The sequence below is a fragment of the Hansschlegelia quercus genome, assembly GCF_004310425.1.
Taxonomy (GTDB): Bacteria; Pseudomonadota; Alphaproteobacteria; order Rhizobiales; family Methylopilaceae; genus Methylopila; species Methylopila quercus.
Genome location: NZ_SIUB01000004.1, coordinates 112,322 through 340,149 on the forward strand (window position 1 = coordinate 112,322; position 227,828 = coordinate 340,149).

A 227,828-nucleotide genomic window follows, 5' to 3' on the forward strand; every position below is an offset into this window, starting at 1 on the left:
GCCGCAGGCGATCGAGGTCGCGGCTCGAAAATTCGAGCTCGGCAAAGGCTTCCGCGAGCTCGTCCAGCAAACTCGGGTGGTTGGCGATGACCATGACGAGCGCGACCTCGCGCGCGGCGAACCGGCCGGAGGCGGGGCCCGCGGCCGCGGCGGCGGAGAGCGTCGGCGCGGTGACCTGCGGCGCGCCGCGCCAACCGCCGCGGGCGCCGCCGCCCCGCTGCTGCGGTCGCCCCCCTGGCCCCCGCGCGCCATAAGCCCGCCGGGCCTGGCTGGCCGGCCGGCCGAACTGGGCGAGGCGGGCGTCGATCGCCGTGCGGTAATGCCGCTTCACCGTCTCGTCGCGGATCGCATTCAGCGCCTCGCGCAGCCGCGTCTCGAAAGCCGCGGCGCGTTCCGGCGTGTCGGTCGGCCCGGCGTCGAGCTCGCGCGCCCACAACATGTCGACGAGCGGGGCGGCGGCGCCGAGGATCGCCTCCATCGCCGCCCGGCCCTCGGAGCGCACGAGGTCGTCCGGGTCCTGCCCCTCGGGCAGAAAGGCGAAGCGCAGCGACCGGCCGGGCGCGAGCAGCGGCAGCGCAGTCTCGATCGCGCGGAAGCCCGCCCGCCGTCCGGCCTTGTCGCCGTCGAAGCACAGGATCGGCTCCGGCGTCATGCGCCAGAGCATCTCCATCTGCTCCGGCGTCAGAGCCGTTCCGAGCGGAGCGACGACATGGCCGATGCCGGCGGCCGCAAGCGCGATGACGTCGATATAGCCCTCGACCGCCACCACCGTGCCGGCCTGCTGGGCGGCGGCCTTGGCGCGGTGGTGGTTGTAGAGCGTCCCGCCCTTGTGGAAGAGCGGCGTCTCCGGCGAGTTCAGGTACTTCGCGGGGATGTCCGCGGACATCGCCCGGCCGCCGAAGGCGATAACCCGGCCGCGTGAATCCTCGATCGGGAACATGATGCGGTCGCGGAAGCGGTCGAACGGCTCAGGCACGTCGTCGCCGGAGACCAGCAGGCCCGCCTCGACCATGTCGGCGACGGAGATCCCGCGCCCCTTCAGGTGGCTTCTCAGCGCCGAGCGGTCGTTCGGCGCGTAGCCCATGCGGAATGCGGCCTGCGTCTGCGGCGAGAGGGCCCGGCCCGCGAGATAGCCGCGGGCAGCGGCCCCCGCCCTGCCCTGCAGCTCGCCTTCATAGAAGCGCGCCGCCATGTCCATGATCTCGACAAGACCCGCGCGCCGCTCCTGCCGCTCGGCCTCCTCGGGCGTGTCCTTGGGCAGCGCGACGCCAGCCATCTCGGCGACCTGCGCCACGGCGTCGGGGAAGGTCAGGCCCTCGACCTCCATCAGGAACTTGAAGACGTCGCCGTGCTTGCCGGACGAGAAGCAGTGATAGAAGCCCTTCTGGTCGTTCACGAAGAAGGACGGCGTTTTCTCGGCGTTGAAAGGCGACAGCCCCGCGTATTCGCGCCCCTGCCGCTTCAGCTTGACGCGACGGCCCACGACTTCCGACACGGGAAGCCGCTGGCGCAGGTCGTCGAGGAAGGAGGGCGTGAACCGCATCGCGCGCAAGTATATAGGAGCAAGCGAGTCGCGGGGGCCGGCGCCCGCTATCCACAGGGGCGGCCCGCTTACCGCAGCGCGGCGAGGCCGGCGCGAACCCGATCCGGCGCATCCGGTTCAAGAAGCCGCTCGATCTCGCGATGGGTCCGCTCCCAGATCGGCGTCGCCGCCTGCAGCGTCGAAAGACCCGCCTCCGTCAGCCGCAGCAGGCGGCCGCGACGATCCTTCGGGTCGACTTGCGTGGCGACGAGGCCCTTCCGCTCCAGCGGCTTCAGGTTCGCGGTCAGCGTTGTGCGGTCCATCGCGAGCAGCGCGGCGACCGAGCCGATCGCCGGCGGGACCGGCCGGTTGAGCGAGGTGAGCAGCGAGAACTGCCCGCTGGTGATTCCCGCGGGTCGCAACGCCTCGTCGAACCGCCGCGACAAGGCGCGCGCCGCTCGTTGGGCGGAGAGGCACAGGCAATGGTCGCGGATGAACAGCGTGGTCTCGAACGACGCCGACAGCGCGGTCGGTTCCGCCGCCTCGTCCTGAGCTTCTGAGCCGACTGTTCTGGTCACGCTTCGTCATCGCCGATTTGACGACGGCAATATAGGTTGATATCAACATAAAGACAAGGAGAGCGAGAAGCCCCCATGCCCGTCAACCCGAGCGCGCCGATCGAGATCACCGCCTTCGACTGGGTCCCGGACTTCGCCAAGGGGCTCGTGCGCGACATCCGTGCGCGCTGGGCGCTGGAGGAGGCCGGATTGCCTTACGCCGAGCGTCTGTTCGACGCGCGACGGCGACGGCCGGCGGAGTACTTCTCGGAGCAGCCTTTCGGGCAGGTTCCGGCCTTCCGCGACGGCGACGTCAGCATGTTCGAATCCGGCGCCATCGTCCTCCACGTTGCGGAGGGTAGCGCGGCGCTGATGCCGCAAGACGCCGACGGACGAGCGCGGGCGCTGTGCTGGCTGTTCGCGGCGCTGAACAACGTCGAGCCGTTGGTGATGGAGCTTGCGACGGTCGACGTCTTCGCGCGAGGCGAGGACTGGGCGACGCTTCGCCGCCCCTCGCTGGTCGCCGCGATCGAGGCCAAGCTCGGCTGCGTCTCGGACGCGCTCGGGCCGAAGGCGCATCTCGCGGGACGCTTCACCGTCGCCGACATCGTCATGACGACCGTGCTGCGCGGCCTCCGGCACACCGACCTCGTGAGCCGGATCGACAATCTGGCGGCCTATGTCGCGCGCTGCGAAGCGCGCCCTGCCTTCCAGCGCGCCCTCGCCGACCAGCTCGCGGCGTTCGAGCCGCAGCCTTCCGTCCAATAGTTGAGAAGAAGCGCCATGGCTTATTTCGACGGATTCGTCCTCGCGGTCCCCGCCGCCAACAAGGACGCCTATCTCGCCCTCGCCGAGAAAGTCGCGCCGGCGTTCATGGAGTTCGGCGCGACGCGACTGGTCGAGGCCTGGGGCGAGCACGTGCCGGACGGCGTCCTCACCGACTTCAAGCGCGCGGTGAAGGCGACCGAGGACGAGGCGGTCGTGTTGTCGTGGATCGAATACCCGGACAGAGCGACGCGCGACGCCGCGCACGAGAAGATGAAAGAGATGGGTATGGGTGAAGACGACATGCCTTTCGACGGCAAGCGCATGATCTTCGGAGGTTTCGCGCCGATCGTGGACCAAGGCGCTCGCGGTCGGGTCGCTTATATCGACGGCATGCTGACGCCGGTCCGCACGGCCGAGCGCGACGATTACCGCGCCGCCTGCGAGAGAGTGGTCGGCGCGCTTCTGGAGCACGGCGCGGCGCGCGTGGTCCATGGCTGGGGAGACGACACGCCCGACGGCAAGGTCACCGACTACAAGCGCGCGGTCATGGCCGAGGATGACGAGACCGTCGTCTACGCCTGGATCGAGTGGCCGTCGTCCGAGACGCGCGAAGCCGCCTGGAAGACCGTGATGACGGACCCGCGCATGCAGAACCTGCCCTTTGACGCCAAGCGGGCGGTGTTCGGCGGGTTCGCGCCGATCCTCGACGCCTGACGACAGCCGGCCGCAGCCTTCGATCGCTTCATTGACACGAAGGTCCTGCGCCTCTAGAGAACCGCCATCGCGCGGGGCCTCATGGCGCCGCGCGGTTTGTTTTGCGCACCCGCGGTCCGGCGTTCTCGCAACGACCGGACCTGTCGTCTCTCCCTATGGAGAGAAGCAGGAGGGCGCGTTCCTCAACCTATGTCTCAGGAGGACGCGATGTCGAAGCGACACGCCTCGAAGTACAAAATCGATCGCCGCATGGGCGAGAGCATCTGGGGCCGCCCGAAGAGCCCGGTCAACCGCCGCGAATACGGTCCCGGCCAGCACGGCCAGCGCCGCAAGGGCAAGCTCTCCGACTTCGGCGTGCAGCTCCGCGCCAAGCAGAAGCTCAAGGGCTATTACGGCTCGATCACCGAGAAGCAGTTCCGCCGGATCTACGCCGAGGCGACCCGTCTCAAGGGCGACACCTCCGCGAACCTGATCGGCCTGCTGGAGCGTCGTCTCGACGCGGTGGTCTATCGCGCCAAGTTCGTGCCGACCCCCTTCGCCGCGCGTCAGTTCGTGAACCATGGCCACGTCAAGGTGAACGGCCGCCGCGTTAACATCCCGTCCTACCTCGTGAAGGTCGGCGACGTGGTGGAAGTGAAGGAGTCGTCCAAGGAACTCGCCATCGTCCTCGAGGCCGCGGCCTCCGGCGAGCGCGACGTGCCGGACTATCTCGAGGTCGATCACGGCCGGATGATCGCGAAGTATGTGCGCATCCCGGCGCTGACCGAGGTGCCCTACCCCGTGCACATGGAGCCGAACCTGGTCGTCGAGTTCTACTCGCGCTGATCGGTTCTCACGGCTGATGCGAATTCGAAGGCCGCCCTCCGAGGCGGCCTTTTCGTTGGGGCGCGCCAGATGTCATCCCGGCCGAGCACAGCGAGAGCCGGGATCGTCATCAGAACGAAGCGGCGCCGGATTTCTGAGGACGATCCCGGCTCGGCGATGACGCGCCGTCCGGGATGACGGCGTTGCTCTACGCGAACGCCGCAGGATTCCCCAGCCGCGCCACGACGACTTCCGGCGGCACGCCGAAGCGGACCGGCAGGCCGCTCATGCCGATGCCGCCAGAGACGATCATGTGCCGCCCGCCGGCCTCGACCACCCCGTAGCGGAAGCGGCCGACATAATCGGGCACGAGAAGCGGGTTGCGGAAGCCGGGGATGTAGATCTGCCCGCCATGGGTGTGGCCCGCGAAGGTCAGTGACACGCGCGCCGGCATCTGGTCGAACACGTCCGGCTCATGCGCGAGCATCAGCACCGGATCGTCGGTCTTGATCTGGGCGAGCGTCGCGGGCAGGTCGTCCTCGCCGCGGAACAGGCCGCCGCCGAGCCAGTGCGCCAGCTGGTCGCCGAGTCCCGCGAGCCAGAAGCGCCGTCCATTGTGCTCGAGCAGCTCCGCCTCGTTCGTCATGACGCGGATGCGGGCGCCGTCGAGCGCCGCCCGGATTTCCTCGTGGTTCTGCCACCAGTCGTGGTTGCCGAGCACGGTGTAGAGGCCGAGCGGCGCGGAAAGGTCGGCGTAGGCCGCCGCCCATTCGCGCGGCGGCACCCGGCGGGAGACGAAGCGATAGGTCGCCTCGTGGTCGCCGAGATGAACGATGAGGTCCGGTTTCAGCGCGTTGACGAAATCGACGATGCGCTTGACGCGCGACATCGGCACGTAGGGCTCGCAGACATGAACGTCGGAGATGACGGCGACGGTAAGCGGGAAGTCGGCGGGCCAGCCTGGCGGCGTCAGCCGGTACTCTGTCGCCCGCAGCATCAGCGAAGGCTCGATGATGCCGGCATAGGCCGCTCCCGAGCCTGCGACGAGAAAGCCCGCGCCGGCGGAGGCCAGGAGAGCGCGACGGGAGATCAGAGGCATGGAGAGGTCAGCCCTTCATAGCCTGCGGCGCGAGGCAAGCTTGTCGGCAACCTGATGACGCGACTCTGTAGAGCGGGTTAACCCTGCACAGAAAATGCGCGTCTCACGCGGAACGGGCTGGAGCTGGAGAGAATTCGGTAATCTAGGCCACGCACGCTAAGCGGGTATCAGGATAATACCCGTCATGACAGCACCCGCCATTTCTTCATTCTGGCGCCGCCTCGCGAGCATCGCGGCTCTGGTCGCGCTCGTGCTCGGAACCACCTTCATCCTCGCCTGGCTTTGGGAAACCGGGCTTGAGGCGATGGCGTCGTCCCTGTTCGGGATCCCCTATGACGAAAGCTACGAGGAAGAAGAACGCCTGCGCTTCATCCTGACCTCGACGGGCTTCTCCGCGGTGTCGCTGCTCGTCCCGGGCGTGCTTCTGTTCCTGCTCTTCCGCAACCTCGACCGAACCAATGTCCGGCTGGCGGCAGCGCAGGCGGAGAGCCTTACGCTTGCGCGGCATGACCCGCTCACCGGCTTGGTCAACCGACGCGTCTTCTCCGCCGAGGTCGTACGGCGGACATCCGGCGCTTATGCGCTCATCATGATCGACATCGACGATTTCAAGACGATCAACGACGTGAACGGCCACGCCGCGGGCGACGCCGTTCTTTGCGTCGTGGCGGAGCGTCTCGAGGCGGTGGTCGGGCGGGGCGGGCTTGTCGCACGCTTGGGCGGGGACGAATTCGCCGCGGTGATCGACATGAAGAGCATGCACGGGACCGAGATCGTATCGCTCGTGGAGCGGATCGCCTCCTCGCTGACGCTGCCTATCGCCACTAAAGACGTCGAGGTCACGATCTCCGCGAGCCTCGGGATCGCACAGAGCGCCAGCAATAAATCGTCGGAGGAGGCGATGCTGCGCGCCGCCGATATCGCGCTCTATCGGGCCAAGCGCGAGGGCCGCGGCCTGTTTCGATTCTTCGAAAAAAGCATGGAGGAGGAGATCGAAGCCCGCCGTTCGCTGGAGGTCGACATCAAGCGGGGCGTCGCTTCAGGCGAGTTCCGTCCGTACTTCCAGCCGCTCGTGCGCTTGGCGGATTCGTCCGTCGCCGGCTTCGAGGTGCTGGCCCGATGGGAGCATCCGCAGCTAGGCCTCGTGATGCCCGCGGTTTTCATCGGCGTGGCGGAGGAGATCGGCGTCATCACCGACCTGACGCTCGGCGTTCTTCGCCAGGCGTGCGAGCAATCGAGGAACTGGTCCGGCGATCCAATCCTCTCCGTCAACGTTTCGCCCGTCGAGCTGAAGGAGCCGGCGCTGGCGCTCAAGCTGCTATCAATGCTCGCGGAGACCCGCTACCCGCCGTCTCGGATCGAGGTCGAGATCACCGAGGACGCGGTGATGACCGACATAGACGCCGCCCGCGCATTCCTCGCGGCGGTCCGGGCGGCCGGCATCCGCGTTGCGCTGGACGACTTCGGGACCGGCTATTCCAGCCTGTCGAAACTCCAGCTGCTGCAATTCGACAAGATCAAGATCGACCGCTCTTTTGTCGTGGCCGCGGAGCGCGACGCCGGCGGCAGGAAGCTCATCAACATGCTGGTCGGGCTTGGTCGCAGCCTGAATGTTGAGACCACTGCGGAAGGCATCGAGACCGCACAATCGGCCGACCATCTGACGCAGAAGGGCTGCACCTACGGACAGGGCTATTACTTCGGTCATCCGATGCCTGGTGACGAAGCGGCCCGGCTCATCTCGATCCCAGCCCGCCCCATAGGGCTCGCGGCCGGCTGACCCGGCCGCCGTCTGGTGAAGTCAGCTCAGGCCGGCTGCTTCACCGGCACCCCGGCGGCCTTCAGATGCGCCTGAAGCTCGCCCGCCTGGAACATCTCGCGGACGATGTCGCAGCCGCCGACGAACTCGCCCTTGACGTAGAGCTGCGGGATCGTCGGCCAGTTCGAGAACTCCTTGATGCCGTTTCGCATCTCGTCGCTCGCGAGCACGTTCACGCCCTTATACGGCGCGCCGACATAGTCGAGGATCTGAACGACCTGACCGGAGAAGCCGCACTGCGGAAACTGCGGCGTGCCCTTCATGAAGAGCACGACGTCGTTGTCGCGGATGGCGGCGGCGATTTCGTCGTGGGCGCTCATAAGACAAAGCCTTCTCTGGTGTCGGGTTCGGGCTGGGGGCCGGCGCTGGTCTGCAAGGCGAGCGCGTGAAGCGCGCCGCCCATCTGGCCCTTGAGCGCCTGATAGACGATCTGGTGCTGCTGCACGCGGCTCTTGCCGCGAAAGCTCTCGGACACGACGGAGGCGGCATAATGGTCGCCGTCGCCCGCGAGATCGCGGATCTCGACTTCCGCGTCCGGAAGCGCCTCACGGATCAGCCGCTCGATCTCGCGCGCGTCCATCGGCATCGCAGCTTTGCTCCCTTACGCGGCGTCGACCGCCGGCCCGGCCATGTAGCGCGGGAACCAGCCCTCGTGGGCTTCCCGCAGTTCGGACAGAAGGATGGGGGCTTCGTCGCCCGGAATCAATCGCTCCCCGCCGGTGACGCCGATCCTGAGCGCAATGATCCCCGCGTCGGACGCTGCATCAACCACGGTGCCGGCCTGAGATTCGGGAACCGAGACGACGTAGCGCGCCTGATCCTCGCCGAAGAACCAGCCATGCGCCGTGCCGGAGTGCGGCGGATCGAGACGCGCGCCGATGCGGCCTGCGAGCGCCATCTCCGCGACCGCCACGAGGAGCCCGCCGTCGGAGACGTCGTGCACGGCCGTCGTGACGCCGGCCGCGATCATCGAGCGGACGAAATCCCCGTTGCGCTTCTCCGAGGCGAGATCGACCGGCGGCGGCGCTCCCTCCTCGCGGCCGGCGACCAGCCACAGCCAGCAGGAGCGGCCGAGCCAGCCCTTGGTGTCGCCGATCAGGATGATCGCCTCGCCCTCGCGCTTGAAGGCGATCGTCGCGCTCTTCGCGACGTCGGCGAGCACGCCGACCGCGCCGATGGTCGGCGTCGGCAGGATCGCGCGGCCTTGCGTCTCGTTGTAGAGCGACACGTTGCCGGACACGACGGGGAAGTCGAGCGCGCGGCAGGCTTCGCCGATGCCTTTGATGCAGCCGACGAGCTGGCCCATGATTTCGGGCTTTTCGGGGTTGCCGAAATTGAGGTTGTCGGTGACGGCGAGCGGCGTCGCGCCGACCGCGGTGAGGTTCCGCCAGGCTTCCGCCACCGCCTGTTTGCCCCCCTCGAACGGGTCCGCCTCGCAATAGCGCGGCGTGACGTCGGCGGTGAGCGCGAGTCCCTTCGGCCCGCCGTCGACACGGATGACGGCGCTGTCGCCGCCGGGCTTCTGCACGGTCTCGCCGAGAATGATGTGGTCGTACTGCTCCCAAACCCAGCGGCGGGAGGAAAGCTCGGCCGAGCCTATCAGGGTCAGCAGCGCCTCGCGTGAATCCGCCTGCGTCTGGACGTTGGCGGCGGCGACGGCCTGAGCCTTCGGCGTCTCGACCCACGGCCGATCATATTCCGGCGCCTCGTCGCCGAGCTCCTTGATGGGCAGGTCGGCCTTCAGCTCGCCGTTGAGATAGACCTTGAAGCGGAGGTCGTCGGTGGTGTGGCCGACCACCGCGAAGTCGAGGCCCCACTTCACGAAGATCGCGCGGGCGACCGCCTCCTTCTCCGGGTGGAGCACCATGAGCATGCGCTCCTGGCTCTCCGACAGCATCATCTCGTAGGCCGTCATGCCCTCTTCGCGGGTCGGCACGTTCTCGAGATCGAGGCGGATGCCGAGGTCGCCCTTGGCGCCCATCTCGACCGCCGAGCAGGTCAGGCCGGCCGCGCCCATATCCTGGATCGCGACGACGGCGCCGGACGCCATCAGCTCAAGGCAGGCCTCCAGCAGCAGCTTTTCGGCGAAGGGGTCGCCGACCTGCACGGTCGGGCGCTTTTCCTCCGAACCTTCGTCGAACTCGGCCGAGGCCATCGTCGCCCCGTGAATGCCGTCTCGCCCGGTCTTGGAGCCGAGATAGACCACGGGCAGGCCGACTCCGGTCGCCTTGGCGTAGAAGATCGCATCCGCCTTCGCGAGGCCGACGGCCATGGCGTTGACGAGGATGTTGCCGTCATAGCGCGTATGGAAGCCGACGAGGCCGCCGACCGTCGGCACGCCGAACGAGTTGCCGTAGCCGCCGACGCCCGAAACGACGCCCGACACCAAATGGCGGGTGCGCGGGTGCTCGGGGTCGCCGAAGCGCAACGCGTTCAGCGCCGCCACAGGTCGCGCGCCCATCGTGAAGACGTCGCGCAGGATGCCGCCGACGCCGGTGGCCGCGCCCTGATAGGGCTCGATGAAGGACGGGTGGTTGTGGCTCTCCATCTTGAAGACCACGGCGTCGCCGTCTCCGATGTCGACCACGCCGGCGTTCTCCCCGGGACCCTGGATGACCTTGGGGCCGGTGACCGGCAGCGTCTTCAGCCAGAGTTTCGAGCTCTTGTACGAGCAGTGCTCGTTCCACATCGCCGAGAAGATGCCGAGCTCGGTGAAGCTGGGCTCCCGGCCGATCAGCTTCAGGACGCGCTCATACTCGTCGGGCTTGAGGCCATGCGAGGCGACGAGTTCGGGCGTGATGGCGGGCTCGGTGGAAGTCATCGGACTCGCTGAGGAAAGGCTGGAAGGGGGCCTTGCTAACGCACGAGGCGGGACGGCGCCAGAGCGGGGTATCCAAAGCGCGCTCTGACGCACTGCGTGCGTCAGCCGGCCAGACGCCCGATCATCGCCATCGCCGCCGCCGGATTCCTCACCTTCGCTCCGGAGATGAAAAAAGCGAACACGTCGCGCGGTTTCTTTGGGGCCGCCTCGCCGAGCGTCGGCAGGTCCTTCGGGACGCCACCTTCCGCATAGGTCTTCAGCCGCCCGGCCCATGCGTCGAGGTCGCCGTTGGAATATCCGGTCTCGACGCTCTCCTCGGCCCGTTTCAGCCGGAGATAGACGAAGTCGGCCGTGGCGTCCGCAATCATCGGGTCTTCCGGATCGTCGAGGATGACCTGCGCGACATTGGCCTGCCGCAGCAGCGTCACGAAGGCCGGGTCGGCGAAGCTGGGGTGCCGCGCTTCTATGACGTGCCGCAGCTTGAGGCCGTGCCGCTCGGGCGGCAGCAGCTCGAGAAAGGCCGCGATGTCGTCGGCGTCGAAGCGCTTGGTCGCGGAAAGCTGCCAGAGGATCGGGCCGAGCTTAGGTCCTAGTTCAGCCACCCCGCCGTCGAGGAACCGGTCAACGGACTGCTTGCCTTCGCCGAGAACGCGCCGGTTGGTCGCGAAGCGCGGCCCTTTCAGCGAGAACACAAAGTCGTCGGGCGTCTCGGACGCCCATTTGCGAAAGCTCTCCGGCTTCTGAGCGCCGTAGAACGTGCCGTTGATCTCGATCGCGGTGAGGCGCTCCGCGGCGTAAGAGAGCTCGCGCTTCTGGACGAGGTCGTCGGGGTAGAACACGCCCCGCCAGGGCTCGAAGGTCCAGCCGCCGATCCCGACCCGGATCGTCCCGCTCGTCATGCGGCCTTCGCGAGGCCGGAGAACAGAGCCGCCCCGTCGGTGCCGCCCACCGCAGCGTCCACCAAGTTCTCGGGATGCGGCATCATGCCGAGCACGTTGAGGTTTTCCGAATAGATCCCGGCGATGTCGTTGATCGAGCCATTGCGGTTCGAAAGCCCGCCGACCGAGCCGTCCGCGTCGCAATAGCGGAACGCCACGCGGCCATCGCCCTCGAGCCGCGCGACCGTCTCGGGATCGGCGAAGTAATTGCCCTCGCCATGCGCCACGCAGACCTCGATCACCTGACCCGCGGCATAGCCCTTGGTGAAGGCGGTGTCGGCGCGCTCGACCTTGAGGTGCTGCTCGCGGCAGATGAAGCGCAGGTCGCGATTGCGGGTGAGGATGCCCGGCAGCAGCCCGCTCTCGACCAGGATCTGGAAGCCATTGCAGATGCCAAGCACCTTGCCGCCCCGCTCCGCATGCGCGCGCACTGCGTCCATCACGGGCGATCGCGCAGCGATCGCGCCACAGCGGAGATAGTCGCCATAGGAGAAGCCGCCCGGCAGCACCACGAGATCGGTCCCGGTCGGAAGCTCGCTCTCGCCATGCCAGACGATCTCGACCGCGCCGCCTGCGCGCCTCAGCGCATTCGCCACATCGCGCTCGCGGTTCGAGCCGGGAAAGAGAATGACCGCGGACTTCATTCGTCGCCTCGCGTTTCGGTGGTCATATCACCTCCCGCTTGTTCGTAAGCGTTGCGGAGTTGCACAGCGAGTAAGACGCCAAGCAACTTTTCCATGTCCTCGACGTTCGTCGCTCCCCCTAGAAACGCCAAATCGGCAGAGTCTAGCGCGTCAAAATACGGGGTTCGGTTATCGACGATCTGATCAGGAATCGTTGGCGAGCCGGGAAGCAGAGCCCGGAGCTTAACTGAGAGGACGATATACGCGGTTGTCCGCGAGGTTCGGCCGTTCCCGTCCGCGAAAGGATGAATCCAGTTCAACCGCCACATAATGTATGCCGCGAGATGAATTGCGGTCTTCGTTTCCCAGTTTTGGTTGACGTAGTCGCAGAGGTCTTCAACCAGTTCGGCGACGAAATGAGCCCCTGGAGGTTCGTGCTTGCTGCCTTCGATGGCTACGCCAGCAGGTCGGTAATTGCCCGCGTAGCTGCTGATTCCCGCAAGCGCCTCACGTTGCAGTCCAAGAATGAGGGAAGGCCTTAGCCGGAACTCTCCTCGCTCGATCGCCTCCTGAATGACCCTCTCGCCGGCATCGTACTGGCGAAGCCCGTTCCTCGCTTCGGCTTCCGCCTTCTTGATAGGATCCGAAATCAACTCCGGTTCGAGCGCCCGGCTATGACGAGCGGCTTCACCGTTTAACGGGTCGGTCATCGCTATCCGCCTGAGCGGCCTGATCGAGTTTTTCGGCTTCCCTATCGATCATCTCACGCGTGATTAAGCTGTTTTCAAAATGGGTGTTTCCGAACGCGAAACTTCGGCGTTGCCGCTCTCGCTGCTCCGCCGATGGCGTAATCTGTTTCGCGGCTCTTATGAGTTCTTCGAGTGCTTTGGGCATAGCGACATTTTCCGAATAAGGCGCGTTTGAGAGCCGGAACCAAAATCCGATTCTGGCTGGCCATCGTGGCGGAACGATTGCGGGAGGCATAGAGCAGGACCTGCATAGCTAGCGCCGCCGATCGCCTATCTCGGCTGTAGTTGGGCGCCGGGAATCTGTGGGCCAACAGCAGGGGGTGCCTCCGAGACGGCGCCAAGCTTCACGCTTCCGAGCAGCTTTTCGATCCTCGCCTTGTGTGCGGGCCAGCTGCCTTCCGGCGAGCCGCAGCTGAGCGCGATGTCGAATCCGGGCGCGGCGAACAGGAACAGCCCGAAATGCACCGAAGGCTTTTCTCCGCTCGAGCGGATCTCGGCCCACGAGCCCGAGACGTCGCCGATCGTACGGGCTGCGAACTTCTCGACATATTCGGATTTCATGCCGGCGGGCGGCATCGAGACCAGGCGGTCGCCGAACCGGTCGACCAGCATGTCGGGCAGCGGCTTGCCGGGCTTCGCGGCCTCGTCGGAGCGCGGCAGCACGAGGCAGGCCACGCGGTCCTTTCCGCAGGCGGTCTCGGTGCAGACCACGCCGCCCCGGTTTTGCGCCTGGATGACCGACCAGTCGCCGTCGAATTCGAGCGTGAAGCTGTTCGAGGGGCCGACGAAGGTCTCCGCTATGGCGGGCGCGACAGACAGCGCGAGGATCGCGACGGCCGCGAGCGCGCGGCTCACGAAGCGATCTCGAAACGGTAGCTCTCGATTACCGTGTTCGCGAGCAGCTTTTCGCACATCGCCTTCAGCGTAGCCTCGGCTTCCGCCGGGTCGGAGGTCGCGAGTTCGACGTCGAACAGCTTGCCCTGCCGCACACTCTCGACGCCGTCGACGCCGAGCGAGCCGAGCGCGCCTTGGATCGCCTTGCCCTGCGGATCGAGGACGCCGTTCTTCAGCGTGACGGTGACGCGCGCCTTCATGTCGGCTCCGGGAACGAGGATCGGTGTCTAAGCAGCCGTTTAAAGCCTGATCCGTTCCAAGGCCACATCTATCGGCTGGCATGTCGTCAGCGCGCTCGTAGCGAAGTTCTGTGGGCTACCAAGCGTCGCCCGGTCGAAGCCGCTTGTATGTTCGCCGGCGCCCCCGATACTGCGATCAGCGAGAACGCCGGGGGGCGCTATGCGAACGATGCGACTGATTCGATCCGCCGCGGTCTTGGCGTTGCTCGCCTCGACATCCGCGGGCGCGATGGGGCAGACCGTCGGCCCGAGAGGCATGTCGCGTTACGCGACGTCCATCTACAGCCTCATCTTCATGTACTCGCGCCCTCCTCACGCCAGCAACCTCGTAGGAGGCGGCGGCGCTGTGGTGGTGCAATTTTCGATCGACCGTCAGGGCAAGCTCGTCCAGATACGGGCGATACGCGGCGCCGGCCGGACGACCTATGACGACGCAGCGAAGCAGATTGTTCGCAACGCCTCGCGCTTCTTCCCCGCCCCTCCCCCGCAAGAGATGACCGGCGATTTCAAGACGTTCGTCATTCCGATTTCATTTGGCGGGCGCTGAGCAAGCTGCAACGAAAAACGCCCCGCCAGCCGGCGGGGCGTTTTTGTCTCCAGAACAGTCTCGGAACCTTAGTCCTTCGAGGTCACCAGCACGGGGCCGCGGCCGTTCGGCGTGTCCGATTCCGGCAGGATGCCGAGCCGGCGCGCGACCTCGGTGTAGGCCTCGACGAGGCCGCCCATGTCGCGACGGAAGCGGTCCTTGTCGAGCTTGTCGTTCGACTTGATGTCCCAGAGACGGCACGAATCGGGGGAGATCTCGTCGGCGACGACGATGCGCACCGTGTCGTTCTCCCAGAGCCGCCCGCACTCCATCTTGAAGTCGACCAGACGGATGCCGACGCCGAGGAACAGGCCGGATAGAAAGTCGTTGACGCGGATCGCAAGAGCCATGATGTCGTCGATCTCCTGTGGGCTCGCCCAGCCGAAGGCCGTGACGTGCTCTTCGGAGACCATCGGATCGTTCAGCGCGTCGTTCTTGTAATAGAACTCGATGATCGAGCGCGGCAGCTGCGTGCCCTCTTCGAGCCCGAGCTTGGCCGCGAGCGAGCCGGCGGCGACGTTGCGCACCACCACCTCGAGCGGGACGATCTCGACTTCGCGGATCAGCTGCTCGCGCATGTTCAGCCGACGGATGAAGTGCGTCGGCACGCCGATATCGTTCAGGTTCTGGAAAATGAACTCGGAGATGCGGTTGTTCAGCACCCCCTTGCCGTCGATGATCTCGTGCTTCTTGGCGTTGAACGCCGTGGCGTCATCCTTGAAGTGCTGGATCAGCGTGCCGGGCTCAGGGCCTTCATAGAGGACCTTCGCCTTGCCCTCATAAATGCGGCGGCGGCGGTTCATCGGCGTATACCGTGGCTTGAGGAAATCCATGTCACCTGCCGGTTTGGTGGGTTGACCGGATGCGGTCGTCGTTTCCGGCTTGTGCTCAGTCTGGGCCGCCTGATCGGAGGCGACGTCGCACGCGGCGGACCCTAGCCGATCGGCCAACCGAGCACAATGAGCCACGCCCGCGCCACAGTGTGGCGAAAGCCTGCGCGCTCCATCGTCATGCTCACCGGTCAAAATCCATGAAAATTCTCGCGCTCGCCGCCCTTTGCTCCGTCATCGCAGCGTCGCCTGCATTCGCAGCTTCCTGTCCCGGGGTTACCGTGACGCCCGGCGCCGCGAGCCCGCAGGAGGCCGCGGCGGTCGGCCGACAGATTTCGAACGGGGCGCTGCCGATCGACCGCAAACTGCAGGTCGGCGCGTGGACGGTGTTCCACGTCCGTCCCGGCGCGGACCAGATCTGGCTGTTCTTCAAGGGCGACCCGGCGAAGACCCAGCGCATCTATCTGTCGCCCGGCCAGGGACGGCCGGACGAGTATCAGGACATCAAGTCCGAGGTGGAGATGAACGCCACCGGCATCCCGCCCGCGCTTTCCGCCTGCTTCGCCCATCTCGCCACAGGCACGGCGAAGTAAGCCCGGCAGGCTCCGGCGACGCTCTATGCCTGCGAAAACCTTAACGCTCACCCGCCGATTCCGAATGTCGGCTTAGCGCAACCTAAACGCGCATCCCCCATGATCCCGCGCGGATTTGGGGGAACGCATGTCTTCGATCACGCGACTTCTGGCGGCGGCGATCCTATGCCTCGCAAGCGGCGCCGCCATAGCCGGCGAATGGGAAGAGAGGCTCGCGATCTCGGAGGCCGCCCGGGCCTCCTTCCTGGCCGGTCGGTTCGCCGAACTCGAGCGCACGCGCGCCGCCTATCTCAACAGCAACGAGAGAACCGGGAGCGGCGTCCCCAAGCTGACGGTGTTCTACGACGCCCTCGGCTCCTACTCGTACCAGAAGACCCGCAAGGACCCGATCGCGGCCCTCAAGGCGCAGGCGATGCGCTGGGCGCGCGCCTTCCCCAAATCGACAGCCGCCGCGATCGTTCTGGCCGGGGCCGAAAATGAAGCCGCCTGGAAGATCCGTGGACCGGGCTTCGCCAATACCGTGACGCCTGCTCAATGGAGGGGTTTCGCCACAAGGCTCGCGGCCGCCGCCGGACATCTCATGCGCGTGGCCAAGACGTCGCGCGACGATCCCCGATGGTACGCCTCACGATTGACGCTCTCGCTCGAATGTGGGGAAGGCTGGACTGGGTTTGCCGAAGTCGCCAGGGAGGCGTTGGAGCGGCATCCCACGCATATCGAGATCCACCACGCCATTCTTCGCGCGCATCTTCCGCAATGGAACGGGAGCTACGACGCCGTGGATCGGGCAATCGAAGCGATCGTGGCGAGAACGGCGGCGAGCAGCGGGCAAGAATTCTACGCCCGCGCCTATTGGTGGCTCGGCGACAAGCAGCTCCGCAGATCATTGTTCAAGCAGTCCAAGGTCAGTTGGCCGCGCATGAAGCAGGGCTTCATCGACACGCTTTCCCGTTACGCAACCGACTGGAATCTCAACATCTACGCGAAGTACGCTTGTTACGCTGAAGATCGGGCGACGCTCGCGGAGACCATGAAGCGGCTAGACGGGCGGTTGATCGAAACTATCTGGGACAGCAAGGACTCGATGGAGGCGTGCGCTCGTGTTCCCGCGCAGATGCAGCGCGAGGCTGAAGACATCGCTCATTTCAACGTCCGCCAGCCGGTTCCCGACGAGATCATCGCGCGAAAAGCGATCTCGGCCGCAACGTCGGAGGATTTCATCGCCGGGCGTTTCGACCGGCTGGACGCAGCCTACCGCGAGTTCCTGACGACGAAAGCGACGACGGCGAGCGGCTTCTGGAAACTTCAGTCCTTCTATGACGGCCTGCAGCCGCTGGCGATGCTCTACGAGCCCGGCGCACGCGTCGACCAGCCAGATTTTGGTCGGCTCAGGGCGCAAACCGAGGCTTGGCGCGCCGCCGCCCCCGCATCCGTCTCTGCGATCGTCGCTCGCGCTCGTCTCTACCTCACCGAGGCGCTGCAGATGCGGTATGCGCGGACGCCCACCGCCCTCTCGCCGGAAGACAGGGCGAAGGCAGGTTTCGACGAGTTGGCGGCCGCGAAAAAGCTTCTCGACGACCATCGCGATGTCGCTTCCGCCGATCCGGCATACTGGGCGACCGCGCTTCTGGTCTCGAACGCCCAGCGCTCAGACGCCGCGGCGTTCGAAGCCTTGGCGCGCGAGGCGTTCTCGGTTGAGCCGACCTATTCCGAGCTGTTCGCGGCGATCCGGCAGCGGGCGCTTTCGCCGGAGCCGATGGCGACGCTCCGCGACATCTCCCGGGTGGGGATGCAGGGACTTCCGGAGCGCCGTGTCGCGGAAGTCTACGGGCTCAGCGTGCTGCTGCTCGCGGAGGGGTTCTACGTTCCAGGTCTGATCAACGACGCCAAGATCGACTGGCCCCTCGCGGAAAGAGGGCTCGAGACGATTGTCGACCGCTATCCAAGCATCTGGAACTTCAACGGCTACGCCAACCTCGCATGCCAGGCGCGCGACCGCCGGGCGGCGACCGAGGCGCTGGCCCGGATCAATGGTCGGTTCATCGAAGGACAATGGTCGGATTGGCGGGCGCCCAAGGCCTGCGCGGATTGGGTTGCGAGCACAAACGCCGAGCAACCCAAGCCATGAGCCAAGTCAATCAGAGGGCGTTTGCAGATGTGTAGCTTTGCGGTCGCCGGAGCTTTGCTCTGCGCGTGCACAATAGGATCGGCAGAGACCGTGACGATCGGGGGCGAGGCCGAGATCGTCACGCCCGAACCCGTTTGGCGTCGCGTTTCCCAGAGCCACGCGATGCCCGTTGCGACGCTTGCCGCAGACGCGGGACTGACCGACCGCCGGCGGGTCGACGCTCCCGCTCGTTGAAGCGGCGAGAGCGTCCTGCCCGCCCGGCCGTTCGTCACATCAGCAGGATCACTGAGCGGCCGCCAACGTCGAGCGATTCGGAGACCTCGGCGCTCTCCTCCTCTTCGGGCCGCTCGGTGTCGATCACCTTCTTCCAACCGCCCTCCTTCTCGGGGAGGACGAAGGGCACGGCGGCGTCGTGACTGTTGAAGATGATGATCGCCTGTTCGCCTTCGGGGATCGCCATCGAAAGCCCGATGCAATCGGCGTTCGTGTCGTTCCACTGCTCCGGCGTCTGCTCGCCGCCGCCGGGGTTGAGCCAAGTGATCGTCATGCCGTCGCGGAAGCTGGATCGACGCAGGATCGGATGCTCGGCGCGGAGCTTCAGCAGGCGGGTGGTGAAGGCCAGCAGCTTCTTGTTGTTGTCGTTGAGGTTCCAGTTGACCCAGGAAATCTCGCTGTCCTGGCAGTAGCCGTTGTTGTTGCCGCCCTGCGTGCGACCGAACTCGTCGCCGGCAAGGATCATCGGCGTGCCGTGACTGAACAGCAGGGTGGCGAGGAAGTTGCGCTTCTGGCGCTCGCGCGTGGCGACGATGCCCTCGTCGTCGGTCTCGCCTTCGACGCCGTAATTGTAGCTGCGGTTGTCGCCGTGGCCGTCGTTGCCGCCTTCGCCGTTCGCGTCGTTGTGCTTCTCGTTGTAGGTGACGACGTCGTGCAGCGTGAAGCCGTCATGGGCGGTGATGAAGTTGACGCCGGCCCAAGGCCTGCGGCCGAACTTGTCGTAGACGTCGCCGGATCCTGTGACGCGCGCCGCGAAATTACCGAGCGAACCGGCGCTCTTCTTCCAATAGTCGCGGACCTCGTCGCGATACTTGTCGTTCCATTCCGCCCAGCCGGGCGGGAAGCCGCCGACCTGGTAGCCGCCGGGACCAATGTCCCACGGCTCTCCGACAAGCTTCACATTGCGCAGCACCGGATCTTGCCCCACCGCGTCGAAGAACCCGCCGCGCGGATCGAAGCCTGAGGGCTCGCGACCGAGAATGGTGCCAAGGTCGAAGCGGAAGCCGTCGACGTGGCACTCTTCGACCCAGTAGCGAAGGCTGTCCGTCACCATCTGCAGCACGCGCGGATGGCTGGTGTTGACGGTGTTCCCGGTGCCCGTGTCGTTGATGTAGTAGCGGTGATTGTCCGGCATCGTGCGGTAGTAGCTGAGGTTGTCGATGCCCTTGAAGGACAGCGTCGGCCCAAGCTCGTTGCCTTCGGCGGTGTGGTTGTAGACCACGTCGAGGATGACCTCGATGCCGGCGTTATGGAACGAGCGCACCATGTGCTTGAAGCTGGCGAGCCGTGCGCGGCCCGACTTGTTGAAGCCGGCATACCGCCCCATCGGCGTAAAGAAGTTGATGGTGTTGTAGCCCCAGAAATTGCTGAGGCCCTTGTCCTCGAGATGCTGGTCGTCGAGGAAACAGTGGACCGGCAGCAACTCGACGGAGGTCACGCCGAGCGCCTTGATGTGGTCGACCACGGCTTTCTGGCTCAGGCCGTCGAACGTGCCGCGAACCTCCTCAGGCACGTCCGGATGCAGCATGGTGTAGCCGCGGACGTGGGTCTCGTAGAACACCGTCTTGTCCCACGGCACGTCGGGCTTGCGGTCGCCCTGCCAGTCGAAGGCGGTGTCGGCGACTTCACATTTCGGCGTGAACGGCGCGCTGTCGCGCTCGTCGAAGGATAGATCCTTCTCCTCGGCGTCGAGCTTGTAGCCGAAGTGGGCTTCATTCCACTGGATCGTGCCGTTGATCGACTTGGCGTAAGGGTCGAGCAACAGCTTGTTCGGATTGAAGCGATGCCCTTCTTCCGGCGCGTAGCGGCCATGGACGCGGTAGCCGTAGCGCTGGCCCTGCACGATGCCCGGCACGTAGCCGTGCCAGATCTCGTCTGAATATTCGGGCAGCGTGATGCGCTCGATCTCGTTGTCCTTGTCGTCGAACAGGCAGAGTTCGACGCGTTCGGCATGGGCTGAAAACAAAGCGAAATTCGTTCCTTCGCCGTCGAAGGTGGCGCCAAGCTGGTTCGGCCGCCCGGCTTCGGCCCGGCGGTCGGTCTTGATATCGCTCATGTCTATAGTCGCCCTTACGCCCCGCGGACCCTGGGAAGGTCCGGCCAATCGCTCGCCACAGACAACGGCGGCGCGAGACGCGAGTTCCGACGGCGAACGGCTTTCCTACGCCGCCGTCTTGCGCGTCACGCCGGCCGGTCGGTCAGCGTTTCACCTTTGATTTTGAGGGTTTGTCCGAAGCCTTCGCCTTGCCCTTAGCGTCGGCTATCGCGCCCGGGGTCAGGTCCGGCTGCGACTTGCCTCCGGCGGACTTGCCGACCCGTTTTGCGGCGACGTCCGCCGCGGGACCCGCCGCCGAGACCGGCGGCTCTTCGGCAACGGATTCGGGCGTCTCGCCGCTTTCCGATTTCGGCAGCACCTTTGCGATCGCGGAAACCGCAGCCTGCGCGTTCTTCTTGTCGGATCCGGGCCGCGCCGGCTTCTTCTCGAGCGGCTCGAGGGGCTGCGTCGCTTTGCGCGGTTTCTGCGGCTTCTCGTTCGCTTCGGCGTCGCGGATGGCCTTCTCCGCTTCGAGCCAGTGCTTGTCGTCTTGGCCTTCCGGCCGGCCCGCCTCGTGCCAGAGACGATAGGCTTCGTCGCGGATCTTCTTCTCGCGGTCGGTCATTCGCCCTTCCTTCCGGACATCGAGGGGTTGCCGGACAGAACCTCTGACCGACATGTCGGGTTCCTCACGAGCGCCGCCGAGGTTTTTGTCTTGCCGCCGCAAACTCTCGTCGCCGCAAAAGGATGACCGCGATGCTCAAGGCCTCAGTCGCCGCCGTGGAAGCCGCAAACAGTCCGCGGATCGCGATCGAATCCATAACGCCGACGGTCGACGGCGGGCGCTTCCCGGTCAAGACGATCGTCGCGCGCCCGCTCACCGTCGAGGCGGACATCTTCGCCGACGGCCACGACGTGCTGAAGGCCGACGTGCTCTGGCGCGGCCCCGACGACCGCGAGTTCCGCCGCGCTCCGATGACGTTCCTGTCGAACGATCGATGGCGGGCCGAGATCACGCCGCAGACGATCGGCCGCCACGACATCGCGATCGAAGCGTGGTGGGACGAGTTCGGCACCTTCCGCCGCGACCTTACGAAGAAGCGCGAGGCCGGCCTCGACGTCGCGCTCGAGACCGACGAGGGGCTGGAGATCCTTGAGGTCGCCGCGGCGAAGGCGCCCGCCGACGTCGCCCGCCGGCTCGCCGACATCATCCTGTCGATCCGCGCGGCGGACGTGACGAACCGCGTCATGCAGCTTCTGTCCGCCGAAACCCATGCGGCGGCGGTCGCCGGCGACCCGCGGGCCTTCGCCTCGCGCACCCAGTCCTTCCCGCTCGACGTCGAGCGGCTGCAGGCGGAGTTCGCGAGCTGGTACGAGCTGTTCCCGCGTTCCGAAAGCGGCGACCCGACGAAGCACGGCACGTTCCGCGACGTGATCAAGCGGCTGGCCCAGATCCGGGACATGGGCTTCGACGTGCTGTACTTCCCACCGATCCATCCGATCGGAAAAACCAACCGCAAGGGTCCGAACAACACGCTGACCCCCGGGCCGAGCGACACGGGCTCGCCTTATGCCGTCGGCGCCGCCGATGGCGGCCACGATGCGATCCATTCGGAGCTCGGCACGCTCGACGACTTCCTCGCGCTGGTAAAGGCCGCCAAGGAGCACGGGCTGGAGCTCGCGCTCGACTTCGCGATCCAGTGCTCGCCGGATCATCCGTGGCTGAAGGAGCATCCCGGCTGGTTCAAGTGGCGGCCGGACGGCTCGATGAAATACGCCGAGAACCCGCCGAAGAAGTATCAGGACATCGTCAATGTCGATTTCTATGGGCCGGACGCCGTGCCGGGTCTTTGGGAAGCGCTGCGCGACGTCGTGCTGTTCTGGATCGAACAGGGCGTCACGATCTTCCGCGTCGACAATCCGCACACCAAGCCGCTGCCGTTCTGGGAATGGATGATCGGCGAGGTCCGGGCGAAGCACCCGGAGGCGATGTTCCTGTCCGAGGCGTTTACGCGCCCGAAGGTGATGTATCGCCTCGCCAAAGTCGGCTACTCGCAGTCCTACACCTACTTCACGTGGCGCAACCACAAGCAGGAAATCGCGGAGTATCTGACGGAGCTGACGACCACCGACCCGAAGAACTTCTTCAGGCCGAACTTCTTCGTCAACACGCCCGACATCAACCCGTTCTTCCTGCAGACATCGGGTCGTCCCGGCTTCCTGATCCGCGCCGCGCTGGCGACCACGCTGTCGGGTCTGTGGGGCATGTATAACGGCTTCGAGATCTGCGAGGCGGCGCCGCTGCCGGGCAAGGAGGAGTATCTCGACAGCGAGAAGTTCCAGATCCGCATCCGCGACTGGAACCAGCCCGGCAACATCGTCAAGGAAATCACGCGGCTGAACCGCATCCGCCGCGAAAACCCAGCGCTGCAAAGCCATCTCGGCGTCCAGTTCTACAATTGCTTCGACGACACGATCCTGTGCTACGGCAAGTCGCGGCCTTCCGCCGACGGGCTCGGCGTCGAGGACATGATCCTCGTCTTCGTGTCGCTCGACCCGCACACCGAGAAGCACGCGCCGTTCGAGCTGCCGCTCTGGGAGTTCAACCTGCCCGACGGCGGGACGCTCGCGGTCGAGGATCTGATGCGCGGCAACAGCTTCACGCTCACTGGCAAGAGCCAGTGGATCTACGTCAATCCGAACGAAATGCCCTTCCACGTCTGGCGCCTGACGCGGCCGGCGGAGACCATTTGATGAATGCTCCTTTTACGCAGCCCGACGCCTCGAAGCCGACGGGAACCCTGGTGACCACCGACGGCGTCGATCCGCAGTGGTACAAGGACGCGATCATCTATCAGCTCCATGTGAAGTCGTTCTACGACTCCAATGGCGACGGAATCGGCGATTTCGCAGGGCTGATCTCGAAGCTCGACTACATCGCCGATCTCGGCGTGAGCGTGATCTGGCTGCTGCCGTTCTACCCGAGCCCGCGGCTCGACGACGGCTATGACATCGCCGAGTACAAGAACGTCTCGCCGGACTATGGGTCGCTTGCGGACGCCAAGCGCTTCATTCAGGAGGCGCATAAGCGCGGCCTGAAGGTGATCAGCGAACTCGTGATCAACCACACCTCGGACCAGCATCCCTGGTTCCAGCGCGCGCGGACGGCCAAGCGCGGCTCGGCTCACCGCAACTTCTACGTCTGGTCGGATTCGGACACGCTCTACTCCGGTACGCGGATCATCTTCCTCGACACCGAGCGCTCGAACTGGACGTGGGACCCCGTCGCCGGCCAGTATTTCTGGCACCGCTTCTACAGCCACCAGCCTGACCTGAACTTCGACAATCCGGCGGTGCTGAAGGCGGTCTTCGGCGTGATGCGCTTCTGGCTCGACCTCGGCATCGACGGCCTGCGCCTCGACGCCGTGCCCTACCTCATCGAGCGCGACGGCACCTCGAACGAGAACCTGCCCGAGACCCACGACATCCTGAAGAAGATCCGCGCGGAACTGGACCGGACCTATCCGGACCGCTTCCTGATCGCGGAGGCCAATATGTGGCCGGAGGACACCAAGGATTATTTCGGCGACGGCGACGAATGCCACATGGCGTTCCACTTCCCGCTGATGCCGCGCATGTACATGGCGATCGCGCGCGAGGACCGCTTCCCGATCACCGACATCCTGCGCCAGACGCCGGCGATTCCGGACAACTGCCAGTGGGCGATCTTCCTCCGCAACCACGACGAGCTGACGCTCGAAATGGTGACCGACAAAGAACGCGACTACCTCTGGAATACCTACGCCTCCGATCGGCGCGCGCGCATCAATCTTGGCATCCGCCGGCGCCTCGCGCCGCTGATGGAGCGCGACCGCAGGCGCATCGAGCTGATGAACTGCCTGCTGCTGTCCATGCCCGGAACGCCGGTGATCTATTACGGCGACGAGATCGGCATGGGCGACAACATCCATCTCGGCGATCGCGACGGCGTGCGCACCCCGATGCAGTGGTCGATCGACCGCAATGGCGGCTTCTCGCGGGCGGACTTCGCGTCCAATGTGCTGCCGCCGATCATGGACCCGCTCTACGGCTACTACGCCGTCAACGTCGAGGCGCAGGCCCGCGACCCGCATTCGCTGCTGAACTGGACGCGGCGCATGCTGGCCACCCGCCGCCAGCACCCGGCCTTCGGGCGCGGCACGATCCGCTTTCTCTACCCGTCGAACCGCCGGATCCTCGCTTATCTCCGCGAGCACGACGGCGAGACCATCCTGTGCGTCGCCAATATGGGCCGCAGCCCGCAGGCGGTGGAGCTCGAGCTTTCCGAGTTCGCCGGCCGGCTGCCCGTCGAGCTGACGGCAGGCTCGGTGTTCCCGGCGATCGGGCAGCTGACCTATCTCCTCACCCTCCCGCCTTACGGGTTCTACTGGTTCGTTCTCAGCTCCGAGAGCGCCACGCCCGCCTGGCATACCCCAGCGCCGGAACCCATGGCCGATTATGAGACGCTCGTCCTCCGTCAGGGCGTCGAAGACGCCATGCAGACCGAGGCCCGTAACGCCCTCGAACAGCGTGTGCTGCCGAGCTATCTCGCCCGGCGTCGCTGGTTCGGCGGCAAGGACCAGACCGACATCACGCCGCGGATCAAGTCCATGGCGCGGCTTTCCGGCGGCAAGGATCGCATTGGCCTGATCGAGGTCGAGGTCACCGGCGGCGCGGAGCCCAGCCGCTGGCTGCTTCCGCTCGCCGTCGTCGACGAAGACGACACGCTCTCGCAGCTCGCCGGCCGTCTGGCGCTCGCCCGCGTCCGCGAGGGTCGCGAGGTGCGTCTGCTGACCGACGCCTTTGCGCTGCCGAGCTTCGCCTTTGCGATCGCCCGCTCGCTGAAGGACGGCGCCACGGTCAAGAGCGGCGACACCACCATCCGCTTCGAGCAGTCGAGCGGCGCCGACGTGCCCGCGCTGCCCGACGACGCCGAGATCCGCTGGCTCTCCGCCGAACAGTCGAACTCCTCGCTGATCGCCGGCGACGCGATGATGATCAAGCTGCTGCGCAAGATCGCGACCGGCGTCCATCCTGAAGCGGAGATGGGCCGCTATCTCACCGAACAGGGCTACGGCAACGCCGCGCCCTTCCTCGGCGAGATGGTCCGGCTCGGCGCGGACGGCGAGCGCGCTACGCTCGCGATCGTGCAGGGCTACGTTTCGAACCAGGGCGACGCCTGGACCTGGACGCTCGACCATCTCAGCCGCGCGCTCGACGATTTCGCGGGCGGCGGCGAGGTCAGCGAGGATCACCGCTTCGCCGACTTCAAGCGCTTCGCGGCAAATCTCGGCCAGCGGCTCGCCGAGCTCCACGCAGTGCTGGCGCGCCCGACCGACGACCAGGACTTCGCCCCGCAGCCGGCGGCGACAGCGGATGCGGAAGCATGGAAGGCGCGCGCCATGGCGCTGCTCGACGGCGCTTATCATGCGCTGGCGTCCCGCACCCGCTGGGACCGCGAGGATGACGCCAGGAAGGCGTCCGAACTCGCCGGCGGCAAGGAAGCGATCTACGCGATGATCGGCAAGCTCGCCGATTCCGGCGTCGGCTCGCCGATGACCCGCATCCACGGCGACCTGCATCTCGGGCAGATCCTGGTGTCGGGCGAAGACGCCATCTTCATCGACTTCGAAGGCGAGCCCGCGCGCCCGCTGGAGGAGCGTCGCGGAAAGGCGAGCCCGCTCCGCGACGTCGCGGGCGTGATGCGCTCGTTCGACTACGCCGCGGCGATGGTCGGACGGAACGAGCAGGCGGCGCCGCATGTCAGCGGCGCCCGGCGCGAAGACTTCCTGACGCGCTTCCGCGTCGACGCCGAAACCGCGTTCATCGACGCCTACCGCCAGGGCCTGCAAGCGGCCGGCGGCGACCTGCAACAGGAGTTGCTCGACATGTTCCTGATCGAGAAGGCGGCCTATGAGATCGCCTATGAGGCTGCGAACAGGCCGGCCTGGATCGACGTGCCGCTCGGCGGTCTGCACGGGCTGATCCGCAGGCTCGTTCCGAACGCCGGAGGCCAGGCATGAGCGCGGGGACGATTTCGCTGGACCGCGGTGCGCTCCAGCAGCTGAGCCACGGGACGCACGCCGACCCGTTCGCGGTGCTCGGCCGCAGGGACGACGGCGCCGAGCCCTATGTCCGCGCCGTTCTGCCGGGCGCGGAAAGCGTCGAGGTCGTCTCGCGTGACGGCAAGCAGGTCTTCGGAGCGCTGAAGGAGCTCGAAGGTTCGGGCGTGTTCGAGGGACCGGTCAAGAGCGTCGACCCTTATCTGCTCAAGATCCGCTGGCCGGGCGGGACCGTGCAGGAGACAGAGGACCCCTATTCCTTCGGGCTGCTGCTCGGCGACCTCGACCTCTATCTGCTCGGCGAATCCCGCCATTTCGAGCTTGCCAAGGCGCTCGGCGCGAACGCGATGACCGTCGAAGGCGTGGCTGGCGTACGCTTCGCGGTCTGGGCGCCGAACGCGCGCCGCGTCGCGGTGATCGGCGACTTTAACGCCTGGGATTCGCGTCGCGCGCCGATGCGCCTCCGCCAGCCCTCTGGCGTGTGGGAGATCTTCATCCCCCGCATCGGCCCGGGCGAACGCTACAAATTCGCGATAATCGGCCATGACGGCGCGCGCCTGCCCGACAAGGCCGACCCGATCGCCCGCTCGGCAGAAAAGGCGCCGGGCACCGCCTCGATCGTCGCGTCGTCCGAGCCTTACAAGTGGAGTGACGAACGCTGGATGGCCGAGCGGCAAGGCCGCCACGCGGCGAGCGCCCCGCTCTCCTTCTATGAGGTCCACCTCGGTTCGTGGATGAAGCCGGACGGGCGTGAAGTCGACTGGGATTTCGCGATCGAGAAGCTGATCCCCTACGTCGCCGGCCTCGGCTTCACCCATATCGAGCTGCTGCCGGTCTCGGAGCATCCGTTCGGCGGATCGTGGGGCTACCAGCCGCTTGGCCTGTTCGCGCCGACCGGCCGCTACGGCTCGCCCGAGGATTTCGTGCGCTTCGTCGACGCGGCGCACGCCGCCGACATCGGCGTCGTGGTCGACTGGGTGCCGGCGCATTTCCCGACCGACGCGCACGGCCTCTACCGCTTCGACGGGACCTCGCTCTACGAGCACGCCGATCCGCGGGAAGGGTTCCACATCGACTGGAACACCGCGATCTACAATTTCGGCCGGAAGGAAGTGCAGAACTTCCTGATCGCGAGCGGGCTGCACTGGCTCGAGGAGTTCCACGTCGACGGGCTGCGCGTCGACGCCGTCGCATCGATGCTCTACCGCGACTACAGCCGCAAGGCCGGAGAGTGGATCCCAAACCAGTATGGCGGGCGAGAGAATCTCGAAGCTGTCGGCTTCCTGAAGCACCTCAACGCCGTGGTGCGCGAGCGCGCGCCGGGCGCTATCACGATCGCTGAGGAATCGACCGCGTGGCCCGGCGTGACGCAGTCGACCGAAGAGGGCGGGCTCGGCTTCCACTTCAAATGGAACATGGGGTGGATGCACGACACGCTCCATTACATGGAGCAGAACCCGATCTACCGTCAGTACGACCATGACGGCATCACTTTCGGGCTGGTCTACGCCTTCTCCGAAAAGTTCGTGCTGCCGCTCAGCCACGATGAGGTGGTGCACGGCAAAGGCTCGCTGATCGGCAAGATGCCGGGCGACGCGTGGCAGAAGTTCGCGAATCTGCGCGCGCTCTATGGGATCATGTGGACCCATCCGGGCAAGAAGCTGCTGTTCATGGGCGGCGAGGTCGCGCAGCAGCGCGAGTGGAACCACGACGACCAGGTGGACTGGGCCTCGCTCGACGACCCGAACCATGCCGGCGTCCAGCGGCTGATCCGCGATCTCAACCGCATCTATTCCGCCGAGCCTGCGCTGCACGCCCGCGACGCGGAGCCCGCCGGCTTCCGCTGGGTGATCGGCGATGACCGGGCGAATTCGGTCTTCGCCTTCCTGCGGCTCGGCGAAGACGGCCAGCCTCCGGTTCTGGTGGTCGCCAACATGACGCCGATCCCGCGTCACGGCTATCGCATCGGCGTGCCGGCGGCCGGCTTCTGGACGGAGGCGCTGAACACCGACGCCGGCATCTATGGCGGGTCTAACGTCGGCAATGGCGGCGGGCTGGAGACCACGGCGGTCGAGAGCCACGGCGAGGCGCAGTCGCTCGACCTGACGCTGCCGCCGCTGGGAGTCATCGCTCTGCGGTTGGGATAACCCGCGACGCCACCTCTCCCTCTCGCGGGAGAGGGTAAGGGTGAGGGTCTGTCGGCAAGGGCTGACGCCCCCTCACCTTCTCCCACACGCGGGAGAAGGTGTCGTCAGCGTCGCGGCCGGTTCTTCCTCACGTCGCTGCAGCGCGCGTCTCTCCGCTTGCGCCTTTCTCAACCTTCCTCATGCTGAGGAGCGACGCTTTGCGTCGCGTCTCGAAGCACGCACGAGGCATCATGACCACGACGCTCGAACCCGGCTCGCCCTACCCGCTCGGCGCCACCTGGGATGGGCTCGGCGTCAACTTCGCCGTGTTCTCGGGCCACGCCGATCAGATCGATCTCTGCCTGTTCGATCCCTCCGGCCGACGCGAGATCGCGCGGACGCCGCTGCCGGAATGCACCGACGAGGTGTGGCACGGCTATCTGCCGGATGCGCGCGCCGGCCTGCTCTACGGCTTCCGCGCGCACGGGACCTATGACCCGCAGCACGGGCACCGCTTCAACCCGAACAAGCTGCTGCTCGACCCCTACGCCAAGCAGTTGTCCGGCGATGTGCGCTGGTCGGACGCGCTGTTCGGCTACCGCGTCAACAGCCCCCGCGCCGACCTCTCCTACGACCGGCGCGATTCAGCGCCCGGCATGCCGAAGGGCGTGGTGACGGACGACGCCTTCAACTGGGGCGACGATCGGGCGCCCAACACGCCGTGGGATCAGACGGTGATCTACGAGGCCCATGTCCGCGGCCTCACCATGCTGCGCGAGGACATTCGCCCGCACGAACGCGGCACCTTTGCGGCGCTCGCGAGCGCCCAGATGATCGAGCATTACAAGCGCCTCGGGATCACCGCGGTGGAGCTGCTACCGATCCACGCCTTCGTGCAGGACCGGATCCTGGTCGAGAAGGGGCTCAGGAACTACTGGGGCTACAACACCCTGTCGTTCTTCGCGCCGGAGCAGCGCTACCTCTCCGACGGCTCTCTGAACGAGCTGAAGGTCGCGGTCCGCCGCCTGCATGCGGCGGGCATCGAGGTCATCCTCGACGTCGTCTACAACCACACCGCGGAAGGCAGCGAAGCCGGCCCGACGCTGTCGTTCCGCGGCCTCGACAACGCCAGCTACTATCGGCTGATCCAGACCGACTGGCGCTACTGCGTCAACGACACCGGCTGCGGCAACACCGTCAATCTGAGCCATCCCCGCGTGCTGCAGCTGGTGATGGACAGCTTGCGGTACTGGGTCGAGGCCTATCACGTCGACGGCTTCCGCTTCGATCTCGGCGTGACGCTCGGCCGCGAGACACACGGCTTCGATCCGAACTCCGGATTTTTCGACGCGATCCGGCAGGACCCCGTGCTTTCGCGGGTGAAGTTGATTTCCGAGCCGTGGGACATCGGCCCCGGCGGTTACCAGCTCGGCAAGCACCCGCCGGGCTTCGCAGAGTGGAACGACAAGTTCCGCGATTCCATCCGCCGCTTCTGGCGCGGCGATTCCGGCCAGCGGCAGGAGGTGGCGGCGCGGCTGTCGGGCTCGAGCGACCTGTTCGACCACCGCTTCCGCAAGCCGTGGTCGTCGATCAACTACGCGGCCTCGCATGACGGCTACACGCTCGCCGACGCCTGCGCCTACGTCCAGCGTCACAACCTCGCCAACGGCGAGGACAATCGCGATGGACATGGCGAGAACTATTCGTCGAACTGGGGCGTCGAGGGGCCGACGGACGATCCGGAAATCCTCGAGACCCGCGCCCGCGTGGCGCGCGGCATGCTCGCCACCGTGTTCTTCGCCAACGGCTCGCCCATGCTGCTCGCGGGCGACGAGTTCGGCCGCAGCCAGGGCGGCAACAACAACGCCTATGCGCAGGACAACGAGACCTCATGGGTCGACTGGTCGGCGGGAGACACGGAAGAGGGCCGTGCGCTGGCGAACTTCGTGGCGCGGCTGATCGCCCTTCGGAAGACCCATCCCGTGCTCCGCTCGAGGCGGTTTTTGCATGGTCGCGAAGAGCCTTACCCCAGCGTGCTCGACATCGCCTGGTTCGACGAGAAAGGCTTGTCCGTCAGCGCTGGAGCGTGGAACGACCACGCGGAGAGGACGTTGACGCTTCGCCGGGCGGAACGTCGTTCCGACGGCTCGACGCCGATCCTAACTCTCATGCTGAACCCGACTGCCGAAGACCGCGTCTTCACCCTGCCGCCGCCGGCCCTCTCGACAGTCGCGCTGATCGACAGCGGACGGCCCGAGGCGCCGGAAAGGCCGGTGGAGGACGGCGTGGTCCAGGTTCTCGCCCGCGCCGCCGTGCTCACGCTTTCCGTCGCGCCCGCGCGACCATCGAGGCGAGGACGGTCCTGACCACCGGAGCTGACTGACTTGAATCGACAGACCTTCGGCCCGCGTCTCAGCTCCTCTGGAACCGAATTCCGCGTCTGGGCGCCCGCGCATAGAGAGGTCCGTCTCGAAATCCGCGACAGCGACCCCGTAGCGATGGATCGTTCCGAAGACGGCTGGCACACGAAGACCGTGGAGGCGCCGTTCGGCGCGCGCTACCGCTTCCACCTGCCCGACGGGCTCAGCGTTCCCGATCCGGCCTCACGCTTTCAGGACGGCGACGTCCACGGCTGGAGCGTTTTGGTCGATCCGGACGAATATTCCTGGAAGACCACGGGCTGGAAGGGCCGGCCGTGGCGGGAAGCCGTGGTCTACGAACTTCATGTCGGCGTCTATGGCGGCTTCAACGGCGTCGCCGAGGCCCTGCCGAAGCTCGCGGAGCTCGGCGTCACCGCGATCGAGTTGATGCCGATCAACGATTTTCCGGGCGAGCGGAACTGGGGCTATGACGGCGTGCTGCCCTATGCGCCAGACGCGGCCTATGGGACTCCCGCCGAGTTGAAGGCGCTCGTCGACCGAGCGCACGAGCTCGGGCTGATGATGCTGCTCGACGTCGTCTACAACCACTTCGGCCCTGACGGGAACTACATCCCGGCGGAAGCGCCGCAGTTCTTCCGCGAGGATCTGCATACGCCCTGGGGCGGCGCGATCGATTTCCGCCTTCCCGACGTGCGGGCTTACTTCACCGAGAACGTGCTGTTCTGGATGGAGGAATACGGCTTCGACGGCGTGCGCATGGACGCCGTCCACGCGATCTCCGAGAGCGACTGGATCGACGAAACCGCGGCAGCCGTCCGTTCGCTGGAGGTCGAAACCGGCCGCAAGCTGCACATCGTTCTCGAAAACGAGTTCAACGAGCAGAGCCATCTCGCAGGCGATGTCGATGCGCAATGGAACGACGATTTCCACCACGTCTTCCACGTCCTGCTGACGGGCGAGCAAGAGGGCTATTACGAGGACTTCTCCGAGGACACGGCGGGCAAGCTCGCGCGCACCCTGCAGGACGGCTTCGTCTATCAGGGCGAAACGTCGCCTCATTCAGGTAAAAAACGCGGCACGTCGAGCGGGCATCTGGCGCCGACGGCGTTCGTCAGCTTTCTGCAGAACCACGACCAGATCGGCAACCGCGCCTTTGGCGATCGTCTGACGACGCTTGCGCCGCCTCAAGGCGTGGAAGCCGCGACGGCGGCTCTTCTGCTCTGCCCCCACATTCCGATGATCTACATGGGCGAGGAGGTGGCGAGCGAGACGCCGTTCCTGTTCTTCACCGACCATTCCGGCGAGCTCGCCGACGCCGTGCGTGAGGGACGGCGCAAGGAGTTCTCCAAGTTCGCAGCCTTCGCCGGCGCCGAGGTGCCCGACCCGAACGCGCTAAAGACCTTCACGGACTCGATCCCCAAACCGCATCCCGAGCGCGCCGACGCGCGCCTCGCGTTGTTCAGGACGCTGCTGACGATCCGCGCGGCGGAGCTCGCGCCTTATCTCGATGGCTGCGCGGCGGCGGGGGCGGAGGTGGTCGGCGATAAGGCGGTCGTCTCGCGCTGGACGCTGGGCGACGGTTCGGCGCTGACGATGGCGATCAATCTCGCGAACGAGCCGGTTTCCCTGTCCTCGCTCGAAGGCCCGGTCCTGTTCGAGAGCGTGGCCGGCGCGGCGGATATGGCGCGATCGGGTTCTCTGCCGGGCTTTTCCACCATCGTCCTGAAGGAGCCCGCTGCGTGAGCGAGGACGAACTCGTCAAGCGTCTTGCGACGCGGGCCGGTTTCGCGGTCGACTGGGTCGACCAATCCGGCAAAGAGCAGACGGTCTCGCCGGAAACGCTGCGCGCGTTGCTGAAAGCCATGGACCTGCCTTCGGGGGGACAGCGGGAAGCGGAAGAGTCGCTCGCGAAGCTCGACGAGATCGACCGTCAGCCGGCGAAGCTGACCACCGCGACGGTCGGGCAGTCCTTTGCGGTGGACGCCAAGCCCGGCGCGGCGAAGCTGGTGCGCGAGGACGGCGAGATTTTCGATCTCACGCTCGGCGACGCCGGCGGGGGCAAGGCGCTGATGCGGCCGATTCTCGAAAGCGGCTATCACACGCTCCACGCGGGAGACCAGGAGATCGCTCTCGCGATCGCGCCGACGCGCGGCCGCTCGATCGTGGACGCCGCCGGCGGACGGCGGATGTGGGGCCTCGCCGCTCAGGTCTACAGCCTCACCCGCCGAGGCGACGGCGGCATCGGCGACATGGGCGGAGTCGCGGCTCTCGCCGAGACGCTCGGACGCGCGGGCGCGGACGCGCTGGCGCTGTCGCCCGTCCATGCCGGATTCAGCGCCGACCCGCATCATTTTGGGCCTTATTCCCCGTCGAGCCGACTGTTCCTAAACCCGCTCAACGCCGACCCCGAATTCCTGTTCGGCGAGGATCGCGTCCAGGAGGCCGCACGTGTTTCGCAGGTCGCGAGCGCGCGACGGCAGCACGAGAGCGAGCCGCTGATCGACTGGCCGGAGGCCTCGCGCGCCAAGCTCGCGAGTTTACGCGCGCTGTTCGAGAGCTTCCGTTCGGTGGAGCTCGCAGAGGGCTCGGCCGGTCATCTCGCGACCGATTTCGGGGCTTTCTGCACGGAAGGCGGCGCGCTGCTGGAAGAGCACGCCCGTTTCGAGGCGCTGCACGAGGCGCGCTTCGGCAAGGACCTCGGCCAGTGGGACTGGCGGAGCTGGCCGGAAGCATTGCGTGACCCGCGCGGCGAGGCTGTCGCCGCCTTTGCCGCCGAGCATGCCGGCGCCGTGGACTTCCACCTCTTCCTGCAATGGATCGCGGACCGCTCCTTCGCCGCAGCGCAGGCTGCGGCGAAATCCGCCGGCATGGCGGTCGGGCTGATCTCGGATCTAGCGGTAGGTATGGACGCCGGCGGCAGCCACGCCTGGAGCCGGCAGAACGACGTGCTGGTTGGCCTCTCCGTCGGTTCGCCGCCCGACTTGTTCAACCCGAACGGCCAAGCCTGGGGCCTCGCGACATTCTCGCCGATCGCGCTCAAGACCACAGGCTTCGCGCCCTATCTCGCCACGCTGCGCGCCTGCATGCGCAACGCCGGCGGCGTGCGGATCGACCACGCGATGGGACTCGCCCGCCTGTGGATGGTGCCCGAAGGCGCCAAGGCGACGGAGGGCGCCTATCTCAGCTTCCCGCTTGACGACATGCTGCGGCTGACCGCGCTCGAATCCGAAAAGAACGAGGCCGTCGTCGTCGGCGAAGATCTCGGCACCGTGCCGGAAGGATTCCGTGAGAAGATTGGCGCCGCCGGGATCGCCGGCATGCGCGTGCTGCAATTCGAGCGCGACCAGCAAGGCCGCTTCTTTGCGCCCGAACGGTACGCTCATGACGCGCTTGCCATGACCACGACCCACGACTTGCCGACCATGGCAGGCTGGTGGAGCGGCGCGGACATTGACTTGCGCGCCTCGATCGCGGGCGATCAGTTCGGCGAAACCCAGGACAATGACCGCGACGACCGCGCGAAGGACCGTCCCGCGCTGTGGAGCGCGCTCCGAGAGGCGGGCGTCGCGGATGGCGAGACGCCTCAGCCCGACGCGCCCGACGCCGTGGTCGACGCTTCGGTCGCGTTTCTGGCGAAGACGCCGTCTCGGCTTGTCCTGCTGCCGCTCGAAGATGCCCTGGCTCAGGTCGAGCAGCCCAATCTGCCCGGCACGCTCGACGAGCACCCGAACTGGCGGAGACGGTTGAGCGCGCCTGCGCCCGAGCTTCTGGCCGGACCCGGCCCGGCCCGGCGGCTTGCGGCGTTGAACAAGAGACGCGCCGGCTAACCGCCGAACGAACGGCTTTTCTTTCACGTTTCCCTATCCGGCCCTCCCTGCAAGGGAGTTCTCAGGAGTTCCCCTTCGTGATGCAAACGCTCGATCCCGCCGCTCCGCCCCGCGCGACGATGCGTCTGCAGTTTCACAAGGATTTCCCGTTCGAGAACGCGATCCCGCTCGCGCCCTATCTGAAGGCGCTCGGCGTCAGCCACCTCTATTCCTCGCCGATCCTCACCGCGCGCGCCGGCTCGATGCACGGCTACGACGTGATCGACCCGACCACTGTCAATCCGGAGCTTGGCGGCGAGGAAGGCTTCCGAAAGCTCGTCGCTGCGCTGCGCGAGCAGGGGCTAGGGATCATCGTCGATATCGTCCCGAACCACATGGCGGTCGGCAAGGACGACAATGCCTGGTGGCTCGACGTGCTGACCTACGGCCGCGGCAGCCGGTTCGGGCATTTCTTCGACATCGACTGGGAGCCCGCGGACCCAGCGCTCCACGGCAAGATCCTGGTGCCGACGCTTGGGCCGACCTATGGCGAGGCGCTCTCGTCCGGCGACCTCAAGATCACGCGCGAAGGCAAGCGCGGCGGTCTCGCGATCCGCTACGCCGATCACCTCTTCCCGCTGCGTCCCGAGGATCGGCAGGAGATCGAGGATTCCGGGCTCGAAGCCTATGACGGCACGACGCCGGAGGGCGAAGCCAAGCTGCACGCGCTGCTCGAGAAGCAGAACTGGCGGCTCGCCTCCTGGACGGTCGCCGGGGACGAAATCAACTGGCGCCGGTTTTTCGACGTCAACGAGCTGGCTGGACTGCGCATCGGCGACCCCGCAGTGTTCGAGGCGACCCACGAGACGCTGCTGAACCTCTACGCTGAAGGCCTGATCGACGGCTTCCGCGTCGACCATATCGACGGTCTCGCCGACCCCGGCCTCTACGCGCGGCGGCTTCGCGAGCATCTGGAGGAGCGCCAGAAAGAGCGGCCGGGCGCGCTTAGCGAACAGCCGGCTTATCTCGTCATCGAGAAGATCCTCGGGCCCGGCGAACGGCTCGCGACGGACTGGAAGGTCGACGGCGCGAGCGGCTACGATTTCATGGACGAAGTCAGCATGCTGGAGCACGCGTCGTCCGGCCAGGAGACGCTCTCGGCTTTCTGGGCCGAGATCTCGGGGAGGCCCGCGAGCTTCCATGACGAGGAGGAGATCGCCCGCCGCGAAATCCTCGACCGCTCGTTCTCCGCCCAGCTCGATCAGGCGACGATCGCGCTCCACGATCTGGCGCGCCTTGACTACCGCACGCGCGACACCTCAAAAGCCTCGATCCGCCGCGCGCTGATCGAGCTGCTCGCGCATTTCCCGGCCTACCGCACCTATGCGTCGCCCACGCTCGGGCGGACGGAAGGGGACAAGCCGATCTTCGCCACGGCGCTCGAAAAGGCGCGAGAGACCATCCTGCCGGCGGACGCGCCGATCCTCGACCTGCTGGACAACTGGCTCGGCGGCGAGCCTTCCCCGCCCGAGCAGGTCGTAGCCCGCGACAAGGCCATCCAGCGCTTCCAGCAGCTCTCCGCGCCCGTCGCGGCTAAAGCCGTCGAGGACACCGCGTTCTATCGCTACGGCAAGCTGCTCTCGCGCACCGACGTCGGCTTCGACGTCGCGACCTTCGCGATCGACGTCCCGACCTTCCACGAGAAGATGCAGGAGCGCGCCAAGACCTTCCCGGAGGCGATGCTCACCACATCGACCCACGATCACAAGCGTGGCGAGGACGTGCGCGCTCGTCTCGCCGTTCTGAGCGAAATTCCGGACGAGTGGATCGCCGCCGTCGAACGCTGGCGCGCGATGGCCGAGCCGTTCCGCGACGGCGACAAACCGAGCGCGGCTGACGAGCAGATCCTCTACCAGACCCTCGTCGGCGCCTGGCCGCACGACCTGAAGACCGACGATGCGAAAGGGCTCAAGACCTTCGCCGAGCGCATCGCCGGCTGGCAGCAAAAGGCGCTGCGCGAGGCTAAGCTCCAGACCGACTGGACCGCGCCGAACGAGGCCTACGAAAATGCGGCGCAGGGTCTGCTCAGCACGCTGCTGACCGGCTCGGACGCAGCGCTTCGCACGGACATCGCCGCGTTCGCCGCACGCATCGGCCCGGCGGGCGCCGCGAACGGCCTGCTGCAAATGCTGCTCAAGCTTACCGTCCCAGGCGTTCCCGACATCTACCAAGGCACCGAGTTCTGGGATCTGTCGCTGGTCGACCCCGACAACCGCCGGCCGGTCGATTACGACGCGCGGAGAGCCGCGCTCGACCGGAGAGAAACTGCTGCGACAGCGGCGGCGCACTGGGCGGATGGCGCGGTAAAGCAGGCGATCGCAGCGGCCGCGCTTGGGCTCCGCGCGAAGCGCCCGAAGCTGTTCGCCGCGGGCGCCTATGTCCCGCTTGAAATCACCGGACCATCGGCTGGCGATGTCGTCGCCTTTGCGCGCGCGCTCAATGACGACGCGGCCATCGTCATTGGCCTCCGCTGCATCGCAAATCGGCTTTCAGCCGATGGAAGCCTCTCGCTGAAGCCGGAAGTGTTGCAGGACCACCACATCGCGATCCCGCGCGCACATGTGGGACGCCAGACTATCGATCTAGCCACCGGACGTTCTCTCGCGCTGGAGCCCAAGATGTCCTTGGGGACAATGCTCTCGCTGCCGGTCTGCCTTCTCGAACTGACATAACGGCCTAAGTCGTTTTACGGATGGTCTCGCCGCGAAATCGTGTTGTCCTCTAAAGGCCGATTCATTCGCTGCTTCGTGCATAGCTTGCGCCTTTGAGGGGCGCCCTACGAAGCGGGCAGGTCGGCGAGGTGCGACCATGGACGCGCTCAAGCTCCAGGTGTCCCTTCAGGACGCCGAACTTCTGAACCAGGCTCTCGACGTCTACGCCACTACCCTGATGTGCGCACCCCTGGGCCTGGGTCTCGACCTCGCGATCGCGGCGCGTCAGCTGCGTGATCGGCTGGAGAACGCGGCGAACCAGCACGAAGCCGTGCGGGACGCCGCGGAAGACCCGGACGGCAACGTATTGATGTTCGCCCGCGTCTGAAGCGGCGGCGACGTCAAGCTTACCAGGTTTGTTGCCGCGACGAAGATTGCGCCAATTCACGCCGGAACCGCGGCCGTCATCCCGGGCTTGTCCCGGGATCCATAAACGCGGCGCTGCGAATTAAAGCCGGACGCGTATCGATCGATCCTGACAGAGTTGCGGCAATGGATCCCGGGAAGCCCGGGATGACGACGGAGGATGTCGGCGCGCAAACTGCCTCGCCGGGAAGCCCCAAGCGCTTCAGCGCCCCCTCAGTTCTCCGAATAGCTCTGGCCAGCCCTGCCGCCGACGCGTTCGAAGCCGTCCTTGGCGCGGCGATCGTTGCGGTCGATGTTCAGCGCCTGCGCATAGGACGCCCGCGCCTTGTTGGTCTCGCCGCGCTTCTCGAACGCCATGCCGCGCCCGATCCAGGCGTCGATATATTTCGGATTGAGCGTGCGAGCGGTGTTGAAGTCGTCAATCGCCGCCGCCGCGTCGCCTTCCGCGAGATAGCTCATGCCTCGCCCGACATAGGGCTCTGCGGCAGTCACCGAGATCGCGGTGGCCTTGGTGAAATCGTCGATCGCCTCGGCGTTTTGGCCCTGCGCCTGATGGATCAGGCCGCGATTGTGCCAGGCCTGCGCATTGTTCGGGTCAAGCTGGATCGCGCGGTTGAAGTCCTCCAGCGCGGCGTCGGTCCGGCCGGACTGGCGGTAGAGATTGCCGCGGCCGACATAGGCGGCGCTGTAATTGCCGTCGACCTCGATCGCGCGGTTGTAGTCCGCGAGCGCCGCGCCGTTATTGTTCAGTGAGCGGTAGGCAAGAGCGCGGTTGGCGTAGGCCTTGGCGAACGAGCCGTTGATCTGGATGGCGCGGTTGAAGTCGCCGATCGCGTTGTCGTACTGGCCGAGCCTTGCATAGGCCGAGCCGCGCATGTTGAGCGCTTCCGGATCGGACGGATTGGCGTTGACGACCTGGGTCAGCGAGCCGAGGTCGGACTGGCGAGCCGCATAGACGTCGGGATCGACCGAGCGCGAGCCGCCCGCTCCGCTCATCGTGTCGCAGGCCGCAAGTCCGAACGCGAGGAGAGCGAACGCGCCCCCACGAACCAGCAGCTTCGTCCCGACCCGCGCCTTCATGGCCTCACCTTCTTACCGCCCCAAGCGACCGTAGCCGCCAGACACAGGCGGATTGCGGCAGGATTGGGATCGTCGCCCCTGACATCGGCCGATCGCGCGGAACGCCCGGCCCCAAACGCGAAAACGCCCGCCGGCGTTGCCGGGCGGGCGCACTTTTCAGATCTTCCAACGCCTTGAGCGACCATACGCGCAAGAGGCGTCAGCGAATCACTCGATCGGTCTGAATCAGACCTTCTTCTTCGGCATCGGGATGAGGCCTTCGCGCTGAGCGCGCTTGCGGGCCAGCTTGCGGGCGCGACGGACGGCCTCAGCCTCCTCGCGCGCGCGCTTCTCGGACGGCTTTTCGTAATGGCCGCGGAGCTTCATTTCACGGAAGATGCCTTCGCGCTGCATCTTCTTCTTCAGGGCCTTGAGGGCCTGGTCGACATTGTTGTCGCGGACGAGAACCTGCACGTGTTGCCTCGGTTTGGCGAACGGGATCGGCGAAACAGGCCCCGTCCGAACCGGAACGAAGGCCGAAAACGAAAAAGCGACGCCCACGCGAAAACGCGCGCGCCGCTCGTGTGGCGGAGGGCATAGCAAAGCGAAGGGGGCTTGTCCATGAGGGCGAAGTCACTATGCGCGCGAGGGGTAACCCGCCGCGCGCAGAGAGCGCTAATCCCGCTCCACCCGCGTCACATGCCCCATCTTGCGGCCGGGCGCGGGCGCGCCTTTGCCGTAGAGGTGCAGCGCGGAGCCCGGCTCAGCCAGAATCTCGCGCCAGCGCTCGGCCTCGGCGCCGAGCAGGTTCGTCATCGTGACCCGGCCGCGCGTGACGGTCGAGCCGAGCGGCCAGCCGGCGATGGCGCGGACGTGCTGCTCGAACTGGCTGGTCTCGGCGCCCTCGATGGTCCAGTGCCCGGAATTGTGCACCCGCGGCGCGATCTCGTTGACGACGACGCGCTCGCCGGTCGGCCCGTCGACCAGAAACAGTTCGACAGCGAACACGCCGACATAATCGAGCGCCTGACCGATCTTTCGGGCGATGGCGAGCGCCGAGGCGGCCGTCTCCGACTTGATCGACGCCGGCACATGGGAGGAGCGCAGGATGTGGTTCTCGTGCCGGTTCTCCACCACGTCCCAGGCCGCGAAGGCGCCGTCGCGCCCCCGGGCGGCGACGACGGAGACTTCGGCGCGGAACGGCACAAAAGCCTCGAGGATGGCGGGCTGGCCATTCATCAGGCCGAGCGCCGCATCGAGCGCGACGCCCTCGCGCACCAGCGTCTGGCCCTTGCCGTCATAACCGAAGCGGCGCGTCTTTAGCACTGCGGGCCGACCGATGGCGCCGACCGCCGCCGCCATGCTGGCGCGGTCGTCGACGGCGGCGAAGTTCGGCGTCGGCAGGCCGAGGTCGCGGACGAAGCTCTTTTCCGTCAGCCGGTCCTGCGTGGTCGCGAGCGCCTTTTCGCCGGGAAACAGCGGCGCGTGGCTCGCCACCAGCCGGGCTGTCTCCGCCGGCACGTTCTCGAATTCGTAGGTGACGACATCGACGCTCTTGGCGAAGCGCGCCAGCGCCTCCTCGTCGTCATAGGCGCCGACGGTATGCGCGGCGGCGACATCGAAGGCGGGGCTCGCCGCGTCCGGCGCATAGATGTGGGCCTTCAGGCCGAGCGGCGCGGCCGCGAGCGCGATCATGCGGCCGAGCTGGCCGCCGCCGAGAATGCCGATGGTCGACCCGGGAGCGAGTGGAGCTGGCGCCATGGCTCAGGCGACCGTCGGGGTTTCGGCGACCGAATCGGTCTGCGCCTGCCGCCACGCGGCGAGCCGGCCTGCAAGCTCCTCGTCGTGGAGCGCGAGCACGGACGCCGCGAGCAGCGCCGCATTGATCGCGCCGGCCTTGCCGATGGCGAGCGTGCCGACCGGGACGCCGCCCGGCATCTGGACGATCGACAGCAGGCTGTCGAGGCCAGAGAGCGTGGCGGACTGGACGGGCACGCCGAAGACCGGCAGCGGCGTCATGGACGCGACCATGCCCGGCAGATGCGCTGCGCCGCCGGCGCCGGCGATCACCACCTGGAATCCTTCGTCCTTTGCGCCCTTGGCGAAGGCGACCAGCCGATCCGGCGTGCGGTGCGCGGAGACGATGCGCGCTTCGTGGCCGACGCCGAGCGCGCCAAGCGTCTCCGCGGCGTGGCTCATCGTCGCCCAATCGGACTGGCTGCCCATGACGATGGCGACAGGGGCGCGCTCGGCGCGGGGCTCCGCGGCCATTTCAAAGCTCCGGGTTCATGAGAGGCGGCCGGGACGATAGGCGCCGGGCCGCACGGCGGCAAGGACATGGCTCACGCGATGATGTCCGGCGTGAGCTGATCCTCGATGAAGATCATGCGATCCTTGAGGGCGAGCTTCCGCTTCTTCAGCCGCTGGATCTGCAGGCGGTCGCCGGCGTTCAGCCGCTCGAGCGCCTCGATGGCGTTGTCGAGGTCGCGATGCTCCTCACGAAGGCGGGCGAGCTCCTCGTGGGCCGCCTGCGCTTCGGCCCGCGCCTCGTCTTCACCCGCCATTCCGCCCCGTCCGTCACAACGCCACGCGTCTTGATCTCAAGCTGAGTATCGCTTTCGCGATGAAATGCGGCAAGTCCAGCGACGGATTCTCAACCACTGACGGAGGCGTGAGCGCAGATTCTACCTTTAGGGGTTCGACAGCATGTCATTGAGGTGACATCCTCCCCCGGTCGATCTTAACCAAGGGAGACGTAGCGTATGTCGATGGAAGCTCATCTGGCCGAGCTGGAAAAGAAGCATCGTGCTATCGAACGTGAGATTGAAGTAGAACTTACGCACCCGAATACGGATGATGTCAGAGTATCGTCGCTCAAGCGGAAAAAGCTCCGCATCAAAGACGAGATGACGCGTCTTCAGCCGCAGCCGCCTACGCTTCATTAGTCGAGCGCATCCCCCAAAACGTACAGCGTTCGCGCCGTCGACCACTAAGGCCGGCGGCGTTTTCATTTCTGGTTAGGCTGCACGAAAACGCCGCCAGACGATGCTGGCGGCGCGAATCACCTGGCTTCCGGCAGGGCCCAGGCAGGCTTAGCGGACGACGACCTTGGCGCCGACGGGCACCCGTTCGTAGAGGTCGGTGACGTCGAAATTGATCATCCGGATGCAGCCCGAAGACATCGCCTTGCCGATCGTCAGCGGCTCGTTGGTGCCGTGGATGCGGTAGAGCGTGTCCTTGCCGTCGCGATAGAGATACATCGCGCGGGCGCCGAGCGGGTTCTCCGGGCCGCCGGACATGCGGAGCGGCAGCTCCGGGCGGCGCTGCAGCATCTCGGGCGGCGGGACCCAATCCGGCCATTCCTGCTTGGCGCCTACCTTGGCCTCGCCGTTCCAGCCGAAGCCTTCCTTGCCGACGCCGACGCCGTAGCGCACCGCGCGGCCGTTTGGCTCCACGAGGTAGAGGAACTTGGACGCGGTATCGATCACGATCGTGCCGGGCGCTTCGCCGGTGGGATCGGTCACGTCCTGCCGGCGAAACTCGACCGGCAGCGCGCTGGGATAAGTCGTCGCCATGGCGGCGGCGGTCGGATCGAGGGTGGAGCTCGTGGTGCAGCCGGAAACGAGGCCCGCAAGGGCGATCGTCGCGGACGCCAGGAGAACGCGCGCTGACGCGGAGGACGCTGACTTCATCACCAACCCTTGGACGCCTTCCGCGACGGGCGCGACGCGCTTCGCCGGCGGGATCGAAGCCCCGCTATGCTTCGATTACGAAGATAAACGCGGAAACCGTCGAGCTGTGAGCAGGCTTGTCGCCGTCGCGTGGTTTTGGAAGGCGTCTGTGCCGCGCGCGCCACAGTTTTGGGCGTGCCCGTCTTCCTCTCAGGCGAGCAGATCGCGGTAGAGCGCGGCGTAAGTCTCGGCCGACGCGCCCCAGGAGACGTCGGTCGCCATGGCGTTGCGCTGGAGTTGCGCCCACGCCGCGCCGTTCGCATAAAGCGCCGCCGTGCGGCGGAGCGCCGACTCGAGCGGCGCGAGTGCGACCGGCGAGAACTGGATGCCCGTCGCGACGCCCGCGGCAAGCGCCATCGGGTTTGCGTCGATCACGGTATCGGCCAGTCCGCCAGTTCGCGCAACGACGGGGATCGCCCCATAGCGGAGCGCGCAGAGCTGGGTGAGGCCGCAGGGCTCGAACCGCGAGGGCACGAGCAGCGCGTCCGCTCCGCCCTGGACCAGCCGGGCGAGCGCCTCGTCATAGCCGAAGAAGCACCCGACGCGACCGGGATGCTCGGCCGCAAGGTCGCCGAAGCGCCGCTCAAGCCCGGGGTCGCCGGCGCCGACGAGCGAGAGGCTGGCGCCGAGGCCGACCAGCGTCGGCACGGCGTCGGCCAGGAGGTCGAGACCCTTCTGGTCCGACAGGCGGCTGACGACGCCGAACAGCAGGCGCTCGCCATTAGGCTCCAGTCCGAAGCGCTGGGCGAGCGTGAGCTTGTTGGTCTTGCGCGGCGCGAGGTCGGCGCGTCCGAAGCGCGCGGCGAGGCGCGGATCAGTCTCGGGATTCCAGACCTCCGTATCAATGCCGTTCAGCACGCCCGAGAGCGCGCTGGCGCGCGCGCTGAGCAGGCCCTCAAAACCTTGCCCGAACTCCGGCCGCAGGATTTCCGAGGCGTAGGTCGGCGAAACCGTGGTGATGCGGTCGGCAAAGTAGAGGGCGGATTTCAGGTAGCCGACGCCGCCATAGAACTCGACGCCGTCGATCTGCATGGCCTCGGACGGAAGTCCGAGCGCCGGCGCGAGGCTCGCCGGAAACCAGCCGGCGAAAGCGATGTTGTGGATTGTCGCGACGATCTTCGGCCGCGGGCCTCCGCCATAGGCGAGGTAGGCTGCGGCAAGGCCGGGCTGCCAATCGTGCAGGTGCACGATCTGCGGCGCCGGCAGCGAAGAGCCCCCTCCCCCGATTTGGGCCGCGGCCTTGGCGAGAGCCGCAAAGCGGAAGGCGTTGTCCGGCCATTCGGCGCCGGCGGCGTCGACATAGGGCCCACCGGCCCGCGCAAAGAGATGCGGCGCGTCGGCCGCGACGATGTGGAGCCCTCCGGCCATACCGCGCAGCAGCCGCGCATGTCCGCCGAACACGTCGCCCATGTCCGCGATCTCGGATGGCGCGTTCAGCGCCGCCATCACGGCCGGGTACCCCGGCAGCAGCGTGACGGTCTCGACCCCATGGGCGCTGAGCGCCCCCGGCAGCGCGCCGACAACGTCCGCCAGCCCGCCGGTCTTGATCAGCGGGTAGGCCTCGGACGCGACGGATAGAACGGTGATGGGCAAAGTTGGCTCGGCCGAAGTGGAAAGGCCGCGTTGCTATAGCGCCGTGCGCCATGCAAGGCGAGCAGCCGCGCCTCCCCGCCCGCATCCCGGACTCGGCCCGTGACTCAGAACCATCGGCTGAGCAGATCGGAGCGGCTCATTCAGCCAGTTCCGCGTGTCTGCATCCCGGCTCAAGACCGGGATGCGAGGGTGGCGACTCCCCGCCGGAACGTCCTGGCGCACCGTCCTACTCGCCCGCTCTCACAACCTGTCGATCATCGCCTGGGTGATCAGGCACACGCCCTTCTCAGTGCGGCGGAAGCGCTTGGCGTCAAGTTCGGGATCCTCTCCGACGACGAGCTTTTCGGGGATCGTGACGCCGCGGTCGATCACGACGTTCTTCAGCCGCGCTGACCGGCCGACGCAGGCGTACGGCATGACCACCGCGCGCTCCACAGCGCTGAACGAGTTCACGCGCACCCCCGTGAACAGCAGCGATTCTCGCACCGCCGCGCCCGAGACGATGCAGCCGCCGGAGACCAGCGACGACACCGCAGATCCCCGCCTGCCGTCCTCGTCGTGGATGAACTTCGCGGGCGGGGTGATCTCGGCATAGGTCGAGATCGGCCAGTTCTGGTCGTAGAGGTCGAGCGCCGGCACGAAGTCGGTCAGATCGATATTGGCCTCGAAATAAGCGTCCACCGTGCCGACATCGCGCCAGTACGGCTCCTTCTCGGAGGCCGAACGCACGCATGAGCGTGAGAAATGGTGGGCGACGGCTTTGCCGTTCTTCACGATGTCCGGAATGATATCCTTGCCGAAATCATGCGCGGAGTTCGGATCCTCGGCGTCCTTGCGAAGCAGATCAAACAGGAACTCGGTATCGAAGACATAGATGCCCATGCTGACGAGCGAGATGTCGGCCTTGCCCGGCATGGAGGGCGGATCGGCGGGCTTTTCCAGGAAGTCGATGATGCGGTCGGTCTCGTCGATATGCATCACGCCGAAGGCGCTCGCTTCCGACCGGGGCGCCTCGAGGCAGCCGACAGTGACGTCCGCCCCGCTCTCGACGTGCTGGGCGAGCATCTGCTCGTAGTCCATCTTGTAGATATGGTCGCCCGCTAAAACGATGATGTGGCGAACGGAGTAGTCCTCGACGATGTCGATGTTCTGATACACGGCGTCCGCCGTGCCGAGATACCAGGCGTCCTCAGAAACGCGCTGGCTCGCCGGCAGCAGGTCGAAGCTTTCGTTCAGATCGGTGCGGAAGAAGTTCCAGCCGCGCTGCAGGTGGCGGATCAGGCTGTGCGCCTTGTACTGGGTTGCAACCCCGATGCGGCGGATGCCGGAGTTGAGAGCGTTCGACAGCGTAAAGTCGATGATGCGCGCCTTGCCGCCGAAATAGACCGCCGGCTTCGCGCGCCGGTCGGTGAGCTCCATCAGGCGCGAGCCGCGCCCTCCGGCGAGCACGAAGGCCATCGCGCCGCGGGCGTAAGGGGGGCCGGGCGGCGTCTTGGCGGAAGGCATTGCGGAACTCCTGCGCACGCGGTCTGAAACGCCGCTCACTACGAGGCGGGCTTCACGTCCCATATCTCTTTCGCATACTCACCTATCGTACGGTCGGAAGAGAACCAGCCTACTTTCGCGGTGTTGATGGCGCTGGCCTTCATCCAGGCGGCCCGGTCGCGCCACATTTTGTAGACGCTACGCTGTGCGGCGAAATAGGCGTCGAAATCGGCGGTCACGAGGAAGGTGTCGTGATCGAGCAGGCCGTCGACCAGACCGGCGTAGCGGCTGGGATCGTCGGGCGAGAACACGCCGTTGCGGATCGATTCCAGCACCTCGCGCAATGTCGACGAGGCCTCGACCGCCGCCCGCGCGTCGTAGCCGCGCTTCTTGCGCGCCTCCACCTCGGCGGCCGTCAGTCCGAAGATGAAGATGTTGTCGTCGCCGACATGTTCCTTGATCTCGACGTTCGCCCCGTCGAGCGTTCCGATGGTGAGCGCGCCGTTGAGCGCGAGCTTCATGTTGCCGGTGCCGGACGCCTCCATGCCCGCGGTCGAGATCTGCTCGGAGAGGTCGGCTGCGGGGATGATGATCTCAGCCAGGCTGACATTGTAGTTCGGCAGGAAGGCCACCTTCAGCAGGCCGCGCACCGTCGGATCCGAATTTACGACCCGCGCGACGTCGTTCGCGAGTTTGATGATGAGCTTGGCCGAATGGTAGCTCGCCGCCGCTTTGCCGGCAAAGATCTTGACGCGGGGCATCCAGGCGCGCATCGGCTGGGCGCGCATCGCATTGTAGATCGCAATGGTCTCCAAGATGTTGAGCAGCTGGCGCTTGTATTCGTGGATGCGCTTGATCTGCACGTCGAACAATGCGTCGGGATCGACGAAGACGTCGTTGCGCTCAGCGATCACCCTGGCGAGGGCGAGCTTGTTCTCTCGCTTGGCCGCCGCCAGCGCCTCCTGGAGCCCTGAATCGCCTGCCATGTCGGCGAGCATTTCGAGCCGCGTCGGGTCGTCGAGCACTTCCACGCCGACCGCGTCGATCAGGATCTTGGTCAGCCGCGGATTGGCTTGGGCAAGCCACCTGCGGAAGGTGATGCCGTTGGTCTTGTTGACGATGCGGTCCGGATGAAGGGCGTGCAGCTCGCGGAACACGGTCTGCTTCATCAGGTCGGTGTGGAGCGCCGAGACGCCGTTGACTTTGTGGGAGCCGACAAAGGCGAGGATGCCCATGCGCACGCGCCGCCCCTGGCCTTCGTCGATCAGCGAGATCGCCGAAAGCAGCGCGTCGTCGGCCGGCTTCTTGGCGCGCGCGGCCTCCAGCTCCAGCGCGTTGATGAGGTAGATGATCTGCATGTGGCGCGGCAGCAGCCGCTCCATCAGCGGCACCGGCCAGCTTTCGAGCGCCTCGGGCAGCAGCGTGTGGTTGGTGTAGGAGAAGGTGGCGTTGGTGATCGCCCACGCCTCCGCCCACGGCACGCCGTTGAGGTCGACGAGGATGCGCATCAGCTCCGGCACCGCGATCGCAGGATGGGTGTCGTTGAGCTGGATTGCGACGTGGTCCGGCAGCGTGCGGAGGTCGCCCCGCTCCTCCATGTGCCGACGCACGAGGTCCTGCAGCGAGGCCGAGGCGAAGAAGTATTCCTGCCTGAGGCGCAGCTCCTGACCGTTCGGCGTCTCGTCGGAGGGATAGAGCACCTTCGAGATTGACTCGACGCGGACCCGATCGGACAGCGCGCCGACATAGTCGCCGCGGTTGAAGGCGTCGAGCGAGATCGGATCCGGGGCGCGGGCCGACCAGAGCCGCAGCGTGTTGACGTGCCGGCCGCGCCAGCCAACCACGGGAATATCGAAAGCGACCGCCTCCACCTTCTCGCCGGGCCGCCAGATCTGCTTGGGCTGGCCGCCTTCGTTGACCTGCTCGACATAGCCGCCGAAGCCGATCGGATAGTCGATCTCGGGGTGAGCGAACTCCCAGGGGTTCCCGAAGGAGAGCCAGTCCTCGGGATATTCCTGCTGCCAGCCGTCGCGCATGCCCTGGCGGAAGAGGCCGTGGTCGTAGCGGATGCCGTAGCCGAAGGCCGGCACGCCGATCGAGGCCATGGAATCCATGAAGCAGGCGGCGAGACGCCCCAGGCCGCCATTGCCGAGCGCCGCGTCCGGCTCCTCCTGGCGGATCTCGTTGAGGTCGATCCCGAGGCCGGCCAGCGCCTCGCGCGTCGGCTCGGTCAGCCCGAGATTGTTGAGCGCGTCGAACAGCAGACGCCCGATGAGAAATTCCAGCGAAAGGTAGTAGACGCGCTTGAGAGGCTTGGCGTGCTCGCCCGTGTGCTCGACGACCCAGCGATCGACGATGCGGTCGCGCACGGCATAAGCCGTCGCGACGAACCAGTCGCGCTTGCTTGCGGTCTCAGGCGAGCGGCCGACGGAATAGGTCAGCTCCGCCAGGATCTCCTTGCGGAGCTTGGCGACGTCGACGCCTGCATCCGCGCCGCCGCCCTCCGTCGCCCCCGCCATGCGCACGGGGCGCTTCGCAGTCTCGGGCGTCGTGGTCGCGGCGCTGTCGTTCATCGTGGAGCCTCCAGTGGTCGCTTCGGGCGCAGTCAAACACGACAAGACGACGATTGCGATGACCGCACTGCGCAAAATTCGGGCGCGACGATGCCGCAGGCGCGAAGGTCATTAGGCGCGGATTTATCCTCTCTCCCGCTTGCGGGAGAGAGCTAGGGTGAGGGACTTCAGGCTAAGCGCAGCCCTCTGCGCCCGACGCCTCCATCCGGCTGCCGTCGCAGCGTCTCCGCAAGTGAGGAGAAGAGAAGGTGGCCAGCGCGCTACTCTGCGGCCGCCACGTAGAGCTTGCCTCCGCCCTCCAGGAACTCTGCGGTCTTCTCCTTCATTCCGGCCTCCGCCTCCAGCGACAGCCGCTCGTTGTCTCCCATCGCTTTCGCCTCTTCCCGAAGCTCACGCGTGATCTGCATGGAGCAGAACTTGGGGCCGCACATCGAGCAGAAATGGGCTACCTTGTGGGCGTCCTTCGGCAGCGTCGCGTCGTGGAAGGCGCGCGCGGTGTCGGGGTCGAGCGAGAGGTTGAACTGGTCCTCCCAGCGGAAGTCGAAGCGCGCTTTCGACAGCGCGTTGTCCCTCACTTTTGCCGCCGGATGGCCCTTGGCGAGGTCGGCCGCATGCGCGGCGATCCGGTAGGTGATGACTCCGGTCTTGACGTCGTCGCGGTCCGGCAGGCCCAGATGCTCCTTGGGCGTGACGTAGCAGAGCATCGCCGTGCCGAACCAACCGATCATCGCCGCGCCGATGCCGGAGGTGATGTGGTCGTAGCCCGGCGCGATGTCGGTCGTGAGCGGCCCGAGCGTATAGAACGGGGCCTCGCCGCATTCGCGGAGCTGCTTGTCCATGTTCTCCTTGATCTTGTGCATGGGCACGTGGCCCGGCCCCTCGATCATGACCTGGCAGCCCTTATCCCAGGCGATCTTGGTGAGTTCGCCCAGCGTCTCGAGCTCCGCGAACTGCGCCGCGTCGTTGGCGTCCGCGATCGAGCCCGGGCGCAGGCCGTCCCCGAGCGAGAACGAGACGTCGTATTTCCGCATGATGTCGCAGATCTCGTCGAAGCGTTCGTAGAGGAAGCTCTCGCGGTGCCCGGCGAGGCACCAGCGCGCCATGATCGAACCGCCGCGCGAGACGATGCCGGTCATCCGGTTCGCGGTCAGCGGCACGTGGCGCAGGCGCACGCCGGCGTGGATCGTGAAGTAGTCGACGCCCTGCTCGGCCTGCTCGATCAGCGTGTCCTTGAAGATTTCCCAATCGAGCTTGAGCGGATCGCCGTCGACCTTCTCCAGCGCCTGGTAGATCGGCACGGTGCCGATCGGCACGGGCGAGTTGCGGATGATCCAGGACCGGATGTTGTGGATGTTGCGGCCTGTGGAGAGGTCCATGACCGTGTCCGCGCCCCAGCGGATCGCCCAGACGAGCTTCTCCACCTCCTCCGCCGCGCCCGAGGTGACGGCCGAGTTGCCGATATTGGCGTTGACCTTGACTAGGAAGTTCCGGCCGATCGCCATCGGCTCGAGCTCGGGATGGTTGACGTTCGCCGGGATGATCGCCCTGCCCCGCGCCACCTCCTCACGCACGAATTCCGGCGTCACGAAGTTCGGGATCGCGGCGCCGAAGCTTTCGCCGTCCGCGTGGCGCTCGCTCGCGCCGTCGAGCGCCGCCTCGCGGGCGAGGTTCTCGCGGTGCGCGACGAAGATCATCTCCTCGGTGACGATCCCGGCCTTTGCGAACTCGTATTGCGTGACCATCTGGCCGCGCGCCGCCTCGCGGATCACCCGAGTGGCGGGACAAGCGGCGACCAGTCGGTCGGCCGGGACGTTGCCGTTATCCTCCGGTTTCACCGCGCGGCCGGACGCGACGTCGAGCCCGCGCGCAGCGATCCAGCTTTCGCGGACCGACGGCAGGCCGTTGGCGAGGTCGATCGTCACGCCGTCTTCCGTGTAGGGGCCGGACGGATCGTAGACCCGCACTGGGGCCTCGTTCACGTCTGTCAGCCTGATCTCGCGGAACGGCACGCGCATGTCAGGATATGACTTCGGCGCGGCGTAGACCTTTCGCGAGCCCATGATCGGGCCGGTCGTCACGCTTGTCGGCGCGGCGCGCGTATCTTTGGGGGGAATGTGGACGTTCATTGGGGATCTCCTCCTCGAAAATGCTCGCGGGAGATCCGGGAAATCGTGACGAGAAATCTGGGCGAGCTTGGACTCGAAAAGGCGCCGCTCGCTGGTTCCAGTCCCTTCGCCGGCATGACCCGGATCAGGTTCGAAGGGATCGGCCTCTGGCCATCTCAGCCCCGCATCGCAGCGGGACGCCCCTCGGAACGTGAGCCGAGGTTAGGAGCGGGAAGCAGGGTTGTCGAGGCTAATCGGCCGTTTGACGAAGCTGCGTGACAAGCGCTTCGATGTCGAGTTCTCGCTCGTCGAGAAAAAGATCAACCTCAAGCGGATTTCGTAGAGGCAGACCGCTCGGCGGCTCATCCCCATAGGCGCGGAACGACGCGGAGGCCTGACGAACAACGCGCACCCAGACCTTATCACCGGCAATCCGTCCTCGCATGGCAGGCGACAGCCGTTGCTGCAGATCAGCATGAAAGCCAATGATCTCGTCAATCCACTTCGCGTTCAGCGCCGGATCAGGCGAGTAAGCTAGCTTGATGAGGTGGAGAAAGATGAGCCTGAGAAAACTCTCCACAGCATCCAACTGCGATCGCCCCACGCTTTCGATCTCCTCGGCGACGTTCTCCAGGTCGAGGTCGTTGGGTAATCCCGGTGCCCGGGTCTTCAGTTCGCGAAGCAACGCGGCCTGGCGTTCGGACCAGAGCAGGATGTCGGTATCGTAATCGGCGACGTCGCTCATGGGCTGAATGTCGCGCCGCGGCCTGCCGTTTGCAACTTGTCAGGAGCGAGACGAAGGCTCCGCCAGATCCGCGGCCGGGAGGTTCGTCTTGACGAGGCGCTGGCCGTCGTCGGCAAGCGTATAGACCAGCGCCTGCGCCGTGCCGATGTTGACGTCTTCGATCGCTTCCGCATCGATCCGGTCCAGTCGCATCAGCATCGAGCGCAACGCGTTGCCGTGACCGACGAGCAGCGCGCAGCCTCCGGCGCGGACGACCGGGGCGATCTCACGCTCGTAGAACGGCCAGACGCGCGCAGCCGTCATGGCCAGGCTCTCCCCGCCCTCCGGAACGGCGTCATAGGACTTGCGCCAGATCCTGACCCGCTCGGCGCCGAAGCGCTCGCGCGCCTGGCTCTTGTTCAGTCCCGCAAGCCCGCCATAGTCCCGTTCGTTTAGCGCCGCGTTCTTTCGCACTGGAAGGTCGGACTGGCCGAGCTCGCCGAGGATCAGCTCCATCGTCTGGCTGGCGCGCGTCAGCATGCTCGTGAAGGCATGCGTGAAGCTCAGGTTCAGGCGCCGCAGCTCCTGGCCCGCCGCAACCGCCTCCTCGACGCCGCGAGGGGTGAGCGCCGGGTCGCGCAGCCCGGAGAACAGGTCTTGCGCGTTGTCCTCGCTTTGTCCGTGGCGGACAAGGACGAGGATGCGGGAGAGATCGGTCGCCATGGAAACTTCCGGAAGCCCTGAACGGCGAAAGGCCGGGCTGGCCCGGCCTTTCGGAGTACCAGTCGGAGACGCCGCTTAGGAAACGGCGTGTCGCCTCAGTTGATATGCGGCAGGAGCTTGTCGAGCGAGGACTTGGCGTCGCCGTAGAACATCCGCGTGTTCTCCTTGTAAAACAGCGGGTTCTCGATGCCGGAATACCCCGTGCCCTGACCGCGCTTCGAGACGAACACCTGCTTCGCCTTCCAGACCTCGAGCACCGGCATGCCGGCGATCGGCGAGTTGGGGTCTTCCTGCGCCGCCGGGTTCACGATGTCGTTCGAGCCGATCACGATGACGACGTCCGTGCTCGGAAAATCCTCGTTGATCTCGTCCATTTCCAGAACGATGTCGTAGGGGACCTTCGCTTCGGCGAGCAGCACGTTCATATGGCCGGGAAGGCGGCCGGCGACGGGGTGGATCGCGAAACGCACCTCCTTGCCGGCGGCGCGGAGCTTGCGGGTCAGCTCGGACACCGCCTGCTGCGCCTGCGCGACCGCCATGCCGTAGCCCGGCACGATGATGACGCTGTCGGCCTCGTTCAGCGCCGACGCCACGCCGTCGGTGTCGATGGCGATCTGCTCGCCCTCGATCTCCTGCGCCGGACCGGTCGTGGAGCCGAAGCCGCCGAGGATGACCGAGACGAACGACCGGTTCATGGCCTTGCACATGATGTAGGACAGGATCGCGCCGGAGGAGCCGACGAGCGCGCCGGTCACGATCAGGAGATCGTTGCCGAGCGTGAAGCCGATCGCGGACGCCGCCCAGCCCGAATAGCTGTTCAGCATGGAGACGACGACCGGCATGTCCGCGCCGCCGATCCCCATGATGAGATGGTAGCCGATGAAGAAGGCGGCGAGCGTCATCAGGACGAGCGCCCACATCCCCGCGCCATTCACGTAGAGCAGCAGCAGCAGGAGCGAGAGCCCGGCCGCGCCGGCGTTGAGCATGTGGCCGCCGGGGAGCTTGGTGGCCTTGCCGTCGACCTTTCCCGCGAGCTTGCCGAAGGCGACGATTGAACCGGTGAAGGTGACGGCGCCAATGAAGACGCCGAGGAAAACCTCGACCTTCAGGATCGCGATCTCGACGCCGGTCTTGTGCGCCAGCACCTCGGCGAAGCCCGTTAGCCCGGCGCGGGCCGCCTCGTCCATATGCTGCACGGCGACGAGTTCGAGATGGGCGTTGTAGCCGATCAGCACCGCCGCGAGGCCGACGAAGGAATGCAGCGCAGCGACCAGCTGCGGCATCTCCGTCATCTGCACGCGCGTCGCCACCTGCCAGCCGATGGCGGCGGCGGCCGCGAACATGATCAGGACGAGCCAGAGCTTGCCGGCGCCCGGTCCGAACACCGTGGCGGCGACAGCGAGACCCATGCCGACGATGCCGTACCAGACGGCGCGCTTGGCGCTCTCCTGGTTCGACAGGCCGCCGAGCGAGAGGATGAAGAGGATGGACGCGGAGATATAGGCCGCGGAAACGATACCGATGCTCACGGCGGCCTCCTCAGGACTTTTGGAACATGGCGAGCATCCGGCGGGTCACGAGGAACCCGCCGACGATGTTCACCGAGGCGACCAGGATCGCCACCGCGGACAGCAGCGGCACCATGAAGCCGTGAGCGCCGACCTGCAGCAGGGCGCCAAGCACGATGATGCCGGAGATCGCGTTGGTGAGAGCCATGAGCGGCGTGTGCAGCGAATGGGCGACGCCCCAGATAACCTGGAAGCCGACGAAGCACGCGAGCGCGAAGACGATGAAGTGGCTCATGAAGCTTGCCGGCGCGACGGCGCCCACCAGCAGCAGCAGCACGGTCCCGACGGCGAGCAGCGTGATCTGGAAGCGCGTCTGCTCCTTGAAGGCGGCCACTTCGCCCGCGCGTCGCTCCGCCGGCGTCAGCTCCTTGGCCTTCTCCTTCGGCTTCTGCGCCGCGATCGCCTTCACCGTGGGCGGCGGCGGCGGATAAGTGATCTCACCGCCATGGGCGACGGTCGCGCCGCGGATCACGTCGTCGGCCATGTTGTGGACAACCTGGCCGTCCTTGCCGGGCGTCAGATCCGTCAGCATGTGGCGGATGTTGGTCGCGTAGAGCGACGAGGACTGCGCCGCCATCCGGCTTGGGAAGTCGGTGTAGCCGATGATCGTGACGCCGTTCGATGAGACGACGCGCTGGTCCTTTTGCGTCAGCTCGCAATTGCCGCCGCGCTCCGCGGCGAGATCGACGATGACCGAGCCGGGCTTCATCGCCTCGACCATGTCCTTCGTCCACAGCACGGGCGCGTCGCGACCGGGGATCAGCGCCGTCGTGACGACGATGTCGATGTCGGGCGCGAGTTCTCGGAACTTCTTGAGCTGCGCCTCGCGGAACTCGGGGCTCGAAGGGGCCGCATAGCCGCCGGTGGCGGCGCCGTCCTGCTGGCTCTCCTCAAAATCGAGATAGACGAAGCTCGCGCCCATCGACTCGATCTGCTCGGCGACTTCCGGCCGCACGTCGAAGGCGTAGGTGATCGCGCCGAGCGCGGTCGCCGCGCCGATCGCGGCCAGTCCCGCGACGCCTGCGCCGATCACCAGCACCTTCGCCGGCGGGACCTTGCCGGCCGCCGTGATCTGGCCGGTGAAGAACCGCCCGAAATTGGCGCCGGCCTCGATCACCGCGCGATAGCCGGCGATGTTCGCCATCGACGACAGGGCGTCCATCTTCTGAGCGCGCGAGATGCGCGGCACCATGTCCATGGCGATGACCGACGCGCCGGTCTTCGCGCTGAACTCCAGGAGCTCCTTGCTCTGGGCCGGGTAGAAGAACGAGATCAGCGTCTTGTCGGCGTTCAGGCGCTCGACTTCGGCGTTTTCCGGCGGGCGCACTTTGGCGATGACGTCCGCGCGCTCCCAGAGAGACGCCGCGCTGTCGACCACCTCGACGCCGGCGTCGCGATAGGCCTCGTCGGTGAAGCCCGCCGCCGTTCCGGCGCCGGCCTCGACAAGGCACTCATACCCAAGCTTCTGGAGCTGCTTGGCGCTTTCGGGCGTCATCGCGACGCGCGCTTCGCCCGCTGCCACTTCCTTTGGCGAACCAATCTTCACTGCGCGCTCTCCCGGCGAGGTCTCACGATCTTCTTGTCATCGTCAGCGCCGCCGGGGACCAGATCTCCCGCCCGCGCAGGTTCGGTCGACGCCGGAATGCATCCGGCGCCGCGTTTCGTCATTGATCGGAAGGATCAGCCGAAGACGAAGTGGAGGGCGAGCAGCAGGACACCCGAAACGATCGCGGGGATGAGGGTGCCCTTGGGCGTCATCATGCCGGCGATGCCCGTCACCAGCGACAGGACGATGCCGAAGCCGCACAGCTTCCAGCTCCCGCCGACGCCGCCGATATAGAGCGAGATCATGATGACGATGAGATGGGCGGTGGCGACCTTGGTGAGCTTGGTCACCAGCGCGTAGGTGCGCTCGTGCTCGGCGTAATCGTTGCCGGTCGCGGTGGCGTATTCGACGGCGTGTTCGGCCATGCGGGCGATCCCCTGATTGGTCTTGGAGCTCAAAGACCAGCCGCATGTAGCGGAAAGGCAGGGGTGCGGCAATTGGGCCGAAAGTCTGGCATGCCAGATACCAGTTGACGTGCTAGGGAGCCGCTTCTTCGAGCCCGACCAGCCGAAGCGCGGAAAGCTGCCGTCCGGCGACCGCCTGCTCGCTGAAGCCCTCCATGGTTTCGCGGAACAGCTGCGCGAAATTCAGCTCGGCGCGCAGGTGAAGAAACACGCCGCCGAGCCCGATCGCCGCGCGGTCCATGAACACGAATTCGCGCGGCACGGTGATCGGCCCCTTGGCCTTCAGCTCCTGCGCGACCTGGAATGCCTGCTTGCGGCCGTATTCGCCCGGCGAGACGCCGTCGGCGATCGTGCGCACGCGATCGTCGAGCAGCGGCCCGTAGATGAACCGGGCCCAGATGTTCAAGACGTCGATCAGCTCGCGCTTCAGCCCCTTGAAGCCCCAGGTCTCGTAGGCGTGCACCACCCGCGCGTCGTCGCCGTCGCGCAGGCCCTCGTAGAGGTCGACCACGCCGCCGACGAAGCTCGGCGGGAAGATGCGGATGCAGCCGTAGTCCAGCAGGTTGATGCCGCGCGGCTCGCCGTCCGCCTCGAACGCCTGGTAATTGCCTAAATGCGGGTCGCCGTGGATGACGCCGTGCCCTGAAAACGGTCCCCACCAAGCCTTGAACATCGCGACGGCGAGCCTGTTGCGGATCTCGAGCGAGGCGTCTTTGTGCGCGAGCAGTTTGGTCCCATCGAGCCAGCCGAGGGTCAGCAGCCGCCCGGTCGAGAGCTCCGGCCTGACATGCGGAACGCGCACCTCCGGCGTGTCCTTCAGCATCTCGGCGTAGAGCGCGGCGTTCTTTGCCTCGCGGCGATAGTCGAGCTCTTCGCGGATGCGGGCGCCGATCTCCTCGGAGATCTGGCTCGTGTCGATCGAGCTGTCGAAGCGCCCACGCAGGTTGAACAGCAGCTTAAGCTGACCGAGATCGGCCTCCACGGCGGACGCCATGTCCGGGTATTGCAGCTTCACCGCGAGTTCTTCGCCGTCGAGCGCGGTCGCGCGATGCACCTGGCCTAGAGAGGCCGCAGCCGCCGGCTCCTTCTCGAAGCTTCCGAACTTGTCCAGCCAATCCGGCCCAAGCTCGGCCGCCATGCGCCGCCTCACGAAGCCGTAGCCCATCGGCGGCGCTTCGGACTGAAGCTGCGACAGCTCGGCCGCGTATTCCGACGGCAGCGCGTCCGGGATGGTCGCGAGCAGTTGCGCAACCTTCATGATCGGGCCCTTCAGCCCGCCGAGCGCGGCGCGAAGATCAGCCGCCCGATCCGCCCTGCCCGCTGCGCGGCCGAAGAACTGCGCCTGCGCGATACGCGCCGCGACCCCTCCGACATTGGCGCCGACGCGGACGTAGCGTCCCACCCGGGCGGAGAGGCGGTTTCGTTCGAGATCGGGGGTGTCGGCCATGAAAGGCTTACGCCGGGCGTGGGCGGTCGGTTCCAGACCTGACTTCCGACAAATCCGCCTTCGATAGCGGCCTCCACGCGATCGACTTCATGCCCAGGCCTTAGCACTGGAAGCGCCTCGCGCTCGATCGACGCTCGTGATCGCCTCCTTGCCAAGTACACTGGCCGCCCGCACCCTGACGCGCGAAAGACGCAAGCAATCGAAGGGGAAGACAGCCGATGATCCTGCGGGACCGCGTCGCCATCGTCACGGGATCGGGCTCGGGCATCGGCCGCGCCGGCGCGGCCATCATGGCGCGTGAGGGGGCCCATGTCGTGGTGGCGGACCGCGACGCTGCCGGAGCGGAGGAGACCGTCCGGCAGATCGTCGAGACCGGCGGAAGGGCAGAGGCGCTGATCGTCGACGTGGCGGATGACCGGGCGCTGGAGGACGGCGTCGCGGCGGTCGCCGCCAGACACGGCCGCATCGACATTCTGCACAACCACGCCGGGATCCAGGTCGCGGGCGACCTCGAGAGCGTGGACGTCGACGGCTTCGACCGGTCCTGGACGCTGAACGTGCGCGCCCATTTCATGGCGTCGCGATACGTCATGCCGATCATGAAGGCGGCTGGCGGCGGCGTCATTCTCAACACCTCGTCGAGCTCCGGCGTGCTCTACGATCGCGAGATGATCGCCTACACCACGACCAAGCACGCGGTGATCGCGATGACCCGGCAGATGGCGGGCGATTACGCCAGGCACGGGATTCGGGTGAACGCGCTCTGTCCAGGCTGGGTCGACACGCCGTTCAACGCTCCCTTCATCGCCCAGATGAGCGGACGGGAAGCGATCGAAGCCTATATCCGCGAGAAGGTCCCGCTCGGCCGCTGGGCCGACGTGACCGAACTCGCCGAACCCATCCTCTTCCTCGTCTCCGACCGATCATCCTACATGACCGGGCAGATCCTCGTGGTGGACGGCGGAGAATCCATCATCTGACGGACGCCTGCCGCCGACGCAGTGAGACGGCGGCAGCGGGCGCTCAGCCGGTCTTCTTGATCCGGATCAGCTGGAAGAACGGCGCCGGGAAGATCGGCTGGACGTCGATCACCTGCATGTCGGGCGTGGTGGCGGCCCAGGCCCGGAGCCGCGAGACCTTGAAGTCCGTGGACCACCCGACCTTCTTCACGAGCGGCGCGAGCGCCGTCTCGATCTTCATGCGCAGCCCGTCTTCCGCGCCCATCTTGGACGCCACGATGATCTCCCCGCCGGGCTTCAGCACGCGGCGCATCTCGGTGAGCGCGGCTTCCGGGTTCGGCACCAGCGTGATGACGAAGGGCACGGTCACGGCGTCGAAAGCGGCGTCGGGTAGCCCGAGATTGCAGGCGTCCATGACGGCGAGGCAGCGCACGTGAGACAACCCCTCCGCCTCGACCTTCTCGCGCGCCTTGGCGAGCATATGGCGGGACAGGTCGACGCCGACGACGCGGGCGATCGAGGGGTAGTAGCGCAGCACGAGACCGGTTCCGACGCCGATCTCGAGGATGTCCTTGCCGCAGGCCGCGGCGGCGTCGGCCGCCTTGCGCTGGCCGTCGGCCAGGAACTTCACATAGACCTTGTCGTAGAACGGGGCCCAGCTCTCATAGGCCTTCTTCTGGCCCGCCAGATCGTACTGAACGCTCACGCCGCAGCCTCGCTGACAGGCCTGTCCGGCCTCGCCTGAACGCGCTCGGGTCGGCGGACGATCCCGCCGCCAAGCACCCGCTCACCCGTCTCGCCGTCATAGAGCACGCAGGCCTGCCCCGGCGCGACGCCGGTCTCGCCCTCGAGCAGCTCGACCTCAGCCTCGCCTTCCACGACGCGCAGCACTGCCTGCTGCGGCGCCTTGGTCGAGCGCACCTTCGCGCAGACGGCGAGACCCTCGGAGCCGATGGCGTCGATTGCGCCATCGCCGAGCCAGTTCATCGCGCGGAGCTTGACGAGGCTGACGGCAAGCGCCGTCCGCGGTCCGACCACCACCGTTTTTGCGGCGGCGTCGATGCGCACGACGAACAGCGGCTCGCCATTGTCGTTGAGCCCGAGCCCGCGGCGCTGGCCGATCGTGTAGCGGACCACGCCCTCGTGGCGGCCAAGCGTGCGGCCGTCGACATGGACGACCGGGCCGGGCTCGGACGCGCCGGGCTTCAATCTCTCGACAACGTCCGAATAGCGGCCCTGCGGCACGAAGCAGATGTCCTGGCTGTCCGGCTTGTCGGCGACGGCGAGGCCGAGTTCGCGGGCGGCCTCGCGCACCTGCGGCTTCGTCAGGGTTCCGAGCGGGAAGCGCAGCATCGCGAGCTGCTCGGGGGTCGTGCCGTAGAGGAAATAGCTCTGGTCACGGTCGCCGTCGGCGGCCCTGAACAGGCCGCGCCCGCCGCCTGGGAGCGCGCGTGAGGCGACGTAGTGCCCGGTCGCCAGCGCCGCGGCGCCGAGATCCTTCGCCATGTCGAGCAGGTCGAGGAACTTGACGGTCTGGTTGCAGGCGACGCAGGGGATCGGCGTCTCGCCCGCGAGATAGCTTTCCGCAAACGGCTCGATGACGGACTTCCGGAAGCGCGCTTCGTAGTCGAGCACGTAATGCGGAATGCCGAGCCGCTCAGCGACGTCGCGGGCGTCGTGGATGTCGCGGCCGGCGCAGCACGCGCCCTTGCGAGCCGTCGCCGCGCCATGGTCGTAGAGCTGCATCGTCACGCCGACGACGTCGTAGCCGGCGCGGGCGAGCAGGCCGGCCACGACGGAGGAGTCGACGCCGCCCGACATGGCGACGACGACGCGCGTGTCCTTGGCGGGGCCGGGAAGGTCGAGGTCGGGCGTCACGGTCGGTGCGATGGCTCGGGCGTTCGAGGATGCCGGCTCTCTTACCCCCTCAAGCTCCGCGACGGAAGCCGCGCCCTCAGCTTCCGCTCGTCGGCGTCGTCACCTTCTTGACGTCGCCGAGCGAGATCGACAGATCGCCCATCGTCAGCAGCACCGTGCCGGTGGAGAAATCGACGCCGTCGACCACCCCGGTGACGTCGGTGCTCATGGTCACGCCGGCGCCTGCGGCGTTCTTGCCGGTGACCGTGATGCTGTAGGCGCTCGAATTCGTCAGGGACCCGTCATCGGTGACGCCGTCCCAGGTGTAGTCATTCTCGCCCTTGGCGAAGGTCGCCGTGCGGGTCGCGACCAGGTCGCCGTCGGAGTCGCGGATCTGGATCGTCGCGGCCACGTCGTCCTCGGGCGCGGTGATCGTCCAGGTTCCCTTGCCGTCGGTCAGCGTGGCGTCGCTGCCGTCGGCGACGATGGTCTTGCCCACCATGCCGACCGCGGTGTCGGCGCTCGAGGTCTGCGTCGCCGTCAGGATCGAGCCCAGCGTGTCGTTGGTCTTGAGCTGCTGCTCGACGCCCGCGAACTGCACGAGCTGCTGCGTGAACTGGTTGGTGTCGAGCGGGTCGAGCGGGTTCTGGTTCTTCAGCTGCGTCGTCAGCAGCGTCAGGAAGGTCTCGAAATTGTTCGCGAGCGTCGTGCCCGAGGAGGATGTCGCCGCGCTCGCGGTGCTCCCCGTCGAACCCGTTAGCGAACTTGTGCCGTCTATCGCCATGATCGAAATCCTTGAGGTCAGACGCGCACGTCGAGGGCGGAGGTCGCGGAGCGCGAGCTGCGATAGACGGCGGCAGGGTCGGCCGTGACAAGGTCGTCGTCGGTCTCCGCCGTCGGATAGATTGGCGGGGCCGCCTGCTGCTGATCGCTGCGCTGCCCCCAGCCCTGCTGGCCGCCGTCGCGCAGTTCGAAGGAGAGGCCGCCGCCGTTCATCGTGAAGCCCGCCTGCTGCAGGTTCTTCGCGAGCTCCGAGGCGTCGTTGCGCAACATTGCGAGCGTCTCGGGACGATCGATCGTCAGCCGCGTGGCGACGCGACCGTCCTGGGAGATGTCCATGCGCACGTCGATGCGGCCGAGATCGGTCTCGTCGAGACGGACTTCGAGCCGGGTGCGGCGGGAGGCGTTCGCGACAGACTGCGCCGCAGCCGCGATGCCGGCGGCGACCGTCGCAGCCGCAGAGGTCGTCACGCCGCCCGTGGCCGCGCCCGAAATGGAACCGGACGCCCCGTCGGCTGCGACGCCGGTCTGGGCCTGCGCGAGCATGAAGCCGCCGGACGCTCCTTCGGAACGCGCGACGCCGGCCTGCGGCTGGGTCCCATCGCCGCTCTTGCCCTGATCGGCGCCGGATTGAGCCTGTTCGCCGCCGGCGCCGCGGTCATGGGCTTCCACGACAGTCTTCTGCGCCTGCACGGCGACCTGGGCCGCACGCTTTTCGGGGGCGGTCCGGTCGAGCGCCGGCTCGGTATCGGCGGCGGGCGCGGCCCCGGCCGCAGCGGCGGTCGTTGGCGCGGCGAGCGGCCGATCGGCGGCCGCCGTCGCAAGCGTCGCCTTCGCCTTGCCGTCAGTTGCGAGCGGGTCGGCCGTCGCATCGATCTTGGCTACGTCATCAGCGGCGATCGGCGCCCGCTCCGGGACGATGTTCGGCGTGACGGCTGGCGCCGCCGGCTCCGGCGTCGCGTTCGACACGATGGCAGGGGTCAGCGCCGCCGCAGGCTGCGGCGTCACGACGATGTCGACGGTCTCCCCGGTGGCGAGCGGGAGAACGCTCGCCGGGGCGGGCGTGGAGGGAGCCGCGGCGACGACCGCCGGCTTGGGCGCTTCGACCGCGGACGCTTCGACCGCGGACGCCGCGACCTTGAGCGCTTCCAGCTTGGGCGTCTCCATTTTTGACGCGTCGAGCTTGGACGCGGGGTCCTCGGCGTTCTGCGCGGCCGTCAAGGCGGCGGCAAAAGCCGGATCGGCCGGCGCGACCGTCGCCGCGCGGGCCGGAAGCTCGACGGGAGCGGCCGCGGTCGATGCCGCTTCCATGGCGGCGGTCATACCGCCGTCGGGGTCGGACGCCGGCGCGGGGACCGGCGTGTCGACCGTCAACGATTCCTCTGGCGGCGCTGCAGGCGCAATCGGGGTCGCGACGATCTGGGTCGCCGCGATCAGGGCGGCGGCTTGCGCCGCGGCGGCGGCCTGACGCTTGTCCTTGTCCTCATCGTTCTCCCGCACGGCGGCGCGGCCATCGTCCGGCGCGTCCTCGGAATCGCTCGACTTGCCCGATTTGGCGCTAGCCGGCGTGGGGGACGCGGACTGCGGTTCATCGCCCGTGACGTCGCCAAGAAGCGCGTCGAAACCGTCATCCGACGACGCCGAGCCGAGCGCGGGCGCGCGCGCCGCCGGGGCGGCGGCAGGCGTGCTGGTCGGCGCGGTCGTGGAAACGGCTGTCATCGGAACGTCCCGGGCGCGAATGGTCGCTCCCCGCCCAGCAGCAATCGTCGTGCCACGTAGGACCGCTCAATTCTCAAGCCGTGAGCGCTTGGCGAGCCCGGTCGAATGTTCCGGCATATGGAAAATTCTGCCGCTCTCCGACGGTCGACAGTTACCACTCAAGATAACCAATTATTCATGGATAGATTACGCGTCGTTAACCTTTCAACATCGTTCAAAACGCCGCTTTTCGCTTAGCCAAATGTTAAATGAGCGCGCGTAATCTCATGTGAAGGGTCAGACGTCGCGTGAGAGTATCGATGACCGAGATGCATCGTGGACGAACCAAATACGTGATCGGCCCGGACGGGAGTCCGCTCACGATCGCGGATCTGCCGCCGTCCGACACGAAACGTTGGGTCATCCGGCGCAAGGCGGAAGTCGTAGCCGCCGTGCGCGGCGGTCTGCTCAGTCTCGAAGAGGCCTGCCAGCGCTATACGCTAACGGTCGAAGAGTTCCTGTCGTGGCAGGCTTCGATCGACCGGCATGGCCTCGCCGGCTTGCGTACGACGCGTATCCAGCAATACCGGATCTGACGACGTTTCCTGAAGCTACGCCTTCCGAAAGCGCCGGCCCTCGTGGCCGGCGTTTTCGTTTTCGGCCGCCATTAATCCCGAGTTAACGCCGCGTTTACCATCTGCCGGGCAATTCTTGCCGGGCGCCGGTCCTGGGGGAGCGGCCGGAGGTCGGCGACTTTGGGCGGTCTGGTTCAGTTTCTGCGTTCATTCGGCGCCGGCCGGATCGCCGCCATGATCGCGGTGACGCTCGCGCTGATCGGATTCTTCGCCTTCGTCATGGTGCGCTTCACCGCGGTCGAGATGACGCCCCTCTTCACCGATCTCTCGCTCTCCGACAGCGCGGCGATCGTGAAGGAGCTCGACCAGCAGGCGATCCCTTACGAGCTGCGCCAGGACGGCGCCGGCATCCTGGTTCCTCGCGACAAGGCCGCGAAGATCAGGATGCAGATGGCCGAAAAGCGCCTGCCGTCGGGCGGCGGCGTCGGCTGGGAGATCTTCGACAAGGGCGACGGCTTCTCCTCGACCAGCTTCGTCCAGAACGTCAATCATCTGCGCGCGCTGGAGGGCGAGCTGTCGCGCTCCATCGCCTCGCTCGACCGCGTGGCCTCGGCCCGCGTCCACCTCGTCGTGCCGGAGCGCCCGCTGTTCTCGCGCGACGCGCCGCAGCCCTCCGCCTCGATCGTGATCCGCACCCGCGGCGAACTCGGGGCCGGCGAGGTGCGGGCGATTCGCCATCTCGTGGCCTCGGCCGTGCAGGGGCTGAAGCCGGAGAAGGTCTCCCTGGTCGACGACAGCGGCAAGCTGCTCGCCGACGGCGCCGATCTCGACCCGGCCGCCCAGGGCGACGACCAGACGACCACGCTCGAGAAGCGGCTGCGCGACCGGGTCGAGGCGATCGTCGGCCGGGTGGTAGGCTCCGATCGCGCCCGCGTCGAGGTGCGAGCGGACATCGACCGCACGAAGTCCACGTTGACCTCCGAGAATTACGACCCAGAGAGCAAGGTGGTCCGCTCCACCCAGACGCGCGAGGAGAGCTCGCAGTCGACCGAGCCCGCTGAGCAGGGCGCGACGGTCGCGAACCAGCTTCCGAACGCGAATGCGGCCCCCGCCGGCGCTCAGGGCGCGAAGGACGCCTCGAACAAGAACGAGGAGGTCGTGAACTATGAAATCTCCCGCACCACCCGCACCGAAGTGCTCGACGGCGGAAAGCTGAAGCGCATCTCGGTCGCTGTGCTGGTCGACGGCGTCTATAGCCACGCGCCGAACGGCGACGTCTCCTATGCCGCCCGCCCGCAGGAGGAGCTCGACCGGATCGCCGCCCTGGTGCGCGCCGGGGTCGGCTTCGACCAGGCGCGCGGCGATACGGTCGAGGTCGTCAATCTACGCTTCGCGGACGCGCCGAGCGCGCTCACGCCGGCGGCCGAGCCGGGCTTCTTCGAATTCGACCGCTCCGACATCATGCGCTTCGCGGAGCTCGGCGTGCTCGCTCTGCTCTCCTTGCTGGTCCTGCTCTTCGTGGTCCGGCCGCTGCTGCGCAAGGCGCTGTCGCCGGAGGCCCCTCCCCTGCTCGCGACCGCCGCTCAGAGCGAGCTTGTTCCGGCGCAACAGCCCGGCGTCGCCGGCGCGCCAGGGCAGCAGGTCGCGGCGCCGAGCCTCGTCCCCGAACCGACGCCGCTGTCCGATCCGGCGCAGACCGGCCGGCGGCTCGAGGCCGCCGAGATGGCCGGCCGCCTCAAGGCGGAATCGATCGACAAGGTCGGCGAGATGATCATGAACAACCCGACCGAGAGCGTCTCGATCATCCGCCAGTGGATGCAGGAGCCCGCCTGAGATGGCACGCCCCCCCGCAGCCACCATTGCAAACGGCCGCCGTCCAAGCGGAGTCGAACGCGCGGCGATGATGATGCTCATCCTCGGCGAGACCCACGGCGCCCCGATCTGGGAACTGCTCGACGACGACGAGATCCGCGAGCTCTCAGCCGCGATGGCGGCGCTCGGACCGGTCTCGATGACGGTCATCGAGAACCTGATGGTCGACTTCGTGTCTCGGCTGAGCGCGAACGGCGGGGTGATCGGCGACGTCGATTCGACCGAACGCCTGCTGGTCCAGTTCCTGCCGAAGGACCGCGTCGGCATGATCATGGAGGAAATCCGCGGACCGGCCGGCCGCACCATGTGGGAGAAGCTCTCCAACGTGCCGGAGGTCGCGCTCGCGAGCTATCTGAAGAACGAGTATCCCCAGACCGTCGCGGTGGTGCTGTCCAAGATCAAGCCGGAGCAGACCGCCAAGGTGCTCGCCATCCTTCCGGAGGAGTTCGCGCTCGACGTGGTGCGCCGCATGCTGGCGATGGAGAGCGTGCAGAAGGACATTCTCGAGCGCATCGAGCAGACGCTGCGTCATGAGCTGATGTCGAGCCTGTCTCAGACGTCGAAGCGCGACCCGCATGAAGCGATGGCGGAGATCTTCAACGCCTTCGACCGGCAGACCGAAACGCGCTTCCTCACCAAGCTCGACGAGGCCGCCAAGGAGAGCGCCGACCGCATCAAGCAGCTGATGTTCACCTTCGATGACCTCGGCAAGCTCGACTCCGCCGGCATTCAGACGCTGCTGCGCGATGCGCCGCGTGACAGGCTTGCGGTTGCGCTGAAGGGCGCGACATCGAGCATGCGCGATTTCATCCTCGAGAACATGTCGAGCCGCTCGGCGAAGATGATGCTCGACGACATCGAGAACATGGGACCGGTCCGTATGCGCGACGTCGACGAGTCGCAATCGGCGCTGGTCGCGCTCGCCAAGGACCTCGCCGCCCGCGGCCAGATCGCCATCGCCAAGAGCAAGGGGGAGGACGAGCTTGTCTACTGATCTCGTTGTCTCGCCGGCCGAGGAGCCACGCTCGTGAGCGCGCCTGTCCGCTTTCTGTTCGACCACGACTTCACCCGCCCCGCTTCCGCGAAGGCCGCCAGTCCGGAGACGCCCCCGGACGTTCCGCTCGCGGCTCACCAGGCGGCGATCGCGAAGGCCGAGGCCGACGGCTACCGCCGCGGAGAGGCCGACGGCAAGCGCGCGGCGCGCGAGGCCGACGCCGCGCGGATGACGGCCGCGATCGAGGCGCTCGGCGCTCGCCTTGCGCAAGCCTATGTCGAAGCCGAACGGCGCGTGATGGAGAACGAGCGCTCGGCCGTGGAGCTGGCTCTGGCCTTCGCCAGGAAGCTCTCCGGCGCAGCCGTCGCGCGCTTCCCGCTCGCCGAGATCGAGACTGCGGCGGAGGAGTGCTTCGCGGAGCTGCGTCTCGCCCCGCATGTGGCGGTGCGCGTCGCGCCCGACTTCGTGGAGCCGGTGCGCGCGGAACTGACCTCGATCGCCCAGATGCGGGGCTTCGCCGGCCGCCTGATCGTGCTCGGCGACCCCGAGATCGCTGAAGGCGACGCACGACTCGAATGGGCGGACGGCGGAGTGGTGCGCGACGCATCCACCGTCGCCGCGGCGCTCGATCGCGCGATCGAAAAGCGCTTCGGCGCGGACGTTGAAGGAGAGCCTGCGTGAGCGCGGACAAGACGGTTCCCCTGCCTGAGCTCGGCGGCGAGTCCGAGGTCGACCTCGTCGACCAGCCCTTGCAGCCCGGCGCGCCCGACCCCCGCACCGCCGCGGATCTCGAGGCGGTGTTCGACGTGCCCGTCTCCGTCTCGGCCATCCTCGGCCGCGCCAGGATCGAGGTGCGTCAGCTCATGGGGCTGAAGCCCGGCGCGATCGTGGAGCTCGACCGCAAGGTCGGCGAAGCGATCGACATCTACGTCAACGACCGGCTGGTCGCGCGCGGAGAAGTCGTGCTCGTCGAGGACAGGCTCGGCGTGACCATGACCGAAATCATCAAACCCGACCGGAATTGAGGAGAGCCCGATGCGCCTCACGATCGTCGGCCACCTCAAGGGCCAGCTCACCACCGCGACCCGCATCGCCATGAATCGCGGCGCGGCCGTCACCCACGCCGAAAGCGTCGATCAGGCGATGCGCACGCTGCGCGCCGGCCGCGGCGCCGACCTCATCATGGTCGACGTCGCGCTCGACGTGCGCGAACTCGTCGAAGCGCTGGGAGCGGAGCGGTTTCACGTTCCCGTGGTCGCCTGCGGCGTCGACAATGACGCGAAGGCCGCGGTCGACGCGATCCGCGCAGGGGCCAAGGAGTACATCCCGCTCCCGCCCGACCCCGAGCTCATCGCGGCGGTCCTTGCGGCGGTCGCCGACGACGCGCGCGACCTCGTCTTCCGCGACCCGTCGATGGTCTCCCTCGTCCAGCTTGCCACCCAGATCGCGGCGTCGCAGGCGAGCGTGATGATCACCGGCGAGAGCGGCTGCGGCAAGGAGGTGCTGGCCCGCCACGTCCATTCCAAGTCGCCCCGCGCGAACGCGCCGTTCATCTCGGTGAACTGCGCCGCGATCCCCGAACACCTGCTGGAAAGCGAGCTGTTCGGCCATGAGAAGGGCGCCTTCACCGGCGCGACCTCCCGGCGCATCGGCAAGTTCGAGGAGGCCTCGGGTGGCACGCTGCTGCTTGATGAGATCTCGGAGATGGACGTGCGCCTGCAGGCGAAGCTCCTGCGCGCGCTGCAGGAGCGGGTGATCGACCGCGTCGGCGGTTCGAGGCCCGTGCCCGTGGACATCCGCGTCATCGCGACCTCGAACCGCAATCTCAGCGAGGAGGTCCGCAAGGGCACGTTCCGCGAGGACCTGCTCTACCGCCTCAACGTCGTGAACCTGAAGATCCCGCCGCTGCGCGAGCGGCCGGCGGACGTCTATGAGCTCTCCGCCCATTTCGCGAAGAAATACGCGCTCGCGAACGGCATGCCGGTGCGCCCGCTTTCGGCGGAGGCGCGCATGGAGCTCGCCCGCGGCCGCTTCCCGGGCAACGTCCGCGAGCTCGAGAACACGATCCATCGCGCGGTCCTGCTGTCGACCGGGCCTGAGATCGGCGCCGAGGCGATCCGCAATCCGGACGGCGCGCCGCTCGGCTCCGGCCCGCGGGACACCGCGACGCGCGCGGCGGAAGCCGCGGAAAGCGTGACGCGCGGCTTCGTCGCCCGCTCGCTCGCCGACGTCGAGCGCGATCTGATCTTCGACACGCTCGGCCACACCCGCGGCAACCGGACCCATGCCGCGAACATCCTCGGCATCTCGATCCGTACGCTGCGGAACAAGCTCAACCAGTACGACGACGAGGGCTTCGCCGTGCCGCCGCCGCCGAGCGGAGTGGCGGCGGCCTGAGCCGCTATCGAGCGCTGGAGGCCAAGCGTCAGCTCGGCAGTGGCTCGCCGACCACGCGGTTGCGGCCCGCCCGCTTGGCTTCGTAGAGCCGCTCATCGGCGCGCTGCAGCAAGCCGCGCAGTTCGCCCGCGCCATAGGTCGAGGTCGCGACCCCGATGCTCACCGTCGCGGGCTTGCCGTCATCCGCCCGCACCTCCGCCTCGACGGCGAAGCGCAGCCTGTTCGACAGCGCCATCGCCTCCTCATGCGCGAGGTCGCGGAAGATCAGCACGAACTCCTCGCCGCCATAGCGGAAGATCCTGTCGCCCGCGCGCACATGGCTCCCGAGAGCCCCGGCCACCCGGCGCAGCACTTCGTCGCCCGCGGCATGACCGAGTCGGTCGTTCACTGACTTGAAGTGGTCGATATCTGCGATGGCGATGGTGACGGGTCGCCCGTCGGGCGCCGGGCGCGCCACCCAGTCCCTGCAAGCCTCCTCGAAGGCGGCGCGGTTAGCGACCGCCGTCAGTTCGTCCGTCAGCGCCCGCTTCAGCAGGTCCTCGTAGCGGTTGCGGTAGGTCAGCGTCTGGAAGACGTCGCTCAGCTTCTGCGGCGCGCGGCTCTCCCTGTCGGGCTCGGCGAAGCGCAGATAGATCCAGATAAACACGCTGTAGACCGCGGCCGCGCCGAGCTTCGCGACCCAGCCGCCGGTGAGCGCCGAGAACGGCACGCCGCTCGTCCACTTGAGCACGGGGAAGAAAGCGAGCTGGTCGAAAGTCAGGACGATCGCGGCGCTGACAAAGGCCGCGGCGACGGCGTTGCGCTTGAACAGCCTGGATGTCCGCTCATAGAGCAGGATCAGCGCGATGCAGTCGATGAACAGCAGCAGCGTCCCCCAGACCATGAGGATGCCCATGTCGTCGACGAAACCGAGATTCGGCGCGTCGGCGGGCGACTGCAGCACCGGCGTGTGCAGCCGCAGGATCAGCGCGAGCACGACGAGCAGGATGTTGCCGATGAACAGCCCGTAGATCGGCTGCCGCACCACCGCCGCGTCTTCGCGGATGTAGAGCAATAGAAACATCATAAGCTTGCCGGAGAACAGCACGGTCGAGCCCGGCGACAGCAGCCCGAACGGCAGCTCGATGAAGAACACCGCGGCGAGATAGGTCTCGAGGAAGTGCATGACGCCGAGGGCGCAGACGAAGAGACCGACGCCGAACCGGCGCCGCGCTCTGAGGAGAGCGGACATCACGCCGAAATAGACGACCGCCTGAAGCAGGAGCAGCGCGACGCCGACCATTTCCCAAGGCCTCTCCTGCACGAGGCCCCGTTGCCCGCGGCAGTCGAGATCGCCCGATTTCCCAGCCAGCACAATAGGTAAGCTGGTATCGAATCACACTTCGCTAACGCTGTGCCGCGGCAGACACACGCCCAATCGCCAGTGACCAGGCTCTCCCGCCGCACCTATCATGCGTCGCGAAGCAATTGATCCCACCCGAAGGAGCCTTCATGGCCGATCTCCGCCTGCGCCGCAGCGTGCTCTACATGCCCGGCTCCAACCTGCGCGCGCTCGACAAGGCGCGGACGCTCGCCGCCGACGCGCTGATCCTCGACCTCGAGGACGCGGTCGCGCCCGAGGCGAAGGCGCTCGCCCGCGAGCAGGTCTGCAAGGCGGTGAAGGACGGCGGCTACGGCCATCGCGAGCTCGTCATCCGCGTGAACGCGCCGCAGACGCCGTGGGGCGAGGACGACCTCCACGCCGCGATCGAGGCGCGGCCGGACGCGATCCTGATGCCGAAGGTCTCCTCGCCGGCCGTGCTCGAGAACGTGGCGAACCGGCTCGAGGCGCTGGCCGCGCCCGAGGGCATCGCGATCTGGGCGATGATCGAGACGCCGGCGTCGATCCTCAACATCCGCGAGGTGGCGGCGGCGCGCCGCACCGTTCCCGGCTCGCGGCTGACCTGCCTCGTGCTCGGCACCAACGACCTCGCCAAGGACACCTGGGCCCAGCTCGTGAAGGGACGCGCGCCGATGATGCCCTGGATCATGTTCGCGCTCGCCGCCGCCCGCGCCGAGGGTCTGACGATCCTCGACGGCGTGTTCAACGATCTCGACGACATCGAGGGCTGCCGGGAGGAATGCCGGCAGTCCCGCGACCTCGGCTTCGACGGCAAGACGATCATCCACCCGAACCAGATCGAGCCCGCCAACACCTGCTTCGCGCCTGCGCTTGAAGAGGTCGAGCGCGCCCGCAAGGTGATCGCGGCGTTCGACCTGCCGGAGAACGCGCGCCGCGGGGCCATCCGGGTGGAAGGCCGGATGTATGAGCGCCAGCACATCGGCATGGCCCGCCGCGCGGTCGTTTGGCACGAGGCGATTTCCGCGCGGGACGCCGGCTGAGCGCCAGCGCCTTTTTGGTCAGCTTTTCACCACCGGTACTTCACGCCGGCGTAGAGCGCGCGGCCTGAGCCGGGCTCGTAGAGCAAGGGTCCGTTCGGCAAGAGAGCCGTGGGGGCCGCTTGGTTCGTGACGCTGACGCTCGCGATATACTTTTTGTCGGCGAGGTTGCGGGCTTCGACATAGGCGGAGAACGGCCCGCCCGCGTCATAGCCGGCCTTCAGGCCGAGCAGCGCGTAGGCCTTGGTCTTCTGCGTGTTCTCGCTGTCGACGAAGTAGGCCTGCGGCACCCACTCCACATTCGGACCGGCGTAGAAGCCGAGCGGATGCTTGTAAAGCAGCTCCGCGCGCAGGAAGTGCCGCGGCGCGCCGGGCAGCTTGTTGTTCCCGAACTCGGCGTCGTCGTCGAAGCGGAAGTCGCTGAAGGTGTAGGCGAGGTTCAGCCAGAGCCGGTCCGGCGTCTCGCCTTTGACGACCAGGCCCTTCAGCACAGCGGCGCCAAAGCCGAGTTCGACGCCCTGGTGGATGGTCTTGTCGAGATTGACGACCGTGCAGGCCCCGCTGCCGACGCCTGTGTCGTTGCAGAGCAGTTCGTCGCGGATTCGGGCGCGATAGACCGCCGCGTCCCAGGTGAGGTCCTCCGTCCGACCGCGCGTTCCGATTTCCGCCGTCCAGGCCTTCTGGGGCTTCGCGAGTTCGGCGCCCGCAAAACTGTTCTCGCCGAAGCTCGGGACCTCGACGGAGCGCGAGAGGTTGGCGAACACGGTCGCGCCCGGCGCGACGTCCCAGAGCACGCCGAGCTTCGGGCTCGCGAGCGTCTCGGTCGTGTCTCCAGAAGCGTCGCCGTTGCTCAGGAACCGATCCTCCTGCTTGCGCGTGGCGCGCAGAACCTGGAGGCCTGTGACCAGCCCGACCGACGGCACGACGTAGAAGGTGTTCTCAGCATAGGCCGAGAGATTGGTCGAGCGCTGGTCGGCGTCGAAGATCAGCGAGCCTTTGTCAGGCTCGGCCGCCTTGTATTGCTTGGCGTCCGTCGTTCCGTTGTGAAGGTTCACCCCCGCGACGAGCCGGTTCGCATGGCCCGCGATCTCGCGCTCGTCGGTCGCGCGGACGAAGCCGCCGTAATCGAGATACTCGTAGTCGAGCCTCGCGAAGATCGGATGGTCCAGCTTCCGGTCGAGCACGAAGGCCCCGAAGTCGAAGGACGTCGTCTCGCTCGCTCGCCACGTTGTCTTGTTGGCGAACCGCACCGTCTCGATGTTGCGCTCGTAATCCAGCCTGAGGTTGGCGGCCGCCGCTCCTCTCGGATCATGCAGCGCCTCATCCCGCGTCACCGCCCCGGGGATGTTCTGGTGGACGTCGTTTGCGTTGAGGTAGAAGCGCGTCTCGACATCCTCGGAAAGCCGCCAGCCGACATTGCCGCTCATCCGCGCGGCCGTGCCGTCACTGTGGTTGCGGAAGCCGTCGGCCGCGGACCATGAGCCGGTGATGAAGTAGTCGGCGTTTCCGTACGCGCCGCCCGAGCTCGCCTGAAGGCGGTAGGAGCCGAACGAGCCGACATCGATCCCGACCTGGGCCGGGCTTGCGTCCGCGTCGCGGCCCGTCGCCGTCACGAAGTTGATCGCGCCGCCCAGCGCGTTCGCGCCGAAGCGCAGCGCGTTCGCGCCCTTGTAGACCTCGATCATCCGGTAGGCGGAAGGGTCGATCTCCTGGAAGTCGCCATAGCCGTCCGCGGTGTTGATCGGGATCCCGTCCATGTAGAGCTGGACGCCGCGCAGATGCGAGTTGCGCGACAGGCCCGAGCCGCGGATCGAGAGCCTGGTGTCGTCGCCCCATTTCGGCTGCGCGAAAACGCCGGGCACATAGTCGAGCACGTCCTTGATCGTGCGAGCGGGCGTCGTGCGCTTGTAATCCTCGGCGTCGATCACCTCGACTGCGCCCGGTGTGCGCTCGATCTCGGCGCGGCGGGCGGCGATCGGCGGAGCGGTGAGGCTGGGTTCGGCGGACGAAGCGCCCTCCCCCTGGACGACGATTTCTTCGAGATGTTCGGCCGAGACGGCGGACGCGGAAAGGCAGGCGAGCGCGAGGCCCGCGGCGAGACGTGACGGTGACATGGATTAAGTCCGGAAAGCAGGCGTGGTCGGCCCGGCGTAAGACGCGCCGGATGCTCAAGCGCGACAGCGGCTCGAACGCGCGCAGGCGCGCGCCTTCTAGCGCTCTCGCGCCAGGCGTCAGCCGATGGCGGGCGGAGCTCGCGGCGCTCCCAGGACATGCGCGACTTCGACCGGCGAAGCCAGCTCGTCGTCAGGCCACGCAAGCGCCGGAACCGGGTCCGGCGCATAGACGAAGGCGAAGACGTCAGGCTCTTGCGGCGTTGCGACGGCCGCGCCGAGGCAACCCAGCAAACAGCAGGAGCGATGCCCGCCATCGTCTTGGGGCGTATCGCCGTCGCCGACGTGAGACAGGCAGATCACACCGAGCCCGTCGTCCATCGCGATTTCGGAGGCGGACGCGAATCCGCCGATCGCCGCCTGCAGGATCAGCAGGTAGCCGGCGAGAACGATCCCGATCAGCCTGACGATGTTTGAGCGACGGCGCGCCATTCTTCCCCCGAAGACGGCTTCGACTAGCACGATCGACGGAAATACGAAAAGCGCGAACCGTCGCGGCGACGTCCGGCGGCGAAGCGCGGCGGCCCGCCGAATGATCCAATCCGGGCAAGCGACGTTAAGCCTCAAAACGCGGATTTCCGCTCAGGAGACTGCCGAATGAAACCCATGCCAGGTTTACGCGCTGGCCTCGTCGCTCTTGCGGCCCTGACCGCCACCAGCGCGATGGCCGCACGTCCCTTCGCGCCCGCCATGAACTGCCAGGCGCTGACGAACCTGATCGAGCGAAACGGCGCGGTGGTGCTCAGCACGAGCCGCACGACCTATGACCGCTACGTCGTCGACCGACGTTTCTGCGAGCGGACGGAGATCACGAAGCCCGCCTGGATCGTGTCCTCCGACAACGACCAGTGCTTCATCGGATATACCTGCAAAGAGCGCGTCCGGGACGATCTCTACTGACGCCTAAAGCGGCCGGCGCAGGCGTAGAAGGCGGGCCCGAAATAAGATCCCAGGTCCTCGTTCATTTACGACTGACGTAAGCGTCTCGAGACGCCAGCCGAGGCGTGGGGGCCATTCAGGCGGCGGATTTTGCGAGGCTGATGGGCGCTTTCGAGCCCGACCGTACGTCGTGCATGCCGAAGCTCCTCTCGCGGCCGGCGCTCTGTTCGGCGAGCACCTTGCCGGTCATTCCGGCGACGCGCTCAAGATCGCCTGGGCTGCAGCTTCCTGCGATCGCCAGGCCGAGCGGCCTCAGATGCGCCCGGCTGTAGCAATGCAAAGCAAGACGCGCCCGGACGTGGTTCGGCAGCGTGCGGGCGAGATCGACGGCCACCTCCGCCTTCGACCGGTAAAGGACCATCAGGACGTCCGCCGGGATCGGGCACTCTTCCCCAGCCTCGATGCTTGCGACGTCCATCATTGAGTACCTCCGCCATGAAGGCTCATCGATGGACGCAGACGTCCTAACGATCGGTTAACCATGCCGACGGATCGGGAGGTTGTCGGAGCTAGATCATTGGAAGATGACGCGGCTTCGGTCCGACGGGAAACGCCGCATCGATGCGCTCGAACTGCGCGGACGTGAGCCGCAGGTCGCCCGCCGCGGCGTTGTCGAGCGCGTGAGCCGTGCTCGACGCTTTCGGAATCGCCACGACCGACGGCCGCCGCGTCAGCGCCGCCAGCGCTACCTGCCGCGGCGTGGCGCCCGCCTCGGCCGCGATCTCCGCAAGGACTTGGCCGCCAGCCCCGTTCGAGCTCGGAAAGTCGCCGCTGCCGAACGGACTATAGGCGACCACGGTCACGCTATGCGCCTCGCACCACGGGATGACGGCGTGGTCGATGGCGCGCTCCTCCAGATGGTAGAGCACCTGATTGCAGGCGATCCGCCCTTCGCCTGCGATCGCCAGCGCCTCCTCCAGATCGGCGACGTCGAAATTGCTGACGCCCCAGGACAGGATCTTGCCGTCTGCGCGCAACGTCTCGAACGCGTCGATCGTCTCGGCGAGCGGGGTAGAGCCGCGCCAGTGCAGGAGGTAGCAGTCCAACCGATCGGTATTGAGGCGCGCGAGGCTCCGCTCGCAGGCTGCGATCGTGCGGGCCTTGGACGCGTTCTGCGGCAGGACTTTCGAGACGAGGAAAACCTCGTCCCTGCGGCCGGCGACCGCCTCCGCGACGAGCGGCTCGGCCTCGCCATACATCTCGGCGGTGTCGACATGCGTCATCCCGGCGTCGAGGCCGCGGCGCAGGGCCTCGAGCGCTCCAGCGCGGCGGTCCTCATCAAGCCGCCATGTGCCCTGACCGATGACAGGAACCGTGACGCCAAGCGATCCGAAAGTCGTCGTGCGCATGTTCAACTTTCAATCATTGCCCGCAGCCCGCCAAGCGGCGCATCGCCGCGCTGTTAGCGGGTAACAAGAAATCGGAATGACTCTCCAGCGCCCTCGCTGGCGCTTCGAGCCCCCCGAATACTGGGCCGTGGAGCGTAGGGCGGTATGGCTTCGTCCGCCAATCCGCAGCCGCTACCGGCGGATCAGGATGACGCCGGCGACGAGAAGCGCGATCCCGATCATGCGCGGCGGATCGATGGCCCGTTGGGCGAGACCCAGCACGCCGAAATGGTCGAAGGCGACGGAGGTCAGCATCTGCCCCGCGACCAGCAACGCGATGAAGGTCGCGGCCCCGAGTTGAGGGACGATCCAGATCGCGAGCACGATATAGACGGCGCCGAACGCGCCTCCCGTCCATGTCCACCATGGCGCGCGCGCCATGAACGCCGCCGAGGGGATAGGCTCCCTGGCGACCGCCACGAACAGCGCCATGCAGAGCAGCCCGCCCACATAGCTCACCATGCCGGCCCAGGCGGCCGAGCCGAGGTCGGAGCGCAGATCGGAGTTCAGGACCTGCTGGATGACGAGGCTGACGCCAGCCGCCATGGCGAGCGATGCAGGGACCAGCAGGTTCAGCATGGGGTTCTCTGGGAAGGCGAAGCGCGCCGCCTGATCTTACATCGCCGCCCCGCAGGCTGCGCCCCGCCGTGCTGGAAATCTGCAGCTCAGAAAAAAAGAGGGCCTCCGGAATGACCGGAAGGCCCTCTTTTCAAAATGGTGCGCCCGACAGGGATCGAACCTGTGACCCCTACCATGTCAAGGTAGTGCTCTCCCGCTGAGCTACGAGCGCATGGATGTTCGGGAAACCCGAACGTCCTGAATTCGCTCCGGAGGGTGCGGGACATCCGCCGGACAGGTGGGCGGCTATATCGGATCGTCCGACGGCTGGCAAGCCGCCGAGATCACGCCGCCAGGAGCTTGTCGACTTCGGACACCAGCTCGCGCAGATGGAAGGGCTTCGACAGGATCTTCGCGTCTTTGGGCGTCTGCGAGTCCGGGTTCAGCGCGACCGCCGCAAAGCCGGTGATGAACATGACCTTGATGTCGGGGTCGAGCTGGGTCGCGCGCCGCGCGAGCTCGATGCCGTCCATCTCGGGCATCACGATGTCGGTGAGCAGCAGCTCGAACGGCTCTTCCCGCAGGCGGTGGTAGGCAGACAGGCCGTTGTCGAACGACACCACTGTGTGGCCCGCGTTTTCGAGCGCGCGGACCAAGAAGCGACGCATGTCGTCGTCGTCTTCGGCGAGGAGTATCTTGGATGTCGGGATGACGGACAAGGCAGGCTCTGGAGGTTCGCTGGGGCTGCGTCTGAGACAATTCCATAAGCCGCCGGTTAGGTAAACAGGTGGTTTACCTGTCGCTTGCGATGGACAGCCTGCGCTCGCTACGCAACAATCCTGCGCTCCAGCGCCGCCCCATCGAGCGGCCTGCGGAAGGCGCGGATTTGGACGGCAACGACATCATAGAGGACGCCTTCGAGGTCGCCGAGCCGACGGGCTCGCCGGCGCCGGCGACGTTCAACTCCCCGCATTCCGGCGCGCGCTACGCCCCCGAATTCCTCGCCTCCTCTAGGCTCGGCGCCCGTGCGCTGCGTCGCTCGGAGGACGCGTTCGTCGACGAGCTGTTTTCGACCGCGCCCGAACACGGCGCGCCGCTGATGCGGGCGCATTTCCCGCGCGCCTTCCTCGACGTGAACCGCGAGCCCTACGAACTCGACCCCCGGATGTTCGAGGGCCGGCTGCCGCCTTTCGCGAACACCCGCTCGCTGCGGGTCGCAGGCGGCCTCGGCACGATCGCGCGGATCGTCGGCGAGTCGCAGGAGATCTATGCCGGTCGCCTGCCCGTCGCCGAAGCGCTCGACAGGATCGAGACGATCTACAAGCCGTATCACCGCACATTGCGGCGGCTGATCACGCGCGCCCATCGCCTGCACGGGGTGGCGGCGCTGTTCGACTGCCATTCGATGCCCTCGATCGGGCTCGCGCGCGACGAGCGGCCGCGCGCCGACATCGTGCTCGGCGATCGCTACGGATCGAGCTGCGCGCCCGAACTCGTCGACCTCGCCGAGCAGACGCTGCGCGACCTCGGCTTCGCGGTGGTGCGCAATCGGCCTTACGCCGGAGGGTACATCACCGAGCATTACGGCGCGCCGGCGAGCGGCTTCCACGCGCTGCAGATCGAGGTGAACCGCGCGCTTTATATGGACGAGGCGAAGCACGAGAAGATCGCCGGCTTCGCAGACGTCAAACGCGCGCTGTCGTCCTTCATCGCTGAGATCGCCGAGGCGCCCTTCGTCGGCTACGGCGGACCGAGCCAGCTCGCCGCTGAATGAGCGGCACGCCGCCTTAGCCTATCGTCTCATAGGCTTGCTGTTGCAATGAGCGACGTCTGGGATCACATTCCCCGCGCCTAGACGAAAGACGAAAAAAAGGGGCCGCCCGCAAAAGCGAACGGCCCTTAAGTCTAGGGAGGAAACGCCCAAGGAGGGCTGGCGGCGGTGCGATCGAGATCGCAATGCCGCGCTGCAAAAAGATGCGGCCGCGCCGCACAAAACGCAAGCCTAAATCGAGTTAATCGCCGGATGCGACTGCCTGTCGCATAGTCCGGCGAATTTTTTGCCTTCGCCTCAAGTCCGGGTTAACGGCCTGTACGCCAGCCCCGGCGTCGCGTCGCCGCGGCGCTCGCCCAACCAGGAGACCGAGGCATGACGGCCGTTGATTTCTCAGCCTTTGTCGACCGTCTGGCGACCGCGTCGGGCGACGCCATCCTGCCCTTCTTCCGCACCTCGCTCGGCGTCGAAGACAAGAGCCGCGGCGAGTTGTTCGACCCGGTGACCGCGGCTGACCGGGCGGGCGAGCAAGTCATGCGCCGGTTGATCCGCGAGACCTTTCCGGGACATGGAATTATCGGCGAGGAATTCGGCGACGAGGATCGCGACGCCGAATTCGTCTGGGTGCTCGACCCCATCGACGGCACGCGCTCGTTCATCCTCGGCATGCCGATCTGGGGGACGCTGATCGGCCTGCTGCGCGGCGGCAAACCCTGTTTCGGGCTGATGCACCAGCCCTTCATCGGCGAGCGTTTCTCGAGCGACGGCGCGAGCGCAATCTGGCGCGGCCGGAGCGGCGAACGCCATCTGCGCACGCGGGCCTGCTCCAGCCTGTCGGACGCCATGCTGATGTCGACCTCGCCGACGATGTTCACCGGCGCGGAAGCCGAAGCGTTCAACGGCGTCTCCGCCGAGACGAAGCTGACCCGCTGGAGCGCGGACTGCTACGCCTACGCGATGCTTGCGGCCGGCCATGTCGACCTCGTCGTCGAGGCGGACCTTAAGCCGTTCGACATCGTGGCGCTGATCCCGATCGTCGAAGGCGCCGGTGGGGTCGTCACGACCTGGGAAGGAGGTCCGGCGACCGACGGCGGGCGTATCGTGGCTGCGGGCGACCGCCGTATACACGAGGCGGCGCTGGAGCGGCTCGCCAAGGGCTGAACCGGGCAAGATGATCAGGCGGATCGCGCAGGACTATTTCAGCTTCTCCGGCCGGCTGCCGCGCGGGGCCTATTGGTTGCGCTCGGTCGTCAGCGGTCTGATCGGCGCCGTGCTCGCGGGGCTTGCCGCCCTGGTTCAGCCTGTCGGTCTCGCGATCGTCCTGCCATTGGCGACGCTCGCCTTCGTCGGCTCGCTCGTGATCGCCGCCTCGCTGGTCGTCCGCCGCTTCCACGATCTCGGCCGGCGCGGCTGGGCCGGCCTCGCTGTCGTCATGCTCGCGGGGGTGGCGTCTTATGCCGGGCAATACGGCCTCGCGCCCTGGGCGGCGTCAGTCTTCGCGGCTGTCGTGAGCCTCGCTTTGTTCGTCTATCTCGGCTTCGTCCGCGGCACGAAAGGCGACAACGCCTACGGCCCGGACCCGCTCGGCTGACGGGCGCAAACCGCCCGCTCGGCGAGCGGGCGGTTGCTGGTTTCAGTCTCTAAAAGTAATGCGCCCGCTCAGCGCCTTCATAGCGGCCGCTCTTAAGGCAGCACGCCTTGAAGCGCTTGCCCGAGTTGCATGGGCAAGGATCGTTTCGGCCGAGCTTCTCCAAAGGTCCACGTGGCCGTGCACGATCCGGAGTCCGCGTTTGACGCGGGTCTCGGACGGGAAAGGATTTACGCCGCTTGCTCGTGCGCTCGAAAGCACGGCAGGTCGTCGTCGCGCGTGCGTTTATTCGTCATCGTCGCCTCCGGTCGCGGGGATTGCGGGCCTGACAGCCCGCCCACTCATACTGGAACGGCGTCAAACCAGCGAATCGTCACCTCACGCCTGCCCCATCGCGGGTTTCGCCGCAGGCCGTCGCGGCGTGCGGGCCTTCTCGGACCTCGATGGCCGCCGCTCTGTCGCTCCCGCGAGCTGCCGGCCGAGGTCGTTGCGATGGCGCGGCAGCGCCTCCGGATGCTCGACGTTCAGCCAGGCGATCATTTTCTCGCGCACCTCGCAGCGAAGATCCCACGCCTTGGGCGAGGTTCCGGAGGAGACCAACAGGCGGACTTCGATCGTGAACTCCTTGGCGTCGGAGACCTGCAGGTTCACCACCTGCCCGTCCCAGAGCGCGGATTCCTTCACGAACTCCTCAAGCTTCGCCCGCATGGCCGGGATCGGCGCGGAATGATCGCAGTAGATCATCACCGTCCCGATGATCGAGGCTCCATCACGGGTCCAGTTCTGGAACGGATGCTCGATGAAGTACTTCAACGGCAGCACGAGGCGGCGCCAGTCCCAGAGCCGCACGACCACATAGGTCGAGGTGATCTCCTCGACCCAGCCCCACTCGCCCTCGACGACGATGGCGTCCTCGAGCCGGATCGGCTGGGTGATGGCGAGCTGGATGCCGGCGGCGAGGTTCGCCAGCACCGGCTGCATCGCGAGGCCGAGAATGAGGCCCGCGGCGCCGGCGGACGCGAGCAGGCTGACGCCGTACTGACGCACGCCGTCGAAGGTCATCAGGGCGGCGCCGAGCGTGAGGGTGATGGCGAGCGTGACGCCGGCGCGCTTCAGAATGGAGATCTGCGTCGCATGCTTGCGCGCGAGCAGATTGTCCTCGGCGTCGAGCTTGAAACGCCGCATGTAGACGACGGTCCAGATGTGCAGCGCCGTGATGGCGGTCCATCCGACGAGGACCATGAAGGCGATGAGCAGGCCGTGCCGCGCCGCGTCCGAGACCGCTGGCGGCAATGGCGCGGCGGCCGTCGCGATGCTGACCGTCAGGATAAGGAGCGCGAGCCGCGAAGGTCCCTGCGTGCGCTGGACGAGCGAGCGCCAGAACAGCGAACGGTTCGCGACCGCTCTCTGCAGCCGCCGGAATAGCGCGCCATGGGCGAGCAGCACGATCGCGACGGCGCCCGCGAACAGCAAGGCAGAGACCGCCCAATCCGGCAGCCAATCCAGCCGGTTTGCGCCCTGTTCGACGACGGTGACGATTTCCTCCATGCGCGACTTACCCCTTTAGTCGAGCCAGACTGGAGAACAACTGCCGGAGCAAAGGGTTCCCGCACTTGCGAAGACGGTTTCATGACAGGCATGGGAAGTGCGGCGTTCGCCAAGACTCCGGCCCGCATACGAGACGCGGCTTAGACCAGCGTCGCGCGCAACGCTTCGCCGGCAGCGCGGCCGCTGTCGAACGCGGCCTCCACGCGAGGCCCGAGGCAGTAATCTCCGCAGAAGGCGAGCCTGGCGTCCGCGTCGAAGACGCAGGCGACGCCGAGAGCCTGCTCCACCCGCGCATAGAGCCAGCGATGAGCGTCGACGTGAGTCGGCTCGCCAAGCGCCGGATGGCGCGCCTTCAGCGCCATGAGCAGAGCGGCCGCGACGGCGCCCTTCGGGGTCTCCAGATGGCTCTGCGACCAGTCCGCTCCGGCATGGACCGCGATCGTCGCGGCCTCCCCTCGCCCCGGCTTGCCGCCGTCATGCGCCACCCAGGCGAGCGGGCCATCCTCCTCGCGGGCGACCTCCGGCATGCCGGACAGGCTTTCGAAGGCGAACAGGCCGGCGAGGCAGGGCGCATAGGTGGCGCCGAGCAGCGGATCCGCCACGGGATGGCCTTCGAACAGCTCGAGCGCCTGCGGCGCCGGGATCGCCACGACAAGCGCGTCGAAGCGGCCGAGAAAGCTGTCGTCGTCGGCGCCCAGCCGCCAGCCGTCGTCCGACAAAGAGGCCGCCGCGACGGTCACTCCGCTCAGGATGTCCAGCCCTTTGGCGAGCGGCGCGACAAGCCCGCTCATGCCGGGCGCGCCGACATAGACAGGCCGGCCGTCGCCCGCAGCGGCCTCCATTGCCGGCCAGCGCGCGATCGCGCCCGCTTGTTCGGCCTCTTCGAGATAGAATCGGAACGTCTCGCCCTCGGCGCGGACATATTGCGCGCCGTGGTCAAAGCCGCCGAAGTCCGAGCGGCGATGTGCGAGCCTGCCGCCGATCGCCCTGCCCTTGTCGAAGACGCGCACGGCGCAGCCGGCGTCGGCGAGCACGCGCGCCGCGGCAAGACCAGCAATGCCTGCGCCGACGATCGCGACGCGGGGTGTCGCCATCTTCAGGCTTCCGGCAGCGCGACAATCCCGGCTTCGCCATCCTCCGTGCCGAAGGCGAGGCGCGCGCCGACCGCGTCCCAGGCGAGCGCGGTGACAGGGCCGCCCGGGATGGCGGGGCGGGCAAGAATCTCGGCGCCGTCGGAGAGGCGAGCGATCAGGATGCAGCCGTCCTCATAGCCGAGCGCGACGACAGGCGCCTTGGGATGGCTCGCGACATGGCTCACGCGCGCTGGCCGGACGCCGATCTCCTTCGGCGCCTTGCCCATCGGTCCATCCTTCGACTGGAACGGCCAGACGATGGCGGCGTCCGCGCCGGAGGTCGCGAGCTGCTGGCCGTCGCCGGTCCAGTCGATGGAGCGGACCTTGCCGGGATAGCCCGACATCCGCATGTGCTGGCCGTCGGACACGCGCCAACCGTGCAGCGCGGGCTCCTGCATCGTGGTGACGACGAAGCGTCCGTCTGGCGAGAACGTCACGCCGATATGCGAGCCCTTCCAGGCGAGCTCCTTGGGAGCGGCATCCAGCCTTGGGAACCACAGCGACACGCCGCCATAGCGGGCGATCGCGAGTTGATAGCCTTTCGGCGCAAAGGCGAGCCCGCGGGCGGCGCTTGGCGCTTCCAGGGTCCGCACGGCGCCCTTGCCGTCGCGCGCGAATACCTGCTTGCCCGACGACCATGCGAGCGACCCGTCCGGCCCGATCGCCAGCGCGTCGATCCAGCCGCTTTTCGCCTCCCCGACCGGCTCGGGCGTGTGGCCCGCGGCGAACTTCAGCACCTTGCCGTCGGCGCCGCCGGTGAGCAGGACGCCCTTGGCGACCGACGCGACGAGCAAGCCCCCGTCATGCGCCGGCACGCGCAGCTCTCCGCCCTCATCCACGAACAGAACCTCGCCGTCGCCCAGCGCGAACACGGCGGCGTTCCCAAGGAAGGTCGTGGCGATGACGTAGGAGCCGGCCTCGATCGCGGTCGTGCGGTCGACGAGCGAGGGATAGCCGGCTTCAGTGGTCATGGACATCGGTTGGCGCTCAGTCGGAAGCGAGCTTCAGGATTTCTACGCCGCGCAGGCCTCGAACTCACGCCGCAGCTTCGGCTCGTCGAGCTCCTTGCCGATGAAGACGAGCTTGGAGCTCCGCTTCTCGTCCGGCTTCCATTCGCGCTGGAGATCGCCGTCCAGGATCATGTGCACGCCCTGGAAGACGAAGCGGCGCGGCTCGTCCTTGAAGGACAGGATGCCCTTCCAGCGCAGGAAGTGCTGCCCCTCGGTTTGCGCAAGGTCATTCACCCAAGGCATGAACTTCGCAGGATCGACGTCGCCGGGAATCTCGAGAGCAACCGACTGCATGTCCTCGTCGTGATAGTGCTTCAACCCGCCGTGGCTGTGCTCGCCATGGCCATGGTCATGGTGCTCGTGGCCGTGGTCTTCGCTCGCCGCGTGGTCGTGGCCGCAGCCGCAATCCGGCCCGTGCTCATGATCGTGGCCATGATGATGGTGGTGGCCGTGATCGTGGTCATGGTCGTGCTCGTCCGCCTCCAGGAAGGCCGGCTCGAGCGCCAGGATGCGGTCGAGGTCGAACGCGCCCTTGTCGAGCACGGCGTCGAGCGGCACGTCGCACTTCGTCGTGCGAATGACGCGGGCGTAGGGGTTGATGGCGCGGATGCGGCCCTCGACCTCGGCGAGCTCGTCCTTCGAGACCAGATCCGCCTTGTTGAGCAGGATGACGTCGGCGAAGGCGATCTGGTTCTTGGCCTCGGGCGCGTCCTTCAGGCGTTCGGTCAGCCACTTGGCGTCAGCCACCGTCACCACCGCGTCGAGGCGCGCCTTACGGCCGACCTCCTCGTCAATGAAGAAGGTCTGCGCCACCGGCGCGGGGTCGGCGAGGCCGGTCGTCTCGACGATGATAGCGTCGAACTTCCCCTTGCGCTTCATCAGGCCTTCGAGGATGCGGATCAGGTCGCCGCGCACGGTGCAGCAGATGCAGCCGTTGTTCATCTCGAAGACTTCTTCGTCGGCGCCGACGACGAGGTCGTTGTCGATGCCGATCTCGCCGAACTCGTTGACGATCACGGCGTATTTCTTGCCATGCGGCTCGGAGAGGATGCGGTTCAGGAGCGTCGTCTTGCCGGCGCCGAGATAGCCGGTGAGGACGGTGACAGGCGTCTTGTCCGACGACTGGGGATCGAGCATGGAAAGCCTCCGGAGGGCTGCGCCCGCGTTAGGCGGCGAGGCGGGAATTCCGGCCTGATATAACGATGGCCCTCGCGTTCGTCATCCCGCCGCGATTCCGGAGCGTTACCGCAATGGCGCAAAAACAAAGGCCCGGGCGGAGCCGATCCGCGCCGGGCCTCTCGATATCGGGTGCGCTGCGTCTCAGGCGACGCCTTCAACCCCGGTGCCGCCAGCGTCCGGTCGGCCGATGTGGTGCTGCGCGTAGAGCTGTTCGCCGAGCTTGGCCACGAGGTCGAGCTGGGTTTCGAGGAAGTCGATGTGGCCTTCCTCGTCGGTCATCAGGCTCTCGAACAGGATCTTGCTCGGGAGGTCGCCGATCTCCTGGCAATATTTCGCGGCTTCCTGGTAAAGCGCGCGGGCGTCGAGCTCCGCTGCGAGGTCACACTCAAGGACCTCCTTCACGCTCTGCCCGATGCGCAGCGGATCGAGCACCTGCATGTTGGGGAAGCCTTCGAGGAAGATCAGCCGGGTGACGAACCGGTCGGCATGGTTCATCTCCTCGATCGATTCCTTGCGCCACTGATGCGCGAGGTCCTTGTAGCCCCAGTCGTCCAGCATGCGGTAATGCAGCCAGTACTGGTTGATTGCCGTCAGCTCGGAGCGGAGCCCGCGGTTCAGATAGTCGATAACCTTCGCGTCGCCCTTCATGGCGCTCCTCCTTCAAGCCGTTGCCGGCCACTTCGAGTAGTCTAGAAGCGTTCTAAACTACTGGGCGGAGGGGCGCAAGAGCGCGCTTTCGCGTCCTAAAAACCCGTAATTGGCGGAATTTAGCGGTTCAAGGCCGCGAGTTCGACCACGTCACCGACGATGTCGAGAACCGGGCCCGTGCCCACCGTGACCGCGGGGCACGCCGCAGGACAGGCGCCGCAAGCATGCGGCTCGGTCTGGTCGAGGCCGCGGATGTCGGCGAGCATCGCCTTGATCGTGCGGGCGCAGCGGCCGCATTGCGGGCTGCATCCTAGGCAGCGATACACCTGACCCGGCGTTTGCGGCTTTGCGGATTCGTCGCCGATCGTCGCGCGAATCTGCACGTCGCTCAATACGTTGCAGGAACAAACGATCATGGAGGCTGCCAGCCCGGACGCTTGTGACTTCGAACTGTAGTTTTGAAAAGGTCTAAACTACTGGTCCCGCTAGGTAATTTCATATGATTGCAGATCATGGCGAGTCAAGCGGGCGCGATCGCGAGCAAAATCTGCAAGCGCTGAGAATGGCTTAAATCTGGTCTTTCGGAGCCGCGGAGGGTCCGCTCGATAGCGACAGCGGTTTTTCTAGACCGCCATCGCGCGATTGGCTGGAAAGGTGAGCTCGACGACGGTTCCTTCGCCGGGCTCGCTGTGGATCTCGAAGCTTGCGTCGTTCGCCTCAGCGAGCGCCTTCACGATCGGCAAATCGAGGCTGCCGTCCCCGTCTCCCAGCGGCCGGAACGGCTCGAGCGCAAGGGCGATCTGCCGGCGCGACATGCCGGCGCCGGAATCCCGCACCCGAATCACCGCCTGTCCGAGATCGCCGACGCTGGTCGCGACGATCACCTGCCCCCCCGCCTTCGAATTCCTGACCGCGTTCGCGATCAGGTTCGACAGCATCTGTCGGACGGAGCGCTGGTCGGCGCTCGGCTGCGGCAGGCCGCGGGCGAGCGAGGTGCGGATGATGACGTGGTCGCGATTGGCCTGCGGCTGCATGAGCGCCGCCGCCTGGCTCGCGATGTCGTTCAGGTCCACCGGCGCGAGGTCGAGCTTCGCCCCGCCGCTCTCGACGTTCGCGAGATCGACCAGATCGTCCACAAGCCCGACGAGGTGGCGGCCCGCGAGTCTGATGTCGCGCAGATAGTCCTTGTAGCGCGGCGAGCCGATCGGCCCGAAGCGCTCCTCCTCCATGACCTCGGCGAAGCCGATCATGGCGTTCAGCGGCGTGCGGATCTCGCGGCCGACGCGCGTGAGGAAGTCGGACTTCTGCGCGCTCGTCCGCTCGGCCTGGCGGCGGGCGGCAAGCAGTTGCTCCTCCGCTTTCTTCCAGGGCGTGATGTCACGCAGGACCGCGCAATAGCGCGCATCGCCATCGCCGATCCGGCCGATCGTCAGGAAGAGCGGAATCGCCCCGCCGTCGCGCGAAAGCCCGAGCACCTCGCAGCCGTGGTTCATCAGCGCGCCGACGCCTTCGGTCTTGAGCCCGTCGAGATAATCGAGCGCCGCACGGCGGCTTTCGGGCGCGAAGGACAGCGTGAACAGGCTGCCGATCACCTCGCGCGCCTCGAAGCCGAACAGCGCCTCCATGCTGCGATTGACCGAGACGATCCGTCCGACTGAATCGAGCGTCATCACGCCGTCGGTCGCGGTGTCGAGGATATCGGTGATCTCGCCTTCGCGACGGATCGCGGCGACCGCCGCCGCGTTTGGCGCCTCGACGCGCTTCAGCGACACGAGCGTCGCGGGACGCCCACGCCAGAACACGGCGACCAGACGCGCCTCGACCTCCACGTCGCCCGCTCCCGACGCGAGGCGGAGCGAGGCGGGGCCGGCGCCGCCGCGCGGCTCGGCGAAGATCCGCTGGGGACCGCGCCCGACGAGCTCCTCGAGATCGGGCGCGCCCGTCATCTCCAGGGCCGCCCGGTTGGCGTAGACCAGCGCGCCGCCGCTCAGCACCAGAACGCCGAGCGCAAGCCGGTCGATGAGCCGCATCGCCTCTTGAACGGACGGCCGCGCGCCGTCGTCCTCGGCCGGGCCTGCGGGCTCCGGCGCGAGGTCGTCGGGTTCCTCGACATGCGTGCGGAAGCCGCTGAGCCGGCGGGCGATCTCGTCGAACGCGCTCTCCTCGACGGCCGAGAGCGTGAGGGTCGACCGCATGTCCGCGTGATCGCGCAACGGCACGACGTTGCCGGACAGCGCATCCCGCGGCTCCGCGGCGGAGAAGATCGCGGGCAGTTCCTCCACCGGCGGGATCCAGACCGGCTGCTCCGGCTCCGCGTCGATGGTTTCGGCGGCTGCTTCGGGCGCCGAAGTTTGGAAGCTCTCCGGCTCCGGCCCGGCCGCCTCAGGCTCCGCGAACTCGTCGCCGGTGGGCTCCTCGTCCGCCTCGGTCTCGCGCACCTGATCCGGCTCGCCGACCGGAGAGCCGTCGTCCGGAGCGAAAGCCGCCCGGCCAAGGCCCCGGAAACCGACGAAGACCTCGCCATTGTCGAAGATCGGAAGCGCCGAGAGCAGCAGACGAACCGAGCCATCCGCGGCCGGCCAGTCGACCGCGACGTCGCTCCAGCCTTTGCGGCTTTCCAGGCAGGAGGCGATAACCCCCTCCGGGTCGAGCCCGAGTTCGCCCTCGATCTCAACCCAGTTCTGGCCAAGCAAATCCTTCGCGCTTTCGCCGACGGCCTCGGCGAGATCGGGCGACAGGAAGGCGAGCCGACGCTCGGAATCGATCTCGAAGATGAAACGTAGATGCTCGACCGGGAGCAGCAGCCGCGCGGGCTTGGCGGGCGGCGCCGCGGGCTCTTCGGCGACGGAGGCGGGACCAGCCTCCGCCTGAGTCTCAGCCTCACTCGTCTGCTCATCGACCGGCTGGATCAGGATGCATGGAGCGCCGTCGAAATCGAGCGCGCTCGTGCGGAAGATGCGCGCGGTCTTCTCTGTCCCGACCCGCAGGCGCGCGAGGCCTTCCGAGCCCGACGCGCCGACCCGGGCGACTGCCGCCCGCGACGCAGGCGCGAGCCCGCCCGGCGCGTCGAGAGCGCGCCCGGCCTCGTTCGCCCAGACGATGGCGCCTTGGCGATCGACCACGATCGCGGGTGCCGCAGCGCTCTCGAGCCCCGTCAAGACAGATCGATCTGGAGGGAAGTCGTCGACCTTCATCGCCCCCGATGCGCCGCAGCTTCTTGTGTTTCGTTAACGAAACCTTAGTAACCGCCGGGGGCCCCCCCGTCCACACGCCGCAGCGGCCATCCAACGCTTGCGCACGACATGGTTAACGGGCGTTAAGCCCTAAGTCGGTTTGCGCGGTCACAGGCGCGCTGTTACGCCTGTCGAGGCGCCGAAGATGGCTTGCCGGAGGACCTGAGCGATGGCCGATTCGGAGCGTTCCGCTTACGAGATTCCGAACGAGATGCGCGATTTCGCCGATCGCAGCGTTGAGCAGGCGCGCAAGGCGTTCGACGGGTTCGTGGATGCGGCCTTCAAGGCTTCGAGCGCGATCGAAACGCAGACCGAAAGCGCTCAGGGCGACCTGCGCGCGGTCGCCGGCGCGGCGGTCTCCTACGCCGAGCAGAACGTGCAGGCGAGCTTCGCCTACGCCCAAAAACTGGTCCGGGCGAACTCGCTCGAGGAAGTGATGTCGATCCAGAGCGAATTTGCGCGCTCCCAGATCGAGACGTTGACCCGCCAACTTCGTGACATGTCGACGGTTGCGGGAAAAGGTCGTTCTGGCGGCTGAATTCTTAGGACGGCCGCTTGATCGTATTGCACCGCACCATTATGCTGCAGCGCATCAAAGACACGGTCTGTCCGCTTCATCTCTTCGCATCGGGCAGGCGCGGTTCTCGGCGCGATGGCGGAGCGCGCGTAGACCGTTGATCACGACGTCCGCCACACCCAGAGTGAGGATGACGACATGGCCACGACCAGCAAAGCCGCTCTTTCGAAGACTGAAGACACGGTGACCGAGACCATCGACGCCGCCGCGGGGGCAGCGCCGGCCCAGGTCCGGGACCTTGCGGAGAAATCCGTGAAGCAGGCGAAGGACGGCTACGCCCGTCTGAAGTCCGTCGCCGAAGAGACGTCCGACACGATCGAGGACGCCTACGCGACCGCGACGAAGGGCTACAAGGAGCTCGGCCGCAAGTCGGTGGATGCCGCGCGCTCGAACCTCAACGCGCATTTCGACTTCCTGCACGCGCTGATCGGCGCGAAGTCGTTGAGCCAGGCGGTAGAGCTGCAGAGCTCGTATGCGCGCCAGCAGTTCGAGGTGATGTCGAGCCAGGTGAAGGAGCTGTCCTCGCTCGCGCAGAAAACCGCGACCGAAAGCTCGAAGCCGTTCCAGCAGCTGGCTTCCAAGAGCGCGCGCTACGCGCAAGCCTGATTATCGGCCAACTAACGACCAATCAATTCGACGCCCGGGCAGGCCTCTCTGCCCGGGCGTTTTCGCGCCCGAAAAGGTCGCGATCGACGCTTGCCCGCGCGAATGGTTTCACATAGGTTCCGCCGCGCCGAAAAGGCTGGTCACGCCGCCATAGCTCAGTTGGTTAGAGCGCTAGATTGTGGATCTAGAGGTCCCTGGTTCGAGCCCAGGTGGTGGTACCAGCCTTCGGCAACCTTCAGGAACTCTGTGATGAGATGACCGTCGCCGGCGCATGCAGCCGCGACGAAGCCGATCGCTCGTCAGTCGTGCGGATGCTTGTGGATCGGATCCACCCAGTAGACCGCCTCGGGCTGCTCGACGGGCTCCACATCGGTGATGTTGACCACCACCGCCTCGTTGTCTGAGCGCACCAGAACGCATTGCAGCGGGTTTGCGGGGTCGGCGTTGATCTCCTGGTGCGGCACATATGGCGGCACATAGATGAAGTCGCCTGGGCCAGCCTCCGCCACGAACTCGAGCCGATCGCCCCACCGCATCCGGGCGCGGCCTGAGACCACGTAGATCACGCTTTCCAGCGCGCCGTGATGGTGGACGCCGGTCTTCGCGTCCGGCTCTATCGAGACGGTGCCCGCCCAGATCTTCTGCGCGCCGACGCGGGCGTGGTTAATCGCGGCCTGACGGAACATGCCGGGCGTCTGAGGGGTGTTGGAATCGAGCGCGTCGCCGGCGATGACCCGAACGCCGTGATGCTTCCAGCGCTGTTCGGCGTCGCTCATCGCCTCCGCCTCTTGTCGACGGGTAACTGTTCCGTGGGATCGAGCCATTTGCAAGGGCCGGAACAACACGGGCGCCGCTTGCAACAAAGCAGCGTTTGATGTCGTCAGGGCGCCACCGTATCCGCCATCTTCGCGCCTCGCATGCCAAGCGGCTTCGGCGCGCCGACGGTCGTATCCTTCACCGTCTGATGCTCCATCTCCGCGTTGAGCTCGCCGCCGAGCAGCACGACGATTACCGACATCCAGATCCAGGTCATGAAGGCGATGGCTGCGCCGAGCGAGCCGTAGGTCTTGTCGTAGCTCGCGAAATTCTCGGCGTAGAACGAGAAGGCCAAGGAACCCGCGATCCACAGCACGGCGGCCAGCAGCGATCCGGGCGCGGCCCAGCGCCATTTCGGACTGCGCCGACTTGGACCGAACCGGTACACCATGGCGAGCCCGCTCAGCATGCACAGGAGCAGAGCCGGCCAGCGCGCGAACGACAGCAGCGCCTCGGCCGCGCTTCCGAGCCAGATGTATTGAAGCACGATCGGCAGCACCACCACCGCATTGAACGCGATGATGACGAAGGCGAGGCTCGCCCCAGTGAAGGCGAGCGACAGCGCGTTCAGCATCACGAAGGAGCGCTTCTCGTGCTCGCCATAGACGACGTTGAGCGCATCGAACAACGCCTTCATCCCGGCGTTCGCGCTCCAGATCGCGGCGCCGAGGCCGAAGACGAAGGCGAAGCCGAGCGTACCGTCGCTCTTCGTGACAAGGCGCGTGACCTGATCGCGGATCAGCTCGATCCCCGAGCGCGGAATAAGCCCTGAAAACGCCGCGAGATGATCGTTCAACGTGCCGACGTCGGCGGTAAGCCCGTAAAGCGAGACCAGCGCGACCATGGCGGGAAAAATGGCGAGCAGGGCGTAGAAGGTGACGCCCGCCGCGACGGCGAGCAGCCGGTCTTCGGCGATTTCGGAATAGACACGGAAGACGATCTCCTTCCAGCCCCGCGCCGGCAGCTTGACCGGCGTCGCGACATCCTTGCCGCGGGAATGGAGGTCGCCCTCGGGCGACAGCGCCGCCTCAGCCCGGGGCGCCCTCGCCCCGTCATAGGCTGCGGCCGCCGCCACTCCCAGCGCCGCAAGCGCGGACGCCCCAAGCAACAAACCTCCCGCGACCCCACCGATCGCGCCGCCCGCCTTCTGCATCCCCGCCATGCTTTCGCCCTCTTAACGCCGGCGGGAGAACGCGCAATGGCTTGATTTCGTTGCCTTGAGCGGCGGCGCAGACAACCATTTGCCGACACAGGCGACGCGGTCGCCATCTCGCGCTAATCCTCGCCCGCCGAAACGCCTCGCCTGAAGGAGCCCTGTCGCTCATGACCGCCTACGCCGAGCTATCCGCCCACTTCGGCCGCATCGCCGCGCTGTCGAACGCGATCGGTATCCTTCACTGGGACAACGACGTGATGATGCCGAGGGGCGCCTCGCCCTCTCGGGCGGAGAGCATCGCGCTGCTCCACGTCATGAGGCACGACCTGACGACGGACGGCCGGATCGCCGACTGGCTCGACGCCGCGAACGAGAACGACCTCGATCCCTGGCAGCAAGCGAACGTCCGCGAAATCCGGCGAATCTTCACCGTGGAGACGGCGCTTCCCTCCGACCTCGTCTCCGCCTCCAGCAAGGCGACCTCGATCTGCGAGATGAAGTGGCGGCAGGCGCGCGCCGAATCCGACTTCGCGTCGCTGCTGCCTTACCTTGAGGAGGTCCTGAGGCTCCAACGCGAAATCGGACAGGCGAAGGGCGAGAAGCTCGGCCTGTCTCCTTACGACGCGCTTCTGAACGATTACGAGCCTGGCGGCCGCGCCGAAAAGATCGACGCGTTGTTCGACGATCTCGCGGCCTTCCTACCGGGCTTTCTCGGCGAGGCCGTCGAGGCGCAGGCGAAGCGCCCGCAGGGGCCCGCGCCAGAAGGCCCCTTCCCCGTCGAGGCGCAGCGGGCGCTCGGACAGCGCATGATGGCGACGCTCGGCTACGATTTCGAGCGCGGCAGGCTCGACGTCTCGACCCACCCGTTCTGCGGAGGAGCGGACAACGACGTGCGCATCACCACCCGCTACGATGAGGCGGACTTCTCGAGCGCGCTGATGGGCGTGCTGCACGAGACGGGACATGCGCTCTACGAACAGGGTCGCCCCGCGGCTTATCTCGACCAGCCGGTCAGCCACGCCCGCGGCATGAGCCTTCACGAGAGCCAGTCGCTGCTGATCGAGATGCAGGCCTGCCGCAGCCGCGAGTTCATTCTCTTCGCGGCGCCTTTGATGCGCGAGGCGTTTGGCGGCGAGGGGGCGGCCTGGGATGCGGAGGCGGTCTGGCGGCGCTACACCAAGGTCGCGCCCGGCTTCATTCGCGTCGACGCCGACGAGGTGACGTATCCCGCCCATGTCATCCTGCGCTACCGGCTCGAAAAGGCGCTCATCGCGGGCGAGATGGCGCTCGCCGACCTGCCCGCCGCGTGGTCCGAGGGCATGCGGAACCTGCTCGGAATCACGCCGCCATCCGACCGGCTCGGCTGCCTTCAGGACGTTCACTGGCCGAGCGGCGGCTGGGGCTATTTCCCGACCTATACGCTCGGCGCGATGACCGCCGCGCAGATCTTCGACGCCGCCAAGCTTAGCCAGCCGGACGTCCTGCCCGGCATCGCCCGCGGCGATTTCGCGCCGCTGGTGACGTGGCTGCGCGAAAACATCCACGGCAAGGGCTCGCTGCTGACGACGGACGAGTTGCTGACGCAGGCGACCGGCCGCCCGCTAGACCCTGCGGTGTTCAAGGCGCATCTGCGCAGGAGATACGTGGACGAGGCGTGAGACCTCCACGACGCGCCAAGAACCTCCAAGACAGCGCGCCGGAGGAAGCGCTTTATCCCGGCGCGCCCTTCGAATAGACCCGCGGCGCATCCCTCTCGTAAGACGTCCATGTTGAAGCGCTTCTTCGCCTATTACCGCCCCTATCGCGGGCTGTTCATGCTCGATTTCTCCTGCGCGGTCCTGTCGGGCCTGCTGGAGCTCGGCTTCCCCATGGCGGTGAAGCTGTTCGTCGACCGGCTGCTGCCGAGCCAGCAATGGGGCCTTGTGGTCGCCGCGACGCTTGTCTTGCTGGCGATCTATGTCGCGAACACCGGACTGATGGCGGTGGTCGTCTATTGGGGCCACATGCTCGGCATCAACATCGAGACCGAGATGCGCAGGCGCGCTTTCGAGCACCTGCAGAAGCTGTCCTTCGGCTTCTTCGACAACCAGAAGACCGGTCATCTCGTCGGGCGTCTCACCAAGGACCTCGAGGAGATCGGCGAGGTCGCCCATCACGGGCCGGAAGACTTGTTCATCGCGGTGATGACGCTGATCGGCGCCTTCGCCTTGATGTTCTCCGTCAATGTGCAGCTTGCGCTGCTGACCGCCGCGATCGTGCCGCTCACCGCCTGGGTCACAAGCCGCTATGGCGGGCGGATGACGTTGAACTGGCGCGATCTTTACAGCGGCGTCGGAGCGTTCAACGCCCGGATCGAGGAGAATGTCGGCGGCATTCGCGTGGTGCAGGCCTTCGCGAACGAGGAGCACGAGAAGCGGCTGTTCGCCGAGGACAACGCGCGCTACCGCGCGACCAAGCTCACCGCCTACCGGATCATGGCGGCCTCGACTTCGCTCAGCTACCTCTCGATGCGGCTGATCCAGATCGTGGTGATGATCGCCGGCTCGTATTTCGTGCTGACCGGAAGCCTCAGCCATGGCGGCTTCGTCGGCTTCCTGCTGCTGATCGGCGTGTTTTTCCGTCCGATCGAGAAGATCAACGCGGTGATCGAGACCTATCCGAAGGGCGTCGCGGGTTTCCGGCGGTATTGCGAGTTCCTCGACACCGCTCCAGACATCGTCGACCGCCCCGACGCGATCTCCGTGGGTTCGCTAAAGGGCGAGATCGCCTACGAGGACGTCAGCTTCGGCTATTCCGCGGACAAGCCCGTGCTCTCCAACGTCTCGCTGAAGATCCGCGCAGGCGAGACGATCGCCTTTGTCGGTCCTTCGGGCGCCGGCAAGACGACGCTGTGCTCGCTTTTGCCACGCTTCTACGAGGTCGGCTCCGGCCGGGTGACGATCGACGGGATCGACGTGCGTGACATGACGATGGCCTCGCTGCGCCGCCAGATCGGGGTCGTTCAGCAGGACGTCTTCCTGTTTGCAGGGACGATCCGCGAGAACGTCGCTTACGGCCGCCTCGAAGCGAAGGAGGCCGATATCATGGAGGCGATCCGCCGCGCCCAGCTCGACGACTTCGTCGCGCGACTGCCTGACGGGCTCGACACGATCATCGGCGAGCGCGGGGTGAAGCTGTCAGGCGGGCAGAAGCAGCGGCTAGCGATCGCGCGCATGTTCCTGAAGAACCCGCCGATCCTCATCCTCGACGAGGCGACCTCCGCACTCGACGCGGAAACGGAAGCCGCGATCCAGGCCTCGCTCGCGGAGCTTTCGAAGGGCCGCACCACGCTGGTGATCGCCCACCGGCTCGCAACGATCCGCAACGCCGATCGCATCGTCGTGGTGGATTCGAGCGGCATAGCCGAACAGGGCCGGCACCAGGACCTCGTCGCGCGCGCCGGACTGTACCGGCGTCTGCATGATGCGCAGGCTCTGGTGTCGCATGGCTGAGCGACCATCGCGGCCGCTTTATTTTCCGATGGAATGACTATATCGGCTCCGCACGCCAGAAGCGCCGCACGACCGATCGCACTGAAAGCACGCCCTAATGAGCAAATATCTCGAAGAGCGGGTGACCCACGTCCATCACTGGACGGACACGCTGTTCTCCTTCCGCACGACGCGCGATCCGTCGTTCCGCTTCCGGAACGGCGAGTTCACGATGATCGGCATCGAAGTCGAGGGAAAGCCGCTGGTGCGCGCCTATTCCGTGGTGTCGGCCAACTATGACGAAGAGCTCGAGTTCTTCTCGATCAAGGTGCAGGACGGCCCGCTCACCTCCAAGCTCCAGCACCTGAAGGTCGGCGACCCGATCCTGGTCGGCAAGAAGCCGACCGGAACGCTCGTCCTCGACAATCTGCTGCCCGGCGAGAACCTCTATCTGCTCGGCACCGGCACCGGCCTCGCGCCCTTCATGTCGATCATCAAGGATCCGGAGACCTACGAGCGCTTCAAGAAGGTCGTCCTCGTCCATGGCTGCCGGCAGGTGGCGGAGCTCGCTTACGGCGACACGATCACCGAGGCGCTGCCGAAGGACGAGCTTCTCGGCGAGATGATCTCGGAGGGCCTCGTCTACTATCCGACCGTCACCCGTGAGCCGTTCCGCAACACCGGCCGGATCACCGACCTCATGCGGTCCGGCAAGCTTTTCGAGGATGTCGGGCTGCCGCTGATGTCGACCGAGCGCGACCGCTTCATGCTGTGCGGCTCGCCGGAGATGATCCGCGACACCCGCGAGCTGCTGATCGAGGGCGGCTACATCGAAGGCAATCACGGCGAAGCCGGCCATTTCGTCATCGAAAAGGCCTTTGTCGAGAAGTGAGGTAAGGGGCTGCGGCTGCCATCGATGGCGACCGCGCCCTATCTCCCAGCTCCTAGCGACGGCTTCCGCCGTCGCATATCAGGAGCTTAGTTTCATGCACATCACAGCCGAAAACGCCCAGGCTGCGATCGCCAAGGCGATCGAGAAGGCTCGCGCGACCGAAACCTTCATGTGCATCGCGATCGTCGATTCAGGCGCGGACCTGAAGGCGTTCCATCGCATGGACGACGCCTGGGTCGGCTCGATCGACATCGCGATCAAGAAGGCGAAGACCGCCGTGTTCTTCGGCATGCCGACCGGCGAGATCGGCAAGCTCTCGCAGCCGGGCGGTCCGCTCTACGGCATCGAGCATTCCAATGACGGCCTGATCACCTTCCCAGGCGGCCTGCCGATCGTCGACAGCGAAGGGGTGATGATCGGCGCGATCGGCGTCTCGGGCTCGTCGGTCGACAAGGATCATGCGGTCGCGACCGCCGGCGTCGAGGCGCTCGGCTCGAGCGAGCTGCCCGCGCATCCCTGGCGCACTTGATCTTCATTCCGCGCGCCGCCGATAAGGTGGCGCGCGGACCTTGGAGGCCTGAGCGAGTGGGCAAGACCATCCTTCTGATCGGCATCGGCGCGGGCGACCCCGAGCAGATCACGATCCAGGCGATCAATGCGCTGAATCGGACCGACGCCTTCTTCCTGATGGACAAGGGCGCGTCGAAGGAAAAGCTGAACGCGCTCCGCAAGGACATCCTCGACCTCTACGCGACGGAGCGCCCCCACCGCTTCATCGACGGGACGATGCCTGAGCGCGAGCGGGAAGGCGTCGCATACGACGCCGCGGTCGCTGACCTTAACGCGCGCAAGCTCGCCGTCTTCGACCGGATGATCGGGGAAGAGCTCGGCGACGGCGAGACCGGCGCCTTCCTCATCTGGGGCGATCCCGCGCTCTACGACAGCACCATCCGCATCATGGAGGAGATCGAGGCTACGGGCCGTCATGACCTTTCCTGGGAGGTCATTCCCGGCATCTCCAGCGTGCAGGCGCTCGCCGCCAAGCATCGCGTGACGCTGAATACGATCGGCGGCGCGTTCACGGTCACGACCGGCCGGCGTCTCGTCCAGGGCTGGCCCGCGGGCGTCGACACCGCGATCGTCATGCTGGACGCCGATAACGCCTATGCCTCGCTGCCCGCCGCCGACTCGATCGACATTTATTGGGGGGCCTATGTCGGCTCGAACGACGAAATACTGATCAGCGGCCGGCTCGATCAGGTCGCGGATGAGATCGTCGAGAGGCGCGCTGCGGCGCGCAGTGCCAATGGCTGGATCATGGACAGCTACCTGCTCAGGAAGCGCGGACCCTAAGCCGAAAGCCTTTCGCGGTATTCCGCTCGCGATGCTTGCGTTTTCCGCGTCCCGGCTCCTCGCGAGGACCGAGCGGTGAAATTCAGGCGAACGGCGGCGGAATCTCGTGGGCTGGCTCTGGTCGCGCGACCGCCGCGCATCATTTTAACCGTCTCTCCGGAGGACGAACGATGCACACATACAAGGTTGGGGCTCGCGCCCATTTCGTCGGAAGCCCGCTCGGCTCGAAGCCGCAGCCGGCCGAGATCGTAGCCTGCCTTCCATCGGAGAACGGTCAGCCGGGCTATCGCGTCCAATGTCTCGACGACGGCCGCGAGCGCCACGTGACCGAATCGGAACTCGAACCCGAGGCGGTCGGCTGAGGCTTACGGCGCCGGGTCGCCGTGCTATCCCGCAGAGAGGAATTCTGCGGGGGATTGAGCGCCAATGGCGCCGGATGATTCTGAAGCGCCGGTTTGGGTTCTGCTCGGCCGACGCGCGGGGGACAATGCGCAGCTCCTGACGCTGGCGGCTGCAACCAGCCTGCCCTTTCGTGAAAAGCGCCTCGCCTTCAACGGCCTCAGCAGCCTGCCGAACGTGCTGCTGAGGGCGACTGCGGCTTCGCTGAAGCCGCAGGCCCGCGCGATCCTCTCGCCACCCTGGCCCCGGGTTGTGTTCGCCGCCGGAAAGCGCTCGGCGCCGGCCGCGCGGTGGATCAAGGCGCAATCAGGCGGCGCGACGCGCCTCGTCCATATCGGGCGGCCCTGGGCGCCGCTCGACTGGTTCGACCTGATCGTCACCACCGCGCAATACGGGCTGCCCGAACGTCCGAATGTCCTCGTCAACGCTCTGCCGCTCAGCCGCACACCGGCCGACGCGCCGATCCGGGACGACCTCGCGGCATTGCCCCAGCCGCGCCTGATGGCGATCGCGGGCGGCCCGAGCCGTCCTTTGGCCTTCGACGCCGAGACCGCCCGCGCCTTCGCCCAAGAAGCGCTGGAGCGGGCGCGGATCGGTGGCGGCTCGCTCCTCGTCGCGACATCTCCTCGCACGCCGCCGGCTGCGGTGGCCGCGATCAAGGACGGCCTGAGCGGCGCCGCCGTCCCCACCCGGCTTTCGGTCTTCGGCGAAGGCGAAAGCGGGTGGGAGGCGTTCCTCGCTGCGGCCGACAGGTTCCTCGTGACGGAAGACAGCGCGGCGATGGCGGCGCAGGCGGCGTTGCGCGGCAAGCCGGTGAGCCTGTTCGCTTTGCCTCGGCAGCGGGACGCGCGGCTTCGGTTCGCCGCGGCTCTGCGGGACGGACCGGCCCGCGGCCTCTTCGAAACGCTGCGCGACGCGGGGCTAGTGACGTCAACCCGCGACCTCAGCGCCTTTATGGCCCGCCTCGAGCGTGAGGGCCTGCTCGCCGGCGGCGACGCGGCGCGCCTCGTCGCCGAGCGTGAGCTCGCCGCGACCGCAGCGCGCGTTCGCGCGCTTGCGGAGCAATCGCCGGGCGTGGGATAGGCGGAGACGGCCTCCGAGTGACTTTCATGACCCGTCTTCCGAAATGGATCGCAAACGCCTTCGCGCCGCGCGCGAACCGTCTGCCGACGGTTTCGGGGCGCGTTTTCGTCGTCGGCTCAGCCCCGCGCAACGCACCGCCGCCGCCGGGCGTGGCATGGACCTACGCTACGGTGAACGGATCCCAGACGGTTCTCGCCGGCTGGGGCGGCGCGCCGACGCTCACCTTGTTCGGCCGGACCTGGCAGAGGCTCACCGAGGCCAACCTGTCCGCCCGCGAGGTGCTGCGCGGCAGCCGCACTAAACATCTCGTCTGCGTCGGAGCGCCGCGCGAGCACGCTTACTTCCGCGACACCGCCCGCACCCTCGACTATGGCTACGACGACCTGACCATGCTCACGCCGGCGCTTCGCGAAGAGATCACCGAGCGGTTCCTTGGCGCCGATTTCGACGCGCCGGATAAGCCTTCGAACGGCGTCATGCTCGCGCTGCTTTCGCTCCATCTCGGCGCGAGCGACGTAACGATGAGCGGCTTCTCGCTCACCCTTCACGGCCACGCTTATAACGACAAGGCGCTGAAGCGCGAGCACATGGAGGCCGATCGCATGGCGCTCGAGCGCTTCAGGCGCTTCGATCTTCCGATCTCGACCAACGACCCCGTGCTCGCCGAGGAGAGCGGCCTCAGGCTGCGGACGGACTGAGCGCGGCCTCGCGCGGGCTCATTTCTTCGAACAACGTCTCGTAGCGGGCGACCGCGACGTCCGTCGCGAACAGTTCGGCCCGCCGCCTCAGCCGCTCGGGATCGCGCGGCTCAGAGAGCGTCGCCGCCATCGCTTGCGTCATGGCGTCCGCATCGCCGACCGGCGTCAGGCGGCCATAGACGCCGCCGTCCAGGATTTCGCGGGGTCCGCTCGGACAGTCGGTGCTGACGACGGGCGTTCCGCAGCCGATGGCCTCGATCAGAACGCCCGGCAGTCCCTCCCAGCGCGAACTCAGCACGAAGAGGTCGGCGCGCGCGAGGTAAGGCACCGCAAGCGGGACGGCGCCCGGCAGATCGACGTCCTCGCCGACGCCGAGGGAAGACGCCAACGCCTTGAGCTCGTCGCGCGCGCCGGGCTTGTCGTCGCCCCCGAGGATCAGAAGCCGCGCATTGACGCCCCGGCCCCTGAGGCCTGCGAAGGCGCGGATCAGCATGTCGAAGTTCTTTTGCACGCCGACGCGTCCGGCGGCGACGATCAGTGGTCGGCCGGGGACCGCGAACCAGGAGTGGGAGACTTCCGTCGCGGCGGCGGCCTCGAACGCCGGACCAAGCACGGGATTGTAGATCGTCCTGATCTTCGCGCGCGGCAGACCGAGCGCGGCCATGTCCTCCGCGACGCCTTGGGAGACGGTGACGATCTGGTCGGCCAGCGGATAGAGCCCGCGAATCCTTTCGATCAACCCGGATTTTTTCGCCGCATAGGCCGAGGCGTTGTTGCGCTGGCTGACGACCAATCCGACGGCGACGTCCGCCTCCTGACGCGCTTCGATGGCGGCGAAGTTCGCGTAATTGTCGGCCGAGAACAGGACGTCAGGCGCCTCGCGGCGCAAGTAGCGGACCAGCGGACGAACCGTCAGGGCGAATTGGCGCCGCCGCTTGCTCCGCACGAAAGGCAGGCGAGCGAGCCAGCCACCGATCTCGAGCACTCTGACGGCCGGGTTTACGGTCGAGCGGAGATCGCCGCTGGCGTCGACCACCAGCAGGTCGACGCGCCAGTCTCTTTCGGCGAGCGCATTGGCGAGCGTGATGACGCGCCGCGGCACGCCGCCGCCGGAGAGCCCATACATGAAGAGCCCGACGTGGCGTCGCCCGTCCATACCGCTTGCCCGCATCGCTCCGTCAGCCTATGGGGTCGGCCCCTGACGCCCGAGGTTCGCGCTTAAACCTCAACCCCGGAGCCGGTGCAAGCGGAGGCGGCCGGAGCCGACGACCAGGACATGACCGAGCGCTCTCCTCGCCCGCAAACACGTCTCGCGCTCTTCATCCGTTCGCTGAAGGCGGGCGGGGCGGAGCGGTCGACGGTCAATCTGGCGGGGGCGCTGGCCAAGCGCGGTTACGCGGTCGATCTCGTTCTCGGCCGCGCCGAAGGGCCGTTCCTCGCCGACGTGCCGTCCGCGGTCAGGGTGGTCGACCTCGCCGCGCGCTCGGCGCTGCCCGTCCTCGCTGTCGCGCCCTGGCGGCCCGGCGACTTCATCGCCCTCGTGCCGGTTCTGCTGGACAACCCGCCCCGGACGCTGGGCGCAATCCCTGCCCTCGCCCGCTATCTGCGGCGGGAGCGGCCTGCGGCCATGCTCTCGGCGCTCGATCACGGCAACGTCGCGGCAGTGATCGCCCGCGATCTCGCGGGCGTCGGCACGCGCCTGACGCTCAGCCAGCGCAATCATCTGACATCCGACCTCGCGGCGGCGCACGAGCCCCGCGTCACCAAGCTCGCGCCGCTCATCCGGCGGTTCTATCCCCGCGCTGACGCGATCGTCGCCGTGTCCGACGGCGTCGCCGACGACCTTGCGGCTGTCGCCGAAATCCCGCGCGAAAGGATCCGGGCGATCTACAACGCCGTCGCGACGCCGGAGCTTTACGCGCAGGCGGCGGCTCCGCTCGACCACCCATGGTTCGTCGAAGGCGCCAAGCCGGTCATCCTGTCCGTCGGCAAACTGAAGCCGCAAAAGGATTATCCGACGCTTATCCGGGCCTTCGCCCTGCTGCGGCGAGAGCGCGATGCGCGGCTCGTGATCCTCGGCGACGGCCCGGACCGGGAGGCGCTCGCCGCGCTTGCCGCCGAACTCGGCGTCGCCGAGGATCTCGACATGCCGGGCTTCGCGCCGAACCCGTTCGCTTACATGGCGCGCGCCGATCTCTTCGTGCTGTCGTCGGCTTTCGAGGGCCTGCCAGGCGTGCTGATCCAGGCGCTCGCCTGCGGTTGCCCGGTCGTCAGCACGGACTGCCCGAGCGGTCCGCGCGAGATTCTCGAAGGCGGCGTTTACGGCCCGCTGACGCCCGTCGGAGACGCCGCTGCGCTGAAGGAAGCCATGGCGGCGACGCTCGCTTCGCCGCCTGACCGGGAGGCGCTGCGCCAGCGAGGGGCGTGGTTCTCGCCGGAGCGGGCGGCGGACGCCTATCTCGATGTCATGCTGGGGGCGGAGACCGCCCGGACTTGAGGCGACGGACGTTTGGCGATACCCCGTGCCGCGCACTATCCCGCGGTCGGGCGAAGGCCGCGTGGCCCGAGCCCTCTTTCAGAGCCCAGTGTCCTTGAACGACGCACCGACGATCCGTCAGCGCAAGAAGGGCCGTTTTGAGAACCTGAAGCGGCTCGCCTCGGTCATCCCGCTGCGGCGCTCCGCGCTGACGCTGTTCTGTCTTGTGCTGGCCGGGATCGCAGAGGGCGTCGGCGTCGCGAGCCTGCTGCCGCTCGTCACGCTGATGGGACAGACCGGCTCGCAGCCCAAGGGGATCGCGGGCGCGATCTTCAACTTCCTGCACGGCTACGGCATCGAGCCGACGGTCGGCCTGTTCCTCTCCGTGCTGGTCTTCGGCATGCTGCTGAAGGCGACGCTTAGTTTGGTCGCGCTCCATCAAGTCGGTCGCGCCGTCGCGGACGTCACGGTGCGCATGCGGCTCCAGCTCATCGACGCGCTGCTTGCGGCGCGCTGGTCCTACTATGTCCGCCAGCCCGTAGGCCGCTTCGCGAACGCGCTTGGCGCGGAGGCGAACGACGCCGGGGCGGCCTATCATCAAAGCGCCCAACTCACGGCCGAGTTGATCCAGATCGCGACCTACTTCGCGATCGTCATGATCTTTTCCTGGAAGCTCGCTCTGGTGGCGATCGGCGTCGGGCTGATCATGGTCCTGACGCTCAATCGTTTCGTGATCATCGCGAAGCGGACCGCTCGAAAGCAGAACCGCCATATCAAGCGGATGATCGCCGGCCTCACCGACCTCCTGGTCGGACTGAAGCCGATGAAGGCGATGGGCCGCCAGGGCCGCTTCCAGACGCTGTTCGAGCGCGACGCCCGCATCATCCGCAAGGCTCAGCGTAAGCAGTCCTTTGCGCGCCACGCCAACAAGGCGCTGCAGGAGCCGATCCTCGCGGCCTGTCTGGCCATCGGCCTCTATGGCGCGCTGGTGATCTGGCAGGCGCAGCCTGGCGAAGTGCTCATCATGGCCGTGCTGCTGGTGCGCATGGTCACGACCATCGGCAAGGCCCAGGAGGGTCTGCAAGCGGTCCGCATCGCCGAAGTCGGCTTCGTCTCGATCATCGAGGCGATCGACTACGCCCGCTCCGCGCGCGAGCCCGCTCATGTCGGCGCGGACCCGACCTTCGAGCGCGGTGTGACGTTCCGCGACGTCACCTTCGCCTATGACGACACGACGATCATCGAGCGCGCGTCGTTCGAAGTGCCGAGAGGCCTCGTCACCACGATCACCGGCGGCTCGGGCGCGGGCAAGACGACGACGGTCGACCTGCTGCTCGGCCTTCATGAGCCGCAATCCGGCGAAATCCTGATCGACGGCAAGCCGCTCTCAGAGATCGACCTCGTCAGCTGGCGGCGGATGACCGGCTACGTGCCGCAGGAGCTGATCCTGTTCCACGACACGCTGCTGTCGAACGTCACGCTCGGCGAGCCGGAATTCACCCAGGAGGACGTCGAGCGCGCCATCGAGGCGGCCGGCGCGTCGGATTTCGTCTCCCGCCTACCAGAGGGCGTACAGACGATCGTCGGCGAACGCGGCGCGCGCCTGTCGGGCGGCCAGCGCCAGCGCATAGCGATCGCCCGCGCGCTGATCCATCGGCCGAAGATCCTGATCCTCGACGAGGCGACAACCGCCCTCGACCCCGAGACGGAAGCGAACATCGTCCGCAACGTGCTGGAGCTCGCCCGCTCGACAGGTCTGACGGTGCTCGCGATCTCGCACCAGCCGGCCTGGGCGCGCGCCTCCGACCATGTCGTTAGACTGGAGGGCGGGCGAGTCGTAACCGTCGAACGGCGCGTCGATTTCACGGCCGAGACGCCCGAGCCCGCGTCGAGCGCGTCCGCCTGATGCGCACGGACCATTCTGCGAGGTTTGCAAGTCTATGATCGAGAACGGCGCGTTCGTCATGACCCCCGAGATCGCGGCGGAGCGCGGGCTGACGATCCTCGACGCCCTTGAGATCGCCGGCCAGGGCGAGGAAGGCTTCAACTTCCATACCGGCCGGGGCGTCCTCTCCGAGGCCCTGCCCTATGCGCGACTGAAGGACGAGGCGCGCGCGCTGGCGGCGAAGCTGCTCGGCGCGGGCGTGAAGCCGGGCGACCGGGTGGCGCTGATCGCCGACACCGAGGGCGATTTCGTCCGGCTTTTCTTCGCCTGCGGCTATGCCCGCATCGTGCCGGCCCCGATGCCGCTGCCGATGGCGTTCGGCGGGCGCGACGCCTATCTCGCTCATATCAGAAAGATGATCGAATCCGCCGACGCAGCGGCGGCCTTCGCCCCCGTCGCAATGAGGGACTGGCTGCTCGAGGCCGCAGACGGCCTCACCCTCGTGATGACAGGGACGATCGCAGACCTCGAAGCGGCTGCGCCGGTCGAAGGGCCGCTGACGCGGCCGGAGCTCGACGATCTCGCTTATATCCAGTTCTCGTCAGGCAGCACGCGGTTCCCGAAGGGAGTCTCGGTCACCCACCGCGCGCTGATGGCGAACGCGACGGCGATCAGCCGTCACGGCCTGGTGGTGCGCCCCGGCGACCGCTGCGTCTCCTGGCTGCCGTTCTACCACGACATGGGCCTAGTCGGCTTCATGCTGGCCCCGATCGTCGCGAACCTGACGGTCGACTACCTCGCCACCCGCGACTTCGCACGACGCCCGCTGCTGTGGCTCGAGATGATCGGGCGGGCGAAGGCGACGATCTCCTATTCGCCGAGCTTTGGCTTCGAGCTCGCCGCCCAGCGCGCGGCGACGCTGGATCTTGGCGACCTCGACATCTCGACCTGGCGCTGCGCCGGCATCGGCGGCGATATGATCCGTCCCCACGTGCTGCGCCGCTTCGCCGACCGTTTCCGAGCGCACGGCTTTGACCAGCGCGCCTATGTCGCGAGCTACGGCATGGCGGAGGCGACGCTCGCGCTGACCTTCGCGCCGCTCGATCACGGCCTGCGCGCCGACATGCTGGACCTCGACGCGCTCGAGAACGAGGGCGTCGCCTCGCCCTCGACCTCCGAAGAGCGCGCCCGCGAATTCGTCCTGTGTGGGCCGGTTCTCCCCGGCCATGCGATCGAGGTTCGTTCGCCCGAAGGCGAGACGCTGCCGGAACGCCGCGTGGGACGCATCTTCGCGCGGGGGCCGAGCCTGATGCGCGACTATTTCCGCGAGCCGGAGGCGACGGCCGAGACGCTCTCGCCCGACGGCTGGCTCGACACCGGCGACCTCGGTTATGTCGCCGACAAGCAGATCGTGATCACGGGCCGAGCGAAGGACCTCATCCTCGTCAACGGGCGCAACGTCTGGCCGCAGGATCTCGAATGGGCGGTGGAGAGCGGCGTCGAGGGCCTGCGGAGCGGCGACGTTGCGGTGTTCTCGGTCGACCATGCGGAGGGCGAAGAGGTGGTCGCGCTCGTCCAGGCCCGCAGTGGGGCGCCGGAGGTTCGCGAAAAACTCACCACTGACGTCGCCTCGCTGCTCCGCCAGCGATTCGGCACTCCGGTCGTCGTGCGCCTTGTCGGCGCGCACGCGCTGCCGCTCACCTCGTCCGGCAAGCTCAGCCGCGCGCGCTCGCGCGAACTCTATTTGTCGTTGAAGGCCGAAACCGCCTGAACACGATTTGAAACACTTCGTTTCAAGCGCGTCGTTCCCAGTCGGACGACAGCCAAGAAGCCCTTCGCGCAAGCGCCTCCCACTCCGCCCGCTCGACCGGATCAGCAGCGGCGTTGACCGAACGGTTCGGTCAACGGTAAGGAATTCGTCAGGCTTATGAATGATGAAGGGATGCGAGCCGCCACGAAGTCTTCGGACTGGGGACCATGGGGCGACTGCGGGATGGCGGTGATGGGCGTTGAACGCCGAGCACGACATTTCCGCAACAGTCCGAATGCATCCAAGTTCGCTGGCTTCTCCAGCCTTCGCGACTCGTGCTCAATAACCGTTCGGCGCTGTAACATGCTGCATTGAAGAGTGTATCCTTCGATGTTGCGGAAGTAACGACCGATTTCTAGTTTACCGTCGTCCACTCGTCTTCGCGGCGGCGACCAAGCCAAGGCGCGAAGATGACGGACGAAACGACGCTGATCCCGGAAATCTCTGACGTTCTGGAATCGGTGACGAACAAGCGGGTGGAGCTCTCGCCGGAGATGAACATCGTCAATGATCTTGGTCTCGATTCCATCGCGGTCATGAACTTCTGCATGGCGCTGGAAGACCGGTTCGACATCTCCATTCCGCTCAATGACATGGCCAGCGTTGTGACGGTCGCCGATCTGGCGAACACGATCGAAACGCTGCGGAGTAACGCGTGATGGCAATCCTCGATAAGTTCTCGCAGCTGGCGGCCCGCTACGACGCGCTGAAGCAGAGCGGCGGCGACCCGTTCTCGATCAAGTTCGACGACATCATTTCGTCGGTCGAGGGCGTGGTGAACGGCAAGCGCACGCTGCTGTTCGGCACCAACAACTATCTCGGCCTGACCTTCGACCCGGTTGCGATGGAGCGCTCGATCGAGGCGATCCGCACGCACGGCACCGGCACCACCGGCTCGCGCATCGCGAACGGCAGTTATCGCGAGCATGAGCGGCTCGAGCGCGAGCTCGCCGACTTCTACGGCCGCAAGCACTGCATGGTGTTCTCGACCGGCTATCAGGCGAACCTCGCCATGATCTCGACGCTGGTCGGCAAGGACGACCACCTGATCATCGACGCAGACAGCCACGCCTCGATCTACGACGCGTCGCGGCTCGGCCATGCGCCGGTCGTGCGCTTCCGCCACAACAATCCCGACGACCTCGCCAAGCGCCTCGCTCGGCTGAAGGACGTTCCCGGCGAGAAGCTGATCGTCGCAGAAGGCATCTACTCCATGCTCGGCGACACCGCGCCGCTGAAGGAGTTCGTCGACGTGAAGCGCGAGTTCGGCGCTTACCTCATGGTCGACGAGGCGCACTCGATGGGCGTGCTCGGGCAGCGCGGCCGCGGCCTCGCGGAGCGTGAGGGCGTCGAGGACGACGTCGACTTCGTGGTCGGCACCTTCTCGAAGAGCCTCGCCAGCGTCGGCGGCTTCTGCGTCTCGAGCATCGAAGGCTTCGAAATCCTGCGCCTCGCCGCCCGCCCCTACATGTTCACGGCCTCGCTGCCGCCGGCGGTGATTTCGTCGACGATCTCCGCGCTCGAGACGCTCCGCAAGGAGCCGCAGCGCCGCCAGAAGCTGCGCGCCAACTCGCGCCGCTTCTACGACGGCCTCAAGAACGCCGGCTTCACCGTCGGGCCGGAGGCGAACCCGATCGTCGCCGTGATCCTGAACGACGCCGCGGTGGCGACCGCGTTCTGGCGCCGTCTGGTCGACGAGGGCATGTACCTCAACCTGGCGCTGCCGCCCGCAACGCCGAACTCCTCGGCCTTCCTGCGGTCGAGCGTGAGCGCGGCGCACACGAATGAGCACATCGACTTCGCGATCGAGCTGATGACCCGCATCGGCCGCGAGTTCGGCATCTTGCCCGACGCCGAGGCCGTCGATTACTCGAACGTGACGCAGTTCCCGCGCGTCAGCGCAGAACGCCCTGGCGCCAGAGCCGCCAAAGCGCCGGCCCGGCGGCCAGCAGCGGATGTCGGCGCTGGAATGGCGTGATCTCGATCTTGTGGCCGGAGTGCCGCTCGATCTTCCAGGCGATGTAATCCACGCCGCCTGAAAACGTGAATGCGGCCTTCGCGAGCCGCGCAAGATTCAAGGGCTTGGCGACGCGCTTCCGGCGCGCCCAAGCCCTTTCTGCATCCGCTCTCGCCTGATCGTTGAGATCGGGTGCGATCTCGCCCTCACTTTCCACAAAGCCGATCCCCTCCGCCGCAAGCGCAAGCGGCAGAATCGCGGCATAGCGCTCCGGCGCGGCGTCGACGATCGAGCTCGATCGGTTAGCGCCTTCGACACGAAGCTCGGAGGCGTAGGTCCGCGCGAACAGCGCGCGCCAGAATGCGTCCGCCGGAGCGGAGCGCGGGCCGAGATGCGCCGCCCACCATGCCGCCCCGCCGACGGCCAGAGCGACCGCCTCCGCCACAGCCGCTCGCGCGGCGTCGTCACGCGCGAAAACCAACGCGCAGGGCTGCGCGAAACGCGCCCAAATCGTGGTGTCGTAGCTCTTCGCCTGTGCGTGGTCGCGGAACTGGGCGAGCGACATGATCGCGATCTTGGCGCGCAGCGTCATGCCGGCGGCGGTGGCCTCGGCATATTCCACGTTCGGCGGCAAGGTTTTCGCGCCCCGTGCGGCCGCCTTGCCCCAGTCCCACGCCGCGAAGTCGTCGAGCAGGACGTAGAAATCGAGCAGCCCGTCGGTCGCGCCAGTGCGCAGCGCCGAGCCGTAGAACAGCACGCCGACCACGCCGCTTCCGCCCCGCCCCGCGATCTCCGTCGCGAACGCGGCGACGGCCGGCGCAACGGGACACAAGAGTTCGTCGGCGACGAAGGCGGAGAGGCTGGCGGGCGCGCTCATAAGCTCACGAACCTGATCGCCGACCCGGCCTTCAGCTCGACGCGACCGTCCGGCCCCGGCGAGAAGGCGTCGCCATCCAATATGAAGGGATCAGACAGCGTCAGAGACACCTGGTCGGCGCGCAGGCTGGCGTATCCCTCTTTATCGGCGAAGGACGGCTTGCGGCCCAGGCCGAGCGCCAGGAACCCGCGCGCAAGGCGCCGCGGCGGAGCGGCGATCTCTGTCAGCCGGATCGCGCCCTCTCCCTCGCCCCAGAAGGGGTAGAGCCTGAGGATCAGCCGGTGAAGCGAGGTCGCGAGCAGCACGAAGCTGTGGCCGCTGCGGGCGGGCGCGCCATCGACTGCGATCGAAAGCGGGACGCCGCTCCGCCAGATCTGGCGGTCCTTGCCGAAGGCGGCCGCGCCGCCCATCAACACGCCGAGCGCAACCCCGATCCCTTGCGCGAAGCCGCGCGAATGCACCCTCTCGTTCACGAGCCGCGTTGTGCGTTCGTAGGCGCCGAGACCGAACACGAAGCCGATCCGTGTCCAGCCATCCGTCGTCACCATGATCGGCCGCCGGATCTCCTCCGCTCGCCATGCTCCACTCGTCGCCGCTTGCGCGAGCCGCTCCAGTCCCTCCGCGCTCCGCGCGACGCCGCCGACGTCGAGCGCGGCGACGTTGGTCTTGCCGCTCGGAATGATGGCGATCGAGGGCGGCTTGTCGCCATAGGCCTGCGGGAGCGCGCTCAGAACGTCCCGGAGCGTGCCGTCGCCGCCATCGACCGCCACCACGGACACGCCTGCTTGAGCGAAGCGCGTCAGCGCGGCGGGGTAGCCGTCCAGGGTCTCGGGCGCTTCGACGAGAACTCCGGGCGGCGCGTGGTTCAGAACCGCCTCGCGCGTGTTCCGCCAGCTCCGTCCGTTCGCAATGATCCCGACGACGCTCACGCCTCGAGCCAGGAGGTGAGCCGCCCCTTTCGACGCGCCCAAAAGCCCTGGACGATCTGCGCAGCGTGGACGACGAGCGACAGCACGATCCACCACGCAGTCGCGATCATGCCGAGGTCGGGCCGGCCGAACAGCGTGAAGACGGTGAGGATCACGAGGTTCGGGTTCCGCCGCGCCGTGATCAGCCGGAAGAAGCTGTCGAACGGCCGCCAGACGTGCATGTGCATGCCGAAGGCGCGCACGAAGATGCCCTCGAGGATGCGCTGGACGACATAACCGCCGAAGATGATCCAGACGACGAGGTCCGGCCGCTCGATCGGCAGGCCGTAGGCCGGCAATCCGATGACCCACGCCCACCACCAGAACGGCGGGTGGATCAGGTCGACGCCGTGGTCGAGCACGTCGCCGAACTTGGAATAGGTCATCGTCACGCGGGCGAGCTTGCCGTCGACCGTGTCGAGGAAGGTCATGATCCAGGCTGGGATAAGGCCGGTCAGGTACCAGCCTTGCCAGAACAGCCCGAGCGCCAGGAACATCAGCGCGATGCCGAGATAAGTCACCTGGTTCGGCGTGATGGCGCGCTCGGCGCACCATTTGGTGACGATCTGCGCCGGGACCGGCCAGACATATTTGGTGATCCCGTCCGTCACGCCTTTGTAGGAGGCGGCGAAGCTGCGGTCCTCGACCTCCTTTACGGTGGTCGCGTCGAGCGGAACGGCGTAGGCGATCTCGCGCTTGCGGAGCTGGAAATTGTAGGAGCCGCCAAGACCTTCGGCGTCGAGCCCATCGACGCCCACCGGAAGCGGCCCGCGGCCTCCGAGCGCCGCCATCGCGGTCGCGACGTCAGACGCCGAGACGTTGGCGGCGACAGGAACGCCGGCGACGATGAGCGCGCAGTCCGGCCGCTCTGCGAGCGCTGCGATCAGCCGCTGCTCGTAGGCATGGTCGACGCGCAGCAGGATCACCCGTCCGCCGGTAGCGGCGGCGGCGATATCTTGGCCGACGTTGGTGATCTTGACCTTCAGGAGCTGCCGCCGCAGCCTCTCGGCCGAGCTCATGCCCCAGATGCGCACCTCGGAGACGCCGAGCAGGACTGCAGTCGTCGCCTGCGCGCTTTTGCCCGTTTCCGTCATTCTTGTCGCATTTCCATTGCATGCCGAGATTTCGCGTGTCGTTTAGCGGCAAATAGCGCCGCTCGCCACCCGCTCTCCCGAGGAGCCGCCGCAAATGGCCAACAGGACGATGGAGAAGTTCGGCTTTCCGCGCAGCCTCGTGGCGGAGGTCGGCGCGTGGAGCGTGCTGGTCCGGCCCAAGCAGCCGGCGCTCGGCTCCCTCGTGCTGGTCTGCCGGGAGGACGCCACGGCATTCTCCGCGCTGTCGCCGCAGGCCTTCAGCGATCTCGGCCGCGCGATTTCCGGGATCGAGGCGATGCTGAAGCCGTTCGCGGATTACGAACGGATCAACTATCTCATGCTGATGATGGTCGACCCGGACGTCCACTTCCACGTGATCCCTCGCTATGACGGGGCGCGAAGCTTCGGCGACCTCGAGATTTCGGACGCCGGCTGGCCGGGACCGCCGGACCTTTCGTCGGGGCCGGACCTCGATGAGGGCCAGATCGACGCGCTCGCGGGCGCGCTGAAGTCGCGCTGGGCTGGCGTCTGATGGGCCATCTCCTCGGCCTCAGGCTGCTCGAACGCTATGTCTTGAGGCTCGCGCTGAAGCCGATGTTCGGCGCGCTCGCCGTGGTGCTCGCCGCGCTGCTGCTGGAACGCGTGCTGAGGCTCGTCGATCTGCTCGCCACGGCCGGCGCGCCGGTCTTCCTCGTGTTCGCGCTGTCGGCCAATCTCGTGCCGCATTATCTCGGCTTCGCGCTACCTGCGGGCTTCGCGCTCGGCGTGTTCAGCGCGATTTCGCGGCTCTCGCTGGGCGCCGAGCTGGAGGCCATGCTGGCGAGCGGCGTGTCGATCCCGTCGGTCACCCGGCCGCTGATCGCGCTCGGCTGTGTGCTCGCGGTGGTCAGCATCGCGGTCACGGGCTTCATCGCGCCGCTCTCCCGCTACGCCTATCGAGACATCCTGAATTCGGGCGTCACCTATGCCTGGCGCGCGCATGCGCCGGCCGCGACCTTCATCAGCGCCAAGGACGGGCTGACGATCACCGCCGACGAGGTCGACAAGACCGGCCGCCAGCTCACAGGCGTCTTCATCCAGAACCGCGAGAACGGCGTCGAGGTGGTGACGACCTCGGTCAGCGGAACGCTGGAGCTGACCCCCGACAGAGCCCAGATCCAGCTTAGACTTCACAACGGCGTCGTGGTGCGGGATTACGGGGCGGCGCGGCCGAGCACGTTGCGTTTCCAGGAGCTCGTGCTCGACAAGAAGTTCGCCCTCGAGGCGCCGCCTTTCCGGCCGCGCGGCGGCAATGAGCGCGAGCTAACGCTGACCGAGCTCTGGAGCGAGATGAGCGCGCAGCCGCCGTCCTCTCCGCTGAATGAGCTGCAGGCGGAGTTCCATTCCCGCATCGTTCGGTCGCTGTCGCTGCCGTTCCTGCCGCTCCTCATCGTGCCGCTCAGCATGACGCTCCGCCGCAACACGCGCTTCGGCAACGCCGCTGCGGCCGCCGTGCTGATGATCCTGTTCCACAACGCGCTGCAGATCGGCGAGACCTTCGCCCACAAGGGCCGCGCGCCCGCGGCCGTCGCGCTCTGGGTTCCGTTCATTCTCTTTGCCGCCTTCTCGACCTGGCTGTTCTTCACCAGCACTGACCGGCCCGGCGACACCGCCGTCTCGCGCGCGATCGACAGGATGAGCGAAGCTGTCCAGGCGCTCGGGCGCCGCACGATCGGCCGCTTCCGCACAAGGACTGCGCAGGGCTAGATGCGTTTCACCCGGTATCTCAGCGGCATGCTGATCCGCCGCGCGCTTTCCGCCGCGCTGATCCTCGCCTTCATCATGCAGGTTCTCGACCTCGTCGATAACGCCGGCGACATCCTCGACCAGGGCGAAGGCCTGGCCGGGCTGCTGCGCTACGCCGGACTCAAGATGCCAATGCTGCTGACCCGCGCGCTGCCGCTCGGCGCCTTGATCGGCGCCCTGCTGACCCTGCTGACGCTCGCCCGCAACAGCGAGATCGCGGCGATGCGCTCGGCCGGGCGCAGCACCTGGCTGATGTTCCTGATGATGCTGCCGGGCGCGATCGTGCTGACCCTGCTGCAGTCGACGCTGATCGACGTCGTCGTGCCGCGCTCGGAAGCGCGCCTCGCGATCCTCGCGACCCATGCCGCTGACGAGGAGGCGAGCCAGGACGGCAAAGACGTCAAGCCGACCTGGATCCGCGTGGGCGACGCGGTCGTGTCCTTCGACCGGGTCAACAATCGTGGCCGCAAGCTGAAATCGCTGAAGATCTACGATCGCGACGCGAGCAAGATCGTCACCTCCCGCACCGTCGCCAGCGAAGCGCGCTGGGAGAACGGCCGCTGGATCCTGAAGGATGCGGAACGGATCGACTGGACGCGGGCGAACTTCAACGTCCGCACGCCGGCCGACGGCCCGTGGGCGACGACCATGACGCCCGACGACGTGCTCTCGGCGCTGACGCCCGAAAGCCGCGTCTCGCTGACCGCGGCCCGCGCCGTGCTCGCGGGCGAGGCGACGCCGAACGCGCCGATCGCCTTCTATCAGACGCTGGTCGAGCGGGTTTACGCAGGCCCCCTCGGCACGATTGTCATGGTGCTGCTTTCGATGCCGGCCGCGCTGGTGAACTGGCGCGACCAGCGTTCGGCGCGCCATGCGGTCGTCGCGGTCGCCGGTGGGCTGATCTTCATGTTGTGCGACGGGCTGCTTTCGACGCTCGCGCTGACGGACGTGGTGCGCCCCGTCATCGGCGCCTGGTCCGGGCTCGTGATTTTCGCCGTCTATGGACTCTGGCGGCTGCGCCGGATCGATGGCGGTTGGCCGGCGCCGAAAGCGCCGGCGGGCCGGGACGCCCGGCTGGCGGAGGCCTGAACATGAGCGCGGTCGAAATCAAGCGCGTCGTCTCGAAAGCAGATTTCGACGCCTTCATCGCGCTGCCGAAGCGGCTGAGCGCGGGCGACCCGAACTACATCGCGCCGCTCGACTTCGAGCGGAAGGAATCGCTGTCGCGCACCAAGAACCCGCTGTTCAATTACATGGAGGCCGAGTTCTTCCTCGCGATGAAGGGCGGGCGCCCCGTCGGCCGTATCTCCGCCCAGGTCGACCGGCGCACCGGCGAGGTCGGCCATTTCGGCCTCGTCTCCGGCGAGAACGATCCGGAGATCTTCGCGGCGCTGTTCGCCGAGGTCGAGCGCTTCCACCGCGCCCGCGGCAAGGCGGAGATCCAAGGTCCGTTCAATCTCTCGATCAACGAGGAGATCGGCCTGCTAGTCGAGGGCCACGACACGCCCTCCATGCTGCTGATGCCGCACGACCCGCCTTACCTCGCCCCCCACATCGAGGCGGCTGGCTATTCCAAGGCGATGGACCTCTACGCCTATCTGCTCGACACCGCGGTCCCTTTCCCCAAGGCGATCGAGCGCGTCTTTGCGCGGCCGGCGCCCGCGGGGCTGACGGTGCGCCATATCGACTGGAAGCAGTACGACCGCGAACTCGCGGCGATCATCGACATCTTCAACGACGCCTGGGCCGACAATTGGGGCTTCGTGCCCTTCGCCAAGGATGAGCTCGATCATCTCGCGAAATCGATGAAGATGCTGCTCGACGAGGACCTCGTCTGGATCGCGGAGGTGAACGGCAAGCCTGCCGCGTTCGGCGTCGGCCTGCCGAACCTCAACGAGATCATCCGCGATTTCCACGGCAAGCTGCTGCCGTTCAATTGGGCCAAGCTGATCTGGCGGCTGAAGGCGCGAAAATATTCGTCGGCGCGTTTCGCGCTGATGGGCGTCCGCCGCGAATACCACGGAACTTATCTCGGCAACGTCATGCCGCTCTACCTCTTCAAGGAGTTCCGCGAGGTCGGCCGATCCCGGAAAATCCGCCACGTCGAGATGTCGTGGATCCTCGAGACGAACATGCCGATGCGGCACATGGCCGAGGCCTTGAGCCACGGCGAGCCCTACAAGACCTATCGCGTCTACTCGAAGCGGCTCGTACCATGACCGTCACCGCGCTCGTGCTCGCGGGCGTCCGGCCGGGCAAGGACGCGCTCGCCGAATTCGCCGGCGTCTCCCACAAGGCGCTGATCCCCGTAGGCGGCGTCGCCATGCTCGACCGGGTGGTCAACGCACTCCGCGCGAGCGGCCGGGTCGGCCGGATCGCGGTCTCGATCGACCGGCCCGAGCTGGTGACGACCGAAGGCGTCGAGATCATCCGCTCGAAGGCGTCCTTGAGCGAAAGCGTGGCGGCCGCGGTCGCTCAGCTCGGGACGCCGCTGTTCGTCACGACCGCGGACCATGCGCTGCTCGAGCCGGAATGGGTCCGCTATTTCCTCGACAATACGCCCGACAGAACCGTCTCCGCCGCGCTTGCGCGCGACAGTGTGGTGATGGCGTCGACGCCTGGCACTAAGCGGACCTTCCTGAAGCTCGCGGACGGGGCGTTCTCGGGCTGCAACATGTTCTATTTCCGCGACGGCGAGGCGGTGAAGGCCGTCGAGATGTGGCGCTCGGTCGAGCAGCTGCGCAAAAAGCCGCTAAAACTCCTCCAAAAGCTCGGTCCCCGCGCGGTGCTGGACTATGCCCTCGGCCGGCTGACGCTCGCGCGCGGAGTAGCCGCGATCGAGCGGTTGTCGGGCGTCAGCGCGGGCGTCGTCGAGATGCCCTTCGGCCGCGCCGCGGTGGACGTCGACAAGCCGGCGGACCTGATTCTCGTGCGGCAGATCGTAGAGGGCTGAGCCCTCCTCACGCGTTCTCCCGCTCCTCGATCAGCCTCTCCAAGCTCTCGAGCCGATCCGCCTCGTGGGGCGGCTTGTCCCAGCGGATGCGCGCGACCCTCGGGAATCGCATCGCGACGCCGGACTTGTGCCGCGCCGAGCGCGCGATGCCCTCGAAGGCGATCTCCAGCACCAGCCCGATTTCGCGCTCATGCGCCACCTCCCGCACCGGGCCGAAGCGGTTGATCGTGTTCTTGCGAACGAAACGGTCGAGCTCGACGAGCTCCTCGTCGGTGAAGCCGAAATAGGCCTTGCCGACCGGCGTGAGCTTCTCGCCCTCGTCGTCTTCGGTCCAAACGCCGAACGTGTAGTCCGAATAGAACGACGACCGTTTGCCGTGCCCGCGCTGGGCGTACATCAGCACGGCGTCGACCGTCATCGGGTCGTGCTTCCACTTGAACCACAGGCCCTTTGGCCGGCCGACGACATAAGGGCTGTCGTGGCGCTTCACCATCAGCCCCTCGACCGCGGCGGCGTCCTCGCCGGCGCCGGCGGACGCAGGATCGAGCCGCGCCGCGGCAAGTCCGTCCCAGTCCTCGAACGACACGATCTGCGAGAGGTCGACCCGCGGATTGGCCTCGCGCGCGACGAACGCCTCCAGGCGCTTGCGCCGCTCGCTGAAAGGCAGCTCGCGCAGGTCCTCGCCCCCCTCGAACAGCAGGTCGTAGGCGCGGATATGCGCGGGGAACTCGGCAGTGAGCTTGGGCGTCACCGCCTTCCGATTCAGCCGCTGTTGCAGCACGTTGAAGGTCTGCACGCGACCGTCGCGCAGGATCAGCAGCTCGCCGTCGATCGCGCCGTCGAAGGTCAGAGCTTCGACGAGGTCCGGGAAAGCGCCGGATACATCCTCTCCCGACCGGCTCCACAGCCTGGCGACGTGTCGGCCGTCCGCGTCCTTACCGGCCGAGGCCTGCACGCGGATGCCGTCCCATTTCCACTCGGCGACGAAGGCCTGCGGATCAAAGCTCCGGAAGTCCGCGTCTTCGAGCGGATGAGCGAGCATCGGCGGCCGGAACGGCGCGGGGTCGTCGGCGAACGGCCGCTCCCCCCTGCCCTCCATCCAAGCGAACAGGTCTTCGTAAGGCGGGACAAGCCCCGGCCAGACGAGCTCGACGTCGTCCGGCTTATGGCTTTCGCCAAGCGCGGCGACCGCCGTCTTCGCGAGCCGGGCGGAGGCGCCGATGCGTAGCGAGCCAGTGATGAGCTTCAGAAGCGCCCAGCGACCGGTCTCGTCGAGCGCGTCCAGCCAGGCGGCGAGCCGCTTCGGCAAATCGAGCTTCGCCGTGGCGTGCAGACCCTCGACGATCTCGGAGAGCGGCGGCGCGCGGTTGGCGCGGGTCTCGCCCGGCCACATCAGAGCGACGGTCTCCGCGAGATCGCCGACATAGTCGTAGGACATGGCGAACAGCTCGGGGTCCGTCCGCTCCATGATGAGGCCGCGGATCATGCCGGGCTTGGCGTGCCGGAACGACAGCGCCCCGGTCAGCGCCGCCAGCGCCCAGCCGCGCTCGGGGTCCGGCGTCTCGCGGAAGTAATCCGCCATCAGCCGGATCTTGGCGTTGCGTCGCGGCTCGTAAGAGAGGCGGTCAAGCAGGAAGGCAAAGCGATTCATGCCTCTGCGGCCTCTTCAAGCGGCGTCTCGTCCGCCTCTCCTTCGTCGCCATAGCCGACGAGCCTCAGCGGGCGCGCCTTGAGGCCTGACGTCCCGCACCAGTGGACCAGCGCGTCCTCCTCGCCGTGAGTGACCCAGATTTCTTCGGCGCCGGTGTCGAGGATCGTGCGTCGCAACTCGTCCCAGTCCGAATGGTCGGAGACCACAAGCGGCAGCTCGACGCCCTTCTGGCGGGCGCGAGCGCGCACCCGCATCCAGCCCGAGGCCGCCACCGCGACGGGATCGGGGAACTTGCGCGCCCAGAGCTCGCGCAGCGCCGAAGGCGGGCACAGCACGATAGCGCCGCCGAGCTTCGCCCGCTCCTTGGGCTCGACGCGGACGGTCTCGCCGAGGTCGATCCCAAGCGCTTGGTAAGTCTCCGTCACCCGCACCATCGCGCCGTGGAGGTGGATCGGCTTCTCCCAACCGGCCATCCGCAGGAGCTTCATCAGCCGCTGCGCCTTCCCCAGCGAATAGGCTCCGACGAGATGCGCCCGCTCGGGAAACAGATCCACGCTGTCAAGGAGCTTCGCAATCTCGCCCTCCGCCGGCGGATGGCGGAACACCGGCAGCCCGAAGGTCGCCTCGGTGATGAACAGGTCGCAGGGCACAACCTCGAAATCGGCGGCTGTCGGGTCGTAAGCGCGCTTGTAGTCGCCGGATATCACGGCGCGAAAACCCTTCCACTCCAGCCTGATTTGCGCGGCCCCGAGCACATGGCCCGCAGGGTGAAAGCTCACCTTCACGCCGTTGACGTCGGTGGTCTTCCCGTAGGGCGCCGACTGGCGCGTCCTGCAGAAATCCTCGCCGTACCGCGCCGCCATAATGGCGAGCGTCTCCGGCGTCGCCATCACCGCGTCGTTGCCCGGCCGCGCGTGATCAGCGTGGCCATGGGTCACGAACGCCCGCTCCACAGGCCGCATCGGGTCGATATAGGCGTCGGCCGGCGGGCAAAAGAGGCCGCGGGGGGTGGGACAGAGCAGATCTTCGGGGCGCATGCGGAAGGAGAGATGGGGCTTTGCGGGCCGAGAAACAGGCGGGCGCATCGAAGCCTCTCCGGCGATCGCGCGCTACTCAGCCCCTCCTCTCGACGCCTGCAGCTCTTATCTATCTCCCGTGTCCACCGCCCGCCGCACCGAGGCCGTCCCGCTGCTGCCCGACCGGTTCCTGCGATGGTTCGCTGGGCGCGGGTGGACGCCGCGTGCGCATCAGCTCGAACTGCTTTCGCTCGCCAAGGCCGACAAGGACGCGCTGCTGATCGCGCCGACGGGCGCCGGCAAGACGCTCGCGGGCTTCCTGCCTACGCTGGTCGAGCTCGCGGAAAGCCCGCGAGGCGACAATCCGGGCATCCACACGCTCTATGTCTCGCCGCTGAAGGCCCTTGCGGTCGACGTCGCGCGCAACCTCGAACGGCCCGTCGCGGAGATGGGCCTGAACATCCGCATCGAGGGGCGCACCGGCGATACGCCGGCCAGCCGCCGCCAGCGGCAGAAGCGAGAACCGCCGGACATCCTCCTGACGACGCCAGAGCAACTCGCCCTCCTGATCGGCGATCCCGGCGCGAGCCGGCTGTTCGAGACTGTGCGGCGCGTCGTAGTGGACGAATTGCACGCGCTCGCGCCGACCAAGCGTGGCGATCAGCTCGCCCTTGCCCTCGCCCGCATCCGCGCCCTCGCGCCCGATCTCGTCATGGCCGGCCTTTCGGCGACGGTGAAGGGGCCGGAGGAGCTCCGTCGCTGGCTGGTCGATCCGCGGCGCGGCGCGGCGATGGCTGAGCTTGTGGAGATCAAAGACGGGGCCGCGCCGGACATCACGATCCACGCGACCGACGAGCGGCTGCCCTGGTCGGGGCACACGGCGCGTCACGCGATCCCCGAGATCTACGAGGCGATCAAGCGCCACAAGACGACGCTGCTGTTCGCCAACACGCGCGCTCAGGCGGAGATGACGTTCCAGGAGCTGTGGAAGGTCAACGAGGACACGCTACCGATCGCGCTCCACCACGGATCGCTCGACGTCGGCCAGCGCCGTCGGGTTGAGGCGGCGATGGGGGAAGGCCGGCTGAAGGCCGTCGTGGCGACCTCGACGCTCGATCTCGGCATCGACTGGGGCGACGTAGACCTCGTCGTCCATATCGGCTCGCCCAAGGGTTCGTCGCGCCTGCTCCAGCGCACCGGCCGCGCCAACCACCGGTTGGACGAACCGTCTAAGGCCCTGATGGTGCCGGCGAACCGGTTCGAGGTCATCGAATGCGAGGCCGCCCGGGAAGCGGCGCTCGCAGGCGAGCAGGACGCGGAGACGGTGAAGCCCGGCGGGCTCGACGTGCTGGCGCAGCACGTGCTCGGCGTCGCCTGCGGCGGTCCGTTCGACGCCGACGCGCTCTATTCGGAGGTGACGTCGGCGTCCCCGTACGCCGCCCTCGACCGCGCGACATTCGACGACGTCGTCGAATTCGTTGCGACCGGCGGCTACTCGCTCCGCTCCTATGAACGCTACGCCAAGATCCGCCAGACGCAGGACGGCCTGTGGCGCGTCGCCAATCCCGGCGTCGCGCAGCGCTGGCGGATGAATATCGGCACGATCATCGAGGCCGTCTCCTACAAGGTCCGGCTGGGCAAGGTCCGGCGCGCGGCCGGCGGCGTCGTTGGGAAGGCCAACTTCGGCGGGCGGGTCCTCGGTGAGATCGAGGAATATTTCGTCGCGACCATGTCGCCGGGCGACACCTTCATGTTCGGCGGCGAGATCCTGCGCTACGAGGCGCTGATCGAGAACGAGATCTACGTCTCGCGCTCGTCTTCCGAAGCGCCGAAGGTGCCGACCTATGTCGGCGGGCGCATGCCGCTGACGACCGACGTCGCGGCGCGGGTGCGCGCCATTCTCGACGCGCCCGAGACCTGGGACACGCTGCCGACTCAGGTCCGGGAATGGCTAACCTACCAAGCCGAGCGCTCGGTGATTCCGGACCGAAACCGGCTTCTCGTCGAGACTTTCCCACGCGCTGGAAAGCACTTCCTCGTGACCTACCCCTTCGAAGGCCGTCTGGCGCACCAGACGCTCGGCATGCTGCTCACGCGCCGGCTTGAGCGCGCTCACGCACGGCCGATGGGATTCGTGGCGAGCGACTACGCACTGGCGATCTGGGGCCTGTCCGACATGAGCGCGATGCTCGACGGCGATCTTCTGTCGCTCGACGGCCTTTTCGACCAGGACATGCTCGGCGACGACCTGGAAGCCTGGATGGCCGACAGCGCGCTGATGAAGCGGACCTTCCGCAACTGCGCGATCATCGGCGGCTTGATAGATCGCAACGTCGTCGGAGCCGCCCGGAAGATGGGCCGGCAGATCACGATGTCGACCGACCTGATCTACGACGTGCTCCGCCGTCACGAGCCCGGCCATGTGCTGTTGCGCGCCGCCCGCGCCGACGCCGCGCGCGGCCTCATCGACCTCGAACGCGTCGTCGAGTTCCTGGACCGCACCAAGGGCCGGATCGAACACCGCGCGCTCGATCGCGTCTCCCCGCTTGCGGTCCCGATCCTGCTCGAGGTCGGCCGCGAGCCCGTCTACGGCGCCTTTCAGGACATGCTGCTCAAGGAGGCGGCGGAGACGCTGGTGGAAGAGGCGATGGGGCCGCGATGACGCTTTGGCGGTATCCCGCCATGGACCCGCCTACGCGGTTCCTGCTACGTTCCTCCGCATGATTCTTTCCGCCGTCCTCCGCCGCGACATCGTCGAGCCCACGATCTCCGTCGCCGGCGTCGCGCTCGTGGCCGACGTCGCCGGCGCGCTCTACGAGCCGTCGTCGAGCGCGCTGATCGTCGCGGATCTCCATCTCGAGAAGGGATCGTCCTATGCGCGGCGCGGGCAGTTCCTGCCGCCTTACGACACCGCGACGACGCTCGGTCGCCTAGCGCAGTTGATCGACACCTACCGGCCACGGGCAGTGATCGCGCTCGGTGACAGTTTCCACGATCGCGCGGCGCCAGCCCGGCTGAACGAAGCTGACCGCGTCTCGCTCGCCGCGCTCCAGAACGGCCGCGACTGGATCTGGGTCGCGGGCAATCACGATCCCGAACCGCCTGCAGGCTGCGGAGGAGAGTCGCTGGCTGTGATGAGCCTTGGGGCTCTGACGCTGAGACATGAGCCGAGCGCCGGCGCGCAGGGCGAGCTTGCCGGCCACCTGCATCCCGTCGCGAAAATCGAAGTTCGTGGCCGGCGACTCAGGCGGCGATGCTTCGCGACCGATGGTGCGCGGGTCGTGCTGCCGGCCTTCGGCGCCTATGCGGGCGGATTGAACGTGCGGGACGCCGCCTTCGGCAGCCTGTTCCGACCCGGCGCGCTGACGGCCTGGATGCTGGGCGAAGAAGGCGTCTACGCCATTCCCACCCACGGGCTCAGGCCTGACTGAGCCGCCCTCAAGCCGCTCGTCGGATCACCACGTGTAGCGCAGGCCAACCGTTTGATACTGAGCGCCGCCGCTGTTGTCGTTGAACACGCCAAGCTTGCCGCCCGAGCGGTGATGGAAGCGCAAAACCAGGTTCCAATTCGGCTGGTCGGGCAGACCGAACGTGATCTCCGGCGCAAGGTAATGCAGAAGGTGCGAGTTGCTCGTGGACTTCTCATCCTCGATGCGGTCGATCTTGCTCGCGACGTTCAGGCCGGTCGACACCGCGACGGTGGTGCGGATGTAGTCGTTCCAGGGGAAGTAGTTCCAGCGCCAGTACATGGCGGTCCAGACCTCCCCGCCGTTCAGCCCTGATCCGAAGCGCTTGCCGATCCCAACCTCGGCCTCGAGATCCCAGAGGTTCTCGTAGGTCGCGAACTTGCGCGAAGCAGACGCGCCGATGAACTGGTTGTCCGTCGTGTCCCAGGTCCAGGGCGCGAACAAGCGGCCCTTGAGGAAAAGGCTCGACATCGCGGTCGCGACATAGACGCCGGCGTAGCCGGTGACCGAACAGGTCATGGCGCAAGGTTCGCTGCCCCAGGGCAGGAACTGGAAGCCGCTTCCGGTCTCCGTGGCCGCCGCCGGCGCGGGATCCGCGGCCTGGGCAGGCGCGCCAAAAGACAGCGCCGCGACCGAAATCATGGCCGCGCCGGCGCGCTTCAGATGACTCGAACTCACTGGAATGACCGCTCCCGCCGATGGCGCCTGCGCGCCGCTCCCCGTGCCGAAACTAGCACCGCCAAATACGTTCGCCAAACTCGGGAGGCCTTTCAGCCTCCATACGCGACCACCACCGCTGCGGCGATCATCGAAACCGTCGCTAGCGCCGCAAGCAGAAGCCTGAGACGCCCGTACCATCGCGGCGCGGCGAACCGCGTCGCGAATGCGCCGTCCACCGCGCCATGGACGACGAGGCCGACGACCATCATGGCGAGGCCGATCGATCCTCCGACGATCAGGCCCGCCCAACCCCATAGCGGCGGCGCCATCGCGCCGACGTAGAGCTTCGCTCTCAAGCTCCCGTTCGGGTGCCGGAGGGCGAGGCCCCAATGCGCCCCTCCGAGGAAGGACAGAATAGTCGCGCCGTAGCCCAGCAGCGCCATGGCGGGCGCGACGTCCCAAAACGGCGGCGCGCCCAGCGCGACGCAGAGCGCGAGCCCGATGAAGGGCGCGAGACCCGCGAGGCCGAGCGCAAGCGGCAATTCCGGTATCTCGGAATCGTCCCCTACCGGCTCCGATGCGATCAGCGTCATGGTCGCAAGCTCTCAGTCGCGGCGGAACATAGCAGACGCGGCCCATCCGAAAAGCAGCGCCAGGCCTGCGACCCCCACGCCGTAACCCAGCCGTATCCTTTCGGCGACATCGGCGACCTTCGCTTCGAAGCCGGCCTTCGCCACGCGGAAGGTAATCGTACGGCGCGCGACGAGCGTCTTGTCGGCGTAGAGCATGCCCTCGACCTCGAACGCGCCGAAGGGCGTGTTGGACGGCAGGTGCACGGTCGCGTGGAAGAGCTGCGGGTCGAACGAGACCCCCTCGTCGTCCTCGATCCACAGGCCGCGTTCGGCCTGCAGGCGCATGAGGGCTTGGCGCGCGGCCTGAGGGGCCGATCCGTCGCCGCGGGCGTATTCGGCGAGGCCGAGACGCGCGCGCGTTCTCTCCGCAGGATCGACGGTCTCGTCGAGCGGCGCATTCGACAGCACGCTCAGGAAGGACGGCGCCTCGGGAAAGCGCGAATTCTTCTTCGTGACCCAAAGTCCCGCGACCCGCCCTTTCTCGCGCACCACAAGCGTTTCCGCCGGTCCGCGCGTCGTGATCACGAGCTGATAGGCGCGACCGGGGATCGGTTCGCGCACAGTGCCGAACACCGTGACGTCGGCGCCCGCCCAGTTCGAGGCGATCGTGACGTCGAGCGAAGAGAGCGCGAGCAGGAGGTCTTCCGCGCGCGTCGGCGTGGAGAACACGACGAGCGCGGCAAGGCCGGCCGCCAGCTTCATCGCGCGCCTTCCGCGATGACGACGGAGAACGGTTCGATCGGCGTCAGCGTCAGATCCGCGAGGAAGCGGCCGGCGACTGCGAGCAGGAGGAGCGCCAGCAGCAGGCGGAGTTGCTCGCCCTTCATCGTCTGGCCGACCCGAACGCCGAACTGCGCTCCGATCGCGCCGCCCAGCATCAGGATCATCGCGAGCACGACGTCGACCGAGGCGTTGGTCGTAGCGTGCATCACCGTCGCGGCCATCATCGTCACGAAGATCTGGAACAGCGACGTGCCGACCACCACAGCCGTCGGAACGCGGAAGACGTAGACCAGCGCCGGCACGAGCAGGAAGCCGCCGCCGATGCCGAGCACCGCTCCTAGAAAGCCTACGCCCGCTCCGAGGGCGAGCAGCGGCAGCGCGCTGACATGGATCATCGAACGGCGGAATCGCATCTTGAACGGCAGGCGATCGACGAAGGTGCGCTTCACGCCGCGCGGCTTGGACGGAGGCGGCGCCTTGCGCATGAGCGCTCTCGTCGACTCGACCAGCATCAGCCCGCCGATCGCGCCGAGCACGATGACGTAGGAGACAGCGATGATGGCGTCGAGCTGGCCGGCGTCGCGCATGAGGTTGAAGAACCAGACGCCGAGCGCGGTGCCGGCCACGCCGCCTCCCAGCAGCACCCCGCCGAGCTTGAAATCGATCGCCTGCTTTCGCTGGTAGGCGAGCACGCCGGTGAAGGCGGAGGCCGCGATCTGCGGGGCCTCTGAGGCGACGGCGACAGCCGTCGGCACGCCGATGAAGATGAGCAGCGGCGTCATCAGGAACCCGCCGCCGATTCCAAACATGCCGGAGACGAAGCCGACGGCGAGCGCCATCCCGAGCACGAGCAGGACGTCGACGGGCAGTTCGGCGATCGGAAGGTAGGTCTGCATCTCAGGCCGCCGGCGGATCGCCCCACTGGATAGCGGGCCGATCCGGGCGCGTCATTGGTCGCAGCGCCAAAAGGCGGCGCCGCGCTGCTGAGTCACGGGGCGGCGGTGGCGCTCGCGCTGGTCGCGGCGACGTCCCAACCGCCGGGAGGCGACGGGATGTCGTTCGCGGCGGCGTCGAGCGGGCGGGGAACGAAGGCCGCGACGGTCGCCTTCGCGGAGTCGAGGCTCTTGCCGAGCGCCTTCGCGACTTCGTCGCGCTTGCGGCCGGCATCCTCGTCGCCCTGATCGGCCGCGAGAGCGAACCACTTGTAGGCGTCCATCAAGTTGCGCTTGCCGCCGAGCCCGCGGGCGTTCAGCACGCCGAGATTGTACTCGCTGTCGACGAGCCCACGCTCGGCCGCCAGCCGGAACCAGACGGCCGCGGCGTCGAAGTCCGGTCGGCCAAGGCCGCCCTCGGCATGGATGACGCCGAGATTGTGCATGGCGCGCACGTTGCCGGCGGCCGCGGCGCGCTCGTACCAGATGCGGGCCTTGGAGAGATCGCGAGTAACGCCTGAGCCCTTTTCGTAGAGCGATCCGAGACGATGCTGCGCCGGGGCAAGGCCCTGGGAGGCGGCCTTTTCGAGCCAGATGGCCCCGGCGACGGGATCCGGCGCGACGTTGTTGTGGCCTGACAGCAGGCGGTCGGCGACCTCGAGCTGCGCGGCGGGATCGCCGGAGACCGCGCGGAGACGCAGCGTCGCGCCGCCGATCGCGTCAGGCAGACCGCCGCGGGTGGGCGCGATGGAGCCGGTGGTCGCGGGCTCCGCCTTCTGCCAGTCGGGCTTACCCTTGGGATCGGTTGAGCCTGCAAACGCGAAGTCGGTGAGGTCGGCCGCCTTGGCGCGCGGCAGGGGCGCGGCTTCGGTCGGAGCCGGCGTCTCGGCCCGCGCCTGAAGCTCGACCTTCGCGGCTTCAGTCTTCGCGGCTTCAGACTTAGGGGCTTCCTGGGAAGGCGCGGGCGTGGGGAGTTCGGCCTGAGCGACTTCCGGCGGGGTCCCCTCGTCCTTAAGCCCGGCGATCGTGGTCGTCTCCACCCTGCGGGCGTCGACGGCCGAATGGTTTTCCAGACCAGGCGCGGCCGGATGCTCGGGGGCCGGCGGTAGGTCCGACAAGGCGGCCGTGACGTCGTCCGAGGCGGCAGGCGCTTCGGCCATGGACGTGATTGGCTCGTCGAGTGACGGCGGCTGAAGCTCCGCCTCTTCGACGAAGGCGGCGTCGCGGGCGACGTAGAGCCCGGCGAGCACGACAAGCGAGGCCGCGATCGCGACCAGCATCGGGCGCTTGCGCGCCTTCAGCGAGGCGAACATTCCGGAATAGCGAGAGGATTTCGGATCGCTGGCGATCGCGACGGCGGGCGCGGCCGTGTCCTCCTCGGACGTCGTCTGCATCGCGGCGCGACGGGCGGCTGCGATAAAGGACGCCGCGGTCTGGGCGGCGACGAGTTCGGGCCGGCTGCCGGCGGCGCCGGGCTCGATCGGATGATCGGGGCCGAAGCCCGTGATTGGACGGAAGCTTGCGGCCTCCGGCTCAGCGTCTTCGGCGCGGTCGACGCCGGCTTCAGCGAGCGCGCGGCGGGCGGCTGCGCGAGCGGCCTCCGTGGCGTCGAGATTGGGCGCGATCGTCGCTTCGCGCGCGGCCGTCATATGTTCGGCGAGACCCGCCGAGATCGGGCCGCGCTCGACGCGATCGACCAGACGCTCGAGCGTGCCGCGGACGGACTCGAGAGCTTCGGCGGAACGGCGTTCGGCAAGCGAGGACGCGGCGCGCAGCTCTTCCAGCGCGCGGGCGATCTCGCCGCCTGCGTCTGTACCGGAAACGCCGGCTGCGGATGCGCCGAGGGCCTCGCAGCTCTGCTCGATGCGTGAAGCAAGGCCGTAGAAGGCGGCGTTGAGATCTTCGAGGCGACCGTCATTGCGGTCGAGCCCATCGACGAGCCGCGAAACCTGCGCCTCGATGGCGCCGGTATCGACGAACGGCGTCGCGGGCGCAGCGCGCATCTGCTCGGCGATGATGCGGACCGCGTCCTCCACCCGCTCCAGTGAGGAACTGGTCGAGCGGCTGGAGATCGACAGCATGTCGACCCGGTCGTTCAGGCCGTCGACCTTGTCGGCGAAAAGCTCGATCGTCCTTGGCGACGCAGAAAGCTGGAGCTGCTCGGCGAGCGTCGCGAGCTTGTCGTCCATTGAGGCGACCCGGGTCGACAGCGCGTTGATCACGCTCGGCGCGGCGACCGGCTGACCGCGGGCCTTCAGGCCGTCGGTCAACGCCTCGATCTGCCGGCCGAGATCCGCCATGGCCGACTTGCTCGGCAGGCCTTCGAGATCGGCATGGCGTTCGTCGCCGCGCGTCATCGCCATCACGTCGATCTTGTGGTCGAGCGCGGCGACGCGGGTCGTCAGCCCCTCGACCGCCTTGCGTGTGGGCGCCGCGGCCTTTTCCTGTTCGTCCAGTCGGGCGACGAGAGCCTTGATCTGGGTCGCGAGGTCGCCGACGGCCTCCATGCGGGGAAAAGCGTCGAGCTCGGCCTTGATGCCGTCGATCCGTTCCGCTAGCGCGTCGATCGCAGCGGCGCTGCGTGGGGTGAGCACGTCGAGCCGCGCGGAAATCGCACCGAGCTCCTCGGCGAGGCCGGAGATCATGCTTGGGGTGGCGGCTTCGCCGCGCATGCGCTCGACCTGGCCGACGAGCATGTCGATCGCCCGGAGCGCTTCCGGGTCGAGGGCCGCAGGGCGCGTCTCCACGAGACGCGCGGAAAGCGCCCCGATTTCGCGGATCAGGCCGTCGATCTCGACGCGGGTCGGCAGCGAGCCGACAGTTTGGCCAAGGCGTCCAATCTCGGACCGCATCTCGGCGAGAGCCTCGGGCGAGATGGTGCGGCGGCGCAAGGCTTCGACCTCGCGTCCGAGCTCGACCTCGAGGGCCGGCGCAGAGTCGGACGGATCAGATTCGTATTCGGAGTCGAGCGCCTTCTGGCGATTGGCGATCTCGGCCAGCGCGGCGCGCAATGAAGCGATCGGCGGGGCCTTGGCCGCAGGCTCCTGAGCGGCGGCGCGCGCCGGCCTGAGCGTCGAGACCGAAGCGGACGCGGCGGTTTGGCCGGGAACGAGCACCGGTACAGAGAGGCGCGGCGTTTCGAGGCGGGGCCGCTCGGTCAGAGTGCGCGCGAAGGCCGCCAGCCTCTCCTCGAGATCGGGCGAAACGGGATCGGTCGCGCGGCCGGCAGGCTTGGGGAGGGGCTCGGGGCTGCGCTCGGTCCTGATGCTGCGCACAGGGGCCAGCTGGCGCTCGACGACCCGCTCGGGACGATGCTCCCGGGCAGGCTCCGGCGTCGCGGTCCAGCGCGAAAGGCCCTCGAGAGCCTTGGAAAGCCGCTCTTCAGCGCCGCCGCGGTTGGTGAGCATGCCGACGAGGCGGTCGAGTTCGGGCGCGGCGGAGCCTGATCTTGCGGAAGGCCGTGACGCCAGCCTGCCCGACAGCGGAGCAGACTCGTCGATCGCCTCCTCGTACCGCTCGATCTGACGGATCTTGGGGTCGCTCGCGCTCATCGACATGGCCCCTGGCCGCCAAGCCGGGCGACCGGTTAAGAAAATATTGGGCGGCGCGAACCGCCGCTTCGCCAGGTCCCAATTTTCCCGGGTACGGTAAACAAGTGGTTAACAACGGTTAATTGGGACGCAGCATTTCGTTAATGCTTGGCTTGGGTGGCGTCCCGGCCGCTTTTCGGTGCAGAACGACCGCCCCGCCACACCGCCCTCCCCGATGCCAAAGATCAAATCCTCCTCCGTCCCAAAGCGGGGCTTCGTCGCGACCTACGAGCGCGCGATCGCGCTGCTCGGCCCGGAACGGCCGCTCGCGTTCTGGCTCGCGATCGGCAATGTCGCGCTTGCGATCGCAGCCTTCGCGGAGCCCGTCCTGTTCGGCCGGATCATCGACCGGCTGACGTCTGGCGGTGGGAGCGGCGTCGCCGAGATCGCGGCGCTCTGGGCGGCGCTTGCGCTCGCCGCCATTGGAGGCCGCGTCTGGGTTTCGCTGAACGCCGACCGGCTGTCGCACCGCAGACGGCTCGCGGTGATGACGGAGGTTTTCGGCCACGCGCTGTCGTTGCCGCTCTCGTTCCACCGCCGCACCCATTCCGGGCGGATCGTGAAGGCGCTGACGTCCGGGTCCAATGCGCTCGCGGACGTTTGGCTGTCGCTCTTCCGGTCGGGCCTCGCGACCCTGGTCGGCCTCGTCGCGCTGCTGCCGGCGACGCTGGCGCTGAACCTCAGGCTCGGGCTGATACTGGTCGCGCTCGTCGTCATCTTCGCGATCGCCACGACGATCCTGCTCCGCCGCACCCAGGCGCGGCAGGAGAACATCGAGGGTCATCATTCCGACCTCGCCCAGCGCGCGGCCGACGCGGTGTCGCAGGTCGCGGTGGTGCAGAGTTTCGCCCGCGTCCGCGCCGAGATGCAGGGCCTGTCCAGCGTCATGCAGCGGCTCCTCGACGTGCAGATGCCGCTGCTCTCGATGTGGGCGCTCGCCGCCGCCGCGACGCCCGCGGCCGGCACTCTGACCGTGCTCGGCGTCGTGCTCGCGGGCGCGGCGCTCAACGCGCAGGGCCTTGCGAGCGTCGGCGAGATCGTCACCTTCGCCTCGCTCGCGACCCTTGTGATCGGCCGGCTGGGCGACGCGGTCGCGCTGATCAACATGCTGATGCTGAACGCGCCGAAGATCGGCGAGATGCTCGACCTGCTCGAGGTCGCCCCCGATGTCGCCGAACGTCCCGACGCGCGGGATCCCGCCCGATCGAGCGGACGCGTGGCGTTCGACGCAGTCTCCTTCGCCTATGAGGCCGGCCGTCCGACGCTGGTCGACGTGTCGTTCGAGGCTCGGCCGGGCGAGACGATTGCGCTGGTCGGCGCGACCGGCTCCGGCAAATCGACCTGCCTCGCCCTGCTGTCGCGCACCTTCGACCCGCAGGCCGGGCGGGTCACGATCGACGGCGCCGATATCCGCGATCTCACCCTCGAAGGCCTCCGTCGCAATGTCGGCGTGGTGTTCCAGGAGCCGATGCTGTTCGCCCGCACGATCGCCGAGAACCTGCGCGTCGGCCGGCCTGACGCCACCGAGGCGGAGCTCGAGGCGGCCTGCGTGAAGGCGCAGGTGCTCGACGTCGTTCGTCGCCTGCCGATGGGGTTCGATACGCTTCTCGGCGAGCGCGGCGCGTCGCTCTCCGGCGGCGAGCGTCAGCGGCTCGCGATCGCCAGGGCGCTGCTCAAGGACCCGCCGATCCTTGTGCTGGACGAAGCGACCAGCGCGCTCGACGCCGGCACGGAGACGCGCGTGCAGGCCGCGCTCGACGAGGCGCGGCGCGGACGCACGACGCTCGTGATCGCCCATCGGCTTGCGACAGTGAGGGACGCCGATCTCGTGCTGGTGTTCGAGGATGGCCGGATCGTCGAGCGCGGCGCGTTCAAAGATCTGGTCGCGGCGGGCGGCGCCTTCGCCAAACTGGTCGCGGCGCAGGCGTTGACGAGCGCAAAATCGCCGGCGTCACCGCTCTTGGACAGCGGACGGCCTCTCCTCCCTATTGGAACAGGCGGCTGAGGAAACCGGCCCTGGCGCGCGCGGACGTCGGCTTCGGCTCGCCAAGCAATATGTCGACCTGAGCCTGGATCGCCGCCAGCTCGCTCTGCAGACGCCGCAACTGCTTCGGCGACATGCAGCCGATATCAAGTTCGCTCAACGCGCTCTTCGCCCTGGACATCTGCTTCAGCGCGGCGTTGGGAGCGCGGCGGTCGCGATGCTCCGCCCGTATCATCTCCGAGATGTCGAACAGCATCGCCGCGAACTCAGCCGACCGGCCGGAGTTTCGCAGTATCAGGACCTCGATCTCGGCCAGCTTGGCGGCAGAGAGCGGCCCCTCGGCGTCGGTCGTCGTCGACAGCTCGCTCTCCGCCGAAAACCTCCGCAGCGCCTCCTCAGGCAGGGCGGCCGGGACAGGATCCGCGAATGGGAAGTAGCGATCCATCGGCCCTTTGATCGCGGAGCGGCCGTCGATCATCGCAAACCCCGCCGCCCGCCAGCAGGCTCTGAGTCGCGGCGGCGTCCGGCTCAACTGAGCGCCAAGGCCGACAAACAGATCTTCGAGCTGCGTGACCTCCTCGTAAGCCCCCGGCGCGCCGCGATAGGCGAGATAGGACTGGGCCAAGCTCAGTTCCTCGATCTCCGCCTTGATCTGGTCAGCGGACTCGAAGCGATAGGCGTCGATGATTTCCGCGAGCGGCAGCTTGAGCTCTTCGGTCTGGCGCCGGAGTTTCATCCGCCGGTTCACCCAGCCATAGGCGAGCTTCACGTCCGGAGCCATCTGGAGGGCGGCTTCGATGAAGTCGTAATCCGCCTCTTCCGCCTCCGCAGGCAGGACGGCCGCAGCGACTAAGGCGAAGTCCGCGTATCGCACAGGATCGTGCGCCAGCAGCTCGCGCATCGCGGAGAGCCTGCGGTTGCCGTTGACGACGACCCCATCGGAGGAGATCAGCAGCGGCTCGGTCTGCTTCGCGTGGCGCTGAAGCTCCTGAAAAACCGGGCCTTCCGCGTCGGACGCCTTGACGATCAACAACCGGTGCAGAAGCGCCTGCACCTCGCGATCGTCCTCGGCGTCTGCGAGCCTCGCGACGCTCGTTCCCGCTCGCCGGGCGTGCGCCTCGAGTTCGGCGACGATCCGACCGTTCTCCGCCCGATAGACGAGCACCCCGTGCGGAACTGAGATCACTGGAAGATCCCGGTAGTCGCCCCGGAACGGCGTCAGACGTCTAGCGATCTCCTTCGATCCGCGGATCGCCTCAGCCCTCGCCGCTTTCGCTGGAGGCGTCGCAACGTCGTATCGGGCGGAAGCAAATGGATTTTGGAACATATCTTCCACAGTAAGCGGGGTCCGCGGCGTCGGCACGAAATGGGCCGCGCGACAGCGATCGGCAACTCGCCGGCCACGCTGAATCAGAGCGCCGCTCCCCGCAGCGCCGCTCCCCCGACATTGATTGGCAATCCGGCTTTGCGCGCGTAAAGCTTGGCCTGTCCGACGCCTTCATGCGCCGCCACCAGCACGGGTCCAGTCAAGCTGATGTCGATGCCGTTCCAACGCCTCGCGGCGCCCTTCCTCTGCCTCACGCTGGCGTTCGCCGCCACAGCGGCTTCCGCTAACCCGGTAATCGTCGTCGACGTGAAGACCGGCGGCGTGATCGAAGCGAACGAGGCGACAGCGCCTTGGTATCCGGCCTCGCTCACCAAGCTGATGACCACGCTCGTCGTGCTGAACGCCATGAAGGCCGGCAAGCTGTCGGGCGACACGCCGCTCGTCTACAGCGCCCGGGCGCAGGCCGAGCCGCCGAGCAAGATGGGCTTCCAGGTCGGCCAGACCGTGACGACCGACGACGCGCTCAAGATGCTGATGGTGCAGTCGGCCAATGACATCGCGGTGACGCTCGCCGAAAGCGTCTCCGGCAGTGTCGAGGCCTTTGTCGTGGAGATGAACCGCACGGCGCGACAGATCGGCATGACGAACACCGTTTTCGTGAATCCGAACGGTCTGCCGGTCCGGCCGGGCCCGGACCAGCAACACAGCACGGCGCGGGACCTCGCGGTGCTCGCCGTCACATTGCTGCGCCTCCACCCCGAACACGCTCCGCTGTTCAAGATCGACGCCATCCGCATCGGCGACCGCGTCATCCGCAACCACAATGGTCTCGTAGGGCGCTATCCCGAAACGGACGGCATGAAGACAGGCTACACCTGCTCGGCCGGCTACAACGTGGTCGCGAGCGCGACGCGCGGGGAGCGCCAGCTCGTAACCGTCGTGCTCGGCGCGGAATCGCCGATGATCCGTTCGGAGACCGCGATCGACGCCTTCGAGCGGGGCTTCGCCGCCTCCTCGGCCAGGACCACGCTCGGCGCGCTCGACGGAGGCTCCGGCGCTTTTGCGATCGATCTCCGCGAGCAGATGTGCGGCGCAGCCGCGGCCAAGGCCCGGCAGGCGCGCGCCAAGCTGAAGCCCGACACCCATCCCTGGCGGGACCGCCTGATGGCCAAGATCCCCGTGACGCCGGAGCCGGTCTACGCCTCCGCGGCGCCAGGCGGCGTTCAGGTCGCAGCGCAGCCGAGCGGGGCCGACGAGGACGCGCCGGCCTTCGCGCCGAACCCGGGCTCTACGCCCTCGATCGCAGGGCAGACGGTGAAGCCCGGCTCCGCCAAGGTCGGTCCGTTGAAGGCCGACGCGAAGAAGACCAAGGCCCAGCGGGCGCGCGAGGCGAAGGCGGCGAAAAGCGCCAAGCCGGTGAAGGACGCCAAGGGCCGCATGAAGATCGAACTCACGCCGCCAGGCTCCGCTTCCGCCGCGAACGGCGCGCAGGCGGTGCCGGGCTCGATCTACCGCAACGCCACGCCGGCGGACGGCAAGTCGGCGTTCTGAGAATTACAGGCTCAGGATGCGCGGCGCCGTCATGCCCGCCTCCGGGCATCCACGACTTGATCGCATCGCTCTGCGATCCCAGTAAGTCGTGGATACCCGGCTCCGCCGGGCATGACGGCTTGAGACGGCGCGAGAGACTGAACCGAAAACCATGGCCGAACGCCCCGCCCCCATTCCCTTCACGCTGCTCACCGGCTTCCTCGGCGCGGGCAAGACGACGCTGCTCAACCGGCTGTTGCGCGATCCCGCGCTCGCCGATGCTGCGGTGGTGGTCAACGAGGCCGGCGAGATCGGCGTCGACCATCTTCTCGTCGAGCATGTCGCCGACGGCGTGGTGGCGCTCGCCGGCGGATGCCTGTGCTGCTCGCTCCGCGGCGACCTGATCGCCACGCTCGAAGACCTGCTCCGGGCGCGCGATAACGGGCGCATTCCGCCGTTCCGCCGGATCGTGCTGGAGACGAGCGGGCTCGCCGATCCCGTTCCCGTGCTGCAGACACTGACGCTCCATCCCTACCTCGCCATGCGCTACCGGTTGGAAGGCGTGGTCGCGGCGCTCGACGCGGTCGCGGGGCCGGAGACGGTCGCCGAGCGCCCCGAGGCTGCACGGCAGGTCGCGATGGCGGACCATGTGGTGCTGTCGAAGACCGACCTCGCGACAGCGGAACAGGTCGTCGCCGCCCGCGCGCTGGTCGCGCGGCTGGCGCCGGCGGCGACGCTGCAGGACGCAGGCGCGCTCAATGTCGCGGCCCTGCTGGCCCCGTCGCTCGGGATCAAGCCTTCGCTCGAGGTCTTGCCCGAGGCGCATGGCGCGGTGCGCACGATCGCGATGGCGAGCGAAGCGGCGCTCAGCCGTGAAGCCTACGACTTGTTCGTGGAGCTTCTGCGTTCCGCCCATGCTCCCAAGCTATTGCGGCTCAAAGGCCTGATCCGGATCGTCGGCGACGAGCGGCCGCTCGTCGTCCAAGGGGTGCGCCACGTTTTCGCTGAGCCGCGGTTTCTGGAGAATTGGCCGGATGGCGACGTCCGCACCCGCCTCGTTGCGATCGGCGAGGACCTCGCGCCTGACCTGCTGCCCCGCCTCTACGCGGCGTTCGCAGGAACCGTTGCGCCCGACCGGCCAGACCGCGCGGCCCTGATGGAGAATCCACTGAGCCTCAGGACAGGCGGACTGTTGGGCTGAGAAACGCCCAAGCGTCGCGCGCGATCTAAGAAGTGGGCGTCCGCTGAAAACGCTGCAATTCGAGCGTTTTTACTTAGCCTTCGTTTACGCTCTTCCCGAACGGTCTTTCAACGAAACTGCGGTAGTCCTCTTGGCCGAACGATGAGGACGAAACCCAAGATGAGCATCGACGCGAGCGCGCCGTTCGAGGCCGCGACGGCAAGAAGCAACGCGCTCGGCGCGTTGATCGGCCGCGCGCGGCGGCTGCTTGCCGACCGCTCCGACACCGCGGTCGCCCAGAAGGCGGCCGGGGGCGCGTTCCTCATCCGCATCGTCAACGCCGTCATCGCCTTCGCATCGCAGATCCTTCTGGCGCGCTGGATGGGCGACGCGGAATACGGCGTCTACGTCTATGTCTGGACCTGGGTGCTGCTGCTCGGCGGCACGACCAGCCTCGGCCTCGCCTCGGCGCCGCAGCGCTTCATCCCGGAATATGCCGAGAGCGGCCAGCACGGCCTGCTGCGCGGCTTCCTGCTCGGCAGCCGCCTAATGGCGATGGCGACCTCGACGGTCATCGCGGCGATCGGACTCGCGGGGATCTGGCTGTTCTCGGAACATCTGAACAGCTGGGCGGTCGTCCCGCTCTACCTCGCGATGGTCTGCATCCCGCTGTACGTGCTGACCGACGTTCAGGATGGCATCTCGCGCACCTACAATTGGATCGACGTCGCGCTGGCGCCGGCCTTCTTCGTCCGCCCGATCCTGATCCTGCTGCTGCTGGGCGCCCTGAGCTCGCTGAGCTTCGCGCCGACCGCGACGACCGCGATGGCCGCGACGATCGTCGCCACCTGGGCGACGGCGCTGGCGCAGCTCGCGATGCTCGAGCGCCGGCTTAAGACAAAGACGGTCGCCGCCCCGCGCGCTTATGCGCCCAAGACCTGGATGAAGGTGTCGCTGCCGATCTTCATGGTCGAGGGCTTCTACCTGCTGCTCGCCTATACCGACGTGATCGTGCTCTCCGCCTTCCGCGAGCCGCACGAGGTCGGCGTCTACTACGCGGCGGTGAAGGTGATGTCGCTGGTCGCCTTCGTGTCCTTCTCGGTGTCGGCCGCCGTCGCGCATCGCTTCACCGAATACGCCGTGGCCGGCGATCGCGAAAAGCTGTCGACGATGGTGATCGACGCCGCGCGCTGGACCTTCTGGCCCTCGCTCGGCGGCTCAGTCATCGTGCTCGCGCTCGGCTGGCCGATCCTGTGGCTGTTCGGCGAGAACTTCACGGCGGGCTATCCGCTGCTGTTCGTCATCGCGATCGGCTTGCTCGCCCGCGCCAGCGTCGGGCCGCTCGAGCGGCTGCTGAACATGCTCGGTGAGCAGAACCTGTGCGCCGGCGTCTACGCCTCGGCCTTCGTGCTGAACATCGCGCTCTGCGTTCTGCTCGTGCCGGCCTTCGGCGCCATGGGCGCGGCCGCCGCGACCGCTTCGACCCTCGTGATCGAGACCGTGATCCTGTTCACGCTGACCCGCCGCAGGCTCGGCCTCGGCGCCCTGCCGTGGACCGCGCGTCAGCCTTATGTCCCGCGCGAGGTTCCCGGAGACGCCATGACTGCCGCGAACGCGCTTCCCCTAGACCTGGCCGCGCCGATCGAACGGCAGGCGGTTTCTCCTCTGGACTTCAGGCTGGTCACCATCGCCGAACTCGGCCGCTCCCACGCCGCCTGGGATGATCTCGCCGCCCGCGCTCTGGAGCCGAACCTGTTCTGCGAGGCGGATTTCGCGATCCCGGCCTCCGCGATCAAGGCGGTCGGCGGGGCCGACAAGGTCCGCATCGCCACCGTCTGGGACGGCGACCGGCTGATGGCCGCCGCGGCAGTCGTCACCCGAGGCGCGCCGCCGATCGCTGCGATGCTTTCGACCACCCCATGGGCGTTCTTTGGAGCGCTCGGCGCGCCGCTGCTCGATGCAGGCCAGCCGGTCCGCGCGGCTGAAGGCCTGCTGGACGGGCTCGCCCGCCGCGGCGACGCCGCCTTCCTGCTGCGCCTTCTGCCCGAGGGCGGCGCGACGGCGGCGGCGTTCCGCGAAGCTTGCGCCGCCACCGGCCGCAAGATCGTCCGTATCGACAGCCACGAGCGCGCCGCGCTTTCGACCGACGCCGCGGCCGAGGACTATCTGACGGAATCCCTGTCCTCGAAGAAGCTGAAGGAGCTGCGCCGGCAACTCCGCCGGCTCGGCGACGAGGCCCCGGTCACCTTCCGCGAGGCCCGCTCGGAGGAGGACGTCACGGCTGCGCTCGAACGCTTCCTCAAGCTCGAGACGCTCGGCTGGAAGGGCGAAAACGGCTCCGCCATGGCGAGCAATCCGGACCAGCTCGGCTTCGTCCGCGCGCTGTTCGCGGCCCGCGCCGCGAAGGGCTCGGCCCGCGTGATCGAGCTCTGCGTCGGCGAAGAGACCGCCGCCGCAGGCCTCGTTCTCACCGGCGGTCGTCAAGCCTGGTTCTACAAGATCGCCTATGACGAGCGCTATTCGAAGTGCTCGCCCGGCGTGCAGCTCACGATCGAGCTGACGAAGCGCCTGATCGAGGATCCCTCGATCGATACGGTCGACTCCACGGCCATCGCCAACCACCCGATGATCGACCACATCTGGCGCGAGCGGTTGGCGCTCGGTGACTGGATGATCGCCGTCCGCCCCCGCGCCGCCTCGCTGTTTGCGATCGCCGGCCTCGTCGAAACCTCGCGGCGGCGCGCCCGCACGCTCGCCCGCGATCTCTATCACCGCCTGAAGGACCGCTAAGCCATGACCGCAACCATCCGGGCCGACGCGGCGACTCTCGCCGCGAGCTATCCCACCCGCCACTTCCGCATCAGCCACGATCTCGCGAGCCACCCGCTGCTGCAGCTGCCGCGGCTGATCGAGCTCACCAAGGAGCTCGAGAAGGACCGGTTCGAGTACAATTCCGGCAAGCTCCAGCCGAACCAGAAGGCGGAGGACACTCCCCTCGTCGACCTCACGCCCGAGCAGGTCGTCTCCCAGATCGAGACCGCCGGCGCATGGATGGTGCTGAAGCGCGTCGAGAGCGTGCCGGCCTATCGCGCGATGATGGAGGAGGCGCTGCTTTCGATCGCCAAGCAGCTTGGCTATGAGAGCCTCGACGGCGCCAGCTTCCGCGACATCGAAGGCTACATCTTCGTCTCGTCCGCGAATTCGGTGACGCCGTTCCACTGCGACAACGAAGACAATTTCTTCGTGCAGATCCGCGGCCCGAAGTTCTTCCACCTGTTCGATAATGACGACCGCTCCCTGGTCTCCGAGGAGATGCTAGAGAGCGCGCCGTCCAAGCACCGCAACCTGCCTTACGATCCCTCGTTCGAGGCCCGCGCCAAGGTCTACGACCTGAAGCCCGGCGAAGGCGTGTTCGTGCCCTACCAGGTGCCGCACTGGGTGCGCACGGGCGACGATTATTCGATCTCGATGGCGATCACCTGGCGCTCGGACGCCGTTGTCCGTCGCAACAAGCTGATCTTCATGAACGCCTGGCTGCGCGAGAAGGGCTATCCGCAGGCGGCCCCCGGCGTGAACGCCACGCTCGACGGCCTGAAGGTCGCGGCCTACACCGCCGCCCGTTCGGCGCTGGAGCCGCTCCGCCGCAACGAGACCATGCGCCGCCTGCTCCGCAGCGCGGTGTTCGGCAAGAAGGCGAACTACTATTACGAGGCGCAGAAGGCCGCGGAGCAGAAGAAGGCGGCTTGAGCGAAACGCTCGACGCTTCGGACTGAGACGTCATCCCGGACGGCCGAACACGGCCGATCCGGGATCGTCCCCCGAAATGGCCCCTTTTTCTGCGTAAGATTCCGGCTCTCGCTTCGCTCGGCCGGGATGACGGCTACTCCCGCTCCCTCAGCGCTTTCCGGATGACCTTGCCGCTGGTCGTCAACGGAATCTCGTCCACGAACTCCACCTCTCGGGGATATTCGTGGGCCGAGAGCCGGTCGCGAACGAAGTGGCTAAGCTCTTCGCCCAGCGCCTCGCTCGGGTCGACGCCTGGCTTCAGCTGCACGAACGCCTTCACCACGCTCGTCCTGAGCGGGTCCGGCCTACCGACCACTGCCGCGAGCGCGACCGCGGGGTGGCGAGCGAGGCAGTCCTCGATGTCGGCGGGACCGATCCGGTAGCCGGATGAGGTGATGACGTCGTCCTCCCTGCCAACGAAGCGGAAGAAGCCGTCAGCGTCGACCGCCGCCTGATCGCCGGTGCAGAACCACTCGCCTTCGAACTTGTCCGCGGTCGCTTCCGGCTGGCGCCAATAGCAGAGAAACATCACGGGGTCCGGCCGCCGGATGCGGATTTCGCCGATCTCGCCAAATGCCGCGCAGCGCCCGTCGCCCGTGAACACGCCAACCTCGTGGCCGGGGCTGCTGAGGCCTGTGAAGCCCGGCCGCGAGGCCCCGTGGGCCGCCGACGAGACGATGACGTAGTTGCACTCTGTCTGGCCGTAGACCTCGTTGACCGGAACACCGAGCGCCGTTCGCGACCACTCCCACGACGCCTCGCCCAGCCGCTCGCCGGCCGAGACCACGCTGCGCAGCCTGAGCCCCGTCGCCGGGCGCTCGACCCGCGCCATGAGGCGAAGCGCGGTCGGTGGGATGAAGGCCCGCGTGACGCCGGCTTCCGCCATCAGCACGAAGGCGCCCTCAGGGTCGAACTTGCTGGTGGGCTGGGCGAGCACGGGAACGCCGTCGTGGAGCGCGGGCATCATCAGGTTGAGCAGGCCGCCAGCCCAGGCCCAATCCGCCGGGGTCCAGGCGACGTCGCCTTCGGCCGGGAAACCCGCGTGGGTCAGGCGGAAGCCGGGCAGATGGCCGAGAAGCACGCGCCCCCCATGCAGCGCGCCTTTCGGCGCGCCTGTGGTCCCGGAGGTGTAGATCATCAGCGCCGGGTCGTCGGGCCCGGTGTCTGCGGTCTCGACCGCGCCGCGCTCCGCGACCAGCGCGCCGTAATCGAGCGCGCCGTTCTCCGCTCCTTCGGTCGAGACGATGAGGTCGAGCGCCGGCGGCGTCTCGATCCTTCCATAGGTCGCAACGCCCGACGCGCAGGTGACGAGCGCGCGTGCGCCGGAATCGGCGAGGCGGAAGGCGAGAGCGTCGGGGCCGAAGGCCAACGCGCAGGGAACGGCCACGGCGCCGAGCCGGGCGATCGCGACATGGGCGACGGCCGCCTCAAATCCTTGCGGCAGCAGCAGCACAACCCGATCGCCTCCCGCGACGCCTCGCGACTTGAGACCCGCTGCGAGCGCGAGGGAGTCTTCGCGAAGCACTCCGTAGCTTTTGGGCTCGATCGACTTGCCGGGGCGTTTGACCAGCAGCGCGACGCGATCGGGGTCACGCGCCGCCCAGCGGTCGCAGATCGCCTCGGCGATGTTGAAGCGGTTCGGGATGTCCCAGCGGAAGCTGCGCCGCAGGCTTTCGAAGGCGTCCGGACCCGCCATTCGCCTCACCCCGCGAGGTGGGCGAATGCCCTGACCACATTGTCGTAGACCGGTCGTTTGAACGGCACGATGAGCGCCGAGAGCTCAGTGATCGGCGCCCAGCGCCAGTCTGTGAACTCCGGTTTGTGGCCGGGCTGGGACAAAGCGATCTCGCTGTCATCCCCGGTGAAGCGCAAAGCGAACCAGAGCTGCGTCTGCCCGGCATAGCGTCCGGCGCGGCCGCGGCCTGCGAACTCCGGAGGGAAGTCGTAGGCGTACCATTCGGGCGCGACCTCGATCAGCTCCGCGGAGACCACTCCGGTCTCCTCCTCGAGCTCGCGGAAGGCTGCGGCCTCCGGCTCCTCGCCCTTGTCGATCCCGCCTTGCGGCATCTGCCATTGGTAGTCGAGCCGCACGGGATCGTTCTCGCCGCGTCTTCGACGACCGACGAAGATCAGGCCTTCGCGATTCAGCAGCATGACGCCGACGCAACGACGATAGGCGCGTTTTTTCCGAGGGTTCACGAGGGTCCTTGGGGAGCGATCGCCGCGCTCGCCGGCACGAGCGCGACGCCGCGCTTGGCGAGCCCCTCGCGCCAGACGTCGATGCGCTTGAGCGTGAGAGGCGTGGCGGTGGCGAAGCCGAGCGAAACTTCGCCTTGTTTGGCGGAACGTTCGAGATCGGCGAGGGCCGCGTCGATCGAGGCGGCGTCGCCGCCGCCGTCGATCGTAGCTCCCGCCTTGGTGTGCGCGAGACCCACGCGGGAGGCGGATTGCCCAAGACGGCTATCGCCGTCGTCGGACGCGGATGCGAACAGCAGACCCCGACGGGCGAGTTCGGTGAAGACCGGCTGAACCGACGCGTCGGCGTCGAGGAATTTGCCGCCGCCGAGCGGCGCGACGCCTACATAGCCCTTCGCGCGCCCGAGCGCCCAGCGCAGCCGCTCCAGGTTGGCGGAAGCAGGAAGCGCCGTCAGGAGGGTCTGCGGGCCGGTGTCGTTTGCGGGGTATCCGAACGGCTCCATCGGCGCCTGGAGCAGAACCTCGTGTCCGGATGCGCGCGCCTTCTCGACGAGATCGGCGACGTCGTCGCCATAGGGCGAGAAGGCGAGGCTAACGGTCGCGGGGAGGCTCTGGATCGCGAGATTGGTGATCTCGCGCCCGACGCCGAGGCCCGCAACCACCAGCGCGACGCGGGCCGCGCCGGGAGCTGCGTCCGCGCCTCGGGCATAGACGTCGAGAGGGCGACGCCCGTCGGCCCCAACCCGCGGAAGCGACCCGTAGGCGCTGGATTCGAGCAACGCCGGATCCGGCGGGCGAGGGCCGGCGGCGGCCGATGCGCTCCCCGCCGGCGGCTCGCCTTCGCCCGGGATGCGGATGATGACCGGACCCTTCTTCGGCAGCGGGTCGCCCGGATTGATCACCGGCGTGCCCTCGCGATTAACCGCAGGCTCGTGCGGGTCATGCGCGTCAGGGGATTTGTTCTCGGCCTGCTGCTGCGCCGCGGGAGCGACGCCGGCCTTGCGAACGATGGTGGCGACCGCGACAGGCTCGCCGCCCAAGGGATCGTTTACGAGCAGCGCCCAAAAACCCGCGAAGACGAGCACGCCGCCGACCACGAAAGCCGCGACCGATGCAGGATCAAAACGCGCGGCCAGCTTTCCCTTCTTCGGGGAGGCCCGCTTTCCGATCGGTCTATCGAGATCGTCCTCGCTCATCGACTCCCGCCCGGCGTGAGCGCGAACTTAGCGGATTCGCAAAAAGGCCGCCGAAGAACTTGTGGTTCCGGCGGCCTTTATCCTCGTCTCGTCGGCTTAATTCGCGCTGGTCTTGCCCTGCGGCGGGAAGTTGGCGTTCGACTGGATGCCGTGCAGCAGATCGAACGCGTAGTTCATCTGCTTGTCGTCCTTGCGCTCCGGCGGAATATAGGCGGACGAGCCGGACTGCTCCTCGTCGCCGTTTTTCAGGTGCCCCTTCAGGCCGGCCTCGCCCTTGGTGTCGAAGTCCTTTTCCTTGTCCTTCAGGTCCGGCGGCAGCTCTTCCTTGACCTCGATGTCGGGCACGATGCCCTTGGCCTGGATCGACTTGCCCGACGGTGTGTAATAGCGCGCGGTCGTCAGGCGGATGGCGCCGTTCGAGCCCAGCGGCACGATGGTCTGGACCGATCCCTTACCGAAGGAGCGCGTGCCGAGGATGGTCGCGCGCTTCTGGTCCTGCAGGGCGCCCGCGACGATCTCGGACGCCGAGGCCGAGCCGCCATTGATCAGCACGATGACGGGCTTGCCCTTGATGAGGTCGCCCGGCCGCGCGTTGACGCGCTGCGACTCGTCCGGGTTGCGGCCGCGCGTGGAGACAATCTCGCCGCGCTCCAGGAAGGCGTCAGAGACCGCGATCGCCTGATCAAGCAGGCCGCCCGGATTGTTGCGCAGGTCGATGACGAAGCCCTTGAGCCTATCGGCCGGCACCTTGTCCTGGATCTGGTCGATGCCCTTCGACATCATCTCGAAGGTCTGCGCGTTGAACTGGCTGAGGCGGATGTAGCCGATGTCGTCGGTGACGACCTCCCACTTCACGCTGTCGAGACGAATCTTGTCGCGCACGAGCTTGACCTCGAGCGGCTTGTCGGCGCCTTCGCGCACGATGGTCAGCGTGATCGGCGTGCCGATCGCGCCACGCATCTTCTCGACGGCCTGCTCGAGGGTCAGGCCCTCGATGGCCTGCCCGTCAAGCTTGGTGATGAGGTCCTTTGCGCGGATGCCGGCGCGCGAGGCCGGGGTGTCGTCGATCGCGCCCTGAACCCGGATGTTGTTCTCGAACATCTCGACCTTGATGCCGAGGCCGCCGAACTCGCCGTCGGTGTTGGTCCGCATCTCCTTGTACGCCTTGGCGTCCATGTAGGAGGAATGCGGGTCGAGGCTCGACAGCATGCCGTTGATCGCCGATTCGACGAGCTTCGCGTCGTCCGGCTTCTCGACATAGTCCGCGCGGACGCGCTCGAAGACGTCGCCGAACAGGTTGAGCTGACGGTAAGTGTCGGCGGCGCCCGCCGCTTCGGCGACCGAGCCGAAGAACGATCGAGGCTGGAGGGCCATGCCCGCAGCCGACGCGCCGACGACCGCGCCGATCAGGACCAGGGAAACCTTGCGCATCAGCCGCCTGCCTTTTCGCCTGAAGTCCCGGCCCACCAGGGAGACGGGTCGATCGAGCCCCGATCTTTGCGGAACTCGACGTAGAGCACGGGTCGGACGCCAGGGGAAGGCGCCGCAGCGCCGTTCTGGCCGCCCTGCATCGCAGCGACGGGTTCGCCCGCAAGGACGAACTGGTTCAGCGCGACGTTGATCCGCTCCATGCCCGCCAAGACGATATAGTAGCCGTCGCCGGCATTCAGGATCAAGACTTGTCGGTAGGATCGGAATGGACCGGCATAGACCACCCATGCGTCCGCCGGCGCAGAGACCGTTGCGCCGGGCGCGGTCTCGATCGTCACGCCCTGCTCTGTAGAGCCTCCCGGCCCATCCTGCCCATAATCGGAAAGTCTTTTGCCGGAGACCGGCATGGCGAGCATGCCCTTGACCTGGTCGAAGGGCGCCGCCGGCGCGAGCCGCGACGGATCGTGCAGGGCAGCCATGTCCATCGAGCCTGCCGGTTTCGAAGCCTTTGCGGCGTCGGCCGAGGCGCGCGCGCGGTCCTGCTCCATCTTCTCGATGAGTTGCTCGAGGTCGCCGACATTGCGCGTCAGCGCTCCGGCGCGATCGGCCTCGGCGGTGAGCGCCGCCTGCTGCTGGCCAAGCTGGCGCTGGCGCTCGTCCACCAGCGCGGCCAACCGCTCGCGCTCGGCGGCGAGGTCCTTCAGTTCTGCCGCGAGGGCGTCGCGCTCCTCGGTCTGCAGCTCCTTCAGCCGAGCCATCTCTCGAAGATCGGAAGCGAGCGATTCGGCCTCCGCGCGCATGTCCGGGACCACCGCGCCGAGCAGGATCGCGGAGCGCACCGCCTCGAGCGCATCATTGGGGCGGACGAAAAGCGCGGGCGGCGGTTGGCGGCCCATCCGTTGAAGGGCTGCGAGAACGTCGGCCAGAACGCCACGGCGGCTCGCGAGGGAGGCCTTCAGCTGGCGCTCGGACTCCGTCATCTCGCCGATTCGCAGTTCGCGGGCCGCGATGCCGGGCTCCTTCTCCTGGAGCGACGCCGCGGTATCGATCAGCGCCTTCTGAAGCTTGCCGCGCTCGCCCTTGAGCGCCTCGATCTCGGCCGCGAGCCGCTGCCGGCGCTCCTGCGTCTCGCGCAGACTCTCGCGTGCGGTCTCCAGCGCTTTGCGCTGCTCTGCGGCGGGGTCCGGCGCCGGCTCCTGGGCGCGAGCGACCCCGCTCGCCAGCAGTGCGAGCGCAGTCAGGCCGGCATAGAGCGGGACACGCTTCATCGACCTATTTGAACGCGCCGAGTTTAACGGTTCGTCAACCACGTAGCGATCGCGTGACTAGGAGCGCGGACGCGTTACAACTGCGCCAGCGCCCATGCGCTTCCGGAGCCTGACAGATGATTCGCTTGGCCTGCGCCCTCAGTCTCGTCCTCTTCGCAGCGAGCGCCGCGCGTGCCGACACCGTTCCGAAACGTGTAGCAGGACTGTGGGAGACGGTGACCTCCACGAACACCGGGTCGACAAAGGGTCGAGAGTGCATTGACGAAGCGACGGATCGGCTCGTCTATCAAGCTTCGACGGCTCTGACGTGCCGGAAGCTGAACTTCCAACGTTCGGCCGATGGTTATCTCGCGTCAGGCAACTGCAACTCGGGCGGCATGGCGATCGAGGAGAGCATCGCCGTCACTGGCGATTTCACGAACTTTGCAAAGGCGGAGACCAACGTGTCGATGTCGGGCCTGCCCGGCGAGGCCGCCCCGCGCACGTTCCGCACCACGATCGAGAACCGCCGGCTTGGCGACTGCGCGCCGGGTCAGCAGCCGGGCGACGTTATCTTGCCGAACGGCGAAGTGTTTCACGTCGCCCCGCCGTCCCGCTGAACGGCGAGGGCCGCGAACCTTCAGACGCTGCGGTTGGCGGGGTCGCGCGCTTCCTGCTTGTAGAGGTTGTCGGTCGCGCGTTCCGACACCGCCTTTTCGTTGCGCGTCATCTTCCGCGTGCGCAGCATGCCGTAGGCGATCGCGCAGCCCAGGATGATCACGCCGACGACGGTCAGCAGGCTCCAAAGGTCTCCGGCTCCGTTGGCCATATCGCGTCTCCTTTGCGTTAAGAGCGCCGGCGGCGCCTTTGTCTCGGGAGTAAAAGGTTCGGTCTCCCGCTGTGGTTCCCTCACGTCTCCGAAATGAGGCTATGGTCTCGGCGTGATGACCGACCTGGAGCCCACACGGGAAGACCTGATCGCCGCGCTGGAATGGCAGGTCGCGATGGGGGTCGACGTCTGCCTCGACGAAGCTCCGCGTGACCGCTTCGCCGAAGCCGCGATCGCGAGAGCGCCGTCCGCGGCGTCCGAGCCTCCGTCCGCAGCGCCGCGCGCGCCCTCGACCGCGCTGCTCGCGAGCCCGCAGGAGACTGCCGGCGCCGCGCGGCAGGCCGCGGCCTCGGCCGCGACCCTCGACGAGCTGCGCGCCATCCTCGATCGCTTCGACGGCTGCGCGCTGAAGGCGACCGCCAGCCGCACGGTCTTCGCCGACGGCAACCCCGCGGCGCGGCTGATGCTGGTCGGCGAGGCGCCGGGGCGCGAAGAGGATCTTTCGGGTCTGCCATTCGTCGGCCGTTCCGGCCAGTTGCTCGACCGCATGCTGGCGGCGATCGGGCTCGACCGCTCGTCGGTCTACATCGCGAACGTCATTCCCTGGCGGCCGCCCGGCAATCGAACGCCCACGCCGCAGGAGACCGAAACGTGCCTGCCCTTCATCCGCCGGCAGATCGAGCTCTGCGACCCGGACGTGCTGGTGGCGCTCGGCGGCTCGGCCGCGCAGAGCCTGTTCCGCGCGAAGGACGGCATCCTGAAACTGCGCGGCCGCTGGCTCGACTATGAAACGGGCCAGCGTTCGGTGAAGGCGATGGCGACGCTGCACCCCGCCTACCTGCTCCGCAGCCCGGCCCAGAAGAAGTTCGCCTGGCGCGACCTGAAGGCTGTAAAGCGCGCGCTCGACGGCGGCTGACCAGCGACCGGCTGAACGCTGGTGATGTCCGCCGCGCGTGACCGCGCTATGTCAGTCTCAAAGGGCGTCGGAGGGACTTGCATGCGTTGGGACGATTTTCGCCGGAGCGACAATGTCGACGACGTCCGCGATCAGGGCGGCGGCGGGGGCGGCTTCCGCTTTCCGGGCGGCGGCGGAGGCGTCGGGATCGGCGGCTTGATCGTTGTCGGCCTTGTCTCCTGGGCGCTCGGCATCGATCCCCGGATCGTGCTGTCGGGCCTGGAGACCATCCAGGGCGGCGGCTCCGGCTATAGCCAGCAGGAGCAACCGGGCCAGAAGCGGGAGCTGAACGCGGAAGAGAAGCAGCAGGGCGATTTCGTGCGCGCCGTGCTCGCCCAGACCGAGGACGTGTGGGGGGACCTCTTCAAGCAGTCCGGCTCGCAATACCAGCCGCCGCGCCTGACGTTGTTCAGCCGCGTCACCCGATCGGGCTGCGGCGCAGCGCAGTCAGCGATGGGGCCGTTCTACTGCCCCGAGGACAAGAAGGTTTATCTCGACACCGAGTTCTTCGACGAGCTGTCGCAGCGCTTCCGGTCGCCCGGCGATTTCGCGCGCGCTTACGTGATCGCGCACGAGATCGGCCATCACGTGCAGGACGAGCTCGGCATCCTCGGCAAGGCCAATGCGGCGCGTCAGCGGGCGGGTTCGGAGGAAGAGTCAAACGCGATCTCCGTCCGCATCGAACTCCAGGCCGACTGCTTCGCCGGCGTCTGGGCTTATTGGGCGGACAAGAAGTACCACATCCTGGAGGGCGGCGACGTCGAGAGCGCGCTTCAGGCCGCGACCGCGATTGGAGACGACACGCTACAAAAGCGCTCTGGCGGCTCGGTGGTGCCCGACAGCTTTACCCACGGCAGCTCCGCGCAACGCGTGAAGTGGTTCCGCACCGGCGTGCAGAACGGCGATCCGAAGCAGTGCAACACGTTTGCGAACGGCGCGCTTTGAGGCGGTCGTAGCAACGCGTCATCCCGGACGGCCGTGACGCCGATCCGGGATGTCTTCCGAAAGGGCGTCTGATCCTGCGGACGATCCCTGGCTCTTGCTTCGCACAGCCGGGGTGACGTTCCGAGACGGGCCTCGCTCTAAAGCTCAGGCCGCCTGACGCGGCGCCGGCAAGGCCAAGGCGTTGCGCGCTGCGGCGGCTTCCCGACGCGCGGCTTCGCGCTCCGCCTCGAGGCGCCCGGTTTCGGCGCGGCGACGCTTCGCCTCCTTGCGCCAGCGGCGCTGGCCGGCCCAGGACGCGACGCCGCCGACGACCACGCCGGCCATCAGTGAGGCCAGAATCACCGCGAACAACGGAAGGGTGACGGCAAGCGCGGGCGCTTCCGGCGCGAAGGGGTCGAAGCCCACGACGACGTCCTGCCGGTTCGCCACGGCGAAGAGCACGATGACGATCGCAAGCGGGATCCCGATCAGCCCGCTGAGGAACCGCCGAAACGTCATGCCGGAACGGCCTCGTCCCTGTTCAGACGCACGCGCATCTCCTTACCCGTCTTGAAGAAGGGCACGACCTTGCCCTCGACCGAAACGTGCTCGCCGGTCCGGGGGTTCCGGCCGACACGGGCAGGCCTCGCCTTGACGGAGAACGCGCCGAAACCGCGCAGCTCCACGCGATCGCCTTTCGCCAGGGCGTCGACGATGCCGTCCAGTATCGAATTGATGATGTTCTCGACATCGCGCTGGTAGAGATGAGGGTTCATCTCAGCGATCTTGGCGACGAGTTCCGACTTTATCATGATCCCTCCGATCGACGACCGGACATCGCGACTGAAAACAAAGTATTCTATAGAATTCAGAATTGTCTAAGAAGGTTGCCAGATGGCGAGAAGACCGTCAAGGACGCCGCGTTCGCCGTTTCGTCGAAGGGACGCAGCGACGCCGGGCATGCCCGCCGCGTCCGCAAGCGCGGCCGCGGCTCCGCCAAAGCCGAACCCAAAGCCGCTCTTCGGCTTCCAGTCGCGCACCGGTAGTTCGGTGTCGACGCCCTTCGTGGCGAGCCAGGCAATCGCCTCCTTCTCGCCGCCGATCTCGTCCACAAGCCTCAGCCCGATCGCCTGACGGCCGGTGAAGACGCGGCCGTCGGACACCGTGGCGAGGCCGGCGTCGTCGAGACCGCGGCGCTCCTTCACGATCTCCTTGAACCAGGCGAAGCTGTCGAGGATCAGCGTCTCGATCGCCTTGCGCGCCTCCGGGCTCGTCGGCTCGACGCCGTTCGGCGCGGCCTTCAGCGGCGCCGACTTGATGCTTTCGACCTCGACGCCGATCGTCTTTAGCAGGCCGGTGAAGTTCGGATATTGCGCGAGCACGCCGATCGACCCGGTGATCGAGGTCTTGTGCGCCACGATGTGGTCCGCCGCGATCGCGGCGACATAGCCGCCGGATGCCGCGACCGAGCCGAGCACCGCCGCGACGGGGCGATCCTTCGCGACCTCGCGCAGAGCGTCGTACAGCTCCTCGGAGGCAGTCACGCCGCCGCCGGGGCTGTCGATCATCAGCAGCACGCCCTTGGCGTCGCTCTTGGCGAGATCCTTGAGCAGCTTGTCGCGCTTCTCGTCGCTGAAGATGACGCCGGACAGCTCGATCTTGGCGATGTGCGGCCCGCGCGCGCCGCGACCGCTCTCCCCGCCCCGCAGCGCCAGCGCGCCGAGCACGACCGCCGCGATCGCCAGAGCCACCGCGCCGATGCGCCAGCCGGCGAGACGGCGGCGCAATGAGCGGCGATCGAGAATGGCGTCGGTTTCGAGGGTCATGGCCGGGCGAGCTTTCCGAATGCGCGCGGCGGAAACGGCCGCGGACAATTGAAGATTTGCGCCACGGCCTAGCATGAGAAAGGCCCGGGCGAAATGATCGCCCGGGCCTCCGGCAGTTCCATATGCTCGGCTGAGCGATCTTAGTCTTCGGAGCCTTCGCCGCTGCGCTTCTTCAGCGCCGCGCCGAGGATGTCGCCAAGCGACGCGCCCGAGTCGGACGAACCGTACTGAGCCACGGCTTCCTTCTCTTCGGCGATTTCGAGCGCCTTGATCGACACGTTGACCTTGTGGGCCTTCTTGTCGAACAGCGTGATGCGGGCGTCGAACTTCTGGCCGACCGAGAAGCGCTCGGGGCGCTGATCGGCGCGGTCGCGGGCGAGATCGGCGCGGCGCACGAAGGCGGTCACGTCGCTGTCCGCGATCTTCACGTTCAGGCCGCCCTCGGTGACCTCGGTCACTTCGCAGGTGACCACGGAGCCCTTGCGCATCTCGCCGGTCGTGTCGACGAACGGGTCGCCGCCGAGCTGCTTCACGCCGAGCGAGATCCGCTCCTTCTCGACGTCGACGTCGAGAACCTGGGCGCGGACGATGTCGCCCTTCTTGAACTCCTCGATGACGAGCTCGCCCGGACGGCTCCAGTCGAGGTCCGAGAGGTGCACCATGCCGTCGACGTCGCCGTCGAGGCCCAGGAACAGGCCGAACTCGGTCTTGTTCTTGACCTCGCCTTCGACCTCGGAGCCGACCGGGTGGCCCTCGATGAAGGCCTCCCAGGGGTTCTGCATGGTCTGCTTGAGGCCGAGCGAGATGCGGCGCTTCACGGGGTCGACCTCGAGCACCATCACCTCGACCTCCTGGGAGGTCGCGACGATCTTGCCGGGGTGAACGTTCTTCTTGGTCCACGACATCTCGGAGACGTGGATCAGGCCTTCGATGCCGGGCTCGAGCTCCACGAACGCGCCGTAGTCGGTGATGTTCGTGACGCGGCCGGTGAACTTGGCGCCCGCCGGGTACTTGGCCTCGATGCCCTGCCACGGATCGTCGAGCAGCTGCTTCATGCCGAGCGAGATGCGGTGCGTCTCATGATTGATCTTGATGATCTTCACCTTCACCTGCTGCCCGATCTGGAGCAGCTCGGTCGGGTGGTTCACGCGACGCCACGCGATGTCCGTGACGTGCAGCAGGCCGTCGATGCCGCCGAGATCCACGAACGCGCCGTAATCGGTGATGTTCTTGACGACGCCCTCGATGACCTGACCCTCTTCGAGGTTCTGGACCAGCTCCTGGCGCATCTCGGCGCGCGATTCTTCAAGCACGGTGCGGCGCGACACGACGATGTTGCCGCGGCGGCGATCCATCTTGAGGATCTGGAAGGGCTGCGGCGTACCCATCAGCGGGCCGACGTCGCGCACCGGGCGGATGTCGACCTGGCTGCGCGGCAGGAAGGCGGTCGCGCCCTCGAGGTCGACGGTGAAGCCGCCCTTGACCTGGTTGAGGATGACGCCCTCGACCTTCTGGTTGTCGTTGAAGGCGACCTCGAGCTTGACCCAGCTCTCTTCGCGGCGCGCTTTGTCGCGCGACAGCACGGCTTCGCCGAGAGCGTTCTCGACGCGCTCGAGATAAACCTCGACGACGTCGCCGACCTTCAGCGGAGCGTCGCGGCCCATGCCGGCGAACTCGCGGATGGCGACACGGCCTTCGGTCTTCAGGCCGACGTCGATGACGGCCATGTCCTTTTCGATCGCGGTGATCGTGCCCTTGACGACGGAGCCTTCGGCGACGTCGTGCTCGCCGAAGGACTCTTCGAGCAGCGCGGCGAAATCGTCGCGCGAAGGGTTAGAAGCGGTAGCAGTGGCGTTCATAAAATCTCCCAGCCCGTCTTCGGGCCCAGCGCCGGCGTTCGTGTTGATGGTCGGGTTCGACGATCGCCTGCGTCCGGTGCGCGTCTCCCCTCGGGAGACGGGCCGGCGCCTGGACGCATGCGGCCGGGAACCCCATCCGCGAAAACGCGACGTTGGCGCCGCATCCGAAGGCGCGGCCGCGCAAGCGTCAGAACGCCTCTACGGATGGGCGCGTCGTTAGCAGATCAGGCGGTTCCGCGCAACGCACGAACGCCTGTTCCGGATCGTGGCGTTCCAGTGCGGAGTCGAAGCCGCTCGCCGGCTTTTGGCGCCGGCGTGGTCAGACCGGAACGATCACGAGGCCGGGGTTCTTCCAGTCAGCCCGTCGATGATCGCGATCGCCGCGGCAAATACGGCATCGGCGTCGAGCGTTGTGGTGTCGAGCGTCACCGCGTCGTCTGCGGCCTTCAACGGCGCCGTGGCGCGATTCATGTCGCGGTGATCGCGGGCGCGAATGTCGGCGAGGATCGCGGCCTCGTCGACCTCCTCCCCCCTGCTCTCCAGCTCCAGGGCGCGGCGTCGGGCGCGCTCCTCCGGAGAGGCGATGACGAAGAGCTTGGCGTCGGCGTCCGGGCAGATGACCGTGCCGATGTCCCGCCCGTCCAGCACGGCGCCCGGCGCTTCAGCCGCGAAGCGGCGCTGCATCTCGAGCAGCGCCTGGCGAACCTGCGGATAGGACGAGACGACGGACGCCCCTGCGCCGGCCGCCTCGCTGCGCAAGGCCGAATCCGAGAGGAAGGCCGGATCCAGATGGCGGGCCTCCTCGGCGCCGGCCTCGGCGTCTTCGAGCATGTCGCGATGGATGAGCTTCAGCGCGACCGCGCGATAAAGCAGCCCGGTGTCGAGATGGCGCAGGCCGTAATGCCTGGCGAGGCGGCGGGCGAGCGTCCCTTTGCCGGACGCCGCAGGCCCGTCGATCGCGACGATCACTTCCCCGCCCCGATCATTTGGACGCTTCCATCTCGATCTCGGCCCCGAGGCCGCGCATCAGCGGCGCAAAGGTCGGGAAGCTGGTCGCGATCATCGCGCCGTCGTCGACAGTCACCTCCCGCTCGGCGGCAAGCCCCATGATCAGGAAGCTCATCGCGATGCGGTGATCGAGATGGGTCTCCACCGGCTCCCCTCCCCCGGCGACCCGGCCTTTCCCCGCCACGATCAGGTCGTCGCCTTCGATGCGCGACTCGACGCCGTTCGCCGCCAGTCCCGCATGGACGGCGGCGAGCCGGTCGCTTTCCTTCACCCGGAGCTCCGAGAGCCCGCGCATCCGCGTCTCGCCCTCCGCGAAAGCGGCCGCGACGGCGAGGATCGGATATTCGTCGATCATGGTCGGCGCGCGCTCGGCCGGCACGTCGACGCCCTTGAGCCGGCTTCCGCGAACCACGAGATCGCAGACCTCCTCGCCGCCATCTTCGCGGATATTCGCGAGCGTGACGTCCGCGCCCATCTCCGTCAGCGTGATCAGGAGCCCGGTCCGCAGCGGGTTGGTCATCACGCCTTCGAGCGTGATCTCGGAGCCTTCGACTATCAGCGCGGCGACGAGCGGGAACGCCGCTGAGGATGGATCGGCCGGCACGGAGATCGCGGTCGCCTTCAGCTCCGGCTGACCGGCAAGACGGATGATGCGGCCGTGCTCGCCGTGGCGTTCGACCGAGACCTCGGCGCCGAAGCCGCGCAGCATGCGTTCGGTATGGTCGCGCGTCGCCTCGCGCTCGATGACCGTCGTCACGCCCGGCGCGCCGAGGCCTGCAAGCAGCACGGCCGATTTCACCTGCGCGGACGGCACGGGTGATTCGTATTCGATCGGCAGCGGGCGATCGGCGCCCTTCAGCGTCAGAGGAAGCCTGCCGCCTTCGGCGCAGGAGACCACCGTCGCGCCCATTTTCTCGAGCGGATCGAGAATGCGCCGCATCGGCCGCGAGCGCAGCGAGGCGTCGCCGTCGAAGGTGGCCTGGATGGGCGCGCCCGCGACAACGCCCATCATCAGCCGCGATCCGGTGCCGGCATTGCCGAAATCGAGCGGTTCGGACGGCGTGCGGAGACCGCCGACCCCGACGCCGCGCACCCGCCAGCGGCCCTCGCCGAGCCGTTCGACGTCGGCGCCGAGCGCCCGGCAAGCGCGGGCGGTGGCGAGCACGTCTTCGCCCTCGAGCAGGCCTCCGATCAGGGTCTCTCCGACAGAGAGCAGACCGAAGATCAGCGAACGGTGCGAAATCGACTTGTCGCCCGCTACGCGCACGCGGCCTGAGAGCCCGGCCGAACGTGTTGACTTGGCGGGCTCGGGGGCTGGATGGGAGGACAAGGGCGCTCGGGGGCTTTGCGTTCGCCGGGAATGGCGTTCCGACGGAGGTCGAGGCCGCGGGGCCCCGGGGCGGACGGATTGGCTCTTGACAGCCCGATCCGCCCACGTCAATCCACCGCCTCGCTTTCAGATCAAGCTCCGGATCGAAACGTTTTGGCCAAGCCCGAACTCGGCGTCAAACGGACCTGCCAGTCCTGCGGCGCGAAATATTACGACCTCATGCGCGACCCGATCGTGTGCCCGAAATGCGGCGCGCAGTTCGTCGCGACGGTGATCGTCTCGAGCGCCGCCATGGCGCGCGCGGCGAAGGCCGATGCGGCCCGAGCCAAGGCGCGGGCGGCGACTGTCGAGGACGAGGACGCCGTCGATCCCGTGGAGGCGGAGGACGAGGACGTCGAGGCGATCTCGCTCGAGGACGCCGACGAGGAAGTCGCTCCGAAAGCCAAGGCCGTCCCCTCCGACGACGATGAGGACATCGAAGACGAAGCGACGGACGATGACGCCGACGATGAGAGCTTCCTCGAGCCGGATGAGGATTCCGACGAGGACATGACCGACATCATCGGCGACCGCGAGAAAGACGACGAGGCTTGAACCCCGTCGCGAACTATGATTTTGAGATGCGCCGCTGAGGGGGTCACCTTCTCGCGGCGGGTCTGAAGCCTAAAGGGCTTGAGACCTGAACGTCCGGACGGCGGCGATCCCAACGCAGCCGCCAGTCCGCACCCCGGTGGGGCCATAGCTCAGTTGGGAGAGCGCTTGAATGGCATTCAAGAGGTCGGCGGTTCGATTCCGCCTGGCTCCACCAAGTATTTTCTGAGAACTAGAGTTTCTCGGGCCCTCACGGATAACGGCGTATTCTCCGCTACTTAGCTGGCAGGATGTGGCGGGTTCGGGTCTCTGAACGCTGCTAAGTGGCGTGACGCCTCGCTTCCTGGACCGGGGTCTCCGCTCCTACGAAGCCATGTCGTACGGGCGGACTGATGTACTCGCAAGCGCATCGCCATGGGCAACCGCCTAGCCTTGGCGGTCCGCTAAAACGCCAGCTGAAAACGATGCTCGAAGCTCAGACTGCAGGCTGCTCTAGACCGATCGACAGCCATTGCGCGGGCCACAGCATCGGCGCGTCCGCCAGAGCCTTCGCGCTGACGCCTCGCGGCAGACGTCCATCAGCGATCGCCTTCACCAGATCCGGCGCCAGGAAGGCGTAGTCGATCATCCTCTCGATATGCCGGCGGCTGCATCCGTGTTTCTTAGAGAGCTGATCGAGATCGATCGATCGTCCGCGCTCCAGCTCCCCTACGCACTGTCGTCCGGCGGCAATCCACTTAAGCAGAACAGCGCGCGCCTCCGCCTTCATCGGCAGAGCGGATGGGTCACTCAGCCCCATGATGCTTCTGTCGCTTGAGCGCCGAGGCGATGCGATCCGGATCACATCGCCATTGGCTAAGCTGAGCTGGACGCCATCGTCGGAGATTATGGCTTGGCTCAAATGCTCGGCGACGATGATTCGATCATCATCCTCGCCGGCGGATCTGGAACGAAGGGCAGCGATCACCGCGCCTTCGATCTGCGGCGCGGAGATGCGTTTCACCGATCCCGCGTCCGCTCCCCTACCCTGCGCCACCACGCAGGACACGTAGTAGCGATACCGGATCCCCTTCTTGTTGGTGACGCTCGGCGTCATCGGGTTTCCGCGATCGTCGAACAGTCGTCCGAGCAGGAGAGCGCCGGATGCCGATCGTTTTGTCCGGAAGCTATTGCGGTTCTCGGCGAGCTTGGCGGCGACGGCCTCGAACAACTCGGCCGCAATGATCGGCGGGTGCTCGCCGCGATAGCTCTGACCTTTGTGGTTGATCTCGCCGAGATAGACCCGGTTCGCCAGCAGATACGCGAGCGGACCGTTGGTGAGCGGCACGCCGCCGATCGTCATGCCAGATGAACGCGTTCGCGAGCGCGTGACAATGCCGCGTTCTCGAATGTCCTTCTGGAGAGCGGACAGCGATCCAAGAACAAGGTAGCGCTCGAAGATCATCCGGACGGTTGCAGCCTCCGCCTCATCGACCACCAGCTTCTTGGCTTCGACGCGGTAGCCGAGTGGCACCACACCGCCGACCCAGATGCCTCGCTTCTTCGACGCGGCGATCTTGTCCCTGATGCGCTCGCCCGTAACCTCTCGCTCAAACTGGGCGAAGGACAGCAGCATGTTGAGCGTCAGCCGCCCCATGCTGGTGGTCGTGTTGAAGGACTGCGTGACCGAGACGAACGACACGCCATTGGCGTCGAACAGCTCGACCAGCTTGGCGAAATCCGCGAGGGAGCGGGTCAGACGATCAACCTTGTAGACGACGATGACGTCGACGCCGCGAGATCGAATCAGATCGAGGAGCCGCTGCAGCGCCGGCCGCTCCATTGAGCCGCCGGAGAAGCCGCCGTCCGAGAACACCCCGTTCTTGACGAGCTTCCACCCCTCTCCGGCTTGGCTCCTGACATAGGCTTCCGCCGCCTCGCATTGAGCGTCGAGCGAGTTGAAGTCCTGCTCGAGCCGGTGGTCGGTTGAGACGCGGGTGTATACCGCGCAACGGCGGATGGCTGTCGGCGCGCGACTCACGCCGCCTTCTCCTTATCCCGCAGTCCAAAGAAGCGTGGTCCGTTCCAGCGCACGCCGGTGATCGCCCGCGCCACCTCCGAGAGGCTACGGTAGGTCACACCCTTCCAAGCGTAGCCATCCGCCATATGCATCACGTGGTGGGTGACGCCATCCCACTCGCGGATGAAGATCGCCCCCTGCCCTGCTCGAGCCTTGTCGGGAAGAGGCAGAGTTTTTGCGGCCATCAGGTTCCGGTCGGAGCCGATCCTCTCGATGAACCGGGCTGTGTCTGCATTGAGATCGCCGAACGCGTTGGCCTGGAGCCTGTAGGCCAACATCTTCAACAGAAGCGAACGATGGACGCCCGCGGGAATGGACCGGCCCGTCACGCTCCGCCAGCGAGCCTTCAGCGTCGGGAGGTCAAGCTCGGGCAAACGAGCTAAGTCCGCTTCGAGTGATGTGCGGGCTGTGCTCATCATGCCGTAGCGGATCGCTCATCCGGCATCGTGATCCAATACCGCCGCCCGTCATCGTTCGTCGCTTCCGATGAGATCACGAACCCCTTCTTGCGGAGCCCGCTCAGAACACCCCGTGTCGTGTGCGGCAACCAGCCCGTTTTCTCCATAAGATCGTTCAGGGTGGCTCCGTGGTCTCGCCTCAGAAGGTAGACGACCTTCTGCAGCTTCGTTCCTGAGCGGATCTGCTCCGGCGCAGCGGTTGGCGATGTTTCCGGCTTGTTGGGCTCGTTGTGCTCGACGCCGATCGCAGCGTACCCGCTTGCCGTTAGCTTCAGCCCGACAGGCTTGCCATTCTCATCCTGGCGCCAGTTCGGCTGTCTGCGCTGGACCATTACTTCCGCCAGCAGTTCCTTGCGAAGGAGTGCGGCGATGGTCCGCGCGACTGACGGATGGGCGTCGGTCAGAACAACGAGGCTGTCCTCGCGCTGGGAGGCAGCGGACAAAAGGACGAGCTGCGCGTCGGTGAGCTTTAGCGCGGCCGCAGGGGTGGTGGACATGAGAGCTTCTCCTTCGTGTCTGCGACGATCAATCGCCGCCACTGACGCGACCCCGCGAACGCGGGGCAGGAGAGGACGCGGAGCAGAAGGTTGTCGCCCTCTAACTCGCTTTGGCTTTGGTCTTCGCGGCTTCTCCATCGGCATGCCGCAGAAGGCTGGCGCTCTGCATGAGGTGGTTTGCCTCGTAGAGCAGCGGCTCGATGTCATAGGCGACGTCCATCGCTTCATCGACGCGACCGAGCTTCAACAGCTCCTGCGCGCCGCGCGCTCGTTTGCCGCTCTCCACTACGCGGCGCATCATCGCTTTCAGGCAGGCCTTACCGAGCTTCTTCGACGACACGCTTCGACCTCCAGTTCGCTACGTCGACACTGACGCTCCGTTCGGCAGGGAAGTGAAGTCCGTTGTGCGGGAAGCCTGGAAGCCGGCTTCTGATCCGGTCCGCACCTCGCGGCTTTTATCTTGCCATCTCCCAATCTTATACCAGCCGCTCCAAACTGGCCCGCTAGCAATCACCGGTTCTTGCTCAACGCGGCCATTCGGAGGGTCCGCTTTCCGGCGGGGGCCATCAGCCGAGAGTGTCAGGTTTGAACGAAATTAGACGCCGAGCGTGCCTGCTATCGGCTGTCTCGTAGCGGTGAGCTGGTACAAAGTTTGCGCCCGGTTCAAAGCCCGTCATTGGCTCTGTCCTCGCTATTAAACCGGCTCTGGGAGGTCAGACGTAGAACTTGAACGGCTGCCGTTCCGCATCCTTAGCTGATCCCATGACCAGCACGTCGCCGACCTTGTCCGCAAATCGAACGGTAACCGGCAAGCTGTCGTTGAAGTTACAGGCGTTATAATTGATTTTGGTGAGCCCCATGATGTCGCGAAGCACGCCTTCGATCCTGGGGAACGCCTCTTTGCTACGCAGGACCGAAACAAACAACGGGTTAGGCGTCTCGGGCCCAATGTAGGTGTCAAGCTGGGGCGCGTAGCCGTTGGTCCAGAGATAGGCGTTCTTGTCATCGAGAACGACGGCGGACCCACGCAGCACCGGATAGTCCCCGTCCCGGTAGAGTTTCACATCGCCATCGGTTGACTGGATGCGGACTCCAACGACGTTGGTGCCTTCCGGCACAGCGGAGGCGAACGCCTCCCACTCCTTGTTGTCGAAGAAGGTTCGCCCGTGGATGAAAATCTCACGGGGGTTCTCATTGTGCTTCTCGCGGTAGGCCGCGACGACCATCTCCATAAGAGATTTGGCAGCCTCAGCGCCAAGATGGAATTCGTAGTTGCTGGTCTTCCACGGGCCGTTTGCGCCACGGAAGACGACACCGTCGCCCTCGCTCAAAAACATCTGGGCGGCGCAGCAGACGAAGTCCCGCTTGTCGTTCGGGATGACCTTGTAGACGAGGCCGACATAGCAGACCCCAGGTCGTATGCCAGAAAGCTTCCACGGCGGTGATGGCTGGGTCTTGTAGTACAACCCGGTAGCCAGGTTCCATGCGATGGTCGCCGGGTCTTGGGTCTTGCGGGTCGGATAGCCCGCCGCGTTCGTGAACTCCTCCGGGACTAGCGTCGTCTCTCGGAGCATCTGAGTGGTGTGGCCGAGCTTCAAAAACTGCGCCTTCACCTGCCGGTGAAAATCAGGGACATCGTCGAAGACGGCCTCCTCGGTCTGGTCGAGGATGCCGGCGAAGAGAGGAGCGTTGAACCTCTCCTTTTGCCGCCCTGCAAACTCTCCTCTCAGCTTCGGGACGCCCGTCCGTTTCGCTTCCGGTTTACAGCGCTCGAAGATTTCTTCGGGCAGAACGAACACCCAGACATCGATGGCCTGTTCCTCGTCCTTGTCGTGGCGTTTGACCTTGTCGGCATAGAGAGCGACGGTTTTTGCCACGGCCTCGTGCTGGTTCAGCAGACTCGTCGCGCCGGTGATGTGCGATTTATCCAGCGAGTAGCAGACGAAATCATCGACCTCGTAGGAGATCGCGAACGCTTCTTCGATTCCGGGGAAGTTGGCGAGATGGAGCCGGTTGGCTTTGTCGGTCTTGCTGGGTGGGGGCACATGGACCCGCCGCTTTAGCTTTTCGGCCCAGGACTTGAAGTATCCGATACCGGCGTTCGTGCCGACGACGCCGACACGTATCTCCTTGGCCCGTTTTGGTCGTTGATGTGGGCCGTAGAGATACAGGCCGTCTTTTGGATTTGGACAGGTCTGGCCGTAGGCAAACTCAAGCGGGGGCTCTTCAATGAAAAGTGTCGGCAGGGACTTCTCGGGGAACTTCATTCGACCTCCTTCATCTCCGGCCGCGACGCGTAGATAGTGGACTCGTCTGTCTCTTCATCCTCGTCGTCGAGGATGTTCGGCAGGGCGGTCGTCACCGGCATCGTAAATGGGATGGGCGTCGCATCGAGGGTGAACGCCGCGTCAGAGCCGACATCCAAGCTGATGATCGCCAACTCGCCAGACATGAGCTCAAGCATGGCCATTTGCCTGCCGTGCCACTGCTTGTTTCGCCAACCTTTGCAGACACGGCGACGCAGACGGTGCTGCTTCTTCTTGTCGTCGATTGCGGGGCCTGCCTCGCCGTTTGCTTCTTCCGCGAACAAGATCCGCGCCTTCAGCTTCATATGGGGATAGGGCCAAAAGGCTGGCTGTGCGCTGATGCCGTACTGCCAGACATGCCCCTTGGCGATATTTCGCAGCATGGAGGAGCGCCTCTCTCCCTGTCGCCCCCAGCTAAACTTCTTACCGACCGGCGCTACGTCTTTGGTGGCGTGGAAGCCACTTGCCTTCGACCACTTATACTCCAGAAGCCCCAGCGCCTTGCACTTGTTGTTCCACGCCATGCGCAGCATCGACATGACGAAGTTGGACGCTTCGCGGCGATAGAGCCCGTAGTCGTCGATCAAACCTTCCTGAACAAACTCCATGACGCCGGTTTCAAAGGCCAGGGTGAACTTACCCGTCCCGCCGAAATGTTCGTGGACATCGAGCGAGTTGGCGAAGGTGAAGAAGCCCTGATTGTAGACCTCTGCCGGATAGTCGAATTTCTTGACGGCGTTGCGCATAGCGTCGCGGCTAACGACGCCGGACGCCTTGAAATACCGAACGAGGGTCGGCCCCTCGACGATGCGCAGCCAGTTGCTGGTCAGCGTCTCGGGTTCATTTTTGACCTCAATGGAAGCCCGCTTTCGATATTGCTCCCAATGCTGGCTGATGAGGGGCCGGTTTGGGTCACAGGGAGCCTGCTGCTTCTCAAGCGTTTCCAACAGCCGGTTTAGGCCGTCCGCCCAGCGATCCGAGAAATCGACCCACTGAAGTTCGCCGATGCCGAAGACCTTCTTGTAGGGCTCAAGGCGCAGAGGGATGATAAAGTTCGGGTCGGCCAACTCGCGGACGAGGTCCGAAGCAATGCCGATCTCTTCCTGGACGCCGTCCTTATTCAGGGTCACGTCGTTGCAGCACAGCAGCATTTTGGCTGCTCGATTTTGAAGCGTGCTGGTCAAAACTTTGCGCCAGCGGTCTCCGGCTTCAAGGCAAAGTATATCTGCAAAGACCTTATAGCCTGCCGCTTCAAGTCGAGGCGCTAGCCAAAGAACAAACTCGTCGTCATTCGGCGTGCCTTTGCTGATAAAGATCACGTCCCGCGAAGATTTTTGTTCTGTCGAAACCATATTCCGTGTGCTCAAACGACGTTGCACCATTGGCTAGCATGGTTCGCTCGGCGAACAACTTGCGAACGGGCGATTGTGCACAGAGCGGATATCGCTAGGCAAGAATTCGACCTTCGGCGGCGCGAACCCATTGGCACATCCCGGCCGTGTAGGCGTCGAGCGAACCGTACTTGCGGGCAATTATAGGATATTCACGCCTTGGGGCCCGAGGAATGGACTCGGCGGATTTGCCCAGCGGTCTGGCTCTGAGATGTACATGAGTAGCCTACGGGCTCGGGTGACGCCGACGTAGAACTGGCGCTTTTCCGCTTCGACGTCATCGCTTCGAATATGTGGAAACCGTCCCTGCTTAACGCCAATCATGGCGACAGCGCCGTACTCCCTGCCTTTCGCATAGTGGATGGTCGAAAGGCGTAGGGCCTTATCGGGGCTCGCGAACAGCCCGAGATCAAGAACAGACAAGTTTGCGATGTCGATCTGCTGACGCTGCATGTCGACCTTCATTTCTTGAACCGAGGCATAGAATAGGCCGGCCTGAACGTCATCGACGAACTCCGCGTCTTTAAGGATTTGGCCTGTTGCGCGGGACATGTTGTCGAGGAAGTGAATCGCTCCACCGGGAGCAGCCAACCGCTTCGCTTCGTGCATGAGGCGGATGAAGACAACGCGGCCGGAGGGCGAGAATAGGTCCATCCGAGCTATTCCAGTCGCATCCCGCACGGCATGGAACAGCGCCCTTTCCAACTGTCGATTGCTTTCTGGCGTCGGATCAGTGACTGCGCCGCACAGCTGTTCCGCAAGGGAAGCAAACAACCGAGAGCGCCGATAGGGACGTGCGCCTGGCCCCACCACGGGCACGCCGAATTCCCGGAGTTGCCGCGATAGTGAGATTAACGAAGCCCAGTCTTTCGCCAGGATTGTTGCCTCTCCGAGGGGAATGGCCTGTTCCTCTAGCATCGGCAGGAAACGTTCTGTGATCGCATGGAAGTTGCTGAGCGTGCGTACAAGAACCGGTTCAATCACACAGACCTTCTCCGGACCCTCTGCGGTCATCGGAGGGGTTCTTGGAAAGAGCCTCTCGGCGTGTGCAATGATTTTGGGACTTGAGCGGAAGTTGCCGCTCAAAGTCAGATCCATTTTCGCCCCGATATCCCGACCGAACGGTTCAACGAGTTCTGGTTTGGCACCGGTGAACGAATAGATGCATTGGGCTAGATCGCCCACTGCGAAAAACCGAGAGCGGTCAGTGGCGTGAAGCAGCTTCAGGATCTCGACCTGAAGCTCCGTCGTGTCCTGAAACTCATCGATCAAGAACCATGCATACTTCGCGCACAGCGTGGCTGCGATCTTGGGATGGTCCCGGAGCAGGCAGTAGGCTCCATAGATAATCGTTCCAAAATCGATGTAGTCGAGTTCCGCACACCGCTGCCAGAAGAACGGGGCCGCTCTTGCAATGGCGACGTTCTCCGCTGCTAGTCCAACGAGGTTTCCGCGCGGATCCAAGCTCAATGACTCGAAAGCCTCATAGTCGGATTGCGTAAGCTGGAAGTAGTTGACCTGTGCAGCGGCGTGCTGGGCGATGAGCTCGAAGTCCGGGCTCTCCCTAGTAAGAATGGTGGTCGCTCTCTTGAAGCCAGGCCTTAACCATCCGTAGGGCCGCAAGATTTCGTGGAGGCAAAAGGCGTGGATGGTCGAGACAGAGAAGTGCCGATCATCGCCGGGGCCTAGCTGCTCAGCTGTTCGAAGTTCGATCTCCTGCACCGCCGTGTTGGTGTAGGTGATGCAGCAAATGGATTTAGGCGTATCGCGAACCTTCTCGACTTCGGCCACGAGCTTGGCGATCAGGGTTCGCGTTTTTCCGCTGCCGGGACAGGCAGTCAGCAAGAGATTGCCCTGCCAAGCGAGCGCATCCCTCTGCTGCTGAGTTAGCTGCTCTACTCCGCGCGCAACCATGCGATCGCCTGTTCGATGTATGGCGGAAGATAGGTCCCGTGTTCGATGTGACGTACAGCGACTTGGGCGAAACGCGCCTTGCCGAAGCGCTTAGCTGTATTCAGCACTTTACCCTTCAGATCATCCGGGACAGGACCGCCAAGCACGTTCTGCCACTCCAGCGCTGACTTTATCTTTGGAGCGCCCAAGCTTTCCGCTGTCTTCGCCAGCATGGACAGATTGCCATCTTCGGCGATCTCTCTCTCGAACGTCGTAGCCCCAAGGAAGACCTTCACAAACGGACCTTCGAGCAGCGCCAAATTTGCCTTCTCCGGCTCATCTTCGTCGGCGAGGGCCGCCGCAACATCAAGAGCGAGGTCGGCATCCGCGACTATCGCACAACGCTTTGGCAAACACGTCGCGCTGAACAGGCGGGAGAAGGCCCCGAAATGCACTCCGTGGATGGCGACCACTGAAATGCCCTCTCGTTCAAGGTCGATCCCAAGCACTTTCTTGACGAGCGGTGGAAGGAGCAGGAGTTCCGCTGCTCCTTCCACCAACATCACTCGACGGGCAAAAAGCAGGTTCGATTTCGTAGCATCAAGATACCGCTCTAAATCTTGAGCGTCAGCCTGCGTGAGTGTCGGCGAAGCTGTTGGCACACTTACGAAGGGTGCGGCTGCATTTCTTCCGGTGAGCATCACGAACGACGCCAAAGGTGCCTTGGCCGTCACTTGAGTGCTGTGGGTGGTCATGAGCGATTGGAAAGGAAGTTCGCGGAGCGCCTCGATCAAAGTGCTCTGAAGCTGAGGATGAAGGTGCGCCTCAGGCTCCTCGATGAGGATCAGTTCGCCTGCTGATTTCCCGTGCGCCGCCCGTTTCCTGAAGTGCTCCACCAGGATGGCGATAAAGAGGATGTTGTTCAAACCCAAGCCGTTGCGGCGGGGCTCGAACTGCGAAACGGCAGTGTTGCTAAGCAGAACGATGAGGTTGCGGACGATGGACTGAAACGACGGGGACGAGAGGCCGAGTTCGATATCCAAACTGAATGCGGGGCCCGTAATGTCCTTGAAGGCCGTGTCGATTGAACCCGCGATGGCTTTGATGGTCGGGGAGGCCTCGATTTGGGCATTCGCCGCCTTGACGATCGCCACAAGCGCATCTTGCTCGGCCTTGTCGATGCCTGCGGACTCAATGAGCCGCGCCAGGGATGAGCGGCGCGTCTGCTGGAGGTCCGCCTCCACGTCCCGCAACGCTGGGAGGAAAACGACCAAATAGGACTGTAGATACTGGAGTTGGACCGGCGATGCGCCGATGTCCCCATTCTCATGGTCCCAGTCGATGGCTGCCAAATCAATGGCCGGATTACCGCCCCCGCAAAGCTCCCACGAAAAGTCTTCGAGGCTCAACGCCGCCGGTTGAACGCCTTGGCTGACCGCCAGCGCGATAGCCTCGCGCACTAACCGCTTTGGACGGAAGCGATAGAAAATGCGCGCCCGATTGTCGCCAATCTGCGTGCCGTGCAGCAAAGCCTCTTCGTTCTCGTTGCCCTCAAAGTCCGTAAATTCGACCCCGATCAGGACTTGAAAAGCATATGTCTGATCCAGAGCACAATGAATGTCGTCCTTTGAAAGGGACCGGAACGCGGACGACAATCCCACATCAAGGCAAAGCCTGAGTGCGTGAATGAGGTTGGATTTGCCCGTATTATTCTCGCCGATAATGACGGTCGAGCCGTCGTTGATCGGGACATCAACGACCGCGAGGGATCTAAAATTCTTAACTACCAGTCGACTGATACGCATATGCCCCCCAGACATTTGTTGCGCTTGGATAGCTACACTATCGCTCAACTCACGAAAGCATGCCGTGCCGAGGACGCGAGCGCTAGGTCAACGTCAAATACACCGCTCTCTGACGCTGCCGGCTTCCATTATGGGAGCAAGTTTCAAGCTTTGAACGGCCTTTGTGAGAAGGCGTGTCACGCCCGAAGCTGAGGCTGGCCTCAACGAGCGTCTCCTATCCTCTGGGGGCGCAAGGTCCGCTGCTGGCGCAGAGCCGCTGTGGGCCACCGCCTGCCGGTGGCTCAACGCTATTATCGACCGAGGCTCGATTGGGGTGAATGGCAGGATGGTTAGGCTGTCGCCATTTAACCCGCGTATCCCGAAGGCGCGGTCTTGCGTGTTGGAAGCTGGAAAACAAAGCCTTCCAGTCTCGAGAATCACCTTCGAAGATGGTAGAGAACAAATTGCAAACACCTTGCCCGTTTTGGAGCGGCGTCGTTGAATGAACGGCCAAGATTCTACGAGTTCTTCGCCGGCGGCGGCATGGCGCGCGCCGGCCTTGGCCCTCACTGGGAATGCGCCTTCGCGAACGACTTTGATGCCCGCAAAGGCCTTATCTATCAGGCTAATTGGGGAGCCTGCGGAGCTTTAAAGGTCGGAGACATCCGCTCGATCGAGACCAGCGATCTGCCTGGAACCGCCGACCTCGCCTGGGCGTCCTTCCCCTGCCAAGATTTATCACTCGCGGGGGTCGGCGCCGGCCTTAGCGGCGAACGCTCCGGCACGTTCTACCCGTTTTGGGACATCGTTCGACGGTTAAAAAGTGAGGGACGCGCCCCTTCCATTGTCGCGCTCGAAAATGTGACGGGCACGCTGACGTCGCACGGCGGCGCCGACTTCGAGGCAATTTGCGCCACGTTCGCTGAGAGTGGATATCGCTTTGGAGCGCTCGTTATCGACGCGTCGCTCTTTGTGCCTCAGTCGCGTCCGCGGCTCTTTGTAATCGGCGTGCGCGCCGACGTAGTCGTTAACGCCGCGCTCGTAGCGCCCGGCCCGATCGAGCCATTCCATACACGCGGCCTGCGCGCCGCTTTTGATCGACTGAGTGAGGCCGCGAAGAGCTCTTGGATTTGGTGGAATGTGCCGACCCCTCCCCGTCGGAACGATGTTTTCGCTGATCTCTTGGAGGAGCATCCGAAGAGCGTGCGGTGGCACTCAGCCTCGGAGACCAAGCAGCTGCTCGCAAAAATGAGCCCCATAAATCTGGCGAAGGTCGAGGCTGCGAAACGCGCAGGCCGTGTCATGGTTGGTGGCGTCTACAAGCGGACACGGATTGATCGCGATGGAACAAAGGTTCAGCGCGCCGAAATTCGGTTTGACGATGTGGCAGGTTGCCTCCGTACGCCGGCGGGAGGTTCAAGCCGCCAGGTCATCATGGTGATTGACGGCGACGAGATCAGGTCCCGGCTGATCTCCGCTCGTGAGACAGCGCGTCTGATGGGCCTCAGCGAGGACTATATTCTACCTGTGAACTACAACGACGCGTATCACCTGACTGGCGACGGTGTCGCAGTACCCGTCGTTCGCCACCTAGCTCACCACCTCTTTGAACTCTTAGCCCAGATGCAGGATCGGGTAGAAGACGCCGATGACCTCAGGCTCTCGGCGCAGTTCTGACGCCACCCGCACACCACCCTTCGAGACCGACGAGCTTCGTCGGTCTATCCAGGCTTTCTTTCGCGGCAAAATCTACGAGGATCCGGCCACCGGCGAGAGGCGGCCAGTGGGAGCGTTTCGCTGGGGGGTCTACGCCTTCTACGACTACGACGGCGAGCCGATCTATGTCGGTCAGACCAAGGAGAAGATCAGCGGGCGCGTGGGTCGCCATCTGACCAATCAACGCACCGATGCGGTGGCGATGTCAGTTCTCGACCCATTCGAGGTCGCCGAGATTGAGGTCTGGCCGCTTCCTTCTCTTGAGCTGGTGAACGCCCGCCATCCCGACTTCAAGCGCGCCTGTGCTGTCCTCGACGCGCTCGAGCATCGCGTGTTCTCCCGTCTCCGCGACGAGAGCGAGTTCGGGGCGATCCTGAACGAGAAGGATCCCCCCTCCCCTACGGTCGACGTGGTTGAACCGACTTCAATCCGAGGTTTGATCGTCTCTGATCAAGTCAAAGAGCTTCGAAGCCATCCCGACACGCGGCTCGCGCGGCGAGCTTTGATTGTCTCGAAACTGGCTCAGGTCATTTCTGAGCGTGAAGTGAAGATGGGGCTGCGTCGAGTTCTCGTCACGCAAACTAAGCGACTTCTTTGGCTGGCCGAACGCCGGTTCCAAAACTTAGGGGGCGAGCGCTTGGTCGAGACCGGTCCAGAAGATCAAGAAGAGATGTCGCTTTCAGAGTGAAGCCGCCGCCGGCGCCTGTGGCTCGAACAGGGTCACGCGGCGTCGGATCTCAAGATGCTCGGATAGACACCAAAGGGGGGCGCCCGCGGCGCGCGGATGCGGCTTTGCGCAGGATCATCCCTCCCCGTTCCATAACGATCGGTCGGCGACCGCCGGCCAACGGCCGGTCGGCAGTCAGGAGCGGATGTCAGAAACGCGCCACAGTCCGGACGTGCGGTCCTGATGTTGGCTTTTGGTCGATCGGCCGCGATATCGCAGGCCACTGTCGACGCTTGGCCGCGGTGCTGCTGTGCACTGCAGGGATGGACCAGGATCCTTCCCCGATCCGCCATCTCCCGGGATTAAGCCGGCGGCGCGCGGAGAAAAAAGAACGCCGCGAGTCACCGCGCCGCCAACGACAAAGTCGCTTCAATCCGCCCCATAACGCCGATAACCGATTGCAAACCGGTAAAATAGAGGTACGCTAATAGCGTGAAACGGTAGATTGGGGCGGCAGATATGCGTCACGCAGAAATCTCGGGAGCTGGATTGGCTGGCTTGTCAGCCGCAGCCGCTCTCGCGCGATCGGGGTGGAGTGTTCGAGTTCACGAGCGAAGCGATGAACTACGGGAGATCGGCGCAGGCATCTTCATGTGGGAAAACGGCCTCCGTGTTCTTGAGGCGCTCGGGGCTTACGACGAGGCGATTCTTGGAGGAGAGCGCAACGAATATTGGGAAATCCGCGACGAGCGCGCCCGCATCCTGCATTCTGGCTGGATGATGCAGGGCGCCCGCCTGATCACCATACTGCGCCAGCGCCTGCACCAGTCTCTCGCCAACGCCGCGATCCGGGCTGGCGCCGAGATCGTCACGAAATCCGAAATCGTCGGCGCAGACGCCTCGGGAGCCTTGATCCGCAAAGATGGGGCTCGTTTTCCAGCGGACCTTGCGATCGGCGCTGATGGCTACAATTCCGCGGTCCGCCGCTCGCTCAACCTGACGCGCCGACAGACTGATCTGCAGGACGGATGCGGTCGGTTTCTGATCGCCCGCAAAGAGGGCGATCCGGTGGGGCGCTGCCTCGAATACTGGCAGGGAGGTCGTCGCGTCGGAATTGTGCCGGTCAACGCTGAGCAGATCTATATCTATCTCTGCTGCCCCGCCTCGGATGTGAAAGGCCGCGCCGGCGCGGCCGACAGGGATGAGTGGTCGCGCTCGTTCCCTCAGCTCAAGTCGTTCTTCGACCGTTTGGAGGACAATGGGCGCTGGGCGCCGTTCTTCGACGTAACCTGCAGCCAATGGTCCAGCGGGCGTGTGGCGCTGGTAGGCGACGCCGCGCATTCCATGTCGCCAAACCTCGGCCAGGGAGCGTGCGTGGCGATGCAGTCGGCGTTCGCGCTGAGCAAACAAGTCGCGAAGGCGGACGACGTCGAGACGGCGCTCAGAAGCTGGGAAGCAGCGCAGCGCCCGACGGTGGACGCGACGCAGCGCTTCTCGAGGCTTTATGGCAGGATCGGGACCCGCTGGCCGAAACCGCTTCTCGACCTTCGCTCTGCTCTCGTCTGGAGCGTCGGGCGGTCGCCCTCGCTCCAGCGGCGGATCAATGTCGCGGCTCATAGCGACGCGACCGCCTGAGAGCGAGCTCGGAGACGCCTCCATGCTGATCTTCTTTCCGGCACGTCTGGACAGCGCCCGACAGTCGCTGCGCGCGGCGTCTGCGGGCGATCTGTCAGAGACAGATCTGAAGCTCATCAAGCTCCTGCAGGCCGACGGTCGCGCGCCCTTCGTCCAACTCGCACGCGAAGTAGGGGCCACCGAAAAGACGGTTCGGCGTCGCGTGCAGGAACTGCGCGATCGCAAGATCATGGAGATCACCGCCGTCGCGGACCCTCTGCTGCTGGGCTACCGCTCCACCGCCTTCGTGGGGCTGAAGCTGGACAAGAGCGCCCAGGCGGCGGAGGTCGCCCGCGATATCTTTGCGATTCCCCAGGTCGACTACGCGGTCGTGACGACAGGCCGCTACGACCTGGTGGTCGAGGCTCTCTGCCGCGAGGAAAAAGAACTCCTCGAACTCATGGAGACTCAACTCAGGACTCGGGCGGCTGTGCGCCACATCGAAGTGTTTCCGATCCTGAAGCTGCACTACCAGCTTCCGGACTGGAACGCGGCGCAGCGCAAAACCTCGCCGTCGCCCGCAAGGACGGCCGAGATCGACGAGGGCGACCTCGCCATCATCCGAGAGCTGAGTTTCGACGGGCGCGCCTCCTTCGCCCAGATCGCGGAGCGCACCGGCCTGTCGGAGCCGCAGGTCAGCCGCCGCCATGATCGGCTGGTCGCTGACGGCGTCATGCGAGTGGTCGGCATCACGAATCCGCGCAGCCTCGGCTTCAACACGCTCGCGTGGCTCGCCATCCGCGCCGCGCCTGGCGTCAGGATTTCGGATCTGGCGGATCGCCTGAACGCCATTCCGTCGATCGCTTATGTCGTGGTGGCGGCCGGCCGCTTCGATTTGTTCGCGGAAGTCGTTTGCGCCGACCAGACGGATCTTCTGCGCCTGCTCGACAACGATGTCAGGCCGCAACCCGATATCCAGACGGCCGAGGCCCTGCTGTGCCTCGATCTCTATTACCGGCGCGTCATGCCTGCGGCCTCGCCTTCAGACGATCTCGAAGCGGCGCCGAATCCCGCCTTCATCTAGATCGAAGGCAAGGCGGCTCACTGAGAAACGAGCGGGCATCCGCCGTTTTCGAGCGGCCGGAACGCCTGATCGCCGGGGATGGTGGTCAAAAGCTTGTAGTAATCGTAGGGCGCCTTGGATTCTGATGGGCGTTTGACCTCGAACACGTAGAGATCATGAAGCGCACGCCCGTCGGCGCGGACCGAGCCTTCGCCGAAGAGCGGATCCTGTGTCGGCAAGGCCTTCATCTGCGCCACCACCACCGCGCCATCATGCGCTTTCGCGGGACCAATCGCGGCAATCGCCTTCATCCAGTGCAGCGTCGCCGAGTATACGCCGGCCTGGTTCATGGTCGGGATCCGTCCCTCATTGGCCGCCCTGTACCTCTCGGTGAACGCGCGAGTGGCCGCATTCATGTCCCAGTAGAAGGCCTCGGTGAGCCGCAGGCCCTGCGCCGTCTCAAGCCCGATTGCGTGTATGTCGGTGATGTAGCCGAGCAATGCGACGACCTTCTGACCCGAGCCCATCAGTCCGAACTCGGAGGCCTGTTTCACGGCGTTGATGGTGTCGCCGCCGGCTGTCGCCATGGCCACGACGTCCGCGCCGCTGCCCTGAGCCTGAAGCACGAAGGATGAGAAATCGGTGGTCTGGAACGGCGCGAGGGCGTGGCCAGCGACATCTCCCCCAGCATTCGTGATCGCCTGTGTCGCGTCACGCTCGAGGGCGTGGCCGAAGGCGTAGTCGGCGGTGATGAAGTACCAGGACTTTCCGCCTTCCGCCGTCACGGCCTTTGCTGCGCTGTTGGCGAGCGCCCAGGTATCGTAGGTCCAGTGGATGGTGTTTGGCGTGCAGTTCTTGCCCGTCAGGTCCGACGATCCCGCGCTAGAGACCATCAGCACCTTGTTCTTGTCTCGGACGATGTTGGAGACCGCGAGCGCGACCGACGATGTCGGCGCGTCCGCGACGGCGTCCACCGCCTCGACGTCGAACCAGCGCCGGACAATCGCGGAGCCGATGTCGGCCTTGTTTTGGTGATCGCCTACGACGACCTCCACCCGAAATCCCTTGGTCTCGGGACGAAAGTCCTCCACGGCCATCTTCGCGGCCGCGACCGACCCCGGACCTCCGGTGTCTGCGTAGACGCCGGTCATGTCGGTCAGCACGCCGAGCTTAAAGGTCGGAAGCTCACCGCTCCGCGCGATGCCGGCGCTGCCTAAGAGCGCGACGAGCGCGATCACCTTCCGCATTTCAGCACCCTCTAGCTGCTCCGCGTCACGACCGGCGGGTCAAGTGTCGGTCCTTAGGCTCTGCGGCTCACCGCCTTGAGCATCCGGTCGGAGAGCATCGCCACGCAGGCTATCGACAGTCCCGCCACGAGGCCTTTGCCGGCGTCTGCGCGTGAGAGGGCCACGTAAATCGCTTGGGCCAGCCCTTGGGTGCCGACGAGCGCCGCAATGGCGAGCATGCTTAGCGCCGACAGGATCGTCTGGTTGACCCCGAGCATGATCGACGGGCGCGCCATCGGCAGCTTCACATGCCGGAGGATCTGCAGGCGCGAGCACCCCATCTGGCGCGCCGCCTCGACGATCTCTGGCGAGGCCCCTCGCACGCCGTGCTCGACATAGCGGATCGGCGGCACGATCGCGTAGATCACGATTGCGATCAGCGCCGTGAACTCGCCCACCTGGAACAGCATGAGGGCAGGGATCAGCAACACGAATTGCGGCATCGTCTGGAGCGCATCGAGGATGGGCCGCAGAAAGGCCGATACGCGATCATTCTCCGCCGCCCAGACGCCGAGCGCGCCTCCGCCCAGGATGCAGATCACCACCGCCAGCGCGCAGAGGTAGAGCGACTGCATCGTATCGGCCCACGAGCCGCTGAGCGCGATGAAAGCGATCGCCGCAGTCGCGAACGCGAGCAGACGCGCGCCGCCGAGCTGGTAGCTCAGCAGCAGGATGACAGCGGCGAAGCCGATCCAGGCCACGCCCGTGGTTCCGAAGAACAGCAGCCAGCCGGCGCACAGGATCGCGCATGAGAGCCGCCAGCGTCCGCCGATAAGAAGCGCCGCGCCCGCCATGATTCCGACAACCGCCCAGAAGCCGGCGATCATGACGGGCGTGAGCGCAAAGCCCCAGGTGAAGGGGCTTACGGCTTTGATCAAGCCGATCCGCAGGGGAAGCATCAGAAAGAAGATCACTGCGTTCTTGAACGCCGTCATGGCGTCGCCGAAGCGAGCCACAAAGGCGAGCAGCCAGCCGTTCAGGGTTTCCGCCGGGCTGAAAGCCCACTCGCTCGGAAAGCGATCAAGCGCCGGCGCGACCTGCGCGGCGAGATAGAGCCCGAGCAAAGCGGCGGCTGCGAGCATGAACCATGCGCGGCTCGCTCTGGCCCCCTTGCCGGCTTTGGCTGCGAAACCTGCCGTGATGCGATCGATCAGGATGGCGAGCAGCGCGATCACCAGGCCGCTCAGCAGGCCCTGCCCGAACTGTGCCTGGCGCATCGTTTGCAGCACCCTGAATCCGATGTCGTCGGACCCGCCGATCACCGCGGCGATGATCACCATGGCGAACACCGCCATGACCGTCTGGTTGACGCCAACCAGAAGCTGGCGGCGCGCTGACGGGAACTCCACGCGCCAAAACATCTGGCGGTCTGTGCACCCGCACATCAATCCCGCCTCGCGGATGCTCGGCGGCACCTGCGCAAGGCCAAGCATCGTGTTCTGCGCCATCGGACCGAGCGCATAGATCGCGCTGGCCACGATACCGACCACTGGTCCGAAGCCGAAGAGGACCAGGATCGGGATCAGATAAGCGAAGGTGGGTATCGTCTGCATCATCTCGAGCAGACCCAGGATGACGTCTCGCGCCCACCGCCGCCGATAGCCGAGCACGCCAAGGCCGAAGCCTGAGAGCACGGCGAGAGGCGTGGCGAGGGCGACAGCCGCCAGCGTGTTCATCGTCGGAGACCAGTAGCCGCCGACCAGCACATAGGCGCTGGCCGCCGCCGCGAACATCGCGAGACGCCAACCGCTGGCGCGGTAAGCCAGCAGGATCGCGCCGGTCGCCAGGACCGCCCAAGGCAGCGCGCCGAGCATTGCCTGCAGCGCCGACAGCGGCGCCTGGAGCGCGGCCGTGGCGCCGCGGAATAGCCACTGCGAAGGTCCGGTGAAAGCCGCAAAGGCCTCTCCGATCCATTGATGGATCGGCAGCGTCCACGCGGCGGGGAACAGGTGCATCTGGGGAACGCTGCGGCCGCCGGTCTCACACCACAGGATGAAAAGCGCCACGGCTGCCCAAGCCATCGCGAACGGCTCCGCCCGGCGCCTGGCGCCCGCGGCCTTTTCCTCGAAGATCTCAAGCACGCTCAAGCGACCAGCCCCGATCGGCGCGCGCGCTTGCTGCAGCGACCGCCTTCATCAAACCATGCGTCGTGACCTGGCCAACGACCTTGCCGCTCTCGACGATCGGCAGGGCGTCGACTTCGGCGAGCTTCGCAAGCAGCGACTCCAGAGGGGCGTCGCGCGAGACGCTCCCGTTCGTCGATAGCGAAACCGGGACAGGCTCCTCGATATCGCCCGCGGTGATGACGCGCAGGAGAGGCACATCGGCCACGAAGCGCGCCACGTACTCGTCGGCGGGCGACAGCACCAGATCTGCGGGCCTGCCGATCTGCACGACCCGACCGTCGCGCATGATGACGACACGATCGGCGATCTTAAGGGCCTCGAGGAAGTCGTGGGTGATGAAGACGATGGTCTTCTTCAGCGTGTGCTGGAGCCGAAGAAACTCGTCCTGCATCTGCTTACGAATGAGCGGATCGAGCGCGGAGAACGGTTCGTCCAGGAACCAGAGGTCCGGGCCGACCGCGAGCGACCGGGCGATCCCGACGCGCTGCTGCTGTCCTCCCGAGAGCTGATGGGGGAAGGCGTCCTCGCGACCCGAAAGGCCGACCAGGCCGATCATCTCCGCGGCCCGCCGCCTCCTGTCGGCGTCGCCCTTGCCCTGTATGCGCAGCGGGAAAGCGACGTTCTCCAGGACGGTGAGATGAGGGAGCAGACCGAAGCTCTGAAACACCATGCCCATCTTGTGACGACGGACTTCGGTCAGCTCCGCGCCGGAGAGCTTCATCAGGTCGCGGCCTTCGAAGATGACCTCGCCTGCGGTCGGCTCGACAAGTCGAGACAGGCAGCGGACCAGCGTCGACTTGCCGGAACCGGAGAGCCCCATGATGACCAGGCATTCGCCCTCAGCCACATCGAAGCTGACGTCAGAGACAGCGGGAATGAGCCCGCCGCCTCGGAGCGTCGCGACCTTCTGTTCGGTCTCACCTCGGCTTCGGGAGAAGGCGCGATCGGCGCCGTCTCCGAAGACCTTCCAGAGGTTGCGACAGGCAAGCTTGGTTTCCACGGCAGGTCCGGTCACGACGTCCTCCGAGATGAATGCTGCGTCCGGACCATGCGGTCAGGCGAGATCAGTTCGCCGCCTGCTTCCAGCTCGCCATCTCCTGGGGGTGCGCATCCAGCCAGGCGTTCACAGCCTTTTCGACCGGCACCTGGTCCTGATCGACCTTGAGCGCGATCTCGTTCTGCGCATCGGTCGTGATGCTGAAGCTCTTCAGAAACTTGTAGGCCGCGGGCCACTTGTCCTTCATGCCGACCCAGCCGAGCTTCTTCACCCAGCCGGTCGGCCATCCGCAGTCATGTGTCGCTTCGGGGTTCGGACCGACCTTCGGGTCGGTGTAACATTCGGGCGTGCTTTCCGGCAGCTTGACCCACTTCGGGTGCTCCGCCGCGAAGATCCAGTGCGGGCTGTAGAACATCATCAGGATGGGCTTCTTCGCCGCAACCGCAGCCTTGTATTCTGCGACTTCGGCGCCGTCGGAGCCAGGCGAAACCAGCTTGTAGTTCAGCCCGAGCGCGGCGACCCGCTTGTCGTTGTCGGGCCCCCAGTCCGCGGGATAGTCGAGCATACGGCCCTGGGGATAGGTCTCGGCTGAGGCGAACTTGTCGGCGCAGTCATTCAGCGCCTTGTAATCCGGCAGCCCCGGGCACTCTTTCTCCATGTAGTCTGGATAGATCCAGCCCTCGATCGTCTTGATGCCGAGGTCGCCGAGATCTTCGCCCTTGCCGCTGTTGATGGCCTTGGCGAAGTTGTCCTGGATTGTGTGCTCCCAGATCTCGAGCGTCGCGGTGATGTCGCCGTCCATCACGCCCTGGATCTGCGGGAGGTAGCCGGCGGTGACGTACTCCACCTTGTAGCCGAGGCGCTTCAGCGCCTCGCCCGCGAGATAGGTGGTGACATGCTGGCCGGTCCACTCGTTGACCGCGAGCTTGATCGGATCGGCCGATTCAACGGCGCTTGCAGGCGTCGGGGCTGCGAGCGCGAGGGGCAGCAAAAGGACGGCGCTCTTCCACGGCAAGGTCATCGTCACATTCCCTATAAGAGCCAACGTTTTGGAAGCCGTCCGAACCGGTCTCATCGGTTAAAGACGGTCTCGCTTCCCTTTTCGGTTGAAAAGCGGACTTTGATTACCGTATTTTTTCGTGAGTAGGCGTGTCAATGCGTTTTTCGCGCGGAAGCCGCTTCAGAATGACCGTTTTACGTGCTTCCTTGCCACTTCTCGCGGCGCCTGCGTATTGTCGCTCCGGCCACAGCCTTATTCCGTGATCTTGATGTCAAATTCGCGCGACCATTCAGCCGCCATCGCAGAGGACGCGCCTTCTCTCTCCCTCGGGACGGGAAGCAATCTCCTGCGCCACTGGCCTCTATCCGATGTGGATCGCCGGATCATCGCGCATCTCCAGGAAGACGGCCGACGTCCGTTTGTCAGCATCGCGAAGGACGTCGGGGTCACGGAGAAGACGGTTCGCAGCCGTGTCCGTCAGTTGCTCAACTCCAACATCATCCAGATCGTCGCACTGACGACGCCGAGCGCGCTTGGATACAAGGCGGGCGCGCTTGCGGCGCTGACCACCGATCCCTCGGTGTCGGCCAGCAAGATTTCGGCGGCGCTCACTCAGATTGACGATGTCGACTACGTCGTCATCACGACGGGGCGCTACGGCATCTTCGCCGAGATCATCTCCCGAAACATGAAGACCCTGCAGGAGACGGTCGAAAACCAGATCGGCAAGATCGCCGGCGTCCGCAGCGTTGAGCTGTTCCCTTACTTCAGCCTGTTCTACCAGCAAGCGCGCTTCTTTATGCGCGGTGAAAGCGCAAACGGGCACTCCGGCGTGCGCGATGAGGAACTTGATCACATCGACAAAGCGATCGCGGCTGAGCTCAGCTACGACGGCCGCGTCGCTCTCAAGGTCGTCGCCGACAAGCTCGACATCTCGGAGACCCAGGTCCGAACCCGCATCCAGAACATGACGGCGGGGGGCACGATGAGCATCCTCGCGATCGTCAACCCGATGAATCTGCAGGACCGCTCGATCGCCTGGGTCGCGATCAAAGCCAAAGGCGGCGAAAGCTTGCGCTCGCTCGCTGACCGGATCTCGCAGATCTCCTATGTCTCCTACGTCGTCATATGCGCAGGTCGCTTTGACATCTTTGCCGAATTTGTGTGCCCGTCGAACGACGACTTGCTCGACGTTCTTGATCAGAAGGTTCGGCAGATTCCGAGCGTCGCCGCGGTCGAATCGTTCTTCTATCTCGACCTCCACTACAAGCGGCTGGTTCCCGTGCGGAGCGAAGGCAGGGCGACGCGCCCGTCCACGATCGTGGATGATCCCGACCTTTGAAACGTCAGTCGGCCTTTGTGGCATGATGCCGCGTGAGTTCGTACGGACGGCGGGATGTCGGCCTCGAGCGGAAGGTCATCAACGAATGGCGCTGAATGCAGCGTCCTGCTCGATGTGGCGCGCCATTAGCGCGGCGCCGCATTTCATCGGCCGTGACTTTGCTCCGGAGCGCGGTTGAACCAATAGGCTGCCTTAGGCGCGCGCCGGGACGGCATAAAGCTCTCGTCGGTGATGCAGCAGCGGCTGTCGGATGCCGTCCTCTTCGAGCCCATGCACGGCTCCGGTGACGATCACGTGGTCGCCGGCGGGCACGAGAGCCTGGACCGCACAGGGGAAGACTTGTGCACAGTTGGCGATCTGGGGGCCATAGCGGGTCTGTCGACAGACGACCTGATGAAATTTGTCCGGCCCCTTGCTGGCAAGCATGAGCGCGGCCCGCTCCTGCCCCTCGCTCATGAGGTGGATGAGGAAGCGCTTTCCCGGCGTTGAGAGCGCCTTCAATGTCGCGGATCCCCGGTCGAAGGCCGCGAACATGAGCGGCGAATTGATCGAAAGTGATCCGCAGGAGGACGGTGTCGCGCCCACAGGAGCGCCATTGTTCCCCCAACACGTCACGACAATCACCGCCGCGGGGAATTCCGCCAGCGCCGCCTTGTTTGCGCCCTCGTCGATGCGGGGCATCGATACTGCGGGGTCGTCATGGATGACGTTCGCGACCCTCATCGACATCTGTTCAGGCTCAACCTGCGGTTCGATCGAACGCAACGCGTCCGCGGGAGGCGACATAGTCGACTTGAAGCGTGCGGAGTTCGTCGACCGCGACCGTGAACGGGTCCCGCTCCAGGGCGATGACGTCGGCGTATTTGCCGGGAGCGAGACTGCCCTTGACGTCGTCTTCGCCCAGAGCGGCCGCGGCGTCGATGGTGTGAACCCTGAGCGCTTGATCCAGCCTCAGCGCCTCGTGCACGTCAATGAACGATCCGGAAAAGGTCTGTCGCTTGAGGCAGCACCAGACGCTGAACAGCGGGTTGGTGGCCTCGGTCTCCGACCCGATCCAGACGTCGGACGAGCCGTTCAGCCGCCAGCCACGCGACATCAGCGACTTGAACGGGAAGCGCCCCTGTGCGCCGAACTCTCCCAGATAGTCGGGGAAGTATTCGCCAAACGTGTAGATGAAAACCGGCTGCGGAACAGGGATGATTCCGGCGCGCGCCCACCAGTCCATCGTCCGCTCGCGTGGCATCAGATTGGCTGCATGCTCGACCCGGGTGCGCGTCTTGCCCGATGACGCGCCGCCGAGTTCGTCGATGACGCTGCACAGCCATTCCTGCGCCCTGTCGCCGTTCGCATGCACGGAAAGCTGGAGGTCCGCCTCCTGGCTGAGTTCGAAGGCGCGCCGGAAGAAATACTTCGGGAACGCGATTTCGCCGCAGCCACCTGTCAAATAAGGGCAGGTCGTCGCCGCGCTTTTTGCTGAGAAGCCGCCATCGGAGAACAGCTTGATCCCCTGGATGCGGAGAGCTGACTGCCGCGAGGACAGAGCGATGTGACTCCGCCAATCCGCCGCCTGCTCGAGCTTGAGCGTACCGGGCGCCCACAGATACACGCGATAGCTGACCGGGAGCTCTCCGGCCTGCGCCATCGCGTCAAATGTCTCGACCCCGTCGACGGTCTCGGAGATCTCGCCGATCGTCGTGACGCCGAACCTCGTGAAGTACTTCTCCAGCCCGATGCGGAAGGCGTCGCGAAGCTGGCTGCGGTCGACATGCGGAAATGGCAGTAGCGTGTCCATCTCCTTGACGACGCCGGTGGGATCGCCGTTCGCGTCCCGCTCGACGACGGGCAACCCGGTCACGCTGTAATCCGCGGGCTTGTAGTTCCGGTCGATGCCGGCGACTTCAAGCGCCTTAGTATTCAGGACCGTGATGTGCCCCCCGGCGCGCACTGCGACAGGACGGTCGCGGCTGACGCGATCGAGATCCGCTCGGCTGGGAAGTCGCCCGTCCCGGAGCTTGCGATCGAAGAAAAGATTGCCCTGCCCAACGATCCAGCCCTCGCGATCCCGGCCGCCGTCCACCAACGCGTCGCAGACGTCTTCGATCGAGCCGCATCTCGGGGCGCGAACGTCCACGGTCTCGTAGTCGGTGCGGAAAACGACCTCGCTATGGGCGTGAACGTCGACAAAGCCCGGCATGATCGGGCGGTCACCGAGGTCGCGCACCTGGGTGTTGGGTCCCGTCAATCCTTCCGCTTCCGCACGGCGGATGACGCGCAGAATGCGCTCGCCGCGGATCGCCACGCCGTGCGCGCCCTCGTCGGCGCCGTGCTGCATGGTGATCGCGCGGCCGCCCAGGATGATGAGGTCTGCCGGCCCTGCCTCGTCCGACATCAGGCAAACTCCGGTTCGGGAGCCAGCGCCGGGATGACCTCACGGCCGATCAGCTCGATGGAGCGCATGATGTCGTCATGCGGCATGCCGTCGATCCGCAGCAGCACCTCCTGGACGCCGCGCTGCGTCAGCTCCTTCAGGCGCTTCACGAAGTCGTCGGGCGAGCCCACCAGGACAGAAGGCGTCTCGGTCAGCAGATAATCCATGTCGCCGCGTCGCTCGAGCAGGCGCACGATTTTCTGGTCGAGATATTCGTAGGAGGCGTTCTTTGCGAGCGGGCCGTATAGATCGAGGATGAAGTCGAAATAGCCAAGCGTGACGTCGCGCGCCTTGCTGGCCGCTTCCGCGCGTGTCTCCGCACAGAACGAACTTGCGACGTAAAGCCCGGCCATTTCGGTCCGCGCGGGGAACGTCGATCTGCCCGCGGACAGCCCTTCGGCATAAGCGTCGATGCAATCTTGCAGGTAGTCGAAGCCGAAGTAGTTCTCGAATGTGAGCGCGCCGATGCCGATCTCGCCCGCGTTCTTGTGCGACTGCACGCTGGATGCGGCGACGAAAACAGGGGGGTGCGGCCGTTGGAGCGGCTGCGGAACGATCTGCCGTCGGGGGATCTTCCAGAACGGTCCGTCGTGCTCGACATACTCGCCGCTAAACAGCTTCACGAGGACGGCCATCGAGTCCTCCCATTGCGCGCGGGTTTGCGAGGGGTCGACGCCGAAGGCCGCTAGCGTCGTCAAATTGTTCGAGCGGGCCGTGCCGAGTTCCGCACGACCGCCGGAAATGGCGTCAAGCGTGAACAGCCGCTCGGCCACCAGAATCGGGTGGTTCCACGCCAGTAGCACCGAGCACATGATGCGCAGCTTGATCGACTTCGTGTGCCGGGCCACTGCTGCGTAAAGCACCTCGGGCGCCGCGACGGTGAAGCGCGGCGGGCTGAAGTGCTGCTCTGACGTGCCCCAGCACGAGAAACCGAGCTGGTCCGCGAGCGCGACTTCTTCGATCATCTCCTCATAGCGCTGGGCGTAACTGACGCCCGGCATGACCTCGCCTTCCTGAAGCAGCCCGATCTTCATGAAACCAACCCTATCCGGAACGCGCTTCTACCGCGACCTCGCATACCGTATCCAGCCGAAAAATCCGTTGTCAATGCCGAAATCCGCGTTATCGTGGCTACATAACTTCCGTAATCCGAGATTGGGAGCGCCGCTGTGGGGAGAGAGAAGGCGGTTCCGGTGACTGTGCTCACCGGCTTCCTCGGAGCCGGAAAGACCACCATTCTCAATGCCGTGCTCAGCGCTCCCCGCGGCCAGAAGCGCTATGGCGTCATCGTCAACGAGTTCGGGGCGATCGGCGTCGACGGAAGCCTTGTGATCGGCGCCGACGAGGACGTGATCGAACTCGCCAATGGCTGCCTGTGCTGCAGCGTTCGCGGCGACCTGATCGGCGCGCTGGAGACGCTGCTGGAGCGCGGAGGCGAACTCGACGCGATCCTGGTCGAGACGACGGGTCTTGCCGACCCTGGCCCGATTGCCGCAACTTTTCTGCTGGACGATGATCTGAGTGATCGGGTTCGACTGGACGGCGTCGTGACGGTCTTGGACGCGGTCCATGTCGAGCGGCAGCTTGCCGAGGAGGACGTGGCGGCGAGCCAGATAGCCTTTGCGGACCTGCTGGTGCTGGCGAAGAGCGACATCGTCAACCCTGCACAGCGGCTGGCTGCCGAAGAAGCCGCGCGCGCGCTCAACAGTGCGGCTCCGCTTTTGCGCAGCGAGCTTGGCGATCTCGATATCGAGGCGCTGTTCGGGTTGCGCGCTTACGACCTCAACACATCGAGGCTTGGTTTCTCGGCGGTCCCGGCAGTCGACGGCGCAAGATCCAGCCACGCGATGTCCTGCGTCTCTCTGACGCTAGACCGCTCGCTGGATCCCGCTCGCTTCATGGATTGGATGCAGGATCTCGTTCGCGCACGCGGTCGCAGCATCCTTCGTTCCAAGGGCGTCGTGTCACTGCAGGGCGAAGATCGCCGCCTTGTGTTTCAAGGCGTGCAGACAATGCTGGATGGCGACGTTCGAGAGCGCTGGGCGCCGGACGAGGATCGTCGAAGCCGGCTCGTCTTCATCGGTCGAGACATGGACAAAGCCGAACTTCAAGCGGGGCTGGAGGCCTGTATCGCTCATCCATCGACCGCGCCGCAGCGTTGCAGGCCGGTGGCCGCTTCGTGAGGGCTGATGGACGTCTCGCCGGGGTTCTCAGCCCGACTGCGGCGGTCGCCGTCGCATCCATTTACTGGGGAACGTCGTGGTGGCCGATGCGCATCCTCAAGGAGCGCGGGCTCGACTCGGAATGGGCGATCTTCCTCATGCTGGGAATCGTCTCGCTCGCCCTTAGTCCCGCAGCATGGGCGGCGCGCAAGGCCTGGACTCGCCACTGGCGCAGCTTCCTGGTGGCCGGGATCATGGGCGGCGCATCGCTTGCCTGCTACTATCTCAGCGTCAATCTGACGACCGTCGCGCGGGCGACGCTGCTGTTCTACCTGTCGCCGGTCTGGACGACGCTGATCGAGTTCGTCGCGCTGCGGCGACCGATCAAGCCGGGTCGAATGCTCGAGATCGCTTTGGGTTTCGGCGGACTGCTCGTCACGCTGGCTCCGGGGGGAAACGCGTTCGCCGGCGCCAATATCGGCGATGGGCTTGCATTGCTCGCAGGCGTGACCTTCGCGGTGGCCACCTTCTTGATGTACCGCTCGCCGGAGGCGGGCGGCGCGGCCTTTACCTGGGCCTGCGCCCTTGGGGCGGCGATGGTAACGAGCGTCGCGGGCATGATCTTCAATCCCGACGGACTCGCGCGCGCAGCCGCGGCCTCAGGAGGCGCCGTTGCGCTGCTGGGTCCCGCCGCGCTGTTCGCGATCCTCATCTTCTTGCCGATGAACCTGCTGACCTACTGGGGCGCAAGCCGGCTGTCGCCCACACGGGTGTCGGTGATCCTGATGTGTGACGTCATCGTCGGAATCATGTCCTCCGCGCTCCTCACCGACGACCACATCGGACCGCATGAACTCGTCGGGTGCGGCCTGATCCTGGGCGCAATTCTGGTCGAGCCGATCAGGCTGCGCCTCCGGAGCGCTCATCCCCAGGCGGATGCGGCGAACTGACCAACCTGCAACAACACGAAACGGGAGAAGACGCATGCTGGACTGGAACGGCTATCGCGAACAACTTGGCGGCGCGATGGGCGAGATCGCGCAGCTCAATCCGGACCTCATGAAGGGTCATGACATCCTTGCGGCGTCTGCGACGGCCGCGAGGGCGCTCGACGCCAAGACGCGGGAGCTCATTGCGATCGCGGTCGCCGTCACGACGCGCTGCGACGGCTGCATCGCGTTTCATGTCAAAGGCGCCAAGGACGCGGGCGCGTCCAAGGAGGAGATCGCGGAGGCGCTGACCGTCGCGGTCGCGCTGAACGCCGGCGCAGCGCTGGTCTATTCCGCGCGGGCGCTCGACGCGCTCAAGTCGTCGGAATGATCTCGGAGAGCGCAAAAAAGACGAGCCGGGCGGCGCATGCGCCGTCCGGTCGGTCATCGGATCTGCAGGGCTTGGGCGAGCCAGTCCTTGTCGCCCGGGGCTTGAGCAAGGAGTTCCGTGGCTTCCAGGCAGTGAGCGGGGTCGACCTCTCGGTTGCTCGCGGCTCGATACACGCGCTGATCGGCCCGAACGGCGCCGGCAAGACGACCTGCTTCAACTTGCTGACGAAGTTCCTCGCGCCGAGCTCTGGCGAGATCATCTACAAGGGCCGCGACATCACGCGGACAAAGCCGGCCGACGTGGCGCGGCTTGGCCTGGTGCGGTCTTTCCAGATCTCCGCAGTGTTCGGGCGGCTCACCGTTCTGGAGAATGTCCGGATCGCGCTGCAGCGGCGCAAGCGTGGCGACTCGTTCGACTTCTGGCGCTCGGAACGTGTTCTGCACGCGCTCGACGGCGAGGCTCTTGCTCTCTTAGAGGAGGTTGGCCTCGCGGCTTACTCCGCCGCGCCAGCGCTCAGCCTGTCCTATGGTCGCAAGCGCGCTCTCGAGATCGCAACCACGCTCGCCCTCGACCCGGACATGCTGCTGCTCGACGAGCCGATGGCTGGCATGGGCCGAGAGGACGTAGAGCAGACAGCTTCTCTTATCCGCCATGTCTCCGTCGGCCGCACCATCCTGATGGTCGAGCACAATCTTTCGGTGGTCGCAGAGCTGTCGGACCGGATCACTGTTCTGGCTCGTGGCCGGATTTTGGCGGAGGGCGATTACGCCACCATCTCCAAAGACCCGCGCGTCGTCGAGGCATATCTGGGAGCGCGACATGACTGACGCTCCCGCGGCCTCTCCGCAACCGCTGCTCTCTGTGCAGGCTCTGGAGGGCTGGTATGGCGAGAGCCACGTGCTGCACGGCATGACATTCGACGTCGCAAGCGGCGAGGTCGTTTCACTTCTCGGGCGCAACGGCGCCGGCAAGACCACCACCTTAAGGGCCATCATTGGCGTGCTCGGCAAGCGCCGCGGCTCCGTCACCTGCGCCGGGGTCGAGACCATCGGCATGCCTGCGCGTTCGATCGCGCGCCTCGGCGTGGGCTATGTTCCGGAAGAGCGTGGGATCTTCGCCGGTCTGTCGGTCCAGGAGAATCTAACCTTGCCTCCCAAGCTCCGTCCCGGCGGAATGGATCTGGAGCAGATCTACCGCCTCTTTCCAAACCTCAAGGAGCGGGCGCGCAGCCCAGGCACAAAGCTTTCCGGAGGTGAGCAGCAGATGCTGGCCATCGCCCGCATCCTTCGGACCGGCTCCAAGCTCATCCTGCTCGACGAGCCGACGGAGGGTCTTGCGCCGGTCATCGTCGAACGCATTGCCGAGGTCATTCAACGCCTGAAGGCGGACGGCTACACCATCATTCTGGTGGAGCAGAACCTGCGTTTCGCCCAGTCGATCGCCGGGCGCTTTGTCGTCGTCGAACAGGGCCGCGTGGTCGATGCAATTTCGAACGAAAGCGGCTGTCGGCTCCACCAGCTCCACGCCTATCTGGGCGTCTGACAATGGCCACGATCCAACGATGAGCACGATCTTCGGCATTCCTTCGAATGCGCTTTTCAGCCAGCTGCTGGTCGGACTGATCAACGGCTCTTTTTACGCGATGTTGTCGCTCGGACTTTCGATCATCTTCGGCCTGCTGAACGTGATCAACTTCGCCCATGGCGCGATGTACATGGCGGGCGCGTTCGTCGCATGGATCCTGCTGAACGAGGCCGGCATCGGCTATTGGTGGTCGCTGTTGCTCGCGCCGCTTGTCGTGGGCCTGTTCGGGGCAGCCTTCGAGCGCCTGCTGCTGGCGCGCCTCTACAAGATCGATCACCTTTACAGCTTGTTGCTGACCTTCGGGCTCGCGCTGATCATCCAGGGATCCTTTCGCCAGGTCTATGGCTCCTCAGGCCTGCCTTACGCGATCCCGGCGGCGCTTTCCGGCGGGCAGAAGCTACCCTTTATGTTCCTGCCGAACTATCGAGCATGGGTCGTCGTCGCGTCTCTTTCAGTCTGTGTCGCGACATGGCTGCTGATCGAGAAGACCAAACTTGGGGCCTATCTTCGCGCTGCGACTGAAAACCCGGCCTTGGTCGAGGCCTTCGGCGTCAACGTGTCTCTTCTGCGAACGATGACGTATGCCTTCGGGGTCGGGCTGGCCGGGCTGGCAGGCGTTCTTGCGGCGCCGATCTATTCAGTCAGTCCGAGCATGGGCGCGGACACAGTCATTGTCGTGTTCGCCATCGTGGTCATCGGCGGTATGGGATCGATCCTGGGCTCGATCGTCACCGGCTTCGGGCTCGGGCTGATCGAGGGCATGACCAAGGTCTTCTATCCGCAAGCTGCCTCTACCGCGGTCTTCGTCATCATGGCGCTGGTGCTGATCATGAAGCCCGCGGGCCTTTTCGGGCGCGCATCGTGAGCGACGTCGTTCAATCGCCTGCGTCTCCTTCGAGCCTGCCCGACAGCAGGGCCAAAACGCCAAAGGCGATACGGCTTTATCTGGGCGTTCTGCTCGGCATAGCGGCGGCTCTCGTCGCCCTCCCGTTCGCGGTCTACCCGATCTTTCTCATGAAGGTGCTGTGCTTCGCGCTGTTCGCTCTCGCCTTCAACCTGCTTCTTGGCTTCGGCGGGCTGCTGTCATTTGGCCATGCCGCTTTCTTCGGCGGCGCGGCTTACGTCTCGGCGCACGCAGCCAAGGTGTGGGGTCTGAACCCGGAGGCAGCTATCGCCTGTGGGGCGCTGGCTTCCATGGGCCTGGGCGTCATCATCGGCTGGCTTGCGATACGTCGACAAGGCATCTACTTCGCGATGATCACCCTGGCGCTCGCGCAGCTGGTCTATTTCGCCTGCCTGCAGGCGAAATTTACAGGCGGTGAGGACGGCGTCCAAGGCGTCCCCCGGGGCCATTTGTTCGGCTTGTTCAACCTTGCCGACGACCGCGTTCTCTACGCGATGGTGGCCGCCATCTTCATGGCTGGCCTTCTGGCGATCCTGCGGGTGATCCACTCGCCCTTCGGACAGGCTCTCAAAGCGATCCGCGAGAACGAGGCGCGCGCCACGTCGCTCGGCTTCCGGGTCGAGCGCTACAAGCTCGCTGTTTTCATCTTGTCCGCCACTCTGGCCGGGACCGCAGGCGCCACCAAGGCCGTTGTGTTCCAGCTCGCATCGCTGACCGACGTTCACTGGGCAACATCGGGAGCTGTGATCTTGATGACCCTCGTTGGGGGCATGGGAACATTGTTCGGACCCATCGTCGGGGCCTTCGTTGTCGTCGGCATGGAAAGCTATCTGGCGCCCTTTGGCGCATGGCTCACGATTGTTGAAGGTTTGATTTTCGTAACCTGCGTAATCCTGTTTCCGAACGGATTTGTCGGAGCTCTCGCCAAGAAGACGGCGCGATAGGATCGCGGAGCCGGTTGTCCGGATCGTGATCTCGTTGGGCCGAAAGCGGGATCGTCATCCAAAAATGCAAGCGAACTGACGCGGACCGCGCTGCTGCGGGTCGTAGACGGCATAGCTCCCTTGGGGCTTTGCCGCCGAAGGCGAAGCCCAACCGATAAAACGTCGAAAAGGGCGCGGTCACTGAGCGGCCCCAGATCTTGCCAGGCTCCGATCGACCGATGGGATCGCGTCCAAGCTCTGCCTCGGCCGCCGCTGAACGCGACGACAGCGTCATACGTCTTCAGGTCGGTTGGATGTCGCCTCGAACAGCACGGTGACGCGGCTCCAGACAGTCTCTCCGAGAGACCCAAGTGGCTCGAGATCGATGACTATGCCATGGCCGTCGCGCTGGAGCTCTGTGATCAGCGCCCTGTCAGCAGCATCGCGGCGTGAGGGCGGCGTCGTTTGGGTGAAGAGATCCGGCACTCCAAACAGGTTATTTCCGCGGATTTCGGGCGCCACCACTCCTAAATCCACAATTTTCGACCTAATGCGGGCTGTAAAAACGAAAAACGGCATTGACGGCCGCCGAAGGCGCGGATTACCGTAAAGTAATGCGATGAAGCAGCGGAAACACGCAAATGAAAACGCCATGACCGCGGAATACGGCGTCTGCCGGCCTGATTCAGCGCCGCGATCGTCTACATCCTCGGGAAGCTGCCGGTAGTGAAGCGGCTCGGCGAAGGCGGCTACGCGGCCTGCCCGACCGCGCTTGGCGGACGGAACAGCCCGTCCACCCGTCCATTCAACCACATCCGCATGCACAGGGAGGTAACCCGATGAGGATCGGTCTTCTTCAAGAAGGCGAGATCATGCCGGGCGTCAGCGTCGCACAGCGCTACAACGAGATGATCGCTGAGGTCGGTCGCGCCGATGAACTCGGCTTCTACAGCTGGGGCACGTCCGAGCAGCACTTCTCGCCGCCGCGCTTCACCGTCTCCGCTCCTGAAGTGCTCTACGCCGCGATCGCGCGCGAGACGAAGAACATCAAGCTGCGGATCATGTGCTCTGTTCTGCTCAAGTGGAACCACCCGATCCTGGTGGCCGAGCGGCTGGCGACACTCGATATCGTGTCGAACGGCCGCGCCGAGATCGCGACCGCGCGATCCAACAACTTGACCACGCTTGGAGCCTTTGGGGTCGATCCCTCGGAAACGCGCGCGCAGTGGGAAGACGGCCTCGCTGTTCTCATCAAGGCGATGTCGGACGAGACGCTCGAGCACGACGGCCCGGTCTGGAAAATTCCTGCACGTCAAATCGTGCCGCAGCCGCTGCAGCGACCCCATCCGCCCATCTGGGTCTCCGCGTCGAGCGTGGATACACACCGCATGGCCGGCGAGAAGGGCATCGGCGTCCTGACGTTCGAGAACTACTTCGGCTTCGACTATCTGCAGACCTGCATCGACGCTTACCGGGAAGGCCGACAAGCCGGAACCTCGGTCGCGCGCGCCCGCAACGACCAGATGGGGCTCTACGTCGCGACGGCCTTTTGCGCCGAGACACGGGAGGAGGCCCGGCGCGTCGCCCGTGACGTCGCGCTCGGCTACTTCAAGTTCATCCTCGATCTCTACGTGCCCCTCGGAAAGCGCAGCTCCTACGAGTATCTCGACGAGAAGATGACCCGGCTGCTCGACAACGAGGGCAACCTGGATTTCCTCGTCAACGAGACACCGTCGGTGATGATCGGCACGCCGGACGACTTCATCCGTCGGCTGGACGATCTGAAGAACCGCGGCGTCGACGAGGTGCTGCTTCGCGTCGACGGCGTGCCGCACGCCGACATCATGCGATCCTACGACCTGATCGGCCGGGAGGTGATCCCGCACTTCCGCGACGTCCGGCTGCAGGCGGCGCAGTGATGGCGAACGTGTCCATCGCGGATTCCAACGCGCTAGACGTAGCGGTCTTCAAGCGGCTGATGGCCGACATGCCCCAAGCCGTAACCATCATCACGGCCATGACCGAGGACGGAACGCCCGTTGGCGCGACGCTGTCGGCCGTGATGTCGCTATCGATGAACCCGCCCATGATGGTGGCGGCCTTCGATCGAGGCTCCGAGACTTTGGCCTGCCTGAGCCAAGGTCGACCGTTCCTGATTCACATCCTCGGCGAAGGACAGGAAAAGCTCGCCTACCGCTTCGCGGGAAAAGGCGGGGCGGCCAAGTTCTACGAAATCGAATGGTCGGCCGCGCCCTGCGGCAGTCCGAAGCTTCCCTCGGCCGCGGGCGTCATCGCCTGCCGGGTCGTACATCTGCACGAGGGCGGCGACCACGTTCTCGTCACCGGCTCGATCAGCGACATCGAGCATCCCGCAGAGGCTGAGCCGCTCGTCTACCACCGTCGCGAGCTGCGCCCCGCCCGCAATCTTCGCGCCGCCGCCTGATCCTCGAGAGGACAAGACCATGACGATCGCGTTCGATCCCTCTTCTTTCATCACCGCGGATGTGAAGACGTTCCTTGACGATCCCAAGAAGCTGTTCATCGGCGGTCATTTTGTTGAGGCGCTATCTGGAGAGACCTTCGACACGATCGATCCCGCGACTGGTCGGATCATCAGCGCGATTCCTGCAGCCGGCGTCGCTGACGTCGACGCCGCCGTCAAGGCAGCCGAGAAAGCGTTCCAGACGTGGAGCGCGACCTCTCCCGCCGAGCGCGAGCGTGTCATCCACCGCTTCGCCGACCTGATCGAAGCGCGCGCCGAGGAGTTCTCGCAGATCGAGAGCTTCGACACCGGCAAGCCCGCCGGTCACATCAAGTTCGTGGACGTGCCGCTCTCGGTCGGCGCGCTACGCTACAACGCGGGGTGGTGCACCAAGATAGAAGGCTCCGTGCCCGCCGTCTCGGCGGCCGGCATGCTCTGCTACACCCGCCGCGAAGCGCTCGGCGTCGTGGCGGCGATCGTGCCTTGGAACTTCAACCTCTGCCAGGCCGCCTTCAAGATCGCTCCGGCGCTTGCGGCCGGCTGCACCGTGGTGCTGAAACCTGCCGAGCAGTCGCCGCTTGCGGCGCTCTACTTAGCAAAGGTCGCGGCCGAGGCCGGGGTCCCCGAGGGCGTGCTCAACGTCGTAACCGGCGATGGCGAGACAACGGGTGCTGCGCTCTGCGCCCATCCCGGCGTCGACAAGATCGCGTTCACGGGATCCGAAGAGGTCGGCAAGCTGATCGCACGCAACGCCGCGTCGAGCCTCAAGCACGTGTCGCTCGAGCTCGGCGGCAAGAGCCCGAACATCATTTTCGCGGACGCCGACATCGAGACTGCGGCGCGCACAGCCGCCATGGCGATCTTCTTCTACACCGGCCAGGTCTGCACTGCGGGCTCACGCCTGCTGGTTGAGCGCCCGATCCTCGAGCGGGTGGTGTCGCTGATCGTTGAGGAGGCCGGCAAGCTGAAGCTCGGCCATGGGCTCGCTCCCGACACCACTCTTGGCGCGCTCGTTTCGCAGGAGCAGCGCGCTCGGGTGATGAACTTCGTCGACGTCTCGCGCGAGGCGGGCATCGAGATCGCGACCGGCGGCAGGATTCCCTCGCAGTTCGATGATGCGAGCGCGTTCTACGAGCCGACCGTGCTGGTCGACCCGTCCGACGACTCAAGGGTGGTCGCGGAAGAGGTGTTCGGCCCGGTCCTGGCGATCCAGAGCTTCGACACGATCGAGGAGGTTGCGGCGCGCGCCAACCGCACGACCTACGGCCTCGCGTCGGGCGTGTGGACCCGTGATCTCGCAAAGGCCCACACCATGGCTTCCGCACTCAAGGCCGGCTCGGTGTGGGTCAACACCTACAACCAGTTCGACGCGGCTGCTCCCTTCGGAGGCTACAAGCAGTCCGGCTACGGCCGTGACAATGGCCGGGAAGGCGTCGAAAAATTCCTTCAGACCAAGGCGGTTTGGATCAACCACGGGGCCTGACGGTCAACGGTGAAGGTCCTCCTGGTCATCGTCGACGTTCCCTTGATTTCGCATGAAGGTCATCGCGACGGCGCGAGTGGAGCGTCGTCGGAGACCGCGGGATCAGCGACGACGAGATCATGAAGGTGGGGACCTGCGGTCACGCGGGATGCAGGCGCGGCGTAGGTCTACCCCGTGCGAGTAATGGCGGCGGCAGCGTCCGCCTCTTCGATCGGAACGATCCCCGGCGGCGGCTCGCCCTGTCGGCCGGGCGTGAGCTGCCGTTCATTATTTCAGGCTAGGGCTCATTGACATGACCGCATCGCTCTACATCGACGGCGCTTGGACAGAGGGGTCTGGAAAGCGCCGCGGCAAGGTTCTGAACCCGGCGACGGGGCAGCAAGTTGGCGAAGTTCCGTTCGCCGAAGACGCCGATCTCGACCGTGCGCTCCTAGCCGCCGGAAAGGGGTTCCGGGTCTGGAAGGCCATGAGCGCGATTGAGCGTTCGAAGATCATGCGCAAGGCGGCCGAAATCATGCGCGAGCGCCACGAGACGATGGCGCGCGCCATCACGGCAGAACAGGGCAAGCCGATTGCGGAGGCCCGCATCGAAGCCTCGCTTGCGCCCGAGCATACTGAGTGGAACGCCGAGGAGGGTCGCCGCGCTTACGGCCGCCTGATCCCGGCTCGTGCGAGCGACGTCACGCAGCTCGTGGTCAAGGAGCCGATCGGGCCAGTGGCCGCCTTCAGCCCTTGGAACTTTCCCGTCAATCAGGTGGTGCGCAAGATCGCCTCAGCGCTTGCCGCCGGCTGCTCGATCATCGTCAAGGCGCCCGAAGAGGCCCCGACCTGCGCCGTCGAGCTAGTGAGGTGTTTCGAGGAGGCAGGAGCTCCCGCGGGCGTGCTCAACCTCGTGTTCGGCGTGCCGGCGGAAATCTCCGAGCGGTTGATCTCCTCGTCCGTCATCCAGAAGGTGTCGTTCACGGGCTCGGTGCCGGTCGGCCGCCACCTCGGCGCACTGGCGGCGAAACACCTGAAGCCGACCACTATGGAGCTCGGCGGCCACGCGCCCTTCATCGTGACCGAAGACGTCGATCCAATCGCAGTGGCGGCCGCGGCGACAGCGTCGAAATTCCGCAACGCGGGACAGGTCTGCATCTCGCCGACACGCTTCCTCGTGCACGACAAGGTGTTCGACCGCTTCCTCGAAGCCTTCGTGGAGAAGGCAGAGGCCATCAAGGTTGGAGACGGCATGGCGGAGGGGACGCAGATGGGCCCGCTCGCGCAGGCTCGCCGTGTGGATAGCGTCGACGAACTGGTGCAGGACGCCGCAGCCAAAGGCGCGACGGTGCACGTGGGCGGCCGTCGTATTGGCAATCACGGCTTCTTCTACGCGCCCACGATCGTGGCCAATGCGCCGCTGCCGTCCCGCATCATGAATGAGGAGCCGTTTGGACCAGTCGCGATCGTCAACCGCGTGACCTCGCTTGACGAGGCGCTGACCGAAGCAAACCGTCTGCCGTTTGCGCTAGCGTCCTACGCGTTCACGAACTCGCTGAGCCATGCCGACCGTATAACGGACGATATCGAGGCCGGCATGCTGACGATCAATCACTTCGGTCTGGGGGTCCCCGAGACGCCGTTTGGCGGGTTCAGGGACAGCGGCCACGGATCGGAAGGAGGCGTCGAGGGGCTTTCGGCCTACCTGCGGAACAAGTTCGTTTCGCGTAAGCGATGATGGCTATCCGCTGCGGTCGGTAGGAGCCAATCTTTACTAACCGCGGCAGCCCCGCATCATCCTAGAGATAGGTCGAAATGCCGGCCTTCGGCCGCTAGGCGCCATGAGCAGATATTGGCATGTCGCGCGAAAGCGGACGTTCACGTGCCCCATAGAGGCACTCCTTCCTGAAGGCCAGAGCGAGCCGGATCAGTGGACTGCTACAAGGCCACGTGCCGCCACGGCTGTTTCAAAAGCTGACACCAACCGTCGGAGAATGAGCCTGAACCTCCGCTTGGACTGACCCGAGGATGGTGGTGTCTATTTTGAAATCGTTGGCGTCCGGCTGGGCGTCTTGAAGCTGTAACGATATGCGGAGCAACCGCGATCGAACCGCTTACTGTTACATGGCTGCATTCGCCGGGTGTGCGTCGCATCGTCATCGCCTGAAGCAGGGGCGTTTCGCTCCCCGCTCAAGCCGGAGGGGCGATGTCGTCGGTCTCGCTTGCATCCCGCGGATGTTTGCTCGGGCTCCTGCTCGGTCTTGGACCGGGAGCCGTCGCGCAAACCGTCGAGACACGGATCGGCCCGGTGCCGCTTCAGTTTGGCCTTCCGGCCGACGAGGTGACGCGTCAGAAGCTATATGATGAAATGGACTTTCAACGTGCAGCCCAGACGTACATCTGGGCTCTGCCGATCGTCAGCTTCGCGCAATGGCAAGCGTCGGCCCACGAAGCGTTCGGGGCGAAGGACGCCGACGTCGTTATCTATGAGACGCTGAAGGACCGCTTCGGCATCCTCACGGCCAACGCGACGACGCCGTACATCGGCGGCTTTCCAGATCTTTCGAAGACGGGCCCGCTGGTCATCGGCTATCCCGCCGGCGCGACCGCAGGCGGCATCGGCGACTTTTGGCAGCGGCCGGTGACAGACATGGGCGAGACCGGGCCAGACCGCGGCAAGGGCGCGAAGTATCTGCTTTTGGGCCCGGGCCAGGAGCTCCCCCCAGCCGATGGCTATAGCGTCATCAGGTCTCCGACCAACAATGTCTTTGTCGCCTTCCGGGTGCTCGATCCCGACCCTGAAAAGGCGAAGAAACTCATCGCAGCGTTCCAGATGTATCCGTATGCGGATCGCGCGAACCCGCAGCCGACCCGCGTACTCCGCCCCGAAGGCCGCGCCTGGAGCCAAATCCCCCCGAGCGGCTTTGCGTTCTTCGAGCGGCTGAATGACATCCTGCAGCGCGAGCCCGTGTTTGAGCGCGACCGCATGATGATGGCGATGCTCAAACCCCTCGGCATTGAGAAAGGCAAGGCCTTCGCTCCAGATACGAGGCAAAGGAAGAACCTCGACGATGGCGCGCGCATCGGCGAGATGATGGCGCAGACGAAGTCGTTCGCGAAGCGCGAGCCGGAGGCGCTATATCGCTCGGACACCCGCTGGCTCTACGTCATCCTTCTCGATCCGTCGCAGGAAGCGGAAAGCTACAGCCAGCTCGACGAGCGCTCGGATTATTTCTACGAGGCCGTCACCACCACGCGCGGCATGGTCAGCAAAACGCCAGGCGTTGGACAAGCCTATCTGGGGGCCTATCGCGACAAGAACGGCGCCTGGTTTGACGGCGGCAAGGCCTACAAGCTCCACGTGCCGGCCGATGCGCCTGCGAAGCTGTTTTGGTCGCTTACGGTCTACGACGCGCTGACGCGAGTGCTGATCGATAACGGGCAGGATATCGCCGATCGATCGTCACGTAACGACCTCCAGAAGAACGCCGATGGCTCGGTTGATCTCTACATGGGACCAAGCGCGCCTCCAGGCCTTGAGAAGAACTGGATCCCGACCGTGCCCGGCAAGGCGTGGTTCGCCTACTTCCGCCTCTATGGGCCGCTAGAGCCCTACTCCGACCGTTCCTGGAAACTGCCCAACATCGAAGCCTCGAACTGACCGCGACAGAAGGGACGGCACAATGCTGCGATCACTCACTCTTGGCTTCGTGGCGTTCCTCGCGCTAGCCGCTCCGACCGTTGATGTGCGAGCAGAGCAGGCTTCGCCCATCGACTGCCGGACGATCGCAAAGGAAGCCTACATCTACGCCTTCGCGCCGATGGAGAACTACAACACCTGGCGCAAGCAGGCGGTCGATAGCAGCGCTCCCGAATACGTCGGAGGCTTCAACGTTTTCCGGCACTACTCAGAGCCATTCACGCCCGACAATCATGACGTTGTCACCCCAAACAACGATACGCCCTATTCCTGGGCATGGCTGGATCTTAGGGCGGAGCCAGTTGTCGTCTCAGTTCCAGCGGTTCCTAAGGACCGCTATTACGTTCTGCAGCTTTTCGACGTCTTCACCTTCAATTTTGCCTATATAGGCGTTCGTTCGACTGGCTTCGAAGCCGGAGATTACATGATCGCCGGACCCCGCTGGACGGGCGAAACTCCGAAACGCGTCACGAAGGTGTTCAGATCCGAGACCGACATTGTCGGCATTCTCGGTCGAACCGCGCTGAACGGTCCGGAGGACGTACCAAATGTCAAAGCGATCCAAGCCGACATCAAGGTGACGCCGCTGAGCGCCTTCTTAGGGACTAAAGCACCGCCTGCAGCCGCCTCGATCGACTTTCCTCCCTACGAGCCGTCGAAGGCTGCGACCCACGACTTCATCGGTTACCTGAACTTTCTGCTCCAGTTCGCTCAGCCGGCGGATCCAAGCGAGACGGCGCTGCTCGCCCGTTTTGCGACTATCGGCATCGTCCCGGGTAAGGCATTTGATCCGACGACGATCGATCCAAAGCTTCTGGCGGACATCGACGCCGGCGTCCGAGATGCGCAGGCCGAGCTCCACGAACGCGAAGCCCAAACGCTGACCGCCAACGGGTTGTTCGGTACGCGGGCCTTCCTGAAGAACGACTACATGAAACGGGCAGTAGGGGCCGCAAAGGGCCTCTACGGCAACTCGCTGGAGGAGGCCTGGTACGGCGGCTTCATCGGAAATGGATCGAAGCCGAGCGTGATGCGCTTTGCGGCTGGAGAGCTTCCGCCAGCCAAGTTCTTCTGGTCCGCGACGCTCTATACGCTGCCAGACCGGTTCCTCTATGCCAACGAGCTGGACCGTTATTCGGTCGGCGACAGGACAAAGGGCCTCGTTTTCGACAAGGACGGCAGCTTGACCATTACGATCAGCCACGACGCGCCTTCGGCAGATAAGAAGGCGAATTGGCTGCCGGCGCCGGCTGGTCTCTACAGCCTCGTGGTTAGGGCCTACGGACCGAGCGAGGAGATGATGACTAGCAAATGGAAGCTGCCGCCACTCCAAACCGCTGCCCCGTAATAGGTCATCGCCAGGGGGCAACGGACGAGAAGGCTGAAGTCGGAGCCAAAGCCTTACCGTTCCCGCTCCGCCTGGTGGCATAGAGGCTGTGAACCCAAAGAGTTCAACCAGCGCCCACTAGGCCTCGTCCGGATTTCTCGCGTTTGTTTAAGGGAAAGCCGGCATCTTTGCTCGTCGAGCTAGCCCCGCGGTTGCATCGTACTGAGCTGACGGCGAGCCGCAGGTGACGCCTCAGTCGACGCAGCGGTGGTAGGTCTCGCGCATCTCCGGGAAGCTTGGATCGTAACGCTCGATCGTATCCTGGTCTTTCAGGCGCAAGGAGACCGACATCGCTCCAAACATGATCTGTGACTTGCAGTTGAGCGCGGCGACGTATCCGTTGCTCGTCTGCTTGATCGATATGAGTGAACAGGACGCAGTTTTCCCGCGTATGCGGCTACCTTCGACGACGAAGCCCGGCAGCGTGTTGTCGTGCTTCGACCGGAAGAGAGTTTTCCCGGCCTTGGTGATAAACACATCGCGGCATTCGAATGAATCTGCGACCCATGAGCCTTGGAATTGTTGCTGGATCCCGGCTCGGACTCCCGACCCTGATCCGCAGGCCATGATGACGACCACGGAAGCTGCGCCCAGCTTGGCTCGGGTAGCGGTCATGGCTTCACCACGGCCTCACTCGCCAGCGGCGTCGGTCCGCTGAGCGCAAACTGGAAGTTTACGCCACCGAAAATCTGCCACTTGGGAGCGCCTGCGCCTTTGTGAGCTACCGTGTACTGCGGCTCGATAAACGTGTTCATCGTCGTCGTTTCGTTCAGTTCCCAGATCCTTCCGATGCCGAGCCCCACCGGGATGTAGTGGGTATGGTTCTCGAGATCGAAGTTCATCGTCCCGGACGAACGCAGGTAGAATTGCTGCGGCAGGTTGACGTTGAGGATCGGCTGAACGGTGAGCAGGCTTTGCGCTGGCCGTGAGTCGCTGTCGAAGGAATGCTGGTAGGTCGCGAGACCGCCGATGATGCCCCACGACTGCGGCGCGACCACCACACCGGCGGCGCCGGCCTGCCAGCGACCCTGCCCGGTGTCTTTCTGGGTGGCGGTGGGGATGACCAGAAGTGGACCTGCGCCGAACTCCACCTTGCCCGGGACCACGAAGAGGTCCATCAGCGTCAGGTCGCCTACACCCGTATCGTGACCGTTCGGGCTCGGCGACAGGGTCCTCGAAAATGTCGGAACGGTGTTGATCGGCAGGGTGAAGCGGAAGAGCTGCGGGACGCCCCCGAGCTTCGACGGGATAAGCCCGCGGAACAGGAAGCTGTTCGCGTCAGGTTTACCGGGTAGGCCGTAGAACGACGACGTGTAGTAGTCCTGAAAGTTTATCGTGATCTTGGGTGTAAGCGGGTTGTTCGCCTCGTTCGGGTCGGCTGCAGCCGCAGGCCCGATACCGCCGAAAACGAGAGCGAGGGCTGTCACAATTGCGGGCTTCGTCGTTCCAATCCCATGACCTCGTTCGCGACTCATCTGCTGGCTCACTGTTTGGTCGTCAGCGGGATCGCCGCGGACTGGCTGACGTAAAGGGGCGCCGACAAGGTGAAGAACGCAGCTGTGCCTTTGAGGCGGCGCGTGGCGTCTAGTTCGCGGTAGACCTTGAGGCGGCTCGCGACCGGGAGCTTGCCGAGCTCGAAGTTGAAGCCGACGGTGCCGCCAAGGGCGACGGTCTCGCCCTTGAACGAGCCCAGCACCGCTCCGCTGCCCGTGTCTCCGCTGACCTGCTTGTAGTAGTAGCCGACGACGCCCGCTGAGAACGCCTTGGAGAAATGCTGCTCGACCGCCCACTCCGCGTGGAAGTCATTGCCCGGATTGTAGTCGGTAGACGGATTGCGTCCGTTGACGGTGAAGCCGACCTTCCCCGAGACGTCGAGGCCAATGGCGGGGTCAAGCCACGTTGCCGCCGCGAAGAAGTCTCCGGCCCATTTATTGAAAGCCAGGTTGGCGAGCGCGCCCTTGTGATAATCGCCGACCGGGACATTCAACGAGGCCCCCGTCTGCCAATGGAAGTTTCCGGTCTGCCAGCCCACGAAGCTCGAAAGATAGGGGTCGCCAAACCGGGTCGCCGTGTCGCTGGCGGATCGCTCGATAACGCCGCCACCGGGTCCCGTCAGCCTTGCTCCGGCGTCGATCTGGGGACCGCCGAACGGCAGGCTCGCGCTCACCGCCAGAGTTCCGCCCAGGAAACTTGTGGAGGGGACCCAGACAAGCGTCGGGAAGTCCACGATCACTCGGGCATCGAGCTTGGCGACGACATTGCCCCCAATCGTGAACTGCCGGCCGCGTCCGGCGCTGCCGTCATAGTAAAAAAGGTCGTTCTGGAAGAACACGCCTTCCACCGGTGGCATCAGCGCAGCGCCTGGGCCGGCCAGACCGAGCGGATAAAGAGACGACCCGCCCTCAGCGGCCCAAACGGGCGAAGTCAGAGCGAAAGCGGTCGCCACGACTGGTGCAAACAAGAGCGATGAGCGACGAGCCTTACACGGCCTAAACCCGCGATTCCCGCCCACTGGTCTCATGACGTCCCCCGACTCGTACCAATCCGCCTCACCGGCTGATCGCCACTCGCCGTCTGCAGGAGAACGCTGGACAGGAACGTGTCGCGACGACAGCAGCTTATCGGCGGCTGAACGCGGGTCATTGCCGTAACTGTAACTGCAACCTGCGCGCTAAATGGCCCTAGGTAGAAGCTTGCCAGCCACAGGCGCACCCATCCGGTCGCAGGTCTTCGCGAGGCCGCGGCCGCTCCGACAGTCGGTTGCTCACGCCCGCCTGGTCGTCACCTGACTGCCGAGGAGGCTGCTGCCGACTCCGCGTGCTCTCCGATCGAACGGACCTGACGTTTTAGACCCCGGCGGGTGGCGGGATCGACGAGAGCAATCGGCGCGGCGACAACGGCGGCCACGGTCGAGCCGACCACCGAAGCTGCGCCCACGGTCGCCCCCGCCAAGCGTTCCCCAAGCGTAAGATCCGAATCCGAGATTTGCTGGCCTGCGATCAAGCGCGTGCCGATCAGCTTCACCACCTCGGGGCTCTCGGCAAACTTGCCGTGATTCAATCTGTCGCCGGCCTCGACCTTGGTTAGGTCGATCGCCACGACATTGGCTGCGGCCAGCTTGGACTTGTAGGGCTCGGCGTCGGGATCGATCGCGCCTAGGCGGTCGATCCCGCCAGCGATCCTCCGGGAGATCGCCAACGCTCGGTCATCGCGGGAGATCAGCACCGTGATGCGCGGCCGTGGCTCGGGAATCGCAAGAAAGTCGGACCGGAACACGTCCACGTCGACGTCGGGCGCCGCCATGATGACGTTCCGGATCTTCGGAGGGATCGAGCCATTCCGGATCGCCATCTGCCGGAGCGCCTCGATCATCACCCAATTGCCCAGGGAATGGGCCATGACGGTGACGTCGCCAACGTCCGGATCCCTTGCCGCGTTGGTGATGAGGGCTTCCAGCGCATCCCGGGACGCGGTTCCGCTCTCGCGGTCGTAGAGGTAATCGAGGGCGCTGCCGCGCGATGGCCAGGTGAACAGCACCGGAGCCGCGTCCGTACCGGAGTCGTGCGCAATCTGCGCGAACCGGTACGCCGCGTTCTCGAAGGTGTTGTTGAAGCCGTGGACGAAGATCAGGACGCTCCGCTTTGGACCGGCGACCGTCCGGAACCACGTCTTCACGCCCCCGACGTCGATGTCCGCGGCCCTGAGCGTCGCGAACTCCGTCGCGGGGTTCGCCGGCAGCTTCCGCGGCCACTGCACGTCTCCGACTTTATGGGCCGGTGGGGGCGGGATCGAAACCACAAGATTAAACAGCGACCGCCCACGCGCCCGGGAGCCGCCGAAGATCTGCCCTGGGGGCTCGTTGGTTCTGGCGCGGGTGGTGACGACGAGCATGTTGACCTTGCTCGCCCCGGGAGCCGCCATGACCGTCGGCGATGGAACGAGAACGTCCTGCGCCCGCCCCCCGCAACCGCACAGCCCGGCAGCGCCGGCCATAAGCACGAGAAGGCGTACGCAACGAAGATCCATGACGCCCCCGACAGCCCCGCCGCGATGGATTCTATGAGGATCGATCCCTCGATAACGCTGTAACTGTTACTGCGGCCGGCGCGACGGTCATGCCCCGTCCTCTCAACTCACCGGGCGACGCACAGCACCCGGTCGACGATCTGGCAGGCCAGGCCATCGATCGTCTCGGCGGACGGATGGCCGGCGTCCGCGTGGTCCGACGCTTCTGACCACCCAACCCGACGGCTCCAGAGGTCCGTGAGCCGCCAATCGTATCGCTTCGCGCCCGCAAGGGTGTGCACGGCGATTTCGACAGCATAGGCCGACCGCGAAGCGTCCATGAGTTGCTTAAGGATGCCGTCGGATGACGCGGACGTCATGTAGACGTCGCACCCGGAGGCCGTGAGGCGTCGGACGACGGCACACACGAGAAGTTCCCCGCGGGAGGCCGCGCAGCGGTCGGCCGGGTCCGATCGGTGGGCGATGAAGAACGACGGATGCGGTGGACCCGTACAGGAAGCAAAGGACGCGATCGGAACCGGCGCCGCGACGGGTAAGGGTGCGGCCTTCGATATCCTGAAGATCGGCGCGTAGCTGCCCGGGGGGATCATGATGTGGACAGGATCGGAGGCTCCCGGACCGTCGTAATACAGCGCCAGCGCCGTCCTGATGCGGGTCGCCTCGATGCGAACGATCGGATCCGTTGCAGGATCGAAGTCCGAGCCTCGTCCGAAGACATCGACGCCGATGGTGTAAGCCTTGATGCGCTCACCGCGGCCCTCAAGGGCCTCGTTGACGACGAAAGCCAGAAAACGCCTGTTCCGCTCGGAAAGCTTGAGGCTGCCGCTCGCGCACAGCTTGTCGAGTTGCTGCCTAATCGCTTGAGCTGAGGGAGCCTCGTCCCCCATTGCAAAGCTCTGCACGCTCATCGACTGCCTCGTGTCGACCTGATGCTCAGGTCAGCGCGGGATGCATCTTAGTAGTGCCCACCTCAGAACTATCACGAACGAGGACGGTCGCAGACCCCACCTTAAGTTAGCCGGGGCACAATTTCCTTCGTTGATGAATCAATGATTTCGATCAGGTCCTGCTCCGTGGCGTCGATCAACTCCTTGTATTCTTCGACCCTTTCGCGAGGGGCAGGATGCTGGCGGACCCAATGTTCGAGGCCGCCGTGCGCCAGCTCATACGCTTCGCAGAGTTCGCGGAAATGAGGGTCCAGGCTCCAGCGCGCGTGAAGCGCCGCCCGGTGCCCGGGCCAGAGCAGCTTGAGGCGGGCTAGGCCACGCTCATCGACTTGGGTCACCGTCACCTCGAACGCCGATGCGCCTGCGATGCGATCTGCCGCCGCAAGTTGGTTTCGATGAAGCCATCAAGGTTCATCGCCCGGCTAATTTCCACGTGGCAAATGAGCACGCTCGGAATCCGGACATCCGTGCATAGAACGACGCTGCCGATACTGTAACAACTTGCCCATCCGGAGGAGGCCATCTCTGCTGATGCCTTATTGAGGAGGGGCATCGATGCACGGAACACTTACGCCCATCGAAGCGAGGCGCAAGGTCGCGGTCGTCTTGGGCGCCGTGCTGGCGCTCTGCCCCGCGGCGATCTCGGCGAAGCCCAAGCACGGGGAGAGAGTCCAGGAGAGGGTCGAGCCGGCCTCCATAGAGGCCCTGACCCGCATGGGCGATTACGTCGGCTCGTTGCAGAGCTTCGCGTTCGACACCGCGTCCATGATCGACGTCGTCGCGCCGAACGGCCAGACATTCGGAATCGGGGGCGTCGGCCGCTACGAAGCTCAGCGCCCGGACAAGCTGCGCGTCGAGCTCAAGACAGACGCGTTCGAGCGCGAGTTCTTCCTCGACGGCAAGACCTTCACGGTGGTGGCTCCTGCCGAGGGCTACTACGGCGAGCTCGATGCGAAGCCGACGATCGCCGAGACGCTGAACTGGATGGCCAAGGCCTTCGCCATCGAGCTGCCGCTTGCGGACCTGTTTGATCTGGGGACGGAGGACAGCCCGGTGAAGCGCATCCAAAGCGGGTTTCACGTCGGGCCGTCGACCGTCGACGGCGTCGAGGCCGAGCATTACGCCTTCCGGTCCCACGGGCACGACTGGGAGGTCTGGATCCGGACCGGCGACAAGCCGCTTCCGCTCAAGTTCGTGCTGGTGAACCGCGACGACCCCGCGCGACCCCGTTACGACGTGACCTTGAAGTGGAGCGACGACCCCAAGGTCGAGGACGGGGACTTCGCCTTCAAGCCCAGCGGCGACATGAAGCCCATCGAGTTCTTCCACAACGTCGATGTCACGGGAGACCTGAAATGAGCGGGCGTGGCGCCGTGGGACGCGTCGCCGCGGCGGGTTTTTCGATCGCCCTCGCGACCGCGTCGCTGCTTGGGTCCGCCCGGGAGGCTGACGCCTTCAGGGGCGGAGGCTTCCGCATGGGTGGCGGAGGCTTTCACGGGGGCGGATTTCGTGGAGGAGGTTTCCACGGCGGCGGCTTCGCCTATCGCGGCGGGAGCATGAACATCGGGCCCCACTTCCAGGCGCCCCACAACCTCCGCCCGATCGATCCGGCGGGCGGCGGGGGACGTCCCCGGCCTCACCCCGGCGCCGGACCCCGACCGCATCCTGGACCAGGCCCAGGGCCGCACCCGGGTCCCGGCCCCGGACCACACCCTCCCGGTCCGCCGCCTGGCCCTCATCCCGTCGGCCCTTATCCTGGCTATTGGCCCGGACCGTATTACCCCGGCGGCGCCTACTGGGCCGGGGCGGCCGTTGGCGCGGCGGTCGGCGCGGCCGTGGTCGGTTCCGTCGTCTACTCCCTGCCGCCTTCCTGCGAGCGGATCGTCGTGAACAACGTGACCTATGAACGATGCGGCAATGCCTGGTACCGGCCCCACTATTACGGAACCCAGGTGACCTACGTGGTGATCGACCCGCCGAGATAACGGCCGCCTCTCAATGACGACACGGAAGGAGAGGCGTCACAACGCCTCTCCTTTTCAGTCTTCGGAAGGCTGTTCAGCGCATCGCCGGCATCGCGCGTGACACCGCAGCGGCCGGGCGACCGTTACCGTTACAGACTCAGTCCCCCGCGGATGCCCGTGCCAGCATGGCCGAAGCGCGACGACGTGCGCGGTCCTGGCTCGGCTTGAGAAGGGAGAGATCAAAATGAAACCCTCGAAACTCATGGCGTTCATACTGACAGCCGGAGCGCTGACCTTCTTCACCTCCGAGGCCAGTGCGTTTGTCTGCGCCCGCGGCGTCTACCGAGCGGGCTGTGTCGGGCCGAACGGCGCCGTCGGCGTCCGCCGGGCGCCACGCGTGGTCGTTGTCCGTCCGGGTGGCGCAGTCGTCTATCGACGCGCTCCGGCGTACGGCGGCGTCGTCTATCGTCGCCCGCCCGTCTATCGCGGCGCCGTCGTCTACGGGCGTCGAGGCTACTACCGCAGCACGGTCTACCGCCGCGGCCCGATGGGCCGCTCCGTCGTCGTGCGGCGCAGGTGGTGACGCCATGCTTCGCATGTTGTCGGACCCTGCCGCGGCAATGCACTTCACCCTGCTCGCCGCGCTCACGTCGGCGATCGCCCGAGCCCGGCCGGTCACGCAGCACGCGGAGCCGATCGACGCGTCGACGAGCGATGTCGGCTTTCCGCGCGTCGTCCGAGAAGGATCGCAGCCATGAAAAACGCCGTTCTGCTCGTGCTCGGCTTCGTGACCGCAATGGCTTCGGCCGCGGCGGGAAAGGACATGTCGCCGCAAGAACTTGCGGGCCGAACGATCGAGCGCCGCGCGGTGGAGGCCGTGATCTGGGGCATCCCGGCGGTCAACTACGACCTCATGCTTCAGCAGATGCTGGGCAAGACGAAAGCCAAGGTCAACGAGGTCCTCTACTGGGGCCGCCCCCTCGATTGGCACAACCAGACGCTGACTCCCAATCCCGACGCGATCTACTTCATGACGTTCTACAACACCAAGGACGTCGGGCCGGTCGTGATCGAGATTCCGGCGGCGGCCGACGACGGCTCGCTTAACGCCAACATCGTCAATCCATGGCAGGTGCCGCTGGAGGACGGTGGGCTTCACGGGGCCGACCAAGGCAAGGGCGGCAAGTACCTGCTGCTCCCGCCCGGCTATTCCGGCCAGGTTCCGGACGGCTACTTCGCGCTCCAGCCCGGCACGTTCGGCGGCTACGCGCTCCTGCGCTCGAACCTCAAGAGCCACAGCGCCGCGGACGTCGCGGCGGCGGTGGACTACGGCAAGCGGGCGAAGGTCTATCCGCTCTCCCAGGCGGCCGCCCCGCCGGAGACAGTCTTCACCGACGCCGCCGACATCGTGTTCGACTCCACGATACGGTACGACGCCAGCTTCTTCGAGGGGCTGAACAGGATCGTCCAGTCCGAGCCTTGGCTCGACCGCGATCGCGCGATGATCGATCCGCTTCGATCGCTCGGCATCGAGAAGGGCAAGGCGTTCGCTCCTGACGCTGCGACCGCGCAGGGGCTCGAAACAGGGATCCACGAGGCGCGAGCCTGGCTGGAGGCGAAATACGACGCTGGATTGCCGTCCTTCTTCGGAGGCGGCCATTGGACCTTCCCGGCGCCCCCGGACCTCATCAAGGATGGCCAGGCGGGATTCGCCGATCCCGACACCTACCCGACCGACTCCAGGGGCCTCGCGTACAGCTACGCCTACATCGGCATCAAGCGGCTTGGGGCCGGCCAGTTCTACCTGATCACCATCCGCGACAAGGACGGAAACGCCTTCGACGGCGGCCAGTCCTACCGCCTGACGGTGCCGGCCAACGCGCCCGTGGAACAGTACTGGTCGGTCACGGCCTATGACCGTGAGACTCACGCTCTGATCCGCAACATGCCGCGCGCCAGCCGCTCGTCGCAGGTTCCGGAGATGCAGAAGAACCCGGACGGCTCAATCGACGTCTTCTTCGGACCCGCCGCGCCCGAAGGCAAGGACTCGAACTGGGTCCCGACCGATCCCGCCCGCAAGTTCGAGCTGATGTTCCGGCTCTACGCGCCGACGAAGGCGCTGTTCGAGAAGACCTGGACATTGCCCGACGTCGAGAAGGCCGCCCGGCGGTGATTGGAAGGAGCATGCTCATGCGCAATCTTGTCGCGGTTCTCCTTTGCTGCGCCGCCTTCGGTTCAGCTCAGGCGCAGACCGCGTCGCCGGCAGCGGCCGATGCTTCGGTCCTCGTCACCGCCGACAATTTTCCTCGCGCCGAAAGCGACCTGTACTTCGCGAACATCGTCAAGGACGGCGGTCTAGGAAAATTCGTGCATCGACGCGAACCAGCCGCCATCGACAACCAGACCGTCATCAGGCTCAACCGCGACACGCTCTACTCCGCCGCGGTCTTCGACCTCGACGCTGGCCCAGTCGCCGTCACCCTGCCGAACGCTGGTGGACGGTTCATGTCTCTGCAGGTGATCGACGAGGACCAATATACGCCGATGGTCGTCTACGGGGCCGGAGCGACGCGGCTGAGCAGGGAAACCACCGGGACGCGCTATGCGCTGGTCGCAATTCGAACGCTCGTCGACCCGTCGGATCCGGGAGACGTGAAGGATGTCCATGCGCTGCAGGACGCCATCACGGTGGAACAGGCGAGCGTCGGCAGCTTCGAAATCCCGAGGTGGGACCAAGCAAGCCAGAAGAAAGTGCGGGAGGCGCTGCTGGCGCTGGGATCAACTCTTCCCGACCTGAGCAACATGTTCGGCACGAAGGATCAGGTGGACCCCGTGCGTCGGCTGATCGGCTCCGCATCCGCCTGGGGCGGCAATCCTTCGAAGGAGGCGACCTACCTCAATTTCACCCCGGCGAAGAACGACGGGACGACGATCTACCGTCTGACCGCAAAGGACGTGCCGGTCGAGGGGTTCTGGTCGATCAGCCTCTACAACGCGCAAGGCTACTACGAACAGAACGCGTTGAACGCCTATTCGATCAACAACATCACGGCCAAGAAGAGCGACGATGGCTCGGTGACCGTTCAGTTCGGAGGCTGCGACGGCAAGGTCTCGAACTGCCTCCCCATCATGGCGGGCTGGAACTATTTGGTGCGCCTCTACCGACCGCGAACCGAGATTCTTGACGGCTCTTGGAAGTTCCCGGAGCCGCAGCCCGCGATGTGAACGCGCTTTGTCGAAGGGTCTCGATGGATCGATCGGCGGCGGCGCACGCTATCAAGGAGGCCCCGACTGCATCGTCTCGGTGAGGACGCGCATGCTCAAGGACATCCCGATCGACGAGATCACACGGGTGATCGGCCTCGCGACTGCTCCCGCTTTCCTGCTCGGGGCCGTGGCCGGACTCCTCTCGCTCCTGAACGCCAGACTTGAAGCGATCATGGCGTGGAGCAGGAAACTCCATGCGATCGACAAGGATGATGAGGCGCGCAATTGGTTGAGGGCGGACATCCCGCGGACGAAGCGACGGGGACGCGTCACGGAGACCGCGATCGGTCTGTGCGCGTTCTGCGGGATCGTGACCGGATGGATGGTCGTGCTGGTGTTCGTGGACGCGCTGTTCGGTCTTCAGAATAGCCGCGCTGTCGCGGTCATGTTCATTGGCGCCATGACCCTGCTCACCACCGCTCTTTTCGCCCTGATGCACGAGGTTCGGTTGTCGATGGGCGGTTGCGCGCACCAGGATCTCTGACGTCCGCCGAACATCACTGGCCTACGCACACCGAGAATGACGATTTCGCCTATAGGCATGCGGAACGTCCTGCTCCCGAAACCAAAGCTCCTCAGCGCTGAGATGGTCGAACCAATTATCCGCGGCTCAGCTTGGAGCGGCAAGTGGGCTAGCATTACCGCAAAAGCGGAGCGCACGCTCGTCGCGTCCGGCGGACGTGAGGCGCGAGCGCGTCTTCTCCCGCAAGGTGAAAAAGTCATCCCGACCCAAGTTGGAAGGTCACTGAAGAATCGCGACTCTCAGTCCTGCTCGGGCAATGCAAATGTCCGCATTCGGGCAGCGCACCAATGTCGCCTTTCGGCGCCAAGCGGCCGTGGCCGCCGGTCAAACCATCGGCTCTTTCATAACGTCCTTCAGAGCACTAAGCGGATCGAACCCTATCGCTTCGGCAAGCGCGAGATATTCGACGACATCGATCCGTCGCTCGTTGCGCTCGATATCCGCAACGTAGGACTGCGGTCTTCCCAGACGCCCCGCAACGGTCGTTTGGGACAAGCCGGCGGCTTGACGCGCGCTTACGACGATCGTGCGAAGACGCTGGTAACGCGGGGACCGGAGATCGCGCGGCAACGGCGGCGTCCACTCAAAGAGGCGACGCCCGCGTAATTGGATTTCCAGATTATCGAGAATTGGGATAATGAGTGGGCGCTGCGTTACCTTACCCAGGCCTCATCATGGATTATTTGTTCCTCGCCACCTCAATCATATTGATAATTCTATATTTGCTGTGGCCTCACATGCCACTCAGCCCGGCAAGGGCGAATAACAATTCGCTGAGGCGACGGTTGTTCTTCGCCGCAACTACAGCCTTCGTCATCTACTGCATCCTAGTGGGCTTTGAAAACGATCGTATCGCGCGAGAACGTGGCTTTGCTAGCGCTTTTGAAATGGGAGATGCGAGGCGTCACAATGTCGACGATCCCGCGGTGTGGAAAGCCAGAACAGAAGAAGCGAAAAGATTGGAAGCGGCGCGAAAAGCTGCCGACGAGGCCAGCGCCCGAGAGGAAGCGGCGCGCGCGTCAGCTAACGCCGAGCTGAATGGCACGGAATGCGAGCGAAGCATCCAGTGCATCGGCGACAAGAAGCTCATCGCAGCGGGCTTCGAGTGCAAGGATCCCGTGGAGCGGCTCGCCCAATATCAGGCGGAGTGGACGGACGGCTTTTTCGAACCGAAGTTTTCGCGCTTTTGGTGGAAGGACCGCACAGCCGGCGTCGTCACGTTCGCAGGAGACAAAGTCCGGTTCCAGAACGGCTTCGGAGCATGGCGAAATATGGTCTACCAGTGCGACATGGACATCAAGACCGAACGCGTTCTGGCGGTTCGCGCTGAAGCCGGACGCTTGACGCCGTGAGCCGGGCTGAGCCTATCCCCCGTTCCATAACGATCGATGTCCGCTTCTCGCACGAGCGCCTGGATCTGCTTCTGGACCCAATGCGGTCCTTCAGTATGTCTGGTTCCAGGCTATGCCTTGCCACTTTGCGGCGAAGGTCGACTTTGTACCGCACGCCATTAACCTATCCCGGCGTGAGCACCTCCTCGACATCGAACCGCGCCGGCGTCAGGCCGCAGTCGTGACTGTACCACTGTCGGAGCTCGTCCCTCCGACCATCGCTCAAGATTCAATTGGAAATCCTTCGGTCGGCTTAGCATCCGAAGGATGGCTTCAATGGCGGAAATCTTCTCGAAACTCGGCCAAGCGCTTTTGATGGCGTTCGGAATGTTCTGGCAGACGGGTTGGACGCTCGTCTTCGGCTTCACGATCTCGTCTCTATTGCAGTCGATCGTCTCGACAGACGCCATGAAGAGCGCGCTCGGCCGCGGCGGAGCGAAGGAGATTGCGCTCGCAAGCATCGCCGGCGCGGCGAGTTCGAGCTGCTCCTACGCCTCCGCCGCCATCATGCGCACCCTCTTCAAGAAGGGCGCGGCTCTTGTGAACGCGCTCGCCTTCCTGTTCGCCTCCACGAACCTTGTGCTCGAGCTCGGCGTGATCCTGCTTCTACTGCTCGGGTGGCAGTTTGCGGCGGGCGAATGGATCGGCGGGATCGTGCTCATCATAGTGATGAGCGCTGTCGTGAAGCTGACCTATCCGGAACAGCTGGTAAAAGGGGCGCGCCGTCACGAGGAGAAGAGCGGCGGTCATCAGCACATGACGATGGTGGTCGAGGGCGACACCTGGAAGGACCGTCTCGCCAACCCGGTCACGCGGGTCCGCGTCGCCCAGAATTTCGCGATGGAATGGTCGATGCTCTGGAAAGATCTGGCGATCGGCTTCCTTGTCGGCGGGCTCTTGTCCGCCTTCGTGCCCGACGCGTTCTGGAAGGCGCTGTTTCTCGCCGACGCATCCCCCTGGATCCAAATACCGGCCAACGCCGTTCTGGGTGCGGTCATCGCGATGCTGACCTTCGTATGCTCGATCGGCAACGTGCCTCTCGCGGCTGTACTGTGGGGGGACGCGCGAGTTTCAGCGGCGTGCTCGCCTTCCTGTACGCCGACCTCATCGTATTGCCGCTGCTCGACGCCTACCGCCGCTATTTCGGCTGGAGGATGGCGGCCTTCCCAATCACTGCCAACAACTGCCGGATGGGCGAGGATCACGCTGGCAACTGCTGAACCACGAAACTCTCGAACCGCATCGATTGGCGCCTGTGTCTTCTTTGCTCCGCTTCGCAAAGCCTTAACACATTATCCCAAATCTCGATTATCTGAAATTTCAATTACCGGGGTGCCCGCTCCTCAAGGCGGAAAACCCGACCATTGGCCCGCGACCTTCGCTCCCCGCGTTACCAGCGTCTGCGTGACCTCGTCGTCGAAGCGCGCAAGGCCGCGGGCCTGTCCCAGGCTAACGTCGCACAGCGCCTTAAGCGGCCGCAGTCGTACGTCGCTGACATCGAGCGAAATGAGCGCCGCATTGATGTGACCGAATTCATCGCCCTATCAGAAGCGGTCGGCTTCAATCTGCTGAGCGTTCTTCGTGAGGTTGCGGAGGCTCCTCAAACATAGAAGAGCGCGGCGAGGCATCCAACTTTCATCGTTGAAGCGCCCGTTCTCCCCTGTTCCGATAACGATCGATAACGATCGCCGGTGGGCGACCTTTCGGCGCCAAGAGCGAACCTTGTTCTCAAGTCAGAACGCGGACGAAGCCGGCTATCGATGGAGCGAAGAGGCTATGCGTTCAGATGAATCCTTGATCGCCGCGACACGTGCCGGGTGCGCGATCGAAGACGGGTTTTGCTCCGGAAGTGGTCGCTGGACTGGCAGGATCAGCGTGAGGTCGTGGTCGCTCCTGTCCAGCGGGATGCGCACGCCGTCTTCGGTCCTTGTCACCGTCTGGCCGTCAAGGACAGTTGATCCTACATCGTCGGACGAGCGTCGAACCTCGATCCGGCAACGCGTTGAGTCGACGGTGATCGTGGCCTCGAAGCCTGGCCAGTCATCGGGGATGCAAGGCGCGACGAGAAGCGCTGCGCCTTGGCGGCTCACGCCGAGAATACCCTCCAGTCCGGCGCGGTACATCCAGGCGGCGGAGCCAGTGTACCAGGTCCATCCGCCCCGGCCTGCGTGCGGCGCGACGGAGTAGACGTCGGCTGCGACGACGTAGGGCTCGACCTTGTAGCGCTCGGCTCCCGCCGGATCGCGCGCGTGGTTGATAGGGTTCAGCAGCGCAAACAGCTCGTGCGCCTTCGCGCCGGCGCCAAGTTTGGCGAAGGCGAGGATCGCCCACATCGCGGCGTGACTGTACTGGCCGCCATTCTCACGCAGGCCCGCGGGATAGCCCTTGATGTAGCCGGGGTCGTGGATCGTGGAGACGAAAGGGGGCGTGAACAGCACGGCGATCGCCTCGTTGCGGCGGATGAGATGGGCGTCGACGGACGCCATCGCCTGGGCCGCGCGCGCGGGTTCAGCCGCGCCGGACAGCACCGCCCAGGTCTGGGCGATGGAATCGATCCGGCACTCCTCACTGGTCGTGGAACCCAGCCACGCCCCATCATCGAAGGTCGCGCGCCGGTACCACGCGCCGTCCCATGCCTCGCGTTCGATCGATGCCCGCACCGTCTCGGCATGCTCCCGCCAGCGGGCGGCTCGCGCCGGGTCGCGAGCTTCGGCAAGGGGCGCGAACAGCGCGACCGCGCGGATGAACAGCCAGCCCAGCCACACGCTCTCGCCCGCTCCGCCCTCGCCGACGCGGTTCATGCCGTCGTTCCAGTCGCCGGTTCCCATCAGCGGAAGCCCGAGTGGGCCGGTCAATGCGACGCACTGATCGAGTCCGCGCGCGCAGTGCTCGAACACCGAGGCGCGGTCGGCCGACTCCATCGGCTGGAAGAACGCGTCGTGTTCGCCAGGCTTCAGCAGCGGCCCGTCGAGGAAGGGCGTCTCCTCGTCGAGCACGGCGGCGTCGCCGGACGACGCCACATAGGTCGCGACCGCGAAGGAGAGCCACACGCGGTCGTCGGAGATGCGCGTGCGCACGCCCTGGCCGGAATGCGGCAGCCACCAATGCTGGACGTCGCCTTCCGGAAACTGCCGGCTCGACGCGCGCAGCAGGTGGCTTCGGGTCTCCGCGGGATCAGTGAGCGACAGCGCCATGCCGTCCTGCATCTGGTCGCGGAAGCCATAGGCGCCGCTCGCCTGATAGAAGCCGGTACGCGCCCAAATCCTGCAGCCGAGCGCCTGATAGAGCAGCCAGCCGTTCAGCATCACGTCCATCGCCCGGTCGGGGGTGCGGACATGCACGGCGCCGAGCCGCTTCTCCCAGCCCTCTGTCACCGCCGCCAGAACCGCGTCCAGATCGGCCTCGCGATAGCGCCGGACGAGCGCCCGGGCCTCATCGTCGCCGATGGACTGGCCGAGCAGCCATACAACCTCAACGCTCTCATTCGGGGCGAGCGTCACGCCGGTTGACAGCGCAGCGCATGGATCGAGCCCGGCGCCGGCGGCGCGGCCGAGGGGCGAGCTGCGGAGCAACGCCGCGGGCGCATGCGGCCCGCCGTGGCGGCCGAGGAATTCGCAGCGGTCCGCCGTCCAGCCGGTCTGCCGGCCCGCGAGATCGGCGAAGGCCACGCGACCGGGGAACGCCGAGCCCCAGGGATTGCGCGCAAACAGCGCCCCGGTGTCGCCGTCGATCGCCGTGACGACAAAGGGGGCGGAGTTCGAGCGCGTGGAGCCGAGCGTCCACTCCGCGAAGGCCGTCACCGAAAGGCGGCGGGGGCGGTCCGTCATGTTGCGGAGCGTCAGGCGGGAGATCTTGATCGGATCGTCGACAGGCACGAACTGCGTCAGCTCCAGCGCGACGCCGTTCGCCTCATGCTCGAAGCGGCTGTAGCCGAAGCCGTGCCGGGCGACATAGCGGCCGCCGTCTGAGATCGGCTGCGCGGTCGCCGTCCAGAAAGCGCCGGTTTCCTCATCGCGAAGGTAGAGCGCTTCGCCCGCGGGGTCGGCGACCGGGTCGTTCGACCACGGCGTCAGTTGGTTTTCACGGCTGTTTTCGGACCAAGCGCCGCCGCTTCCGCCGGCCGAGACTTGAAAGCCGAAGCTGCGATTGGCGATGACGTTGATCCAGGGCGCCGGCGTCGTACGCCCACGATCGAGAATCGTGACGTATTCCCGGCCGTCTTTCCCAAAGCCTCCGAGCTCGTTGAAGAACTCGAGAGCATCGGCCGGATCAGGGCTCCGTGACGCCATGGCTGCAGGCCGCGAATTGGCGCGGGCGGCGGGCGCTGCGCGGACCGCCGGCTTCGGTAGGCGCGCAAGCTGCGCTGAAATCGACCCGTGGCGCGCGACGAGAACGACGCGGGCGACAGACAGGATCAGATTGCGGCCTTCGAGCGTAAGGAGATCGGCGCGCAGGGCGTGGACCGCCCCTTGAGCCGGCGCGTCGCCGAAGCGCGGCCGCGACTGGCTGCTGCGCACGGCGATGTCGATTGCGATCTGGAGGTCCTGGAGATAAGACGACGCATGCTCGTTGATGATGACTAGATCGACGCCGATCTGCTTGATGCGCCAGTATTCGTGCGCGCGCAGAAGCTGACGGACCTGCGCCATGTCTTCGACATCGTCGATGCGCAGAAGCACGATCGGCAAATCGCCGGAGACTGAGTACGGCCACAGGCCGGACTGGGCTCCGGACCCTCGCACGATGACATCGGACGGGGCCCTGAAACGCGCGTCTGGATAAAGCAGCGGCGCCGCAAGCCGCTGAAAGTCTGCAGCCTCGTCGGCCGTCACGCCGAGATGGCGGAGCTGCACCTGGGCCTGCGTCCAGGCGAGGGTCTTGGCGCGATCGAAGGCGCTTCGGTCGAGATGGGTGTCGACAAGGTCAAGCAGTTCGGCGCGCGATGGCGCGACCACGGTCCAGAAGGAGACGCGCGCGGTCCCGCCAGGCGGAACGATCACGCGGCGCCTAATGGCGAAGACGGGGTCGAGCACCGTTCCGACGGTGTTCGACAAAGGCGAAGCGGCGCGGCGGGCGAACGCCTCGGCCGGCGACAGGCTGCGGCCGAGGAATTTCGCGCGGTCGGTCTCGTATTCGGGATCGGCCGAGGATTCGCCTTCGACGACCGCGAAATGCGCCGCGCAGACGGCTGCTTCTCCTTTGGTGCGCGGCCGGCGGGTCGCGATCAGGGCGCCGAACTCGGCCAGATGCTCGGTCACCACGAAGAGCTTGGAGAACGCTGGATGTGCGGTGTCCGATGCAGGCGGCGCGAGAACGACCTCGGAATATGAGGTCAGCTCGATTTCGATCGCCGCCCGGCCGGTATTGGCGAGTTTGACCCGCCGGACTTCGCCGTCGATCTCGCCTGACACCAGGATGTCCATCGTGGTGGTGAGCGCGCCGTCGCGGCGGACGAACGTCGCGTGGTCCTCGCCGAACGTCACCTCCTGAGCCGGCCCGGCGGCGCCGAGCGGTTGCGCGGATGCAGACCACACCCGCCCGGACCCGACGTCGCGCAGAAGGACGAAGGAGCCGAGATCGTCGAGCGTGGGGTCGGCCCGCCACCGCGTCACCGCAAGGTCGCGCCAGCGGCTGTAGCCGGTCCCTTCCGCGGTCAGCATCACGGCGTAGCGACCGTTCGAGAGCACGTGCGTCACCGGCGTCTCGGCGGTCGACGGCGTGACGTGACGAACCGTCGAGACTTTCGCGATCTCGTCAGGAGTGGCTTTGACCTCCTCCGCTCTCGGCTGGGCCACCGCGACGTCGCGCGGCATGCGCTCCTGGAGCAGGAGCTCGCAGGCCTGGATCATCGGCTCGCGGTGGAAGCGCGCGCGCATGCTTCCGCCATGCAGCACGTTCGCGAGCGCTACGATGGTCATGCCCTGATGATGGGCCATGTAGTTGCGGACGATTGCGACGCTCGCCCCGTCCGGCAGCCGAGATCTCGTGAAGTCGAGCGCCTCGTAGAAACCGTATTGGCCGTTTGCTCCAAGTTCCGCGAGCCGGGCGAAGTTCGCCCTGGCGCCCTGCGGATCGACCATCGCCGCAAGGCCCGTCGCATAAGGCGCGATCACGGCGTTGTCGGCCAGGCCGCGCTTCAGCCCCAGGCCCGGAACGCCGAAGTTCGAGTATTGGTAGGTGAATTCGAGATCGCGCGCGTTGTAGGCGGATTCCGAGACGCCCCAGGGCGCGGAGAGCGCTCGCCCGTATTCCTGCTGGCGGCTCACCACGAGACGGTTCGTCTCGTCGAGCAGGCTTCCAGCCGGGGCGCGCATCACGAGCGACGGCATCAGATACTCGAACATCGAGCCCGACCAGGACACCAGCGCGGAGCCGCCCCCGATCGGCGTGGCGGTCCGGCCAAGCCGGAACCAGTGCCGCGTCGGCGCGTCGCCCTTGGCGATCGCGAACAGGCTGGCGAGGCGCGCCTCGGAGGCAAGAAGGTCGTAGCAGCTGGGATCGAGCCGGTTGTCGGGCAGCGAATAGCCGATCGACAGAAGCTTGCGCTCGGGATCGAGGAGGAAGGCGAAATCCATCTCGAGCGCGGTTGCGCGGGCTTCAGCAGCGATCGCCGAGAGCCGGGCGTCGAGCGCCGATGAGTCGCCAGCCCGATCGCGCGCCTGGGATGCGACCGAGCGCGCGAAGGCGCCGATCCAGAAGGTGAAATCGCTTTCGCCGTCGCTATCGGCCGGCGGCAGTGAGTCCCGTGCGAGACGAAGGGCCTTGTCGGCGAGTCTCGCGAGCGCGGGCGCGAGAGTGACGAGCGCAACGGATCCCCTGAGCTGCGCGTCGATTTCGTCGAGGATCGCCGCGATCGCGGCCCCGCGAACGTCGCCGTTGGGAACTAGTATCGCGAGGGCCTGCCGGGCGAGCGCGAGATCGTCCGTAAACCCCTCCCGGGCGTCCCGGACGCTCGGCGCCTGCGCCCATTCCTCACAGGCGTTGGCGAGGGCGATCAGGTGGCCGGCGAGGTTGCCGCTGTCCACGGTTGAGACATAGGCCGGAATGAGCGGCTCGCCGTTCGCCGTCCCGTACCAGTTCAGGAAATGGCCGCGATGCCGCTGCAGCGTCCGGAGCGACGCGAAGGTCGCCTCGATCCGCTCCACGGTCTCGGTCACGCCCGCCCAGCCAAAGTCCCGTGCGGCGACGGCCGAGAGGAGATAGATTCCGACGTTCGTTGGCGAGGTCCTCCGGGCCACCACCGGCTTCGGATCCTCCTGGAAGTTATCCGGCGGCAGCATGCTGTCCGCGGGCGTCACGAAGGTTTCGAAGAAGCGCCACGTCCGGCGCGCGATAAGGCGCAGTTCGGTCGCTTCGTCCGCCGTCAGCGCGCGCCCAAGCGCCGGTTTGGGGGATCTGCTGACCCAAAGAGCCAGAGCCGGCGCCGCGCCCCAAGCGACCGCGAAGGGCAGGATCAGCGGCCAGGACGCCGGCGCGATGAGGAGGCAGAACAGGCAGAGCCCGACGCCGAGAAGCGTTCCGCCGCCCATCAGGCCGTAGAAACCCGGCAGGTCCAGCCGCGGCGTGGCCGTGGATTGCGCCGCAGTCGTCCACTGCAGCAGCAGCCGGCGCGTGCGGAACACCCGCACGAGCGTGCGAATGATGGCGTCGCCCATCCGCCACGCTTGATCGGGCAGGAAGGCAAGCTGGAGCCCGAGCTGAGCGCTGGCGAGCTTCAGATCGGCCACGAGCCTGCGGTTATGCGCGCCAAGATGAACGCCGGCGCGGGCCGGAACGACCGCGAAGATGAGCGCGAGCGCGGCCGGAATGGCCGCCGCCGCGACGACGGCCAGCACGCCGAGGACAGCGGCTGGAAGCGGCAGCAGCCAGCAGGCCGCGAGCGTCGCGAGGAGCGCCGGCGCGGCCAGTGAACGCCGCAGGTTGTCGAGCATTTTGCCGCGTCCGACGCCGGGCAGGCCGGAGCGCCCCTGACCGATGCCGAACACCCATGGCAGGAGCTGCCAGTCGCCACGCGTCCAGCGATGCTGCCGGCGCGCCGCTACGTCGTAACGCGACGGGAAATCTTCGATGACCTCGACGTCGGATGCGAGGCCAGCGCGCGCGAACACGCCCTCGAAGAGGTCGTGGCTCAGCATCGCGTTGTCGGGCGTGCGGCCCAAAAGCGCGGCCTCGAAAGCGTCGACGTCGTAGATGCCCTTGCCCGTGTACGAGCCCTCGCCGAACAGGTCCTGATAGACGTCCGAGACGGCCGCCGCGTAGGGGTCGACGCCCCCTGGCGCCGAGAACGCCCGCTGATAGATCGATCCCTCCCGACCGATCGGGAGGGACGGGGTGACCCGTGGCTGCAGGATGCCGTAGCCGCCAACGACGCGGTGGCCTGTCGCGTCGAAGGTCGGTCTGTTCAGCGAGTGCGCCATCTTGCCGATCAGCCGCGCCGCGGCGTCACGCGGAAGCCGGGTGTCGGCGTCGAGCGTTATGACGAAACGGACGTCCGTGGGGACCCTCGCATGAAGTCCGGTTTCGGCCGCGAACGTGGTGTCGGTCGCGCCCCGCAGGAGCCGGTTGAGCTCGTGCAGCTTGCCGCGCTTGCGCTCCCAGCCCATCCAGACGCCTTCCTCGGCGTTGAAGAGCCTCCTGCGGTGAAGCAGAAGGAAGCGGTCGCCGGCGGGCCCCGGTCCGTAGCGCGCGTTCAACCGGGCGATCGCCGCCGCGCCCGCCGCGAGGAGCGTGTCGTCTCCCTCAAGCGTCTCGTGTTCGGCGTCGACCCCGTCGGACACCAGCGCAAAGGTGAGATCGCCGCCAGCGCCTGCGAGATGGTGGATCTCGAGCCGGCCGATATGCTCCAGCAGGTCCGCCTCGCCCGTCAGCATGGTCGGCATCGCGACGAGCGTGCGGTGGCTCGACGGAACTCCGGTCGACAGGTCCAAGCCCGGCAGGACGTGCGCGCCGAAGCTCCATGAGATCAGCCGGTTGATCAGCGCGGTCGCGACATCCGTCGCCGGCGCGAAAGCAAGCGCCGCGATGACGAGAAGCCAGCCGGCGCCTGCTCCGTGCGAAGCGAGCGCGGAAAAAACGGCAGCGAGCAGGACGCAAGCGACGACGAGGATCGCGCTGACATAGCCGCCGATGCCGAGTCGCACGCTGAACCGGTAGAACCGCAGCGCCGGAGGAGGTCGAAAGCCGATCGTTCGCTCCAGCGCGGGTCGGCCTTCCGCGATGAGGTGGAAGCCGGGATCACGGCCGCGGCCGAAATCGTCCTGCCGAACGCTCCGCTCCGCGTTGCGCGTCGCCTCCAGCGCGGCGTCCGCGACCTCGAGCTCCGAGGCGGACGAGCCGCGCGCGAGCTGCTCGATGGCGCCGCGGTAAAGGTTGCGGGTCGCGAAATCCATCGCCGCGAAGTCGCTCGCCTCGCGCAACCGCGCATCGACGAGGCTGACGCTTTCGAACAGCTCCGCCCAATCGATGTCTGAGATCAGCCGCATGCTGGTGATGATGTTGCGGATGGTCACGTTGGATGCGCCCTGGCGCTGCTGGGCGTGCCGCACCGCCTCGTCGATCGACGAGCCTTGCAGCGTCAGCCGGGCGTCCAGCCACTCAAGCGCGGGGTTGGTGCGTGGATCCTGATCGCGGAATCGCTTGGCGAGCTGCGCCGCGAACAGCTCCGAGACAGGGCCCGCCGAGCGGGTCGCTATGTCGGCGTCGAGCGCCGAACGGTCGCCGCCCGCAACGCGCAGACGGTTCGCGAGCGCTTCCGCGTCGGCGCGCGCTGTCCGGCCGGCGTCGATCTGGTCCGCGAGCCTTCTGAGGTTCTCGATCAGCACGATCCGCAACGTGATCGGCGCCGCCCAGAGTTCGCCGATGGTGAGGGGCTGCACGCGCTGATAGGCGGTGACGAAGCGGGCGAGAGTTGCAGGATCGAAATGGCTGTCGGTATGGGCGACGAAGGCCCAGGCGATGCCCAAGACCCGAGGATAGCCGGCGAACGGGCCAGTCGCGAGCTTTGGTAGCTGCCGGTAGTAGCCAGCGGGCAGGTCCTCGCGGATCTCGCGGATCTGGTCTTCGACAAGGTGGTAATTGTCCAGCAGCCATTCGGCGGCAGGAACCACGTCTCGCCCGCTCTCGAGCTCCTCGGCGCTCGCCCTGTAGGCGAGCAAAAGCGCGCGCGCGTTGTCGTCGAGGCGCGATCTCAGCGACCGGACGGATGGCGGATCGGCCGTGACCGGCTGTGCGGCCGCGAGGCTCTCGGCGTGCTGTTCAAGCCGCTCGGCGCCGAACATCTCCTCGCGGACCGGAGAGACGTCGTTCCACGGAGGCGTGACGCGACGGCGCGCGATGAGACTCTGCGCGTAGAGGAGCATGGTCGCCTTTCAGGCATGGCCACGAACGGGCTCGGGCTCGGGAAAGAGCTACAGCGTGGATGCGGCGGTTAACGCTGCATCCACGCTCAGCCGGGTACTGACGACGCAAGCGACCGCCCGGTTTGGGAGATTAGAACGGCGCAGCACTCTTGCGGTCCGCGTCGAGGGCGGCTTCGAGATCAGCGCGCTCCACGAGGTGCGTTTTATGCAGTCCTGACCGGACCGCGATCGCCGGCGTATGGATCGTCGTTGCAGTCCGCCTATAGGCGAGGAACGAGATGCCCGGAATCTCCTCCTCGTCGATGACGAGGAGATAGGTCCCGGCCGGCTGCGCTCCGTTGATCCCGGCAAGCGAAAACGGCCGGCGGAACATCACCGTCGTTTCGGTGGTGCGGTCCGGCATGACCGAGGCCTCAGGACTTCTTGGGCTTGGGCGACGTTGCGGTCGAAGCCGAAACGCCGCGGGTCAGGCCGGCCGGCGCAGCCGCAGGCGCTTTCGGCTTTTTGGGCTTCTTGGCTTCCTTGTTGCCGCGCTTTTGTTCCTTGGCCATCTACTTTCCTCCATCACGAATTGCCGGACATCGTCGCCGGCGGAAAAGGAAAGCCCCGCCGCCTCTAACGAGACGACGGGGCCTAAGACGCCAGAAGAGACGCTAGGCCCTCTTCGGCGATGAAGCAGCGTGGCCTGAACTCAATCGCCAGTACATCCGTGGTCGATTTCGTCTGAATGCCGCGCTTTTGCCGGATCGCCCGAAGTTCGGGGGGCGGTCCGGCGGCTCGATCAGGCCAGAACCTGGATCTTCTCGGCCGACATTTTGCCGCTTCTGCCGTCGAGCACCAGGTCGAAACCGACCTTCTGGCCTTCCTACAGATCGGCGATGCCGGCGCGCTCCAGCGCGCTCATGTGGACGAAGGCGTCGGCGCCGCCATCATCCGGCGCGATAAACCCGAAGCCCTTCTGGGCGTTGAACCATTTCACGGTTCCCGATGTCATGGGAAACCCTCTCGATCTTGATTAGCGAAGCGCTCTCACTTAAGGGGCACCGTCGAACTTGCTGTTTTCAGAAAATAAAATTGGCGAAAAGAGCGCTAAACGCCCGCTCCGACCAAATCAACAAAACGATACGACAACCCAACCTGCGCTAATTAGTAGGCCATTACAACGAGAAATTCATCGCCGGCCCTCGCAATTCAGCGACCCGCTACGTAGCGGTCAGAAATATATTATTTTGCTTATCAACGAACTCGCGGAGTATACAGTCTAGGACTGGCTGACGGTTGGCTGCGCCTAAGAGGCTCGGAGCCGATGAGTTGAGGAACGCCACCGGCCTCGAGCACCAGCCCAAGCTTGCGAATTTCTCCGATCTCTCCGACTCGTGGGCGACGGACCGCTCGGAGGCGACGATCGATGTCGAATTCGTGGACTGCGTTGGCAGCCATCTCCTCGGCTGCGGTTGTCGCGTCAACAGAGGGCCCAGTACTGGCTGACCGAGCCATCACCCTCTAGAAAGCGGACGTCCGCAGCTTCCACTTAGGGTCAACATCAGCATTTAGCGCTTCTTCTGCGCGGGAGGCTCTACGACCTCGTCGAGCAACCTTGAGCTCGGCAGACCCAGCGCAGCCGCAATGACTTCCAGCACCGTCACGGTAGGGTTTCGGACCCCACGCTCAACTCCGGAAACATACGTCCGGTGGAGCTTCGCCTCGAATGCGAGCGCCTCCTGAGACCAGCCCTTCTCCTGTCGCAACCGCTTCACGTTGAGGCCGACCCGGCGACGTACGTCCATGCTCGGACGGTCACGATGATGTCGCCTATCGATCTACAGACGATGAGTCTCATTTCACTGGACTGCCGCTCGTAACAGAGCGATGTCGGTCCTGCGCCGAAGGCAGGCGTGTTTGGAGACCATCGTGACCGCCGGAGTGTTCGTGCTGACCGACGCCGCCACCCTGATCCCAATGAAGCAGGCGAGCTTCGTCACCGAGGACGAGTTCCAGAACCTGCTGGCGCGCTTCCCGGAGCTTCTCGTCGGCGATCAGATCGACAGCCAGTCGCCTCGTCGGTTCATCCTCGTCTCACGCGAACAGTCGATCGCCGATCAGGAAGGCGGCGGCGGCCGCTGGTCGGTCGATCATTTATTCATAGATCAGGATGGCGTCCCGACGCTCGTGGAGGTCAAACGATCAAGCGACACGCGCATACGCCGTGAGGTCGTTGGGCAAATGTTGGATTATGCGGCGAACGCCGTCGTGCACTGGCCTGTGCAGAACCTACGTGACAGGTTTGAAACCCAATTGGCGGAGGACGGCGTCGACCCTGCCGCGGCGCTTCGAGACCGTCTCGGTCTGGAAGAGGCGCCGGACGCCTTCTGGGGTCGCGTGGAGACCAACCTCAAGGCCGGTAAGGTCAGATTGTTGTTCGTCGCAGACGTGATCCCGCGAGAGCTGCGGCGGATAGTCGAGTTTTTGAACGAGCAAATGAGCCCAGCTGAGGTTCTGGCAATCGAGTTGCGTCAGTTTCAGGGCGAAGGCTTACGCACCCTCGTCCCGACGGTCATCGGTCAGACGCAGGCGGCGATCCGAAGCAAAATCTCGACCTCGAGCGCGCCGCAGCGAACTTGGGACGAGGCATCGCTTCTCGAAGCGCTCGTTGAGCGAACCGACGAGCGAAGCGCCGCCAATGCACGCGTGATCGTCGACTGGATGAATCAGAACGCCGATCGGGTGACGTTCAATACCAGCGTCAACTGGGGATCGATCACCGCGGCGTTTCTTAGGCCAGGGGCCGAAGTTCCCGCTCTTACGATTTGTATCGACGGTACCATGAGCGTCAACTTCGAATACATGAAGAATAAGCCCGTGTTCGGTGATCTTCATGAGCGAGAAGAGCTTCTCCGCCGCGTCAACGAGACGCCGGGCGTCGCCTTGGCTCCCGCGGCAGCATCCGGGCGCAAGACCATCCGCCTAGCCGCGCTCACGCCCCAGGCCGTCGAGGTGTTTCTGCGCACCATGGACTGGTTCGTCGAACGATGGCGGGGCGAGCCGTGAGCGGCGCCGACGAGCCGTCCATGATCGACTGCGACGGGCGGCCCGAAGGTCAGACTTGCGAGATCTGCGGAGCGTCGCTCGAGCCGGCATCAGGGTTCCTGCCCCCTGTCTGCATCAACCTCGAAGCACGCGAGGATCGCGCGGGAGAGATCGCGCGAACGGCGCATTTTGCGAACATGCAGAAAGCATGCGCCCGTGAACCGACCAACGCCACAGGGGAGGACGCGGGACCGCGGCGATAAGTGGCTCCCGTGATCTACGGCTGGGCCGCCCTCCGCTTCGACACCTCCGCAAAAGTCTCACCGGTTTTCTCAAGAACGGCGGCCTTGCCAGTCAGTTGCTCATACCGCTTAATAATCACCTCTATATAAAGAGGGTCGATCTCGACTCCCCGGCAAATGCGTCCAGTCCTCTCGGCGGCGAGAAGTGTGCTGCCGGATCCAAGAAATGGATCGAGAACGATATCTCCGCGATCGGTGAGATCTTTTATGGCCTCTTCGAGCATCGCGACCGGCTTAACGGTTGGATGATGTTTCAGTCCCTTTTGAGCGTCTGAGCCGGCGGAAGACGCGCCCGGATAGGTCCAGACATTCGAGCGCCACCGACCTTTTTGACCGAGGCTGATGTTGTTCTTGTAAGCTGCCTCGCCCTTCTTGAACAGAGGAAGAAGCTCATGCTGAGAGCGATAAAGGCTTCCCATCCCGGCGTTGGTTTTTGACCAAACGATGAGATTCAACTGGGAGAGTCCCGCCTCCGCAGCCGCGGCTGTCACGGACTGTAGTCCACGCCAATCAATGAAGGTGCCGAAGACGCCGCCATCACCGAGGTAAAGAAGAGCCTCTCTTATCCAGTCATTGTTGAACTGAAAAAACTGTTCCTCAGACATTTCGCCGCTCGCCATCGAAAACTCGCGGTGTTTTCCACTCGTAACGTGCCCAGATATCTTCACGTTGTACGGCTGATCCGTGAATACGAATTGGCAAGAACTTGAGCCCATGAGCTCACTTAACACTGCGGCGTCCCGGGCATCTCCACAGATTAGCCTGTGAGGGCCGAGAATATAGACGTCCCCGACTTCCGCTACTGCATTTGCGCCTGATTCAGGCTCTAGAGGACCAACTTCCAACGCCTCCAGGTTGGGATCCGCAAGAATCCCATCGATCTCAAAGCTCTCGAAACCCGTGACTTCGATGGCCGCCCCTTCGATGATGAGCTCTTCGAGTTCGAGCCTTAGTTCCCCGAGGTCCCAGGCGCCTTTTTCTTGAAGCCGATTAGCCGCGATCCGCAGCAGGTTCCGCTCGGTTTCCTGTATGCGAGCGCCGGCATCGGCGAAGCGGTCTCGCTCGGCGAGATTACGGAGAAGCATTTCGACGCGACCTTCGGCCTGAACACGCGGGGCACGCTGTTCACGGTCCAGAAGGCGCTGCCGCTCATCAAAGACGGCGGTTCGATCTTCATGACCAGCTCGGTCGCGTCGGTTAAGGGCTTTCCCGGATACAGCGTGTATGCGGCGAGCAAGGCGGCGCTGCACGCCTTCGCGCGCGGGTGGCTCAACGAACTGAAGGACAGGAACATCCGGGTGAACGTGCTGAGCCCCGGACCGATCGCCACGCCTATGCAGGACCAGGTCCTCACCGCGGAAGCGAAGCAGATGTTCGAGAGCCTCATCCCGCGCGGGACGATGGGTCGTCCCGAAGAGATCGCGGCGGCCGCGGTGTTTCTCGCCTCCGACGAGTCGAGCTTCGTGAACGGCATGCTTTTGGCCGTCGACGGCGGCTTCTCGGCCATCTGATCTCACGCCGGCCACCCGGGCGTTGTGAGCGGGCCAGCCGTTCAATCAGCCATTGATCAAACAGCGGGACGGACGGCTGCGGCGCTTCTGCGTCGCCGTGCTCGACGAGGCAATCGAAGATCAGCCGCCCCCAAAGCACGCGGTCGGTTCGAGCAGGGTCCGACCGCCAGCGCATGGAGATTGCTGTGAGCATCGAGAACAACATCCGGACCGTGAAGGACTTCTTCGCCGCGATCGGGCGCGGCGACAGGGACGGCCTGCTGGCGCTGGCCGCCGAGGACATCGCGTGGATCATCCCGGGCGAGGACTGGCCGCTGGCCGGAACGCATCGCGGCCACGCTGGACTGACCGAGTTCTTCGAGGCGGCGTCCAGTTCGATGGAGGCGTCCACGGATCCCCGCGAGTTCATAGCGATGGGAGACCGGGTGCTGGTCGTCGGCTTCGCCACCGGGAAGGTAAAAGCCACGAACAAGGCGTTCGAGGACCACTTTGTCTTCGCCATCACCGTCCGGGACGGCAAGCTGACGAACATCCGCGAGTACGTCGACACGCAGGCGCTGGCGCGGGCCTCCGCGCCAGACTGACGGAAGCGGCCAATCGACCGGGATTGGAGTGCCCGGCCGTCCGCGGCAACCACCTGCAAGCAGCCACACGACGAAACGGACAGGCCTGCGTCACTCAAGGCGCGGGATCCATGACCCACACGCAACGGAGAAACATCATGACTTACGCGATCATAGGATTTGGCAAGATCGGCCAGGCCCTCGCTCATGCCTTCGCCCGCAAGGGGATCGAGGTGGCCGTCGCGGGTCGCCGGCCGCCCGATGCGCTGGCCCCGCAGGCCCGGGCGATCGGACCGACGGTAGTCGCCAGGTCGCTGAAGGATGCGCTCCACGCCGACACGATAATCCTGGCGGTCCCGTTCGGAGAGCATCGCGAGGTCGCCAACGCCCTGCCGGATTGGTCGCGCAAGACGATCATCGACGCGACGAACACCTATGGAGTTCCGCCAGAAGATCTGGACGGCCTCCCATCCTCCGCCTTCCTCGCGAAGGCTTATCCCGGAGCCAAGCTCGTGAAGGGCTTCAACCACCTGATCGCCGCAACGCTGGCTGGCGACCCGGTCGTCGAGGGTGGCCATCGCGTCGTCTTCCTGTCGAGCGACGATGAGAACGCAATGGCCCCGGTGGCGGCCCTGGCCAAGCAGCTCGGCTTCGCGCCCGTCAATCTGGGTAGGCTTGGCGAGGGTGGCGCGCTGGTCCACGCGCGCGGCAGCACCTGGGGCCCTCTGATTTTCCAAGACCTTTTCAAGAAGAGCCAGTGAGCGGACCCGCCACGGCGCCGAAGTCGATCGCGGCCCGGCGTCGTTCCCTGCGATCTCGGCGGCGCTAGGTAGTAAATCATGAGCACTTCGAAGCCACGCCTCGTCGGCCTGAATCACATCGCGATCGAGGTCGGCAGCGTTGACGACGCGCTTCGCTTCTATGGAAGCGTCTTCGAGTTCGAGATCCGCGGCCGCCATCAGGATGATGACGGCCGCACCACAATGGCGTTCATCGACATGGGCGACCAGTTCCTGGCGCTGAGCGGCGGGCGCGCGCAGGAGCCGGACACGGGCAGGCACTTCGGACTGGTCGTCGACGACCGCTCCAAGGTCATGGAGCTGGCTGAGGCCGCGGGCGCGACCGTGCTCGAACAGCCCTTCAACTTCCTCGACCCGTGGGGCAACCACATCGAGATCGTCGCCTACCGCGACGTCCAGTATTCGAAGCTCGACGGGGTTCTGGACGCGATGGGGCTGACGCTCGACAAGACCGCAGACGCGCTAGAGCAACTCCGCAAGAAGGGCGTCAGGTAGGCTCGACGCCTCCCTCCATCGGTCACGCCCGCCTTGACTTATATCCATCGCGCGTCTTAATAAGACGCGAAATGGATATAAGGGTGGCGCGTGACCGGGGTTGAATTCCTCAGAAGCTATGATCCGGAAGAGTACGAGCGGCCGTCCGTCGCCGTCGACCTCATCCTGATGAGCATCGTCCATGGCAAGCCCGCGGCGCTGCTGCTGCGCCGCGACGAGCATCCGGATCTCGGACGCTGGTCGCTGCCGGGCGGTTTCGTGGCCATCGACGAGAGCCTCGACGCCGCAGCCAGCCGCGTGCTCGCCGCCAAGGCGCGGATGACGGACGCCTATTTCGAGCAGCTCTATACATTCGGCGCGGTCGATCGCGACCCACGCGCGCGCATTATCAGCGTCGGATACTTCGCGCTGTTGCCACCGGCTCGTTTTTCTGAAGCCCTGAAGGGCGCGCCGGAGCTGACGCTGGCCGAGCTGGTGGTGCCCTGGGAGGGCGAGACCGGCGGCGCCGTGAAGGCGCGCTCTGCCGAGGGCGACGCCCTGCCGCTTGCCTTCGATCACGCCGACATGCTGGGCCTTGCAATCCTGAGGCTGCGCGGAAAGCTCGATTATTCGGGCGTCGCCTTCGCGCTGTTGCCCGAGCTCTTCACGCTGCGTGCGCTGCAGGACGTCCACGAGGCCATTCTGGGCGTGAGACTGAACAAGCCCGCTTTCCGCCGCCGAATGCTCGACGCCGGGCGGCTGGAGGCGACCGGCGAACGCGAGACCGGGGCCTCGTTCCGGCCCGCCGAACTCTACCGCCGCCGCAAGAACCCACAAGCAAAGGAGTAACCGTTATGGCGTCGATCAGAAGTCTCGGGTTCCTGGCGCAGTTGCGCAGCGACGCGAGCAACCACGTCATCCGCTATCGCAACGGCAAGGTCCGCAAGAGCGGGCGCGGGCTCGTCTTCTGGTTCCGACCGGAGACCGCCAGCATCGCCGAACTGCCGATGGACGACCGCGAGATGACGGTGTTCGTCAAAGGCCGCAGCCAGGACTTCCAAAGCGTTGCGATCCAGGGCGCCCTGACCTGGCGGGTCGCCGACCCGGAGCGGCTCGCGTCGAGGGTCGACTTCAGCCTGAGCCTCGCCACGGGCGTCCACAAGGCTGAGCCGATCCAGCAGATCGAGACGCGGCTCGCCGGCCTCGTCAATCAGGCTGCGCTCCAGCATCTGGCGCAGGCTCCTGTGCGCGCGCTGCTCGACGCCGGGCCCGAGCCGCTGCGCCATCGGCTGGAGGCGGCGCTTGCGAGCGATCCGGCGCTCACCGATATCGGCGTCGCGGTCGGCGCGATCCGCCTGACGAACCTTGCGCCGTCGAGCGAGCTTGAACGCGCGCTGCAGACGCCGACTTTCGAGACGCTCCAGCAGAAGGCCGACCAGGCCACCTTCGAGCGCCGCGCGCTTGCGGTCGAGAAGGAACGGGCGATCGCCGAGAACGAACTGGCCAACAGGACCGAGCTCGCGCGCCGGGAAACGCTGCTCATCACTCAGGACTCCGAGAACGCGCGCAACCGCGCCACGGGCCTGGCCGAAGCGCAGCAGATCGAAGCTGCGGCCGAAGCTGATCGCATCCGCACCATCGAGAGTGCGAAGGCCGAGGCGGAGCTCGCCCGGATGACGATCTATCGCGACCTGCCGCCGGGCGTTCTCATGGGCCTTGCGGCGCGCGAACTCGCGGGCAAACTGGAGACGATCGAGCATCTGAACGTCACGCCCGATCTGCTGGCGACCGTGCTCGGCGAGTTCCGCCGGGCGCCGGCAACCCTGCCGGCGCGCTGATGGTGACGAACACGCCGCGCGCCGTGTTCGTCACGCGCGAGAGCGACTACGAACTGCTGCTCGCGCGCCACGCGACGCGCGGGCAGGCCAAGTTTTTCCTGGAGACGCGCGGCCAGGACATCGACGCGCTGGAGGACCGCCATCGCCAGCTGCACGCGACGCTTCACGCCGCGCGTGCCGCCGCCCCTAGCGACTGGCGGCAGGCGGCGGTGGCGCGGGCCGATCTCGATCGCTTCCTGTTCGGACCCGAGGACGTCGTTGTCGTCGTGGGACAGGACGGCCTGGTGGCCAACGTCGCCAAGTATCTCGACGGCCAGCCGGTGCTGGGCCTCAACCCCGCGCCTGACCTTTATGACGGCGTGCTCGTGCGTCTTTCTCTTGCGCGCTTTGCGCCGCTGCTGCCGGCAAGCGTGGCGGGTGTGGCCCCAGCCGAGCGGCGGACGATGGTCGAGGCGCGGCTCGACACCGGCGAGCGTCTGCTCGCGCTCAACGAGGTGTTCGTCGGCCACCACAGCCACCAGTCGGCGCGTTACCGCATCGCATGCGACGACAAGGTCGAGGACCACTCCTCGAGCGGGCTGATCGTGGCGTCCGGCACCGGCGCCACCGGCTGGGCCCGCTCCATCATGGAGGCCACCCACGCGACAGTGCCGCTCGATCCTCAGGAGCGCGCGGTCGCTTTTTTCGTCCGCGAACCGTTCCCGAGCGTGGCGACGGGAACGTCCCTGCGTTCGGGCAGGCTGGAGGCGTCGCCGCTGGCTGTCACCTCGCGCATGAACGACGGCGGCGTGATCTTCGCCGACGGCGTTGAGCAGGATTTTCTGACCTTCGACTGGGGCCGCGGCGTGACGCTAGGCCCTGCCTCACAAACACTCAATCTGATCACCGGATGAGATTTGAGAGGCAGAAGAAAGCTCACGGCCCGGACTGACCCTAAGCTGACGTTGCCGGGGTTCGGTTTGCGGCACCGCTTTGGTCGAGCAGGAATGCAATGAATTCTAGTCGCCCGAATGACTTTGATTGGTGAGCGAAGTCACGAAACGTCGATTCCGATCGCAGACAGCCGCGAAGCTGATCGGCCCGCTCTTAGTGGATCCGACCGGCACGCTAGCCGATCCGCCGGCCTTTCCCGCGCGTCACCATCTGTAGTTCAGCGTCGCGATAATCGTTCGTCTGACGCCAAAGGTGCACATGGCCGAGCCGTCGCACTGGCTGACATATTTTTTGTCGAAGATGTTGGTGGCGTTGACCTTGAGTGTCGCGCCGACGAGCTGGGGCGAGAACCGCGCAAGGTCAAGTTTCACCTGGCCATCAAAAAGCGTCACGGCCGGGGTCTTGAGCGTGTTGCTGGCGTCAGTCGTCGAGCCGATATAGCGCGCCCCGGCGCCTAAACCGAAGCCCGCGAGCGCGCCGGACGTGAAGGCGTAGTCGCCCCAAAGCGCCGCCTGATGGTTCGGCGTCGAGAACAGCTTCCGGCCCACCTCAAGCGGATCGGCGCTCCTGGTAATCTCGTGGTCGAGATAGGAATAGGCCGCGATAACGTTGAAGTCCTTTGCGATCTCGGCCTTGGCTTCAACCTCGACGCCTTTGATATGAACCTCGCCGATCTGCCTTTGCACAAAAAGCTGGTCGGTCGTGACACGATTCTTTTGCTCCAGGTCGAAGGCCGCAACCGTGAAGAGCGCATTCATGCCAGGCGGCTGATACTTGACGCCAGCTTCGAACTGTTCGCCCTGGCTCGGCTTAAAGGGAGTCGCGGCGACGGTGTCGACGCCGGTCTCCGGCTGGAAAGAGCTGGCGTAGCTGACGTATGGCGCGATGCCATTCTCGAACAGATAGGTAAGGCCTGCCCGGCCCGTGAACGCGTCGTCCTTCCGCTTCAACCGAGAGGCAGGACCGAACGCGGTCGCAGCACCGTCGAGATCACTGTCGGCGCGATCGTAGCGGCCGCCGAGTGTCGCGATCCATTGCCCAAGCCTGATCCGGTCCTGCGCGTAGACGCCGACCTGGTTAAGCGTCGCTTGGTAGTCCGTCACGGTGAAGTCGCGCGGCGAGATCGGACCAGAGCCGTAGACTGGATCATACGGATCAATCGAGGGAGCGGCGCCGAAGGTGAATAGGTAGCCTGTCTTCTCCCGCCGATAGTCGACGCCCATCACCGCGTCGTGCCAAAGCGGGCCGCTGGCGAATTCGGCCCTGAGCTGATTGTCGACAGCGAACACATCAGTGTCCGCGTCGACAAAGATGCCGAGCCTATCAATTGTGCCGTCAGGATTGGGAGACGCGCGGCCCGTCACTGCGCCGAGCGTCTGGAAGTCGGACCTGCTAAAGCGGAGGTTCTGCTTGAACGAGAACGTCTCACTGAAGCGGTGATCGAATTCGTATCCGATCGACGACTGATCACGCTTCAGCCGGTCGAAGTCCGGCTCCCCCAAATATGTATCGGTTGAGATGCGCCGGCCGTTGGCGCGATAGAGCGAGCCCTCCGCCGGCAGGTAATTGAAGAACGGCCAGACGCCGCGATCGCGCTGGTAGCTGCCGAGCAAAGTAAGCGAAGTGTCGTCGGTCGGCCGCCAGGTCACCGCGGGCGCTATGAAGACGCGATCCTCTTCCGCATGGTCGATCTGGGAGCCGGCGTCGCGCGCCAGGCCCGTGATCCGGTAGAGGAACTTGCCCTCCTCGTCGACTGGGCCGCCGAAGTCGAACGCGCCCTGGATGCGGTCGAAGCTACCGCCTTTAATCTGCAGCTCGCGCACGGGCGCGTCGGTGGGTCGCTTGCTGACCATATTGATGACGCCGCCGGGGTTGGACGCGCCGTAGAGCCCTGAGGCCGGCCCCTTCAGCACTTCGAGCCGCTCAAGCCCCCAAGGGTCGATAACGCTGCTCGATGTGCCGTCGATGTTGCCCTTCGGTAGTTTCAGCCCATCGAGATAGAGGTCGGCGCGAAAGCCGCGAACCATGGTGAAAACGTCGAACGGCGAGGCGGCGCCGTAGCCCTCGGCGCGGACGCCCGGGGTGTAGCGCAAGGCCTCGCCGACGGTCTGCGCGCCCTGCGCCTTAATCTGGTCGGCCGTTACTACGTTGATGGTCTGCGGGATTTCTACGAGCGGCGCGTCAGTCTTGGATCCGGTGGCGCTACGGGTTGCGACGAAGCCGTCGACGGGCCCGAACGCGCTCTCGCCCGTGGTCCGTCCCTCCACGTTGATCTCGCGGAGCTCGACGGCGTCGGTTGGGCCTCCGGCCTGTGTGCGAAGCAGCGTTATCGTGCGATGGTCAGTGAGCGTCGCCCTCAGCCCCGTGCCCTCAAGCAAGCGCTGCAGCGCCTGGGCGGGCCTGAGCGATCCGGAAACGCCCCTAGTCGTCGCGCCATCGGCGATCGGCCCGTCGAACACCACGTCGAGGTCGGCTACGCGCGAGAACGCTACAATCGCCGATGAAAGCGATTGCGGCGGTATCGCGAACAGGACCGGGTTTTGCTGTTCGGCGGCGTTGGCGGCCGCGATGATCCGCGACACGTCGGCAAGCGCAGGCTCGGCCGCGAACACTGCGGCGCTCGCAAGCCACATTGCGCCGATCCTGCGACGCGCGCCTTGCCCCCGCGATGCGCCGCATCCCCCGATGCCCATGATCTTAAATCCCCGCTTCCGGGAGCGACCGGTTTTCGGCGCTCCGGAGAGGTAGACGATCGGCCCGGCTCGATGTCTGACGGTAGCGCAAGTTTTTTCAGGCGGGCATGATGACGGTGACGTAGGCGGTCAGCCGCAGCAGCCTGATCGGAAGCGCACCGGCAAGCGCCGAGAGAGCTTCGCCCGTTCGCTCGAGATCGACGATGATCGTGACAGGCCGCCGCGCTAGGGTCGGATCGGTGAGAATGATCCGGCCCGACCGCCACCGGTTGAGCGCCTCGACGACGTTGTCGAGGCGCGCAGAGATGAACACGAGCCGTCCGTCGCGCCAGGCGAATTCCGACACGGGGTCGATCGACGACACGGCCCCGATGCCGTGGTCGTCCATCGTGGCGCCGGACCCGCCGGACAGCAGGACGCGGTCGGCGCCGCGGCTGAACTCGACCTTGCCTTCGTCGACCGCGACACGAACTTCACCGTCCAGGTTCGCAACGCTGAACCGCGTCCCGAGCGCCCGCGCCGCCCCGACGCCGGCCTCGACCACAAAGGGACGGCGCACGTCGCGGACGACCGAGAAGTAGGCTTCGCCGAAGTGCAGCTCGACACGGCGCTCGCCGTCGTCGAAGCGCGTGGAGAGCGCGGTTTCGGTGGCGAGCTCGACGACTGAGCCGTCCGCGAGCGTGACGTTGCGGCGCTC

The 227,828-nt window shown here is 66.1% G+C and carries 198 protein-coding genes, 3 tRNA genes, 3 pseudogenes and 1 riboswitch (2 of these 205 running past the window's edge); of the genes and pseudogenes, 96 read left to right on the plus strand and 108 right to left on the minus strand.

Going from position 1 to position 227,828, the window contains the following annotated elements; translation table 11 throughout:
- Together dnaG and EYR15_RS09970 are read right to left on the minus strand one after the other, a co-directional pair.
- Positions 1-1,543, minus strand: the 5' portion of a protein-coding gene (gene dnaG, locus EYR15_RS09965) for a DNA primase (RefSeq protein ID WP_131003394.1). The gene continues 374 nt to the left of window position 1, outside the view; 1,543 of the gene's 1,917 nt are visible here — the first part of the coding sequence; it begins with the start codon at positions 1,541-1,543; its stop codon lies off the left edge, out of view.
- Between the two features lie 68 nt (positions 1,544-1,611).
- Positions 1,612-2,046, minus strand: a complete 435-nt coding sequence (locus tag EYR15_RS09970; protein WP_205741622.1) for a MarR family winged helix-turn-helix transcriptional regulator — start codon at positions 2,044-2,046, stop codon at positions 1,612-1,614.
- Positions 2,047-2,175: 129 nt separating this feature from the next.
- On the opposite strand from EYR15_RS09970, the gene EYR15_RS09975 reads away from it, so the two are divergent.
- From EYR15_RS09975 to rpsD, 3 genes are all read left to right on the plus strand, one after another.
- Positions 2,176-2,847, plus strand: coding sequence for a glutathione S-transferase family protein (locus EYR15_RS09975; protein WP_131003396.1), 672 nt, complete (start codon positions 2,176-2,178; stop codon positions 2,845-2,847).
- A gap of 15 nt (positions 2,848-2,862) precedes the next feature.
- Positions 2,863-3,561, plus strand: coding sequence for a DUF1428 domain-containing protein (locus tag EYR15_RS09980; RefSeq protein WP_131003397.1), 699 nt, complete (start codon positions 2,863-2,865; stop codon positions 3,559-3,561).
- Positions 3,562-3,768: 207 nt separating this feature from the next.
- Positions 3,769-4,386, plus strand: coding sequence for a 30S ribosomal protein S4 (gene rpsD / locus EYR15_RS09985; RefSeq protein WP_131003398.1), 618 nt, complete (start codon positions 3,769-3,771; stop codon positions 4,384-4,386).
- 187 nt (positions 4,387-4,573) lie between these two features.
- On the opposite strand, the gene EYR15_RS09990 is transcribed toward rpsD, so the two are convergent.
- Positions 4,574-5,464: a metallophosphoesterase gene (locus EYR15_RS09990; RefSeq protein ID WP_131003399.1), complete on the minus strand. Its 891-nt coding sequence runs from the start codon at positions 5,462-5,464 to the stop codon at positions 4,574-4,576.
- A gap of 184 nt (positions 5,465-5,648) precedes the next feature.
- On the opposite strand from EYR15_RS09990, the gene EYR15_RS09995 reads away from it, so the two are divergent.
- Positions 5,649-7,244, plus strand: coding sequence for a putative bifunctional diguanylate cyclase/phosphodiesterase (locus EYR15_RS09995; protein WP_131003400.1), 1,596 nt, complete (start codon positions 5,649-5,651; stop codon positions 7,242-7,244).
- 26 nt (positions 7,245-7,270) lie between these two features.
- Here EYR15_RS09995 and grxD read toward each other — a convergent pair whose 3' ends face one another.
- From grxD to purS, 9 genes are all read right to left on the minus strand, one after another.
- Positions 7,271-7,603, minus strand: a complete 333-nt coding sequence (gene grxD / locus EYR15_RS10000; protein WP_131003401.1) for a Grx4 family monothiol glutaredoxin — start codon at positions 7,601-7,603, stop codon at positions 7,271-7,273.
- Complete coding sequence (locus EYR15_RS10005; RefSeq protein ID WP_131003402.1) at positions 7,600-7,869, minus strand: BolA family protein; 270 nt, start codon at positions 7,867-7,869, stop codon at positions 7,600-7,602. Before EYR15_RS10005 ends, grxD begins: the two co-directional genes overlap by 4 nt.
- A 15-nt stretch (positions 7,870-7,884) precedes the next feature.
- On the minus strand, positions 7,885-10,104 hold the full coding sequence (gene purL / locus EYR15_RS10010; protein WP_131003403.1) for a phosphoribosylformylglycinamidine synthase subunit PurL: 2,220 nt from the start codon (positions 10,102-10,104) through the stop codon (positions 7,885-7,887).
- A gap of 101 nt (positions 10,105-10,205) precedes the next feature.
- A complete protein-coding gene (locus EYR15_RS10015; RefSeq protein ID WP_131003404.1) occupies positions 10,206-11,003 on the minus strand; it encodes a DUF72 domain-containing protein in 798 nt (265 codons plus the stop codon).
- Positions 11,000-11,686, minus strand: coding sequence for a phosphoribosylformylglycinamidine synthase subunit PurQ (purQ, locus tag EYR15_RS10020; RefSeq protein ID WP_131003405.1), 687 nt, complete (start codon positions 11,684-11,686; stop codon positions 11,000-11,002). The genes EYR15_RS10015 and purQ overlap by 4 nt, the downstream gene beginning before the upstream one ends.
- Positions 11,683-12,375 carry a Fic family protein gene (locus tag EYR15_RS10025; RefSeq protein ID WP_131003406.1) on the minus strand — a complete coding sequence of 231 codons (693 nt, stop codon included), beginning with the start codon at positions 12,373-12,375 and terminating at the stop codon, positions 11,683-11,685. Before EYR15_RS10025 ends, purQ begins: the two co-directional genes overlap by 4 nt.
- Positions 12,353-12,559, minus strand: a complete 207-nt coding sequence (locus EYR15_RS10030; protein WP_131003407.1) for a hypothetical protein — start codon at positions 12,557-12,559, stop codon at positions 12,353-12,355. The genes EYR15_RS10025 and EYR15_RS10030 overlap by 23 nt, the downstream gene beginning before the upstream one ends.
- A gap of 125 nt (positions 12,560-12,684) precedes the next feature.
- On the minus strand, positions 12,685-13,269 hold the full coding sequence (locus tag EYR15_RS10035) for a hypothetical protein (protein ID WP_131003408.1): 585 nt from the start codon (positions 13,267-13,269) through the stop codon (positions 12,685-12,687).
- Complete coding sequence (gene purS / locus EYR15_RS10040; protein ID WP_131003409.1) at positions 13,266-13,508, minus strand: phosphoribosylformylglycinamidine synthase subunit PurS; 243 nt, start codon at positions 13,506-13,508, stop codon at positions 13,266-13,268. Before purS ends, EYR15_RS10035 begins: the two co-directional genes overlap by 4 nt.
- A gap of 208 nt (positions 13,509-13,716) precedes the next feature.
- On the opposite strand from purS, the gene EYR15_RS10045 reads away from it, so the two are divergent.
- A complete protein-coding gene (locus EYR15_RS10045; protein ID WP_165455468.1) occupies positions 13,717-14,094 on the plus strand; it encodes a TonB family protein in 378 nt (125 codons plus the stop codon).
- Positions 14,095-14,162: 68 nt separating this feature from the next.
- Here EYR15_RS10045 and purC read toward each other — a convergent pair whose 3' ends face one another.
- Complete coding sequence (gene purC / locus EYR15_RS10050) at positions 14,163-14,966, minus strand: phosphoribosylaminoimidazolesuccinocarboxamide synthase (protein ID WP_131003411.1); 804 nt, start codon at positions 14,964-14,966, stop codon at positions 14,163-14,165.
- A 278-nt stretch (positions 14,967-15,244) separates the two neighbouring features.
- On the opposite strand from purC, the gene EYR15_RS10055 reads away from it, so the two are divergent.
- Both EYR15_RS10055 and EYR15_RS10060 read left to right on the plus strand, forming a co-directional pair.
- Positions 15,245-15,556: a hypothetical protein gene (locus tag EYR15_RS10055; RefSeq protein WP_131003412.1), complete on the plus strand. Its 312-nt coding sequence runs from the start codon at positions 15,245-15,247 to the stop codon at positions 15,554-15,556.
- A 127-nt stretch (positions 15,557-15,683) separates the two neighbouring features.
- Positions 15,684-17,684: a DUF4034 domain-containing protein gene (locus tag EYR15_RS10060; protein ID WP_131003413.1), complete on the plus strand. Its 2,001-nt coding sequence runs from the start codon at positions 15,684-15,686 to the stop codon at positions 17,682-17,684.
- A 268-nt stretch (positions 17,685-17,952) separates the two neighbouring features.
- On the opposite strand, the gene glgX (EYR15_RS10065) is transcribed toward EYR15_RS10060, so the two are convergent.
- Both glgX (EYR15_RS10065) and EYR15_RS10070 read right to left on the minus strand, forming a co-directional pair.
- Entirely contained in the window at positions 17,953-20,013 is a 2,061-nt protein-coding gene (glgX, locus tag EYR15_RS10065; protein ID WP_131003414.1) for a glycogen debranching protein GlgX, read from the minus strand.
- A gap of 142 nt (positions 20,014-20,155) precedes the next feature.
- Positions 20,156-20,617: a DUF2934 domain-containing protein gene (locus EYR15_RS10070; RefSeq protein ID WP_131003415.1), complete on the minus strand. Its 462-nt coding sequence runs from the start codon at positions 20,615-20,617 to the stop codon at positions 20,156-20,158.
- 131 nt (positions 20,618-20,748) lie between these two features.
- Here EYR15_RS10070 and EYR15_RS10075 point away from each other — a divergent pair, with 131 nt between their 5' ends.
- From EYR15_RS10075 to EYR15_RS10110, 8 genes are all read left to right on the plus strand, one after another.
- Positions 20,749-22,746 carry an alpha-1,4-glucan--maltose-1-phosphate maltosyltransferase gene (locus tag EYR15_RS10075; RefSeq protein WP_131003416.1) on the plus strand — a complete coding sequence of 666 codons (1,998 nt, stop codon included), beginning with the start codon at positions 20,749-20,751 and terminating at the stop codon, positions 22,744-22,746.
- Positions 22,746-26,054, plus strand: coding sequence for a maltose alpha-D-glucosyltransferase (gene treS / locus EYR15_RS10080; RefSeq protein WP_131003417.1), 3,309 nt, complete (start codon positions 22,746-22,748; stop codon positions 26,052-26,054). The genes EYR15_RS10075 and treS overlap by 1 nt, the downstream gene beginning before the upstream one ends.
- A complete protein-coding gene (gene glgB / locus EYR15_RS10085; RefSeq protein ID WP_131003418.1) occupies positions 26,051-28,240 on the plus strand; it encodes a 1,4-alpha-glucan branching protein GlgB in 2,190 nt (729 codons plus the stop codon). The genes treS and glgB overlap by 4 nt, the downstream gene beginning before the upstream one ends.
- Positions 28,241-28,470: 230 nt before the next feature.
- On the plus strand, positions 28,471-30,585 hold the full coding sequence (gene glgX, locus EYR15_RS10090; RefSeq protein ID WP_131003419.1) for a glycogen debranching protein GlgX: 2,115 nt from the start codon (positions 28,471-28,473) through the stop codon (positions 30,583-30,585).
- Between the two features lie 18 nt (positions 30,586-30,603).
- Positions 30,604-32,343 (plus strand): malto-oligosyltrehalose trehalohydrolase, encoded by a 1,740-nt coding sequence (gene treZ / locus EYR15_RS10095; RefSeq protein WP_205741611.1) that lies wholly within the window; start codon positions 30,604-30,606, stop codon positions 32,341-32,343.
- Positions 32,340-34,427: a 4-alpha-glucanotransferase gene (gene malQ, locus EYR15_RS10100; RefSeq protein ID WP_131003421.1), complete on the plus strand. Its 2,088-nt coding sequence runs from the start codon at positions 32,340-32,342 to the stop codon at positions 34,425-34,427. The genes treZ and malQ overlap by 4 nt, the downstream gene beginning before the upstream one ends.
- A gap of 80 nt (positions 34,428-34,507) precedes the next feature.
- Positions 34,508-37,138: a malto-oligosyltrehalose synthase gene (treY, locus tag EYR15_RS10105; RefSeq protein WP_131003589.1), complete on the plus strand. Its 2,631-nt coding sequence runs from the start codon at positions 34,508-34,510 to the stop codon at positions 37,136-37,138.
- A gap of 136 nt (positions 37,139-37,274) precedes the next feature.
- Complete coding sequence (locus EYR15_RS10110) at positions 37,275-37,505, plus strand: hypothetical protein (protein WP_131003422.1); 231 nt, start codon at positions 37,275-37,277, stop codon at positions 37,503-37,505.
- A gap of 251 nt (positions 37,506-37,756) precedes the next feature.
- Here the strand turns inward: EYR15_RS10110 and EYR15_RS10115 are convergent, their stop codons facing one another.
- The 5 genes from EYR15_RS10115 to EYR15_RS10135 all read right to left on the minus strand — a co-directional run bounded on the left by EYR15_RS10115 (position 37,757) and on the right by EYR15_RS10135 (position 41,166).
- Entirely contained in the window at positions 37,757-38,623 is an 867-nt protein-coding gene (locus EYR15_RS10115) for a tetratricopeptide repeat protein (RefSeq protein WP_131003423.1), read from the minus strand.
- Positions 38,624-38,848: 225 nt separating this feature from the next.
- Entirely contained in the window at positions 38,849-39,076 is a 228-nt protein-coding gene (gene rpsU, locus EYR15_RS10120; protein WP_131003424.1) for a 30S ribosomal protein S21, read from the minus strand.
- A gap of 201 nt (positions 39,077-39,277) precedes the next feature.
- Positions 39,278-40,363 carry a 5-(carboxyamino)imidazole ribonucleotide synthase gene (locus tag EYR15_RS10125; protein ID WP_131003425.1) on the minus strand — a complete coding sequence of 362 codons (1,086 nt, stop codon included), beginning with the start codon at positions 40,361-40,363 and terminating at the stop codon, positions 39,278-39,280.
- 3 nt (positions 40,364-40,366) lie between these two features.
- Complete coding sequence (purE, locus tag EYR15_RS10130; protein WP_131003426.1) at positions 40,367-40,873, minus strand: 5-(carboxyamino)imidazole ribonucleotide mutase; 507 nt, start codon at positions 40,871-40,873, stop codon at positions 40,367-40,369.
- Between the two features lie 71 nt (positions 40,874-40,944).
- Positions 40,945-41,166 (minus strand): YdcH family protein, encoded by a 222-nt coding sequence (locus EYR15_RS10135; protein ID WP_131003427.1) that lies wholly within the window; start codon positions 41,164-41,166, stop codon positions 40,945-40,947.
- Between the two features lie 198 nt (positions 41,167-41,364).
- Between EYR15_RS10135 and EYR15_RS10140 the strand changes: the two genes are divergently transcribed.
- Positions 41,365-41,547, plus strand: coding sequence for a YdcH family protein (locus tag EYR15_RS10140; protein ID WP_131003428.1), 183 nt, complete (start codon positions 41,365-41,367; stop codon positions 41,545-41,547).
- A gap of 147 nt (positions 41,548-41,694) precedes the next feature.
- Here EYR15_RS10140 and EYR15_RS10145 read toward each other — a convergent pair whose 3' ends face one another.
- The 11 genes from EYR15_RS10145 to EYR15_RS10195 all read right to left on the minus strand — a co-directional run bounded on the left by EYR15_RS10145 (position 41,695) and on the right by EYR15_RS10195 (position 56,561).
- Positions 41,695-42,294 (minus strand): L,D-transpeptidase, encoded by a 600-nt coding sequence (locus tag EYR15_RS10145; RefSeq protein WP_131003429.1) that lies wholly within the window; start codon positions 42,292-42,294, stop codon positions 41,695-41,697.
- Positions 42,295-42,483: 189 nt separating this feature from the next.
- Positions 42,484-43,926 carry a glycogen synthase GlgA gene (glgA, locus tag EYR15_RS10150; RefSeq protein ID WP_131003430.1) on the minus strand — a complete coding sequence of 481 codons (1,443 nt, stop codon included), beginning with the start codon at positions 43,924-43,926 and terminating at the stop codon, positions 42,484-42,486.
- A 240-nt stretch (positions 43,927-44,166) separates the two neighbouring features.
- On the minus strand, positions 44,167-45,432 hold the full coding sequence (gene glgC / locus EYR15_RS10155; protein ID WP_131003431.1) for a glucose-1-phosphate adenylyltransferase: 1,266 nt from the start codon (positions 45,430-45,432) through the stop codon (positions 44,167-44,169).
- 38 nt (positions 45,433-45,470) lie between these two features.
- Positions 45,471-47,984 (minus strand): glycogen/starch/alpha-glucan phosphorylase, encoded by a 2,514-nt coding sequence (locus tag EYR15_RS10160; protein ID WP_131003432.1) that lies wholly within the window; start codon positions 47,982-47,984, stop codon positions 45,471-45,473.
- Between the two features lie 260 nt (positions 47,985-48,244).
- Entirely contained in the window at positions 48,245-50,110 is a 1,866-nt protein-coding gene (thiC, locus tag EYR15_RS10165; protein ID WP_131003433.1) for a phosphomethylpyrimidine synthase ThiC, read from the minus strand.
- A gap of 83 nt (positions 50,111-50,193) precedes the next feature.
- Positions 50,194-50,304, minus strand: a riboswitch (TPP riboswitch).
- A 35-nt stretch (positions 50,305-50,339) separates the two neighbouring features.
- Positions 50,340-50,834, minus strand: coding sequence for a DUF29 domain-containing protein (locus EYR15_RS10170; RefSeq protein WP_131003434.1), 495 nt, complete (start codon positions 50,832-50,834; stop codon positions 50,340-50,342).
- A gap of 39 nt (positions 50,835-50,873) precedes the next feature.
- Complete coding sequence (locus EYR15_RS10175) at positions 50,874-51,536, minus strand: 2,3-bisphosphoglycerate-dependent phosphoglycerate mutase (protein ID WP_131003435.1); 663 nt, start codon at positions 51,534-51,536, stop codon at positions 50,874-50,876.
- A gap of 95 nt (positions 51,537-51,631) precedes the next feature.
- Complete coding sequence (locus EYR15_RS10180; protein ID WP_131003436.1) at positions 51,632-53,065, minus strand: NAD(P)(+) transhydrogenase (Re/Si-specific) subunit beta; 1,434 nt, start codon at positions 53,063-53,065, stop codon at positions 51,632-51,634.
- A gap of 10 nt (positions 53,066-53,075) precedes the next feature.
- On the minus strand, positions 53,076-54,650 hold the full coding sequence (locus EYR15_RS10185; RefSeq protein ID WP_131003437.1) for a Re/Si-specific NAD(P)(+) transhydrogenase subunit alpha: 1,575 nt from the start codon (positions 54,648-54,650) through the stop codon (positions 53,076-53,078).
- 134 nt (positions 54,651-54,784) lie between these two features.
- Positions 54,785-55,075 (minus strand): aa3-type cytochrome c oxidase subunit IV, encoded by a 291-nt coding sequence (locus tag EYR15_RS10190; protein ID WP_131003438.1) that lies wholly within the window; start codon positions 55,073-55,075, stop codon positions 54,785-54,787.
- Positions 55,076-55,187: 112 nt separating this feature from the next.
- Positions 55,188-56,561, minus strand: a complete 1,374-nt coding sequence (locus EYR15_RS10195) for an ABC1 kinase family protein (RefSeq protein ID WP_131003439.1) — start codon at positions 56,559-56,561, stop codon at positions 55,188-55,190.
- A 218-nt stretch (positions 56,562-56,779) separates the two neighbouring features.
- On the opposite strand from EYR15_RS10195, the gene EYR15_RS10200 reads away from it, so the two are divergent.
- Positions 56,780-57,541, plus strand: a complete 762-nt coding sequence (locus EYR15_RS10200) for an SDR family NAD(P)-dependent oxidoreductase (RefSeq protein ID WP_131003440.1) — start codon at positions 56,780-56,782, stop codon at positions 57,539-57,541.
- A 43-nt stretch (positions 57,542-57,584) separates the two neighbouring features.
- Here EYR15_RS10200 and EYR15_RS10205 read toward each other — a convergent pair whose 3' ends face one another.
- The 4 genes from EYR15_RS10205 to fliK all read right to left on the minus strand — a co-directional run bounded on the left by EYR15_RS10205 (position 57,585) and on the right by fliK (position 61,876).
- Positions 57,585-58,226 (minus strand): class I SAM-dependent methyltransferase, encoded by a 642-nt coding sequence (locus EYR15_RS10205; protein WP_131003441.1) that lies wholly within the window; start codon positions 58,224-58,226, stop codon positions 57,585-57,587.
- A complete protein-coding gene (gene mnmA / locus EYR15_RS10210) occupies positions 58,223-59,398 on the minus strand; it encodes a tRNA 2-thiouridine(34) synthase MnmA (RefSeq protein ID WP_165455469.1) in 1,176 nt (391 codons plus the stop codon). The genes EYR15_RS10205 and mnmA overlap by 4 nt, the downstream gene beginning before the upstream one ends.
- Before the next feature lie 76 nt (positions 59,399-59,474).
- Positions 59,475-60,161, minus strand: a complete 687-nt coding sequence (locus tag EYR15_RS10215) for a flagellar hook assembly protein FlgD (protein WP_131003443.1) — start codon at positions 60,159-60,161, stop codon at positions 59,475-59,477.
- A 17-nt stretch (positions 60,162-60,178) separates the two neighbouring features.
- Positions 60,179-61,876 (minus strand): flagellar hook-length control protein FliK, encoded by a 1,698-nt coding sequence (gene fliK / locus EYR15_RS10220; RefSeq protein WP_131003444.1) that lies wholly within the window; start codon positions 61,874-61,876, stop codon positions 60,179-60,181.
- Between the two features lie 299 nt (positions 61,877-62,175).
- Between fliK and sciP the strand changes: the two genes are divergently transcribed.
- From sciP to flbD, 6 genes are all read left to right on the plus strand, one after another.
- On the plus strand, positions 62,176-62,451 hold the full coding sequence (sciP, locus tag EYR15_RS10225; RefSeq protein ID WP_131003445.1) for a CtrA inhibitor SciP: 276 nt from the start codon (positions 62,176-62,178) through the stop codon (positions 62,449-62,451).
- 159 nt (positions 62,452-62,610) lie between these two features.
- Positions 62,611-64,263 (plus strand): flagellar basal-body MS-ring/collar protein FliF, encoded by a 1,653-nt coding sequence (gene fliF, locus EYR15_RS10230; RefSeq protein WP_131003446.1) that lies wholly within the window; start codon positions 62,611-62,613, stop codon positions 64,261-64,263.
- A 1-nt stretch (position 64,264) separates the two neighbouring features.
- Entirely contained in the window at positions 64,265-65,296 is a 1,032-nt protein-coding gene (fliG, locus tag EYR15_RS10235; protein ID WP_131003447.1) for a flagellar motor switch protein FliG, read from the plus strand.
- Between the two features lie 33 nt (positions 65,297-65,329).
- Complete coding sequence (locus tag EYR15_RS10240; protein ID WP_131003448.1) at positions 65,330-65,977, plus strand: FliH/SctL family protein; 648 nt, start codon at positions 65,330-65,332, stop codon at positions 65,975-65,977.
- Positions 65,974-66,321 carry a flagellar motor switch protein FliN gene (fliN, locus tag EYR15_RS10245; RefSeq protein WP_131003449.1) on the plus strand — a complete coding sequence of 116 codons (348 nt, stop codon included), beginning with the start codon at positions 65,974-65,976 and terminating at the stop codon, positions 66,319-66,321. The genes EYR15_RS10240 and fliN overlap by 4 nt, the downstream gene beginning before the upstream one ends.
- Before the next feature lie 10 nt (positions 66,322-66,331).
- Positions 66,332-67,693, plus strand: a complete 1,362-nt coding sequence (gene flbD, locus EYR15_RS10250; protein ID WP_131003450.1) for a sigma-54-dependent transcriptional regulator FlbD — start codon at positions 66,332-66,334, stop codon at positions 67,691-67,693.
- A gap of 28 nt (positions 67,694-67,721) precedes the next feature.
- On the opposite strand, the gene EYR15_RS10255 is transcribed toward flbD, so the two are convergent.
- Positions 67,722-68,975 carry a GGDEF domain-containing protein gene (locus EYR15_RS10255; protein ID WP_131003451.1) on the minus strand — a complete coding sequence of 418 codons (1,254 nt, stop codon included), beginning with the start codon at positions 68,973-68,975 and terminating at the stop codon, positions 67,722-67,724.
- Positions 68,976-69,184: 209 nt separating this feature from the next.
- Between EYR15_RS10255 and EYR15_RS10260 the strand changes: the two genes are divergently transcribed.
- A complete protein-coding gene (locus EYR15_RS10260; protein ID WP_131003452.1) occupies positions 69,185-70,075 on the plus strand; it encodes an HpcH/HpaI aldolase/citrate lyase family protein in 891 nt (296 codons plus the stop codon).
- Positions 70,076-70,101: 26 nt separating this feature from the next.
- On the opposite strand, the gene EYR15_RS10265 is transcribed toward EYR15_RS10260, so the two are convergent.
- Together EYR15_RS10265 and EYR15_RS10270 are read right to left on the minus strand one after the other, a co-directional pair.
- The gene (locus tag EYR15_RS10265) at positions 70,102-72,186 is read right to left on the minus strand and encodes a TonB-dependent receptor family protein (protein WP_131003453.1); all 2,085 of its coding nucleotides are present in this window, start codon (positions 72,184-72,186) and stop codon (positions 70,102-70,104) included.
- 117 nt (positions 72,187-72,303) lie between these two features.
- Positions 72,304-72,675 (minus strand): hypothetical protein, encoded by a 372-nt coding sequence (locus EYR15_RS10270; RefSeq protein WP_131003454.1) that lies wholly within the window; start codon positions 72,673-72,675, stop codon positions 72,304-72,306.
- A gap of 165 nt (positions 72,676-72,840) precedes the next feature.
- Here EYR15_RS10270 and EYR15_RS10275 point away from each other — a divergent pair, with 165 nt between their 5' ends.
- A complete protein-coding gene (locus tag EYR15_RS10275; protein WP_245498243.1) occupies positions 72,841-73,143 on the plus strand; it encodes a hypothetical protein in 303 nt (100 codons plus the stop codon).
- 115 nt (positions 73,144-73,258) lie between these two features.
- Here the strand turns inward: EYR15_RS10275 and EYR15_RS10280 are convergent, their stop codons facing one another.
- The 5 genes from EYR15_RS10280 to cpdR all read right to left on the minus strand — a co-directional run bounded on the left by EYR15_RS10280 (position 73,259) and on the right by cpdR (position 75,838).
- Entirely contained in the window at positions 73,259-73,603 is a 345-nt protein-coding gene (locus EYR15_RS10280) for a hypothetical protein (protein ID WP_131003455.1), read from the minus strand.
- Positions 73,604-73,691: 88 nt separating this feature from the next.
- Positions 73,692-74,531 (minus strand): aldo/keto reductase, encoded by an 840-nt coding sequence (locus EYR15_RS10285; RefSeq protein ID WP_131003456.1) that lies wholly within the window; start codon positions 74,529-74,531, stop codon positions 73,692-73,694.
- Between the two features lie 171 nt (positions 74,532-74,702).
- Positions 74,703-75,149 (minus strand): DMT family transporter, encoded by a 447-nt coding sequence (locus EYR15_RS10290; protein ID WP_131003457.1) that lies wholly within the window; start codon positions 75,147-75,149, stop codon positions 74,703-74,705.
- 136 nt (positions 75,150-75,285) lie between these two features.
- A tRNA-Val gene (locus tag EYR15_RS10295) sits at positions 75,286-75,360 on the minus strand.
- 112 nt (positions 75,361-75,472) lie between these two features.
- On the minus strand, positions 75,473-75,838 hold the full coding sequence (gene cpdR / locus EYR15_RS10300; protein WP_131003591.1) for a cell cycle two-component system response regulator CpdR: 366 nt from the start codon (positions 75,836-75,838) through the stop codon (positions 75,473-75,475).
- 77 nt (positions 75,839-75,915) lie between these two features.
- Here cpdR and EYR15_RS10305 point away from each other — a divergent pair, with 77 nt between their 5' ends.
- The 3 genes from EYR15_RS10305 (at position 75,916) to EYR15_RS10315 (ending at position 78,490) form a co-directional block, all read left to right on the plus strand.
- Complete coding sequence (locus EYR15_RS10305; protein WP_245498245.1) at positions 75,916-76,902, plus strand: N-formylglutamate amidohydrolase; 987 nt, start codon at positions 75,916-75,918, stop codon at positions 76,900-76,902.
- A 372-nt stretch (positions 76,903-77,274) separates the two neighbouring features.
- Positions 77,275-78,060, plus strand: a complete 786-nt coding sequence (gene hisN / locus EYR15_RS10310; RefSeq protein WP_131003458.1) for a histidinol-phosphatase — start codon at positions 77,275-77,277, stop codon at positions 78,058-78,060.
- A 10-nt stretch (positions 78,061-78,070) separates the two neighbouring features.
- Positions 78,071-78,490, plus strand: a complete 420-nt coding sequence (locus tag EYR15_RS10315) for a DUF805 domain-containing protein (protein ID WP_131003459.1) — start codon at positions 78,071-78,073, stop codon at positions 78,488-78,490.
- Between the two features lie 49 nt (positions 78,491-78,539).
- On the opposite strand, the gene EYR15_RS17325 is transcribed toward EYR15_RS10315, so the two are convergent.
- The 8 genes from EYR15_RS17325 to EYR15_RS10355 all read right to left on the minus strand — a co-directional run bounded on the left by EYR15_RS17325 (position 78,540) and on the right by EYR15_RS10355 (position 87,163).
- Positions 78,540-78,653 carry an SEC-C metal-binding domain-containing protein gene (locus EYR15_RS17325; protein ID WP_342635541.1) on the minus strand — a complete coding sequence of 38 codons (114 nt, stop codon included), beginning with the start codon at positions 78,651-78,653 and terminating at the stop codon, positions 78,540-78,542.
- A gap of 212 nt (positions 78,654-78,865) precedes the next feature.
- On the minus strand, positions 78,866-80,035 hold the full coding sequence (locus EYR15_RS10325) for a mechanosensitive ion channel family protein (protein ID WP_131003460.1): 1,170 nt from the start codon (positions 80,033-80,035) through the stop codon (positions 78,866-78,868).
- Between the two features lie 140 nt (positions 80,036-80,175).
- Complete coding sequence (locus EYR15_RS10330) at positions 80,176-81,129, minus strand: NAD(P)/FAD-dependent oxidoreductase (protein WP_131003461.1); 954 nt, start codon at positions 81,127-81,129, stop codon at positions 80,176-80,178.
- 2 nt (positions 81,130-81,131) lie between these two features.
- Complete coding sequence (locus EYR15_RS10335) at positions 81,132-82,139, minus strand: WD40 repeat domain-containing protein (protein WP_131003593.1); 1,008 nt, start codon at positions 82,137-82,139, stop codon at positions 81,132-81,134.
- 42 nt (positions 82,140-82,181) lie between these two features.
- Positions 82,182-83,315, minus strand: coding sequence for a CobW family GTP-binding protein (locus EYR15_RS10340; protein ID WP_131003462.1), 1,134 nt, complete (start codon positions 83,313-83,315; stop codon positions 82,182-82,184).
- A 183-nt stretch (positions 83,316-83,498) separates the two neighbouring features.
- A complete protein-coding gene (gene bfr / locus EYR15_RS10345) occupies positions 83,499-84,005 on the minus strand; it encodes a bacterioferritin (RefSeq protein WP_131003463.1) in 507 nt (168 codons plus the stop codon).
- 119 nt (positions 84,006-84,124) lie between these two features.
- Positions 84,125-84,421, minus strand: coding sequence for a (2Fe-2S)-binding protein (locus EYR15_RS10350; RefSeq protein ID WP_131003464.1), 297 nt, complete (start codon positions 84,419-84,421; stop codon positions 84,125-84,127).
- Positions 84,422-84,628: 207 nt separating this feature from the next.
- Positions 84,629-87,163, minus strand: a complete 2,535-nt coding sequence (locus EYR15_RS10355; RefSeq protein WP_165455470.1) for a sensor histidine kinase — start codon at positions 87,161-87,163, stop codon at positions 84,629-84,631.
- A 244-nt stretch (positions 87,164-87,407) separates the two neighbouring features.
- Between EYR15_RS10355 and EYR15_RS10360 the strand changes: the two genes are divergently transcribed.
- The 3 genes from EYR15_RS10360 (at position 87,408) to EYR15_RS10370 (ending at position 88,642) form a co-directional block, all read left to right on the plus strand.
- Positions 87,408-87,776, plus strand: a complete 369-nt coding sequence (locus tag EYR15_RS10360; RefSeq protein ID WP_131003466.1) for a phasin family protein — start codon at positions 87,408-87,410, stop codon at positions 87,774-87,776.
- Between the two features lie 177 nt (positions 87,777-87,953).
- The gene (locus EYR15_RS10365; protein ID WP_131003467.1) at positions 87,954-88,421 is read left to right on the plus strand and encodes a phasin; all 468 of its coding nucleotides are present in this window, start codon (positions 87,954-87,956) and stop codon (positions 88,419-88,421) included.
- A 144-nt stretch (positions 88,422-88,565) separates the two neighbouring features.
- Positions 88,566-88,642, plus strand: a tRNA-His gene (locus EYR15_RS10370).
- A 78-nt stretch (positions 88,643-88,720) separates the two neighbouring features.
- Here EYR15_RS10370 and EYR15_RS10375 read toward each other — a convergent pair.
- Positions 88,721-89,197 (minus strand): cupin domain-containing protein, encoded by a 477-nt coding sequence (locus EYR15_RS10375; RefSeq protein WP_131003468.1) that lies wholly within the window; start codon positions 89,195-89,197, stop codon positions 88,721-88,723.
- A gap of 104 nt (positions 89,198-89,301) precedes the next feature.
- Entirely contained in the window at positions 89,302-90,399 is a 1,098-nt protein-coding gene (locus tag EYR15_RS10380; RefSeq protein WP_131003469.1) for a YihY/virulence factor BrkB family protein, read from the minus strand.
- Between the two features lie 161 nt (positions 90,400-90,560).
- On the opposite strand from EYR15_RS10380, the gene EYR15_RS10385 reads away from it, so the two are divergent.
- From EYR15_RS10385 to EYR15_RS10420, 8 genes are all read left to right on the plus strand, one after another.
- Entirely contained in the window at positions 90,561-92,051 is a 1,491-nt protein-coding gene (locus EYR15_RS10385) for a carboxypeptidase M32 (RefSeq protein WP_131003470.1), read from the plus strand.
- A 108-nt stretch (positions 92,052-92,159) separates the two neighbouring features.
- The gene (locus EYR15_RS10390; protein ID WP_131003471.1) at positions 92,160-93,884 is read left to right on the plus strand and encodes an ABC transporter ATP-binding protein; all 1,725 of its coding nucleotides are present in this window, start codon (positions 92,160-92,162) and stop codon (positions 93,882-93,884) included.
- Between the two features lie 97 nt (positions 93,885-93,981).
- On the plus strand, positions 93,982-94,755 hold the full coding sequence (locus EYR15_RS10395; protein WP_131003472.1) for a ferredoxin--NADP reductase: 774 nt from the start codon (positions 93,982-93,984) through the stop codon (positions 94,753-94,755).
- 94 nt (positions 94,756-94,849) lie between these two features.
- Positions 94,850-95,284, plus strand: coding sequence for a GlcG/HbpS family heme-binding protein (locus EYR15_RS10400; RefSeq protein ID WP_131003473.1), 435 nt, complete (start codon positions 94,850-94,852; stop codon positions 95,282-95,284).
- Positions 95,285-95,340: 56 nt separating this feature from the next.
- Positions 95,341-96,108, plus strand: coding sequence for a precorrin-6A synthase (deacetylating) (cobF, locus tag EYR15_RS10405; RefSeq protein ID WP_131003474.1), 768 nt, complete (start codon positions 95,341-95,343; stop codon positions 96,106-96,108).
- A gap of 170 nt (positions 96,109-96,278) precedes the next feature.
- Positions 96,279-96,470, plus strand: coding sequence for a hypothetical protein (locus EYR15_RS10410; protein ID WP_131003475.1), 192 nt, complete (start codon positions 96,279-96,281; stop codon positions 96,468-96,470).
- 64 nt (positions 96,471-96,534) lie between these two features.
- Complete coding sequence (locus EYR15_RS10415) at positions 96,535-97,590, plus strand: ELM1/GtrOC1 family putative glycosyltransferase (RefSeq protein WP_131003476.1); 1,056 nt, start codon at positions 96,535-96,537, stop codon at positions 97,588-97,590.
- Positions 97,591-97,616: 26 nt separating this feature from the next.
- Entirely contained in the window at positions 97,617-98,288 is a 672-nt protein-coding gene (locus EYR15_RS10420) for a hypothetical protein (protein WP_131003477.1), read from the plus strand.
- Here EYR15_RS10420 and EYR15_RS10425 read toward each other — a convergent pair.
- Entirely contained in the window at positions 98,269-99,444 is a 1,176-nt protein-coding gene (locus tag EYR15_RS10425; protein WP_165455471.1) for a glycosyltransferase, read from the minus strand. The genes EYR15_RS10420 and EYR15_RS10425 overlap by 20 nt on opposite strands.
- A 120-nt stretch (positions 99,445-99,564) precedes the next feature.
- Here EYR15_RS10425 and EYR15_RS10430 point away from each other — a divergent pair, with 120 nt between their 5' ends.
- From EYR15_RS10430 to spt, 5 genes are all read left to right on the plus strand, one after another.
- Positions 99,565-100,785, plus strand: a complete 1,221-nt coding sequence (locus tag EYR15_RS10430; RefSeq protein ID WP_131003479.1) for a glycosyltransferase — start codon at positions 99,565-99,567, stop codon at positions 100,783-100,785.
- Positions 100,786-100,879: 94 nt separating this feature from the next.
- Entirely contained in the window at positions 100,880-102,670 is a 1,791-nt protein-coding gene (locus EYR15_RS10435; protein ID WP_245498246.1) for an ABC transporter ATP-binding protein, read from the plus strand.
- A gap of 58 nt (positions 102,671-102,728) precedes the next feature.
- On the plus strand, positions 102,729-104,420 hold the full coding sequence (locus tag EYR15_RS10440; protein ID WP_131003595.1) for a fatty acyl-AMP ligase: 1,692 nt from the start codon (positions 102,729-102,731) through the stop codon (positions 104,418-104,420).
- Positions 104,421-104,869: 449 nt separating this feature from the next.
- Positions 104,870-105,118 (plus strand): acyl carrier protein, encoded by a 249-nt coding sequence (locus tag EYR15_RS10445; protein ID WP_131003480.1) that lies wholly within the window; start codon positions 104,870-104,872, stop codon positions 105,116-105,118.
- Positions 105,118-106,437 carry a serine palmitoyltransferase gene (gene spt, locus EYR15_RS10450; RefSeq protein WP_131003481.1) on the plus strand — a complete coding sequence of 440 codons (1,320 nt, stop codon included), beginning with the start codon at positions 105,118-105,120 and terminating at the stop codon, positions 106,435-106,437. Before EYR15_RS10445 ends, spt begins: the two co-directional genes overlap by 1 nt.
- Here spt and EYR15_RS10455 read toward each other — a convergent pair.
- The 3 genes from EYR15_RS10455 to EYR15_RS10465 are packed head-to-tail and all read right to left on the minus strand — an operon-like array spanning position 106,355 to position 109,355.
- On the minus strand, positions 106,355-107,293 hold the full coding sequence (locus tag EYR15_RS10455) for a hypothetical protein (protein WP_131003482.1): 939 nt from the start codon (positions 107,291-107,293) through the stop codon (positions 106,355-106,357). The two genes, spt and EYR15_RS10455, sit on opposite strands and share 83 nt — an antisense overlap.
- Entirely contained in the window at positions 107,290-108,222 is a 933-nt protein-coding gene (locus EYR15_RS10460; RefSeq protein ID WP_165455472.1) for a diacylglycerol kinase family protein, read from the minus strand. The genes EYR15_RS10455 and EYR15_RS10460 overlap by 4 nt, the downstream gene beginning before the upstream one ends.
- Positions 108,219-109,355, minus strand: a complete 1,137-nt coding sequence (locus tag EYR15_RS10465; RefSeq protein WP_131003484.1) for a CDP-alcohol phosphatidyltransferase family protein — start codon at positions 109,353-109,355, stop codon at positions 108,219-108,221. Before EYR15_RS10465 ends, EYR15_RS10460 begins: the two co-directional genes overlap by 4 nt.
- A 94-nt stretch (positions 109,356-109,449) precedes the next feature.
- Between EYR15_RS10465 and EYR15_RS10470 the strand changes: the two genes are divergently transcribed.
- From EYR15_RS10470 to EYR15_RS10490, 5 genes are read left to right on the plus strand one after another with little or no spacing between them, the layout of a single operon-like run.
- A complete protein-coding gene (locus EYR15_RS10470; RefSeq protein ID WP_131003485.1) occupies positions 109,450-109,887 on the plus strand; it encodes an HIT family protein in 438 nt (145 codons plus the stop codon).
- A complete protein-coding gene (locus EYR15_RS10475) occupies positions 109,887-111,101 on the plus strand; it encodes an LptF/LptG family permease (RefSeq protein ID WP_131003486.1) in 1,215 nt (404 codons plus the stop codon). Before EYR15_RS10470 ends, EYR15_RS10475 begins: the two co-directional genes overlap by 1 nt.
- Positions 111,102-112,229, plus strand: a complete 1,128-nt coding sequence (locus EYR15_RS10480; protein WP_131003487.1) for an LptF/LptG family permease — start codon at positions 111,102-111,104, stop codon at positions 112,227-112,229.
- A gap of 2 nt (positions 112,230-112,231) precedes the next feature.
- Positions 112,232-113,359 (plus strand): dATP pyrophosphohydrolase, encoded by a 1,128-nt coding sequence (locus EYR15_RS10485; protein WP_131003488.1) that lies wholly within the window; start codon positions 112,232-112,234, stop codon positions 113,357-113,359.
- Entirely contained in the window at positions 113,356-114,093 is a 738-nt protein-coding gene (locus EYR15_RS10490) for an NTP transferase domain-containing protein (RefSeq protein ID WP_131003489.1), read from the plus strand. Before EYR15_RS10485 ends, EYR15_RS10490 begins: the two co-directional genes overlap by 4 nt.
- A 7-nt stretch (positions 114,094-114,100) precedes the next feature.
- Here the strand turns inward: EYR15_RS10490 and EYR15_RS10495 are convergent, their stop codons facing one another.
- Positions 114,101-115,744 (minus strand): cisplatin damage response ATP-dependent DNA ligase, encoded by a 1,644-nt coding sequence (locus EYR15_RS10495; RefSeq protein WP_131003490.1) that lies wholly within the window; start codon positions 115,742-115,744, stop codon positions 114,101-114,103.
- Positions 115,741-116,781, minus strand: coding sequence for a ligase-associated DNA damage response exonuclease (locus EYR15_RS10500; RefSeq protein ID WP_131003596.1), 1,041 nt, complete (start codon positions 116,779-116,781; stop codon positions 115,741-115,743). The genes EYR15_RS10495 and EYR15_RS10500 overlap by 4 nt, the downstream gene beginning before the upstream one ends.
- A 118-nt stretch (positions 116,782-116,899) precedes the next feature.
- On the opposite strand from EYR15_RS10500, the gene EYR15_RS10505 reads away from it, so the two are divergent.
- Positions 116,900-119,422, plus strand: coding sequence for a ligase-associated DNA damage response DEXH box helicase (locus EYR15_RS10505; protein ID WP_245498247.1), 2,523 nt, complete (start codon positions 116,900-116,902; stop codon positions 119,420-119,422).
- Positions 119,423-119,480: 58 nt separating this feature from the next.
- Complete coding sequence (gene pdeM / locus EYR15_RS10510) at positions 119,481-120,191, plus strand: ligase-associated DNA damage response endonuclease PdeM (protein WP_131003492.1); 711 nt, start codon at positions 119,481-119,483, stop codon at positions 120,189-120,191.
- 24 nt (positions 120,192-120,215) lie between these two features.
- Here pdeM and EYR15_RS10515 read toward each other — a convergent pair whose 3' ends face one another.
- The 5 genes from EYR15_RS10515 to EYR15_RS10535 form a co-directional block, all read right to left on the minus strand.
- Positions 120,216-120,905 carry a hypothetical protein gene (locus EYR15_RS10515; RefSeq protein WP_245498248.1) on the minus strand — a complete coding sequence of 230 codons (690 nt, stop codon included), beginning with the start codon at positions 120,903-120,905 and terminating at the stop codon, positions 120,216-120,218.
- A gap of 92 nt (positions 120,906-120,997) precedes the next feature.
- Complete coding sequence (locus EYR15_RS10520) at positions 120,998-121,480, minus strand: DUF3429 domain-containing protein (protein ID WP_131003493.1); 483 nt, start codon at positions 121,478-121,480, stop codon at positions 120,998-121,000.
- A gap of 12 nt (positions 121,481-121,492) precedes the next feature.
- Positions 121,493-122,221, minus strand: a complete 729-nt coding sequence (locus EYR15_RS10525) for a TIGR02186 family protein (protein ID WP_131003494.1) — start codon at positions 122,219-122,221, stop codon at positions 121,493-121,495.
- Positions 122,218-123,138 carry a sulfite exporter TauE/SafE family protein gene (locus tag EYR15_RS10530; protein ID WP_131003495.1) on the minus strand — a complete coding sequence of 307 codons (921 nt, stop codon included), beginning with the start codon at positions 123,136-123,138 and terminating at the stop codon, positions 122,218-122,220. The genes EYR15_RS10525 and EYR15_RS10530 overlap by 4 nt, the downstream gene beginning before the upstream one ends.
- Positions 123,139-123,230: 92 nt before the next feature.
- A complete protein-coding gene (locus EYR15_RS10535) occupies positions 123,231-126,725 on the minus strand; it encodes an SEL1-like repeat protein (RefSeq protein WP_165455473.1) in 3,495 nt (1,164 codons plus the stop codon).
- A 214-nt stretch (positions 126,726-126,939) separates the two neighbouring features.
- On the opposite strand from EYR15_RS10535, the gene EYR15_RS10540 reads away from it, so the two are divergent.
- Entirely contained in the window at positions 126,940-128,769 is a 1,830-nt protein-coding gene (locus EYR15_RS10540; RefSeq protein WP_131003497.1) for a glucan ABC transporter ATP-binding protein/ permease, read from the plus strand.
- Here EYR15_RS10540 and EYR15_RS10545 read toward each other — a convergent pair.
- A complete protein-coding gene (locus tag EYR15_RS10545; protein ID WP_131003498.1) occupies positions 128,750-129,934 on the minus strand; it encodes a hypothetical protein in 1,185 nt (394 codons plus the stop codon). The genes EYR15_RS10540 and EYR15_RS10545 overlap by 20 nt on opposite strands.
- A gap of 354 nt (positions 129,935-130,288) precedes the next feature.
- Here EYR15_RS10545 and EYR15_RS10550 point away from each other — a divergent pair, with 354 nt between their 5' ends.
- The 4 genes from EYR15_RS10550 (at position 130,289) to EYR15_RS10565 (ending at position 136,532) form a co-directional block, all read left to right on the plus strand.
- Complete coding sequence (locus EYR15_RS10550) at positions 130,289-131,626, plus strand: D-alanyl-D-alanine carboxypeptidase family protein (protein WP_245498249.1); 1,338 nt, start codon at positions 130,289-130,291, stop codon at positions 131,624-131,626.
- A 151-nt stretch (positions 131,627-131,777) separates the two neighbouring features.
- Positions 131,778-132,806: a CobW family GTP-binding protein gene (locus EYR15_RS10555; RefSeq protein ID WP_131003499.1), complete on the plus strand. Its 1,029-nt coding sequence runs from the start codon at positions 131,778-131,780 to the stop codon at positions 132,804-132,806.
- A gap of 159 nt (positions 132,807-132,965) precedes the next feature.
- A complete protein-coding gene (locus EYR15_RS10560) occupies positions 132,966-135,575 on the plus strand; it encodes a GNAT family N-acetyltransferase (protein ID WP_131003500.1) in 2,610 nt (869 codons plus the stop codon).
- A 3-nt stretch (positions 135,576-135,578) separates the two neighbouring features.
- A complete protein-coding gene (locus EYR15_RS10565) occupies positions 135,579-136,532 on the plus strand; it encodes a cupin-like domain-containing protein (protein ID WP_131003501.1) in 954 nt (317 codons plus the stop codon).
- Between the two features lie 133 nt (positions 136,533-136,665).
- Here the strand turns inward: EYR15_RS10565 and EYR15_RS10570 are convergent, their stop codons facing one another.
- The 5 genes from EYR15_RS10570 to EYR15_RS10590 all read right to left on the minus strand — a co-directional run bounded on the left by EYR15_RS10570 (position 136,666) and on the right by EYR15_RS10590 (position 142,662).
- Entirely contained in the window at positions 136,666-138,267 is a 1,602-nt protein-coding gene (locus EYR15_RS10570; protein ID WP_131003502.1) for an AMP-binding protein, read from the minus strand.
- A 5-nt stretch (positions 138,268-138,272) separates the two neighbouring features.
- Positions 138,273-138,770, minus strand: a complete 498-nt coding sequence (locus EYR15_RS10575; RefSeq protein WP_280987215.1) for an RNA pyrophosphohydrolase — start codon at positions 138,768-138,770, stop codon at positions 138,273-138,275.
- Positions 138,767-139,963, minus strand: coding sequence for a divergent polysaccharide deacetylase family protein (locus EYR15_RS10580; RefSeq protein WP_131003503.1), 1,197 nt, complete (start codon positions 139,961-139,963; stop codon positions 138,767-138,769). The genes EYR15_RS10575 and EYR15_RS10580 overlap by 4 nt, the downstream gene beginning before the upstream one ends.
- Positions 139,964-140,059: 96 nt before the next feature.
- Positions 140,060-141,397 (minus strand): S41 family peptidase, encoded by a 1,338-nt coding sequence (locus tag EYR15_RS10585; RefSeq protein ID WP_131003600.1) that lies wholly within the window; start codon positions 141,395-141,397, stop codon positions 140,060-140,062.
- Positions 141,394-142,662 carry a murein hydrolase activator EnvC family protein gene (locus EYR15_RS10590; protein ID WP_131003504.1) on the minus strand — a complete coding sequence of 423 codons (1,269 nt, stop codon included), beginning with the start codon at positions 142,660-142,662 and terminating at the stop codon, positions 141,394-141,396. Before EYR15_RS10590 ends, EYR15_RS10585 begins: the two co-directional genes overlap by 4 nt.
- A gap of 116 nt (positions 142,663-142,778) precedes the next feature.
- Here EYR15_RS10590 and EYR15_RS10595 point away from each other — a divergent pair, with 116 nt between their 5' ends.
- Entirely contained in the window at positions 142,779-143,261 is a 483-nt protein-coding gene (locus EYR15_RS10595) for a DUF3617 domain-containing protein (protein WP_131003505.1), read from the plus strand.
- A 20-nt stretch (positions 143,262-143,281) separates the two neighbouring features.
- On the opposite strand, the gene EYR15_RS10600 is transcribed toward EYR15_RS10595, so the two are convergent.
- Positions 143,282-143,470: a hypothetical protein gene (locus EYR15_RS10600; protein WP_131003506.1), complete on the minus strand. Its 189-nt coding sequence runs from the start codon at positions 143,468-143,470 to the stop codon at positions 143,282-143,284.
- Between the two features lie 115 nt (positions 143,471-143,585).
- Here EYR15_RS10600 and EYR15_RS10605 point away from each other — a divergent pair, with 115 nt between their 5' ends.
- Together EYR15_RS10605 and ypfJ are read left to right on the plus strand one after the other, a co-directional pair.
- A complete protein-coding gene (locus EYR15_RS10605) occupies positions 143,586-144,386 on the plus strand; it encodes a uracil-DNA glycosylase (RefSeq protein WP_131003507.1) in 801 nt (266 codons plus the stop codon).
- A gap of 81 nt (positions 144,387-144,467) precedes the next feature.
- Positions 144,468-145,370, plus strand: coding sequence for a KPN_02809 family neutral zinc metallopeptidase (gene ypfJ / locus EYR15_RS10610; RefSeq protein WP_131003508.1), 903 nt, complete (start codon positions 144,468-144,470; stop codon positions 145,368-145,370).
- A 144-nt stretch (positions 145,371-145,514) separates the two neighbouring features.
- Here ypfJ and EYR15_RS10615 read toward each other — a convergent pair whose 3' ends face one another.
- From EYR15_RS10615 to aroA, 6 genes are all read right to left on the minus strand, one after another.
- On the minus strand, positions 145,515-145,868 hold the full coding sequence (locus EYR15_RS10615; RefSeq protein ID WP_131003509.1) for a lipopolysaccharide assembly protein LapA domain-containing protein: 354 nt from the start codon (positions 145,866-145,868) through the stop codon (positions 145,515-145,517).
- Positions 145,865-146,161 carry an integration host factor subunit beta gene (locus EYR15_RS10620; RefSeq protein WP_131003510.1) on the minus strand — a complete coding sequence of 99 codons (297 nt, stop codon included), beginning with the start codon at positions 146,159-146,161 and terminating at the stop codon, positions 145,865-145,867. Before EYR15_RS10620 ends, EYR15_RS10615 begins: the two co-directional genes overlap by 4 nt.
- 66 nt (positions 146,162-146,227) lie before the next feature.
- Positions 146,228-147,175 carry a signal peptide peptidase SppA gene (sppA, locus tag EYR15_RS10625; RefSeq protein ID WP_131003511.1) on the minus strand — a complete coding sequence of 316 codons (948 nt, stop codon included), beginning with the start codon at positions 147,173-147,175 and terminating at the stop codon, positions 146,228-146,230.
- Between the two features lie 140 nt (positions 147,176-147,315).
- Entirely contained in the window at positions 147,316-149,034 is a 1,719-nt protein-coding gene (gene rpsA, locus EYR15_RS10630) for a 30S ribosomal protein S1 (protein ID WP_131003512.1), read from the minus strand.
- Between the two features lie 333 nt (positions 149,035-149,367).
- On the minus strand, positions 149,368-150,003 hold the full coding sequence (cmk, locus tag EYR15_RS10635) for a (d)CMP kinase (RefSeq protein WP_131003513.1): 636 nt from the start codon (positions 150,001-150,003) through the stop codon (positions 149,368-149,370).
- 13 nt (positions 150,004-150,016) lie between these two features.
- Positions 150,017-151,372, minus strand: coding sequence for a 3-phosphoshikimate 1-carboxyvinyltransferase (gene aroA, locus EYR15_RS10640; RefSeq protein ID WP_131003514.1), 1,356 nt, complete (start codon positions 151,370-151,372; stop codon positions 150,017-150,019).
- Positions 151,373-151,525: 153 nt separating this feature from the next.
- On the opposite strand from aroA, the gene EYR15_RS10645 reads away from it, so the two are divergent.
- Both EYR15_RS10645 and EYR15_RS10650 read left to right on the plus strand, forming a co-directional pair.
- A complete protein-coding gene (locus EYR15_RS10645; protein ID WP_131003515.1) occupies positions 151,526-151,966 on the plus strand; it encodes a TIGR02300 family protein in 441 nt (146 codons plus the stop codon).
- Positions 151,967-152,104: 138 nt separating this feature from the next.
- A tRNA-Ala gene (locus EYR15_RS10650) sits at positions 152,105-152,180 on the plus strand.
- A 258-nt stretch (positions 152,181-152,438) separates the two neighbouring features.
- Here the strand turns inward: EYR15_RS10650 and EYR15_RS10655 are convergent.
- The 8 genes from EYR15_RS10655 to EYR15_RS10685 form a co-directional block, all read right to left on the minus strand.
- Positions 152,439-153,983, minus strand: a complete 1,545-nt coding sequence (locus EYR15_RS10655; RefSeq protein WP_131003516.1) for a recombinase family protein — start codon at positions 153,981-153,983, stop codon at positions 152,439-152,441.
- Positions 153,980-154,441, minus strand: coding sequence for a DUF2924 domain-containing protein (locus tag EYR15_RS10660; RefSeq protein WP_131003517.1), 462 nt, complete (start codon positions 154,439-154,441; stop codon positions 153,980-153,982). Before EYR15_RS10660 ends, EYR15_RS10655 begins: the two co-directional genes overlap by 4 nt.
- A complete protein-coding gene (locus EYR15_RS10665; RefSeq protein WP_165455475.1) occupies positions 154,438-154,977 on the minus strand; it encodes a DUF3489 domain-containing protein in 540 nt (179 codons plus the stop codon). Before EYR15_RS10665 ends, EYR15_RS10660 begins: the two co-directional genes overlap by 4 nt.
- Positions 154,978-155,077: 100 nt before the next feature.
- Entirely contained in the window at positions 155,078-155,317 is a 240-nt protein-coding gene (locus EYR15_RS16985; RefSeq protein WP_165455476.1) for a hypothetical protein, read from the minus strand.
- 373 nt (positions 155,318-155,690) lie between these two features.
- A complete protein-coding gene (locus EYR15_RS10670) occupies positions 155,691-157,244 on the minus strand; it encodes an argonaute/piwi family protein (protein ID WP_131003519.1) in 1,554 nt (517 codons plus the stop codon).
- Positions 157,241-158,635: a toll/interleukin-1 receptor domain-containing protein gene (locus EYR15_RS10675; RefSeq protein ID WP_165455477.1), complete on the minus strand. Its 1,395-nt coding sequence runs from the start codon at positions 158,633-158,635 to the stop codon at positions 157,241-157,243. Before EYR15_RS10675 ends, EYR15_RS10670 begins: the two co-directional genes overlap by 4 nt.
- 180 nt (positions 158,636-158,815) lie before the next feature.
- Positions 158,816-160,588 carry an ATP-dependent helicase gene (locus EYR15_RS10680; RefSeq protein ID WP_131003521.1) on the minus strand — a complete coding sequence of 591 codons (1,773 nt, stop codon included), beginning with the start codon at positions 160,586-160,588 and terminating at the stop codon, positions 158,816-158,818.
- Positions 160,570-162,372 carry an ATP-dependent nuclease gene (locus EYR15_RS10685; protein WP_131003522.1) on the minus strand — a complete coding sequence of 601 codons (1,803 nt, stop codon included), beginning with the start codon at positions 162,370-162,372 and terminating at the stop codon, positions 160,570-160,572. The genes EYR15_RS10680 and EYR15_RS10685 overlap by 19 nt, the downstream gene beginning before the upstream one ends.
- Before the next feature lie 477 nt (positions 162,373-162,849).
- On the opposite strand from EYR15_RS10685, the gene EYR15_RS10690 reads away from it, so the two are divergent.
- From EYR15_RS10690 to EYR15_RS10705, 4 genes are all read left to right on the plus strand, one after another.
- Positions 162,850-164,028 carry a DNA cytosine methyltransferase gene (locus EYR15_RS10690; RefSeq protein WP_205741612.1) on the plus strand — a complete coding sequence of 393 codons (1,179 nt, stop codon included), beginning with the start codon at positions 162,850-162,852 and terminating at the stop codon, positions 164,026-164,028.
- Positions 164,000-164,755 (plus strand): GIY-YIG nuclease family protein, encoded by a 756-nt coding sequence (locus EYR15_RS10695; RefSeq protein ID WP_131003523.1) that lies wholly within the window; start codon positions 164,000-164,002, stop codon positions 164,753-164,755. The genes EYR15_RS10690 and EYR15_RS10695 overlap by 29 nt, the downstream gene beginning before the upstream one ends.
- A 498-nt stretch (positions 164,756-165,253) precedes the next feature.
- A complete protein-coding gene (locus EYR15_RS10700; protein ID WP_131003524.1) occupies positions 165,254-166,369 on the plus strand; it encodes an FAD-dependent oxidoreductase in 1,116 nt (371 codons plus the stop codon).
- A gap of 22 nt (positions 166,370-166,391) precedes the next feature.
- On the plus strand, positions 166,392-167,432 hold the full coding sequence (locus EYR15_RS10705) for an Lrp/AsnC family transcriptional regulator (RefSeq protein ID WP_165455478.1): 1,041 nt from the start codon (positions 166,392-166,394) through the stop codon (positions 167,430-167,432).
- Between the two features lie 17 nt (positions 167,433-167,449).
- Here EYR15_RS10705 and EYR15_RS10710 read toward each other — a convergent pair whose 3' ends face one another.
- Genes EYR15_RS10710 through EYR15_RS10725 form a run of 4 tightly spaced genes read right to left on the minus strand, consistent with a single transcriptional unit; the run spans position 167,450 to position 172,841 of the window.
- A complete protein-coding gene (locus tag EYR15_RS10710; protein ID WP_131003526.1) occupies positions 167,450-168,658 on the minus strand; it encodes an ABC transporter substrate-binding protein in 1,209 nt (402 codons plus the stop codon).
- Positions 168,659-168,711: 53 nt separating this feature from the next.
- A complete protein-coding gene (locus EYR15_RS10715; protein WP_131003527.1) occupies positions 168,712-170,718 on the minus strand; it encodes an ABC transporter permease in 2,007 nt (668 codons plus the stop codon).
- Between the two features lie 52 nt (positions 170,719-170,770).
- Positions 170,771-171,838, minus strand: a complete 1,068-nt coding sequence (locus tag EYR15_RS10720) for a quaternary amine ABC transporter ATP-binding protein (protein ID WP_131003528.1) — start codon at positions 171,836-171,838, stop codon at positions 170,771-170,773.
- A gap of 49 nt (positions 171,839-171,887) precedes the next feature.
- The gene (locus EYR15_RS10725) at positions 171,888-172,841 is read right to left on the minus strand and encodes an ABC transporter substrate-binding protein (protein ID WP_165455479.1); all 954 of its coding nucleotides are present in this window, start codon (positions 172,839-172,841) and stop codon (positions 171,888-171,890) included.
- Between the two features lie 349 nt (positions 172,842-173,190).
- On the opposite strand from EYR15_RS10725, the gene EYR15_RS10730 reads away from it, so the two are divergent.
- Positions 173,191-174,162: an Lrp/AsnC family transcriptional regulator gene (locus EYR15_RS10730; RefSeq protein ID WP_165455480.1), complete on the plus strand. Its 972-nt coding sequence runs from the start codon at positions 173,191-173,193 to the stop codon at positions 174,160-174,162.
- Positions 174,163-174,354: 192 nt separating this feature from the next.
- On the opposite strand, the gene EYR15_RS10735 is transcribed toward EYR15_RS10730, so the two are convergent.
- From EYR15_RS10735 to EYR15_RS10745, 3 genes are read right to left on the minus strand one after another with little or no spacing between them, the layout of a single operon-like run.
- Entirely contained in the window at positions 174,355-174,891 is a 537-nt protein-coding gene (locus tag EYR15_RS10735) for a flavin reductase family protein (RefSeq protein ID WP_165455481.1), read from the minus strand.
- A gap of 10 nt (positions 174,892-174,901) precedes the next feature.
- The gene (locus tag EYR15_RS10740) at positions 174,902-176,551 is read right to left on the minus strand and encodes an amidohydrolase (RefSeq protein WP_131003532.1); all 1,650 of its coding nucleotides are present in this window, start codon (positions 176,549-176,551) and stop codon (positions 174,902-174,904) included.
- Positions 176,551-177,624, minus strand: a complete 1,074-nt coding sequence (locus EYR15_RS10745) for an LLM class flavin-dependent oxidoreductase (protein WP_131003533.1) — start codon at positions 177,622-177,624, stop codon at positions 176,551-176,553. Before EYR15_RS10745 ends, EYR15_RS10740 begins: the two co-directional genes overlap by 1 nt.
- A 159-nt stretch (positions 177,625-177,783) precedes the next feature.
- On the opposite strand from EYR15_RS10745, the gene EYR15_RS10750 reads away from it, so the two are divergent.
- The 7 genes from EYR15_RS10750 to EYR15_RS10780 are packed head-to-tail and all read left to right on the plus strand — an operon-like array spanning position 177,784 to position 183,504.
- Positions 177,784-178,773 carry a CobW family GTP-binding protein gene (locus EYR15_RS10750; protein ID WP_205741613.1) on the plus strand — a complete coding sequence of 330 codons (990 nt, stop codon included), beginning with the start codon at positions 177,784-177,786 and terminating at the stop codon, positions 178,771-178,773.
- Positions 178,770-179,702: a DMT family transporter gene (locus EYR15_RS10755; protein WP_131003535.1), complete on the plus strand. Its 933-nt coding sequence runs from the start codon at positions 178,770-178,772 to the stop codon at positions 179,700-179,702. The genes EYR15_RS10750 and EYR15_RS10755 overlap by 4 nt, the downstream gene beginning before the upstream one ends.
- Positions 179,703-179,736: 34 nt before the next feature.
- Entirely contained in the window at positions 179,737-180,072 is a 336-nt protein-coding gene (locus EYR15_RS10760; RefSeq protein ID WP_131003536.1) for a carboxymuconolactone decarboxylase family protein, read from the plus strand.
- Positions 180,069-180,899: an ABC transporter ATP-binding protein gene (locus EYR15_RS10765; RefSeq protein WP_205741614.1), complete on the plus strand. Its 831-nt coding sequence runs from the start codon at positions 180,069-180,071 to the stop codon at positions 180,897-180,899. The genes EYR15_RS10760 and EYR15_RS10765 overlap by 4 nt, the downstream gene beginning before the upstream one ends.
- On the plus strand, positions 180,892-181,614 hold the full coding sequence (locus EYR15_RS10770; RefSeq protein ID WP_131003538.1) for an ABC transporter ATP-binding protein: 723 nt from the start codon (positions 180,892-180,894) through the stop codon (positions 181,612-181,614). Before EYR15_RS10765 ends, EYR15_RS10770 begins: the two co-directional genes overlap by 8 nt.
- Before the next feature lie 19 nt (positions 181,615-181,633).
- On the plus strand, positions 181,634-182,521 hold the full coding sequence (locus EYR15_RS10775; RefSeq protein WP_131003539.1) for a branched-chain amino acid ABC transporter permease: 888 nt from the start codon (positions 181,634-181,636) through the stop codon (positions 182,519-182,521).
- On the plus strand, positions 182,518-183,504 hold the full coding sequence (locus EYR15_RS10780; RefSeq protein ID WP_131003540.1) for a branched-chain amino acid ABC transporter permease: 987 nt from the start codon (positions 182,518-182,520) through the stop codon (positions 183,502-183,504). The genes EYR15_RS10775 and EYR15_RS10780 overlap by 4 nt, the downstream gene beginning before the upstream one ends.
- A 270-nt stretch (positions 183,505-183,774) precedes the next feature.
- Here EYR15_RS10780 and EYR15_RS10785 read toward each other — a convergent pair whose 3' ends face one another.
- Positions 183,775-184,062 carry a hypothetical protein gene (locus EYR15_RS10785; protein WP_131003541.1) on the minus strand — a complete coding sequence of 96 codons (288 nt, stop codon included), beginning with the start codon at positions 184,060-184,062 and terminating at the stop codon, positions 183,775-183,777.
- Positions 184,063-184,322: 260 nt separating this feature from the next.
- On the opposite strand from EYR15_RS10785, the gene EYR15_RS10790 reads away from it, so the two are divergent.
- The 6 genes from EYR15_RS10790 to EYR15_RS10815 all read left to right on the plus strand — a co-directional run bounded on the left by EYR15_RS10790 (position 184,323) and on the right by EYR15_RS10815 (position 192,475).
- Positions 184,323-185,402, plus strand: a complete 1,080-nt coding sequence (locus tag EYR15_RS10790; RefSeq protein ID WP_131003542.1) for an LLM class flavin-dependent oxidoreductase — start codon at positions 184,323-184,325, stop codon at positions 185,400-185,402.
- Entirely contained in the window at positions 185,402-185,926 is a 525-nt protein-coding gene (locus tag EYR15_RS10795; protein WP_131003543.1) for a flavin reductase family protein, read from the plus strand. The genes EYR15_RS10790 and EYR15_RS10795 overlap by 1 nt, the downstream gene beginning before the upstream one ends.
- 19 nt (positions 185,927-185,945) lie before the next feature.
- Entirely contained in the window at positions 185,946-187,448 is a 1,503-nt protein-coding gene (locus tag EYR15_RS10800) for an aldehyde dehydrogenase family protein (RefSeq protein ID WP_131003544.1), read from the plus strand.
- A gap of 292 nt (positions 187,449-187,740) precedes the next feature.
- Positions 187,741-189,165: an NAD-dependent succinate-semialdehyde dehydrogenase gene (locus EYR15_RS10805; protein ID WP_131003545.1), complete on the plus strand. Its 1,425-nt coding sequence runs from the start codon at positions 187,741-187,743 to the stop codon at positions 189,163-189,165.
- Positions 189,166-189,795: 630 nt separating this feature from the next.
- Positions 189,796-191,088, plus strand: a complete 1,293-nt coding sequence (locus tag EYR15_RS10810) for a DUF1254 domain-containing protein (RefSeq protein ID WP_205741615.1) — start codon at positions 189,796-189,798, stop codon at positions 191,086-191,088.
- A 49-nt stretch (positions 191,089-191,137) separates the two neighbouring features.
- The gene (locus EYR15_RS10815) at positions 191,138-192,475 is read left to right on the plus strand and encodes a DUF1254 domain-containing protein (RefSeq protein ID WP_245498251.1); all 1,338 of its coding nucleotides are present in this window, start codon (positions 191,138-191,140) and stop codon (positions 192,473-192,475) included.
- Between the two features lie 231 nt (positions 192,476-192,706).
- Here EYR15_RS10815 and EYR15_RS10820 read toward each other — a convergent pair whose 3' ends face one another.
- The 6 genes from EYR15_RS10820 to EYR15_RS10845 form a co-directional block, all read right to left on the minus strand.
- On the minus strand, positions 192,707-193,129 hold the full coding sequence (locus EYR15_RS10820) for a hypothetical protein (protein WP_131003548.1): 423 nt from the start codon (positions 193,127-193,129) through the stop codon (positions 192,707-192,709).
- Positions 193,126-194,001 (minus strand): hypothetical protein, encoded by an 876-nt coding sequence (locus tag EYR15_RS10825; protein WP_245498252.1) that lies wholly within the window; start codon positions 193,999-194,001, stop codon positions 193,126-193,128. Before EYR15_RS10825 ends, EYR15_RS10820 begins: the two co-directional genes overlap by 4 nt.
- On the minus strand, positions 193,998-194,864 hold the full coding sequence (locus EYR15_RS10830) for a SphA family protein (protein ID WP_205741617.1): 867 nt from the start codon (positions 194,862-194,864) through the stop codon (positions 193,998-194,000). The genes EYR15_RS10825 and EYR15_RS10830 overlap by 4 nt, the downstream gene beginning before the upstream one ends.
- 431 nt (positions 194,865-195,295) lie before the next feature.
- A complete protein-coding gene (locus tag EYR15_RS10835) occupies positions 195,296-196,540 on the minus strand; it encodes an alpha/beta hydrolase (RefSeq protein WP_131003550.1) in 1,245 nt (414 codons plus the stop codon).
- Between the two features lie 107 nt (positions 196,541-196,647).
- Positions 196,648-197,448 (minus strand): hypothetical protein, encoded by an 801-nt coding sequence (locus tag EYR15_RS10840; RefSeq protein ID WP_131003551.1) that lies wholly within the window; start codon positions 197,446-197,448, stop codon positions 196,648-196,650.
- Between the two features lie 101 nt (positions 197,449-197,549).
- On the minus strand, positions 197,550-197,825 hold the full coding sequence (locus EYR15_RS10845) for a hypothetical protein (protein WP_131003552.1): 276 nt from the start codon (positions 197,823-197,825) through the stop codon (positions 197,550-197,552).
- A 217-nt stretch (positions 197,826-198,042) separates the two neighbouring features.
- Between EYR15_RS10845 and EYR15_RS10850 the strand changes: the two genes are divergently transcribed.
- From EYR15_RS10850 to EYR15_RS10875, 6 genes are all read left to right on the plus strand, one after another.
- The gene (locus EYR15_RS10850; protein WP_131003553.1) at positions 198,043-198,846 is read left to right on the plus strand and encodes a DUF2092 domain-containing protein; all 804 of its coding nucleotides are present in this window, start codon (positions 198,043-198,045) and stop codon (positions 198,844-198,846) included.
- Positions 198,843-199,472: a DUF6515 family protein gene (locus EYR15_RS10855; RefSeq protein WP_131003554.1), complete on the plus strand. Its 630-nt coding sequence runs from the start codon at positions 198,843-198,845 to the stop codon at positions 199,470-199,472. The genes EYR15_RS10850 and EYR15_RS10855 overlap by 4 nt, the downstream gene beginning before the upstream one ends.
- A gap of 223 nt (positions 199,473-199,695) precedes the next feature.
- Positions 199,696-200,034 (plus strand): hypothetical protein, encoded by a 339-nt coding sequence (locus EYR15_RS10860; RefSeq protein ID WP_131003555.1) that lies wholly within the window; start codon positions 199,696-199,698, stop codon positions 200,032-200,034.
- 171 nt (positions 200,035-200,205) lie between these two features.
- Positions 200,206-201,624: a DUF1214 domain-containing protein gene (locus tag EYR15_RS10865; protein ID WP_131003556.1), complete on the plus strand. Its 1,419-nt coding sequence runs from the start codon at positions 200,206-200,208 to the stop codon at positions 201,622-201,624.
- A gap of 11 nt (positions 201,625-201,635) precedes the next feature.
- Positions 201,636-202,676 carry a DUF1254 domain-containing protein gene (locus tag EYR15_RS10870; RefSeq protein WP_205741618.1) on the plus strand — a complete coding sequence of 347 codons (1,041 nt, stop codon included), beginning with the start codon at positions 201,636-201,638 and terminating at the stop codon, positions 202,674-202,676.
- Between the two features lie 91 nt (positions 202,677-202,767).
- Positions 202,768-203,202, plus strand: a complete 435-nt coding sequence (locus EYR15_RS10875; protein WP_131003558.1) for a DUF2721 domain-containing protein — start codon at positions 202,768-202,770, stop codon at positions 203,200-203,202.
- Between the two features lie 363 nt (positions 203,203-203,565).
- On the opposite strand, the gene EYR15_RS10880 is transcribed toward EYR15_RS10875, so the two are convergent.
- Entirely contained in the window at positions 203,566-203,811 is a 246-nt protein-coding gene (locus EYR15_RS10880) for a helix-turn-helix domain-containing protein (protein ID WP_131003559.1), read from the minus strand.
- A 215-nt stretch (positions 203,812-204,026) separates the two neighbouring features.
- Between EYR15_RS10880 and EYR15_RS10885 the strand changes: the two genes are divergently transcribed.
- From EYR15_RS10885 to EYR15_RS10895, 3 genes and pseudogenes are all read left to right on the plus strand, one after another.
- Entirely contained in the window at positions 204,027-204,593 is a 567-nt protein-coding gene (locus tag EYR15_RS10885; protein ID WP_131003560.1) for a hypothetical protein, read from the plus strand.
- Between the two features lie 315 nt (positions 204,594-204,908).
- Positions 204,909-205,679, plus strand: a pseudogene (locus EYR15_RS17170) (permease); the annotation flags it as partial.
- A 317-nt stretch (positions 205,680-205,996) separates the two neighbouring features.
- A complete protein-coding gene (locus tag EYR15_RS10895) occupies positions 205,997-206,242 on the plus strand; it encodes a helix-turn-helix domain-containing protein (protein WP_131003562.1) in 246 nt (81 codons plus the stop codon).
- Positions 206,243-206,386: 144 nt separating this feature from the next.
- Here the strand turns inward: EYR15_RS10895 and EYR15_RS10900 are convergent, their stop codons facing one another.
- The 5 genes and pseudogenes from EYR15_RS10900 to EYR15_RS10915 form a co-directional block, all read right to left on the minus strand.
- Complete coding sequence (locus EYR15_RS10900) at positions 206,387-214,990, minus strand: glycoside hydrolase family 94 protein (protein ID WP_131003563.1); 8,604 nt, start codon at positions 214,988-214,990, stop codon at positions 206,387-206,389.
- A 130-nt stretch (positions 214,991-215,120) separates the two neighbouring features.
- Complete coding sequence (locus EYR15_RS10905) at positions 215,121-215,393, minus strand: hypothetical protein (RefSeq protein WP_131003564.1); 273 nt, start codon at positions 215,391-215,393, stop codon at positions 215,121-215,123.
- Positions 215,394-215,403: 10 nt separating this feature from the next.
- The gene (locus EYR15_RS16990; protein WP_165455483.1) at positions 215,404-215,541 is read right to left on the minus strand and encodes a hypothetical protein; all 138 of its coding nucleotides are present in this window, start codon (positions 215,539-215,541) and stop codon (positions 215,404-215,406) included.
- 230 nt (positions 215,542-215,771) lie between these two features.
- A pseudogene (locus EYR15_RS17295) lies at positions 215,772-215,984 on the minus strand (cold-shock protein).
- A gap of 556 nt (positions 215,985-216,540) precedes the next feature.
- Positions 216,541-216,777 (minus strand): helix-turn-helix domain-containing protein, encoded by a 237-nt coding sequence (locus EYR15_RS10915; protein WP_131003566.1) that lies wholly within the window; start codon positions 216,775-216,777, stop codon positions 216,541-216,543.
- A gap of 124 nt (positions 216,778-216,901) precedes the next feature.
- On the opposite strand from EYR15_RS10915, the gene EYR15_RS10920 reads away from it, so the two are divergent.
- Complete coding sequence (locus tag EYR15_RS10920) at positions 216,902-218,038, plus strand: PDDEXK family nuclease (protein ID WP_131003567.1); 1,137 nt, start codon at positions 216,902-216,904, stop codon at positions 218,036-218,038.
- A gap of 256 nt (positions 218,039-218,294) precedes the next feature.
- Here EYR15_RS10920 and EYR15_RS10925 read toward each other — a convergent pair whose 3' ends face one another.
- Positions 218,295-219,404, minus strand: coding sequence for a DNA-methyltransferase (locus EYR15_RS10925; protein WP_131003568.1), 1,110 nt, complete (start codon positions 219,402-219,404; stop codon positions 218,295-218,297).
- Here EYR15_RS10925 and EYR15_RS10930 point away from each other — a divergent pair.
- From EYR15_RS10930 to EYR15_RS10960, 7 genes and pseudogenes are all read left to right on the plus strand, one after another.
- Positions 219,336-219,830, plus strand: a pseudogene (locus EYR15_RS10930) (SDR family NAD(P)-dependent oxidoreductase); the annotation flags it as partial. The gene EYR15_RS10925 and the pseudogene EYR15_RS10930 overlap by 69 nt on opposite strands.
- A gap of 185 nt (positions 219,831-220,015) precedes the next feature.
- A complete protein-coding gene (locus tag EYR15_RS10935; protein WP_131003570.1) occupies positions 220,016-220,414 on the plus strand; it encodes a nuclear transport factor 2 family protein in 399 nt (132 codons plus the stop codon).
- Positions 220,415-220,551: 137 nt separating this feature from the next.
- Positions 220,552-221,154, plus strand: a complete 603-nt coding sequence (locus tag EYR15_RS10940) for an NADPH-dependent F420 reductase (protein ID WP_131003571.1) — start codon at positions 220,552-220,554, stop codon at positions 221,152-221,154.
- Between the two features lie 78 nt (positions 221,155-221,232).
- On the plus strand, positions 221,233-221,688 hold the full coding sequence (locus EYR15_RS10945) for a VOC family protein (RefSeq protein WP_131003572.1): 456 nt from the start codon (positions 221,233-221,235) through the stop codon (positions 221,686-221,688).
- 90 nt (positions 221,689-221,778) lie between these two features.
- A complete protein-coding gene (locus tag EYR15_RS10950; RefSeq protein ID WP_131003573.1) occupies positions 221,779-222,516 on the plus strand; it encodes an NUDIX hydrolase in 738 nt (245 codons plus the stop codon).
- Between the two features lie 5 nt (positions 222,517-222,521).
- A complete protein-coding gene (locus tag EYR15_RS10955; protein ID WP_131003574.1) occupies positions 222,522-223,505 on the plus strand; it encodes an SPFH domain-containing protein in 984 nt (327 codons plus the stop codon).
- Positions 223,505-224,398, plus strand: coding sequence for an NAD(+)/NADH kinase (locus tag EYR15_RS10960; RefSeq protein WP_131003575.1), 894 nt, complete (start codon positions 223,505-223,507; stop codon positions 224,396-224,398). Before EYR15_RS10955 ends, EYR15_RS10960 begins: the two co-directional genes overlap by 1 nt.
- Positions 224,399-224,641: 243 nt before the next feature.
- Here EYR15_RS10960 and EYR15_RS10965 read toward each other — a convergent pair whose 3' ends face one another.
- Together EYR15_RS10965 and EYR15_RS10970 are read right to left on the minus strand one after the other, a co-directional pair.
- Positions 224,642-227,071, minus strand: a complete 2,430-nt coding sequence (locus EYR15_RS10965) for a TonB-dependent siderophore receptor (RefSeq protein WP_165455484.1) — start codon at positions 227,069-227,071, stop codon at positions 224,642-224,644.
- Positions 227,072-227,228: 157 nt separating this feature from the next.
- Positions 227,229-227,828, minus strand: the 3' portion of a protein-coding gene (locus EYR15_RS10970) for a FecR family protein (protein ID WP_131003577.1). 354 nt of this gene lie beyond the right edge of the window; the window shows 600 of its 954 coding nt (coding positions 355-954); its start codon lies off the right edge, out of view; the stop codon is at positions 227,229-227,231.

What these genes read in the sequence shown, in the direction of transcription:
- EYR15_RS10335 (WP_131003593.1), bottom strand. Translation starts at nt 82,139, where the DNA reads ATGACCACTGAAGCCGGCTATCCCTCGCTCGTCGACCGCACGACCGCG.
- EYR15_RS10875 (WP_131003558.1), top strand. Translation starts at nt 202,768, where the DNA reads ATGCTCAAGGACATCCCGATCGACGAGATCACACGGGTGATCGGCCTC.
- EYR15_RS10820 (WP_131003548.1), bottom strand. Translation starts at nt 193,129, where the DNA reads ATGACCGCTACCCGAGCCAAGCTGGGCGCAGCTTCCGTGGTCGTCATC.
- EYR15_RS10770 (WP_131003538.1), top strand. Translation starts at nt 180,892, where the DNA reads ATGACTGACGCTCCCGCGGCCTCTCCGCAACCGCTGCTCTCTGTGCAG.
- rpsA (WP_131003512.1), bottom strand. Translation starts at nt 149,034, where the DNA reads ATGAACGCCACTGCTACCGCTTCTAACCCTTCGCGCGACGATTTCGCC.
- spt (WP_131003481.1), top strand. Translation starts at nt 105,118, where the DNA reads ATGGCAATCCTCGATAAGTTCTCGCAGCTGGCGGCCCGCTACGACGCG.
- EYR15_RS10540 (WP_131003497.1), top strand. Translation starts at nt 126,940, where the DNA reads ATGCCAAAGATCAAATCCTCCTCCGTCCCAAAGCGGGGCTTCGTCGCG.
- EYR15_RS10500 (WP_131003596.1), bottom strand. Translation starts at nt 116,781, where the DNA reads ATGCGCCCCGAAGATCTGCTCTGTCCCACCCCCCGCGGCCTCTTTTGC.
- EYR15_RS10530 (WP_131003495.1), bottom strand. Translation starts at nt 123,138, where the DNA reads ATGCAGACCTACCTTCCGATCGCCGAACTGCCCGTCGACGTCCTGCTC.
- EYR15_RS10195 (WP_131003439.1), bottom strand. Translation starts at nt 56,561, where the DNA reads ATGGCCGACACCCCCGATCTCGAACGAAACCGCCTCTCCGCCCGGGTG.
- EYR15_RS10760 (WP_131003536.1), top strand. Translation starts at nt 179,737, where the DNA reads ATGCTGGACTGGAACGGCTATCGCGAACAACTTGGCGGCGCGATGGGC.
- EYR15_RS09980 (WP_131003397.1), top strand. Translation starts at nt 2,863, where the DNA reads ATGGCTTATTTCGACGGATTCGTCCTCGCGGTCCCCGCCGCCAACAAG.
- EYR15_RS10440 (WP_131003595.1), top strand. Translation starts at nt 102,729, where the DNA reads ATGACCCCCGAGATCGCGGCGGAGCGCGGGCTGACGATCCTCGACGCC.
- purC (WP_131003411.1), bottom strand. Translation starts at nt 14,966, where the DNA reads ATGGATTTCCTCAAGCCACGGTATACGCCGATGAACCGCCGCCGCCGC.
- EYR15_RS10145 (WP_131003429.1), bottom strand. Translation starts at nt 42,294, where the DNA reads ATGAAGTCAGCGTCCTCCGCGTCAGCGCGCGTTCTCCTGGCGTCCGCG.
- EYR15_RS10280 (WP_131003455.1), bottom strand. Translation starts at nt 73,603, where the DNA reads ATGATGGACGTCGCAAGCATCGAGGCTGGGGAAGAGTGCCCGATCCCG.
- EYR15_RS10660 (WP_131003517.1), bottom strand. Translation starts at nt 154,441, where the DNA reads ATGATGAGCACAGCCCGCACATCACTCGAAGCGGACTTAGCTCGTTTG.
- rpsD (WP_131003398.1), top strand. Translation starts at nt 3,769, where the DNA reads ATGTCGAAGCGACACGCCTCGAAGTACAAAATCGATCGCCGCATGGGC.
- EYR15_RS10190 (WP_131003438.1), bottom strand. Translation starts at nt 55,075, where the DNA reads ATGGCCGAACACGCCGTCGAATACGCCACCGCGACCGGCAACGATTAC.
- bfr (WP_131003463.1), bottom strand. Translation starts at nt 84,005, where the DNA reads ATGAAGGGCGACGCGAAGGTTATCGACTATCTGAACCGCGGGCTCCGC.
- glgX (WP_131003419.1), top strand. Translation starts at nt 28,471, where the DNA reads ATGACCACGACGCTCGAACCCGGCTCGCCCTACCCGCTCGGCGCCACC.
- EYR15_RS10135 (WP_131003427.1), bottom strand. Translation starts at nt 41,166, where the DNA reads ATGGCGGGTGAAGACGAGGCGCGGGCCGAAGCGCAGGCGGCCCACGAG.
- EYR15_RS10745 (WP_131003533.1), bottom strand. Translation starts at nt 177,624, where the DNA reads ATGAAGATCGGGCTGCTTCAGGAAGGCGAGGTCATGCCGGGCGTCAGT.
- EYR15_RS10605 (WP_131003507.1), top strand. Translation starts at nt 143,586, where the DNA reads ATGACCGACCTGGAGCCCACACGGGAAGACCTGATCGCCGCGCTGGAA.
- EYR15_RS10715 (WP_131003527.1), bottom strand. Translation starts at nt 170,718, where the DNA reads ATGGCTTGGGCAGCCGTGGCGCTTTTCATCCTGTGGTGTGAGACCGGC.
- EYR15_RS10840 (WP_131003551.1), bottom strand. Translation starts at nt 197,448, where the DNA reads ATGAGCGTGCAGAGCTTTGCAATGGGGGACGAGGCTCCCTCAGCTCAA.
- EYR15_RS10390 (WP_131003471.1), top strand. Translation starts at nt 92,160, where the DNA reads ATGTTGAAGCGCTTCTTCGCCTATTACCGCCCCTATCGCGGGCTGTTC.
- EYR15_RS10865 (WP_131003556.1), top strand. Translation starts at nt 200,206, where the DNA reads ATGAAAAACGCCGTTCTGCTCGTGCTCGGCTTCGTGACCGCAATGGCT.
- EYR15_RS10560 (WP_131003500.1), top strand. Translation starts at nt 132,966, where the DNA reads ATGAGCATCGACGCGAGCGCGCCGTTCGAGGCCGCGACGGCAAGAAGC.
- EYR15_RS10420 (WP_131003477.1), top strand. Translation starts at nt 97,617, where the DNA reads ATGACCCGTCTTCCGAAATGGATCGCAAACGCCTTCGCGCCGCGCGCG.
- EYR15_RS10480 (WP_131003487.1), top strand. Translation starts at nt 111,102, where the DNA reads ATGCGTTTCACCCGGTATCTCAGCGGCATGCTGATCCGCCGCGCGCTT.
- EYR15_RS10030 (WP_131003407.1), bottom strand. Translation starts at nt 12,559, where the DNA reads ATGCCCAAAGCACTCGAAGAACTCATAAGAGCCGCGAAACAGATTACG.
- glgB (WP_131003418.1), top strand. Translation starts at nt 26,051, where the DNA reads ATGAGCGCGGGGACGATTTCGCTGGACCGCGGTGCGCTCCAGCAGCTG.
- purL (WP_131003403.1), bottom strand. Translation starts at nt 10,104, where the DNA reads ATGACTTCCACCGAGCCCGCCATCACGCCCGAACTCGTCGCCTCGCAT.
- EYR15_RS09990 (WP_131003399.1), bottom strand. Translation starts at nt 5,464, where the DNA reads ATGCCTCTGATCTCCCGTCGCGCTCTCCTGGCCTCCGCCGGCGCGGGC.
- EYR15_RS10945 (WP_131003572.1), top strand. Translation starts at nt 221,233, where the DNA reads ATGAGCACTTCGAAGCCACGCCTCGTCGGCCTGAATCACATCGCGATC.
- treY (WP_131003589.1), top strand. Translation starts at nt 34,508, where the DNA reads ATGCAAACGCTCGATCCCGCCGCTCCGCCCCGCGCGACGATGCGTCTG.
- EYR15_RS10535 (WP_165455473.1), bottom strand. Translation starts at nt 126,725, where the DNA reads ATGAGCGCGAGCGACCCCAAGATCCGTCAGATCGAGCGGTACGAGGAG.
- EYR15_RS10600 (WP_131003506.1), bottom strand. Translation starts at nt 143,470, where the DNA reads ATGGCCAACGGAGCCGGAGACCTTTGGAGCCTGCTGACCGTCGTCGGC.
- EYR15_RS10925 (WP_131003568.1), bottom strand. Translation starts at nt 219,404, where the DNA reads ATGCTTCTCCGTAATCTCGCCGAGCGAGACCGCTTCGCCGATGCCGGC.
- EYR15_RS10525 (WP_131003494.1), bottom strand. Translation starts at nt 122,221, where the DNA reads ATGAAGCTGGCGGCCGGCCTTGCCGCGCTCGTCGTGTTCTCCACGCCG.
- EYR15_RS10330 (WP_131003461.1), bottom strand. Translation starts at nt 81,129, where the DNA reads ATGGCGACACCCCGCGTCGCGATCGTCGGCGCAGGCATTGCTGGTCTT.
- EYR15_RS10075 (WP_131003416.1), top strand. Translation starts at nt 20,749, where the DNA reads ATGCTCAAGGCCTCAGTCGCCGCCGTGGAAGCCGCAAACAGTCCGCGG.
- EYR15_RS10905 (WP_131003564.1), bottom strand. Translation starts at nt 215,393, where the DNA reads ATGCCGGACCGCACCACCGAAACGACGGTGATGTTCCGCCGGCCGTTT.
- EYR15_RS10110 (WP_131003422.1), top strand. Translation starts at nt 37,275, where the DNA reads ATGGACGCGCTCAAGCTCCAGGTGTCCCTTCAGGACGCCGAACTTCTG.
- EYR15_RS10160 (WP_131003432.1), bottom strand. Translation starts at nt 47,984, where the DNA reads ATGAACGACAGCGCCGCGACCACGACGCCCGAGACTGCGAAGCGCCCC.
- EYR15_RS10590 (WP_131003504.1), bottom strand. Translation starts at nt 142,662, where the DNA reads ATGAAGCGTGTCCCGCTCTATGCCGGCCTGACTGCGCTCGCACTGCTG.
- EYR15_RS10565 (WP_131003501.1), top strand. Translation starts at nt 135,579, where the DNA reads ATGACCGCAACCATCCGGGCCGACGCGGCGACTCTCGCCGCGAGCTAT.
- EYR15_RS10340 (WP_131003462.1), bottom strand. Translation starts at nt 83,315, where the DNA reads ATGCTCGATCCCCAGTCGTCGGACAAGACGCCTGTCACCGTCCTCACC.
- EYR15_RS10170 (WP_131003434.1), bottom strand. Translation starts at nt 50,834, where the DNA reads ATGAGCGACGTCGCCGATTACGATACCGACATCCTGCTCTGGTCCGAA.
- EYR15_RS10695 (WP_131003523.1), top strand. Translation starts at nt 164,000, where the DNA reads ATGACCTCAGGCTCTCGGCGCAGTTCTGACGCCACCCGCACACCACCC.
- EYR15_RS10285 (WP_131003456.1), bottom strand. Translation starts at nt 74,531, where the DNA reads ATGCGCACGACGACTTTCGGATCGCTTGGCGTCACGGTTCCTGTCATC.
- ypfJ (WP_131003508.1), top strand. Translation starts at nt 144,468, where the DNA reads ATGCGTTGGGACGATTTTCGCCGGAGCGACAATGTCGACGACGTCCGC.
- EYR15_RS10870 (WP_205741618.1), top strand. Translation starts at nt 201,636, where the DNA reads ATGCTCATGCGCAATCTTGTCGCGGTTCTCCTTTGCTGCGCCGCCTTC.
- EYR15_RS10465 (WP_131003484.1), bottom strand. Translation starts at nt 109,355, where the DNA reads ATGACGGAAACGGGCAAAAGCGCGCAGGCGACGACTGCAGTCCTGCTC.
- EYR15_RS10115 (WP_131003423.1), bottom strand. Translation starts at nt 38,623, where the DNA reads ATGAAGGCGCGGGTCGGGACGAAGCTGCTGGTTCGTGGGGGCGCGTTC.
- EYR15_RS10275 (WP_245498243.1), top strand. Translation starts at nt 72,841, where the DNA reads ATGAAACCCATGCCAGGTTTACGCGCTGGCCTCGTCGCTCTTGCGGCC.
- EYR15_RS10270 (WP_131003454.1), bottom strand. Translation starts at nt 72,675, where the DNA reads ATGGCGCGCCGTCGCTCAAACATCGTCAGGCTGATCGGGATCGTTCTC.
- EYR15_RS10375 (WP_131003468.1), bottom strand. Translation starts at nt 89,197, where the DNA reads ATGAGCGACGCCGAACAGCGCTGGAAGCATCACGGCGTTCGGGTCATC.
- EYR15_RS10255 (WP_131003451.1), bottom strand. Translation starts at nt 68,975, where the DNA reads ATGGTCGGCGTCGCGCTGCTCCTGCTTCAGGCGGTCGTCTATTTCGGC.
- EYR15_RS10350 (WP_131003464.1), bottom strand. Translation starts at nt 84,421, where the DNA reads ATGATCGTTTGTTCCTGCAACGTATTGAGCGACGTGCAGATTCGCGCG.
- EYR15_RS10410 (WP_131003475.1), top strand. Translation starts at nt 96,279, where the DNA reads ATGCACACATACAAGGTTGGGGCTCGCGCCCATTTCGTCGGAAGCCCG.
- EYR15_RS10495 (WP_131003490.1), bottom strand. Translation starts at nt 115,744, where the DNA reads ATGAATCGCTTTGCCTTCCTGCTTGACCGCCTCTCTTACGAGCCGCGA.
- EYR15_RS10395 (WP_131003472.1), top strand. Translation starts at nt 93,982, where the DNA reads ATGAGCAAATATCTCGAAGAGCGGGTGACCCACGTCCATCACTGGACG.
- EYR15_RS10860 (WP_131003555.1), top strand. Translation starts at nt 199,696, where the DNA reads ATGAAACCCTCGAAACTCATGGCGTTCATACTGACAGCCGGAGCGCTG.
- EYR15_RS10595 (WP_131003505.1), top strand. Translation starts at nt 142,779, where the DNA reads ATGATTCGCTTGGCCTGCGCCCTCAGTCTCGTCCTCTTCGCAGCGAGC.
- EYR15_RS10425 (WP_165455471.1), bottom strand. Translation starts at nt 99,444, where the DNA reads ATGGACGGGCGACGCCACGTCGGGCTCTTCATGTATGGGCTCTCCGGC.
- EYR15_RS10470 (WP_131003485.1), top strand. Translation starts at nt 109,450, where the DNA reads ATGGCCAACAGGACGATGGAGAAGTTCGGCTTTCCGCGCAGCCTCGTG.
- EYR15_RS16990 (WP_165455483.1), bottom strand. Translation starts at nt 215,541, where the DNA reads ATGGCCAAGGAACAAAAGCGCGGCAACAAGGAAGCCAAGAAGCCCAAA.
- EYR15_RS10580 (WP_131003503.1), bottom strand. Translation starts at nt 139,963, where the DNA reads ATGAGCGAGGACGATCTCGATAGACCGATCGGAAAGCGGGCCTCCCCG.
- EYR15_RS10685 (WP_131003522.1), bottom strand. Translation starts at nt 162,372, where the DNA reads ATGCGTATCAGTCGACTGGTAGTTAAGAATTTTAGATCCCTCGCGGTC.
- EYR15_RS10855 (WP_131003554.1), top strand. Translation starts at nt 198,843, where the DNA reads ATGAGCGGGCGTGGCGCCGTGGGACGCGTCGCCGCGGCGGGTTTTTCG.
- EYR15_RS10680 (WP_131003521.1), bottom strand. Translation starts at nt 160,588, where the DNA reads ATGGTTGCGCGCGGAGTAGAGCAGCTAACTCAGCAGCAGAGGGATGCG.
- EYR15_RS10380 (WP_131003469.1), bottom strand. Translation starts at nt 90,399, where the DNA reads ATGGCGGGGATGCAGAAGGCGGGCGGCGCGATCGGTGGGGTCGCGGGA.
- EYR15_RS10795 (WP_131003543.1), top strand. Translation starts at nt 185,402, where the DNA reads ATGGCGAACGTGTCCATCGCGGATTCCAACGCGCTAGACGTAGCGGTC.
- glgC (WP_131003431.1), bottom strand. Translation starts at nt 45,432, where the DNA reads ATGCCTTCCGCCAAGACGCCGCCCGGCCCCCCTTACGCCCGCGGCGCG.
- EYR15_RS10710 (WP_131003526.1), bottom strand. Translation starts at nt 168,658, where the DNA reads ATGCGGAAGGTGATCGCGCTCGTCGCGCTCTTAGGCAGCGCCGGCATC.
- EYR15_RS10775 (WP_131003539.1), top strand. Translation starts at nt 181,634, where the DNA reads ATGAGCACGATCTTCGGCATTCCTTCGAATGCGCTTTTCAGCCAGCTG.
- EYR15_RS10490 (WP_131003489.1), top strand. Translation starts at nt 113,356, where the DNA reads ATGACCGTCACCGCGCTCGTGCTCGCGGGCGTCCGGCCGGGCAAGGAC.
- EYR15_RS10060 (WP_131003413.1), top strand. Translation starts at nt 15,684, where the DNA reads ATGTCTTCGATCACGCGACTTCTGGCGGCGGCGATCCTATGCCTCGCA.
- EYR15_RS10810 (WP_205741615.1), top strand. Translation starts at nt 189,796, where the DNA reads ATGGACTTTCAACGTGCAGCCCAGACGTACATCTGGGCTCTGCCGATC.
- EYR15_RS10850 (WP_131003553.1), top strand. Translation starts at nt 198,043, where the DNA reads ATGCACGGAACACTTACGCCCATCGAAGCGAGGCGCAAGGTCGCGGTC.
- EYR15_RS10740 (WP_131003532.1), bottom strand. Translation starts at nt 176,551, where the DNA reads ATGTCGGACGAGGCAGGGCCGGCAGACCTCATCATCCTGGGCGGCCGC.
- EYR15_RS10445 (WP_131003480.1), top strand. Translation starts at nt 104,870, where the DNA reads ATGACGGACGAAACGACGCTGATCCCGGAAATCTCTGACGTTCTGGAA.
- hisN (WP_131003458.1), top strand. Translation starts at nt 77,275, where the DNA reads ATGACGGCCGTTGATTTCTCAGCCTTTGTCGACCGTCTGGCGACCGCG.
- EYR15_RS10665 (WP_165455475.1), bottom strand. Translation starts at nt 154,977, where the DNA reads ATGTCCACCACCCCTGCGGCCGCGCTAAAGCTCACCGACGCGCAGCTC.
- EYR15_RS10385 (WP_131003470.1), top strand. Translation starts at nt 90,561, where the DNA reads ATGACCGCCTACGCCGAGCTATCCGCCCACTTCGGCCGCATCGCCGCG.
- EYR15_RS10915 (WP_131003566.1), bottom strand. Translation starts at nt 216,777, where the DNA reads ATGGACGTACGTCGCCGGGTCGGCCTCAACGTGAAGCGGTTGCGACAG.
- EYR15_RS10735 (WP_165455481.1), bottom strand. Translation starts at nt 174,891, where the DNA reads ATGTCGATGAGGGTCGCGAACGTCATCCATGACGACCCCGCAGTATCG.
- EYR15_RS10555 (WP_131003499.1), top strand. Translation starts at nt 131,778, where the DNA reads ATGGCCGAACGCCCCGCCCCCATTCCCTTCACGCTGCTCACCGGCTTC.
- purS (WP_131003409.1), bottom strand. Translation starts at nt 13,508, where the DNA reads ATGAAGGCGCGCGTCACCGTCACGCTGAAGAACGGCGTCCTCGATCCG.
- EYR15_RS10570 (WP_131003502.1), bottom strand. Translation starts at nt 138,267, where the DNA reads ATGGCGGGTCCGGACGCCTTCGAAAGCCTGCGGCGCAGCTTCCGCTGG.
- sciP (WP_131003445.1), top strand. Translation starts at nt 62,176, where the DNA reads ATGACCGAGATGCATCGTGGACGAACCAAATACGTGATCGGCCCGGAC.
- EYR15_RS10805 (WP_131003545.1), top strand. Translation starts at nt 187,741, where the DNA reads ATGACCGCATCGCTCTACATCGACGGCGCTTGGACAGAGGGGTCTGGA.
- pdeM (WP_131003492.1), top strand. Translation starts at nt 119,481, where the DNA reads ATGATTCTTTCCGCCGTCCTCCGCCGCGACATCGTCGAGCCCACGATC.
- EYR15_RS10015 (WP_131003404.1), bottom strand. Translation starts at nt 11,003, where the DNA reads ATGACGAGCGGGACGATCCGGGTCGGGATCGGCGGCTGGACCTTCGAG.
- EYR15_RS10140 (WP_131003428.1), top strand. Translation starts at nt 41,365, where the DNA reads ATGTCGATGGAAGCTCATCTGGCCGAGCTGGAAAAGAAGCATCGTGCT.
- thiC (WP_131003433.1), bottom strand. Translation starts at nt 50,110, where the DNA reads ATGAACGTCCACATTCCCCCCAAAGATACGCGCGCCGCGCCGACAAGC.
- EYR15_RS10835 (WP_131003550.1), bottom strand. Translation starts at nt 196,540, where the DNA reads ATGGATCTTCGTTGCGTACGCCTTCTCGTGCTTATGGCCGGCGCTGCC.
- grxD (WP_131003401.1), bottom strand. Translation starts at nt 7,603, where the DNA reads ATGAGCGCCCACGACGAAATCGCCGCCGCCATCCGCGACAACGACGTC.
- glgX (WP_131003414.1), bottom strand. Translation starts at nt 20,013, where the DNA reads ATGAGCGATATCAAGACCGACCGCCGGGCCGAAGCCGGGCGGCCGAAC.
- EYR15_RS10675 (WP_165455477.1), bottom strand. Translation starts at nt 158,635, where the DNA reads ATGGTTTCGACAGAACAAAAATCTTCGCGGGACGTGATCTTTATCAGC.
- fliK (WP_131003444.1), bottom strand. Translation starts at nt 61,876, where the DNA reads ATGACAGCCGTTTCCACGACCGCGCCGACCAGCACGCCTGCCGCCGCC.
- EYR15_RS10265 (WP_131003453.1), bottom strand. Translation starts at nt 72,186, where the DNA reads ATGTCACCGTCACGTCTCGCCGCGGGCCTCGCGCTCGCCTGCCTTTCC.
- EYR15_RS10070 (WP_131003415.1), bottom strand. Translation starts at nt 20,617, where the DNA reads ATGACCGACCGCGAGAAGAAGATCCGCGACGAAGCCTATCGTCTCTGG.
- treS (WP_131003417.1), top strand. Translation starts at nt 22,746, where the DNA reads ATGAATGCTCCTTTTACGCAGCCCGACGCCTCGAAGCCGACGGGAACC.
- EYR15_RS10955 (WP_131003574.1), top strand. Translation starts at nt 222,522, where the DNA reads ATGGCGTCGATCAGAAGTCTCGGGTTCCTGGCGCAGTTGCGCAGCGAC.
- EYR15_RS10670 (WP_131003519.1), bottom strand. Translation starts at nt 157,244, where the DNA reads ATGAAGTTCCCCGAGAAGTCCCTGCCGACACTTTTCATTGAAGAGCCC.
- EYR15_RS10765 (WP_205741614.1), top strand. Translation starts at nt 180,069, where the DNA reads ATGATCTCGGAGAGCGCAAAAAAGACGAGCCGGGCGGCGCATGCGCCG.
- EYR15_RS10125 (WP_131003425.1), bottom strand. Translation starts at nt 40,363, where the DNA reads ATGGCGCCAGCTCCACTCGCTCCCGGGTCGACCATCGGCATTCTCGGC.
- EYR15_RS09975 (WP_131003396.1), top strand. Translation starts at nt 2,176, where the DNA reads ATGCCCGTCAACCCGAGCGCGCCGATCGAGATCACCGCCTTCGACTGG.
- EYR15_RS10965 (WP_165455484.1), bottom strand. Translation starts at nt 227,071, where the DNA reads ATGTGGCTTGCGAGCGCCGCAGTGTTCGCGGCCGAGCCTGCGCTTGCC.
- EYR15_RS10400 (WP_131003473.1), top strand. Translation starts at nt 94,850, where the DNA reads ATGCACATCACAGCCGAAAACGCCCAGGCTGCGATCGCCAAGGCGATC.
- sppA (WP_131003511.1), bottom strand. Translation starts at nt 147,175, where the DNA reads ATGACCCTCGAAACCGACGCCATTCTCGATCGCCGCTCATTGCGCCGC.
- EYR15_RS10790 (WP_131003542.1), top strand. Translation starts at nt 184,323, where the DNA reads ATGAGGATCGGTCTTCTTCAAGAAGGCGAGATCATGCCGGGCGTCAGC.
- EYR15_RS10725 (WP_165455479.1), bottom strand. Translation starts at nt 172,841, where the DNA reads ATGACCTTGCCGTGGAAGAGCGCCGTCCTTTTGCTGCCCCTCGCGCTC.
- purE (WP_131003426.1), bottom strand. Translation starts at nt 40,873, where the DNA reads ATGGCCGCGGAGCCCCGCGCCGAGCGCGCCCCTGTCGCCATCGTCATG.
- EYR15_RS10215 (WP_131003443.1), bottom strand. Translation starts at nt 60,161, where the DNA reads ATGGCGATAGACGGCACAAGTTCGCTAACGGGTTCGACGGGGAGCACC.
- EYR15_RS10325 (WP_131003460.1), bottom strand. Translation starts at nt 80,035, where the DNA reads ATGGAGGAAATCGTCACCGTCGTCGAACAGGGCGCAAACCGGCTGGAT.
- EYR15_RS10900 (WP_131003563.1), bottom strand. Translation starts at nt 214,990, where the DNA reads ATGCTCCTCTACGCGCAGAGTCTCATCGCGCGCCGTCGCGTCACGCCT.
- EYR15_RS10290 (WP_131003457.1), bottom strand. Translation starts at nt 75,149, where the DNA reads ATGCTGAACCTGCTGGTCCCTGCATCGCTCGCCATGGCGGCTGGCGTC.
- EYR15_RS10620 (WP_131003510.1), bottom strand. Translation starts at nt 146,161, where the DNA reads ATGATAAAGTCGGAACTCGTCGCCAAGATCGCTGAGATGAACCCTCAT.
- EYR15_RS10615 (WP_131003509.1), bottom strand. Translation starts at nt 145,868, where the DNA reads ATGACGTTTCGGCGGTTCCTCAGCGGGCTGATCGGGATCCCGCTTGCG.
- EYR15_RS10705 (WP_165455478.1), top strand. Translation starts at nt 166,392, where the DNA reads ATGCTGATCTTCTTTCCGGCACGTCTGGACAGCGCCCGACAGTCGCTG.
- EYR15_RS09995 (WP_131003400.1), top strand. Translation starts at nt 5,649, where the DNA reads ATGACAGCACCCGCCATTTCTTCATTCTGGCGCCGCCTCGCGAGCATC.
- EYR15_RS10550 (WP_245498249.1), top strand. Translation starts at nt 130,289, where the DNA reads ATGCCGTTCCAACGCCTCGCGGCGCCCTTCCTCTGCCTCACGCTGGCG.
- purQ (WP_131003405.1), bottom strand. Translation starts at nt 11,686, where the DNA reads ATGAAGTCCGCGGTCATTCTCTTTCCCGGCTCGAACCGCGAGCGCGAT.
- EYR15_RS10830 (WP_205741617.1), bottom strand. Translation starts at nt 194,864, where the DNA reads ATGCCACCGGTGGAAGGCGTGTTCTTCCAGAACGACCTTTTTTACTAT.
- EYR15_RS10175 (WP_131003435.1), bottom strand. Translation starts at nt 51,536, where the DNA reads ATGGCGACCGATCTCTCCCGCATCCTCGTCCTTGTCCGCCACGGACAA.
- EYR15_RS10315 (WP_131003459.1), top strand. Translation starts at nt 78,071, where the DNA reads ATGATCAGGCGGATCGCGCAGGACTATTTCAGCTTCTCCGGCCGGCTG.
- flbD (WP_131003450.1), top strand. Translation starts at nt 66,332, where the DNA reads ATGCGCCTCACGATCGTCGGCCACCTCAAGGGCCAGCTCACCACCGCG.
- EYR15_RS10700 (WP_131003524.1), top strand. Translation starts at nt 165,254, where the DNA reads ATGCGTCACGCAGAAATCTCGGGAGCTGGATTGGCTGGCTTGTCAGCC.
- EYR15_RS10260 (WP_131003452.1), top strand. Translation starts at nt 69,185, where the DNA reads ATGGCCGATCTCCGCCTGCGCCGCAGCGTGCTCTACATGCCCGGCTCC.
- EYR15_RS10025 (WP_131003406.1), bottom strand. Translation starts at nt 12,375, where the DNA reads ATGACCGACCCGTTAAACGGTGAAGCCGCTCGTCATAGCCGGGCGCTC.
- EYR15_RS10475 (WP_131003486.1), top strand. Translation starts at nt 109,887, where the DNA reads ATGGGCCATCTCCTCGGCCTCAGGCTGCTCGAACGCTATGTCTTGAGG.
- EYR15_RS10485 (WP_131003488.1), top strand. Translation starts at nt 112,232, where the DNA reads ATGAGCGCGGTCGAAATCAAGCGCGTCGTCTCGAAAGCAGATTTCGAC.
- EYR15_RS10005 (WP_131003402.1), bottom strand. Translation starts at nt 7,869, where the DNA reads ATGCCGATGGACGCGCGCGAGATCGAGCGGCTGATCCGTGAGGCGCTT.
- EYR15_RS10785 (WP_131003541.1), bottom strand. Translation starts at nt 184,062, where the DNA reads ATGCCGTTTTTCGTTTTTACAGCCCGCATTAGGTCGAAAATTGTGGAT.
- EYR15_RS10365 (WP_131003467.1), top strand. Translation starts at nt 87,954, where the DNA reads ATGGCCACGACCAGCAAAGCCGCTCTTTCGAAGACTGAAGACACGGTG.
- fliG (WP_131003447.1), top strand. Translation starts at nt 64,265, where the DNA reads ATGGCACGCCCCCCCGCAGCCACCATTGCAAACGGCCGCCGTCCAAGC.
- EYR15_RS10415 (WP_131003476.1), top strand. Translation starts at nt 96,535, where the DNA reads ATGGCGCCGGATGATTCTGAAGCGCCGGTTTGGGTTCTGCTCGGCCGA.
- EYR15_RS10360 (WP_131003466.1), top strand. Translation starts at nt 87,408, where the DNA reads ATGGCCGATTCGGAGCGTTCCGCTTACGAGATTCCGAACGAGATGCGC.
- EYR15_RS10455 (WP_131003482.1), bottom strand. Translation starts at nt 107,293, where the DNA reads ATGAGCGCGCCCGCCAGCCTCTCCGCCTTCGTCGCCGACGAACTCTTG.
- EYR15_RS10045 (WP_165455468.1), top strand. Translation starts at nt 13,717, where the DNA reads ATGCGACTGATTCGATCCGCCGCGGTCTTGGCGTTGCTCGCCTCGACA.
- EYR15_RS10520 (WP_131003493.1), bottom strand. Translation starts at nt 121,480, where the DNA reads ATGACGCTGATCGCATCGGAGCCGGTAGGGGACGATTCCGAGATACCG.
- EYR15_RS10940 (WP_131003571.1), top strand. Translation starts at nt 220,552, where the DNA reads ATGACTTACGCGATCATAGGATTTGGCAAGATCGGCCAGGCCCTCGCT.
- EYR15_RS10800 (WP_131003544.1), top strand. Translation starts at nt 185,946, where the DNA reads ATGACGATCGCGTTCGATCCCTCTTCTTTCATCACCGCGGATGTGAAG.
- EYR15_RS10960 (WP_131003575.1), top strand. Translation starts at nt 223,505, where the DNA reads ATGGTGACGAACACGCCGCGCGCCGTGTTCGTCACGCGCGAGAGCGAC.
- EYR15_RS10200 (WP_131003440.1), top strand. Translation starts at nt 56,780, where the DNA reads ATGATCCTGCGGGACCGCGTCGCCATCGTCACGGGATCGGGCTCGGGC.
- EYR15_RS10430 (WP_131003479.1), top strand. Translation starts at nt 99,565, where the DNA reads ATGACCGAGCGCTCTCCTCGCCCGCAAACACGTCTCGCGCTCTTCATC.